Raw genomic sequence first — 229,318 nt, 5'->3', positions numbered from 1 at the left:
CCGTACCGGGAACGCGGCGAGCGCCTTGACCAGCGGGTCCATCGAACCCTCCACCGCGCAGTGGAGCACGTTGTCCGCGATGCTCGCCTCGCGGACCCCGGGCACCTCCTCGAAGGCGGTGAGCGGCACCTCGTCCTCGAAGCGCACCTCGACCTTGCGCAGGGTCCGCTCGGTCAGCGCGGACACCTCCCGCACGGTGACCAGGCGCCCCTGTCGCAGCACGCCGACCCGGCCGGCCACGTGCTGCACCTCCGCGAGCACGTGGGACGACATGAACACGGTCTGTCCGGCGTCCCTCGCCTCCCGGACCATGGCCAGGAACTCCTGCTGTACCAGGGGGTCGAGGCCCGAGGTGGGCTCGTCCAGGATGAGCAGGCTCGGCTCGTGCATGAACGCCTGGATGAGGCCGACCTTCTGCTTGTTGCCCTTCGAGAGATCCCGGAGGCGGACGGACAGGTCCACGTTCAGCCGCTCGGCCAGCCCCTCGATCCGCTCCCGCGGCACCCCGCCCCGCACCCCGGCGAGGAAGTGGAGGAAGGAGGCACCGCGCTGACGGCCCTCCAGCACCAGCTCCCCCGGCAGGTATCCGATCCGCCGGCGGATCCCCGGCGCGCGCGCCGGTTCCTCGCCGAGCACCCGCAGGCGTCCCGACGTGGGCCGGATGAGATCGAGCATCATGCGGATCACGGTGGTCTTCCCAGCACCGTTCGCGCCCAGAAAGCCGAAGACCTCCCCGGGCCCGACCGTCAGCGAGACTTCCTCCACCCCGCGCCGCTCGCCGTAGCGCTTGGTGAGGCGTTCGGCCTCCAGTACAGCGCTCACCCCACCCACCCCCATCACCTTGAGAAACGTGTGCCTCTGCTGGCGGCAGTCTTCTCCTCCTGATCACAGCGAACCAGATCGACAACGCGACAACTCGCCGGGGGCAACTCTTCCGGAACCCAGAAGAGTCCCGAACTCCCGGGCGTCTCCGCCCCGTTGCCGCGCGGGGCCGGACAGCCGCGCCGGGCCGGAAGGGCGGGCATACTCGCTGGATGACGGCACACGGCGGACCCGGCGGGACGGCGGCGGACGGCGGCTCCCGGCCGGAGACGGCAAGGGGACCGGAGGCGCCGGGGACCGTCCCGGCCGACGACGGCGGGGACGGCCCGGGCGCGGTGACCCGGGGGCGGCCGGTCTTCGACGCGCATCTGCACATCGTCGATCCACGGTTCCCGCTGGTCGAGAACGACGGGTATCTGCCGCCGCCGTTCCCCGTCGCGCGGTACCGGGCGCGCGTCGCCGGGCTGGGGGTGCGGGGCGGAGCGGTGGTCTCGGGCTCCTTCCAGGGCTGTGACCAGGGCTATCTGCGGGCGGCCCTGGCTGAGCTGGGGCCGGGGTTCGTCGGCGTCACACAGCTTCCGGCGTCGGTGACGGACGAGGAGATCCGCGCGCTGGACGCCGCCGGGGTGCGGGCGGTCCGCTGCAACGTGCGGCGGGGTGGCCCGGCCGGGCTGGACGATCTGGACCGGCTGGCGCGCCGGGTGCACGAGGTGGCCGGATGGCACACCGAGCTGTACGTCGACGCGCGGGAGCTGCCGGAGGTGGCGGGGGTGGTGCGGGCCCTGCCCGCGGTCTGCGTCGACCATCTCGGGCTGCACCGGGACGGACTGCCCGCGCTGCTGGCGCTGGTCGAGCACGGTGTCCGGGTGAAGGCGACGGGGTTCGGCCGGGTCGAGCTGGATCCGGCCGAGGCCATGGCCGCCGTCGTACGCGTCGATCCGGCGGCGCTGATGGCCGGGACGGACCTGCCGTCCACCCGGGCCCGACGGCCGTTCGTGGACGAGGACTTCGAGGTCGTGGCGGAGGCGGTGGGTGAGGAGCACCTGGACGCGGTGCTGTGGGACAACGCCGCCGCGTTCTACCGGCTTCCGGCCGGGTTCGCGGGCGGCGCGGCGGCCGGGGGCTGAGGCGCTCTCCGGCCGGTGGCCGGTTCCGGCGGTGCCGGGGGCGGCGATCCCGGGTGTGCCGGGGGCGCGGAACGGTGCTGGTCGCGCGCTGGTGGGGCGCGCGACCCCCGGGGGCCGGCCCCCGGCCCGGCGGAGCCCCTTTCGGGTGAGGCGCGGTCACGAGATATCTTGATGTCGAGCAATGTTGCATACGTGGAGCGGAGCACCCGGTGACTGACTCGACCATCATCTACACACAGACCGACGAGGCCCCGGCCCTGGCGACGTATTCGTTCCTGCCGGTGGTCGAGGCGTACGCGGCGAAGGCCGGGGTCCGCGTGGAGAGCCGCGACATCTCGCTGGCGGGGCGGATCATCGCCACCTTCCCGGAGTACCTCCAGGAGAGCCAGCGCATCGACGACGCGCTCGCCGAGCTGGGCGAGCTGGCGAAGACCCCCGGCGCGAACATCATCAAGCTGCCGAACATCTCGGCGTCCATCCCGCAGCTGAAGGCGGCCATCGCCGAGCTCCAGCAGCAGGGTTACGCGCTGCCGGACTACCCGGACGAGCCGAAGACGGACGAGGAGCGGGAGATCCACGCCCGCTACAGCAAGGTCAAGGGCAGCGCCGTCAACCCGGTGCTGCGGGAGGGCAACTCCGACCGCCGCGCGCCCGCCTCGGTGAAGAACTACGCCAAGGCGCACCCGCACCGGATGGGTGCCTGGTCGGCCGAGTCGAAGACCAACGTCGCGCACATGGACGACGACGACTTCCGCTCCACGGAGAAGTCCGCCGTGATCTCCGAGACGGGTTCGCTGCGGATCGAGCTGTCCGGAGACGACGGCAGCACCACGGTGCTGCGCGAGTCGGTGCCGGTGCTGGAGGGCGAGGTGGTGGACGCGTCCGTGATGCGGGTCGCGGCGCTGCGCGAGTTCCTGGCGGCGCAGGTCGCCCGGGCCAAGGCCGAGGACGTGCTGTTCTCGGTGCACCTGAAGGCGACCATGATGAAGGTCTCCGACCCGATCATCTTCGGCCACGCGGTACGCGCCTTCTTCCCGAAGACCTTCGCGGCGCACGGCGCGACGCTGGCCGCCGCGGGGCTCACCCCGAACGACGGGCTGGGCGGCATCCTCACCGGGCTGGAGTCGCTGCCGGAGGGCGCGGAGATCAAGGCGTCCCTCGACGCCGAGCTGGCCGAGGGACCCGCGCTGGCCATGGTCGACTCGCACCGGGGCATCACCAACCTGCACGTGCCGAGCGACGTGATCGTCGACGCCTCGATGCCCGCGATGATCCGCACCTCCGGGCACATGTGGAACGCCGACGACCAGGAGGCCGACGCCCTCGCGGTCATCCCGGACAGCAGCTACGCCGGGATCTACCAGGCCGTCATCGAGGACTGCCGGGCCAACGGCGCGTTCGACCCGGCCACGATGGGCTCGGTGCCCAACGTGGGGCTGATGGCGCAGAAGGCCGAGGAGTACGGCAGCCACGACAAGACCTTCGAGATCCCCACCACCGGCACGGTGCGGGTCCTGGACGGGCGGGGCGAGGCGCTGCTGGAGCACGCGGTGAGCACCGGGGACATCTGGCGCATGTGCCAGACGAAGGACGTGCCGATCCGCGACTGGGTCAAGCTGGCCGTCACCCGGGCGCGCGCCACCGGCGACCCCGCGGTCTTCTGGCTCGACGCCGACCGGGCGCACGACGCCCAGCTGATCGCGAAGGTCCGCACCTACCTCGCGGAGCACGACACCGAGGGGCTGCGCATCGAGATCATGACGCCGGTGGAGGCCGCGAAGTTCTCGCTGGAGCGGATCCGGCGCGGTGAGAACACCATCTCGGTCACCGGCAACGTGCTGCGGGACTACCTGACGGACCTGTTCCCGATCCTGGAGCTCGGCACGAGCGCGAAGATGCTCTCGGTGGTTCCGCTGATCAACGGTGGCGGGCTGTTCGAGACCGGTGCGGGCGGCTCCGCCCCGAAGCACGTCCAGCAGCTGGTCAAGGAGAACTACCTGCGCTGGGACAGCCTGGGCGAGTTCCTGGCGCTGGCGGTCAGCTTCGAGCACCTGGCGCAGACCACCGGCAACGCGCGCGCCCAGGTGCTGGCCGACACCCTGGACCGCGCCACCGGCACCTTCCTCGACGAGGGCAAGTCGCCGAGCCGCAAGCTGGGCGGGATCGACAACCGGGGCAGCCACTTCTACCTGGCGCTGCGCTGGGCGCAGGAGCTGGCCGGTCAGCAGGACGACCCCGAACTGGCCGCCGCGTTCTCGGAGTTCGCGAAGACCCTCGCCGAGCGGGAGACCGCGATCGTCGACGAGCTGACGGCCGTGCAGGGTTCCCCGGCGGACATCGGCGGCTACTACCAGCCCGACCAGGCGAAGACCGCCGCCGTGATGCGTCCCTCGGCCACCCTGAACGAGGCGCTGGCGTCGCTCAGCTGAGCGTGAGCACCCCACGCCGGGACGGAAGCGGCGTGTGAGCGGGGCCCCGGCCGTCCACGGCCGGGGCCCCGCACGTGTACCCGCGTACCCGTGTGCCGGAGCCGCTCAGGGGAGTTCGTTCGGTGGGCCACGGGGCGTGGCCTAGGCTGCGGAGGATGGTCACGCTGTCGCTGTCTCCGCCGTGCTTCTCCCCCGGTGAACTGGCCGAGGTGGTCGAGATGTACGCGAGCAACCCGGACTACTGGCGGGACGCGGGCGAGTACGACCCGGAGGAACTCGACCCCGCCCGGATCGAGGCGGATCTGCGGGCGGAGGTGGCGGCGCCGGGCTGCGCGGTCCTGCTGGCCCGCGACGCGGAGGGGGTCCTGCTGGGCCAGCTCACGCTGCTGGACCGGCATCCGGTCAGCGGTCACCCGTGGATCGCGCTGCTGATGGTGCACGGCCGCCTGCACCGCGCCGGTGTGGGGCGGCGGCTGGCCGCCGCGGCCGAGCGGCGCTTCGCGGACGCGGGAGGTCGGGCCGTCGAGCTGGCCGTGCTGGAGAACCGGCCCTCGGCGCTGGCGTTCTGGACCGCGCTGGGCTGGCGGGAGATCGACCGCCGTCCCGACGTGGCGCACGGCAGGCCCTGTGTGGTGCTGAGCAAGCCGCTGTGCTGACGGCCGCCCGCGGCCGAGTCCCCCGCGACCGTGCTTCCGTCCGAGCGGGGGCCGGAACGGGGACGGGGCGGGCCCGCGTTGGGCCCGGCGCCGTTCAACGACTGCCCGCCGTACGGGAGATGGGACCATCACGCGGACACGGCACGCCCGGAGGCCGAGGTGCGGCGCCCGTGGGCGGAGGGGGCGTCAGCCGAGCGGGTCGGCCGCGGCGGCCGGGCGCGGTTCGGCCGCCGCGCCCTCCGGGAGCAGCAGGGCCATGCCGATGTCCGTCAACCGCTCGGGCAGGTCGGCGCGTTCGCCCAGGCGTCCGGTACGGGCCGCGTTGTCGACGATGGTGAGGACGGCGCCGATCACGATCCGGGCCTCCGGCCGTTCCAGCCCCGGCCGCACCTGGTCGAGCACCCGCACCCAGAGAGCGAGGTAGTCGCGCTGGGTCTGGACGGCGGCGCGGCGTTCCTTCTCCGGCAGTTGCTCCAGTTCGCTGATGAGCAGACCGATGAGGTGGCTGTGGTGCAGCGCGAACTCGATGTAGGAACGGAGCAGTTGGTCGAGCCGTTCGCGCGGGGTGGTGGCGCGCGCGAGGGCCAGCGCGGTGCCGGCGCGGCGCTGCTCCCCGCCGCGTACGACGGCGGCGACCAGCAGGTCGGTCTTGCTGGGGAAGTGCTTGTAGATGCTGGGGCCGGAGGCTCCGGCGGCCTCACCGATGTCGTCGGTGCTGACCGACTGGAAGCCGCGTTCGTCGAAGAGCCGGATGGCCTCGCTGAGGATCTCCTCGCGGCGGGACATGGAGAGTTCGAGGTATCCGCCGCCTCTCGGCCCACGCCCCTCGGCCCCCCGGAACGGGTCGCCGAGCGGGCTGTACGCGGCGGACAGGGCAAGGCCGTGCAGCAGGTCCTCGAAGCGGCGGCGCGGCAGGGAGACGCGGTGCCCGGAGATGCTGCCGTACACCGACAGCACCGCCCAGGCGAGTAACTCGCCGTTCTGCTCGCTGAGTTCGGGCCGTACGGCGCGGATGAGGGTGCTGGTGCGGCTGGCGATGTCGCTGAGTGCCCGGCGCAGCTGGGCGCGCCGTTCGGCGGGCAGGTGCCGCGCCTCGCGCTGCCAGAGCGTCGCGGAGCCGCGCCGTTCCACCCCTTCGGCCGCCGAGGCCCACAGGTACGAGTCGAGGTCCGGTGCGGCGTCCAGCGAGGCGGCGATGGCCTCGATGGGCACGGTGACGACGTGCAGCAGCAGGTCGGGCTTGCCCCGGAAGTGCCGGTAGAGCGCGGGCGCGGTGATGCCGACGGCACCGGCCACGTCGGCGACCGACACGTTGTGGTAGCCGCGTTCGCAGAAGAGCGTCGTGGCGGCGGTGACGATCCGCGCCTTGCGGTCGGACGGTCTCCGCACGCTCTCCCGCTCAGACGCTGCTGCCCGCATCCCTCTCCGCCCCTCGCCGCGGTCCGCCGTCGCCGCGGACCGTCCCCAGGCTAGTACACCCCGGCCGGGCGCCTCCCGGAGCTTGACAATCCGAACGGACCCGAACTGGCCTCGGAACGCCGGGAGTCGAGCGTTCGAGCGGCCCACCGTACGGGCGCGGCCGCGGGCGGGCGGCGAGGTGACCGGCCGGAAGTCTGGCGCCGGAGCGTCAACCGCGAGGCCGTCGCGGGGTGTTCGTGCGCGGTTCGATGGCGGCTTCACGACGCGGGGCCGGACGCCGCCCCGTTGGGGCCCGTGCGCCGTCGGCGGCGGCGTACGCTGCTGCCCCGTCCTCCGCCGGGACGGCCGTCGCCACGACGGCGCGACCGTCCGCCGCCGGTGCCGACCGTGGGGCGGGGACGGTCGGCACGCCCGTCCGGCAGCGCCGCAGCGACCAGGGAGCACACCTCGTGACCGAGCACCCCGACGGCCCGCACCCACCCCTCCGGCTGGACCTCGCCGTCCCCGGTGGCCCCTCGGAGGTGGGCGTGGCGGCCGAGGTGGCCGAACGCCGGGGCCTGGACCGGCTGATGGCCGCCGAGACCGCGCACAGTCCGTTCCTGACGCTGGTGCGCGCGGCCGAACGGACCCGTTCGGTGGAGCTGGCCACCGGCGTGGCGATCGCCTTCGCGCGGACACCGATGAGTCTCGCCTACGAGGCGTGGGGGCTGCACGAGATGTCCGGCGGCCGGGCGGTCATCGGTCTGGGCTCGCAGATCAAGCCCCATGTGGTGCGCCGCTACGGGATGCCGTGGGACCGTCCCGCCGCGCGGATGCGGGAGTACGTGCGCGCGGTACGGGCGATCTGGCACAGCTGGCAGACCGGTGAACGGCTCGCGTTCCGGGGCGACTTCTACAGCCACACGCTGATGACCCCGGCCTTCTCCCCCGGCCCGCTGGCCGCCGGGCCGCCACCGATCCTGCTGGCCGGGGTCGGGCCGCGGATGACGTCGGCCGCCGGGGCCGTCGCCGACGGCTTCATCGGCCACCCCTTCACCTCGCCCGGGCATCTGGCAGGGGAGGTGCTGCCCCGTGTCCGGGCCGCCCGGGCCACGGCCGAGGCGGCGGGTGAGCCGTGGACGCGGCGGCCCTTCGAGGTGGTGGGCAGCGTGCTGGTGGCGACCGGGCGCACCGCGGAGGAACGCGCGGCCCAGCGCGCCGGGGTCCGTGCGCGTCTCGCGTTCTATGCCTCAACCCCCGCCTACCGCACGGTGGTTGATGCCCTCGGTCTGGGCGATCTCCAGGAGGAGCTGCACCGGCTGTCACTGCGGGGCCGCTGGACGGACATGGCCGGGCTCGTCGACGACGAGGTCTTCCGCGTCTTCGCCGTGGACGGAACGCCCGAGGAGGCTGCCCGGGAGATCCGGCGGCGGTACGCCGGGCTCGTCGACCGGATCTGCGTGCACGGGCCGGAGGGCGCGGATCCGTCGCCGCTCGCCGACGTCCTCACCGCCCTCCGCACCCTCCGCTGACCGCTCCCCCACCACGCGCCACCCCGCGCGGCCCGCTCGCCCCCGGTGGCGAGGTACGCGCCCGCGTCCGGGACGCTGACACCGGACAGCGGGGGATCGCGGGCGACCGCGCGGGCGACGGTACGGAGCGCCGGGGCCGGTGCTCCGGAGCGCCGGGGTCAGTCCGCGTCCAGCGCCGACCGAACCTGCCGCACCACCTGCCAGAGCGGCGCCTTCCGCGGGGCGACGACCACGACGACCTCCTCGTCCGCCACCCCGCTTCCGCTCCCCGCCCGGCTCCCCTCCCCTGTCGCGTCCGTCACGGCCCCCGCCCCCTCACCCGCCCGGAGCCCGGCGACCGGCGGCCGGTCCGTGCCCGACCAGGTCTCGATCACCAGCGCGAGCGCCCTGTCCACGGCGGCCTCGGCGTCCCCTTCTCCGCCCGAACGCAGCCACGAGCGCAGGCCGTTGTTGTGCGCCGCCACGACGGAGGCGGCCACGACCTCGGCGCGCAGCGCGCCGTCGGGGGTGCCCGCGTACCGCCCGCGCAGGTAACCGGCGAGGGTGCGCTCGTATCGCCGCACCACGGACAGTTCGTAGGTGCGCAGCCCAGGCACGTCGCGGGTCAGTCGGTAGCGCTGGACCGAGAACTCGGGCTTGGCGGCGTACATCCGCAGGACGTTCCGGGCCGCCTGGCAGACCGCGACGAGCGGGTCGCCCTCCGCCTGTCCCTCCAGGAAGACCGTCATCTCGGCCAGGCACCGTTCGTGGTCCGGGAAGACCGCGTCCTCCTTGGACGGGAAGTAGCGGAAGAACGACCGCCGTCCCACCCCCGCGCGCGCCACGATGTCGTCCACCGTGGTGCGCTCGAATCCGCGCTCCAGGAAGAGTTCGAACGCCGCGTCGGCGATCACCTCCCGCATGGAGGTCCGGCCCTGCGGGTCGGCGGACGGAGATCCGGGTGTCGCCCTGGGTTGTTCTCGCGCCTCTGCCATGCCGGGAACGTAGCACCGGACGAGCGATTTGGCACTGAGTTCCTTTACGGAGGGTACTGAGTGTCATATCGTCGCGGTACCAACCGCGTCGTCCCGGTACCCACCGCGCGACAGCGGGCCTATCGACCCAGAACGAGCACGAGGGAGTCGGCGTGAGCTTGAGGATTGTCGTGTGTGTGAAGTACGTGCCGGACGCCGCGGGGGAGCGGGGTTTTGATGATGACTTCGTGACGGATCGTGAGGGGGTGGATGGTCTGTTGTCGGAGTTGGATGAGTACGCGGTGGAGCAGGCGTTGCGGGTGGCTGAGGGGGTGGAGGGTGCTGAGGTGACGGTGTTGACGGTGGGTCCGGAGGATGCGGGGGACGCGTTGCGGAAGGCGTTGTCGATGGGGGCGGATCGGGCGGTGCATGTGGAGGATGAGGAGGTGCGGGGTTCGGATGCGGTGGCGTCGTCGTTGGTGTTGGCGCGGGCGGTGGAGAAGGCGGGGTTTGATGTGGTGATGTGTGGGATGGCGTCGACGGACGGGACGATGGGGGTGGTTCCGGCGATGTTGGCGGAGCGGTTGGGGGTGGCGCAGGTGACGTTGTTGTCTGAGGTGTCGGTTGGGGATGGTGTGGTGCGGGGGCGTCGGGATGGGGATGTGGCGAGTGAGGAGTTGGAGGCGGCGTTGCCGGCGGTGGTGTCGGTGACGGATCAGTCGGGTGAGGCGCGGTATCCGTCGTTCAAGGGGATCATGGCGGCGAAGAAGAAGCCGGTGGTCTCGTGGGATCTGGATGATCTGGATCTGGAGGCGGAGCAGGTGGGTGTGGCGGGTTCGCGTACGCGGGTGGAGTCGGTGACCGAGCGTCCGGCGCGGGTGGCGGGCACGGTGGTCAAGGATGAGGGTGAGGGGGCTCGTCAGCTCGCGGAGTTCCTCGCTGGTCAGAAGTTCATCTGACCTTGCCCCGGTGCCACGTCAAGAGCCACACGGATCACGAGTCCCTGGTGATGGGGCGCTGGTGATGGGGTGCCATCTGGCGGATGACGCCCGGTGGATGACGCTTGGTGGATGACGCCTGGCTGACCACGAGCCACGGCGCGACTCCTGAAACTACCAGCTACCAACTATCGGCTATCGGCTGTGGGCTGCGGTTGGCTGGTCGCGGGTGGCCGTGTCTGGGTGAGGCGTCGCGGGGTCAGACTCCGGGTCACGCTCCATGAGTTGTGGGTCGTGGGTTGCGGGCCGTGGGTTGTGGGTTGGGGTCGTTCCTTTCCTGTTTCCCTGTCTTCGTCCCCGTCCCGGCTCCGGTTCCGGTCTGGTCCGGCTCTGGTTCTGGCCTGGTTCTGGCCTGGTTCTGGTTTCTGTTCTTCGTTCTGTTCCTCGTTTCTGTCTTCGTTCTCGTTGGGAGAGAGTCATGGCTGATGTTCTGGTGTTTGTTGATCATGTGGATGGTCAGGTGCGGAAGCCGACGTTGGAGTTGTTGACGTTGGCGCGGAGGTTGGGTGATCCGGTGGCGGTGTTTGTGGGGTCGGGTGTGGAGGGTGCGGCTGGGGTGTTGGGTGAGTATGGGGCGGTGCGGGTGTTGGGGGTGGATGGGCCGGAGTTCGGGGAGTTTTCGGTGGTGCCGTTGGTGGATGTGTTGGAGGCGGCGGTGGGGGTGGTGGATCCGGTGGCGGTGTTGGTGTCGTCGTCGGCGGAGGGGAAGGAGGTCGCGGGTCGGTTGGCGGTGCGGTTGGGGTCGGGTGTGTTGACGGACGCGGTGGATGTGGTGGCGGGTGAGGAGGGTCCGGTGGTGGTGCAGTCGGTGTTCGCGGCGTCGTATGCGACGCGGTCGCGGGTGGTGGGTGGGGTTGCGGTGATCGCGGTAAAGCCGAACGCGGTGGCGCCGGAGGCGGTCGCGGGTGCGGGGGTGGTGGAGGAGTTGTCGGTGGTGTTGGGTGAGTTGGCGCGGGGGACGCGGGTGGTTTCGCGTGCGGCGCGGGAGTCGAGTGGGCGTCCGGAGTTGACGGAGGCGGCGGTGGTGGTCTCGGGTGGTCGTGGGGTGAATGGGGCGGAGAACTTCCCGGTGATTGAGGGGTTGGCGGATGCGTTGGGTGGTGCGGTGGGGGCGTCGCGGGCGGCGGTGGACGCGGGGTGGTATCCGCATTCGCATCAGGTGGGTCAGACGGGGAAGTCGGTGTCGCCGCAGTTGTATGTGGCGGCGGGTATTTCCGGGGCGATTCAGCATCGTGCGGGGATGCAGACCTCGAAGACGATCGTGGCGATCAATAAGGACGCTGAGGCGCCGATCTTCGATCTGGTGGACTACGGCGTGGTCGGGGACCTCTTCGAGGTCGTGCCCCAGCTGACCGAGGACATCAACCAACGCAAGAGCTGAACTCGCTTGCCTGTCCCGGCTGTCGAGAACCCCGGGCCGTACGGGACCTGTCCCGCGCGGCCCGGGGTTCGTCGTCGTGGGGACTCTCCCGGCGGCGCCGTTCTCCCGTCCCGCGTCACGCGTCAGCTCGCTGGGCTGAGTTCGCGGGTGACGGTCGCATGTGCGCTGTGGGGAGCGGCTGTTGAGGCGTGGCTCGTGTCCGTCCGTGGCGCGTGAACGGGGCGCGACGGCCGCGGGGCCGGGCCCCCGGCGAGGGTGAAGTGGTCGCCGGGGGCGGGGGGTTGGGTTTGGTGGAGTGGGTTACTGGGCTGTGGGGGGTTGCGGGGCGCGGGGGGTGTAGCTGAGGACCTCGCGGTCCTCCAGCAGGGGGACGACCTGGAAGAGGACGATGTGCTGGAAGTGCTCGGTGGCCCGGTGCGTCTCGAAGTCGGCCGCGGTCCGGTACTCCTCGTACAGCAGGATCGTCCGGGGGTCGTCGGTGGCCTGGTGGACCCGGTAGCCGAGGTTGCCGGGTTCCTGCCTACTGGCGGTGGCGACGGTGTCGAGCAGGGCGAGCACCTCGTCCTGCCGGTCGGGCAGGGTGCGGTAGCGGGCGACGACGACGTGGCTCATGGTCTGTTCCTCACGGAAAGCGAGTAGGGGCGGGGATCGGTGGGAGGTCCGGGGCGGCGGCCGAGTGCGGGCCGCCGCCCCGGACGGTCAGTGGAGTGGCGGCAGGTCGTCGCGGCGGAGTTCCCACAGCCGCGGGTCGGAGCTGGCGGCGGCGACGGCGCCGTGGCCGAGCGCCGCGCTGACGTCCTCCGGGGTACGGACGAACCCGGCGGCCACGTGCGGGCTCAGCGCGCGCAGCGACTCGCTGGTCATGTGCGGGACGATCGGCGCGGGCATGATCTCCACCAGGTCCGGAAGTCCGCGCGCGACGGAGTCGAGGTTCCGGCTGAGGTTGGACCGGTCGGTGACGAAGACCTTCTGCATGGTGAGCAGGCCGAGCGGGCGCCCCCGTTCGATCAGGGAGAGCCGGGTGCTGACCACCCCGGCGGCACCCATGTTCTTCAGGAACTCCAGCGCGCCCCGGTCCTGGGCGAGGCCGGGGCTGCTGTCGACGTTGACGAAGACGGTCTTCCCGGCCCGGCCCAGCGCCGGGACCACCTGCGGCAGCTTGCCGACCGCGACCGAGGCGAGGATGCACACGGTCGCGGGGGCGGTGAGGAACTGCCGGAGTGGCGAGACCCCCACGACCGAGGCGACGACCGGGACCTTCGCGAAGGCCGCGGACAGTCTGCGGTCGAGGGTGACGGCGCTGTGCCGGTGCTGGGGAGTCATGGCCTGCCCTGGGTCGTTACGGACACGTTCCGGCGGCGCCGCCGGTCAGCTGAGCGGCGGCGTCCCGAAACGGCTGGGAAGTCCCAGCTTGCCAGGGTTGAGCAGGCCCTCGGGGTCCAGCGCCTGCTTCACCGCGGCGAAGACCGGGAAGGCGGCGCCGAGGGAGTCGGCCAGGTAGGGGCCGCGCAGCAGTCCGCAGCCGTGGTGGTGGCTGAGGGCCGCGCCGTGCCGGATCAGTACGCCGTTGGCGGCGTCCCAGACGGACCGGTACCACTCGCGGCGCCGCTCGGGTTCCACGTCGCCGCGGAGCGAGAAGTAGACGCAGGCGCCGTCGGTGTAGGCGTGGGACTGGTGCGCGGAGGCGGCGAGGGTGCCGGGTACCGCCTGGATGGCGGCCACCACCTCGTCGTAGATGACGGGCAGGTCCGTCCAGGAGGCGGCCATCTCCAGGGTGTCGGCGACGAAGCCGGGGCCGGGGGTGAAGCCGTCCGAGGACTTGCCGACCAGCATCCGCTCGTCCAGCCACCGCTCGAAGACGACGGTGCTGTCGAGTTCGGGACCGTACTCCTCGCAGACCGCGCGGCTGACCCGCAGGACGGAGTCGACCAGCTCCGGGTCGCCCTCGTCGGCGATGAGCAGCAGGTTGGTCTCCGGGTGGTCGAAGTGCACCCCGCTCTCCAGCTTGTCGTACAGCCGGAGGACGGCGGGGGTGGCGCCGCGCTGGAGGATCCGGCGGCAGGCGTCCAGGCCCTGTTCGAAGGTCTCGAAGCCGAAGGCCAGGGCGCTGGCGTACTCCGGCAGCGGGTGGACGCGGAGGCGGACGGCGACGATGACGCCGAGGGTGCCCTCCGAGCCGATGAACAGCTGCCGCAGGTCGGGGCCGGTGGCGGCGCGCGCGTAGTCGCCGTAGGTGGCGCGGCTACCGTCGGCGTGCACCACGTCGAGGCCGACGACCATGTCCTCGATCTTGCCGTAGCGGGTGGAGAGCTGGCCCGCGCCGCGGCAGGCCACCCAGCCACCGACGGTGGAGATGGCGAAGGCGGACGGCCAGTGGCCGGTGGTGACGCCGTACTCCTCCTGGAGCTGCTGCTCGAAGAGGTCGCCGAACATGCCGGCCTCGACGTCGACGATGTGGGACTCGGCGTCGAAGGAGCGGATGGAGTTCAGCCGGCACAGGTCGAGCACGACACCGCCGAAGACGGGCAGCGCGGCGCCGGTGACGTTGCTGCGCCCGGCGGAGGGGGTGACGGGTATGCGGGCCTCGTGGCAGATCCGCAGCACCTCGGCGACCTGCTCGGCGTCGGCGGCCTCGACGATCACGGCGTCGGGGGTGGCCGGGCGGCCGTCGGTGTCCCCGATCATGGAGCCCGCCCACCAGTCGCGGGTGCGGGTGGCGACCTCCTCGCGGGCGGTGTGCACCGCGGCGGCGGCGGACCGCAGCCGCTCGACGACCTCCGCCGGGACGTGGACCGGCTGGTTCTGGAGGGCGGCCTCCCCCGCGCCGACCGGGGTGTTCCGCGCCCACTTGGACGGGGAGGGCGCGCCGGACACGTAGTCGCCCCGGTTGAAGGGGTTGGTGATGGTCTGACGGCTGATCATGCTGCTGCTCCTTCGGGTTCCTCGAACAGGACGGCCTTCTCGTGCCGTACGTCGGCCAGGTAGTCGGAGACCTGTCGCTCCACCTCTGCCCCGGTGAGTCCGAGTTCCCGCCCGAGCAGGGCGCCGACCTCGGGTGCGGCCTCGGCGGAGGCGTCCCGGGCGAACAGCCGGGCGCGCAGCCGCCGGGAGAGCACGTCGTCCACGGACCGGGCGAGTTCGGCGCGGGCGGCGTAGACGACCTCGGCGCGGGTGTAGGGCAGTCCGGCGACGACGGGCCGGGCGAGGTCGGGGTCCTCGGCGATCAGGTCGTGGACGAACCGGGCCTCGGTGCCGTAGCGCTCGCCGAGGTGCGCGGCGAGGCCGCCGGAGGCGGCGACGGCCTCCGCGTCGTACCCGGCGCCGCCCAGCAACGGGAGGCGGACGGTGCGGCTCCGGGCCTTGCGGCCGAGTACCCCGAGCACCTTGTCGATGACGAGTTCGCCCATGTGACGGCTGGTGGTGAGCTTGCCGCCGGTGACGCTGACCATGCCGGTGGGGCCGACGGTGATGTGGTGGTCGCGGCTCATGTCGAGCGTCGCGCCCTCCTTCCCGGCGACCAGGGGACGCAGTCCCCCGATGCTGCCGAGCACGTCGTCGGGGGTGAGGTCGGCGTCGAAGGCGGTGCGCGCGCCCTCCAGCAGGAACTCCATCTCGGGGCGGGTGCAGTGCACGTCGTCCGGGGAGCCCTGGTAGTCGTTGTCGGTGGTGCCCAGGACGACGGTGTCGCCCCAGCGGGTGCAGGTGGCGCGGCGGGCGCGGCCGGGTATGGGCACGGTGACCGTGCAGTCGATACGGACCTTGTGCCAGGGCACCACGATGTGCACGCCCTTGGCGGGCCGTACCCGGTCGGCGTGGCGTTCGTCGGCCATCGCGTCGACCCGGTCGCTCCACACGCCGGTGGCGTTCACGACGGCGTGGGCGCGGATCTCCACCTCGTCACCGTCGATGACGGCGCGGGCGCCGCGTGCCTTCCCGCCGGTGGTGAGGAGCGCGTCGACGCGGGCGCCGTTGAGGATGGTGGCGCCGAGCGCGGCGGCGGTGCGGGCGACGGTGAGGGTGAGGCGGGCGTCGTCGGCGCGGCTGTCGAAGTACATCAGCCCGCCGCTGAGGTGTTCGGAGCGGAGCGTCGGCGCGTGGGCGAGGACCTGGGGGACGGTGAGGCGCTGGTGGAGTTTGCCGATGCGCCAGCCGCCGACCAGGTCGTAGGTCCACAGCAGGCCCTCGAAGCCCTTGGCGAGGCGGGGGTCGAACACGCCCTCCTTCTCCAGGATGGGGAAGAGGAAGGGCAGCCGGTGGACGAGGTGCGGGGCGTTCTTCCGGAAGCGGTGGCGTTCCAGCAGCGAGTGGCGGACCAGGTTGACGTTGCCCTGCTCGATGTAGCGGAGGCCGCCGTGCACCATCTTCGAGGACTTCGAGGAGGTGCCGGAGGCGAAGTCGTCCTTCTCGACGAGGGCGGTGCGCAGGCCCCGGGAGACGGCGTCCAGCGCGGTGTAGACCCCGGTGATGCCGCCGCCGATGACGAGCACGTCGAACTGGTCGTCCGCGAGCCGCCGCTTGGTGCGCTCTCTGTCCAGCAGCAGGGCGCTGCTGCGGGTCGCGGCCGAGGCGCGCCCCGGGGTGCGGGCGGGCAAGGAAAACACAATCAACTCCTGCTGTCGCGGTGCGGCGTTCCGGCCGCGGGGGGTGCGGTGGTCTGGGGGCCGTCGTGGGCGGGGTCGGCCCGGGGTGGGTCGACCCGCGGCAGCGGCTCCCCGAGGTGGTCGCCGAAGAGCGCGTGCCAGGCGGCGCGGCCCTCGGCGCGGTCGTCCTCGTCCAGTTCGGGCTGGTAGGTCTGGCCGGCGGGCTGGGCGTGGACGACCTCCTCCAGGGAGGACCAGAGGCCGGTGCTGACGCCCGCCAGGTAGGCGCTGCCGCGCAGGCTGGCGGTGGCGGAGTCGGCGGCGCGTTCCAGGGGCATGCCGAGCAGGTCGGCCTGGATGCGCAGCAGCTGGTCGCTGCCGGAGACACCGCCGCCGACGGTGAGTTGGCGGAAGGGGGCGCCCATGGTGGCGGCGACGCCGTCGACGAGGTCGGCGACGGAGTGGGCGATGCCCTCCAGGACGGCGCGGGCGATGTCGGCCTTGGTGGTGGCGAGGCTGAGGCCGGTCAGCGCGCCGGTGGCCTCCGGACGCCAGAGCGGGACGCGGATCCCGGCGAGCGCGGGCACGAAGGTGGGGCGGTTCCGGCGGGTGCCGCGGCGGCCCTGGGCGGCGAGTTCGCCGATCTCGCGGGGTGAGCCGAACATGCCCAGCTCGTCGCAGAGCCAGCGGAGGGCGGAGCCGATGGTGGGGCTGTAGCCCTCCAGGCTGTAGCGGGTGGTGTCGCCCTGCCGCCAGCCGGGCTGGGCGAGGACGCCGGAGATGTCGGGTCGCGGCAGCGCGGGTTCGGCGCCGGTGGTGACGTCCACGAAGGCGCCGGTGCCGTAGACGCACATGCCATCGCCGGCGCGCAGGCCCCCGAGGGCCAGCAGCGCGGCGTGCTGGTCGCCCATGGAGGCGGCGAGCGGCACCGCGACGCCGAGGGTGTCGGCGTCGGTGACGCCGAAGTCGGCGTCGTCCGCGCGGAGGTCGGGCAGGAGCTGGGTGGGGAAGCCCTGGTGGCCGATCCACTCCAGGTCCCAGGCGTGTTCGCGCAGCAGGTAGCCGCCGGTGGAGCAGGCGTTGGTGGCGGTGGTGGCGTGCGTGGCGCCGCCGGTGAGCTGCCAGATCAGCCAGGTGTCGACGGTTCCGAAGAGGAGGCGGCCCTCGCGGTGGGCGGCGGCCACCTCGGGGCGCCGTTCGATCTGGCGGGCGGCCCAGAGGTAGGGGGCGCGGGAGCCGACGGGACGGCCGGTCCGGGCGAGCAGTACCTGGTCCCACTCGGCCTCGTAGGCGAGCATCTCGCGGGCGTAGCGGCGGTCCTGCCAGACGACCGCGGGCAGCAGGGGCAGGCCGGTGACGCGGTCCCAGAGGATGGCGGTGGCGCGCTGTGTGGTGAGCGCGACGGCGGTGACCTCCACCCCCTCCTCGCGGGCGTGGTTCAGGGCGCGGCGGCACACGTCGAGGGTGGCGGTCCAGATCTCCATCGGGTCCTGCTCGACGGAGAGCGGATCGGGGTGGCTGACCCTGATCGGCTGGTAGAACACCTCGTCGACGGCGCCGGAGTCGAGCACGACTCCGGCGCGGGTGCCGGTGGTGCCCTCGTCGACGGCGAGTACGCCGCGGCGGGCGCCGTCGGCGGCCCGCGGGGTCGTGTTCCGCGTGGTCGTCGTTGTCCGCGTGGTCATCCCAGCCCCTTCCTTCCGGGGTGCGCCGGGCGGCCGTCGTACCGGTCCGGCGGTGGTGTCCGGCCGGCGCGGCGGGGAGCCGCGCCGGCCACTGCGACTGCGTGTGGCGGTGTGCCGTACTGAGGTGTGCCGTGGTGGTGCGGCGGGTCAGCGGTCGTGCGCGCCGGTGGTGGTCACCGCGGGGGCGCCGTCGGCGGGGAGGGTGTCGTCCTTGTCGGGGGAGGCGTCGGCACGGGTGGGCTCCCAGCTGATGACCAGACAGGTGATCAGGCCGAGGAGCGGCACGACGGACAGCACGAGGAAGGTGTTGCCCAGGCCGAGCGCGTCCTTGATCTGCGGGAAGACGTAGAGCCCGACGACGCTGCCGAAGCTGCCGACCATGCCGGTGACGCCGGTGCCGAGGGCGCGGATGTCGCTGCTGTAGGAGAGCGCGGCGATGGACTTGCCGTTGGCTCCGGGGCCCGCCGAGTGGCAGAGGATGAACAGCACGGGCAGGCAGAAGGCGATGACGATCGGGGCGGAGCCGAAGGTCAGGCCCATCAGGACGAGGGCGACGAACACGCCGCCGAAGCCCCAGGCGGAACTCATCCGCAGGCCGAGCCGGTAACCCAGGTACGCGGAGGCGAGCCCGCCGCCGATGCCGACCGCGTTGAAGACGATCGAGCCCATGGTGGCCTTCTCGAAGCTGTCCCCGAAGATCGTCAGGCTGATCACCGGGAGGTACCAGCCGACGGCGAAGTACTGCATGCCCTGGGCGAGGGAGATCACCGAGGAGAGGATGGTGCGCGGCAGGTAGGCGCCCCGGAAGAGCAGTCCGGCGTGCCGGAAACCGATGGTGGGCGCCTGGGTGGCCGGTCCGGTGCCGTCCTCGGGCTCCTCCGCGACCGCGTCAATGCCGTAGATGCGCCGCAGGTTGCGCACCGCCTCGGTGAGCCGTCCCTTGCTCGCGAGCCAGGCGGGGCTCTCGACGAGCCAGATCGCCTGGAGGATCAGCAGGGCGGCCGCTATCACGCCGGCGGACCCCAGCGACCAGCGCCAGATGTCCTGTCCCACGTCGAGGTGGAAGAAGCCGAGCGCGAGCACCAGGTTGCTGGTGGTCGCCGTGTACCAGACGGCCTGCCACAGGTTGAGGCGGCCGCTGCTGGCCTTGGGCGTGTACTCGGCGAGCAGGGCCATCGCGACGGCGAAGTCGATGCCGTAGGCCATGCCGACCAGGACCCGGCCGAACCAGACGGTGGTGAAGTCCCCCGCGAAGGCGGCGAGCATCGCCCCGGCCACCGCCAGCACCTTGGCGATAAGCAGCGGGGGGACGCGCCCGATACGGGTGGCGAGCCAGCCACCGATGGGGTTGAACAGGATCGCCAGCGCGGGCGCGGTGGCGGTGAGGACCGATATCTGGGTGCTGGAAAGCTCCATCTGGTCGGTCATCGGGCCGAGGCCCGCGCTCAGTGCCGCGTTGGCGTAGGCGTCGAGGAAGAGCCCGCCGAAGACGAGGTACCAGGTCACGCGTGCGCGACCGGTGACGGTCCGGAGACCGTCGATGAGCGAGACGATGTCGGCGACGCCTTTGACGCTCGGACGTTGTGCCATGAATCCACCTTTGCGGAGGACCTGTTCGGTGACACAACGTGAAAAAAGCAGACACAGCGGAGCCACCGACAGGTGGTCTTTGTCTGTGCCTGCCCAGAGCTACGACAACGGTCGTAGCGGAAGTACGACCACCATCTAAAGGTTCGCGATCGGCGGCGTCAAGAGTTTCCTGAAGGTTCCCGCCATGTTTCCGCACACTCCCGGCGCCACGACCGAGACCCACCGGCCACCCACCCGACGGCCCCACCCCGTACCCCTCACGCCCCCATCCCCTGTCGCCCCCACTCCCCCACCCCTCCGTCCCGCCTTCCCGGTCATCGGTGGCCGGTGGGTGCGGTCGGCGGGGGTGACGGGACGGGCCGGCCGGGACGCGCGCGGGTCGGCGGAGCACCGGACCGGCCGAGGGGAACGGGGCGACGGGGACGGACGGAGGGGCGATGGCCGGAGGGGCGGCGGCGCGGGACGGTACACACCCGCTTCGCGGGCTTCGCACCGGCGGCGGGGCAGGGCGGCTCTGGTGCGGCCATGGGTTCCAACCGACCGCGGCGGGTGGGGGGAACGCGGGCTCGGGAATGAACGGCCGGGCCGGGGCGGGGAGTTGGGGTCACCCCCGTCGAGTGGAGCGCGGCGGGGCGGGGAGCCGTCGGGGGTGAGCCGGGGACGGTGGGGAGTTTCCGCTCTGGTGGGGCCAGTTGAAAGGGAATTCTTACTTAGCTTAGGCTTGCCTAAAGTGACTGCGCGTCCCGCCGGGGGCGTCCGTCCCCGTGAACGGATACCCCGGGCTCCGCCGCGTGACACCGCCCGGGCCGGTTGGCCGGGCCTCACCGACGGGAACGGCCCCACCGTCCCCACGACACACTTGAGGAACGCCATGCCCTCCTGGTCCACCCGCTTCCGTCGGCAGGCGGCCGTCGCCTCGGTCGCCGCCGCCGCTCTGTTCCTGGGCGCCTGCTCGTCTGACGACCAGGACTCCTCCAGCTCCTCCGGCAAGGGCGGCGGAGCGTTCCCGGTGACCCTCAAGAGCGCCCTCGGCGAGGCCAAGATCGAGGAACAGCCCGAGCGCGTGGTCACGTTGGGGCAGGGCTCCACGGAGACCGCCATCGCCCTCGGCCACACGCCCGTCGGTGTCGAGCGCTACGAGTGGGGAAGCGACAAGACGGGCTACCTGCCATGGGTGCACCAGGCGGTGAAGAGCCGGGGCGACAAACTGCCCAAGCAGTTCAAGGGCGGTGAGGAGCTCGACATCGAGGCGATCATCGAGCTGGAGCCGGACGTGATCCTCGCGCCGTGGTCCGGCATCACCAAGGAGCAGTTCAAGCTGCTGTCGGACATCGCACCCACCGTCGCCTACCCCGACAAGGCGTGGTCCACCAACTGGGACGAGCAGATCGAGCTGATCGCCAAGGCGCTGGGCAAGCCCGAGAAGGCCGACGACCTGATATCCCGCATCAAGAAGCAGCTGTCCGCCGCGGCGGCGAAGCGGCCGGGCTACAAGAAGCACTCCTTCTCGTACATCTACACCGACGGGCCGGGCACGCTGGGCGTCTTCCTGCCCGAGGAGCAGCGGGTCGAGATGGTCTCCTCGCTGGGTCTGAAGGTCGACCCGGTGGTGAAGACGTTCAAGGAGACCGAGGGCACCGACTCGGCGCTGATCGGCCTGGAGAACGCGAAGAAGCTCTCCAAGAGCGACCTGATCTTCACGTTCTACAGCGACAAGAAGAGCCGCAAGGAGATCGAGAAGCAGCCGCTGTACTCGAAGATCCCGGCGATCGAGCAGGGCGCGGTGGTCGCCAGCGAGACCAACTCCTTCGTCACCGCCTCCTCGATGATCAACCCCCTGACCGTCCCCTGGATGGTGGACCGCTATCTTCCCCTGATTGACAAGGCCGTCGCCGCACTCGACGACTGAGGGGCTGCATCCACCGGATGACCATCACCACACCCACCCAGGGGAAGGACGCGCCCGCCGGGTCACGCGCCACCCGGCGGGCGCTCACCCTGCTCGGCGGACTCGTCGTGCTCGGCCTCGCGCTGTGCGCCAGCGTCATGTTCGGCAGCAGCGACACCTCGTTCGGTGACGTGGTGGACGTGCTCACCGGCAGCGCCGACGCCGACACCACCACCATCGTGGAGAGCCGCTATCCGCGGACGGCGATCGGCGTCCTCGCCGGGGTCTGCCTCGCCGTCGCGGGCACCCTGATGCAGGGCGTGACCCGCAACCCGCTGGCCGACCCCGGGCTGCTCGGTATCAACGCCGGGGCGGCGGCCTCGGTCGTCGCCGCCACCGCCTTCCTCGGCGCCACCGGCAGCACCGCCTCGATGTGGTGGGCGCTGCCGGGAGCGCTGGGCGCGGGGCTGGTGGTGCACGTCATCGGCTCGGCGGGGGGCAGCACCAGCCTGGTCCGGCTGGTGCTCGCCGGGGCGGTGCTCACCGCCGTACTGACCGCCTTCGTGCAGGCGGTGACGCTCAGCAAGCCGGACGTGTTCGACAGCTACCGTTACTGGGTGGTCGGCGCGCTGGGCGGGCGGGACACCGACGTGCTGCTGTCGGTGCTGCCGTTCGCGGTCGTCGGGCTCTGCCTCGCGGCGCCGCTGGCGCCCGGGCTCAACGCGCTGGCGCTGGGCAACGAGTCCGCCACCGCGCTCGGCGCGAGGCCCGCGCTGGTCCGGGCCGTGGGGTTGCTGGCGGCCACCACGCTCAGCGCCGCGTCCACCGCCGCCGTCGGGCCGATCGCCTTCATCGGGCTGGCGGTTCCGCACGTGGTGCGGGCGCTGGTCGGGATCGACTTCCGGCTCCAGCTCGCGTTCTCGGCCATCGCCGGGCCCGCGCTGCTGCTGCTGGCCGACGTGGTGGGACGGATCCTGCTCAAACCGCAGGAGTTGATGGTCGGCGTCGTCACCGCGTTCATCGGCGCCCCGGCGCTGCTGTACGCGGTGCGCAGGATGCGGGGTGCCGCGTGACCGGACGGACAGCGACCGCGCGGCCGAAGGCCCCGGAGGACCGGGAGCGGCCGGAGGGCGGGGCGGCGCCCCTCCTCCCCGGGGGGCGCCGGTACCTGACGGTGGGCCGGGTGGTGGCGCTGCCGGTCCGACCCCGGTCGGTGGTGATCGCGCTGCTGATGCTGGTGCTGATCGCGGTAGCCGCCACCGCCACGCTCACGCTGGGGCGGCTGGGCATTCCGCTGGCCACCCTGCCGGACGCGATAGCCGGGAACGCCGACGGCAAGGAGGAGTTCGTCCTGGAGCGGCTGCGCGGCCCGCGGCTGGTGGTCGCGCTGGGCGCCGGGGCGGCGCTGGGGCTGTCCGGGGCGCTGTTCCAGTCCGTCACCCGCAATCCGCTGGGCAGCCCGGACGTCATCGGGCTCGCGGCGGGGGCGGGCGCGGGCGCGGCGATCGTGGCGCTGCTGCTGCCCGACACGGTGCCGGTGCCGACCGGCGCGGTGCTGGGCGCGGCGCTCGCCATGACCCTGGTGTACGTGTCGACGGGCAGCGGCTTCCGGAACCGGGGACGGCTGGTGGTGGCCGGTATCGGGGTGGCGTCGCTGTCCACGGCCGTCACCCAGTACGTGGTGTACGCGGTGGAGCGGGACAAGGCGACCGCGCTGACCTCGTACATCAACGGCAGTCTGGCCACCCGCTCCTGGGACCACGCCGGGACGATCTGGACGGTGCTGCTGGTCACCGTACCGCTGACGGTGCTCATCGCCCGGCGGCTGGACATCGGGGAGATGGGCGACGATCTCGCCACCGGGCTGGGCGCCCGGCCGAACAGCACCAAGAGCGTGGCGGTCACGCTGTCCCTGGTCCTCTCGGCCGGGGCGGTCAGCGTGGCGGGGCCCATCGCGTTCATCTCGCTGACGGCACCGCAGATCGCCAAGCGGCTCACCCGGGGCACCGGCCCGCACCTGGCGCTGGCCACCCTGACGGGCGCGCTGCTGCTGGTCGCCGCGGACCTCGCCGCGCAGCAGCTGCCGTACTTCGAGGAGCTGCCCGTCGGCATCTACACCATGGCCCTGGGCGGCGCCTACCTCGGCTACCTCCTGCTGCGCGAGTGGCGCAAGGGCGTGCTGTAGCGCGCGAGGTGGCGCCGGGCCGGGGTGGCCGAGCGAGGTGGCCGAGCGGGTGGCGCCGCCGCCGGGTGTCCGCCGTCCGCCGCACTCCGGGCGGGACGAACGCTGCCGGTCAGGCCATGCTCGGCGGGGGCGGGTGTGAGACGGGGGGCCGGGGGAACCGGCGAGGGGCGGGGCCCGCCCGGGCGCCGCGCCGGGGGACGCCGAGCAGCACCGAGGAGCGGAGCCCGCCATGGAGTCGTTGTACGGACTGTCGGCCCTGGTCACCGGCGGCTCGCGAGGGCTGGGCTGGCTGCTGGCGCGCGAGTGCGCGCTGCGCGGCTGCGCCGTCACCCTCGTGGCCCGCGACGCCGGTGAGGTGGAGGCGGCCGCGGCGGCGCTCCGCGCCCGGACGGGCCGCCCCGTCACCGGCCGGGTCTGCGACGTGCGCGACCGGGAGCGGGTGCGGGAGGTGGTCGCCCGTACCGCGGACGACCAGGCCGGGCTGGACCTGGTGCTGGCGAACGCCGGGATCATCCAGGTCGGGCCCGCGGAGGAGACCGGGGCCGAGGGCTTCCGGGACGCCATGGACACGATGTTCCACGGCACCCTGCACACCGCGCTGGAGACGCTTCCGCTGCTCCGTACGAGTCCGAGCGGCGGGCGCCTCGCGCTGGTCGGATCGGTGGGCGGCCTGTTCGGGGTGCCGCACCTGCTGGCGTACTCCTGCGCCAAGTCGGCGGTGGGGACGCTGGCCGAGGGCCTGCGCGCCGAGCAGGCCGCGCACGGCGTCAGCGTGACCGCCGTCCATCCGGGGCTGACGCGCACCGGTTCGCACCTGCGTGCCGAGTTCAGCGGGCGGGCGGAGCGGGAGTACGCCTGGTTCGCCACGCTGGCGGGCGCGCCGCTGCTGTCGATGGACGCGGAGCGCGCCGCCGAGCGCGTCGTCACCGGCGTGGCCAGGCGGCGCCCGCGGCTGGTGCTCACCCCGGCGGCGCGGCTGGCCGCCACGGCCCACGGCCTCGCGCCGGGCCTGCTGACCCGGGCCAACTCGCTGCTGGCCAGGGCGCTCCCGCGCGGCCGGGGCACGGGCGGCGGCCGGATCACCGGCGCCACCGCGAGCGCGTCCGACCCGCGGCCCCGCTGGCTGGCGGCGCTCAGCGCGCGGAACGAGCGCGCCGCCGACCAGTTCCGTGAGCGTCCGGCAGCCAACCGTCCCGGCGGCTGACGGCGGCACCGGCGCAACGGGCGGGCGCCGGACCACCGGCGGAACGGGGGCCTCAAGGGTGGGCGGGGCGCGTGCGGCGGCGGGCCGGGGCCGGTGGCTCACCCGAGCGGTGGCCGGGGTGCTGGGCAGGCGGGTGGGCCGGGCACGCCGCCGTGCGCGCGGCCAGCCAGCCAGGAACAACTCCGGGGACGGGAGGGCACCGCCGGGGGCGGACCGGTCGGGCAGCGGTTTCGACGACCGGGTACCGGTTACCCCGGCGGGACGGACGAGCAGTCCACCGGCGCGCGAACGGAGGAGCCGTGGAGTCGAGCGAGCAGGAGGCGCCGCACGGCGGAGTATCGGGTTCCCGGCCTCCGGGCCACCCGGGCCCGGAGGCCCCGCCGGTGGAGGAGCCCACCCGGCCCCGCGATCCGCTGCCTCCGAAGCCCGGCCAGTCGGGCCCGGGCGGCTACTCCCCCACCGGGCGGGCGACCGGCGCCGATCCGGCCACCCGCGCCCAGAGCGGCCGGTATCTGACGACCGCGCAGGGGCTGCGGCTGTCGGACACCGACCACTCGCTCCGCGCCGGGGAACGGGGCCCGGTACTGCTCCAGGACCACCACCTGCGGGAGAAGCTCACCCACTTCGACCACGAGCGGATCCCGGAGCGCGTGGTGCACGCGCGTGGCGCGGCGGCGCACGGCGTGTTCCGCGGGTACGGCACGGCCGCCACGGTCACCCGGGCCGCGTTCCTCGCCGCCGACGTGGAGACCCCGGTCCTCGTGCGCTTCTCCACCGTGCTGGGGTCGCGCGGCTCGGCGGACACGGTGCGCGACACCCGCGGCTTCGCGACGAAGTTCCACACCGCGCAGGGCACGTTCGACCTGGTCGGCAACAACGTCCCGGTGTTCTTCGTACAGGACGCCGTCAAGTTCCCGGACGTCGTCCACGCGGCAAAACCGCACCCGGACCGGGAGATCCCGCAGGCGCAGAGCGCGCACGACACCTTCTGGGACTTCGTCACCCTGCACACCGAGGCGACCCACCACACGCTGTGGACCATGTCCGACCGGGGCGTCCCCCGCTCGTTCCGGATGATGGAGGGGTTCGGGGTCCACACCTTCCGGCTGGTCAGCGCCGACGGGACGACGACGCTGGCGAAGTTCCACTGGAAGCCGACGCTCGGCGCGCACTCGCTGCTGTGGGAGGAGGCGCAGCTGCTCGGCGGCGTGGATCCGGACTTCCACCGGAGGGACCTGGCGGACGCGATCGAGAGCGGCGCGTTCCCGGAGTGGGAGCTGGGCCTCCAGACCTTCCCGGACACCCCCGAGCAGACCTTCGAGGGGATCGACCTGCTCGACCCGACGAAGCTCGTACCGGAGGAGCTGGCCCCGGTCCAGCCGGTCGGCCGGATGACGCTCACCGCCAACCCGCTCAACTACTTCGCCGAGACCGAGCAGGTCGCCTTCCACCCCGGGCACCTCGTTCCAGGGATCGACCTCACCGACGACCCGCTGCTCGCCGGGCGGCTCTTCTCCTATCTGGACACCCAGATCAGCAGGCTGGGTGGGCCCAACTTCGCGCAGCTGCCGGTGAACCGGCCGCACGCGAACGTCAACGACACCCTGCGGGACGGCGCGCACCAGAGCGCCGTGCACCGGGGTGTCGCCCCCTACCGCCCCAACTCCCTGGACGGCGGCTGCCCGTTCACCGCGGGCACCCGGGAGGGCGGGTACGTCGAGGTGCCGGTGCCCACGCCCGCCGCCACGAGGGTCCGCCGGGCGCCCGCCTCCTTCGCCGACCACTTCAGCCAGCCGCGCCGCCTCTGGCTGAGCCTGACCCCGGTGGAGCGCGAACACACCATCGCCGCCTACACGTTCGAGCTGAGCAGCTGCCGTGAGGAGGCCGTCCGCCAGCGGGCGCTGCGCGTGCTGGCCAACATCGACGCGGACCTCTGCGCGCGGGTCGCGGAGGGGCTGGGCCTGCCGGCGCCCGCGCCGTCCGCCCCCGCCGGGGAGGTCGCGCCCAGCCCCGCCCTCTCGCAGCTGGGCCGGGTCTGGCCGGTGACCGGCCGGGTGGTCGGCGTCATCGCGGACGTCCACACGGACCTGGCGACCGTGCGGGCGCTGCGGGAGTCGGTGGCCGGGCACGGCATGGTCGCGACGCTCGTCGGGCCGACCGCCGGGCACCTCGGCGATCTGCCGGTCGGCCGCACCTTCGCCACCGCCCGCTCCGTCACGTTCGACGCGCTGGTGGTGGCCGGGGTGCCCGAACCCGCGGAGGACGCCCACGGGACGCGGGACGCCCGGGCCGCGCCGCTGGAATCCGGCGGCGGCCACACCGACCCCCGGGTGGTGCGGCTCGTCGCGGAGGCGTTCCGGCACGCCAAGCCGATCGGCTGTGAGGGCGGCGGGGAGGCCGTCGTGACGGCGGGCGGCGCCACGGTGGACGCGCCGGGGGTGCTGGTGGAGAGCGATCCGGCGACGCTGGTCAGGGGCCTCGCCGAGTTGCTCGGCACCCACCGGGTGTGGGAGCGCTTCCCGGCCGGGGACGGCGGGCCCGCCGTCCGGTGAGGCCCCCACCGGCCGACGGCCCCGTACGGGCCCGTGCCCGGCGCCCGGGGGCCGCACCACCGACCGGCCCCACCATCCCCTCGCATGGGAGGACACCATGACCGCACGGAACCAGCCCCCGGACCCCACCGGCCGGCGCCCCAGGCCGCCCTTCCCTCCGCAGCACCAGCGGCCGCCCGGCAGCACCGGGGAGATGACGCCCCGCCCGGACCACGGTGAGGACTCCTACCGTGGCGGCGGGCGGCTGGCCGGGAAGCGGGCCCTGATCACCGGCGGCGACTCCGGGATCGGCCGCGCGGTGGCGCTGGCCTTCGCCCGGGAGGGCGCCGACGTGCTGCTCACCAACCTGCCCGAGGAGCAGGAGGAGGGCCGCGAGTCCGCGCGTCTGGTCCGGGAGGCGGGGCGGCACGGCGTGAACGCCCCCTGTGACCTGCGGGAGGAGACCGAGTGCCAGCGGCTGGTGGACCTCGCGGCGGAGGAGCTGGGCGGAGTCGACGTGCTGGTGAACAACGCCGCCTTCCAGATGGCCCAGCCGGACGGTATCCGGGCCATCACCACCGAGCAGTTCGACCGGGTGGTGCGGACCAATCTGTACGCCATGTTCTGGCTGTGCAAGAAGGCGCTTCCACTGCTGCCGGAGGGCGGCTGCGTGATCAACACGACCTCCGTGCAGGCGTACAGCCCGTCACCACAGCTGCTGGACTACGCGATGACGAAGGGCGCCATCGTCACCTTCACACAGGGCCTCGCCGCCGAGCTGGCGAACCGGGGCGTGCGCGTCAACGCGGTGGCGCCGGGGCCGGTGTGGACCCCGCTGATCCCCTCCACCCTGCCCGACGTCACCGGCTTCGGCTCCGGCAGCCCGCTCGGCCGCCCCGCCCAGCCCGCGGAACTCGCCCCCGCCTACGTCTTCCTCGCCTCCGACGAGGCCGGTTACGTCACCGGCTGCGTGCTGAACGCCACCGGCGGCAACCCCCTCCGCTGACCCTGCGGTACCGGGCCGACCCCCGGGGGCGGCCGGGGTCCGGACGGGCGGGGCGGGTTTCGCCCGGGGCCCGGGGGCTACCCGGGGACGGTGCGACTGCTGAGGCTCCCCGGGGTCTACGCGCCGCAGGGCGACTCCCAGCTCCTGCTGGACACCCTGCGGGAGCTGGGCGTTCCGCCGGGGGCGAGGGCGCTGGACCTGTTCACCGGCACCGGCGTGGTGGCGCTGGCCACGGCGCGGCTCGGCGCCCGCCGCGTCCACGCGGTGGACTCCTCCGCCGACGCCGTGCTCACCACCCGCCGGAACGCGCGGGCGCTCCGGCTGCCGGTGGTCGCCCGGCAGCACGACGTACGGAACCTCCTGGGCCGCCCGGCCCACCGCTTCGACCTGGTCACGGCCAACCCGCCCTACGTGCCCTGCCCGCCCCCGGGCACGCTCCCGGTCACCTCGGTACCGGCCCGGCACCGTGACCGCGTCGGCGAGCACACCTGGCGGGCGGGCCCGGACGGGCGGGACCACCTCGACGCGCTGTGCGCCACGGCGACACGGCTGCTCGCCCCTGGCGGGGTGCTGCTCCTGGTGCACTCGGAGATCTGCGACTCGCGCCGCACCCTGCGGCTGCTGCGCGCGGGAGGGCTGCGGGCCACGGTGGCGGCCCGCCGCGTCCAGCGGTTCGGTCCGGTGCTGCACGCGCAGGCGGCCTGGCTGGAGCGGCGCGGGCTGATCAGGCGTGGGCAGCGCGAGGAGGAACTGGTGGTCGTCCGCGCCCAGCTGCCCCCGACCGGGGAGCCACGGGAAGGAGCGTGCGATGGACGACGCTGACGCGACGGAGCCCGCGAGGGCCGTCCGGCGCGTGCTGATGGAGCCGGGTGGGCCGATCCTGGTGGAGGGTCCGGTAGAGGTCACCCTGCCGGACGGCGGCATCCGGCGCTCCGGGCGCTTCATGGTGGCGGTGTGCCGCTGCGGGATGAGCGCCGACCCGCCCTGGTGCGACACGAGCCACCGGAACCTCCCGTCAGGCGGCCACCGCGCGCCCGGGCCCGGCTCCGCTCCCCCGTGCTCCGGCCCCCCACCCGAGGCCCCCGCCGCCGAGGAGCGGGACATCCCCTGACCCTCCGTCCGGGTACGGTGCGCTCCGTCGGCGTGTGCACGGCGGGACGCACCGTACCGGCGTGTGCCCGGCGGGACGGTCAACAGCCCCGGGACGGAGGGGGGTTGGGCGCGCGGTGCATCCGCACGCGCCCGCTCCGGCCCGTCGCCGGGACTCCGCCGGGGCCGGTGGCCGGGACGCTCCGGGGGCCGCCGGGACTCGGGACTCCGGGGGGCTCGGGAGTCCGGGGGGGGCTCGGGACTCCGGGGGGCTCGGGACTCCGGGGGGCTCGGGACTCCGGGGGGCTCGGGACTCCGGGGGGGCTCGGGACTCCGGGGGGGCTCGGGACTCCGGGCTCCGGGTGGGTCGGGTCCTCTGTGGTCAGGGGCGGGGGGTGGCGGAAGCGGGCGTGCCCGGGAGCGGGTGACGGAGCGAGGAGCGTCCGTGTTCCCAGGCGTCCCGCAGCTCGGCCGCGAACCTGCCCTCCAGCAGTTCGCCCGCCCGGATCCCGAAGACCACGTCCCGGGCCAACTCCGGTCGCTGGGCCAGCAGTCCGCCGACCACCTCGTGTCGCGTCACCTGCTCGTGCACCGCGTCCGCCGTCACGTGCTCGGTGTAGAAGCGCACGCACGCCTCCGGGGCGCCGAGCCGCCGCAGGGCGAGCGCCATCCGGCGCGAGGCGGGCGGGCTGGTGATCTCGACGGCGGCGAACTGCCCGACGAGGGCGCCCAGCAGCCGCCGGTGGAGCCCGAACAGGGACATCAGGTTGACGACGGCGAGCGTGGCCGACGGAGCGTGTTCCAGGTAACGCAGGTAGCCACGCTCCAGCCCGGCGCCGTCGAGCAGGTCGGCGTAGAGGCGCGCGTGCACCCGCTCGGGGTGCCCGGCGCCGAACTCGTCGTACTCGACGGCCACGAAGCCCGCCTTGGGGCGGCCCGCGAGGCGGGGGATGGCCCAGGCGTGCGGGTCGGCCTCCTTCAGGTGGTAGAGCGAGCGGTGCGCCAGGTACTCCCGCATGTGCCACCACTCCCCCCGCTCGCGCAGCCAGCGCGAGAGCCCGCCGCCGCCCGGCTCTTCGGTGAGCAGGGCGGTGAACTCGGCCTGAACGTCGTCGTCCTCGCGGGTCCCGGCGCGCAGCGCGCGCAGGAAGGCGCGTTCGGCGTCCCCGCGCAGCCGCAGCAGTTCCGCGTTCCACTCCCAGTCGTCGTCCACCCCGGCGAAGCCCCGGTAGTGCAGCTCGTAGCAGAGGTACAGGGCCAGTTGGAGGTCCTCCCCGAGGGGCTCCGCGAGGTCGGCGCGGTGCCGGGCCTCCGCCAGGGTCACCTCGGGCGCCCGGCCCCCGAGGACGTCGACGACCGCCCGGGAGAGCGGCCCGCGCGCGCCGGGCAGCGGCGGCGGCGCCTCGGGGTGCCCGTCCGGGGAGGCGGTGGCCCGCGTCATGACGGCTCCGCTCCGGGCGCGGCCCCGGAGGGGCCGGTGGCGCGGGGACCGGCGCCGGGGGCCTGGAGGGTCTGCCGCGCCAGGAAGGCGGGCAGCGGGCTCAGGTCGGCGGTGCCGTCCGGCCGCCAGCGTGCCGCCGCGCGCTGCCGGTCGGCGCCGGTGCCGTGGGCGCGGACGCCGTCGAGCAGCCGCCGGACCCGGGTCAGGTCGCCCGTCTCCTCCAGCGCCTCGACGGTGTGCTCCAGCAGCTCTCCGACGAGCGTCACGGCGGGGACCCGGCGGGCGTCCGCCAGCCGGACGCCGGGGCCGCGCAGCCCGTAGCGGGCGGCGTTCCACACCGCGCAGGCCCCGATCTCGTACTCGGTGGGAGCGGCCTCCCGGCCCGCCGCGAGGTCGGCGAGCGCCGTGCGGACCAGTCCGCGCGCCAGCCCCGCCTGGAGCAGCGCGTCCTCCACGGTCGCCGCGGCGTCGGCCACCCGCAGCTCCACGGTCGGGAAGCGGGGTGAGGGGCGGGCCATCCAGAAGCACATGGTGGGGTCGACCACGGCGCCGCACTCCACGAGGCGGTCCACGGCGGCGTCGTGGTCGGCGGCGGAGGCGAAGTGCGGGGGCAGTCCGGAACTGGGCAGCCGGGAGTGCTCCACCAGCCGCCAGCTCCCGTACCCGGTGTCGGCGCCCCGGTCGAAGGGCGAGTTGACGGAGAGGGCGAGCAGCGTGGGCAGCCACGGCCGCAGGTGGTTGACGACCGCGACGGCGGTGTCCCGGTCGGGCACCGACACGTGGACGTGGCAGCCGGAGGCCGCGAAGTCCCAGGCCACCGCCTGGTACTCGGCGGCGAACCGCTCGTACTTGCCGCCCCGCGAGATCCGCCACGGCGAGTCGCCGCCCACGGGCAGCCCCGTCGAGAGCAGCCGCAGTCCGGCCGCCTCCGCCGCCATCGACAACTGCCGCCGGGACGCGAGTAGTTGGGAGGCCAGTTCGTCCAGGCCGGAGCAGACCTCGCTGACCGACTCGACCTGGCAGGCCAGGAACTCCCGTTTGAGGCGCGGGTTCTGGCCGTCCTCGGCGCCGGGCACCGCGGCCGCGGCCGGTATCCCGTCCCGTTTCACTCCGGCGAGGACGTCCTCCGCGCGCGGGACCGGTTCCCCACTGTCGGCGTCGACGAGCAGGAACTCCTCCTCGACCCCCAGGGTTCCCCCGCGCCCGGCCGCGTCACTCCGGGCGGCCCCCGCCGGGCGGGGGCGGGCGGCGTCCCACGCGGGGCCGCCGTGCGGCGCGGGAGGCGCGTTGGGGGCGGGAGCCGCACTGGGGGCGGAAGCCGCGCCGGGGGCGTCAAGTCCACTGGGGCCACGAGGAGTTGACGGGGCGTCCGGGGACACGGCGGAGGCCACGCGCGGGGGCCGCGCGGGGGCCGCCGGCACCGGGGCTGGTCGCGGCTCGATCTCCTCGTGGGTCATCCGGCGCCTCCTCCGCGGACGGGCCGTCCCGCGGACCCGCCGCCATCGCGCGATGGCCGTCGCGGGTCCGCCGACGGGGGTGTGCGGGCCACCGCCGCGCGGTGGTGGCCCGCTGGCGGCTCAGTCGGTGGACAGCGCCGCGACGAGGTCCCCGACCTCGGGGTGCGGCATCGCCCTGGCCACGTCGGCCTGCGCCACCATGCCCACCAGGGTGTGGCCGTCGATGACCGGCAGCCGCCGCACCTTGTGCTGGGTCATGGTGCGCATCGCCTCGTGCGGGTCGTCGTCCGCCTGGACGGTCAGCGCGTGGCCCTGCTGGATCTCGCTGGCCCGGGTACTGGCCGGGTCCCGGCCCTGGGCGAGCACCTTCACGACGACGTCCCGGTCGGTGATCATGCCCTTGAGCCGGTTGTCGTTGCCGCATATCGGCAGGGCACCCACCGAGAGCCTGGTCATCTTCTCCGAGGCGTCGAGCACGGACTCGTCCACCCCGACGCACTCCGCTCCTCCGGTCATGATCGAACGGACGGCAGTCATGGCAGCTCCTTCACGTGGGGTCGTGCCGGACGACCCGTCCGGCACACCACCGGCTCGCCCGGCGGCGGGTGCCGGGTGCCCACGACGGGCGCCCGGTAACACCCGCGGCGGCGCGCACCGGCCCCCTCGGAGGGTCGCCGGATACGGCGCCGGAGCGGGGCGCGCCGCGCCTGGCCTCCATGGTGGGCGCCCTCCCGCGAATCGGCACGTTCGACCGTCCCGCCCGGGCGGGACGGGGTCAGGGGCCCGCCTCGGCGGCGGGCCCGCCTGGGCGGCCGGGGCGGCCGGGGAGGCGGGCGCGACGCCCTTCGGCGACGGAAGCGGAACCCACGGTCACCGCACGGCCCGCTGCGTGAAAGATCTTCGTTAACTTCACGCCACACTCTTGCCAAGCCCAATTAATGCGTGTTCGGATTATCTCCGTTCGGCAGCACACCGCCGAACGATTTCCGCTGATCAGAGACCGCGTGCGGACCGATCTCGGCATGCCCGCGCACTCTGGCGACCCCGCCAGGCGGTCCACCCGACCACACTTTCACGCCACCCAGGGCGCACCGCCGCCTTCGGAGCGCGTGGTCGACCGTGCCCGAACCAAGAGAAGTATCCGGAGGGACTCCATGTTTGACCTCTCGTCCGTCGATCTCCTCGATGCCTTCACGCGCGAACTGGAGCTGTGCAAGGTGCGGGAGGACGAGCACGTCGTCATCCTCTCCGAGCCGGGGAGCCGGGGCGACTACGTGGCCGCCGCGTTCGGCGCCGCCAAGGCGCTCGGCGCGCACGTCATCTCGGCCACCGTCCCGGGCGGCACCCCCGCACCGATGGACAGCACCCACACGGGAGCCGGTCCCGGCCTGAAGTCGGTGCTGGACGACAGCACCGCGCAGACCCTGCTGAAGTCCGCCGACCTGGTCGTGGACCTCACCCAGGAGGGCTTCATCCACGCCCCCGTACAGCAGGAGATCCTCAAGACCGGCACCCGCATCATCTTCGTCTGCGACGCCCCCGACGTGCTGATCCGCAACCTGCCGAAGCCGGAGGACAAGCAGCTGGTCCTGCGCGACTCGGAGCTACTGAAGAAGTCGTCCGTCATGCGGGTCGTCTCCAGCGCGGGCACCGACCTGACGGTGCAGCTCACCGGCTCCAAGCCGGAGTTCCAGGTCGGTTTCGCGGACGACCCGGGCCGCTGGGACCACTGGCCGAGCACCATGGTGCTCTGCTGGCCGGAGATCTCCGACGGTCAGCTGGTGCTCGCCGAGGGTGACATCCTGCTGCCCTTCAAGGAGTACGTGCGCGAGCCGGTCACCCTGGAGATCGCGGGCGGGCGGATCGAGAAGGTCAGCGGCGGCTCCGAGGCGAAGCTGCTGGAGACCTTCTTCGAGGACTCGAACGACCAGTGGGCGCGCAGCCTCTCCCACATGGGCTGGGGCCTGATGAAGAGCGCCGACTGGTTCGCCACCGCCCTCTACGGCAAGGGCGACCTGATGGGCATGGACGCCCGCGCCTTCGCCGGGAACTTCCTGTGGTCCACCGGCCCGCACCCGATCCTCGCCCGCGAGTCGTACGCCCACCTGGACATCGCGATGCGCGGCTGCTCCATCTCCGTCGACGGCACCGACGTGGTGGTCGACGGGGCTCTCACCGACCGCTGATCGGCCCCCAGCGGCCCCCCGTTCCCCTCTCTGCACGCTTCCGGAGGAGCTGAGCAATGGCTTCCAGTCAGTCTTACGAGGTCACCATCGTCGGCGGTGGTCTCGGTGGTCTCACCGCGGCGCTCGCGCTGCGCCAGCGTGGCCTGCGGGTCACGGTGCTCGAACAGGCGGACCAGCTGGGTGAGGTCGGCGCGGGCATCCAGACCGCGCCGAACGCCAGCCGCATCCTGCTCGGGCTGGGACTGCGCGACCAGCTGGAGGCCATCCACACCGAGCCGCTGGACCAGGTCCGACGGCGGTGGGAGGACGGCAGCGTGGTGGGGCTGACCCCGCTCGGGCAGTTCTGCAAGGACCGGTACAACGCCCCGTACTGGCACTACCACCGGGCCGACCTGCACCGCGTGCTGATGGACGCGTGCGTCGACCCGGCCGGTGCGGGCCCGGTCGTGCGACTGCGGACCAGCAGCCGGGTGGCCGAGCTGGACCAGTCCGACCCGGCGCGGCCGGTGGCGATCACCGCTGATGGCCAGCGGTACGCCTCCGACGTGCTGGTCGGCGCGGACGGCATCCGCTCACGGGTCCGCGAGCTGATGGGGCTGGAGGACACCCTGGAGTTCTCCGGCGAGATGGCCTACCGTGCGCTGATCCCGGGCGACCTGATCGCCGCCGACCCGGCCACCCGCTGGCTGGTCGACCGGTTCCAGAGCACCATCTGGTACGGCCCGGACCGGCACCTGGTGCACTACATGATCCGAGGCGGTGAGTGGCTCAACATCGTGGCCTGCGTGCCGTGCACCGACGAGGTCGCCGAGAAGTGGACGGCCGCCTCGACGCCGGAGGATCTGGCCGCGGCCTACCCCGGCTGGGACGACCGGGTGCCCGCCATGCTCTCCAAGGCGAAGGGCGACGTCACCTGCTTCGCGCTGTACCACCGCAGGCGCGACCCGGTGTGGGTGGACGGCAGCGTGGCCCTGCTGGGCGACGCCTGCCACGCGATGCTCCCCTACCAGGCGCAGGGCGCGTCCCAGGCCATGGAGGACGCCGCCGTCCTCGCCGAGGAACTCGGCGCGGTGACGGTGGACGGAGTGGGCGGCGCGCTGCGCCGCTACGTCGACCGGCGGGCCAAGCACGCCGGCATGGTGCAGGAGGCGTCCCTGCGCAACAAGACCTTCTACCACTACCCGGACGGACCCCTCCAGCAGGAACGAGACGCCAAACTGCGGCGCTTCGACGGGGAGTCGGACGTCTCCTACGACTGGCTGTGGAGCGGAACCCCCCTCAACGACCCCGACCTCGGGGCGTTCTCCTACCAGTTCTCCCGGTGAGCCGGCGGGGTGCGCCGCCCCCTGTGGCGCACCCCCGGCCCAACTGCGCAACGGCGTCCACCGCGGACGCCCATCCGAACCCCTGGAGCAACGGTGAAGACAGGTGACCAGATAGTCCAGGAACTCCCCTGGAAATGGGGAGTCCAGGGCAAGATCTTCATCATCGGTGGCCTCGGCTATCTGTTCGACGCGTGGGACATCGCGCTGAACGGCTTCCTGATGCCGCTGGTGGGCGACGAGTTCGACCTCAGCACTGGTGAACGCGGTCTGGTGGCAACGGCCAACCTGATCGGCATGGCGGTGGGTGGAGTCCTCTGCGGCTCCATCGCGGACCGCATCGGCCGGAAGAAGACCTTCAGCGTCACGCTCCTGGTGTTCGCGCTCTTCTCCGTACTGGGCATGTTCTCGCCCAGCTACTCGGTCTTCCTGCTGTTCCGGTTCCTCGCGGGCATCGGTCTCGGTGGCTGTATCCCGGTGGACTACGCGCTGGTGAGCGAGTTCTCGCCGCGGAAGTACCGAGGGAGGATCCTCACCGGACTCGACCTGTGGTGGCCGATCGGCGTCACCATCTGCGGTCTCACCTCCACCCTGCTGATCCCGCTGGACGGCAACTGGCGCTGGATGCTCGGCATGATGGTGCTCCCCGCGCTGCTGCTGTTCTGGGTGCGGCGCGGCATCCCGGAGTCGCCGGTCTTCCTCGCGAAGAAGGGCCGCGAGGCCGAGGCCCGCGAGGTCATCGACGAGCTGGTGCGGAAGACCGGTGCCACACCGGAGCCCTACGTCATACCCGAACCACCCAGGCGCAAGGGCGACGAGACCCGTGGTCTGGCCGCGGGCGTCGAGCAGCTGCGCAGGCTCTGGGCGTTCAACGCCCGCATCACCTCGGTGGCGTGGGTGCTGATGGTGACCGTCATGCTGGTCTACTACGCGGCCCTGACCTGGATGCCCTCGATCCTCAAGGAGGAGGGCTACGGCGACACCGCCTCGTTCACCGGCACCACGCTGATGAGCGCCGTCGGCATCACCGGTGTGGTGGCGTCGACCTGGCTGGTCGACGTGGTCGGCCGGAAGTGGCTGATCGGGGTGTCGGCGCCGGTCGCGACGGCGGCGCTGGTGGCCTTCGCCGCGATGCTGGAGATGCAGACGGCGGCGATGATCTGGATCGCGGTCTTCGGCTTCCTGATCCAGCTGACCATCCCCGCGATGTACGCCTACGTCTCGGAGCTGTACCCGACGATGCTGCGCGCCAGCGGGTTCGGCTGGGCCTCCTCGCTCAGCCGGGTCGCGACGGGCTTCGCGCCGCTGCTGTTCGGTTCGGTGATGTGGCCCGTCCTCGGGCTGACGGCCACCTTCGCGGTGCTGGGCGTCCTCGCCCTGGGCGCGGTCATCTGGATGGCCATCGCGGCGCCGGAGACCAAGGGCCGCGAACTCGACGAGGACGAGGACGCGCTCGACGAGGCGACCGCCGCCAGGACGGCGACCGGCGCCGCCGAAGGGGAGCCGGTCCCCCAGTGACCTCCCGGTGCCCGGCGCGGAACACCCGCGCCGGGCACCCGGCGAGACGGCGGGCCCGGGCGGGCCACGGGACACCCCGACGGCCCCGTCCGGCCGTCGGGAACCGGAACACCGGCGGAACACGACGGGACCGAAAGAAGGGAAGGAGGAGCATGAAACCGGCCGCATTCACCTACCACCGCGCGCGGGACGTGGCGGGGGCCACCCGGCTGCTCGCCGAGCTGGGGGACGACGCGAAGCTCATCGCCGGGGGCCAGAGCCTGGTCGCGATGATGAACTTCCGGCTGGCGCGTCCGCGCCACCTCGTCGACATCGGCGGGCTCCGCGAGCTGAGCGGCGTGCGCCGGGACCCGGACGGCGCGCTGCGGATCGGGGCGCTCACCACCCACCACGCCGTGGAGCGCGCGGGCGCGGAACTCGGGTCCGACTTCGCGGTGCTGGGTGAGGCGATGCGCTGGGTCGGGCACCTGCCGATCCGTACCCGCGGCACCGTCGGCGGCAGCATGGCCCACGCGGACGCGACGGCGGAGTGGTGCCTGCTGGCGCTGCTGCTGGACGCGGTGATCGTGGCGCACGGGCCGGACGGTGAACGCCGCGTCCCCGCCGGTGAGTTCTTCCACGGCTACTACACCACGGCCCTGGAGCCGGACGAGGTGATCACCGAGGTGGTCTTCCCGCATCCGGCGCCCCGGGCCGCCCTCACCGAGTTCGCCGAGCGGCGCGGCGACTTCGCCACGGTCGCCGCCGCCGTGTGGCTGGAGACCGAGCCGGGCCCGGACGGCGCCCCGGCCGTCCGCTCCGGCCGGGTGGCGCTGGGCGGTGTCGACGCCCTGCCCGTCCGGGTCCCGGAGGCGGAGGAGGTGCTCGCCGGCGGCGGAACCGCCGGGCCCGAGCTGTACGCGGCGTGCGCCGCGGCGGCGGAGCGCGCCGTCGGCGCGCTGGACGCCGGTTCGGGCGACGACCCGGAAGCCCGCTACCGGCGCACCCTGACCCGGACCCTGGTGGCTCGTGCCTGCGAGGAGGCGATGTCCCGATGACCAGTGGAGCCAGCGAGACGGCGGCACACGGCCACCGGAAGGACGAGGACGCCTGGATCGGCTCCTCGATCGGCCGCCGGGAGGACCCGCGGCTGCTGACCGGGCGCGGCCGGTTCACCGACGACATCCACCTGCCCGGGATGCTGCACGCCCAGTTCGTCCGGGCGACGGTGGCCTCGGCGACCGTCACCTCGGTCGACCTGTCCGAGGTGCGGCGGGTGCCGGGCGTGGTCGCCGCCTTCGACGCGGCCGACCTCGGGCTGGCCGACATCACCGCCCGTCTGGACCGGCCCGTAGCGGAGTTCGTCCCCACCGCGATGCCGGTGCTGGCCCGGGACCGGGTCCGGTACGCGGGGGAGCCGCTGGCCGTGGTGGTGGCGACCGACCCGTACGCCGCCGAGGACGGTCTGGAGGCCGCCAGGGTGAGCTACGAGACCCGCACCGCGGTGGTCTCGGACGAGCAGGCCCTGGCCGAGGGCGCCCCGCTGGTGCACGACGAGGCCACGGCCAACACCCTCGTGGACGTCTCGATGTTCGCGACGGAGGGCATCGACGAGGTCTTCGCCTCGGCGCACCGGGTCGTCCGGGTGCGCACCAAGACCGGCCGGCAGAACGCGCTGCCGCTGGAGACCCGCGGCGCGCTCGCCGCCTGGGACGACCGGGAGGAGCAGCTGGCGCTGCACACCTCCAGCCAGGTGCCGCACCAGGTGCGCACCGTCGCGGCCCGCTGCCTGGGCCTGGACGAGCGCGCTGTGCGGGTGCTCGTACCGGACATGGGCGGCGGCTTCGGCCAGAAGTGCGTGGTGGGCCGGGAGGAGATCGCGGTGGCCGCGGCGGCGCTGCGGCTGGGCCGCCCGGTGAAGTGGAGCGAGGACCGCAAGGACGCGCTGACCGCCTCCTTCCTCGCCCGGGAGCAGCGCTACGACGTGCGGGCCGCCTTCGACGCGGAGGGCCGGATCCTCGGGCTCGACGCGGACGTGGTCTGCGACATGGGCGCGTACTCCTGCTACCCGTTCAGCGCGGGCATCGAGCCGCTGATGGCCTCGGCCGAGATGCCGAGCGTCTACAAGGTCCCGGCCTACCGGGTGCGGGCGCGCGCCGTCACCACGAACAAGGCGCCCACCGCGCCCTACCGGGGTGTGAGCAGGCCGCAGTTCGTGATGGTGGTGGAGCGGCTGTTCGAGCGGGCGGCGCGGGAGCTGGGCATGGACCCGGTAGAGATCCGGCGGCGCAACGTGATCACCGAGTTCCCCTACACCGGCGTCAACAACGTGACCTACGACCCGGGCTCGTACCGGGAGTCACTGGACCTCTGCGAGGCGCACGTCCGCGAGGAGGGCTGGTACGAGCTGCGCGAGCGGGCCGCGGCGGAGGGGCGGCACATCGGGATCGGGTACTCCTGCTTCAGCGAGCGCACCGGCTACGGTTCGGCCGCGTTCGCGCAGCGGAAGATGGAGGTCGTGCCCGGTTTCGACATCGCCGAGGTGCGGATGGACACCAGCGGCGCGCTGGTGGTCACCACCGGCACGATGAGCCACGGGCAGAGCCACGAGACGACGATGGCGCAGATCGCCGCCGACGAGCTGGGGCTCGACGTGGCGCGGGTCCGCGTGCACCAGGGCGACACCGACCGGATCACCTACGGCTGGGGGACCTTCGCCAGCCGGTCGATCGCGATCGGCGGCAGCGCGGTGCGGATCGCGGCGGGGAAGCTGGGCGGGAAGCTGCGGCTGATCGCCGCCAGCCGCTGGGACCTCGACCCCGGCGAGGTGGAGCTGACGCGGGACGCGGTGCGGCGCCGGGACACTGGCGAGACGCTGTCGTACCGGGAGATCGCCGACATCGCCTACCTGAGGGCGCACCTGCTGCCCAAGGACGTGGACCCGGGGCTGACGGCCACCGCCAGCTTCGACGTCCTCAACGACGGCACCTTCTCCAACGCGACGCACGCGGTCGTCACCGAACTGCACGAGGGGACCGGGCAGGTGGAGATCCTGCGCTACCTCTGTGTGGAGGACTGCGGGGTGGCGATCAACCCCAAGGTGGTGGAGGGCCAGTGCCGGGGAGGCATCGCGCAGGGCATCGCCGGTGCCCTGTTCGAGGAGATCACCTACGACGAGCAGGGTGAGCCCTCGGCGACCAGCTTCATGGACTACAAGGTGCCCACCGCGCAGGAGATCCCGGACGTGGGCATCCACCACCTGGAGACGCCCTGCGCGTTCACCGAGACCGGGGCCAAGGGGGCGGGCGAGGGCGGCACCATCGGCGCCCCGGCGGCCGTGCTCAACTCGGTCAACGACGCGCTGCGCGGCACGGGCGTCGAACTGGACAACACCCCGATCACACCGGCAACGGTGGTCAGCGCACTGGAGCACACGCCATGACCGAGACCACGCACCAGTCCCCCGGGCAGCAGCTGATCAGCCTGAACGTCAACGGCGAGCAGCGGGAACTGCTCGCCGAGTCCCGGCAGACCCTCGCCGACGCGCTGCGGCACGGGCTCCAGCTGACCGGCACCCACGTCGGCTGCGAGCACGGCATCTGCGGCGCCTGCACGGTGCTCGTGGACGGCGCCCCGGTGCGGTCCTGCCTGATGTTCGCGGCGCAGGCCGAGGGCGCGGAGATCCGCACCGTCGAGTCGCTGGCGGGCGGCGACGACGGCCGTGAACTCAGCGATCTCCAGCAGGCGTTCCTCGACCACCACGGCCTCCAGTGCGGTTTCTGCACCCCGGGGTTCCTGATGCTCGCCGAGGGGTTCCTGGCGGAGCGCCCGGAGGCGGAGAAGGAGGAGATCCGGGAGGTCGTGGCGTCCAACATGTGCCGCTGCACGGGCTACCAGACGATCGTCGAGGCGATCGACGACTGTGCCACGAAACGCCGGGAGGCGCTGCGCGCCCGGCTGGAGGGCCCGGCCACCGAGCCGGCCGGCTGACCCCGGGCCGGATGCCGGGGCCCGGCTCCGCCGGTTGACCGAATGTGCGAATCCTGCCGCGCGGCGGCAGGCGAGGAGGTTCCATGCAGCTCACCAATGTGGTTCCGGTGAAGGCGGCGCCCGACGAGGTGTTCGCCCTGATCAACGATGTCGAGCGGGTCGTCTCCTGCATGCCGGGCGCGGCGCTCGACGGGCGGGACGGCGACACCTGGCAGGGCCGGGTGAAGGTCAAGGTCGGCCCGATCACCGCGGCCTACGCGGGCACCGTGCGGTTCATCGAGGTGGACAGCGCCGCGCGGCGGCTGCGCGTGCAGGCGCGCGGCGCCGACGCGCACGGCAGCGGTGACGCCGAGGCCGAGGCGTCCCTGGAGGTGGCTGAGGCGCCGGGCGGCGCCGAGTTGCGGCTCACCACCGACCTGGTCATCCGGGGCAAGATCGCGCAGTTCGGCAAGGGCGCGGTGGCGACCGTCTCCGAGAAGATCCTCCAGCAGTTCGCGCGGAACCTGGGCAGCCTGCTCGACCAGGACCGGGCCGCCGCCGGAGCACCCGCGAACTCCGCGGCCCCGGCGGGCGGCGCGGCCGCGGCCACCGCCCCGGCGGGCGCCGCCACCGCGACCGCCCCGGCGGAGCGGCGTCCAGCGGCTCCGCTCGCCGCGGAGGGCGCCTCCGAGCTGAACGGCCTCTCGATGATCGTCGGCCCGGCGCTGTCGAAGTACGGCCCGGTGGTGGGCGCCTTCGCGTTCGGCCTGTTCGAGGGCTGGCTGCTGGGCCGGGTCCTCACCCGCGAGAAGCACCGCTGTGGGGGTGCCCGATGAGCGCCGGACGCTACGGCCAGGAGACCGACCAGACCTACGAGCGGGCCGGGTTCGGCGCGCCCGTCCGCCGGGGCGGCCGTCCCGCGCTGATCGTCGTCGACCTCTCCCGGGGCTTCACCGAGGAGGCGTTCCCCTCCGGGGCCGATCTCACCGACGTGGTCGGCGGCAGCGCCGAACTGGCCGGGGCCGCGCGCGCCGCCGGGGCGCCGGTCATCTACACGGTCATCTCCTACTCCCCCGCCGAGGCCGAGGGCTCCTCGGTGACCTGGCTGGACAAGGCGCGGGGCATGCGGGCGCTGGTCGAGGGCAGCGAGGCTGTCGAGCTGGACCCGCGGCTGCCGAGGCGGCCGGAGGACCTGCTGGTGGTGAAGAAGGGCGCCTCGGCGTTCTTCGGTACCTCGCTGGCCTCCACCCTGGTCGGACTCGGCTGCGACACGGCCGTCGTCTGCGGCGCCACCACCAGCGGCTGTGTCCGGGCGACGGCGGTGGACGCGGTGCAGTCCGGGTTCCCTGTCCTGGTGCCCCGCGAGTGCTGCGGCGACCGCGCCCAGGGCCCGCACGACGCCGCCCTGTTCGACATCCAGGCGAAGTACGGCGACGTCGTGTCGCTGTCCGACGCGCTCGGCTACTTCCGGGGGCTCGCCGGGGCGGAACCCGCCGGGTCAGCGCGGGCGACCGCGCCGACGGGCGGCTGACCGGCGGCCCCGGCGGCCATCGCCGTCCCCGGACATCACCCGGCAGACCCCGCGCCCGCTTCCCGATCCCGTGATCGGCCCTCCCTCCCGCACGAACCCACGCCCAGGAGGCTTCCCTTGACCGCCCGACACCTCAGCCAGCCCGCCCTGGCCGACCTCGCCGACGTTCCGGCCACCAGCCGCTGGGTGCGCTCCGGCTCGCTGCGCCTGCACGCCCTGGACTACGGCGGCGAGGGCGTGCCGCTGGTGGTCCTGCCGGGCATCACCAGCCCCGCGGTGACGATGGACTTCGTCGCCCGTGAACTCACCGACCTGGTACGGCCGGTGGTCCTCGACGTACGGGGCCGGGGGCTGTCCGACGAGCCCGCGGACGGCTCCTACTCCCTGGAGGCGTACGCGGAGGACACCGAGGCGCTGATCACCGGCCTCGGGCTGGACCGGCCGCTGCTGCTGGGCCACTCGATGGGCGCCCGGATCGCCGCCACCACCGCGGTGCGCCAGAAGGTCACGCCGCGCGGCGCGGTGCTGGTCGACCCGCCGATGAGCGGCCCGGGCCGCGGCCCGTACCCGACCACGCTGCCCGCCTTCCTCGGGCAGCTCAGCGAGGCGCTGCGGGGCACGGACGCCGACGAGGTGGCGCGGTCCTGGCCGCGCTGGCCGCGCCGGGAACAGGAGCTGCGGGCCCGCTGGCTGGCCAGCTGTGCCGAGGAGTCCCTCGTGGAGACGCACCGTGGCTTCGAGTCCGAGGACTTCTTCGACTGGTGGCCCTCGGTGCCCTGCCCCACCGAGCTGCTGCACGGGGCGGACAGTCCGGTCGTCACCGCCGAGGGCGCGGCCGAGGCGGCGCGGACGCTGCCCGCGGCCCGGCTCACCGAGGTCCCCGACGCGGGTCACATGGTGTTCTGGGACGCTCCCGAGGCGGGGCTGGCGGCGGCCCGCGCGGCGCTGTCGAGGCTGCTCGCATGAGCGGGGCAGCCCGCCGTCGCGCCCCCGGGTCGGCCACCCCGGGTGGCGCTCAACGACCGTGGTTGAGTGGGAGACATGGCTGACAAGACCCCACCCCGCCCGGACTCGCACACACCGCCCGCGATCCTCACCAACGCGCCGGGCTACCAGGTGCGCCGTCTCTACCAGGCGTACCTGGCGGCGTGGGTGCGGACCGTCGATCCGGTGCTGACCGGCCCGCAGTTCGCGGTGCTGACGGCGGTCGGCGCGGCGCCCGGCCGGGACCAGAGTTCGATGGCCTCGGCGGTCGCGCTGGACACCTCCACCATGGCGGACGTGGCGCGGCGGCTGGAGCGGCGCGGCCTGCTGATACGCCGGACCGCCGCGGCCGACGGGCGCCGCAAGCTGCTGTACCTCTCGGAGGAGGGGGAGGCGGCCCTCCGGGAGGCGAACGGGAGGGCGCGCGACCTGGATGAGCGGCTGCTGGCGGAGCTGGATCCGGAGCAGCGCGCCCAGTTGCTCCGGGAGTTGACCACCCTCGCCAACCACTGGGAGGGGCTGGCCGAGGGCTCCTGACCGGCTGACCGCACCGTCGCGGGGCACGCCGGGAGCCGGAGCGCCGTGGGGCGCTCCGAAGGCGCCGGACCGGGAGGACCGGGCGGCGTACACCAGAGCCGGGTTCCGCCGCCCGGCTCACGAACCACCAGATAGTACGTACTCGGATCATCCGGGCGGCGCCGCCGCCCGGGCCGAGGACCCGGAACCCGCGGAGGACCCCGTGACGGACCACCACATCGGCCTGATCGTCCCCAGCTCGAACCTGACGATGGAGACCGAACTGCCCCAGATGCTGCGCGACCGCGAGGCGGTGGAGCCGGGCGACCGCTTCGTCTTCCACAGCAGTCGGATGCGGATGCAGCACGTGACCCCGGAGCAGCTGCGCGCGATGAACGCGCAGACCGAGCGGGCCGCCCTCGAACTCGCCGACGCGCGCCCCGACATCGTGGCCTCCGCCTGCCTGGTCGCGATCATGGCGCAGGGCCCCGGCTACCACTGCACCGCCGAGGACGAGATCACCGCGGGGCTGCGCTCGGGCGGCTCCGAGGCGCCGGTGGTCTCCAGCGCGGGCGCGCTGCTCAGCGGGATCGAGGCGCTGGGGGCGAAGCGGGTCGCCGTCATCACGCCGTACATGAAGCCGCTGACGGAGACCGTCGTCACCTACATCGAGGACGCGGGCGTCCGGGTCGTCGACTCGCTGAGCCTGGAGGTGGCGGACAACCTGGAGGTGGCCCGCCTCGACCCGGCCAACCTGCGCTCCCACTGGCGGCGGCTGGACCTCTCCGAGGCGGACGCCCTCGTCCTGTCCGCCTGCGTGCAGATGCCCTCGCTCTCGGCGATCCAGCACGTGGAGGACGCCTGTGGGCTGCCGGTGCTCTCCGCGGCGACGGCCACCACCCACCGCATCCTCGGCGGACTGGGCCTGCCCACCACCGTGCCGAACGCGGGCAGCCTGCTCAGCGGACGGTTCCCCGCCGCCGCCTGAGGCGGCGTCCGGGCGCCCGCGCCCTCCGACCGCCGGGTCCCGGCCTCTGGTGCTCACCGGCCGGGGCCCGGCTCCCCCTTCGGGGAACCCCGCTCGGGCCGGTTCCCCGGCCGGGCACCGCTCCCCCGCCACCGCCGCGGACCCCGTGAACTCCCCGGCCTCCATGGGCTCTTCGGACCCCCGGCCCCTCGAACGCTCCGGACGCACCACGAGGTAGTTCGATGGTGAGTGACGCGCCTCCGGGATAGGTTGGCGCGGCGCGCCCGGTGCGATCACCGGCACGCTGGGCCGGGGACGGAGACGCGATGGAGGCACCGATGCCCGAGGACGTGGCGGCACGACGCGAGCGACTGGCGGAGGGTCTCCGGGCGTACGGCGCGAGCTTCACCGAGCTGGGACGCCGGTTCGCCGCCACCCTGGGCGTGCACTCCACCGACGCCTTCGCGCTGCTGGAGATCGCCGCCGCCGAGCGGCACGGCAGCCCCCTCTCCCCCGCCCAGCTCGGCAGGCGCGTCTCGCTCTCCTCCGGGGCGATGACCGCCCTGCTCAACCGGCTGGAACAGGCCGGATACCTGACCCGCACCCGCGAGCACGCGGACCGCCGGGTCGTGACCCTGCGCTCCGGTGGCCAGGCCGCCGAGCTGGCCGACGCCTTCTTCGCACCGCTCAACGCCCGCCAGGACGTCATCCTGGCCCGCTACTCCCCCGACACGCTCCGGCAGTTCGAGGTCGTCCTGGACGAACTCCGTGAGTCCATGGACGCCGAACTCGCCGCCGCCCCGGCCCAGCGACCCCCGCGCCGCTGACCCACCGCACCGGCGGCGGAATTCCGCCGCCGAACACTGGCCTGGCTTTCCGGGAATCACCCCTTTGAGACGGCGGTGGCCCCCGGGACACCGGATTCCGGCTCCTACAGTGACCGCAGTACTCAGCCGCTGCGGAAAGGAACCGCCATGGCCGTCCACTACGTCCCGGCGAGCGAGGACGAGGAATTCGACGATTTCTACGCCATTCCCATCAGCGAGCAACGGCTGCCCAAGTACCGCGTTCCGGACGACCAGTCACCGCCGAGCGCGGTGTACAACCTGGTCCTCGACGAACTGGCCCTCGACGGGAACTCCTCGCAGAATCTCGCCACGTTCTGCACCACCTGGGCGGAGCGCGAGACCCACGACCTGATGGACGCCTGTCTGGCCAAGAACATGGTCGACAAGGACGAGTACCCGCTGACGGCCGAGATCGAGGCGCGCTGCGTGCACATGCTCGCCAGGCTCTGGCACTCCCCCGCCGACCAGAGCACGATGGGGTGCTCCACCACGGGTTCCAGCGAGGCCGCCATGCTGGGCGGACTGGCGCTCAAGTGGCGCTGGCGGCAGCGGCGGCGGGAGCGGGGACTGCCGTCGGACCGGCCCAACCTGGTGTGCGGGCCGGTCCAGGTGTGCTGGCAGAAGTTCGCCCGCTACTTCGACGTGGAACTGCGGGAGATTCCCCTGGAACCGGGCGCCAGCGGACTCCGCCCCCACCAACTCCCCGCCTATGTGGACGAGAACACCATCGGTGTCGTCGCCATTCTCGGTGTCACCTACACCTGTGAGTACGAACCGGTACGGGACATCGCCGCGCAACTCGACATCATCCAGCAGGACACCGGAATCGACGTCCCGATCCACGTGGACGCCGCGAGCGGCGGATTCGTCGCCCCCTTTCTCCACCCGGAAATCGTCTGGGACTTCTCCGTGGAACGGGTGGCCTCCATCAACGCCTCCGGGCACAAGTACGGAATGGCGCCACTGGGCGTCGGCTGGGTCATCTGGCGCACCGCCGATCTCCTCCCGGAGGACCTGGTGTTCCGGGTCGACTACCTGGGCGGTGAACTCCCCACGTTCGCGCTGAACTTCTCCCGCCCCGGCGGCCAGGTGGCCGCTCAGTACTACAACCTGCTGCGCTACGGCCACGAGGGCTACCGCCGGGTGCTCCACGCCGGCGCCGAGGCCGCGCGCGGACTGGCCGAGCAGGCGTCCCGGATCGGACCGCTCCGGATCCTCTACGACGGCCAGGGCGCGCTACCCGCCGTCGTCTGGACCCTGGACCACCCGGAGTCGGCCGGGTTCACCCTGTACGAACTCTCCGAGCGGCTGCACCAGCGGGGCTGGCAGGTTCCGGCCTATCCGCTGCCCCCGGACCGCCAGGACACCGTCATCCAGCGGGTGCTGGTCCGCCACGGCATCGGATACGACAAACTCGCCCTGCTGGGACGGGACGTGGAGACCGCGGTGCGGGAGCTGACGCACCGCGCCGACCGCCCCGGCCCGCGCAGCGGCTTCCACCACTGACGTCCCCCTCGGCGGCTCCCCCGGCGGGGGCGGCGCGGGCCAGCGGCGGGAGTCCCCCGGTGGCGGTGGTGCGCGACGGAGCGGACCACCCACGGTGGCCTAAAATCGCGGCGCCCGCCCCGGCCGCCGGGGCACGTTCCCGGCGGGCCCGGGGAACGGCCCCTACCAGCACGAACGGGAGGCCCCCGATGATCTTCATCACCGCCAAGTTCCGCGTCCGCCCCGAGTACGCGGAGGACTGGCCGCGCATCGCCGAGGACTTCACCCGCGCCACCCAGGGTGAGCCCGGCTGCCTCTGGTTCGAGTGGTCCAGGAGTCTCGCCGACCCGACCGAGTACGTACTGGTCGAGGCGTTCCGGGACAAGGCCGCCGGGGCCGCGCACGTCCAGTCCGAGCACTTCCTGGAGGCGCGGCGCACGCTGCCTCCGCACCTCGCCGAGACCCCCCGGGTGGTCAACGTCTCGGTGCCGCAGGGCGACTGGTCACTGCTGGGCGAGATGGCCGTCTCCGACGACGCCTGACCGTCCGCCACCGGACCCCGGAACGGCGGCCACCGGCCCGGCGCCCCGCCCTCCGGCTCCGGGCGCGCCGGGCCGGTGCCAGGATCACCCCATGCCGTTCGACCACAACGACCACTACCACCAGCTGCTGCTGCGGCAGGTCCCGCCCGGCTGCGCCCGGGCCCTCGACTGCGGCTGTGGCACCGGCCGCTTCGCCTGGCGGCTGGCCCGGACCGGGGTGCGGGTCGACGCGGTCGACGCCTCGGCGGAAGCCATCGCGGCGGCCCGCGCGGGGGGAACTCCCGCCGCCGGGGTCCCCGCGCCCCACTTCCGGCGGGCGGACCTGACGGAGACTGCGCTCCCCCCGGACCGGTACGACTTCGTCTCCTGTCTGGCCAGCCTGCACCACATGCCCCTCGGTACTCTCGGCGCGCTGCGCCGGACGCTCGCGCCCGGCGGGGTGCTGGTGGTGCTCGGCTGCTACGCCGAGCGCACCCCCACTGACCTGGCGTGGAGCCTCGCGGCGGCGCCGGTGAACGCCGTCGCGCGGCTCACGGTGGCGGCGCGCGAGGCGGTCCGACGCGCGGGCCCCGCCCCGGCGGCACGGGCACCGGTACACCCACCGGAGACCTCGCTGGCCGAGGTCCGGGCGGCCGCCGCCGCGTCGCTGCCGGGCTGCCGGATCCGGCGGCTGCTCTTCTGGCGCTATCTGCTGGTCTACCGGGACGGCCGCACCGCGAACCCGGTGGAACGGGGCTGACAGCGCGGTGGGCCGGGCCGATACGTCCGCACCCGACCCGGCCCACCGCGCGAAACCCTCCGCGCCCCTCGCTCAGCGCGCCGCGCTGGGCTCGGGCTCCGCCGCGGCGGCGGCACCCGTGGCGGGACGGGTCCCGCCACGGGTGCCGCCGTTCTCGCCGGGCAGCTTGAGGAAGAGCGTCAGCACCATCGCGACCAGGTACAGGCCGAGGAAGATGATGGTCACGCCACCGGCGCCGACCAGCGGGAGGAAGAGACTGGCGATGGCCGGGCCCACGAAGGTGGCGCCCCCGGCACCCAGGTTGAGCAGCGCCATGGAGCCGCCCTTGTTCTCCGGGGCCATCGAGGGGATGAGCGCCGAGATCGGGACGAAACCGGCCAGGGTGGCTCCGTAGAGCATCCCGGCCAGCACCGCGACCCAGTAGTAGTCGGGCCCGAGCGCGGTGGGGACGAAGTAGAGCACGGTCACGCTCACGGCACAGCCGAGGGCGCCGAAGGTGGCGATCGTCGTCCGCCAGCCGATCCTGTCGGAGAGCGCTCCGAAGATCAGGTTGAAGAAGATGTTGGTGCCGTAGATGATCGCCAGCAGCTGTAGCCACTTGTCGGTACCGAAGCCCACGTCGTCGGAGAAGATCCGGGGCAGGTAGACCAGCATGCCGAACTGCGGCGCGGTGTTGATGATCCGCACCAGGCAGCCCACCAGGACCCGGGGGTGGGTCCAGACGATGGAGACGCTGTTGTGCAGGCTCTCCCTGGTGGTCACCCCGGCGGGGGCCAGCCGGTCGCCACCGGGACGGTTCCGGGCGCCGAGCAGCGCGAAGGCGCCACCCGCGAAGATCAGCGCGAGCGCCGACCAGAGCGTGCCCAGCTCACCGATGACCGGGATGGTCATGCTGGACCACAGCGAGCCCAGCGTGGGCAGACCGCCGGTGAAGGCGAAGTAGAACCAGCCGACGGCGGTCCCGAGCCGGGCGGTGGGGGCCGTGTTGGTGATCCAGACCAGGAACCCGAAGGCGAACAGGGGATACCCGAAGCCCCGGATCCCGTACAGCACCAGCATCATCGGGTAGTTCTCGGCGCCGAGGGCCACCAGCAGGTACAGCACGTCGAAGACGGCCCAGATGGCCAGGCCGATCCACATCACCCGGCGGGGCCCCCAGACCTCCGCCAGGGCTCCGGAGAACCAGGACGCGAGCATCACGGCGACGCCGTAGACGGTGATCACGTAACCGGCACGCACGTCCGTCCCGGCGCCGTTGTCGGCCATGTACGGAGCGATGAACCCGCTCTCGACACCGTCGCCGATCATGAACAGCAGGACACCGATGTATCCGAAGAGAAGGGGTTTCGGTATCCCGACGCGGTCCAGCAGCCCTCCGGCTCCCATTCCCGGACCTGCCTGCGACTCCGCAGCACGTCCCGCCATCGCGGCCTCCGCTCTGAGGTGAAACACGTTGTGACACGCAGATACTCAGGCTAGCCGCGAGAAATATCAATAGCTGTGTTAAAGGTAACTGTCCATCCTGTTAAGAGCCGGTGGCCATCCGCACGTCGGTGCGCTTGCTCATCGCGGTCAGCAGCTCGTCGTCCACCGGACCGGTCAGCACGACGTGGTCGAAGGACTCCACCGGCTCCATCCGGTGCAGGGCGCTGCGCCCCACCTTGCTCTGGTCCATCAGCAGCACGCTCACCGCGCCCGCCTCCCGCATCGCCCGCTTCACGGCGACGATCTCCTGCTCCTGGTGGTAGGTCATGGCGGCGGTCATCGCCGAGGTGGAGAGCACCGTCACGTCGACCGAGAAGCCCGCGATCATCTCCAGCGCGGGCAGCCCGATCCAGGAGTCGTGGGTGCGGGAGTACTCCCCGCCGATGGAGATCAGCCGGATGTCCTCGACCCCGCGCAACTCCTCGGTGATCAGCCGGTAGTTGGTGACCACGGTCAGCGGCCCGACCCCGGGCAGCAGCCTGGCCAGCGCGAGCGCGGTGGTGGAGTCGTCGAGCATCACCGACATGCCGGGCGCCAGGAAGGAGACCGCCTCCTCCGCCAGCGCCGTCTTGGAGCGGGGATGGGCGTGCAGCCGGAAGTCCGAGCTGGACTCGAAGACGGTGGAGGGCTGCGCGGAGACACCGCCGTGGTACTTGCGCAGGATCCCCCGGTCGGCCAGCTCGGAGATGTCCCGGTGGACGGTCATCACGCTGACCCCCGTCAGCTCGGTCAACTCCGCGACACTGGCGTCACCCCGCTCCAGGACGTGATCGACGATCATCTGCTGTCGCTGCTGGCGCGTGGCGCGCGGTCCCTGAGCCGTCATGCGCCCCATCCTGCCCTGTACACCCCCGGTGGGGTAACGATGAACGGCAAGGAAATACCACCGCACCAGTGACAGATAACAGAGTGGATGTTAATTTGACGCTACCGCGACGTTAAGGAGTACCGGCCGTGGCCGATGCAGTGGTGTTTGACATGGACGGCGTGCTCGTGGAGAGCGAGCACCTCTGGGAGGAGCTGTGGACCACGTTCGCCGCGGCGCGCGGCGCCCGGTGGGGGCCGGAGCAGACCGGGAGCTGCCAGGGCATGAGCGCTCCCGAGTGGGCCACCTTCCTCACCGAGTTCGCGGGCGGCGGCGAGAGCGCCGAGGCCACCGAGCGCGAGGTGGTCGACGGCATGATCGCGGCGCTGGAGGGCGGGCGGATAGACCTGCTGGACGGGGCGCGCGAGATGGTCGCCGAGGCGGCGGCCCGCGGGCCGGTGGCCCTTGCCTCCTCCGCCCCACGGCGCGTCATCGACGCGGTGCTGATACGGCACTCCGTCGACCACCACTTCAAGGCGACCGTCTCCAGCGCCGAGGTCTCCCGGGGCAAGCCGAGCCCGGACGTCTACCTGGCCGCCGCCGAGCGGCTGGGCGTCCCGGCGACCGCGTGCCTGGCCGTCGAGGACTCCAGCAACGGCCTGCGCTCCGCCGCCGCGGCGGGGATGACCGTCATCGCGATCCCCAACCCGCAGTACCCGCCGGCCGAGGACGCCCTGGCCGGTGCCACCCACATCGCGACCGACCACGCGTCGGTCACCCGTTTCCTGGTGACTGAGCTGAAGAAAGGTGACCGGGCATGACCACGGTCCTGGCAGCGGGCGACGCGTTCGTCGCCCCCGAACTCTTCGTCGACGCGCTGCGTGAGGCGGCGCCCGAGCCGTCCGCGCTCACCTTCCGTACCCTGCGCGCGCCCTGGCCGATCGAGCCCTTCGGGCCGGTCGGCGGCGTGGACGAGGCCAGCGGCACCGAGGAGGAGCTGCTGGAGGCGCTGGGCGACGCGGAGATCGCCCTGACGCAGATGGCGCCGTTCAGCGCGAGAGTCATCCGGGAGGCCCCCAGGCTGCGGCTGATCAGCGTCTGCCGGGGCGGGCCGGTCAACGTCGACCTGGCGGCGGCCACCGAGGAGGGGGTCACCGTCTCCTACGCGCCGGGCCGGAACGCCGCCGCCGCCGCGGAGTTCGCGGTCGGGCTGATGCTCGCGGCGCTGCGCCGTATCCCGTCCTCCGACGCGGAGCTGCGGAACGGCACCTGGCGCGGCGACTACTACACCTACGAGAACGCCGGGCTGGAGCTGGAAGGCGCGGTCGCCGGGCTCGTCGGTTACGGCGCGATCGGCTCGATCGTCGCCCGGGTGCTGCGCGCCTTCGGCGCGACGGTGCTGGTCTCCGACCCGTACACCGACCCGGCCCGGGCGGCGGCGGACGGGGTGGAGCTGGTCGCGCTGGACGAACTGCTCCGCCGCAGTTCGGTCGTCAGCCTCCACGCCCGGCTGACGCCCGAGACCCGCCACCTGCTCAACGCGGACAACCTGCGGTTGCTGCCCAGGGGCGCGGTGCTCGTCAACTCGGCCCGCGGCGGGCTGCTCGACTACGCCCCGCTGCCCGCGCTGCTGGACTCCGGTGACCTGGGCGCGCTGGCGCTCGACGTGTACGACGTCGAGCCGCCGCCCGCCGACTGGCCGCTGCACGGCGCCCCGAACGTGATCACCACCCCGCACCTGGCCGGGGCGACCCGGCAGACCGCGCACCGCGCCGCCGCGATCAGCGCGGGCGAGGCCGCCCGGTTCCTGCGGGGCGAGCGGCTTCGGTTCGTCGCCAACCCGGCCGTGGAGGGTCCCGCGTCATGATCGTCGGGGTGGACGTCGGGACGTCGGTCACCAAGGCCCAGCTGATCGCCCGGGATGGGCGCACCACTCCCGCGCACGAGGCGCGCAGCACCGTCTACACCCTGCCTGGCAATCGCGTGGAACAGGACCTGGACGAGGTGCTCGGCACCGTCGTCACGGTCGTGCGGGCCGCCGTCGCCGACGCCGAACTGCTCGGCGACGGCGAGCCGGTGGAGGCCCTGGCCCTCACCGGCCAGGGCGACGGGCTCTGGCTCCGCGACGCGGACGGCCGGGGCGTCGGGCGGGCGCTGTCCTGGATGGACGGGCGTGCCGCGGACGTGCTGGAGGGCTGGAGCACCGACGGGGTGGCCGGGCGGGTGCACCAGCGCACCGGAGCCGGGATGTTCCCCGGTTCCGCCGGCCCGCTCCTCGCGCACCTCGCCGCGCACGAGCCGGAGCGGCTGGAGCGGGCCGCGGTCGCGGGGTACTGCGTGGACGCCATCGTGCAGCGCCTCACCGGCGAGATCACGGTGGACGCCTCGGACGCCTCGCAGCCCTTCCTCGACGTGGCCGCCCGCACCTACGACGAGGAGGCGCTGGACCTCTGCGGACTGGCGCGGCACCGGCGGCTGCTCGCCGAGCCCACCGCGCCCGGTACCGTCCTGCGGCTGCTGCCGGAGGCCGCGGCCGAGCTGGGGCTCCCGGCCGGACTGCCGGTCAGCGCCGGCCCGTTCGACATCCCGGCCTGCGGTTTCGGCTCCGGGCTGAGCGCCCCGGGCGAGGGCAACCTGATCATCGGCACCACCCTGGCCTGTCAGGTGCTGAGTGACGAGCCGGTGCCCGCGGCGGGGGACGAGCCCGCCGGGATGCTGCTCGCCACCCCCTACGAGCGGCGCTATCTGAAGGTCATGCCCGCCATGATCGGCACCGCCGGGCTGGACTGGCTGCTGCGGATCCTGGATGTGCGGATCGTCGAGCTGGACGCGCTGCTCGCCCAGTCCCCGCACGGGGCGGGCGGCGCCTCCGCGCTGCCGTTCCTCTCCGCGAGCGGGGAGCGCGCGCCGTTCGTCGACGCGCGGGCGCGCGGCCGGCTGGACGGTCTGTCCCCGCTGACCACCCGGGCCGACCTGGTCCGGGCGCTATGCGAGTCGGTCGCGTACTCGGCCCGGCACTGCATGGAGACGCTGGGGGTGTCCGGCACCGTCACCGCCTGTGGTGGCGGGGCGCGCTCCGGCGAGTGGGCGCGGATCTTCGCCAGCGTGCTCGGCGCCGATCTGCTGGTCACCGACGACGCGGTGGGCATCCGGGGCGCGGCCCGGGTCGCCTGGGACGCGTTGGGGACGCCGGTGGACGAGGAGCGCTGGAGCGCCCACCGGCGCACCGTCACCGCCGATCCGGCGGCCGCCGAGTTCTACGAGCGGGGCTACGCCGCGTACCTGCGCACCCTCGCCACGGCCCGCGCCGCCTGGTGAGCGGCCGCGATGGCCCGGCCCCGAGCACACCCGCCGTCCCCCGGTAGCGCCGGGACCGCCAGGGAAAACGACAGGAGCACGACATGACCAGGCTGTTCAACGACCCGGCCCGGTTCGCCGACGACATGGTCGCCGGATTCGCGGCGGCCCACCCGGAGCACGTCCGTCCCGTGCACGGCGGGGTGGTCCGGGCCGAGCGTCCGCGCTCCGGCAAGGTCGCCGTCCTCACCTGCGGCGGCTCCGGCCACTACCCCGCCTTCTGCGGTGTGGTGGGCCCGGGGTTCGCCGACGGCTCGGTGATCGGCAACGTCTTCACCTCACCCTCCGCCGCGCAGGCGCACTCCGTCGCCAGCGCGGCGGAGACCGGCGGCGGCGTGCTGTTCCTCTTCGGCAACTACGCCGGGGACGTGATGAACTTCGGGCTCGCCGCCCGGCGCCTCAACGACGAGGGTGTCCCGGCCCGCTGCTTCGCCGTCACCGACGACGTAGCCAGCGCCCCCGCCGACGACGTCGCGCGGCGGCGGGGCATCGCGGGCGGCTTCACGGTGTACAAGACCGCCTCGGCCGCCGCCGAGGAGGGCCGCTCGCTGGACGAGGTGGCGCGGGTCGCCGAGCACACCAACGCCCGCACCCGCACCCTCGGGGTCGCCTTCGCGGGCTGCACGCTGCCCGGACAGCGCGAACCGCTGTTCACCGTCGAGCCCGGAAAGCTCGGGCTCGGCCTCGGCATACACGGCGAACCGGGCGTCAGCGAGAGCGCGTTGGGCACCGCCGAGGAGGTGGCGCACACCCTCGTCGAGGGGCTGCTGGCCGACCGCCCGGCGGAGGCCACCGGCGACCGGGTCGCCGTCCTGCTGAACGGGCTGGGCTCCACCAAGTACGAGGAGCTGTACGTGCTGTGGGGCACGGTCGCCCGGCTGCTGGACGAGGCCGGGCTGACGCCGGTCCGCCCCGAGGTGGGCGAACTCGTCACCAGCCTCGACATGGCGGGCTGTTCGCTCACCCTGACCTGGCTGGACGAGGAGCTGGAGCGGCTCTGGCTGGCCCCCGCCGACACCCCCGCCTTCCGGCGCGGCACCCCGCCCGCCACCGGGAACGGCCCGGCCGCGGCCGCGTCGGCCGCCGCTGCCGCACCGGCCCCGGCCCCGGCCACCACCGTCCCGGCGGCGCGCGCGGCGGCCGCCCGGGCCACGGGAGCCGGAGCCGACACCGCCGCGCTGGCGGTGCGCGCGCTGCGCGCCGCGCGCACCGTGCTGCACGAGCAGGCGGACGCGCTGGGGCGGCTGGACGCGGTCGCCGGGGACGGCGACCACGGGCGCGGCATGGTCAAGGGGGTGGACGCCGCGCTGGCCGCCGCCGAGCGCGCGCACGCCCGGGGCGACGCCCCGGCCGGGCTGCTCGCCGAGGCGGGAGACGCCTGGGCCGCCGACGCGGGCGGCACCTCGGGGGCGCTGTGGGGCGCGGGCCTGCGGGCCCTGGGCTCGGTGCTTCCGGCCGAACGGGCGCCGGAGGCGGGCGAGTTGTCCGGTGCCGCCGAGGCCGCGCTCGCCGCCGTGGTCTCCCTCGGCAGGGCCGAGCCCGGGGACAAGACCCTTGTCGACGCGCTCCAGCCGTTCGTCAGCACCTTCGGTGAGCGGCTCGCCTCCCCCGCCGGGCCGCTCGCCGCGTTCACCGCGGCCGCCGCCGAGGCGGAGCGGGCGGCGCGGGACACCGCCGCGCTCACCCCACGGCTGGGCCGCGCCCGGCCGCTGGCGGAGCGCAGCGTCGGCACGCCCGACCCCGGCGCGGTGTCCCTCGCCATGACGCTCGACGCCGTCGCCACGGCGTTCACCGGCCGCACCAGCGACACCGTCTGAAAGGAACCACCATGCCCCCCGAGACAGCCGGAGCCAGCGCGGCCGGCGAGACCGCCGCGCGCCCCCTGCGGATCGTCGTCGGCTGTGACGACGCCGGGCTGGAGTACAAGAACGCGCTGGCCGCGGACCTCCGGGCGGACGCCCGGGTCGCCGGCGTCACCGACGTGGGCGTGGGCTCCGACGAGCACACCGCCTACCCGCACGTGGCCGTCGAGGCCGCCCGCCGGGTCGCGAACGGCGAGGCCGACCGGGCGGTGCTGATCTGCGGCACCGGGCTCGGCATGGCGATCAGCGCGAACAAGGTGCCGGGCGTCCGCGCCGTCACCGCGCACGACAGCTACTCCGTGCGCCGGTCGATACTCAGCAACAACGCCCAGGCGCTCTGCCTCGGTCAGCGCGTGATCGGTCTCGAACTCGCCCGGACCCTGGTGGACGAGTGGCTGGACCAGCGCTTCGACGAGGGTTCCGCCTCGGCCGAGAAGGTCGCCGCGATCGGCTCGTACGAACTCCGGTCCCGCTGAACACCGGCCACGGGCCCCGGGAGGATCCCCGGAGACCACGGGGGAGGCACCGCGCTCGGCGCGGTGCCTCCCCCGTGTCCGGGCCGGTCGTTCAGCGGGCGGGGGGCGGCGGCGGGGTGGGGGCGCCGGGGGGCGGCGGCACCCGGGAGGCCGTCGAGGGACGCGCCGGGCCCGTCGTCTCCGTGGCGCCGGAGGCCGTGTCCACGCCGCCGGACGGCACGTCCGCGGGCTCGCGGGGCAGGACGGCGTCCCGGCGGGCTCCCGGGTCCCAGCCGGTCTCCACCACGCGCTTCTGCACCACGATCGCGCCGGCCAGGATCGCGGCACCGATCAGCAGCATCAGCACCACGCCACCGGCTCCGCCCAGCTTCGCCGCGTTGCCGACCAGCGTGCCGAACCAGCCGAAGTCCGCGTCGCCGAAGGTGGTGTTCTCCCCGCCGAAGGTGCCGAGCACCTTCAGCAGCAGCGCCGGGAGCATCGTGATCAGTACGCCGTTGAGGAAGGCGCCGAGCACCGCGCCCCTCCGGCCGCCGGTCGCGTTGCCGAAGACCCCGGCGGCGCCACCGGTGAAGAAGTGCGGTACGAGACCGGGCAGGACCAGAGCGAGCCCGAAGGCGGGCTCGAAGATGAGGGCGAGCAGCCCGAGGCTGACGAGACCGCCGACGAAGCTGGAGAGGAAGCCGACGAGCACCGCGTTCTGCGCGTACGGGAAGACGATGGGGGCGTCCAGCGAGGGGACGGCGCCGGGCACCACCCGCTCCGCGATGCCCTGGAAGGCGGGGACCAGCTCACCGAGGATGGTCCGGACGCCGAAGAGGATCACCGCCACCGCGATGCCGAACTGGAGACCCTGCATCAGCGACTGCATGAGGTAGTTGCCGACGTCCGTGGCCGCCTCGGCGTCCCCGATGGCGAACGCCCTGAACGCGGTCTCCTTCCCGGCCTTGCCGAGGTAGAGCACCGCCATCACCAGGTAGATCAGCACCATGGACAGCGCGGTCGCGACCATCGAGTCCCGCAGGAACCGCAGGCCCTCGGGGAGCTTCATGTCCTCGGTGCTGCGGCTGCGCTTGCCCACCAGCTGCCCGGTGGCCCCGGCCAGGACGTAGCCCGCGGTGCCGAAGTGGCCGATGGCCACGCTGTTGTTGCCGGTGATCCGCTTCGTCCAGGGGTGGGCGAAGGCGGGCATGGACACCAGCATGATCGCCATCAGCACCCCGCCGACCAGCACCACCGGTACCGAGGTGAGCCCCGCGATGGCGAGCACCATGGTGAGCAGCGTCGCCATGAAGAGCATGTGGTGCCCGGTCAGGAAGACGTACCGGAGTGGGGTGAAGCGGGCGAGCAGCAGGGCGAGCGCGAACCCGAGGATCATCAGCCAGGCGACCCGGGCGCCGAACTGCTCCTGGGCGATACCGACGATCGCCTCGTTGGTGGGGATCACCCCGTGCGCCCCCGCGGTTCCCTGGATCATCTCGCCGAGCGGCCCGAGCGAACTGACCACGAGCGAGGCTCCGGCCCCGATCAGCAGGAAGCCCAGGGTGGCCTTGATGGCGCCACCGACGATCTGGCCGACGGACTTGCGCAGCGCGATCAGTCCGGCGGCCGTGATGAAGCCGATCAGGTAGGCGGGTTCGCTGAGGATCTCGTTGACCAGGAACTCCGCGATGGCCACCAGCCAGTTCATGGCCTCCCCTTTCCGTGCTCAGATGTGGCGGGCCGGGTCGGCCCGTGCCCGGTGCGCGCGGGTGGCGCGACCGGGTTCGGCGGCTCGGGCGTCGTGGCGCCTCAGACGTCGTAGGTGTCGCGCAGGACGCCGTCCACCTCGGTGGCGCTGGTGAAGTCGCCGACGACCCGCACCGGGATCCCGACGTCGCCCAGCGCCTTGGCGATCTCCTCCGAGGTGAGGATCGCCACGGCCTCACGGGCCTTGCCCCGGGCCGAGATGGTGTCCGTGGCCTCCACCGTGACGTGGCGGGACCAGCCCCACCGGTCGAGCACCTGCTCCAGGGTGTTCTTCAGGAACAGGCTGGTGCCCAGGCCGTTGCCGCAGACGGTGAGGATCGTGTGGGTGGCGCCCGCGCCGCTCGCTCCCGCGTCGGCCGGGGCGTCCCGCGCCGCCTGCTCGGTGGGGCTCGCGGCGGCGGTAGCCTCCCCGGAGAGGATGCGGTGCACGGCCTCCGGGGTGGCCGCCTCGCGCAGCGCCCGGTCGGTGGCCGGGTCGTTCAGCAGCCGCGCGAGCGCCACCATGGCCGACTGGTGGGCGGCCGAGTCCTGCGCGGCGAGCGCTACGACCAGGGTGACCGGGTCGTTCGCCTCGTGGCCGAAGGCCACCGGCTCGGCCAGCCGGACCCAGGACATCCCGGTGTGCAGCACGGCGGGTGAGGGACGGGCGTGGGCGAACGCGAGACCGGGCGCGACCACGATGTAGGGGCCGTTCCGCTCGACGTTCTCCACCATCTCGTCGGTGTAGCGGGCGGTGGTGGTGCCCGTCTCCGTCAGCAGGTCGCCGGAGGCCCGGATGGCGTCCCGCCAGTTCGCGACCGGGACGTCCAGCCGGACGGCATCCACGGGGAGGAGTTCGCTCAACGTCGCCATACCGGCATCCTTGCACGCCAGGCGGCGGATGACGGCCCCGGAGGAGAGAAACGGAATACGGTGGTCCGCCGTGCGGTCCCCGCTCTTTCCAGCCGGCGCGGCACCCTCGCGCGGGTCAGCGGCGGCCGGGGCGGAGTCAGCCGGGGCGGGCGGGCAGGTCCAGCTTGAGGAGCGCGTTCTCCACCAGTTCGGGGAGCGCCGGGTGGATCCAGTACTGCCCCCGGGCGAGGTCACGGACGTCCTGACCGAAGTGCATGGCCTGGATGAGCGGCTGGAGGAGCGAGGACGCCTCCGGGCCCATGATGTGCGCGCCCAGCAGCCGCCCGGTGGCCGGGTCCGCGAGCAGCTTGGCGAATCCGGAGGTGTCCTCCATGGCCCAGCCGTAGGCGATGTCCGCGTACCGCTGGACGGCGACGGCGCAGGCCAGGCCCTCGCGTAGCGCCTGCTGTTCGGTCAGCCCGACCGAGGCGACCTGCGGTGTGGTGAACACGGCGTGCGGGACGAAGCGGTGGTCGGACTCGACGGGCGCCTCCGGGTGCAGCAGGTTGTGCGCGACGACCCGGGCCTCGTGGTTGGCGACGTGCTTCAGCCAGTAGGTGGAGCTGACGTCGCCCAGCGCCCACACCCCCGCCACCGAGGTGGCCTGGGTGGCGTCCACGCTGATCCGGCCGTCTCCGGTGAGGTCCAGGCCACCGGCCTCCGCGTCGACCAGGTCGCTGTTGGGCACCCGGCCGACCGCGAGCAGCAGCGCCTCGGCCTCCAGCGTCTCCTCGCCGTCCGGCCCGCTCACCCGCAGCCGGGTCAGCTCGCCGTCCCGCTCGACGGAGACCGCCTCGCGGTTGAGCCGTACGTCCCAGCGCTCGGCGGCGAGCGCGGTGAACCGCTCGCAGACGTCCCGGTCCTCCCGGCGCAGCAGGCAGTCCGAGCGGTTGACCAGGGTGACGCGGACGCCCAGTCCGGAGAGGACGTGCGCGAACTCCAGGCCGACCGATCCGGCGCCCAGGATGATCACGCGTGGCGGGAGGGTGTCCAGCCGCATCACGGTGTCGCTGGTGAGGTAGCCGCTGCCCGGCAGCCCGGGCAGGTCGGGGACGGCGGGACGGCTCCCGGCGGCGACCACCACCCGGTCCGCGGTGAAGGTCGTGGAACCGCCGCCGGTGTCCGCGCCGCGCTCGCCCGACTCGTGCGGCGCCTCCAGGTCGACGGTGATCTCACGGACCCCGGTGAAGCGGCCCGTCCCCCGGTACACGGTGATGTGCCGGGAGCGGGCCCGGCTGCGCTCGCTCCGGGCGCCGAGCGGGTCGATCCGGTCGAAGATCCGGTCCCGGATCTCCCGCCAGCGCACGCCCCGCGACTCCAGGTCGACGCCGAGCCGGGCGCCCCGCTCCGGCGCCTCGGCCACCTCCGCGGTGTGGGTGAGCATCTTCGTCGGGATGCAGCCGACGTTCAGGCAGGTGCCGCCGAACGAGCCGATCGGGCCGACGCCCTTCTCCACGAAGGCGATGTCCCAGTCGGCGAACCGCTGGTCGATCATGGAGTTACCGGAACCGGAGCCGATCACGGCGAGATCGAAGTGGCGCATCGCCCCATCCTGCGTCGCTCCCCGACCGAACGCGAGGGGGCGTGCGTGGACTCCTTCCGGCGAGCGCCCCACCCGGCAACCGGCTCCCCTCCCGCACGGCGCCGGTTCCCCTCCGCCCGCGGGGCTCCTCGCTCCGCTACCGTGCGCCCGGTACTCACGACCGCTGACGACCGCTGACGGCTGCTGACGGCTGACGGCCACTGACGGCTGCTGACAACCAACTCGGAGGGAGCGCGATGCGCGGGAGACGGCCCCCGGCGGAGGACGCGATGCGGCGGCGCCTCGGAGTGCCCGACGCCGTGGTGATCGGCCTGGGCTCCATGATCGGGGCCGGGATCTTCGCCGCGCTCGGGCCGGCGGCCACCGCCGCGGGCTCCGGACTGCCGCTGGCGCTCGCCCTGGCCGCGTTGGTCGCCTACTGCAACGCGACCTCCTCCGCCCGGCTGGCCGCCCGCTACCCCCGGTCCGGTGGGACCTACGTCTACGGCCGCGAACGGCTGGGCGACTTCTGGGGTTACCTCGCGGGCTGGGCCTTCGTGGTGGGCAAGACCGCCTCCTGCGCGGCGATGGCGCTGACCGTCGGCGCCTACGCCTGGCCGGAGCACGCGCACGCGGTCGCGGTGGCCGCGGTGCTGGCGCTGACGGCGGTCAGCTACGTGGGGGTGCGGAAGTCCGCGCTGGTCACGCGCGTCCTCGTGGCGGCCGTGCTGGCCGTGCTCGGCACCGTGGTGGTCACCGCCCTGACCTCGGGGGAGGCCGACGCCACGCGGCTGGGTGGTGGCTCCGGCCCGACCGTCGGCGGCGTGCTTCAGGCGGCGGGCCTGCTGTTCTTCGCCTTCGCCGGGTACGCCCGCGTCGCCACCCTCGGGGAGGAGGTCCGCGACCCGGAGCGCACCATCCCCCGGGCCATCCCGATCGCGCTCGGCGGCACGCTGCTCGTCTACGTCCTCGTCGCCACCGCCGCCTCGACGGTGCTGGGCCCCGAGCGGCTGGCGGACGCCACCGCGCCGCTGGCGGACGCCGCCCGCGCCACGGGCGCCGACTGGCTGGTCCCGGTCGTGCGCGGGGGCGCCGTCGCCGCCTCGCTCGGCTCGCTGCTGGCGCTGCTCCTCGGGGTGTCCCGGACGGCACTGGCCATGGCCCGGGACCGTCACCTGCCGCGCGCGCTGGCCGCCGTGCACCCCCGTTTCGACGTTCCCCACCGCGCCGAACTGCTGGTCGGCGCGGTGGTGGCGGTGCTCGCCGCGACCGGCGACCTCCGCGGCGCGATCGGCTTCTCGTCCTTCGGTGTCCTGGTCTACTACGCCGTGGCCAACGTCTCGGCCTGGACTCTGACCCGCGACGAGGGGCGGCCGAACCGCGCGATCCCGGTCGTGGGCGTGGTCGGCTGTGGCGTCCTCGCGCTGGCGCTGCCGCTGAACGCGGTCGTCTCCGGCGCCGCCGTGCTCGCCCTGGGGGCGGCCGTCCACGCCCTGCGCGGGGTCCGGACCGGCCGCTCCCGCCGCTGACCGGGCCTACCCGCCCGCCGGGGCCCACCGCGGCCCGCCGTCGGGACGGTGCGGCGCGCGCCCCGGCACACGGTGCCCGGCCACGATCGGCTACGCGCCGGACCGGCGGCGGACCGATCCGGATACGGCCAGCCGCCAGCGGGCCAGCGCGGTTCCGCGTACCCGGAACCGTCCGGGCGTCGGCTCTCCGGTCAGCTCGGCGGGGAGGGGCGGCGGGCCAACCGGAGGGTGAGGCCCTGCGGCATCAGGGTCAGCCGCTCCGAGACCCGTAGCCGGTACCCGGGGTCGGGTATCAGCTCGTAGCGGCGCAGCAGCAGGCCCAGCACCAGGGTGGCCTCGTGGAGCGCGAACTGCCTGCCGATGCAGGCGCGGGCGCCGGTGCCGAACGGTTTGAAGACGTGCGGGGGCCGGGCGCGCACCGCCTGTGGGGCGAAGCGGTCCGGGTCGAAGGTCTCCGGTTCGGGTCCCCAGGCGGCCGGGTCGCGGTGCAGCATCAGCGCGAGGACGAGGGCCCAGGCGCCGCGCCGCATGGGGTGTCCGGCGAGGGTGGTGTCGTGCACCGCCTCCCGCGCGAAGGCGGGCGCGGTGGGCCAGAGCCGGAGGGACTCGTCGAGCACGCGGCGCAGGTAACGGGCCTTGGCCACCTGCTCGTACGTGGGTTCCGCGGCGCCCGCCCAGACCCGGTCGACCTCCTCGCGGGCGCGCGCCAGCACGGCGGGGTGGCGGGAGAGGTAGTGGAGGGCGAAGGAGAGCGCCCCCGAGGTGGTCTCGTGTCCGGCGATCAGGAAGGTGATGACCTGGCGGCGGATGTTCTCCGGGGTGAGCCGCTCCCCGGTCTCGGGGTGGGCGGTCTCCAGCATCAGGTCGAGCAGGTCGCCCTGGCCGCCGCTGCCGTCTCCGGCGAGGCGGCCCTCGATGACCTGGTCGACGGTGCGGTTGAGGTAGGCGATGTCGGCGGCGTTCCGTCCCTCCCGGCCGCGCAGCAGCGTGGAGTTGACCAGCGGCGGCACGACGTTGCGGCGCTGCGCGTGGGCGAGGGTGCCGACCATCGCGGTGACGAAGGGGTGCGGGCGGGGGCGGGCGAAGGAGTCGAAGTCGTGTCCGAAGCCGGTGCGGGCGATGGTCTCCAGCGTCAGCTTGGTCATGTCGGCGGGGACGTCGACCGGGGCCCCCGCGCGCTCCCGCGCGTCCCAGTGGTCGGTCAGCCGCCGGGCGACGTCCAGCATCAGCGGGTGGTATCCGGCCATCGCGGCGCGGCTGAAGCCGGGGGCCAGCACGTCGTGCGCCAACTGCCAGTTGGGCTCGTGGTTGTAGGCGGTGAACAGCCCGTCCCCGGCGACCGGGCGGAGGTTGGCCACTCCCAGCCCGACGTGCTTGGCGAACCGGCTCTCGTCGGCCAGCTCCGCGACGAGGTCGGCGCCCCAGACGAAGACGATCTCCTTGCCGAAGCCCCCGCGCCGGAAGATCGGCCCGAGCCGCCGGGCCATGCCCATGGACCCCTGGATCGGGGTGCGGACTCCGGCGCCCCACACGTCGCCGAGGAGCGGCAGCCGGTAGGGCGGACGCGGGATGCGGCGCAGTTCGGGCCAGCCCTGCTCGGCGCTGCGGAACCCCTTGGGCAGCGGGGCGCGGTCGGCGCCGCCCGGGGGTACGGCAGCCCGCGTGGTGCCTGTCATGTCGCGTGGCCCGCCTCTCCGTCGAAGCAGTGAAGCTGTTGGACATCGGTTCAATAGCGGTCGCCAGTGTGTGCCGCTTGTTGAATTCACGTCAAGTAAGCTGCCCGCCATGGCCGGGAAGCAGGGTGGGGGCACCACCCCCGGGGGACAGACCCGCCGCAGGCTCAGCACCGCGGAGCGTCGTGAGCAACTGCTCTCCGCCGGGGCCGAGTTGTTCGCGCGGAGCCCCTACGAGGAGGTCTGGATCGAGCGGGTGGCGGAGATCGCGGGGGTCTCGCGCGGCCTGCTGTACCACTACTTCCCCACCAAACGGGACTTCTTCGCGGCCGTCGTCGAGCGCGAGAGCGGGCGGATGCTGCGGCTGACCGCGGCGGTCCCCGGTGTGCCGGTACGCGAGCAGGTCCAGCGGGGGCTGGGCACCTTCCTCGCCTACGTCCGGGAGCACGCGCACGGCTTCCGGGCCTTCCACAGCGCCGAGGCGGCGGGCGACCCGGCGGTGCGGCGGGTGTACCGGGAGGCGCTCGCCGCCCAGGAGCGGCAGATCGTGGAGGCGCTCGCCGCCGACCCGGAGGCCGCCCACGTCACCCGGGACCCGCCGACCCTGCGGCTCGCGGTGCGGGGCTGGCTCGCCTTCCTGTTCTCGGTCTGCGTGGAGTGGCTGGACGAGCCCGGCCTCCCGCTGGAGGAGGTGCGGGACCTGTGCGCCCGGGCCCTGCTCGGCGCGGTCGCCCCGTAGCCAGGGAGCTGTCCAGTCGCCCTACGATGGGCCGAACTCCGGTGCGCGCGGGGGTGGTTGGCGGGGGCGACCAGGGTCCGTTGACGGGCGTCGGCGGACCGGCCTACGTTGACGCCGCGCCCCGGTGACCTGAGGAGGTGTCCCGATGACCGGTCCGGAACGGCCACGCCCCGGCGGCGAGCCGCGGCCGCTCGGCCCCACCTCGCTCACCTGGCGCTACTTCGGGGACTGGCGGGGCGTGCTGCTCGCCCCCTGGGCCGGTGCCCTCCAGAACATGCACCCGGGGCTGGGCGCCGGGGTGCTGGAGCACTCCACCTTCTTCGAGGAGCGCTGGGAGCGGTTGCTGCGCTCGCTCTACCCGATCGGCGGCGTCGTCTACGACGGGCCGCGGGCCGTCCGCACCGCCCGTGAGGTCCGCGGCTACCACGACACCGTCCGGGGGGTCGACGCCCGGGGCCGCCCGTACCACGCGCTGGACCCGGACACCTTCTACTGGGCCCACGCCACGTTCTTCGTCCTCACGCTGCTGGTCGCCGACCGTTTCGGCCCGGGGCTGAGCGAGGCGCGGAAGCGCCAGCTGTTCGACGAGCACGTCCAGTGGTGGCGGCTGTACGGCATGAGCATGCGCCCCGTCCCCGGGAGTTGGCCCGCGTTCCAGGAGTACTGGGACCGGATGGCGGCCGAGGTCCTGGAGGACACGGTCGCCGCCCGGCGGGTGCTGGACATCGGGGAGCTGGCGAAGCCGCCCGCCCTGCGCCGGGTTCCCGGCCCGCTGTGGCGCGCGGTGCGCGCGCCGCTGGCGCGCTTCACCGTCTGGTACACCGTCGGGCTGTTCCCCCCGGCCGCGCGGGAACGGCTCGGCTACCGCTGGACGCGGCGGGACGAGCGCTGGCTGCGCCGGTTCGGGCGGCTGGTGCACTGGAGTTGGCGGCTGGTGCCGCCGAAGCGCCGCTACCACCCGCGCGCCCGCGCGGGCTGGGAGCGCGAGCGCGGCGCGCGCGAGGCGACCGCGCCGGCGGTGGAGACACCCGAGCGGAACCTGCCGCGCGGGGCGGAGCGGGAGGCGCCGCGGCACTACTCCCCGCGCCTCCCCCGAGACTGAACTCGCCCTCCCCACAGGTCACTTGGTCGCTACGGCACGGCCGACGGCCCGCGCGGGGGCGGAGCGGAGCAGGCCCACGGGTCCACGGTGGCTCCGGCACCGGGCCGGAGACGGGGGATCCCGGGGCCCGCCTGTCACAACGGGGCGGGCGCGGTGGCCCGCGACAGCTCCCGGCGAATCCGGGTGAACGGCCGGGGCCGGTTGAGCGCCAGCGCGGCGGTGGTGCGCCCGGCGCGCTCGTAGAGCGCGAGGAAGCTGCGGTCGTCGGGCGAGCCCTCCACGATCCGCACGGTGTCCCCCGGCTCCCGGCGCCCCGCGAACTGCACCCGGACGCCGTACTGGTCGGACCAGAAGGACGGCACCCCCCGGCACACGTCGACGGTGGCCCCGGCGAGCAGGTTCCGGGCGGCCACGGCGGACTGCGCCACCGCGCTGCTCCAGTGCTCGGAGCGGACGCCCGCCACGCGCGCCACGTCCCCGACGGCGGCGACGCCCGGCAGCTCGGTCATCCCGCCCGCGTCCGTCAACACACCGTCGCCGAGCGGGAGTCCGGAACCGGTCAGCCAGTCCGTGCGGGGCAGCACGCCGACTCCGACGATCACCACGTCCGCGTCCAGGACGCGGCCGTCGCCGAGTTCGACGCCGGTGACCCGGTCGCCGGAGGATCGCCAGCCCCGCACCCCGGTGCCGCAGAGCAGCGGAACTCCGTGGTCGGCGTGGAGCGCGGCGCACTCCCGGGCCATCTCCTCGCCCAGTTGCGGGACCAGCGGCAGCGGGGCGGCCTCCACCACCGTCACCCGGTGTCCGGCGGCGGCGCAGGAGGAGGCGGCCTCGGCCCCGATGAACCCGCCCCCGACGACCACGACCCGGCGGGGGCCGTGGGCGAGCCGGGCGCGCAGCGCCTCCGCGTCGTCCAGCGTGCGCAGCGTGTGCACGCCGCTGAGCGGGGGGCCGGGCAGCCGCCGGGGGGTGGCTCCCACCGCGATGACCAGTCCGTCGGTGGTGAGGCGCCGCCCGTCGTCCAGGGTGAGGGTGCGGGTGCGTGGATCGAGCCGCGTGGCGCGGACGCCGAGCAGCCACTCGGCCTCCAGCGCGGCCTCCTCCTCCCCGGCGATCAGGGCGAGTTGGTCCCGTCCGAGGTCGCCGGTGAGGAAGCCCTTGGACAGCGGGGGCCGGTCGTAGGGCCGGTGGCGCTCCTCGCCGACCAGCACCAGCCGGCCGTCGTACCCCTGGGAGCGCAGTTCGAGTGCCGTGTGGAGCCCGGCGAGCGAGGCCCCCACGACGGTGATGGTCTTCATGCGGCCGTTCCGTTCTGCTCGGCGCTGAGGTGGACCCGGATCAGGCCCTCCTCGACGGTCACGGTGTGGGTGCGGACGGCCCTGCGTGCCGGGAGGCAGGTGGGCATGCCCGTACGGAGGTCGAATGATCCCTCGTGAAGTGGGCATTCGACCCAACAACCCTCCAGCCAGCCCTCGGAGAGCGAGGCATCCTGGTGGGTGCAGGTGTCGTCGATGGCGAACAGCTCGCCGTCCGCGTTGAAGACAGCGATGGGAGGTTCGGTAGCGATGCGGATGGACTCGCCCGGAGGCAGGTCTTCGAGACGGCAGACGGGAATCACCAAGTCCCCCTCGTACGCTTCGGTATCATCGCGTTCGTTTCGCATGACGCACTGCGAAGCACGATGCGCAACAGAATCCAGATAGCAGCCGCGCGCGTCAAGGGACTTCCGCGACGCGGGCCGCAACCAGCCGACGGAACGGTGAACTTAACCTGATGACGGACAGGCCGGAGGACAGGCACGAGGAGAAGCAGACGAAGGGATCGACGGGTTCCGTACAGTCGGTCGACCGGGCCGTGAGTGTGCTGGAGATCCTGGCGCAGCACGGCGAGGCCGGAGTGACGGAGATCGCCGACGAGCTGAACGTCCACAAGTCGACGGCCTTCCGGCTGCTCGGCGTACTGGAGGGGCGCGGGCTCGTGGCCCAGGAGCAGGAGCGCGGCAAGTACTACCTGGGCGCGGGGGTGTTGCGCCTGGCCGGCGCCGCCGCCGCGCGGCTCGACATATCGCAGGAGAGCGCCCCGATCTGCCGCCATCTCGCGGGCGAGGTCGGTGAGACCGCGAACATCGCGGTGCTGGACGACGACGCCGCGGTCAACATCATGCAGGCGCGCGGCTCCTCGTCGGTCACCGCGCAGAACTGGCTGGGCAGACGGACTCCGCTGCACGCCACCTCCAGCGGGAAGGCCCTGCTGGCGTACGAGCCGAAGTCGGTCCGGGAGAGCGTCCTGGCGCGCAAGCTGCCACGGCTCACCGAGCACACCATCACGGTGGCCGGTGAACTCCGCGCCCAGCTGGCCGCGGTGCAGGAGAACGGCTACGCCATCGCGCTGGGCGAACTCGAACTCGGGCTGCACGCGGTGGCCACACCGGTCCGCGCGCACGACGGCGACGTGATCGGCGCGATCAGCGTCACCGGACCGTCGTACCGGCTGGACGACGACGCCCTACCGGAGATCATCAAACGCACCATGGCCGCCGCGCAGGAACTGTCGCGGCGGATGGGCTACCGCTACTGACCCCCTCCGGGAAGCGGCGTGAGGCGCGCTCAGCGGCCTCGCGCCGCTTTTCGCGCGCCGGGCGCGGTACTCCGTAACGACCGCTTCACGCCGGGGGGTTGACGGCTCCTGCCACCCCTTCCACGATGTCTCTCATAGCGCAACTGGCCGTGCATTACGCAACAACCCAAGGGAGCGGTCATGCCGCACGAGGTTCGTGGTGTCGTCGCGAGCAAGCAGGGCGCGCCGGTTGAGGTCGTGCCCGTCATCGTGCCTGATCCGGGCCCGGGCGAGGCGCTCGTCTCGGTCCAGGCATGCGGTGTGTGCCATACGGACCTGCACTATCGCGAGGGCTCCGTGGGCGACGGCTATCCGTTCCTGCTCGGCCACGAGGCCGCCGGAACCGTCGAGTCGGTGGGGCCCGGCGTCTCCGACCTGCACCCCGGGGACTCGGTGGTGCTCGCCTGGCGGGCGCCCTGCGCCTCCTGCCGCTCCTGCCGCCGGGGCCGTCCCTGGTACTGCTTCGACTCCCGCAACGCCACCCAGCCGATGACCCTGCGGGACGGCACCCCGCTGACCCCCGCCCTGGGTATCGGCGCCTTCGCGGAGAAGACGCTGGTCGCGGCGGGTCAGGCGGTCCGGGTCGATCCGGCGGCGCGCCCCGAGGCGGCCGGGCTCGTCGGCTGCGGGGTGATGGCGGGGTACGGCGCCGCCGTCAACACCGGCGGGGTGGGCAGCGGGGACGCCGTCGCGGTGATCGGCTGTGGCGGGGTCGGCTGCGCGGCGGTGGCGGGCGCGGCGCTGGCCGGGGCCCGCCGGGTGATCGCCATCGACATCGACGAGTCCAAGCTGGACGGCGCGACCCGCTTCGGCGCCAGCCACACCGTCAACTCCCGCCGTACGGACCCGGTGACGGCCGTGCGGGAGCTGACCGGCGGGCTCGGGGCGGACGTCGTCATCGACGCGGTGGGCAGCCCGGAGACCTACCGGCAGGGCTTCTACATGCGCGACCTGGCGGGCACCCTCGTGCAGGTCGGCGTGCCGGAGGGGCAGGAGGTGAGCGTCGAACTGCCGCTCTCCGACCTCTTCTCCCGGGGCGGCGCCCTCAAGTCCTCCTGGTACGGAGACGCGTTGCCCAGCCGGGACTTCCCCATCCTGATCGACCACTACCTCAGCGGACGGCTCGACCTCAAGGGCTTCGTCACCGAGCGGATCGCCCTGGAGGACGTGGAGTCCGCCTTCGAGCGGATGCGTGGCGGCGCCGTGCTCCGCTCCGTCGTCCTGCTCTGAACCGGCCTCCGCCGCGTCCCCCCGGGACGCGCGAGCCCCCGAAACCGCCCGGGCGGCCACCCGCCGCCGGGAGCGCGGGAGCGGCCCGCCCGGCTCCCGGCACCGGCGCCACTTCCCCGCCAACCCCCGTCCCCCTCCCCGGACACCGGTCCACGCCCCCGGCACCGCTCGGCGCCGGTCCTCCGCCGTGCGCCCGGGCCCCGCACCCCCCGGCTCGGCCCCCGCACCTCCCCGCTCTCCCCGACGGCTCCCCACCACCCGGAACGACCCCGGTCCCGGCGGGCGGGCGCCCGCCCCGCACCCCGGGCGCCCGGGCCCCGCACTTCCCCGCGCCCCCGCTCTTCCCCCGCCGCTGTTTCCCCTCGCACCACCCACGGCGCCCCGCGGTGGCCGCGCACCGGTGAACCTCAGCCGGTGACCCGGCACCCGCGGGAGGCCCCCGCCGGACCCGCGGCCCTGACACCGGCCCCCGGAGACGGCTCGTTCCCGCGACCCCCATCCCACCCCCACGCTGACGGCGGCCGTACGCGGCCCACCGCCGGGCGGGGGCCGCTCCCGCGCGTTCCGCCCCGCGCCTCCGGGCCGGTGGGCGCGCGCCCACCGGGCGGCGCCCGGCGGAACCCCGGTCCACCGCGACCACCCGACAGGAGACCGCGCGGCCCGCAGGGCCACCGCGAACAGCACACCCGCGAAGGAACCCGCGAAGGAGGGGACATGCGATCCATGACGGACCAGCCCGTACGTGACGACCGGGTGGTGATCATCGGCGCCGGGATCGTCGGCTGCTCGCTGGCCGACGAGTTGACGGCTCGCGGCTGGAAGGACGTGACCGTACTCGAACAGGGGCCGCTGCCCGCTCCCGGCGGCTCCACCTCGCACGCCCCGGGCCTGGTCTTCCGTACCGCGCCGTCCCGGACCATGACCGAACTCGCCCGGTACACCGTGCGGAAGTTCAGCGCGCTCACCGTGGACGGCTCGCCCTGCTTCCACCCGGTGGGCGGTCTGGAGCTGGCGACCACCGAGGCGCGCTGGGCCGACCTGCACCGCAAGGCCGGGCTGGCCGCCTCCTGGGGGGTGACCGCCGAACTGCTCACCCCGCAGCGCTGCGCCAAGCTCTGGCCGATGGTGAACGTGGACCTGGTCTACGGGGGGCTGTACACCCCGGGCGACGGCCTCGCCCGCGCCGTCCCCGCCTGCCGCGCCCAGATCGCCCGCGCGACGGAGCGCGGCGCCCGCTTCCTGGACCGGCACACCGTCACCGGGCTGGAGACCACCGGCGGGCGGATCACCGGCGTCGTCACGGACCAGGGGGAGTTCCCCGCCGACCACGTCGTCTCCGCGGCCGGGTTCTGGGGCCCCGTCATCGGGCGGATGGCCGGGGTGCGGGTGCCCCTGCTGCCGCTGGCCCACCAGTACGCCACCACGACGGCGATGCCGGAGCTGGCCGGGGACGGCGCCGACCGCGCCGAAGCCACCCGCCCCATCCTCCGTCACCAGGACCGCGACCTGTACTTCCGGGAGCACCTGACACCGGGCGCGGGCCGGATCGGGATCGGCAGCTACGCGCACCGGCCGATGCCCGTCGACCCGGACTCCGTACCGCGCTACGACGCGTCCCGGGTGATGCCCTCCTCCCTGGACTTCACCCCCGACGACTTCGCCCCGAGCTGGCGGGACGCCCGGGACCTGCTGCCCGCGCTGGGCGCCACCGAGGTGGCGGACGGCTTCAACGGCGTCTTCTCCTTCACCCCCGACGGGATGCCGCTACTGGGTGAGGTGCCCTCGGCGCCCGGGCTGTGGCTGGCCGAGGCCGTGTGGGTGACGCACTCCGCGGGCGCCGCGCGCGCCGTCGCCGAGTGGATGACCGACGGCCGCCCCCGCACCGACCTCCACGAGTGCGACGCGCGCCGGTTCGAGGACGCGCAGCTCTCCCCCGCGTACGTCCGCGACCGGGGGCGGCAGAGCTTCGCCGAGGTCTACGACATCGTCCACCCGCTCCAACCGCCGGAGCGGCCAAGGCCGTTGCGCACCAGCCCGTTCTACGCCCGGCAGCGCGAACTCGGCGCGCGGTTCCTCACCGCGGGCGGCTGGGAGCGGGCGCACTGGTACGACGCGAACCTGCCGCTCACCGAGGGCCTGGAGCTCCCGGAGCGCGACTCCTGGTCCGCGCGGTACTGGTCACCCGCCGTCGCCGCGGAGGCCCGCGCCACCCGGGAACGGGTCGCGCTGTACGACATGACCCAGCTGCGGCGGCTGGAGGTCACCGGCCCGGGGGCACTCGACTTCCTCCAGCGGATGACCACCAACCAGCTGCGCAAACGCACCGGCGCGGTGACCTACACCCTGCTGCTGGACGAGGAGGGCGGGGTGCGCAGCGATCTGACCGTGGCCCGCCTCGGCCCCCGGCACTTCCAGGTCGGCGCCAACTCCCCCGCCGACCTGGACTGGCTGTCCCGGCACGCGCCGCCGGAGGTCAGCGTCCGCGACATCACCTCCGGCACCTGCGGGATCGGCGTCTGGGGGCCGCTCGCCCGGGACCTCGTCCAGCCGCTCACCGACGACGACTTCTCCCACGAGGGGTTCGGCTTCTTCCGCGCCAAGTCCGCCTGGATCGGCCACGTCCCGGTCACCGCGCTCCGCGTGAGCTACGTCGGCGAACTCGGCTGGGAGCTGTACACCACCGCCGACCTCGGGCTGCGGCTCTGGGACACACTGTGGGAGGCGGGCCGCGACCTGGGGGTGGTGGCCGCCGGGCGCGGCGCCTTCAACAGCCTCCGGCTGGAGAAGGGTTACCGCTCCTGGGGGCACGACATGACCACCGAACACGACCCCTACGAGGCGGGGCTGGGCTTCGCCGTCCGGCTGGACAAGGGCGAGTTCACCGGCCGCGCCGCGCTGGAGGCCCGGGCCGGGCGTCCCCCGGAGCGCACGCTCGCCTGCCTGACCCTCGACGACCCGGCGACGGTCGTCCTGGGCTCCGAGCCGGTCTACGCCGGGGGCACCGCCGCCGGATACGTCACCAGCGCCGCCTACGGCCACACCCTCGGGCGCTGCGTGGCCTACGCCTGGCTGCCCCGGGAGGCCGCCGAGCCCGGCAGCCCGGTGGAGATCGGCTACTTCGGCGCGCGTCACCCCGCGACCGTGGCCCAGGAGCCGCTGTTCGACCCCGAGATGCGCCGTATCCGCCGCTGACCACGACAGGAGGCCGCACGATGACTCCCACCACCTACGACGTGATCGTCCTCGGGCTGGGCGGCATGGGCTCGTCCACCGTCTGCCATCTCGCCACGCGCGGCGCCCGGGTGCTGGGCCTGGAGCGGTTCGGCCCGGCGCACAACCGCGGCTCCAGCCACGGCGGTTCCCGCATCACCCGGCAGTCCTACTTCGAGGACCCGGCGTACGTCCCGCTGCTGCTCCGCAGCTACGAGCTGTACGAGAAGGTGGAGCGCGACTCCGGCCGGCGGATCGCGACGCTCTGCGGCGGGGTCATGGTCGGCCCGCCCGACTCTCGGACGGTCGCGGGCTCGCTCCGCTCCGCGCGCCAGTGGGACCTGCCGCACGAACTGCTGGACGCCCCGGAGATCCGGCGCCGCTTCCCCACCCTCACCCCGCGCGACGACGAGGTCGCGCTGTACGAGGAGCGCGCCGGGTTCCTCCGTCCCGAGTCGACGGTCGCCGCGCACCTGGGGATCGCCGCGCGGGCGGGCGCCGAACTCCACTTCGAGGAGCCGGTGGTCCGCTGGGAGGAGCTGCCCGGCGGCCGGGGCGTGCGGGTGCACACCGGCGAGGACGTGTACACCGCGGGCCAGCTGGTGCTCTGTCCCGGGGCCTGGGCGCCCGGGCTGCTGGGCGACCTCGGGGTGCCGCTGACCGTGGAACGGCAGGTCATGTACTGGTTCCAGCCCACCGGAGGCACCGCGCGCTTCACGCCGGACCACCACCCCGTCTACATCTGGGAGGACGACGCGGGAGCGCAGATCTACGGGTTCCCCGCGCTGGACGGCCCGGACGGCGGCGCGAAGGTCGCCTTCTTCCGCAAGGGCACCGTCTGCTCCCCGGACACCCTCGACCGTGCCGTCCACGACGACGAGGTGGCCGCCATGGCGCGGCGCGCGGGCCGCCACCTGCCCGAGCTGCCCGGCGGCTTCCTCCGGGCCGTCGCCTGCATGTACACCAACGCGCCCGACGAGCACTTCGTTCTCGCCCGGCACCCGGAGCACCCCGAAACCACCACCGTGGCCTGCGGGTTCTCCGGGCACGGCTTCAAGTTCGTGCCCGTGGTCGGCGAGATCGCCGCTGACCTCGCGCTGCACGGCCGCACCGAGCACCCCATCGAGCTGTTCGACCCCCGGCGGCTCCGTGCCGCCGCCTGCTGACGGGACGTCATCATGACCACGACCACCCCGGGGGCCACCGGAGCGGAGACCGGCGAGGAGCCCTCCGCCGAGGGGCTGCTGCCCACCCTCCCCGGCTCCAGCTACACCGACCCCGAGTACTTCCTCCGCGAGCGGCGCGAGATCTTCGAGTCCGTCTGGAACTGCGCGGTGCGCTGCGCCGATCTGGACCGCCCCGGCGCGTTCCGGACGGTACCGATCGGCGGCGAGAGCGTACTGCTGGTCCGCGGCCGGGACCGGCGGCTGCGCGCCTTCCTGAACGTCTGCCGCCACCGCGGCGCCAGGCTCTGCGTCGAGGAGTCCGGCGAGGTCCGGCGCGGCCTGCGCTGCCCGTACCACGCCTGGACGTACGCGCTGGACGGCCAGTTGACGACCGCCCCCAACCTGGGCGCCATGCCCGGCTTCGACCGCTCCCGCTACGGCCTGCGCCCGGTCGCGCTCCGCGAGTGGCTGGGCTACGCCTGGGTCTGCCTGGCCGACGAACCGCCCTCCTTCGAGGAGACCGTGGAGGCCGAGGTCGCCGAACGGCTCGGCGGGCGGGAGGTCATCGAGCGGTACGCGGTGGACGGGCTGGCCCTCGGCCGCCGGATCAGCTACGACGTGGCCGCCAACTGGAAGCTCATCGTCGAGAACTTCATGGAGTGCTACCACTGCGCCACCATCCACCCCGAACTCACCGAGGTGCTCCCGGAGTTCGCGGACGGGTACGCCGCGCAGTGGTACGTGGGACACGGTCCGGGCTTCGCCCCGGACGCCGAGGGCTTCACGGTCGACAAGAGCGCCGGGTTCGCCCGGCTCCCCGGCGTGGGCGAGACGCACGACCGCCGGTACTACGCGATCACCGTCCGGCCGCAGGTGTTCGTCAACCTGGTGCCCGACCACGTGATCCTGCACCGGATGTTCCCCCTCGCCGCCGACCGCACCCTCGTCGAGTGCGACTGGCTGTACGCGCCCGAGGTGGTGGATTCGGGCGCCGATCTCAGCCGCTCCGTCGAGCTGTTCCACCGGGTCAACGCACAGGACTTCGACGCCTGTGAACGCACCCAGCCCGGCATGGCGTCCCGCGGATACCGGGACGGCGGACTGCTGGTGCCCAGCGAACACCACATCGCCGAGTTCCACGCCTGGGTGACCGGACTGCTCGGTACCGGTTGAACGCCCCCTGTCCCCCTCCCGGTCGCGGCGCTACCGTCCCCAGGGCACCGTTTCCGCCCACCCGACCGACGCACCGCGACTGGGAGGGACACCATGACCACGGCAGAGAACGCCCCCACCCCCGCATCCGCGCCGCCCCCCGAGGAGGTCGGCGCGATGTACGACCAGTTCGGGGAGATGCTGGCGATGACGCTCGGCTCCTCGGCGGTCCACGTGGGGATGCTGATACCCCCCGGCCGGCACACCCCGGTGACCGACCTGGTCGGCCTCGCCGACCACGGGCAGGACCTGCTCACCGAGTACCTCATCGACACCATCGAACTCGCCCCCGGCGCACGGCTGCTGGACGTGGGCTGCGGCACCGGCGGGCCCGCCGTTCGGCTCGCCGAGCGCAGCGGCGGACGCGTCACCGGCATCAACGTCAGCGAGGTGCAGCTCGCCGAGTGCGCCCAGCGGGCCCGCGCCGCCGGGCTGACCGAGCGGTTGCGCTTCGCCTACGGCAACGCGATGGACCTGCGGTACCCGGACGCCTCGTTCGACGCGGCCTGGTCCATCGACTGCTTCCCGCACCTCTCCGACCGCCCCGCCGCGCTGCGCGAACTGCACCGGGTGCTGCGCCCCGGATCACGCCTGCTGATCACCGAGTTCGCCCAGCGCGGCAGCCCCGACCCCGAGGAACTGGCCGCCTACCAGCGGCTGTGGAGCAGCCGGGAACCCACCGCCCTGTCCGCCCTCCTCGCGGACGTGGAGCAGGCCGGGTTCCGCACCGTCGAGACCTGGGACATGACCTCGAACATCGCGCTGAGCGGCGAGTTCATGCACAGCGTCTACCAGGACCGCCGGGAGGCGATGGTCGCCCGGTACGGCGAGGCGGCCGTCGCGTTCGTCGATCCGCTGATCGCGCCGTTCCGCTCCTACTGCCGCGACCACATGGACTACCACCTGCTGCTGCTCCGCAAGCCCACCGCCTGACGACGCGGAGCGCTCCGGCCCGGCCGCCTCGCGGGGCGGCTCGCGCGGGTCACGGCCGGGCCCCGCCACGGGACACCCTCACCCACGACAATCCGTGACCGGACGGTCACACGCCGGTGCCCCGGCCCCCGCGGAGGGGGCCGGGGCACCGGTCGGGATTCCGCGGTGTCTCCGCTCGGCTCAGGACTCGGTCCAGCCGTGCGCCTGGGCCAGCTCCAGCACCCGCTGACGCACCCGCCGGATCTGCTCGGCGGTGAGCGAGCCGTCGGCGCCGAGCAGGGCCTCGGTCAGCTCGGAACGCAGCTCGGGAAGGGAGAGGACGTCGCACAGGGCGTCGTCACCGGACTGCTCGTCGCGCTGGACCGGGCGGGACTCGCCCTCCTCGTCCCGGACGACCGGGCGCGAGGTGGAACGGTGCACCAGGCGTATCTCGGACGCCTTGGGGCCCTTGTCCCCATCCTCCACGAAGAACTCCACCTCACGGCCCGCGCGGTAGAGGTACTTCTCCCCCAGCAGGTCGTTGGCGTGCATGAAGACGTCCTCGCCGCCCTCGTCCGGGATGATGAACCCGTAGCCACGGACCTCGTCAAACCGCAGAATCTTCCCCGTCATCAACATAGTTGTGCCTCTTCTTCCGCTACCGCTACCTCAGCAGGCCGCTCGCACACCTCTACAGATCGCTCACGGCACATTACGGCGCACCAGATGCGCCACCGGAGAATCTACCTATCCCCGTCGGCCAACGCGACCCGTCCCCGGAATCTCCCCCTGAGGGGGGAGGGACGCGGGGCATGGGAGAGGCCGGGTCAGCGGTCGCGGGCGTCCTCGACGCGACGTCCCTTGCCCTCGGAGCGCTCCAGCGCGCCGGGCTCCAGCACCTCCACGTCAACGGTGACGCCGACCGCCTCCTTGACCCCCCGCACCAGCGCGCTGGCCGCCTCCCGGGCGGCGGTGCCCCCGGCTCCCGACCCGGCGGGCTCGCGGGCCTCGACCCGGACGGTCATCCGGTCGAGCCGTCCCCCACGGGTCAGCCGGAGCCGGAAGTGCGGGGCGAGACCGGGCGTGCGCAGCACGATCTCCTCGATCTGGGTGGGGAAGACGTTCACCCCGCGCAGCACCACCATGTCATCCACCCGGCCCGTGATCTTCTGGATACGGCGGAAGGCCGGACGGGCCGTGCCCGGCAGCAGCCGCGTCAGATCGCCCGTGCGGTAGCGCACGACGGGCTGGGCCCGCTTGGTGAGCGAGGTGAGGACCAGCTCCCCCTCCTCGCCCTCGGGGAGGGGGCGGCCGGTGGCCGGGTCGACGACCTCCGGGTAGAAGTGGTCCTCCCAGACGTGCGGTCCGTCCTTGGTCTCCACGCACTCCTGGGCGACGCCGGGTCCGATGACCTCGGAGAGCCCGTAGATGTCGACGGCGTGCAGCCCGAGGCGGTCCTCCAGTTCGGCGCGCATCCCCTCGGTCCACGGCTCGGCCCCGAAGATCCCGGTGCGCAGACCGGCGGAGCGCGGGTCGGCGCCCTGCCGCTCGAACTCGTCGAGCAGGGTGAGCATGTAGGAGGGGGTCACCATGATGACCTCCGGCCGGAAGTCCCGGAGCAGCCGCACCTGCCGCTCCGTCATCCCCCCGGAGGCGGGGATCACCATGCACCCGGCGCGTTCCGCGCCCTGGTGCGCTCCCAGCCCGCCGGTGAACAGCCCGTACCCGTAGGCGACGTGCACCTTCTGGCCGGGCCGCCCGCCCGCCGCGCGGATGCTGCGGGCCACCACGTCCGCCCAGTGGGAGAGGTCCTCCGCGGTGTAGCCGACGACGGTGGGCCGCCCGCTGGTCCCGCTGGAGGCGTGCACCCGGCGCACCTCGGAGAGCGGTACGGCGCACATGCCGAACGGGTAGCCGTCGCGCAGGTCGTCCTTGGTGGTGAAGGGGAACCGGGTGAGGCCGGTCAGCGAGCGGCAGTCCTCCGGCCGCACCCCGACCTCCTCGAACTTGCGGCGGTAGACGGCCACGTTGTCGTAGGAGTGCCGCAGGGTGGCGCGAAGGCGGGTGAGTTGGAGGGCGCGGAGTTCGTCGACGCAGAGCCGCTCGGCCTCGTCGAGCAGGTCCCGGGGCGGCGCCTCGCCGAGGGTGCGCGGGGGCCGCCGCGGCGCGGGACGGTCCAGCAGATCGTCGTCCATGACTCCCCTTCACCCACCCTTCGCCCACGGGCACCCGGCGGGGCCGTCGAACGACCGTGCGTTCCCGCTGAGTCGGGCTCAAGTAACCCCGTGCCGACGCCACCTGTCAAGACATCCCGGCCGCTCCGGTGGCCCCGGACCGCGCCGTTCGGGCGCGCCGGGGAGGGGGCCGGGGCCGTCCCCCGACCCGGCCGAACGCGCCCGGCGGGACGCGCCGTACGGTTCGGGGGCGGGGTGCCGCCCGCGCGGCCGGACGGGGACTCCCCCGCGGGAGCGTGATCGCGGGAGCGGCTGCGGGAGGCGCCGCCGCATGGCAGGGTCGGAGCGACAACGACGAGCGACACGGGGGTCAACGGCATGAGCGCCAATACGTGGAACGCCCTGGTGAACACGATGCTGGAGGCGCACGAGGCGGCGATGCACGAGGGCGGGGTCCTCCGCCCGGTGCTGATGCCGCTGCTGCGGGGCCAGTTGGCGGCCCTGGTGTGGGTGCGCCCGGTGGAGCCAGGACCGGACGCGGCCGAGGGGGTCGTCGAGCTGGCCCGGCTGGCGGCGGCGGCGAGCGCGGACGAGGTGATCCTGGCCTGGGAGTCGGACGACCTCGGGCGGACCCTGGGGGAGCCCCTCGGTCCGCACGAGGGGCTCCCCCAGGGTCCGCCGCCCAGCCTCAACTTCGTACGGGCCGACAGCGAGGGGTACGAGCTGCACCAGTTCCCCTACACCCCGCACGAGTTGGAGCCACACGAGGACGGCCGCCCCTGCCGGGAGGCGGAGTGGCACGAGGCCGTCCCGGCGCGTCCCGGCGCTGCGCTGCCCGCACCGGTGGTCCGGACGCTGGAGCGGATCTGGGCGGAGCGGCTGCCCGCGCCGGACGACGGGGTGCTGACGGAGACCGCGCACGAGATGGCGGCGGAGGGCTTCACCGTCCGGCTCACCGATCCGGTGGAGGTGGCCGAGTAGCCGGGGTGGCGGGGCGGTCGCGGCCGTACGGCCGCGTGGTGCGCCCCGCTCACGGCGACGCGGGACCACTACGGGAGCGGGCCCTGCGAGGGGCCCACTCCCGCGCGCCACCGCCCGGTTCCCCGCCATGACCGGGGTGGTCCGCCTCCACGACAGCGGTGGCACGGCAGCGGTGCGCGCGCCGACGGGCGGGGGCGGCGCGGTGCGGGCGGGCCGGCGCGGTGCGCCGGAATCCGCCCTGCCCAGGCGGTGTACCCGCCGCCGCATACCGTCTACGCTGCCCGGCACCCGCCGTGATCAGCACCCCAGCGAGCGCCCCGGGCGGCGCGGAGCAGGGGACGAGGGCGAGCGGGGGCGGACGAGACAGACAAGGACGATCGCCGTGACAGACACCGCAGCGCGCCAAGCCGACTCCCCCACCGGCCCGACGGACCCGGCCGAGACCGTGCCACCCGCCCTCTCGGCGCCCGCCCGCGGCCAGACACTGGGCGATCTGCTGCGGCGCAGCGCGGCCCGTTCGCCGGGCCGTACCGCCCTGGTGTGGGGTGAGCGGCGGGACACCTTCGCCCAGCTCGACGACGCGGTGAACCGCACCGCGCACGCCCTGCGGGAGCGCGGGGTGGAGCGCGGCGACCGGGTCGCCCTGCTCTCCCGTAACTGCCGTTCCTTCGTGGTGCTCTACTTCGCGCTGGCCCGGCTCGGCGCCATCTCCGTGCCGATCAACTTCATGCTGGGCGGCGAGGAGATCGGCTACATCCTGCGGCACTCCGGGGCGAGCGGACTGGTCATCGAGGACGCGCTGGCCGAGGGCGCGGAGGCGGCGCTCGCCGGGCTGGAGCCGGACGCGGTGCGGCTGCGCGGCTGGATCACCCTGGACGGCGCGATCCCGCGGCCGTCGGGTTGGGAGCCGGTGGAGGTCTGGGAGGAGCACCCGGACGGCACGGAGCCGGGGGACGGCCCGGCGGAGGACGACCCCGTGCAGCTGATGTACACCTCGGGGACCGAGTCCCGGCCGAAGGGCGTGATGCTCTCCAGCCGTGGCCTCATCGCCCAGTACGCCAGCGTGATGGTGGACGGCGGGATGACGGGGGACGACGTCGAGGCGCACGCGCTGCCCCTGTACCACTGCGCCCAGCTGCACTGCTTCCTGACGCCCGACATCGCGCTGGGCGCGACCAGCGTGGTGCTCGGCGGCCCCGACCCGGAGACGCTGCTGCGCACCGTCGAGCGGGAGCGGGTCACCAAGCTGTTCTGCCCGCCGACGGTGTGGGTGGCGCTGCTGCGCAGCCCGGCCTTCGAGCGGTACGACCTGTCCTCGCTCCGCAAGGGCTACTACGGGGCGAGCGTGATGCCGGTGGAGGTGCTGCGCGAGCTGGCGGAGCGGCTGCCGAACGTGCGGCTGACCAACTTCTACGGGCAGACCGAGATGTCGCCGCTGGCGACGGTGCTCGGTCCCGAGGAGCAGAGCTCCCGCGCCGGTTCGGCGGGACGGCCCGCGCTGAACGTCGAGACGCGGCTGGTGGACGAGGAGGGTGTCCCGGTGCCGCCGGGCGTGGTCGGGGAGATCACCCACCGGTCGCCGCACGCCATGCTCGGCTACTGGCGCGATCCGGAGCGCACCGCCGAGGTCTTCAGCGGCGGCTGGTTCCACAGCGGCGACCTCGGCGTGCTGGACGAGGACGGCTACCTGTACGTGGTGGACCGCAAGAAGGACATGATCAAGACCGGTGGGGAGAACGTCGCCAGCCGCGAGGTCGAGGAGGCGCTGTACCTGCATCCGGCGGTGGCGGAGGCGGCGGTGATCGGTATCCCGCACCCGTACTGGATCGAGGCGGTCACGGCGGTCGTGGTGCCGCGTGCGGGGGCGGAGGTCCGGGCGGAGGAGGTCCGGGCGCACTGCGCGGAGCGGCTGGCCGGGTTCAAGGTCCCGAAGTACGTGACGGTGCTGGAGGCGCTGCCGAAGAACCCGAGCGGCAAGATCCTCAAGCGGTCGCTGCGCGAGGAGTTCGCCCACCTGAGCGCCGGGAACGACGACCCGGCCTGAGCCGCCCGGCGCCCCGGCCCCCTTCCCGGCGCCGGTGGGCGGTCCGACGGCCCGCCCACGCCGGGGAGTTGGCCCCAGGACCGGAGTGGGACCGTGCGGTGGGCCCGGCCGCCGGGTTCGCAGGTGCCCGTGCGGTGGGGCCGTCTCGCGAGTGGTGTGTGTCCTGGACCGGCGGGGTGGTGTCCGGAACCGGCGGGGCGCGCGGCCGCGTGGACGGGCGCGCGCGGCGCGGCGCGGGCGGGCACTACGTTGGAGGCCGCGTCATCCGGTCCAGCGCACGGCAGGAGATCCCATGGGCGAGACCCGGTCCACCGGGCGCTGGCGTGGACCGCCACAGTCCGGGCACGAGGTGCCGCACTCCGCGCGGGTGTGGAACTACCTGCTGGGCGGCCGGGACCACTACGCGGCGGACCGGGTCGTGGGTGACGCGATGGCCGCCGCCGCGCCCGGCATCGTCGACGTGGCCCGCACCTCCCGCTACTTCCTCCACCGCGCGGTGCGGCACCTCGCGGGCGCGGAGGGGGTGCGGCAGTTCGTCGACATCGGCTCCGGACTGCCGACCGTGGACAACACCCACGAGATCGCCCAGCGCACCGCGCCCGGCAGCCGCACCGTGTACGTCGACAACGACCCGCTCGTCCTCGCCCACGCCCGGGCGCTGTTGACCGGCGCCCCGAGGGGCGCGGTCCACCATGTCGAGGGGGACGTGCGGGAGCCCGAGGCGATCCTGACGGGCGCCGGGCGGAGCCTGGACCTCGACCGCCCGGTCGCGCTCCTCCTGCTCGGCGTGCTCGGTCACGTCCCCGGCAACCGGGAGGCGCTGGGACTGGTGCGGCGGCTGCTGCGCCCGCTGCCGTCCGGGAGTTTCCTGGTGTACTACGACGGCACCAGCACGAGTCCGGACATGCGCGAGGCCCAGCGGCGGTACAACGCCAGCCGCGCCGTCCCGTACCACCTGCGCACCCCGGCGGAGATCGCCGCCGCCTTCGACGGGCTGCGGCTGCTGCCGCCCGGGGTGGTCCGATGCACCGACTGGCGACCGGAGTTCGGCACCGACGGTGCCCCGGAGGCGCCCGCCGCCGTCGACGCCTACTGCGGGATCGGCCGCACGCCCTGAGGACGGGCGGCCGCGCCCGGCTCAGCGGATGTGGCGGCCGGTGACGGCCCGCGCGATCACCAGCCGCTGGATCTCGCTGGTGCCCTCGAAGATGGTGTAGATCTTCGCGTCCCGGTACATGCGCTCCACCGGGTGCTCCCGGCTGTAGCCCGCGCCGCCGAGGATCTGCACCGCCTTCTCCGCCGCACGGACGGCGAGTTCACCCGCACGGAGCTTCGCCATGGACCCCTCCCCGGCGGTGTGGGGGCGCTCGTTCCGGGCCATCCAGGCGGCCTGCCAGATGAGCAGCCGGACCGCCTCGATCTCGGTCCGCAGGTCGGCCAGGGCGAAGGCGACGGACTGGTTCTCGACGATGGGCCGCCCGAAGGCCTCCCGCTCGCCCGCGTACTCCAGCGCGTACTCGTAGGCGGCCCGGGCGATGCCGAGCGCCTGGGCGCCCACCGTGGGACGGCTCACCTCGAAGGTGGCCATCGCGGCCTGCCCCTTGGCCTGGCCGCCCTCCCGGGCGCGGGCCAGGCGCCGCTCCAGCCGCTCCCGGCCGCCGAGCAGGCAGTGCCCGGGAACCCGCACCTCGTCCAGGAAGACGTCGGCGGTGTGCGAGGCGCGCAGACCCAACTTCCGGATCTTCCGGTTGCCTTCGAGCCCCCGGGTGCCCGGCGGGACGAGGAAGGCGGCCTGCCCGCGAGCGCCCAGCGCGGGGTCGACGGAGGCGACGACGACGTGGACGGAGGCGATGCCGCCGTTGGTGATCCACGCCTTCTGGCCGTTGAGCACCCACTCGTCGCGCGCCTCGTCGTAGCGGGCCCGGGTGCGCAGGGCGGAGACGTCGGAGCCCGCCTCCGGTTCGGAGACGCAGAAGGCGGCGAGCTTCGGCTCGGACGCGTCACCGAAGCACTGCGGGACCCACTCCGCGAGCTGGTCCGGGGTCCCGGCCGAGAAGATCCCGGCGACGGCGAGCGAGGTGCCGAAGAGCGACATGCCGATCCCGGCGTCGCCCCAGAACAGCTCCTCGTTGGCGATCTGGAGGGAGAGGCCGCTGGGGTCACCGAACATCTCGGCCAGTGACTCGAACCCGTAGAGGCCGATCCGGGCCGCCTCCTGGATGATCGGCCAGGGAGTCTCCTCCCGTTCGTCCCACTCGGCCGCGGCGGGGCGGACCACGTCGCTGGCGAAACCGCGGACCCACTCGCGCAGGTCGCGGTGGTCCTCGGAGAGCGCGAGGGAGAACCCACTCATACGGCGCTCCTCAGGCCTTCGGGATGTCGAACAGCCGGGGCAGTCCGGAGGCCAGGCCCACGTCCCCGACGACCCGCAGCTTGCGGGTCATGAACATCGTGACCGGGCTGGAGTTGCCGGAGACCAGCTTGAGGAAGTCCGCGTCGCCCAGCACCAGGGTGACGCGCGGCTCCGCCTCGCCACGCCCCTCGCGGACCTCGCAGGCGCCGTCCTCGATGACGGTCTCGTACACCGCCTCGGAGACCCCGGTGACCTTCCAGCGGATGACGGCGCTCAGCGAGCCCCGGCGTCCGGGCGGAACTGCTGGCCCATGCGCCCGAACACCTCGCGCAGCACCCGGTCGCGCAGGGCGGCGTCCTGTGCCAGCTCGTTCAGCTCCTTCGTCGAGAGCCCCTTGACGATCCGCGCGAACTCGTCGGGGGTGACGCTCGCGAAGTCCCGGTCCGCCAGACCGCTGACGTCGTCGGCCATCGCACGCTCCTTACTTCCAAGTAAACTTACTTGGAAGTAAGCTACGGTACCTCCCGACCGCCGACAAGTCCCGTGCGTCCGGCTGGAGTTCAGGGACCCGTCCGCTCCGGGAGCCTCCACCAGACGCCCCCCGGGGACTCACCGAAGCCACACCGCGCCGCGCATTTCGATGGCTCCGGCCCATTGAATTTTCGCTACGCGTCCGTAAGTTGACTGGGCAGTAAGTACGGCGCCGCTCCCCCACGCCGTACCGCGTCCACCCCTGCCCGCACGCCGAGGGGCCGCACCGTCCGGCACGACCGCACCATCCGCACCGTCCGCACCCGCGAGTCGCGAACAGGAGCCAGCCATGGGCGTATGGAAGGACCTCAGGACCGCACGGCAGCGCGGTGACCTCGCCGAGCGCGCCCCGGTGGAGGTGATACGCGAGGACGGGAAGATCCGCGAGGCGCGGTGCGCCAGCCTGGCGAGCGACTCCCCCACGGGGACGACAGCCGACATCCCCTTCACCAACGCGGCCGAGGACCCCTCCGCCGTCGTCATCCGGCGCCGCGAACCGGACGGCTACCACCCCGTCACCGCGCGGCGGTTCGCGGAGGAGGTGAGCGCCGTCGCCCGCGGGCTGGTGGCCGCGGGGCTCGAACCGGGCGGACGGGTCGCCCTGATGTGCCGCACCCGCTACGAGTGGTGCGTGCTGGACTTCGCCATCTGGGCGGCGGGCGGGCAGACGGTACCCGTCTACGCGACCTCCTCCGCTGGCCAGATCGAGTGGATCCTCACCGACTCCGGCGCCACCGACCTCGTCGTGGAGACCCCGGAGAACGCGGCGACCGCCCGGGCGGCGAGCGCCGCCCTCCCCGAGGCGCCCCGACTCTGGCAGGTCGACGAGGGCGCGGTAGCCGAACTGACCGCGCTCGGCGCGGACGTCCCGGAGGACGAGGTGACCAAGCGCCGCGCGGCGCTCACCCCGGAGACCATCGCGACGATCTGCTACACCTCCGGCACCACCGGCCGGCCGAAGGGCTGCGTGCTGACCCACGCGAACCTGCGCGCCGAGGCGGTCAACACCGTCGAACTGCTGCACCCGATCTTCAAGGAGGTCACCGGGCAGGCCGCGTCGACCCTGCTCTTCCTGCCCCTGGCGCACATCCTGGGCCGCACCATCCAGATCGCCTGCCTCAGCGCCCGCATCCCCCTCGGGCACTGCCCGAGTATCAAGCCGGACGAGCTGCGGCCCGAACTCCGGGCCTTCAAGCCGACGTTCGTGGTGGGCGTCCCGTACCTCTTCGAGAAGATCCACGACACCGGTCGGGAGACCGCCGAGAAGATGGGACGCGGTTCCTCCTTCGACCGCGCGCACCGCATCGGGGTGCGGTTCGGCGAGGCGTACCTGGACCGGTTCCTCGGCCGGGGCCCGGGCCCCGGCGTCGGCCTCTACCTGGCCTGGGCCCTCTACGACCTGCTGGTGTTCCGGCGCGTCCGCAGGGAGCTGGGCGGCGACCTCCGGTACGCCATCAGCGGCGGCTCCCCGCTGGACCGCTCGCTGAACCTGTTCTTCGCCGCCGCCGGCATCGTCATCTACGAGGGCTACGGGCTCACCGAGACGACCGCGGCCGCGACCATCACCCCGCCGCTCAGCCCCCGGCCCGGCACCGTCGGGCGGCCCGTCCCCGGCACCTCGGTGCGCGTCGCGGAGGACGGCGAGGTGCTGATCAAGGGCGGGATCGTGTTCGGCTCCTACTGGAACAACCCGGAGGCCACCGCGGAGGTGCTGGACGACGGCTGGTTCGCCACCGGCGACCTCGGCGAACTCGACGAGGACGGCTACCTGCGCATCGTCGGCCGGAAGAAGGACATCCTGATCACCAGCGGCGGGAAGAACGTCTCACCCGCCCCGCTGGAGGACCGGCTGCGCAGCCGTCCCCCGGTGATGCAGTGCCTGGTGGTGGGCGAGGGCCGCCGCTACGTCGCGGCGCTCGTCACCCTGGACCCGGAGTCCCTGCGCCACTGGCTCACGGTCCGCAAACGACCGCTGGACACCCCGCTGTCCGAACTGCGGGACGACCCCGAACTGGTGGCGGACGTACAGCGCGCCGTGGACTACGCCAACGAGATCGTCTCCTCCGCTGAGGCCATCCGCGCCTTCCGGATCGTCGACGGCGAGTTCACCGAGGAGAACGGGCTGCTCACCCCCTCGCTCAAGGTCAAGCGCGCGGCCGTGCTGGAGACCCACGCGCACGAGATCGCGGCGCTCTACGGCGACTGACCGGCACCGGACGAAGGGGATCAGCGAGATGGCGGAGCACACCTCCGGACCGGTGACGCCACCCGGCGCCACCGACGGCACGGACGGCACCGACGGCACCAGCGGGGAACCGCGCTACGACTACGACGTGCTCGTCGTCGGCTCCGGCTTCGGCGGCTCCGTCACCGCCCTGCGGCTGACGGAGAAGGGCTACCGGGTGGGCGTGCTGGAGGCGGGCCGCCGGTTCACCCGGGACACCCTGCCGAAGAACTCGATGCGCGTGCGGGACTACCTGTGGGCACCGGCGCTCGGCCTCTACGGCATCCAGCGCGTCCACGTACTGGACAACGTCATGATCCTGGCCGGGGCCGGAGTGGGCGGCGGCTCGCTCAGCTACGCCAACACCCTCTACGTCCCGCCGCCCGCCTTCTTCCAGGACCGGCAGTGGGGCCACATCACCGACTGGCAGGAGGAGTTGGCGCCCTACTACGAGCAGGCCCAGCGGATGCTCGGCGTCCGCACCAACCCCACCACCACCGAGGCCGACACCCATCTGCGGGCCACCGCCGAGCGGATGGGCGTCGCGGACACCTTCCGGCTCACCCCGGTCGGCGTGTTCTTCGGCGACGGCCGCGACGCCGTCCCCGCCACCAGCGAGACCGGCGCGGACGCCACCGCCGCCGACCCGGGCGGCACGGCGGGAGCGCCGCCCCAGGCGGCGGCCGGGCCCCGCGCGGAACCCGGCGCCCGCGTGCCCGACCCGTACTTCGGGGGCGCCGGGCCCGACCGCACCGCCTGCGTCGAGTGCGGCAGCTGCATGACCGGCTGCCGGTTCGGCGCGAAGAACACCCTGACGGAGAACTACCTGTACCTCGCCGAGGCGGGCGGCGCCGAGGTGCACCCGATGACCACCGTCATCGAGGTGCGCGAGGCCGAGGACGGCGCCGGGCACCTCGTCACCACCGTGCCCACCGACGCCCGGCGCGGGCGCCGCGCCCGCCGGCGGCTCGGACGGGCACCCGGCGCCGGGCGGCTGCCCCGCGGCGCCCGGACGCTCCGCGCCCGGCAGGTCGTCCTCGCCGCCGGGACCCACGGAACGCAGAACCTGCTGCACGCCATGCGGGACAGCGGCGTCCTGCCCCGGCTCTCCGACCGGCTGGGCGTGCTGACCCGGACGAACTCCGAAGCGCTCGTGGGGGCGTTGACCTTCCCCCGCCGCTACCGCGCGCGCTGGGGGAAGGACAGCGAGGTGGACTTCACCAAGGGGGTGGCGATCTCCTCCTCCATCCACCCCAACGACAACACCCACATCGAGAACGTGCGGTACGGCAAGGGCTCCAACCTGATGGCGCTGATCTGCGTACCGCAGTACCGGGTGGGCGGGCGGCTGCCCACCTGGCTGGTGGCGGCCGGGCAGTACCTCCGGCACCCGCTGCTGGTCCTGCGCACCGCCACCACCCACCGGTGGTCGGAGCGCACCATCATCGGCCTGGTGATGCAGAGCCTCGACAACTCGCTCACCACCTACCGGAAGGACAAGGGCCCCGGCAAGGGACGGCTCACCGCCCGGCAGGGACACGGCGCGCCCAACCCCGTCCACATCCCCGAGGGCGCGGAGGCCGTCCGGCTGCTCGCCGAGCGCATCAACGGCTTCCCCGGCACCAACCTCGGGGAACTCACCAACCGGCCGCTGACCGCGCACTTCCTGGGCGGCTGCCCGATCAGCGAGGACGCCGAACACGGCGTCATCGACCCCTACCACCGCCTCCACGGCCACCCCGGCATCTCCGTCGTCGACGGCTCCGCCGTCTCCGCCAACCTCGGCGTCAACCCCTCCCTCACCATCACCGCCCAAGCCGAACGCGCCATGTCCCACTGGCCCAACAACGGCGACCCCGACCCCCGCCCCACCCCCGGCACCCCCTACCAACGCCTCACCCCCACACCACCCCACCACCCCGCCGTCCCCCCACACGCCTACGGCGCCCTCCACCTCCCCACCCTCCCCATCCCGAAGGTCCCACCCCGACACCCCTGACCCCCACCACCACCGCCCCACCCCGTGCCCACCCCGACACCCCCGGCACCCCACCCCGGCCCGGCGAGGCCGACCCCCCCGTGCGGCCGTTCCGGAATAGCCGACCCCCCGTGCGGCCGTTTCGGAATACCGGCGGGTCCGGAAGCGTTCGGCACCAGGAGACCGGGAGGGATTCATGAGTCGTCCGCGCGTCCCACGACCGCTGGCCTTCGGCGCCGCCCCGTCCGGCGAGCGGCTGGCACGCATCCACGCGTCACCGCAGTACGACCGGGAGGCGGGCCACTTCCGCAATCCGGTGCCGGACCCGGCCGCCCCGCGCCCGACCGGCTCCCCGCTGCGGATGATCAAGGCGCTGCTGGGTCGGGCCGGGCGCGGTCCCCGCGGGGCGATCCCGCTCGCCCGCCCCGACCTCTCCCACCCCCCGGCCACCGGGTTGCGGCTGACCTGGCTGGGGCACTCCACGGTGCTCGCCGAACTCGACGGCCGCCGGGTGCTGTTCGACCCCGTGTGGGGCGAACGGTGCTCGCCGTTCTCCTTCCTCGGCCCGCGCCGGTTCCACCCGGCCCCGCTGCCGCTGGCCGAACTCGCCCCGCTGGACGCGGTGGTCGTCTCCCACGACCACTACGACCACCTCGACCTGCCCACCGTGCGTGAACTGGCCCGCGGCCCGGTGCCGTTCGTCGTCCCCCTGGGGGTCGGCGGCCATCTGGAGCGCTGGGGAGTACCGCCGGAGCGCGTCACCGAACTCGACTGGCACGAGTCCACCGAACTCGCGGGGCTGCGCCTGACCGCCACCCCGGCCCGGCACTTCTGCGGACGCGGCCCGCGCGACGCGCAGCGGGTGCTCTGGGCCTCCTGGGTGGTGGCCGGACCCCGGCACCGCGTCTTCCACAGCGGCGACACCGGGTACTTCCCGGGCTTCGCCGGTATCGGCGAGGCCCACGGCCCGTTCGACGCGACGATGATCCAGGTCGGCGCCTACAGCGAGTTCTGGCCCGACATCCACATGACCCCCGAGGAGGGGGTGCGGAGCCACCTCGACCTGAGCGGGGCCGAGGGGGCGCTGCTGCCCATCCACTGGGGCACCTTCAACCTGGCACCGCACCCCTGGGCGGAGCCCGCGGAGCGGATGCTCCCGGCGGCGGCGGAGGCGGGGCTACGGCTCGCCGTCCCCCGGCCCGGCGAGCCGTTCGAGCCCGGCGCGCCTCGCCTGCCGGACACCGCCTGGTGGCGCGAGGCGCACCGGGGCGCGGCCGGCCACCGCGAGGGGCCCGGCCCCTCCCAGGGACGGCGACCCGCGCGGCGCGGCTGAACCCACCACCCGCGCCCCGGGCCGAACCGGGTGCCGGAGCGAGTTGGGGGAGTTCGCCCGGGGGACGGTTCGTACGGGGACGGGCGGGGTGGTCAGCCGCCGCCCGCGCTCCGGGCCACCGACAGCTCGGCCTCCGCCGCCGCCGGGGCGCCGCCCGTCTCCGCCAGCAGCCGCCGCAGGATGCCGGGGGTCTCCTCGGGGGGCCGGGCCGCGGTCACCAGATAGTCGATGACCTGCCGGTAGTACTCGATGTCGTCGGCGTCGTCCGGGTAGTGGCCGCCGATGAGCTGTTCCAGGTAGACGACGTCCGGCAGGTCGTCCCCGGGCAGCCGGACCAGCGTGATCGGCCCGCCGGCGGCGGCGTGCGCCCCCGCGTCGAACGGGATGACCTGGAGGGACACCCGCGGCAGCGAGCAGGCCGCGATCAGGTGCCGCAGCTGGGCCCGCATGGTCTCCGGCCCGCCGACCGGGCGGCGCAGCGCCGCCTCGTCCACCACCGCCCAGAACCGCGGACCCTGGGCGTCATAGAGGACGCGCTGCCGCCGCACGCGCAGCTCGACACGGCGCTGGAGCTGTTCGGGGGGCACGTCGGGCCGTCCGAGGCCGATCACGGCCCGGGCGTACTCCCGGGTCTGGAGCAGCCCGGGGACGAACTGCACCTCGTAGCCGCGGATGACGCTGGCGGACTGCTCCAGGCTCAGGTAGGGCTCCAGCCAGCCGGGCACGATGTCCGCGTATCGCCGCCACCAGCCGGCCGCTCCGGCCTGCGCGGCCAGTTCGAGCAGCAGCACCCGCTCGGCGGCGTCCGCCACCCCGTAGATCGTCAGCAGGTCGGCGACGTCCCGCTGCGAGGCGCCGACGCGGCCGAGCTCCAGCCTGCTGATTCCGGCCGCGGAGGCGCGGATGGCCCCGCCCGCCTCCTCACGGGAGATGTGCTGGGCCTCCCGGAGTCGCCGCAGCCGCGCGCCGAGCACCATGCGGGGAACCGCGGGACCCGTCGGCCGCCCCTCCGGAACCCGGCTGTCCGGACACACCCCCGTGAGGTCAGAGTTGCGCATGATCGTGCTCCCCATGCCGTAACCGCGAAGATCTCACCACGGTTACAGTCTGCCCACTCCCCTTCTCGGACATTGCGCGAGGGGCCCTTTGACAGGCGAGGACGCCTACAGGGGGTGGTGTGGGAGCACTTTCCGGCCAGCCGGGGCCCAGAGCGGCGGGCGGCCCGGAACGGGGATCCCCGCCGCTTCCGCGGACCGGCGGGGCGCGGCGGGCGCTCGGGCGGCCCCGGTGGAATCCGGCCTTCCGGCCGGTGGAGGAGTGGATTCCGGGTTGCTCCGGCCGCCCGGACGAGGCGGACCGGGCGTCGCGGGGCGGCCGGTCTCCCCGGAACTCCGGTGGGGAACACGGCCGTTGCCCCGGAGGGAACCGGGGCGGATCGGCCGGAAACCCCCTCTCGTGCTGGGAGTGTCGCGTGCGGCGGGGGTACCGCTCCCACCGCCTGATGCCGGGGCGTGGGACCGGCGGCGGGAGCGGAGTGGATCCCCGGCGCGGGGCACCGGGCGAGGGGGCCCGGCCGGGCGACCGGGAGGTGGCGCGGCGGCGGGGGACTGACCCGCCGCCGCGCCGGGAGGCACACGGCTTCACCGTGCGGCCGCGACGCCCGGGTCACCGGTGACCGGGAAGGGACCGGCCGTCCGGGGACGCGGAGGCCGCCACCCACGCGCTCCCGGCGTCGCGCCGGGAGCGCCGTCCGGCGGACCGGACGTTCCGGGTGCCCCGGTCGGGTGTGTCCGGCGCCGCGAGCGCGCCGCCGAACACGTCCCGGGTCAGCGGATGTTGACGTCCACGCAGGCGTAGAAGGCGTTCGCGGTGTCCGCGACGTTCCACACCGCCAGGACCTTCTGCTGACCCTTCAGGCCACCGAAGTCGACCTGGTGGGAGACGTTGGCGGGCGGCTGGGCCCCGCCGTCGTCGAACTCGGCGACCTTCTGGCCGCCGACGAAGTACTGCCAGGTGCTGGTGGAGTGCCGGGCGGTCAGCGTCCAGTTGAAGGTCGTGGAGCTGCCCACGTCGTGGACCTTCCAGCCCTTGCTGTCGTCGTCCAGCTCGGCGAAGCGGCTGTTTCCGCCGCTACAGCTGGTCAGGCCCTTGGGCCCCTCGACGCTCTGCGGTTCGTACTTGATGTCACCGCACTCGACGGTGCCGGCGGCGCACTGCGCCTGGCGGCTGCCGGGGTCGTTCACATAGCCGTGCGCGCTCGCCGAGCCGGCGGGAAGGGAGACGGCGACGATCGGCGCCACCGCGGCGCCGAGCATGACAGCCAGTTTCCGCTTCCTATGCATCATCTTGCGCATGCGAACTCCTTCACGGGGGAGGCCCCTGCTCCGGCCGGTCGGGGTACGGCGCGCGGTGCGCCGGACATCCGTCGCCGGGGCCTCGTTTGAGCGGGGAGAAGGCCAACGCGGGAGGGCCGCCGCCGGTGCGTGACGGCCGTCCTGGGGTGCTGTGGGACAGCCGTCGGCGGGCGGCGCCTCGTTCGCGCTCGCCACTTGAATTGGTCTAGACTTTACCGCGTGTCGGTTCACGGTCAAGAGGCGTGACCGAGAGGGCAGTTGGGATCTCCAGGATTCCGCGCACCGCGCCGCTCGTACGCACACCCCGGCGCTCGCCCCCGTCCCGCCACCCGTCCCGCGCCCGCGCCCTGTCCCGGCGCCCGGGCTCAGCCGGCCGGGGGCGCGGTCAGCACCTCGGAGAGTTCGTACCCGACCGGCTCCGCCACCTGGGCGTAGCCGCAGTCGCGCGGCTCCCGGTCCGGACGCCAGCGGAGCAGCCGCGTGGTGTGCCGGAAGCGGTCCCCCTGCATGTGGTCGTAGGCCACCTCGCAGACCCGCTCCGGCCGCAGCGGCGTCCACGACTGGTCCTTCGTCCCGCTCCACCGGTTCGGCGCGCCCGGCAGCCGGGACTCGGCGTGCGCGCCCTCCTCCTCCCAGGCGGCCCACGGGTGGTCCTCCGTGCCGGTGCGCAGCGGCGCCAGCTCGTCGAGCAGTTCGCGCCCGCGCGCGGCGGTGAAGCCGGAGCAGACCCCGACGTACTGGAGTCGGCCCTCCCGGTCGTGGAGGCCGAGCAGCAGCGAGCCGACGCCCGATCCCGCGCGGTGTTCGCGGTATCCGGCCACCACGCAGTCCGCCGTCCTGCTGTGCTTGACCTTGATCATCAACCGCTCCCCCGGCCGGTAGGGCAGTTCGTGCGGTTTGGCCAGCACACCGTCCAGCCCGGCGCCCTCGAAGCGCGCGAACCACTCCCGGGCCAGCTCCAAATCGTCGGTGGCCGGGGCCACGAAGACCGGGTCGCGGGTGTCGCGCAGCGCCTCGGTGAGCACCCGGCGGCGTTCGCGCAGCGGGACGTCCATCGCCGAGGTGTCCTCCAGGGCCAGCACGTCGAAGGCGACGAAGGCCGCGGGGGTGGTCTCCGCCAGCAGCTCCACCCGGGAGGCGGCCGGGTGGACGCGGGCGGCCAGCGCCTCGAAGTCCAGCCGCCCCTCCAGGGCCACCACGATCTCGCCGTCCACCACGCAGCGGCGCGGCAGCTCGGACCGGAGCGCGGGGAGGAGTTCGGGGAAGTAGCGGGCGAGCGGCTTGCCCGTGCGGCTCTGGAGCCACACCTCGGCACCGTCCCGGAAGACGAGGGCGCGGAAGCCGTCCCACTTCGCCTCGTACTGCATGCCAGGGGGGATGGTCTCCGCCGTCCTGGCGAGCATGGGCCGGACGGGGGGCATCACCGGTAGGTCCATACCGCGATTGTCCGGGCGGCGGCCCCCGCGCGCCCGCTGGGCGCGGGCGCGGAGCCCCGGCCCGTGCCGCCGTCCGGGGGGCCGGGGGCGCGGTCAGCTCGCCAGGCGGGCGCGGAGGTCGTCCAGGTCGACGGGGAACCAGAGCTGCCGCCCCCGGTCACTCTCGCGGACGAAGTCCCGCAGCGCGGCGCTGGCTTCGGTGTGCGCGGAGATGTCGCCCAGGACCGCCAGCCGCATGCCGTAGTTGGCGAACTTCTGGACGATGTCGCCCGCGACGCGGGTCCTCAGCCGGAAGAAGTCCGCCCCGAGCCGTTCGGCGGGCAGCACGACCCACTCGGCGCCCTGGTACGAGGCGTCGCCGATGAGGTCCAGGGCCTCCCGCTCACCGGCGACGGTCTCCCCCTCGGCGGGGCACAGCAGGACCGGGACGTCGTGGATCCTCTCCAGGGTGCTCATGGCGCGCCAGGCTAGTGTCCGCGCGCCCCCGGAGACCACGTGTTTTCCGCGGCCGTCCGCGCCCCGGGCCCGGGGCGCGCGCCCGGAGGCCACCGGGTGGGCGGGGGAGCTGGCTCCTCCACCCGCCCGGCACGGCGCGTCAGCCGCCGCAGCAGGTGTCCCGGCGCAACTGGTGGGCGACCCGGCGCCAGTGCTCCGCCCGTTGACGCGCCTCGCCCGCCGCGCCACGCGGGGCCGGGACACCGCCGTCCGGCTCGTCGGGGAACGCCTCGATCAGCTCGCGCTGCCGGTAGAGACTGCCGCCGCGCACCACCGCGACCGTCCGGATGAGCGCGTTGATGTCGCGGAAGGGGTCGCCGTCCACCAGGGTGAGGTCGGCCAGCTTGCCCTGCTCCACGGTGCCCAGGTCCCGTTCGAAGCCGAACGCCCGCGCGGGCAGCACCGTGACCGTGCGCAGCGCCCGCGCGGTGGAAACTCCCGCGGCGTGCAGCGCGCGCAGCGCGAGGTGGAGGTGGAGGCCCACCGGCACGAGCGGCGCGTCCGTCCCGAGCGCGATCAGCCCACCGTCCGCGAGCACCCCGCGGTAGACGTCCATCTCCCGCTCCAGCGCCGCCCGTTGGCCTGGGGTCGGGGGCTGTTTGGCGGCCTCGGCGACGGCCTCGCCGTCCCACGGCGGCATCAGCCGCGTCACCCGGGGATCGCGGGCGAGCGCGGGGTCGTCGCCCACCAGCGACTCGGCCGTGAAGGGGGTGGCGACCAGGTGGAAGTCGCCGGGACGGGTGTAGATCTCGGTGACGTCCTGGTAGGCCCGGCCGGAGGCGCTGGTCGCGTGCCCGTACTCCAACCGCTGGGTGGCCTGGAGGTGGGTGGTGAGGTCCTGGCCCAACTGCACGCCGGGGCTGCACAGATGGCTTCCGGCGGTCACCCCGAGCCGATCGTGCGCGAAGCTCGCGGCCTCACTCATGATCCAGCCCGCCGCGCGGACGTAGGTCTTGACGAAGTCCCAGTCCAGCGCGGCGCCGCGCTCCAGGGTGCGGCGCAGCCCGTCCCGCGTCCCGTGGGCGCGTCCCATGCTGTAGGCGACGCGGGCACCGTCCAGCAGTTCGCCGGTGGTCAGCAGCCGGGGCCCGGCCATCTCCCCGGCCGCGACCGCCTCCCGCAGCCGGGCCTGCTCGTAGGCGAAGCCGCCCAGCGAGACGGCGGTGGTGATGCCGTAGGCGAGCTGGGTCGCCGCCTGCCGTCCGCCGTAGCTGCTCTGCCAGGGGTGGGTGTGGCTGTCGAACAGCCCCGGCAGCACGGTGTACTCGGAGGCGTCGACCCGCTCGGCGGCCCGCCGCCGCGCGCGGTGCGGCACCACCTCGGCGATCCGCCCGTCGCGCAGCACCACGTCGACGTCCTCGCGGACCTTCTCGCCGGTGCCGTCCCAGAGCCGCCCGGCGTGCACCACGGTGTCCTTCGGGCGGGCGGTCCGGTAGTCCAGCGGCATCCGGACGGTACGCGGCGACCCCCCGTCGACGGAGATCAGCCGGAGCTTCCCGGAGGAGAGGTAGAGCAGCGAGCCGGAGTCACCGGCCCACGAGGGGTGGTCGGCGGCCTCGTCGGTGAGGCGGCGCGCCTTCCCCTCCGGCGCGCCGTCGGCGCGGACCGGCAGCAGCCAGAGCGCGGACTCGACGATCAGCGCCATCCAGCGGCCGTCCGGGGACCAGACGGGCCCGCCGTCGTAGCGGTCGGAGAGCGAGACATGGGGGGCGACGGCGTGCAGCCGGTCGTCGCCGGTCGTCGTGTCGACCACCCGGATGAGGTTGTAACCCTCGCGGAAGCGCTGGTTGAGCCGGTTGCGGTCGCAGAAGGCGAGGTAGCGGCCGTCCGGCGACCAGCTCGGCCGCCCGGGCAGTCCGCCGGCGGCCAGCGCGGTGGCCAGGGTGCGCTCCCGGCCGTCGGGCAGGTCGCGGACGAGCAGGCTGCCGTCCATGTCGAGGCAGGCGAGGCGCTCGCCGTCCGGGGAGAGCGCGGGGAAGATCCGGCCGCCCTCGGCCAGCACCGTCTCCTCCCCGTCGGACATCCGGCGACTGCGCACGGCCAGCAGGCCCGAGCGGTCGTCCGCGTAGAGCAGGCTGCGGCCGTCGGCGCTCCAGGACGGCGCCTGCGGGTAGTGGGTGGCCTCGGCGCGCACCACGCGGCGCGGTGGGCGCCCGCCCGCCACCTCGCCGACCCAGATCCCGTTCAGCGCGGCGAACGCGATCCGCCTGCCGTCCGGGGAGAGCGCGGGCAGGTGCACCCCGCGCACCGGCCGCTCGCCGCCCCCGGCGGCGTCCACGAGCCGGGCCGCGCGGTCCTTCGCCGCGCGGCCGGAGACGCCGGGCCGGTCGAGGGGCAGCGTCGCGGTGAACGGGACGCGTTCGGCGGTGCCGCTGCCCGCCTCGACCAGGTTGAACTGCCCGTCGACGGTGAGCAGGAGCTGGTCGTCGCCGGTCCAGCGGGGCGGCACCGGCTGGAGGTCGCCGTCGATCGGGACCTCGGCACCCTCGACGAGCAGCGCGCAGCGCGGCACCTCGCCGCCGGTGACGCGCAGCACGGCCAGCCGCCCCTCGGGCGAGACGGCCGGGGTCATCAGGTTCGCCTCGGTCCGCTCGGTGTACTCGGCGCGCACCGCGCCCGCCCCGTCGGCCGGTACCGAGGCCACGGTGCGGGAGATCAGCACCGGCGGCTCACCGTCCGGGCCGCCGGGGGTGACGGTGCCCCGGACGAACAGCACCCGCTGCCCGTCGGGGGACCAGACCGGGTCGAAGTCCTCCCAGTCGCCGTCCTGTTCGGGACCGTCCTGGCCGGGGAGGCCGGTGAGCCGGGTGAGGTCGCCGGAGACGGGGTCCAGCACCCAGATCCGGTACGGGCTGCCCTTCACCGGGTCGCCGCCGCGTTCGGAGGTGAAGGCGATCCGCTTGCCGTCCGGCGACCAGGCGGGCGCCCGGTCGTCCCACGGGCCCTTGGTGCGCTGGGTGAGGCCGGAGCCGTCCGGGCGCAGCGTCCAGATGTGGAAGCCGCCGCCACGGAAGGCGCAGACCGCCAGCTGGCGGCCGTCCGGGGAGAGCACCGGCCGGGTGGGTTCCAGATCGGGTTCGGTGAGCGGTTCGGCCCGGCCCCCCGCCCGGGGGATGGACCAGAGGGTGTTCTGCACCTCGGCGATGAGCCGGTCCCCGGAGGGCAGCAGGGTGGCGGCGCCGTTCGTCGCCGCCCGGAAGGTGAGTGCCGCGCCCTCGCCGGAGGCGGCGGGTGCGGGCGCGGCGGCGGCCGGGGTGGCGGCGACCGCGCTCAGCCCGGTCGCGGTGAGCGCCGTTCCGGCGGCGCCCGCCAGCAGCAGGCGGCGGGAGAGCGGGTGCGGTACGGGGGCCGGGGTGGGCCCGTCCGGGGCGGGTGCGCTGGGGCCCGCGATCTCCGCGGTCTCTCCGGTCTCTTCGGTCTCGGCGGGCGCGGCGGTGGTCCGGGAGAGCGCGGGGGTGCGGGGGCCGCGGGGGACGGTAGGCTCGGAAGGCGAAGGGGCGGTGAATCTGGACGAGTTCGATTCCAACGGTGCTCCCTGGGCCGACGGGGCGCGCGGGCCGCAAGATGGTCGCACACCGTCCACACGCCGGTCACCACCGCGAACGGGACCGCGCGTCGCCCGGTGGTCCGGTCGCCGGGCCGCCCGGGCGCCCGCGGACGGGCGCCACACGGGCTCCGGTGGCCCGGGGCCGGAGGCGCCCGGTACCCCGGGTGGCGCGGTCCGGGCACCGGGGGTGGCGCCGTTCCCCACCGGACGGGCGCGCGGTCATCCGTACGTCCGGGCCCGCGCACGCGAAGGGGGCCGTGGCGCCTGGCCACGGCCCCCTCGACGCGTCCGGCGACGCGGTTCAGGCGCTCGGCACCACCACGACCGGGCAGTGCGCGTGATGCAGTATCGCGTGGGCGACCGGGCCGAGTTGGAGGGCCAGCCGACGGTGGCCACGGTGCACGCCGAGCACTATCACGCCCGCTCCCCGGCTCGCCTCGATCAGCGCGGGAGCGGGTGAGTCACTGAGCAACTCCCGCTCGGTGACGGGCACGTCCGGGTAGTCGCCGCGCAGGGGCTCCACCGCCTCTCGGACCAGGGCGGCCGCCGCCTCGTGGTCCTGAGCCGTCGTCCGGGGCGGCAGCCGCAGGGCGATGGCCGGGACCAGCGGATGCGACCAGGCGTAGAGCACCCGCAGCTCGGAGCGGCGCCGCTGGGCCTCCTCGAAGCCGAAGCGGACCGCGGCGGCGTCCGACTCCGCCTTGAGCGCCACCAGCGGGGGCAGCAACTCGGCCTCGGGGTCCGGTTCGTCACCCCGCACGATCATCAGCGGGCCCTGGCAGTGGGCGGCCAGCCGGAGGCTGACCGAGCCGAGCAGCAGTCCGGCGAAGCCGCCGTGCCCCCGGGTGCCGAGGACCGTCAGCCGCGCGTTGCCGCTGGCCCGGACGAGGGCGGCGGCGGCCGGTTCGGCCAGGGCCCGGGGGACCGCCCGCAGCCCGGGCACCCGATCCCTGGCGCGCTGGGCAGCCGCGTCCGCCACCTCCTGGGCGGAGGTCAGCACGTACTCGATGTCCGCGGCCGTCACCGGACCCGGCGCGATCCTCGGCGAGCCACCCGCGCACAGCACCTCCAGATCGCAGCCCCAGCGGTCGGCCTCGTCAGCGGCCCGATCCACCGCCCGCATCGAGTGGTCCGAGCCGTCGACGCCGACGACCACATGGCTTCTCCCGGACTGCGCGGGCGGCTGGTTCATCCCGGTCATCTCCTCTGTCGCTCCTCCGGTTCCCAGGTCAGTGTGCCCTGCATATGCCGGAAGCCCGTCACCGGCACCGCGTGGCCCGGGGTGAAACCTCCACACCACACGCCTCCCGGAAGTCCGGCGCGCCGGCCGGCCACGCCCTCCCCCGGCGCCGTCCCGTCGGCGCGCGCGCCCCGGACCGTCCGGCTCCCCCACCATTCCGCGCTCCCCCGCCGCTGGGAAGGGCACCCACGGCTCCGGCCACCGCCACGGACGGCCCGCGCCCCCGTCACCCGGTGGGCGTCCGCCGCACGGGCCGGGTTCCGCGCGGCGCCTCCACCAAACGGGGCAGTTCCGGAACCCCCGGCCCGGCGGCCCGCTGATCCTCGATCAGACGTTTGACGAGACCGCCGGAGCGCCATGCATGGAGCATGACGGTGGTGACGGCGGAGGAAGTCGAGACGGCCCTGGCGGAGAACCGCCCGGTGGTCGCGCTGGAGTCGACGATCATCGCGCACGGTCTGCCCCGCCCCCGGAACCTGGCGGTGGCCCGGGAGTTGGAGGAGCTGGTGCGGGCGGAGGGAGCCGTGCCCGCCACCATCGCGGTCCTCGACGGAACGGCACGGGTCGGCCTCACCGCGAAGGAACTGGAACGCGTGGCCGAGGACGGCGCGATGCGCAAACTGGGGCGGCGCGACCTGGCCCCCGCCCTGGCCACCGGCGCGAGCGGCGCGACGACGGTCTCCGGCACCGCCTTCCTCGCGGCCCGCGCCGGGCTGCGTACCTTCGCGACCGGCGGCCTCGGCGGGGTGCACCGGGGCTGGACCCGCGTCCAGGACGAGTCGGCCGACCTCCCCCTTCTCGCCCGCACCGCGCTGACCGTGGTGTGCGCGGGCGTCAAGTCCATCCTGGACGTACCCGCCACCCTCCAGCGGCTGGAGACCCTGGGCGTCACGCTGCTCGGCTACGGCACGGACGCCTTCCCCGGCTTCTACCTCAGCCGCTCCGGCGAGACCGTGGACTGGCGGGTCGACTCCCCGGAACAGGTCGTCGCGGTGGTCCGGGCGCGGCGGCTGCTCGACGGCCAGCCCGCGGCGGTTGTGGTGGCCAACCCCGTCCCGGAGGAGGAGCAGCTGGACCCGGCGCTGCACGACCGGGTGCTGGAGGAGGCGCTGGCCGAGTGCGACCGGGCGGGCGTCACCGGCGGGGCGATCACCCCGTTCCTCCTGGACCACCTGGTGCGGCACACCGGAGGCGCCGCGCTGGAGGCGAACCTCGCGGCGGTACGCGGCAACGTCCGGCTCGGCGCCCGGATCGCGGTGGCGGACGGGTGACCGGCGGCGGGCTGCTGGTCGTCGGCGAGGTCGTCACCGACGTGGTGGCCCGGCACCGTGGACCGCTCGCGCCCGGCACCGACACCGCCGCGACCACACGGCTGTTCCCCGGCGGCTCCGGCGCCAACGTGGCCTGCGCGGCGGCGCGTTCGGGAGCGCCGAGCACCCTGCTGGCGAGCGCCGGGGCGGACTTCGCCGCGTGGCACCGGGCCGCGCTGCGCGAGGCGGGCGTCCGCGCCGTCCTCCGCGTCGACGCGGCCCTGCCGACCGCCGTCGTCGTGGCCCTGGTGGACGAGACGGCGGAGCGCACCATGGTCACCGACGGCGGAGCGGCCCTGCGGCTCGCCCCCGGCGACTGGGCGGAGGAACTCCTCGACGGCACCGGCCACCTGCACGTCTCCGGCTACCTGCTGTTCGCCGAACCGGCCCGCTCCCTCGCCCGGTTCGCGCTGGAGCGGGCCCGGGCCCGCGGGCTCGGTGTGAGCGTGGACCCCGCCTCGGCCGGGTTCCTCACCGGGACGGGAGCCGGGCGGTTCCTGGACGACTGCGGCGAGGTGGACGTCCTGCTGCCCAACCTCGACGAGGCACGGCTGCTCACCGGGGAGCGCGATCCGCGCCGGGCGGCCCGGTGGCTGACCGAACGGCACTCGCGCACCACCGTCGTCACGCTCGGCCCCGCGGGCGCCGTCGTGTGTGAACGCGGCGCGCGCGGCGAGGAGTTCACCTCCTTCACGGTCCCCGCCACGGCGGCGCGCGCGGTGGACTCCACCGGCGCCGGGGACGCGTTCACCGGTGCCTTCCTCGCCGCCCGGCTGGCCGGTGCCGACGCCCGGACGGCGGCCACCGCGGGCTGCCGGGCCGGGGCCCACGCCGTGGCCACGACCGGCGCCCGCCCCTCCCCCAGCCTCCGGCCCGGTACGGCGGGTCCAGGCGACGGGAGCCCGCTGCCACGGCCCCGGTGAGGGCCTGCCGCGTGGGGCTCGCGGGGCTCCCCGGCCGCACCGCTGGCCCCGGACGCGGGGTGAATTCGCCGAGGGCGGAACGCTGTTCCCTACCCCCGTGTGCCCCGGGCTCCCTACGCTGACCGATGTGAGCAGTCACCCGTCCGATCCCGCCCCCGTCGTTCCGCTGCGCCGCGCGCCGGACGGCGGCCCGTCGCCGAGCGTCGCCCCGGAGGGCGACGCCGCGCCACGGCGGGACTCCGGGTCCGGGCCGGACACCGCCCACGAGCCGGACACCCCCGGAACGGGCCGGGCCGCCGCCCACGGGGCGGGGCGGCCGGAGGCCACGCGGCCAGCCCGCGAACCGCTCTGGCGCCATCTCGTCGGCGAGGTCCTGCGCCGTGAACGGCTGGCGCAGGAACGCACGTTGAAGGAGGTCGCCGAGGCCGCCCGGATCTCCATGCCCTACCTCTCGGAGCTGGAGCGCGGCCGGAAGGAGGCCTCCTCCGAGGTACTGGCCGCCGCCGCGCGGGCGCTCGGACTCGGACTGGCCGACCTGCTGGCCCGGGGACACGGCGAACTCGCCCGCGCCACACGGGCGGACGGACCCCGGGTGGCCGGAGCGGCGCTCCGCCCGGCCCCCGCGCCCCGTGCCCGCACCGGCGGGGCCGAGACCTCCGCCCGGCCCGAACCGGACTCCGCCGTCGCCCCGTCGCGCCCGGCCCGGGCCGTGTCTCGGCGGACCCGGCGCCTTCCCCCGGGAGGCACCGGGCCACGCTGCCAGGTACGGATAGCCGCCTGAGGCTCCGCCGGGATACGGACCGGACGGTGCTGACTCAGCCCCGGACCGGTGCCCGGCGGGTGAGCACCTCGTCGGCGAGGCCGTACTCCACCGCTCGCGGGGCGGTGAAGACCTTGTCGCGGTCCATGTCCGCCCGGAGGGTCGCCGCGTCGTGCCCCGTGTGCCGGGCGAGCACCTCCTCGACCTCACCGCGCATCCGCAGCATCTCCTGGGCCTGGAGGCTCAGGTCGGAGACGGTGCCGCGCGCCCCGGAGCTGGCGGGCTGCCCCAGCAGCACCCGGGCGTGCTCCAGCACGTACCGCCGCCCGGGGTCGCCCCCGGCCAGCAGGACGGCGGCGGTCGAGGCGGCCTGGCCGACGCAGAAGGTGGAGACCGGCGCGGAGACGAAGCTCAGGGTGTCGTAGATCGCCATGAGCGACGTGACGGATCCCCCGGGGGAGTTGAGGTACAGGGAGATCTCGGAGTCGGGCGCCGAGGACTCCAGGTGGAGCAGCTGGGCGATCACCACGTTCGCCACCCCGTCGTCGATCTCGGTGCCGACGAAGATGATGCGCTCGGACAGCAGCCGACTGTAGACGTCGACGGCCCGCTCGCCGGTCCTGGTGCGCTCGACCACGGACGGAATGGTGTACTGGCCCATCTCAGAGTCCCATCCGTCGCCGCGTGCCCTCGGGACGTACGTCCTCCAGGGTCTCGACCACCCGGTCGACCATCCCGTACTCGCGGGCCTGTTCGGCCGTGAACCACCGGTCGCGGTCGCTGTCGCGGGCGATGGTCTCCTCGGTCTGGCCGGTGTGCCGCGCGGTGAGCCGCCGCATGGTCACCTTGGTGAACTCCAGGTTCTCGGCCTGGATCGCGATGTCGGCCGCCGACCCCCCGATACCGGCCGTGGGCTGGTGCATCATGATGCGGGCGTTCGGCAGCGCGTACCGCTTGCCCGGCTCCCCCACCGTCAGCAGGAACTGCCCCATGCTGCCCGCGAACCCCATGACCAGGGTGGACACTTCGTTCGGTATTAGCCGCATGGTGTCGTAGATCGCCAGCCCCGCCGTCACCGAGCCACCCGGACTGTTGATGTAGAGGCTGATGTCGGCCCGCTGGTTCTCCGCCGACAGCAGCAGCAACTGGGCACAGACCCGGTTCGCCGACACCTCGTCCACCTGCGTGCCGAGGAAGATGATGCGCTGCGTCCGCAACTGTTCCATCAGCTGGTCGTCGTAGCGCGACGGCGGGGTCTCCTCCTCACTCGCGCGGGGGGCCGGGGCGAGCCCCGGAGCGGTGCTGAGTCGAGTCATCGATCCTCCCTCTCTCGGACACGGCCGCGCCGGCCGCGTCCTCCCACCCTCGACCCGAACCACCGCCGAACAGGGCGAACTCGGCTGGTGGCAGATTCGCTCAGGGCAGAGCGCACCCCCGTCCCCGAGGCCAGGCCGAACGGACACGGGGCTCCGGACGCGCACCCGGCGCGGACCGGACATGACCCGGACATGCTCCGGGCGCGCGTGAACGCCCGGGAGAGGGAGGGGAGTTGGGGCGGAGGTAACCCGGAGCGGGGTCTCGCGGAGGGGCCGCCCTGGTGGGTGGGGCCCGCTCCGAGGGGAGCGAGCGGGCCCCTGGGTCCACCGGGCTGAGGGGGTGCCCGGGGCGGACTGGTACGCGTCAGGCCCCGGGGCCGGGCGCGGGGGGTGGCTGCGCCTGGGTCGCGGCGGCGTTGAGCAGCGACGGGGCTCCGGCGATCTCCAGCAGGAGCATGAGCCGGGTGAGGGGGTGTTCCCAGTCCGGCCCGGCCACCTCCTCCTCGGCGTCCGTCATGTCCGAGGCGCTGGGCCCTTCGGCACCGTGTGAGGTCACTACTGCTCCAGTGGGCGGGAACGGGCAGTCCAGCTCCGGGAGTTCACCGGAAAATCGGGCTCCCCGGGAACTCCGGGGCATTCTCCCGTACCGCCAGGCGGCGCTGCAAGTACATCTGCACTTACAGCTGCAAGAACACCGCGCTGTGTCACAGTAGTTGACCGTCAGGAGCAGCCAACGGGGGCCGCACCGACAGAGGAGACTCACATGCAGATGGAGAACGGCGTGGACGCCACCCAGCTCGGGGACGTCACCTGGCGGAAGAGCCGGCGCAGCAACCCGAACGGGAACTGCGTCGAGCTGGCCGGGCTGCCGGACCGCGGCGTGGCGGTCCGCAACTCGCGCCACCCGTCGGGTCCCGCCCTCGTCTACACGGCGGCCGAGATGGCCGCGTTCATCCAGGGAGCGAAGGACGGCGACTTCGACGACCTGCTCGACTCCGGGGCGTGAGCGGCCCCGGCGTCCACCCCGTGGTGACGACCGGAGCGGCGCACCGGTCTGAGTGACGCACGTGCGTACCCCTGCCAGTGACATGCCATCCGCACGGGCGCATGGCACATGGCAGGGGTATGTACAACCGCCTTTGCTGTACGGTCCGTTCCGGGAGTGGAACACTGAGCGTTCGACTCCTCACTCAGTGCAGCGGCGAAAGAGGAAGACAGTATGGGAGCACAGCCGGAGGGTGTGACGCCCCTCGGGAGGATGACGGGGCATCCCCGCGGCGGACCGACGGTGCTGCGGATCATACTGGGCACGCAGCTGCGCAGGCTGCGTGAACAGCGCGGCATCTCCCGCGAGGCCGCGGGCGACGCCATCCGGGGCTCCCACGCGAAGATCAGCCGACTGGAGTTGGGCAGGGTCGCCTGCAAGGAGCGGGACGTCTCGGACCTCCTCACGCTCTACCGCGTGGTCGATCCGGAGGAGCGCGAGGCGTACCTGTCGCTGGCCCGCGAGGCGGGATCGCCCGGCTGGTGGCAGCAGTACAGCGACGTGACCTCGTCCTGGTTCGACCGGCTGATCGGCCTGGAGGCCGCCACGTCCGTCATCCGCACCTACGAGGTGCAGTTCGTGCCGGGCCTGCTCCAGTGCCGCGACTACGCGCGGGAGGTCATCCGGCTGGGCAACCCGCATATCGACGACCACGAGCTGGAACGGCGCGTCACCCTGCGGATGGAGCGGCAGCTGCTGCTGAGCGGCCCCCGGCCGCCCACCCTCTGGGCGGTGGTGGACGAGGCCGCGCTCCAACGGCCGCTCGGCGGCGCCGAGGTGATGCGGACGCAACTGGAGCACCTGCTCGCGGCGGCCCACGAACCGAACATCACGCTCCAGGTCGCCCCGTTCGAGGCGGGTGGGATCGCGGCGGCGGGCGGTCCGGTGACCATACTCCGCTTCACCGAGCCCGACCTTCCGGACATCGTCTATCTCGAACAGCTCACCAGCTCCCTCTACCTGGAGAAGCGGGAAGAGGTCGAGCACTACATGATGGTGATGGACCGGCTCTGCGCCTCCGCCGAACCCCCTTCGCGCACGGTCGAGTTGCTCACCACGCTGCTGGAGCGCTGAACCCCGGCGGCGCGGGGACCGGACGCGCTGACCGTGGGCCGGGACGGCCGTGGTGTGACGCACCAGGCGGCACCGGAACGGCACGGCGCGCACGCGTCATCGCGTTCCGTACCCTCCGTCAGCTCCCGCGCGTCGACAACGCCCGCCGCTCTTCCCGGAGTTCGGCCCACCCTGGCACGGGAACCCCACGCCGGACGAGGAGTTCGGAGCCGGTCGTCCCGCCACCAGGGCACCCGGCGGCGGGGCGAGGCGAACGCGGGGCGGTCCACGGGACGGACCGCGCGCGGCACGAACACGGGCAACGGGACCCCGCCCGGCGGTCAACGTCCTGGCGGCAGGCGGTGGTTCAGGCCGGACGGAGGCTCAGCTCGGCCCACACCATGCGCCCGGCACGGTGCTCGGCACTGGCGACTCCCCACGCGTCCGCCAGGGCCCCGACGAGCTGTAGCCCCCGCCCGTCCACCGCGTCGGGCGCGGCGACCCGCGGGCACGGACCGGCGGCCGACTCCCCCTCGTCGGACACCTCGATCCGCAACTGCCGCTCGCCCAGCCGGAGACTGCACGTGATGGACGTGCTCTCGGTGTGCTGGACGGCATTGGTGAAGAACTCGGAGATCACCAGCTGCGCGGTGTGGCCCACGTCGTCCGGGAAACCCCAGGTGCGCAGCTGACGGCAGACGTGGTCGCGGGCCCGGGAGACCGAGGAGGGGAGCGCGGGGAGGGCGAAACCGCCCTGACGAGCGGATACCGACTGCTCGGGAGAGCGTCGCGCGGCGGGCGGCGACGGCTGGGGAGGCGAGAGGCGCGCGGCGTCTCGCGGGGCATGCGTGGGGGCCACAGGAGGTTCGCCTTCCATCTACCTGGTCAGGGAAGAAGAGGCGGCCGCCGGTATGCGCCACGCCCGGGCCGCGTCCGCGCGGCACGCCCGGTGCGCCGGCGGCGGGCCGGAGGGCTCCACCACCAGGCCGCCTGTGCGACGGAACCGCCGCAGCCTCATGAGCTGGATCACAGCGTTCACTATAGCTCTGGCTCCGGTAGGACTGGCAAGACCGGTTCTGCAATTCACAGAAAAGCAGATCCACTGTGGTTGCGACAGTGCGTGCATGGCACACTTCAGTTCGCGGCAAGTCCTTTCGAGGAGGCATACGTTGGCTGAATCGCGGTCGGCCCCGACCGTGGGCCAGATTGCCCCGGGCCACGGAGAAGGGGCCGCGCACCGGCCGTCACCTCCGCCTTCCCCGGAAGCCGCGAGAACCCTCGGTGTCCATTCCGGCACGTACCGTCGTGCTGTCGTGCCCGTCACGCGGGCGCTCCCTCGTCCTTCCGCGCCGTCGCGCGACAAAGACGCGGGGCGGTACGAACTCCCGCACCGCGGGATTCCGCACCGGCTCCCGGCTTTACCACTCGCGTTACCCCTCGCGCGCGGAGGGTGTCGGTGGCCGGTCCCATACGGCCGCACGGCGGTGCCCGGTCCGTCCCCGGCCAGTTCTCCGGGGTGTGCGGGCCCCGCCCTCTCCTCGCCCGCTCTTCCGGTTCCGTCCCGAACCGCCGGAACACCGTCCGCACGGAGGGCCGTCGCGGCGCCGTGTTCCCGGGCGGTCCCGACACGGCCCCCCTCGGGAAGCGCCCAGGCGCACGAGCGCGCAGGCCGTGCCCGCACGACACACCGGGGCCCCGCCCCGGTGCGATCCGCAAGGAGTTCTGAACGATGGGCCCGATATACAACGGCATGCCGGCGAAGGAGCTGGGTACCGACGGCTGGCACAAGCCCTGGAGCGGTGGCGGCAGTTGCGTGGAGGCGATGCGGCTCGGTGACGGACGGGTGGCGCTGCGCCAGTCGACCGACCCGGAAGGCCCGGCCCTGATCTACACCTCCCACGAGATCGAGACCTTCATCAGGGGCGCCAAGAAGGGCGAGGCGGACTTCCTGCTCGCCTCAGACTGACGACCGGCCGCGGCGGCGGGACGGCCCCCGGCCGGCGTTCCCGCCGCCGCCACCGGACCACGGGGGACCGACCGTACGAAGCGCAGTCCGGCACAGCCGACATGATCGGAGAGGTCGATGGAGACAGCGGCGGAGTCACCCCGGATCGACACCAGCAGGCCGCATCCGGCGCGGATGTACGACTACTACCTGGGCGGCACGAGCCACTACGCGGTGGACGCGCGGGCCGCCGAGGAGGTGCTGGCCGCCATGCCGGGCACCCGGGTGGCGGCCCGGGTCAACCGGGACTTCATGGCGCGGGCCACCCGGACCCTCGCCGCCGGGCACGGGGTGCGCCAGTTCCTGGACATCGGCACCGGCATCCCGACGGAACCCAATCTGCACCAGGTGGCGCAGTCGGTGGACGCCCGCTGCCGGGTCGTCTACACGGACAACGACCCGATCGTCCTGCACCACGCCCGGGCCCTGCTGCGCAGCACCCCGGAGGGCCGCACCGCCTACGTGCACGCGGACGTCACCGCGCCGGAGACCATCCTGGACTCGGCGGGACTACGCGAGACGCTGGACCTGGAGCGTCCGGTCGCGCTGTCCGTCAACGCGCTGTTCCACTTCATCACCGACGCGATGGGTCCGCACCACGTGCTGCGGACGCTGCTGGACGCGCTGGCCCCCGGCAGCTTCCTGGTGATGACGCACGCCACCGCGGACTTCGTCGACGAGCTGACGGCGGAGCGCACGGAGAGTGTGCTCCGCACCTACCGGGAGGCCGGTACCGACCTGCGGCCCCGCTCCCTGGACGAGTTCCGGAGCTTCTTCACCGGGTTGGAGCCGCTGGAGCCGGGGCTGGTGGTGCCCCAGCGGTGGCGCCCGGATTGCGGCGGCTCCCTGGGGGACGCGGAGATCCCGGGCTACGCGGGAGTGGCCCGCCTCCCCTGACCGCGGGCGACGCCCGGTGGCCGGGAGGGCCCCCGGGGGACGGGGGGCGCGGGGCCGGGACACGGCCCCCCACAAGGTCGCGCCCCGCCCCGGCCCGCGGGCGCGGCCCCCCACAGACCGGCCACGGCGGTCCACCCGCCCCCGGGACAGCCTTCCCGTCCCGGGCGCCCCGAACTCGCGCCCGTTTCCCCGTAGTTCGGCGGTAGCCCCGTGCGGGGGTCCGGTGTGCGGGGTGACGCGACGCGAATGGGGCTGGGAGGCTCCTAGCGGTCAACTCCCGTACGGGCGGCCGGATATCCGCCAGGCAGCGCCAGCCACGGGGGCGGAATTCGGCCAACTCGGCCCAGAACGCGGCCGGGAGGCTACGGTAGAGGGTCGCGGGGGGCGCTGTCGGCCAGAGCACGTCCGGGAGGGATCCGCGATGGGCACAGGCGCACGTCCAACACCGGCCCAGCAGTTGGCGGAACTGCTCACCCGGTGCCAGAACCCCTTCGACGTCCCGGACCACACCCTCGCCCGGCTGAGCCGCACCGTGCTCTGCCACACCGAGCTCCGGGGCCGCCGTCACCAGTCGAACCCGCCGCCCGAACTGCGGTGCAGCAGCTACCGGCACACCTTCCTGCTCGCCGACGGCTCCGCGCTCGCGCTCTGGGAGCTGCGCTACGACGCCCCGGAGGTGGCCCGCCGGGAGCCGCGGCAGCTGTGCGAGATCTACCCGAGCGAACCCCAACTGCTGCGCGCCGAGGAGCGGGTGCACCGGCGGATGGCCGGTGGCCCGCCGGGGGGCACGCTGGGCGCGCCGGGGGCGTCCCCCGGAGCACCCCGTCGGTCGCGCGCGCCCGCGAGTGAACCCGGCGCCCACGGAACACTTCCCCCCGAGTACCTGGCGACCGAGGCCGGCGCCATGGAGGAACGCCACTACGACGGGCGGAACTCCCCCGACCACGCCCGCAGGTTACTGCGGCGGGCCGAGAACCCCGACCGGCCCGGCGAGGAGGTGCTGGCCCGGCTGACCGGGGCGCGGGGCCACGACATCCTGCATGTGCCCAGGCCACACGGTCCGGCACGGGAACTCCACGTGTGGTGCGCGCTCTACCAGCACGCCTTCCTCCTCGCCGACGGCGAGGAGCTGAGCCTCTTCGAGCTGGAGCACAACCTCTCCCGGACCGGACGGCTCATCTGCGAGGTGTACGGGGACGCGGAGGTGGCCGACCGGGCGGCGCACCGCCGTGCGCGGGAGCACGGGATCGGTCTGTGAACTCTTGTGACCGTGTTCGTACCGCTCTAAGGTGGGCGCGCCCGAAGACTCCCGTCACCGGGCAACTCCCGGCGCTGGGCGCCGAATTAGCCGAATAGACAGGGAGGACCGGCATGTCCGCTCGTGGGCGGCACCGTCGCCACCGGCCGAGTTCCGTCACCCGCGTCTCCCTGAGGCTCACCGCCGGAGGCGCGGGGCTCGCCATCCCGCTCGTGGGCGCGCAGCTGGCGCAGGCGGCCCCGCAGGACACCTGGGACAAGGTGGCCGACTGCGAGAGCAGCAACACCTGGAACATCAACACCGGCAACGGGTACTTCGGCGGTCTCCAGTTCACCCAGAGCACCTGGGAGGAGTACGGCGGAACGGCGTACGCCCCGCGCGCCGACCTGGCCAGCAAGTCCGAGCAGATCGCGGTGGCGGAGAAGGTGCTCAAGGGCCAGGGGCCCGGCGCCTGGCCCACCTGTGGCTCCTCCGCCGGCCTGACCCGGGACTCCGCCGAGCCAGGACAGCTCCGGGCGGCCGCCCCCGCGTCCGCCGAACGCTCCGGCGGCGAGACCCCGGCGGCCGAGGGCCGTTCCACACCGGAGAAGGACGGTGCCGCGGACCGGGCCGAGAGCGGCGGCGAGGGCGGGAAGGCCAGCGAACGGGCCCAACGCGCCCGCGCCGAACGGGAGAAGAAGCCCACCACCTACGAGGTGGTCAGCGGTGACTCGCTGTCGTCCATAGCCGACGAGAAGAACGCCGCGGGTGGCTGGAAGGGGCTCTACGAGCGCAACCGCGCCACCGTCGGCGAGGACCCCGACCTGATCCTGCCCGGCCAGCGCTTACGGCTCGCCGGGAGCCCCGAGCGGGCGGCGCCGCCCTCCGGACGGACCTCCGGCGGCCAGGGCTCCGACGAGCGGGCCGAGCGGAGTGGCCCGGACACCCGGCAGGCCACGAAGGAGAAGGCCGCCCAGGCCGAGGAGCGGACCGCGGCCGCGAAACGGGAGGCCCGCGAGGAGCGCGCGGCGCGGGCCGCCGAGGAGGCGCGGGAGGCGAAGCGGGCCAAGCAGGCCAGGGAGGCCCGGGCCGCGAAGGCGGAGGCCGCCCGGAAGGCGGAGGCCAGACGCGAGGCCGCCCGGAAGCAGGCGGCGCAGAAGGAGCGGCAGCGCCAGGCGGCGCAGCGCGGGCCCTCGGCCGCCGCGCCGGTCGACGCGCGCCCCTCGACCGCCTACCGGGCCAGCGGCGCCAGCTGGTCGTCCGGCTACCACACGGGCGTCGACTTCGCGGTGGGCACCGGGACCACCGTCAAGGCCGTCGCGCGGGCGAAGGTCGTCTCGGCGGGCTGGGCTGGCTCCTACGGCTACCAGGTGGTGCTGCGGCACAGCGACGGCAAGTACAGCCAGTACGCGCACCTGTCCGCGATCTCGGTGCGCTCCGGTCAGTCGGTGGACGCGGGGCAGCGCATCGGCCGCTCCGGCTCCACCGGCAACTCGACTGGGCCGCACCTGCACTTCGAGGTGCGCACCGGCCCCGGGTACGGCACCGACATCAACCCGCTCGCGTACCTGCGGGGGCGCGGCGTCAGCATCTGAGCCCGGGTCGCCGGACGCTACGGTCCGGTGCTTCCCGGGCTCGAGCCCGGCCCCGGTCCTGAGCCGGTCCCCGGGCCCGGCGCTCCTCCCCGGCCCGCGTCGGGGTGTTCCGCCCGTTCGCGGGCGGCGGCGCGGCGCCGCTCCGTCGCGCGGCGCCGTACCACGATCACCAGATCGGCCACCGCGAGGACGGTGATCCCCGCGCCGATCCACATCAGGGTGCGCCAAGAGTCGTGGCTGGGCACGTCCCGCGGTCCGGCCTGCGTCATCGCGTACCAGAACAGCACCGTCCCGGCGAGGAAGAGCGGGACGAAGACGACCGAGAGCAACAGCCTCAGCCGCAGCGCGCTCAGCGCGGTGACCGGCTCCGTGCCGGTGCGCTCCGGGAGCCAGCGCAGGGGCCCCCGGCGCGCTCCGGACGCCCGGTGCGCGCCGTGGTGCGGTTCGGTCATGGCGGCCACCACCTCCGGCGGAACTCGGCTCGGCGGGGTTCCGGCGCGGCGGTGCGTGGTGCCGCGACCGGGGTGCCGCGCGGGCGCGCCCACCGTCCGCGCGCCTACGGCACCGACACCGCCGGGTACCCCCGCTGGGGCGCGGCATGCTCCACCGTCCGGTCGCACCAGCGCTCCAGCAGCGCGCGGTCGTGGCCGACGGCGAGCAGCGCGGCGCCACTGCGGGCCCGGTAGCGCTCGACCACCGCCACCAGCGCCGCCGTCGTGGAGGCGTCCAGCATCGCGGTCATCTCGTCGCAGATCAGCACCTCGGGGCCGAGGACCAGCGCGCGGGCCACGCAGGCGCGCTGGAGCTGGCCGTCGCTGACCTCGTGCGGCCGTCGGCCCGGCAGGTCGCCGCCCAGCCCCACCGCCTCGGCCAGCTCCGGCACCGCCTCGGGGACGCGCCGGGACCGGCCGGTGGCGCGCAGCGGTTCGGCGATCAGGTCGGCGAGGGTGAGCCGGGGGTCGGCGGCCAGCCGAGGCTGTTGGAAGACCACTCCGACGCGGGTGCGCTGGGACCGGGGGGCGCGGTGCCGCCAGCCGCGCGCCGTCTCCCCGCCCAGCAGCACGCTGCCCGCCCACGGACGGTGCAGCAGCGCCGCGACCCGGGCCAGGGTGGACTTGCCGCAGCCGCTGGGGCCGAGGAGTCCCACCGCCTCCCCCGGGTCGAGGCGGAGCGAGACCTCGCGGAGCACCGGCGCGCCCCGCCCGTATCCGGCCGTGACGCCGCGCAGTTCCAGCGCGGGCGGACGCTCACTCATTCCCGGGTCTCCCCTCCGGTCAGCGGGTGGTGGCAGGCGAGGCCGTCGCGCGGGGCGGGCGGTTCGGCGCAGCGGTCGGTGGCGTACCGGCAGCGGACGGCGAAGGCGCAGCCGGTGGGGAGGTCCCCGAGTTCCGGCGGCATCCCGGGGATGGCGGTGAAGGCCCGCTCGGGCAGGGCGTCGAGCAGTCCGGCGGCGTACGGGTGGCGGGGCCCCGGGGTCCCGAAGAAGGGCCCGGCGTCGGCGAGTTCGACGACCCGGCCGGCGTACATCACCGCGATCCGGTCGGCGACCCGCTCGGCGGCGGCCAGGTCGTGGGTGATGATCAGCAGACCCCGGCCCGCGTCGGTGTGGCCGCGCAGCTCGTCCACCGTGCGTTCGGCCAGCTCGCGGTCGAGGCCGGTGGTCGGCTCGTCCGCGATGAGCAGGGGCGCCTCACCGACCAGCGCGAGCGCGGTGGCGGCGCGCTGCGCCAGCCCGCCGGACAGCTCGTGCGGGTAGCGGTCCAGGTGGTCGGCGGGGAAGGCGGCGCGCTCGGCCGCCGCCACGGTCGCGGTGGCCAGATCGGCGCGCGGTGGCCCGACCAGTTCCCGTACGGTCTCGGCCAGTTGGGAGCGCACCGTGCGCACCGGGGTGAGGTGGGCGGCCGGGGACTGCGGGACGAGCCCCACGCGGCGGCCCCGTACCGTGCGGGAGAGTGTCCGCTCCCCGGCGGTCAGCAGGTCGAGGCCGCCGTCGAGCAGGGCCGAGCCACGGGTCTCGGCGTTCGCGGGCAGCAGGCCGAGCAGCGCGGAGGCGAGGACGGACTTCCCGCAGCCGCTCTCCCCCACCAGCGCCAGGCACTCCCCGGGCCGCAGCGTGAGGGAGACCTCGCTGACGGCGGCGATGTGCGCGCCGTCGCGCCGCCGGAAGCGCACCGACAGGTCCCGGACGGACAGCAGCGGCACGGCGTCCCCGGGGGCGCGGGGGGTTCCCGGGGCGGCGGGGGTGTCGTCCGGCGCGGTGGGGGCGCTCCTGGTGGTGGACGTGCTCACAGCATCAGCTCCGACCGTCGGCGTGGGGTGATCCGCTCCCGCCAGACCCCGGCGAGACCGGCGATGGCGAGGGTGGGGACGATGATGAGGAGACCGGGGAAGAGGGTGGGCCACCAGTCACCGGCGAGCAGGGTGCCGCGCGCGTCCTCGATCATCGTGCCGAGGCTGGCCCGGTGGGTGGGCAGTCCCAGGCCGAGGAAGGAGAGGGCGGACTCGTGCCAGACGGCGTGCGGGACCATCAGCACCGCCGCCAGTCCGGCCTGGGGCAGCACCCCGGGCAGCAGGTGCCGCACCCCGACCCGCCAGCGTGAGGCGCCGCCGGACACCGCGGCGTCGACGAAGGGCCGGGAGCGCAGCGACAGCACCTCGGCCCGGACGATCCGCGCGGTGGACAGCCAGTGGGTGAGGCCGACGGAGATCACCACCGGCCAGACGCCGGGGCGGAACATCGCCACGATGAAGATGCCGAGCAGCAGGTGGGGAACCGAGGAGAAGACGTCGACCAGGCGCATCACGATCCGGTCGGTCCGGCCCCCCACGGCTCCGGCCGCCGCCCCGACGGCGGTGCCGATGACGGTGGCCACCAGCGCGGCCACCACACCGACCAGCAGCGAGACCCGCAGTCCGTAGACGCAGCGGAGCAGGATGTCGCGGCCCTTGTCGTCGGTGCCGAAAGGGTGCTCCCAGGACGGCGGCCGGAGCCGCGCGGCCAGGTCGACGGCCTGCTCGTCCAGCGAGAAGAGCGGCGGCACCAGGAGCACGGCGAGCACCAGGGCGCCGACCAGCCCGTAGGAGGTTCCGGCGCGCAGCGCGCGGCGGGCGCCGCTGTCGGCCGCGCGGCGCCGCTGAGCGCGCCACCCGCCCGTCGCGGGCGCCGAGGCGCCATCCGCGCGGGTGTCCCCGGCGGGCGCGGGGCGGTCGGTGGCGCTCACATCTCCTCCAGTGAGACCCGGGGGTCGGCCAGTCCGTAGAGCAGGTCGGACAGCAGGTTCCCGGCCAGTACCGCCACCGCGGCGAGCGTGGTCAGCGCGGCCAGCAGCGGGAAGTCGGTGGCGGTGGCGGCCCGTACGGTGGCGGAGGCGATCCCGGGCCAGCTGAACACGGTCTCGACCAGCAGCGCCCCGGTGATCAGTTCGGGCACCCGGGAGCCGACGAGGGTCAGCACCGGCAGCAGTCCGGAGCGGAGCGCGTGTCCCCACAGCACGGTGCGCTCCCGCAGGCCGCGGGCGCGGGCGCCGCGCACCGCGTCCTCGTCCAGCGCGTCCCCGACGTTCTGCCGCACGTACAGCAGGAACCAGGGCAGCTGGGAGGCGGCCAGCACCAGGGCGGGCAGCGTCAGATGGGTCAGCACGGACCCCGCGCCGACGGTCTCGCTGCCGGTCCCGGTGAGCCCGCCGGCCGGGAGCACCCCGAGCTGGAGGGCGAACAGCCAGATCGCCAGCAGGCCCAGCCAGAACGGCGGGGCGGCCTGGAGCGTGTAGGCGGCGGAGGTGACCGCGCGGTCGAGGAGGCCGCCGCGCAGTCGGGCCGCGAGCGCGCCCAGCACCGTTCCGCCCAGCACGGCCAGCGCGAAGCCGACCGCGCACAGCAGCACCGACCAGCCGAGCCGCTCCCCGATCACCCCGGTCACCGGCTGCCGCAGGGCGGTCGAGTCGCCGAGGTCGCCGGTGAGGGCCCCGGTCACCCAGTTCCACCAGCGCTCCCAGAACGGGCCGTCCACGCCGAGGTTCTGGCGCAGCTCCTCCAGCGCCTGCGGGGAGGCGTTGAGCGCGGCGCCGCCCGCGTACTGCTGTACGGGGTCGAAGGGTGAGGCGGCGGCCACCGCGAACACCCCGAAGGTGACCGCGGCCAGCACCGGGACGGCGGCGAGCAGCCGCCGTCCGGCGAGCCGGGCGATCGGGCCCCACAGCGCCCGCCGGGTGCCGCGCGCCACGGGCGCCGTGGTGCCGCCGGTCACGTCGACGGCTGCCAGTCCTGGACGTTCCACCAGGGCCCGGCGCCGATTCCGTGGTCGTGCGGCTCGACCTGGGTGGTCAGGTCCTTCCAGTCATCCCGCAGGACGTAGAGGTGGTCGATGTGAGTGAGGAAGGTGTAGCCGGGGTCCCTGGCGAGCGCCCGCTGGGCCGCGTCGTACGCCTTCCCCCGCTCCGCCTTGTCCCCGCTGCGGCGGGCCCGTTCCAGCTGCTCGTCGACCTCGTCGTTGCGGTACCCAGCCATGTTGTTCCAGCCCTGGTGCGCCTGGGAGGAGTGCAGCGTGGGGTAGAGGTCGAAGTCCGGGTCGGCGGGGAAGCCGTTGCCCATCAGCATGGCCTCCTTCTCCAGGCGGGGCTGTACCTTCTCCCGGCTGCCCGCCTCGACGGTGACCTTGATCCCGGCCTTCTTGGCGTCGGAGGCGTAGGCCAGGGCGTGGTCCTGCCGGAGCTTGTCGCCGGAGAAGTACCAGAGGGTGAAGGCGGCGCGCCGCCCGTCCTTGCGCCGGATGCCGTCCTCACCCTTCTTCCACCCCGCCGCGTCGAGGATCCGCCGGGCCTTCGCCAGGTCGTGCGGGCGCTCGGTGCCACGGGTGAACCAGGGGCTGTCGGTGGGCAGTGGGCCGTGCGCGACCTTCCCCGCCCCGCTGAGGATGCCCTTGACCATGGCCTTCCGGTCGACGGCGAGGTCCAGCGCGCGGCGGATCGCGGTGTCGCCGGTGACCCTGCCGTCGGTGGGCAGGCTGACGGCGCGGTAGTCGGCGGTGGTGGCGCGGTGGGTGCGCTTGTCGTCGTCCTTCTCGAAGGTGGCGGCGAGGTTCGGCGGCAGGATCGCGCCGTCCAGGTCGCCGGAGCGCAGCCGGGTGGCGCGGACGTCGTCGTCCTCGATGACGGCGACGGTGAACCGCCTCACCTTCGGTTCGCCGCCCCAGTAGCGGGGGTTGGCGCGGAAGGTCAGCTTCTCGCCGCGCCGCCACTCGGCGAGCGTGTAGGGGCCGGTGCCGACCGGTTTGGTGTTGTAGTCACCGGAGTTGACGTCCTGCTTCCCGGCGACGGCGCGGGAGGCGATGGGCAGCACGGTGCGCTCGGCGAAGGGCGCGTAGGGGTACTTCAGCCGGAAGACGACCGTGTGGTCCCCCCGGGCCTGGACGCTCTTCAGCGCCTCCAGCTCGCCCTTGGAGGCGTTGTTGGTCTTCTTGTCGAGGATCGTCCGGTAGGTGAAGACGACGTCGCGGGCGGTGAAGGGCTTGCCGTCGCTGAACTCGACGCCCTCGCGGAGGGTGTAGGTGTAGGTCCGGCCACCGTCGCTGACCTCGGGAAGCTTGGTGGCGAGCGCGGGCCGCAGCCGCATCTCGGCGTCGTGCGCGAGCAGGCCGTCGAATATCTTGGAGTTGCCCTCCCTGCCGTAGCCGAGCAGCGGGCTGAGCGTGTCCGGCTCCTGCGCGACGCCCACGGTCACCGCGTCCGGATCGCCGCCGTTCTCCTCAGCGGGCGCGGAGCACGCCGCCGCCCCCGCCAGCACCGCGCCCACCAGCGTCACCGCGATGGTTGTCCGTACGGTCCGGGCCGTCATGCGTCACCCCTACTGAAGATCATCTGTTATTGCGAGGACTGTGCAATTAAACAGCATGACGGGTCATGTGCAGGTCAGCGGGTTACGGGGGCACAGCGGGCGCGCGGAAGCGCACGCACCGCTCACACCTCTCCCACCTGCGAAAACCCCCACGGAGACCCCCGGCGGCACCCCGCATCCCACCCGGGCCACCACCCCGGCGGAGCCCCCGGGGCGCATGGAGGAGCCCACCCGCCATTCCGCGCCGAGCCGGGACGGGCCGCCCCTCCCCGTCCCCTCCCTCCCACCCCCGCATCCCCTCCCGCCCCGGGCGCGCCCCGCGCCCGCGCGTCAGCCCGGGGTGTCCGCCGGCGGCTGCTCCCCGGGAACCTCCGCGAGGACGGCGGCGAACAGGGCCTCCGCCTCGGCCAGCGCCCCCTCCAGCGTCGCGGGGTCCGCGCGGAGCCCCGCGACGATCCCGTCCACCGCGCGCAGACCGGCCGCGCCCAGCAGTCGCTTCTCGTTGGTGACCCACTCCCCCCGCGCCGCGAGCACCGCGTGCCCGATCTGCGCTGCCGCCGTGGCCAGCGCGCCCGCGACCTCGGTCATCCCGGCGCGCGGAACGTGGTTCGCGCGCGCGTAGCTGAGCGTCAGCTCGGCGGTACCGCGCCAGAACGAGGGGGCGCTGGCCCGCAGCGCCGCCGGGTACTCCGGTCGCGGCAGCTCCCCGCGCAGCACGCGGGCGCGGGCGAGTTCGGCCACCACCAGGTAGCTGGGGATGCCCGCCAGGTGGAACATCAGCGGCTCCCAGTGGAACCTGCCGTGCCCGGCCTCGGACACCTCCCGCTCCACCACGTCCAGGTCGCGGTAGTGGACGTCCACCCGACGCCCCTCGACGGTGAGCCAGGCGCCGCCGTTGAACACCCCGCCGCCCCACGCCCCCACCTCGCAGACCTCACCGGGCAGCCCCAGCGCCCGCAGGTCCTCCGGGTCGAACTCGCCCCGGTAGTAGACGCCCACGTCCCAGTCGCTGTCCACGCGGTGTTCGCCCCGCGCCCGGGAGCCGCCGAGCGCGACCGCCCGGACGGTGGGCAGACCCGCCAGCCGGTCCGCGAGCCGGTCCAGGAAGCCCTCCTCCCCGTCCGCGTCCGCTCCGCCGTCGCGCGCGACGGCTCCCTCCTCCCCGGACCCTCGCGGGCTCCGCCCGGACCGGCCCCACGGGCCCTCCTCCGACCGACCCCGCGGGTCGGGTACCGCTTCTCGCATCACGATCTCCACACGATGTGCCGTCGTTCGAACTGACCGTCCACTCTCTCGCGCCGCCGTCCTCCGCCCCCTCACCACCCACGCCGTTCCGGGCGCCGCGCGCCGTCCGCGACGGGCCCGCGCGGAGCGCCAGCGCCCGGGAGCCGGGTAGGCGTGTTCGGGGCGATACGTCGACCAACGACCCGGTACGGTAGGCCAGTTCGTGCAAGGTGAAGCGGCCTTCGCGGGGGCGCGGCAGCGCGCCCGGGGCCGCGTGGCACTCACCGGGGGCGCATGCCGGCGCACTATGCCCGGATGCTCCCCCGATGGGCCGCCGGATCCGGTCGCGGAGTCGCCGATTCCTTCCACCCGCGGCTCCGGGGTCAGTAGCCTCTTCACCCGCACGGGATCCCCGATGACATGAGCAAGCTGGAGACACCTCGATGGAACGTCCCGCCTGGGCCCCGCAGGGAATGGACCTGAACGTGCCGAGCGTCTCCCGGATGTACGACCACTACCTGGGCGGGTCACACAACTTCGAGGTGGACCGGGAGGCCGCCCGGCGTGCCGTGCGCGCCTGGCCGGGACTGCCCAGACTCGTCCAGGCGAACCGGGCGTTCGTGCGCCGCGCGGTGCGGTACGCGGTGCGGCAGGGCGTCACCCAGTTCCTCGACGTCGGCTCCGGCCTGCCCACCTTCGGCTCGGTTCCGGAGACCGCCCTCGGCCTCGACCCCGACTGCCGGGTGCTCTGCGTCGACAACGACCAGGTCGCGGTGGCGCACAGCCGCGCGGTGCTGGCGGACGAGCCGCACGCCGGTATCGTCTCGGCGGACCTGCGCACCCCGCGCGACATCCTCGACAGCGAACAGGCCGAGCAGCTCCTGGACTTCGGCCGTCCCACCGCCCTTCTGCTCACGGCCGTACTGCACTTCGTGGCGGACCGGGACGAACCCGCGAAGGCCGTCAGCACGCTCGGTGAGGCGCTCGCCCCCGGCAGCCTGCTGATCATCAGTCACGCCTCCACCCAGCCGGGCGCCCGGCACGACTGCGCGCCGCTGCTTGAGGTCTACGGCACCACCAACGCCCCGCTGACCCTCCGCTCCCGGGCCGAGATCGGCGGCTTCCTGGACGGCTTCGAGCTGGTGGAGCCCGGCCTGACCACCCCGCCCCACTGGCGCCCCGACGACGACCCACCGCAGGGCGCCGACCCGGCGGCGCTCAGCGTCTGCGCGGGTGTGGGACGCAAGGCGGGAGACCCCGGGTGACCCCCGCGCCCCACGAGCCCGCCGGGCTCGACACGGACCTCCCCCAGCACGACGGACTGCGCCGCTTCGCCACGATCTGGAGCCGCGCGGTGCACCCCGCCACCCAGACCGCCATGACCCGCGCCGAGTTCGCGGAGTACCTGCTCCCCCTCGCGCACCGGCTCGCCGACGCCCTGCACGCCCAGCCGTTCAGCCCCGCGCCCGGACGCGAGGTGGGCGGCGCGCTCATCGACGGCCACTGCACCAACCCGGACGCGCTGCCGCAGATCCTCGGCGTCGTCGACTCGTACCTGGTGCTGTACTCCGCCGCGCAGGGCGACCGCGAACCGCTGCCCACCGACGAGTCCACCTCCCGCTGCGCCCGCCTCCAGCACGCCATCGCCACCGGCTTCGCGCAGGCCCTGCGCGAACGCACCCTCGGCGAACAGGAGTCGCTCTCGCGGGCGGCGCTCGCCGCGCAGACGGCGGTCGGTGAGGCGCTGCACGCCAGCGAGACCCGGTTCCGCGCGGTCTTCAAGGACGCCACCATGGGCATCAGCATCGCCGACATGGACGGCCGTATCCGTGACGCCAACGAGGCCATGGCCCGCATGTTCGGCCGCTCCGAGGAGGAGATCCGCCGCGGCAACATGAACGACTGGGTGCACCCGGACGACGCCCCCGAGGTCTGGCGCATGCACCGGGCGCTGGTCCGCGGCGAACGCGACCACTTCCGGGTGGAGAAGCCCTACCACCGCCCGGACGGCACCGTGCTGTGGACGAACCTCACCGTCTCCCTCCTTCGCGACGGGGACGGCGAACCCCGGTACCAGCTGGCCCTCATGGAGGACGTCACCGAGCGGCGCCTGCTGCACCTGCGGCTGCGCTACGAGGCCACTCACGACGAGCTGACCGGGCTGCCCAACCGCGCGCTCTTCGCCGAACGGCTGGAGCGGATCCTGGTGGCGGGCAGCGGCGTGCGCCGCTTCGGCCTCTGCTACCTCGACATCGACGGCTTCAAGGCGGTCAACGACAGCCTGGGGCACGCCGTCGGGGACCAGCTGCTGATCTCCGTCGCGGAGCGGCTCCAGTCCTGCGTCCCCTCCCCCGGGCACCTGGTCGCCCGGATCGGCGGGGACGAGTTCGTCGCGCTGATGTCCGACCCCGCGGGCCGCGAGGAGGTCACCGAACTCGCCCGGCAGGCCCTCGCGGCTCTGGCCACCCCCATCGAACTCGACGGCCGGGAGCTGTCGGTGCGGGCCAGCATCGGCATCGTCGAGGGCCCGAGCGGTGAGCTGGGCCCGGCCGAGGTGATGCGCAGCGCCGACATCACCATGTACCGGGCGAAGGACGCCGGAGGCAACCGGTACGAGATCGCCGACCCGGACTCCGACGCGCGGGCCATAGACCGGCACAGCCTCACCAACCACCTCCCGGCGGCGCTGGAGCGGGACGAGTTCTTCCTGGAGTACCAGCCCCTGATCCGCATGTCGGACGGCCGGGTGGACGGCGCCGAGGCGCTCGTCCGCTGGCACCACCCGGTACACGGCAGACTCAGCCCCGACCGGTTCATCCCGCTGGCCGAACACACGGGCCTCATCGTCCCGTTGGGCCGCTGGGTGCTGGAACAGGCGGTGCGCCAGGCGTGCGAGTGGCGCGAACGGGACGCCCGGGAGGGGGCGGAGGGCGAGCGGCCGCTGCGCGTCAACGTCAACCTCTCGCCACGGCAGCTCCACCACCCCGACCTGGTGCCGGACACCGTGCGGGTGCTGGAGGCGGCGGGCGTCGACCCGTCCTCGCTCTGCCTGGAGGTGACCGAGAGCGCGCTGATAGGAGCCGACGAGGACCAGCTGAAGCCGCTGCGTCAACTCGCCGAGCTGGGCGTGGACATCGCGCTGGACGACTTCGGCACCGGGTACTCCAACCTCGCCAACCTGCGGCGGCTGCCCGCCACCACGCTCAAGCTGGACCGCTCCTTCACCCAGGGCCTCCAGCGGCACCCGGCCGACCCGGTCGACGTGACCTTCGTCGAGGGCATCGTCTCCCTGGCGCACGCGCTCGGCCTGACCGTCACCGTCGAGGGTGTGGAGACCGAGCACCAGGCGGAGAAGCTGCGCGACCTGGGCTGTGACACGGCACAGGGCTGGTACTACGCGCGTCCGGCCCCGGCGGCCGACTTCGCGGGCGGCTGGACGACGGCCAACCACTGACCCGGGCGCGGCGCCGCCCGCCCGGGCCGCCGCGAACGCCATCCCCCTCCGGGCCGCCCGGGCCGCCGAAACCGTCCGGTGCCCCGGAACCGTCCGGGTGCCGGGGCACCGGCGGCCGCCCCACGTGCCCGCTACCCGCGTGCGTTCAACCAGGCGAGCAGGTCAGCCTGCACCTCGTCCCGGTTGGTCTCGTTCAGGATCTCGTGCCGGGCCCCGGGGTACGCACGCCAGCTCAGCTCTCGCAGGCCCACGTAACGGAAGTCCTCCAGCAGTTCGTAGACCAGCGTCATCCGCTGGTTGCACGGGTCCTGGTCCCCGACCGCGAGATGGACGGGAAGGTCGCGCGGGATCCGGCCCAGCTGCTCCGGATCGTTGATCTTGCGCGTGCCGAGCACCCAGTCCAACGAGAGGCCCGCGCTGAAGGAGAACCCGCACGCCTCGTCCGCCACGTACCCGTCCACCTCGGACACGTCGCGGGAAAGCCACTCGAAGCCGGTGCGCCACGGGTAGGGATCGTTGAAGGAGCTGAACAGATCCCCGACGAAGGTGGACGGCGCCGACCGGCCACCCCGCTCGATCTCCTCCTCCAGCCGCCGGATCGCGGTCTCGGGCTCGTTGCCCGGCAGCGAGCGGAAGGTGCCGGAGAGCACCAGCCCGGCGAGTTCCGCGCCGTGCTCCTGCGCGTAGTCGCGGGCCAGTTGGGAGCCCATACTGTGGCCGAGCAGCACGTGCGGTGTGCCCGGCGGAAGCTCGCCCCGGACCCGGTCGGCCACCGTCCTCAGGTCGGCGACGGTGGACCGCCAGCCGCTCTCGCCCACCACTCCGTAGCCACCGGTGGACTCCGCGGTCCGGCCGTGGCCCCGGTTGTCGGAGGCCACCACCGCGTAGCCGTGGGACGCCAGGAACCGCGCGAACCGGTCGTAGCGCCAGGCGTGTTCGGCGGCGCCGTGCGCCAACTGCACCAGCGCCCGGGGCGTATCCTCCGGAAGCCAGGTACAGGTCGCCACCCGGGTGCCGTCCGCCGCCCGCGTCATGTCCCGCCGTGCGCCCACCTGTTGCCGCCTCTCCGTCGTCCGCGCCGGTCCAGCGCGGCGAGCGTACCGGGAGGGCCGCCGCCCCGTCAGCCGGTGGGGGCCTCCCTGTTCAGGATGCGCTCCGCCAGTTCGGCCGCCAGCTCCTTGATGGTCCGCAGTCCGCTCAGACCCCACCGGCGGGGCACCCGGTCGACCGCCGCGACGGTGCCCAGCGCCAGCCCCCCGGGGTCCAGCATCGGAGCGCCGAGGTAGGAGCGCACCCCGAAGGCGTCCACCATCGGGTTTCCGGCGAAGCGCGGGAAGTCCCGGACGTCCTCCAGCACCAGCGCCGTGCGGCGCACCACCACGTAGGGGCAGAAGCCGTGGTCCCGCGGGAGGACCCGCTCCGGGGAGGCCAGCGGGGGGCAGCCGTCCGTCCCCGGCAGGCCCTCCGCCAGCTCCGGGGCGGGGGCGTGCAGGCCCGCGAAGACCTGCCGATGCTCGTCGACGAGGGTCACGGTGGCCCGCGGCGCCTCCGCGACCTGGGCCACGCGCCGCGCGAACTCGTCGAACTCCGGGTCCGGTTCGGCACCGACGGCCAGCTGGCGGAGTCTCGCCGACCGTTGCGCCGCCTCCGGATCCCGCGGGGTGATCAGCAGGTGACTCGTGGGGTCATACATCGGACTCATGCGCGCTCCTGGATTCGATCAGATGCCGGACAAGGGAGACGAGGATTCCGGTACCGGAGCTGAACTGCCGTGCGTCACAGGGCAGTACCGGGACATCGGGAGGCAGGTCCACGGCCGCCCGCACCTCCTGCGGCGCGTAGCGATACGAGCCGTCGAACTGGTTGACGGCGAGGACGAACCCGATCCCCCGCCGCTCGAAGTAGTCGATGGCCGGGAAACAGTGCTCCAGCCGCCGGGTGTCGGCGAGCACCACCGCGCCCAGCGCGCCCTCGCTCAACTCGTCCCACATGAACCAGAACCGCTCCTGGCCCGGCGTGCCGAAGAGGTAGAGCACGTGCTCCGCGCTGAGCGTGATCCGCCCGAAGTCCATCGCCACGGTGGTGGTCACCTTCCGCTCCACCCCCTCCAGGCTGTCGCTCGCCTCGCTCGCCTGGGTCAGCAGCTCCTCGGTGTTCAGCGGCGCGATCTCGCTCACCGCCCCGACGAACGTGGTCTTGCCCGCCCCGAACCCGCCCGCCACCAGGATCTTCACGGCGGTGGGGAAGACGGGGGACGGCTCCGCACCAGGTGTCGCCGCGGCCCCCTCAGAGCCGTCTGCGCAGTCCATCCAGCACCGCCTCCAGCAGTTGTCGATCAGTCGGATCCGGGCCCAGCGGAGCGGCCACCGGGGCACGTGTCACCACGGCGCCGCGATCCGCCAGATCGGACAGCAGCACCTTCGCCACCACCACGGGCTGCCGCGCGCGGGCGGCGAGTTCGGCGACGGATACCGGGCCCCGGCACAGGTCCAGCAACTGGACGTGGTCCGGGCCCAGATCGTGCGGTGGGGCCGAGCCCACAGCGCTCACCAGCGTCATCAGGTCGAGTCCGGCCGCGGCCTCGGTGCGCCCCCCGCTGGCGGTGTAGGGACGCGCGAGACGGCCCGCCGCGCCGTCCAGCAGCGCGCGGCGCACGGGTGGGCCGGATGCCCGGGCCGGGAGTTCGGGCATACCCGGACTCAGCCCCCCACGGGCTGGCGAGGCGGCGTCTCCAGGAGGGGCCGGACGCTCTTGACGAGCGTCGCCATCTCGTAGCCCAGCACCGCCGCGTCCGCTCCCGTACCGGCCAGCACCATCAGGCAGGTGCCGCGCCCGGCCGTCGAGACGAAGAGCAGCGAGGTGTCCAGTTCCACGACCACCTGCCGCACCTCGCCCCCCTCGCCCAGCCGGACGCCCGCGCTGCGCGCGAGGGAGTACAGCCCGGCCGCGAGCGCCGCCGCGTGGTCCGCGGTGTCCGGTTCGAGGCCGTGCGCCGCCTTCACCAGGCCGTCCGAGGACAGCAGCACGGCGCTGCGCGCGTGCGGGACCCGTTCGACGAGCCCGGTCAGCAGCCACGACAGGTCGCTGCCGTGACGGGCTGGCGATTCGCTCACCATGGTCGCTCTGTGCTCCTTGTGTGCGTGCCGGGCAGCGCCCCCGCCCCGCGGGCTCGCCTGACGAGCCCCGAGGGTCCGGGGCGGGTGCCCTAGCGAACGGGATGGGTGCCGTGCTCGTGCTCCTCGGCGACGGAGTACGGGAGACGTTCGGCGGGGCGGCCCCGCTCCGTCTCGGCGGACCGCTCGGGGCCCACCTCCCGCTCCGCGCGGCTGATGCCGGTGCGGAAGGCGGCCATCAGCCCGGGGTCGTGCGTCTCCTCCGGGTCCTCCTGGGCCGCCTGCCGGGCTGGTTCCCGCAACTCCGTCACCAGGTGTTCCTGCCGCCGCCGCTTCGGCAGCCGGGGCCGGTCCCCGCCGTCCGCCGCGAGCGCGTGCTGGACGGCTCCGGAGCGGACGGCGTCGACCGGCGCGGGCGCCCGCAGCCCGGGCAGCGTGCTGCTGTCCATGGCCGGGGGGCGGCCCGAGGCACGGGAGCCCAGGGGACGGACGGCGTGCCGGGCGCCGGCGGCCGGGGCGGAGCGCGCGGCCGCGCCGCCGGTGGTGAACGGCTCGCTCTCGTCCGCCGGTTGCCCCTCGGGGTGGGCGTGCGGACCGGCGAGCAGCGCGGGCTGGTACCGCGAGCCGCCCTCGGCGGCGCCCGGCTCCCGGGACTCGGGCTCCGCGCCCAGCAGGCTGGGCGGCACCACCAGGACGGCCTGCACCCCGCCGTAGATGTTGCCGCGCAGCTGGACCACCAGGTCGTGCCGCCGGGCCAGCGACGCCACCAGGAACATCCCGATCCGGCCGTCGTGCAGCAGCCGCGCCACCTCGCGCCGGGCCGAGCCGTTCAGCACCGCGTTCATCCGGTCCTGTTCGGCCCTGGTCATGCCCAGGCCCCGGTCCTCCACCTCGATGGCGAGCCCGGCGGTCACGTACTGGGCCCGGAGCAGCACCTCGGTGCGGGGACCGGAGTAGACCGTGGCGTTCTCGATCAGCTCGGCCAGCAGATGGACGACGTCGGCGACCGCGTGACCGCGCAGGGTGCCCTCGACCGGCAGGGTGAGCTTCACCCGGGGGTACTGCTCGACCTCCGACACGGCGGCGCGCAGCACCTCCACCATGGCGATCGGCCGGGTCCACTGGCGACGCGAGGGCGAACCGCCGAGCACCGCGATGTTCTCCGCGTGCCGCCGGGTCCTGGTGGCCAGGTGGTCGATCGCGAACAGGCTCTTGACCAGGGCCGGATCCTCGCTGTCGCACTCCAGCTCGTCCAGCAGCTCGATCTCGCCGTGCACCAGGGACTGGAGACGCCGCGCGAGGTTCCCGAAGACCTCGACCTTCTCCTCGCACTCCTCCGCTCCGGCGCGCGCCAGCCGGACCGCCTCCACCAGCGCGATCTCCGCCGTGCGCTGGGCGAGGGCGAGTTCGTGCCCGAGCAGGTCCAGGGAGTCGGCGGCCGGGCCGGGGGCGGCGGGCGGCGGGGTGACCCGGGGCGCCTCGCCCTGTTCGAGTCCGCGCCGCAGCGCCCGCAGCTCCGCCTGCCCCCGCATGGTGCCGCGGCGCAGCGCCGTGCAGCGCTCGGCGGTCCACGCGGCCTGAGCGGCAGCGGTCCGCCCCGCACCGATCATGATCAGGCTGGCCAGTAGCAGCGCGGTGGCGAGCGCCACCCCGACGGGCAGCGCGCGCGGCCCGGTGAGCGCGACCCCGCCCAGGTACACCAGGACGGTGACGGCGGCGGCGCCGACGAGGAGGACGGCGGCCGCGGGGAGCACGGCCAGCCGCACCAGCCGGTGGCGGGACCGGGCGTCGCCCGCACCGTTCTCCCGGGGTACCCGCCCGGCGAGCGGTGTCTCCCGGTCGCCGGGGGCGCCCGGCGGTTCGGTCGGGGCCGCGTCGGCCCGGCGGCGCCCGGGGCCGGGGGCTTCCCGGGGCCCGGAGGGCGGGGGCGTGCGGGGGTGGTCGCCGGAGCCGCGGGGTCTCGCGCCCGCCGTCGGGGGCGGGCCGGAGGTCGAGGAGGGTTCCCGGAGGTCCGGAGCCGGGCCCGCTCCGCCGGACGCGGTCAGCCTCCTCTCGCTGTTCTCTCGCGCCGGGTGACTCGTCGTGTCGGGCATCGGGTTCCTCGGGGAAAGGACGGGTGCGTCGGATGAGCTGGAGTGCGGGGACGTGCGGGGTAACGGGGCCGGTCGCTCCCGGAGACCCCGCGGGGTCGCGGAGCGGGCCCGGCTCAGGTCAGGAGCGGGCCGCTCCGTACGCGCGCGGCGGGTCCGCACCGGCGGCCGGGCCGCGCGGGGCCGACGGAGCCGGTGACCGGCGCCCAGGGACGCGCGCCGGTGGGGCGGGGGCGGGGCGGTGGTGCGCGGACCGGGGTGCGGCCGGTCGGAATGAAGTAGCGGTCATGGGGAAGAGTGGGGAGCGAACAGGTCGGTGGGGGACGGCGGTTGTGCGATGACGGGCCGGGGCCCGCGTCGGACGTGACGGACGGTGCGCACGCACCGGCGGATGCGTGAGCACCGTTGCCACGCTAGCTCGCACCTCCGCCCTTTCCGTGCGTCGATGCCGGATTCGCTACCCCGCGCCACCTTCTAACGAGTGACACAAAAGGGCACGCACTGACGGATTTTCGGACGTGCCGTCCCTCGGAAGAGGGTGGCGGTGGTCTGTGCCCCGGTGCCCCTCGGCCTCGTGTGGCCCCCGCACCCGTGCCGTATCGTCGGCCGCGTCCCCGTCCCGCAGACCCGAGGAGCGACAGCGTGAGCCAGCAGTCCGCGCAGCCCGTCGAACCGCAGCTGACCGGAGTCCGCAACTTCCGCGACCTCGGCGGGCTGCCCACCGTCGACGGCCGCCGGGTGCGCCCCGGCGTGCTGTACCGGAGCGGCCATCTTGCGCACGCGACGGAGGAGGACGCGGCCTTCCTCGGCGGTCTCGGGCTGCACACCGTCTTCGACTTCCGCAACTCCGCCGACCAGGCGCTGGAGGGGCCGGACGTCACGCTCCCCGGGGTCCGGAACGTCAACCTCCCGCTGACGGACCCGGCCGAGGGCGCGGAGTTCTGGGTCATGGTGCGGGACGGCGAACTCGACCAGCTCCGGGCCGTGTTGGCGGACGGCCAGGCGGCCGACCGGATGATCGCCTCCTACCGGAGCATCATCCGGGGCCGCACCGCGGAGCACGGCCGCGTGCTGCGCGCGCTCGCCGAGGACAGCGTCCCCGCGCTGATGCACTGCGCGGCGGGCAAGGACCGGGCGGGGCTGTCCGTCGTGGTGACGCTGCTGGCGCTGGGCGTCGAGCGCGAGGCGATCGAGACGGACTACCTCGCGTCCAACTCCCCGCACCGGCGGTATCGGGTGCGCCGCAGCGAGGCGTCGAGCGCGGGGATGTCGGCCGAGGTGATGGAGCTGCTGGCGCCGCTGTTCGACGCCCGGGCCACCTACCTCGACGCCGCGTACGCCACCATCGACGAGGTCTGGGGCGGAGTGGAGCGCTATCTCAGCGACGGTCTGCGGTTCGGCCCGGAGGACCAACGGCGGCTGCGGGAGCGGATGCTGACGGACTGACCGGCGAACTCCCGTCGGCTGCCCCCGGTTCGGGAACCGGCGGGTCAGCCGAGGGTCGCCTGTCTGACCAGGGTACGGCCGAACTCCCAGAGCAGGCCGCCCTCGTGGGCGTCGTCCATCAGCTGGGTGAACGCGTCCACGAAGCGGTCCACCTCGCGCTCGGTGATGATCAGCGGCGGCAGGAGCTTGATCACTTCGAGGTGGTCGCCGGAGACCTGGGTCAGGACGCGGTGCCGTCGCAACAGCGGCACCACCACGGTCTGCGCGAACAGCCCCTTGCGGGCGGCCTGGAGAGCGGACCACCGGCCGCGCAGCCGCAGCGAGTCGGGGCGGCCGAACTCGATCCCGATCATCAGCCCCCGGCCGCGCACCTCGTGCAGCAGCTCGTACCGGCCGACTAGCGCGGCGAGCCGGGAGCGGAGCAACTCCCCGGTGTCGCGGGCCCGTTCGACGAGCCGTTCGTCGTCCAGTACGGCCAGGGTGGCCAGTCCGGCCGCCATGGCCTGCGCGTTGGCGCCGAAGCTGGCGGAGTGCACCAGGACCCGGTCCCGGGACGAGTAGACGCGTTTGAAGATCCACTCCTTGCCGAGTGTCGCGCCGACCGGGACGTAGCCGCCGGAGAGCGCCTTGGCGACGCAGACCAGGTCCGGGTCGACGCCCTCCTCGTGCTGGTGGGCGAAGAAGTCCCCGGTACGGCCCAACCCGGTCTGCACCTCGTCGACGATCAGCAGCGCCCCGTGCCGGCGCAGGCGCTCGCGCGCCGCCCGGAGGTAGCCGGGGGGCGCCGGGCGCACCCCCTTGCCCTGCACGGGTTCGACGATCAGCGCGGCCACGTCGCCGTGCCGCAACTCCCTCTCCAGCGCCGCCAGATCGCCCAGCGGCACCGGGGTGTCCGGGAGCAGCGGCTCGAAGCCCGCCCGGAATCCGCGTTCCCCGTTGACCGAGAGGGCACCGGTGGTCAGTCCGTGGAAGGCGTGCGGGCAGTAGAGGACGCGGGGTCTGCCGGTGGCGTGGCGGGCGAACTTGAGCGCGGTCTCCACCGCCTCGGTGCCGCTGTTCCCGAAGAACACGCGGTCCAGCCCCGGGGCGTGGGCGAGCAGTCGCTCCGCGAGGAGGCCGGGCAGCGGGGAGCAGTCGAAGCGGGTGAGGTCCGGCAGCTCCGCGTCCAGTACGTCGTGGAGCGCCCGGCGCACCACCGGGTGGTGGCGGCCGAGGGCCATCACGCCGAAGCCGGAGAGCATGTCGAGGTAGTCGCGGCCCTCGGCGTCGTAGAAGTAGGCGCCCTCGGCACGCTCGTAGACCTGGTCGAAGCCGATCGTGTGGAGCATGCGCGGCAGTTGGTGGTTGAGGTGCCGCCGGTGCAGCTCGTACCGCTCGGCGCCGCGTTCCGCGAGGAGGGCGGTGAGGTCGAAGCCGGTCATCGCCCCCGCGCCCCCCGGTACGGGGCGCGGGGCGGGGCTCCGGTGCGGGCGGGGACGCTCACCGGGGACCGCTGACGGTTTCCCGGGCGGCGCGCAGCGACTCCCGGAGCGATCCGACGGTGGCGAGCACGGCGGTCGGTTCGTACCCGCAGTGCGCCATGCAGTTGGCGCAGCGCGGGTCGCGGTCGCGGCCGTACGCCGACCAGTCGGTCTCCTCGATCAGTTCGCGGTAGCTGGGCACGTAGCCGTCGCTCATCAGGTAGCAGGGGCGCTGCCAGCCGAAGAGCGAGTAGTTGGGGATGGCCCAGGCGGTGCAGGCGAAGTCGGCCTTGCCCTCCAGGAAGTCGAGGAAGAGCGGGCTGTGGTTGAGCCGCCAGCGGCGCCGGTTGCCGCCGGAGAAGGCGGTGCCGAACAGTTCCCTGGTCTGCTCGACGCCGAGGAAGTGTTCCTGGTCGGGCGCCTTCTCGTAGGCGTAGGCGGGGGAGATCATCATCTGGTCCACCCCCACGTCGTCGTTGAGGAAGTCGAGCACCTCGACGACGGTCTGCGGGGTGTCGTTGTTGAAGAAGGTCGAGTTGGTGGTGACCCGGAAGCCGCGCCGTTTGGCCTCCCGCATGGCGGCCACCGCCTCGTCGAACACGCCCTCCTTGGCGACCGACTCGTCGTGCCGCTCGCGCAGTCCGTCGACGTGCACCGCGAAGGCGAAGTAGCGGGAGGGCGTGAACTCGTCCATCTTCTTGCGCAGCAGCATCGCGTTGGTGCAGAGGAAGACGTACTTCCGGCGGGCGACCAGCTGCCGCACGATCTCGCCGATGTGCGGGTGCATCAGCGGCTCGCCTCCGGCGATGGAGACCATGGGCGCGCCGCACTCCACGACCGCGCCGACCGCCTGGGCCACCGGCATCCGCTGTTTGAGCACCCCCGCCGGGTGCTGGATCTTGCCGCAGCCCTCGCAGGACAGGTTGCAGGCGTACAGCGGCTCCAGCTCCACGATCAGCGGGAAGCGTTCCCGGCGGCGGAGGCGCTGGTGGAGGAGGTAGGTACCGATGCGGAGAGTCTGACGAAGCGGCATGGCCATGCCGTGCTCACCTCCGGGGGAGCAGCAGGGATCGGTGCCATTCGATGAATGCGGGCAGAGCGTCGCGGAGTGTGCGGTACGCCGATATCCCACCTCGCAGTGTCCCGATTCGCACCAGTTCATGTCCGGGGGCGTCCACCACCACCCGGACGGCGGCGACCGGGCGCGGGGCGCCGTCCGGGGCACGGGGACGGACCGCGCGGGCGGCGTCGAGGGTGGCCGCGGACTCCATGTCGGCGGCGATCGCGCCCCCGGCGCGGAGCGTGGCGCGGGCGGCGCCGCGCACCAGCCGCTGGGTGCCGGCGAGCGGACCGGTGTGCACGGTGCCGTACGGCGCGAGGGCGGCGGCCAGCGCCTCCGGCGCGGAGCAGCGGATCGCGGCGCCGTCCTCCCGGGTCTCCGAGGCGACCACCAGGTCGCCGGGGCGCATGCCCGGCGCCAGGCCCGCGCAGAACCCGGTGGCCAGTACGGCGGCGGCGCCGGGGAACGGCTCGCGACCGAGTGTCTGGGCGACCGCCCGGCGGGCGGCCCGTCCGCCCATCCCGGTACGGAGCACCGCCGGGGCGGCTTCGCCGGGTACCGCCCGGCGCGCGCCCGCGCGCAGCGCGGCCCGCTCGACGGCGAGCGCGCAGGCGAGCAGGAGCCGGGGGGCGGGGTGCGCGGGCGGGGAGACCGGGAGCTGCGATGGCGCGGCCATCAGGGGGTCCGGGGGGCCGGTCTGTCGCCGTGCAGGTACCGGCCGAGGGCGGTGAGCGGGAACACCGCCCGGTACAGGTGGTAGTTGATGGAGAAGTCCCGTGGGAAGCCGGTGCCGGTGAACTGTGGTTCGTCCCAGCCGCCATCCTCGTGTTGGGCCTCGGCGAGCCAGGTGACGCCGCGTTCGGTCGCGGCCGAGGCGCGCTCCCCGGCGGCGAGGAGCGCCATGAGTGCCCAGCCGGTCTGGGAGGCGGTGGAGCCGCCGTGCCCGGCCCAGTGACCGTCGGTGTAGGAACGCGGGTCCTCGCCCCAGCCGCCGTCCTCGTTCTGGACGGACTCCAGCCAGCGCACGGCTCGCCGGACGGCCGGATGCCCGGTGGGGATCCCGGCGGCGACCAGGGCGGGGAGCACGGCGCCGGTGCCGTAGAGGTAGTTGACGCCCCAGCGTCCGAACCAGCTGCCGTCCGTCTCCTGCGCGGCGAGCAGCCAGCTGACGGCGCGGCGGGCGGCGGGCTCGCCGGCGCGGCGCTCGGCGGCGAGCATCTCCAGGGCGTGCGCGGTGACGTCGGCCGAGGGCGGGTCGATGACCTCGCCGAAGTCGCAGAAGGGGAGGCGGTTGGGGAAGGGGCTGGTGTTGTCGGCGTCGAAGGCGCCCCAGGCGCCGTCCCGGGAGCGCATGCCGACGGTCCAGCGCACCGCGCGGGTCACCGCCTCGTCCACGCGTCGCTGGTCGGGGTGGTCCACGCGGCGCAGCGCGAGGCAGACCTCGGCGGTGTCGTCGACGTCCGGGTAGGTGTCGTTGTGGAACTCGAACGCCCAGCCGCCGGGGGGCAGTTGGGGCTTCCGGACGGACCAGTCGCCGGTCCGGGTGACCTGCTCGCCCAGCAGCCAGTCGGCGGCCCGCAGCAACGCGGGGTGGTCGCGTTCGACCCCCGCGTCGGCGAGGGCGATGACGCTCAGGCAGGTGTCCCAGACCGGGGACTGGCACGCCTCGACCATCCGTGAGCCGTCCGGGTACCAGACGGCGTAGCGGTCCAGGGAGGCGAGACCGGCCCGCATCACCGGGTGGTCCAGGTCGTAGCCGAGCAGCCGGAGGGCGATCAGCGAGTAGACGGCGGGCGGCTGGATGCCGCCCCAGGCGCCGTCGTTCTCCTGGCGTTCGATGATCCAGCGGGCCGCCGCCTTCAGCGCGGCCCGGCGGAGCGGGCGGATCGCCACCCGCCGGTAGCCGCGCAGCGCGCCGTCGATCCGCTGGAAGGCGCCGTCCCAGCTGGCGAGGGGCGCCCGGTGGCCGGGCGGCACCGGGCGGTTCGGGTCCCGGTGGAGTTCGTCCAGGCCGAACGGGGCGGGCGCGACCGGCCGGTAGGCGGCGACGACGGTGAGCGGCACGATGGTCTGCCGGGCCCAGCAGCCGAAGTCGTAGATGTTCAGCGGGAACCAGCGGGGCAGGAAGATCATCTCGGGCGGGATCTCGGGCAGTTGGTCCCAGGGCCACCAGCCGAACAGCGCCAGCCAGATGCGGGTGAAGACCCGGGTGCGCGCGACGCCGCCGTGCTCGCGGACCCACGCCGCGGCGCGCGCCATGTGCGGCGCGTCGGGCGCGTCCCCGGCGAGCCGCAGGGCCGCGTACGCCTCCACGGTGACCGAGAGGTCGCCGGGTCCGCCGTGGAAGACCGGCCAGGTGCCGTCGGCCCGCTGCCGGGCGCGGATGAAGCGGGCCGCCGCCACGGTGCCGCGCTCGTCGCGGATGCCGAGGAACTCCCGGAACAGCAGGTCCTCGGCGTCCATGGTGACGTTGGTTTCGAGGTCGCCCTTCCACCAGCCCGCGTCGTCCTGCCGCTCCAGCAGGTGCTGGACGGCGCGGGACGCGGCGCGTTCGGCGAGTGTGGCCGGGCTGTCGGTTTCCGGGGCGCTGTCGGTGGTGGCGGTCATCGCTTTCCCTTCCGCGGCGTCCGGCGTCAGACGCCGTCCGGTCTGCTCATCGTTGGCGTACGACGACGAAGTCGGCGAGGGCGGTCAGTTCCTCCCGCACCCGGTCCGGCATCTCGATCTTGTCCAGGGCGGCGAGCGCCGAGGTGTACTGCCGCTGCGCCTCCTGGGAGGTCCACTCCCGCCCCCCGGCCTCCTCGATCAGCGCGGCGCGGGCGGCGAACTGGTCCTCGTCGAAGTCCTCGAACTCGGCCTGGCTCTTGCCCGCGTCGGCCCGCAGCAGGGTGCCCAGCCGTTCGGCCGCCGGTCCGTCCTGGGCGAGCGCCGCGACGACCGGGAGGGACTTCTTGCGCTGCCGCAGGTCGCTCCAGGTCTGTTTGCCGGTGGCGTCGGGGTCGCCCCAGATGCCGAGGATGTCGTCGACGGCCTGGAAGGCGAGGCCCACGTGGTGGCCGTAGGACTCCAGGAAGTCGGCGGTCTCCTCGTCGGCCCCGCCGAGCACCGCGCCGATGGAGACGGCGCAGGCGAGCAGCGCCCCGGTCTTGTTGCCCTCCATCTCCAGGCACTCCTGGACGGTGACCTGCTCGCGGTGCTCGAAGGAGATGTCCTGGGCCTGACCGTCGATCAGCCGCCGGGTGGCCCGGGTGAGGCGGCGCGCGGCGCGGCTCGCCTCGGCGGTGCCCTGTTCCAGCAGTATCTCGTTCGCGAGCGCGAAGAGCGCGTCGCCGACCAGGACGGCCTGCGCCGGTCCGTGCACCTTCCAGACGGTGTCCCGGTGGCGGCGCTGTTCGTCACCGTCCATCAGGTCGTCGTGCAGCAGCGAGAAGTTGTGGACGAGTTCGACGGCGACGGCGCCCGGGATACCGGCCTCCGGCTCGGCACCCGCCACCTCGGCGGACAGCAGCGCGAGCGCCGGGCGCACCGCCTTGCCGCCGTCCCCCTCGGACGGCCGCCCGTCCGCGTCGATCCAGCCGAAGTGGTAGCTGGCCACCGTGTCCATCGGAGGGGCGAGGCGGGCGACGGCGGCGCGCAGCGGCGGTGTGGCGAGCTTTCGCCCCCGTGCCAGCAGCGCCTTGACGCTCGCGTTGTCCACCAGGGTGCGCTGGTTCGCCGGGGTCACGGGGTCTCCTCTGCGATTGTCGCTGACGGTGCCGTCGGACATTCCTGAACTGGCTGAGCTGGTGAGATGCGTGGCGCTCATGCCACCGTCCTTCCTTCCGTGCCTGGCATCGGATCCTTGTCATACGGACGGCCCAGCGCGATCAGTGCCTCCCGCGCGGCGGTCGCTCCGCTGCGCACGGCGCTCTCCATCGTTGCTGGCCAGCCAGTATCGGTCCACGCGCCCGCGAGGTAGACACCGGGGACCCCCGTGCGCGCCCCCGGCCGAAGCCTCGCGACCCCCGGAATCGGGGCGAAGGTGGCCGTCCGTTCCCGGGTGACGAAGAAGTCGCGGACCCGCGCGCCGCGCGCGGCCGGGAACAGCCGTTCCAGTTCGGGGAGGTAACGCCGTCGGAGCGTCGCCACCGGCTCGTCGATCTCCCCCGCCGCGACGGACTGGGAGACCGCCAGATACTGCCCGGGGCCCCGTGTTCCGGAGGGTTCCGTGCGGTCGAAGACCCACTGGACGGGGCTGCCGAGCGCGGCCAGGAACGGCCCGCGGAGCACGGGCCGGTCGTAGATCACGTGAAGATTGAGGATGGGTTCGGTGTCGAGACGCAGCAGCCGTTCGGGGGCGGAGAGCGCGCCGGGCGGCAGCAGGTCGTGCGCGGGACGCGGGGGTACCGCGAGCACGACCGCCCCGGCGGCGACGTGCTCCGTCAGTGTCCGTCCGCGCTCCACCGCGACCACCCAGCCGCCCCGTTCGCCGGGGACGATCTCGCGGACCCTGGCGGGCAGCAGCGTCCGCACGCCCGCGCGGTCGAGCGCCGCGCGGGTGCGGGTGTGGTGGATCTCGCCGAGCGGGACCCGGGCCCACCCGATGTCGGCGGCGTCGGGCGTGGACAGCAGGCCGGTCCGGAAGACCATCGCGGCCAGGGCCAGCGAGGCGCGGGGGGCGGGGGCGTTGAGCGTCGCGACCCCGACCAGGTCCCACAGCGCCTCCACCGCGCGGGGGGACTGTCCCGCTCTCCGCAGCCAGCTGCCGAAGTCCACCTCGTCCAGCGTGGGATCGGCCGGGTCGAGGCGGCGCAGCGCGAGCGCGGCGCGCCCGGCCGCGATCCGTTCCGCGAACGTCAGGTGCCGGTAGCGGGCGAGCCCGGGGGCCAGGTGCAGCGGGACCGGCAGGGCGGTGCGCCGCAGGTGGCTCATCCGGCCCCGGGCCGCGTCGAGCACCGGGACGTCCAGCCGGGGCTGGATCGGGGCGAGGCCGGAGGCGCCGATCCGCTGGAGCAGCCAGCGGTAGGCCGAGCAGCAGCGCAGGTACACGTGCTGTCCGTTGTCGACCGTCAACTCCCCGGCTGGGGAACGGCGTTCGAAGGAGAAGACCAGTCCGCCCAGGCGGGGCCTCGCCTCGACGAGGGTCACCCGGACCCCGGCGTCCGCCAGCCGGAGGGCGGCGGCCGCGCCCGCGAGGCCACCGCCGACGACCACCACGCCCCCGCCCGCGGTGCTGGGGCCGGGGATGGCACGGGCCGTCACGCGGGGCTCCGCGCCGTCATGGGACGTCCGCCCTGGCCACCCTGCGCGCGTCAGTACGGGCGAGCCCGCGGGCGGCGACGTAGATCTTCTCCGGCGCGGAGAGCGACACCCGGCCGCGCAGCACGGCCTCCGGGTCGGCCTCGACGCGCCCCAGCAGGCGCTGGTAGATCCCCGCCATGGCGGCGACGCAGGCGCCCGAGCGCCGGTCCAGCATCGGCAGGAGCCGCAGGCCCTCGGTGAACAGGGACCGGGCGCGCCGCGCCTCGAAGCGGACCAGCCCGGCGAAGTCGGCGTCCGCCCCGGGGCCGGTGGGGAACCGGCCAGACGGGGGCGGGAAGCAGGGGATGCCGCCGGGGAAGCCAAACTTCTCAAGGTCCTCCGCTGGTAGGTAGGTGCGATCGTGCTCAGCGTCTTCCCTGATGTCCCGGAGGATATTGGTGAGTTGGAGGGCCAGCCCCAGGGTGTCGGCGTAGTGGGGGGCGTGCTCGGCACCCAGTGCGCCCGGCGGCGTCCCGAAGACCCCGAGAGTCAGCCGGCCGACGGCCCCCGCGACGCAGCGACAGTAGTCCCGCAGCTCCTCCCAGGTGCCGTAGCGGCGCCCGGCCACGTCCATCGAGACGCCGTCGACGAGTTCGTCCAGGCCGTCGAGGGGGATGGGGAAGCGGGTGGTGGCGTCGTGGAGCGCGACGGCGACCGGGTCGGTGTCGTCCTCGGCGATCGCCCCCTCCCGCAGGCGGGCGAGGAGGACGCGGTTCTCGTCCAGCCTTCGCTGTTTGACCTCGGTGGGGAGGGGGCCGTCCCCGACGTCGTCGACGCGCCGCGAGAAGGCGTAGAGGGCGGAGACCGCGCGGCGCTTGGCGGGGGGCAGCAGCCGGATGCCGTAGGCGAAGTTCCGCGCCTGCTGCCCGGTCACCACCTCGCAGTACCGGTAGGCGGCCACCACGGGCGGCGAGGACGGCGAGACGGACCGGGTCGCGAGCACGGTTCACCCCTCTCCGCGCAGGATCGCCGCCGTCTCGCGCAGCACCCCGCGGCGCGTGGGGCGCGGAGCGCCGGGCAGCACGTCGAACCGGGCGTCCCGGATGGCCCGGACGGCGGCCCGGCCGCCCCCGGTGAACCCGGCGAGCAGCAGCCGGAGGCGGCCGGTGACGTCGTGGGCCAGCCGGGCCCCCTCGTCGAGCAGGCGCAGGGCCCGCTCCGCCTCGTAGGCGATCAGGGCGCGGACGGAGGCGTTCGCGGTGGGCTGTCCGAGGTCCCGTTCGGACACCCGGAAGCGCCGCAGGTCCTCGGCGGGCAGGTACACCCGGTCCCGGCGCAGGTCCTCCGCCACGTCCTGGAGGTGCTCGACGATCTGGAGGCCGGTGCAGACCGCGTCCGAGCGGCGGATCCGCTCCTCGCCGCCGGTCCCGGTGATGGCCAGCACGAGCCGTCCGACGGGGTTGGCCGACAGCTCGCAGTAGCCCGTGAGGTCGTGGAAGGTCTCGTAGCGCCGGACCTTCTGGTCTTGCCGGTTGGCGTCGATCAGCGCCACGAAGGGGGCGGGGTCCAGCGCGTTCCGGCGGACGGTCGGCACCAGCGCGGCGAGCAGCGGATGCCGGGGCGGGCCGGGTCCGGCGTCGGCCGAGGGCGCGAACACCCGGCGCAGGTCGGCCTCGAAGGCGTCGAGGAGGACGAGCGGGTCGGCGGCCTGACGGGGGTCGAGCCCGAGGAGGGTGGCGTCCCGGCCGCCGGGGGCGAGGTCGCCGTCGCCGATGTCGTCGACGAGCCGGGCGTAGCCGTAGACGGCCATCAGGTCGGCGCGCCACTGGCGGGGCAGGAAGCGGGGGGCGACGGGGAAGTTCTCCCGGTGCGCCTTGGCGAGCACCGCGCGGGAGTGCGCGTCCACCGCGCTCACCGTCTGCCGCCCGGGACCGTATCCGTCACATCTACGTTTCTACACCTATACCCCAAAACACCCTATTCCGGACACGCCGCCGGGTGACCCCGCACCAGGGAGCGGTCCCGCGCGCCCGGACCCCGGCCCCGGCCACCCAGAAGCGCGGAGAGCCGGGCGACATCGGACGGCTCAGGGCACGACGAGCCCGGCGACCACGGCGTCCACACAGCGGTCCACGAGCGCGTCCCGCTCCCGCTCCCCCAGGCCGGTGAGCTGGCCGTCCAGCAGCAGCATCGCCAGTCCGTGCACGGCGGCCCAGGCCGCGGTCTCCGCACCCTCCCGCACCCCGGGGCGCATACACCCGGACGCCTCGATGGCGTCCAGCGCCTCGACCAGGATCTGGAAGGAGCGGTGCATCCACTGCCCCCGCTCCACGTCGGGACACTCCTCCCCCGCTCCCCGGTCGGGCCGGGTGCGGCAGAAGCAGACCCGATAGAGGCCCGGTTCGGCGAGCGCGAAACGGAGGTAGCCGCGCCCGATGGCCCGCATCCGCTCCCCGGGCGGCAGCGCCTCGGGCGCCCCCTCGGCGGCGCGCTCCATGGCCTCGGCGAGCCGCCGCTGACTGCGATCCTTCAGCGCGTCCAGCAGGTCGGCCTGACTGGAGAAGTGCCGGTAGGCGGCGGTGGGTGAGACCCCCACCCGGCGCGCCACCGCCCGCAGCACCACGGCCTCCGGGCCGCCGTCCCGGGCGAGCTGGGTGGCGGCCTCCAGCAAGGCGTTCCGCAGGTCGCCGTGGTGGTACCCGCCCTTGCCGGGGTGTGCCCTCGCGTAGCCGCCCGCACCGTCCATCCCCTCATCCTGCCCGATGTTGACAGCATAAACATCGAGTGCCACCGTCTATGTTTACGCCGTCAACATCAGGCGGCGGCACAGTACTTGGGGAGATCTCCGTGTTAGCACGCATCGCCGACCTCGCCCTGCGCCGGGCCCGCGCGCTCCTGTTGCTCACCGTGCTCGCGGTGGCGGCCATGGGCGCCGTCGGCGCCGGGGCCTTCGGCACGCTCAAGAACGGCGGGTTCGAGGACCCGTCCGCACCGTCCAGCCAGGCCAGGGAGGTCATCGAGGAACGGTTCGGGGGCGAGCAGAACCTCGTCCTGCTCGTCACCACCGAACCGGGGACCGCGCTCGACTCGCCCGCCGCCCGCACCGCGGGCCGCGAGCTGACCGCCGGACTCCGCGAGGAGCCGCGGCTGTCCCGCGTCGTCTCCCACTGGGACACCTCGGCCCCCGGGCTCACCTCCCGGGACGGGAACAAGGCGCTGGTCCTCGCCCACGTCGAGGGCGACCCCGACGCCGTCGAGGAGCACGCCAGAAAGGTGGTGGACGCCTGGACGGGCGAACGCGGCCCGCTCACCGTGCGGGCGGGAGGGAGCGCCGCGCTCGGCAACGACATCGGCACCCAGGTCTCCACCGACCTGCTGGTCGCCGAGTCCATCGCGGTGCCCGTCACGCTGGTCCTCCTGGTGATCGCGTTCGGCAGCGTGGTCGCCGCGCTGCTGCCGCTCGCCATCGGGCTCATCGCGATCGCCGGCACCTTCGCCGAGCTGTACCTGCTCGGCAGCGTCACCGACGTGTCGGTCTTCGCGATCAACCTGACCACCGCTCTCGGGCTCGGCCTGGGCATCGACTACGGGCTGCTGCTGGTCAGCCGGTTCCGCGAACGGCTCACGGAGGGCGACGAGATACCGGAGGCGCTGCGCACCACGGTCACCACCGCCGGGCGCACCATCGCCTTCTCAGCCGCCACCGTGATGGCCGCGCTCGCCGCTCTCCTCCTGTTCCCACAGTTCTTCCTGCGCTCCTTCGCGTACGCCGGAATCGGGGTGGTGGCCGTCGCCGCGCTCGCCGCGCTGCTCGTCATCCCGGCGCTGCTGGTGGTGCTCGGGCACCGCGTCAACAGCGGGCGGCTGCCCTGGGCCCGGGCGGTACGCCGCGCCGACGCGCCCTTCTGGGGACGGCTCGCCGCCACCGTGATGCGCCGCCCCGCGCTCACCGCGCTCCCGGTGCTCGCCGTCCTGCTGCTCGCGGCGAGCCCGCTGCTCGGCGCCTCCTTCGGCATCCCCGACGAGCGGGTACTGCCGGAGAAGGCCGAGAGTCGCCAGGTGGCCACCGAGACCCGGCGGGACTTCCCCGGCAACGCGGCCGACGCGCTCCAGATCGTCGCCACCGGCCCGGCCGGGGAACGGGAGGTCGCGCGGTACGCGGCGGCGCTGTCCCGCCTCGACGGCGCCGGCCTGGTCCAGTCCGCGGCCGGCGGCTACCGGGACGGCCGCGCCGTCGACGGGCCCGCCCCGGCCGACCACGCCCCGCGCGGCGACGCCCACCGCCTCACGGTCCTCCCGAAGGCCGACCCCTCCTCCCCCGCCGCGCAGGACCTGGTCCGCGAGGTGCGCGGGCTGGACGGGCCCGGCGGGGCGGAGACCCTGGTCGGCGGCCGGGCGGCCGAACTCGTCGACTCCAAGCGGTCGATCGGTGACCGGCTCCCCGCGGCTGTCGCGCTGGTGGTGGTCACCACCTTCGCGCTGCTCTTCCTCTTCACCGGAAGCGTCGTCCAGCCGCTGCGCGCGCTGGTGCTGAACACCGTCAGCCTCACGGCCTCGGTCGGCGCGATGGTGTGGATCTTCCAGGAGGGCCATCTGTCCTCGCTGCTCGGCTTCACGCCGACGCCGATGGACACCTCGATGACGGTCCTGATGTTCTGCATCGTCTTCGGACTGTCCATGGACTACGAGGTGTTCGTCACCAGCCGGATCAAGGAGCTGCACGACGCGGGCGCCGACAGCGCCACCGCCGTCACCGGCGGACTCTCCCGCACCGGACGCATCGTGACGATGGCCGCCGGGCTGCTGGCCGTCAGCTTCTTCGCCTTCGGCACCAGCCAGGTCAGCTTCCTCCAGATGTTCGGCGTCGGCAGCGGCCTCGCCATCCTCATCGACGCGGTGGCGGTGCGGGGCGTGCTGGTTCCCGCCGCGATGCGGCTGCTGGGCCGCGCGGCCTGGTACGCGCCACGACCGCTGCGCGCCCTGCACGCCGCGGTCGGGCTGGACGAGAGCGGACGGGACGTCGGCGCGGGCGACCCGGAGGGCGCCCACGGAGGCGGCGGACGGGAGCGCACCCCGGCCGGGGTCTGAACCCGCCCGGCCACCCCGGCCCGCGCCGTTCCAGGGAACGCTGAGGCCGCCCGCCCCTGGCGGGGGGCCTCAGCGCGCGTGGGGCGGGTGGCCGGTCACTTCGAGGTGAACTTCTCGTACTCCTTGAGCACCTCGTTGGTGGGCCCGTCCTGGACGAGTTCGCCCTTCTCCAGCCAGAGCACCCGGTCGCAGGTGTCTCGTATGCTCTTGTTGTTGTGGCTCACCAGGAAGACCGTCCCGGCCTCCTCACGCAGCTCCCGGATGCGCGCCTCCGAGCGCTTCTGGAACTTCTTGTCCCCGGTCGCCAGCGCCTCGTCGATCATCAGCACGTCGTGGTCCTTCGCCGCCGCGATCGAGAAACGCAGCCGCGCGGACATCCCCGAGGAGTACGTCCGCATCGGCAGGGTGATGAAGTCACCCTTCTCGTTGATGCCGGAGAAGTCGACGATCCCCTGGTAGCGCTCCCGGATCTGCTCGCGCGTCATCCCCATCGCGAGCCCGCCCAGCACCACGTTCCGCTCACCGGTGAGGTCGTTCATCATCGCCGCGTTGACGCCGAGCAGCGAGGGCTGACCGTCCGAGTAGACGTGCCCGCTCTCGGCGGGCAGCAGCCCCGCGATCGCCTTCAGCAGCGTCGACTTGCCGGAACCGTTGGTGCCGATGAGGCCGATCGCCTGCCCCCGGTACGCGGTGAAGCTGACCCCGCGCACCGCGTGCACCTCGCGCACCCCGGCGCCCGGACGGCGCCGGACGATGCGGTTGAGCGCCGCCGTCGCGCTGCCCTTGCCCTTCGATCCGCCGTACACCCGGTAGACGATGTGCAGGTTCTCCGCGATGACGGTCGGGACCCAGCCCGCCTCCGCCTCGGGCGAGGGGGCCGCGGGCGGGAGCGGGGCGGCGGCCTGGTCGTTCCGCTCGGTGTCCTCAGCCACGGCCATACCGCTCCTCCGCCTTCCAGAAGAAAATGAACCCCCCGATACCGAACAGCACCGCCCAGCCCACGGCCAGCCCCCAGACGTGCCCCGGAAGCGCGGTGTGGTGTGGCCCGTCGACCAGCGCGTACCGCATGATCTGCATGTAGACCGAGATCGGGTTCGCCTCGGCCAGGTTCACCACCCACTCAGGGGCGCCCGCCCGCTTCCGCAGCATGTAGTCCAGCGGGAACATCACGCCGGACGCGTACATCCAGGTCCGCATGATGAAGGGCATCAGCTGCGCGAGGTCCGGGGTCTTGCTGCCCAGCCGGGCCATGGTCAGGCAGATACCCGCGTTGAACACCAGCTGGAGGGCGAGCGTCGGCACGATCAGCAGCCACGCCCAGGTCGGGAAGTGCCCGAAGCCGAGCAGCACCACCAGCAGCACGATCATCGAGTAGAGCAGCTGCTGGAGCTGCTGGAGGGCGAACGAGATCGGCAGCGAGGCGCGCGGGAAGTGCAGCGCCCGCACCAGCCCCAGGTTCCCGGAGATCGCCCGCACCCCGGACATCACCGACTGCTGGGTGAAGGTGAACAGGAAGACCCCGGTGACCAGGAAGGGGATGTACTCGTCATTCTTCATGCCACCCCGGCCACCGAGCAGCAGACCGAAGATGAAGAAGAACACCAGCGCGTTCAGCAGCGGGGTGGCCACCTGCCAGAGCTGGCCCAGCTTCGCCTTGCTGTACTGCGCCGTCAGCTTGGCCCGGGAGAACGCCAGGATGAAGAACCGCCGCTCCCACAGCTGCCGCACGTACTGCGGCAGTGAGGGGCGGGCTCCACTCACCGAGAGACCGTACTTGGCCGCGAGTTCGGCCGGGGACAGCCGGTCGTCCGGCGACGGTGGGGGCGTCACACCGGCCACGCGATCGTGGGTTGTCTCGCTCACGTTGGAAACTTTCGTCCTCACACTGCGCAGTGGGCCTGGAGGCCGATGCTCTCAGACCCGAGCTTCTCAGATCACGGGAGGGCGACCCAGTCGGGTCAACCGCCATACCGTACGCCACCGCATCGGCCTGCGGGGACCGCACGGCACCCTCCAGCCCTCGCGGAAACCGCCCCACCAGGCACGGAGCGCGGCCCGGGACGGCCGCCGCGCCAGGGTGAGCAGCAGCCAGACACCGACGTAGAGCGGTACCAGCGGGAGCGGGAGGTTACGCCGGGCCAGCCAGACCCGGTTCCGGGCCACCAGCCGGTGGTACACCGCGTGCCGGCTGGGCTCGGTGGTGGGGTGGTGCAGCACCATATCCGCGCGGTAGTCGATCGACCACCCGGCGTCCAGCGCCCGCCAGGCGAGGTCCGTCTCCTCGTGCGCGTAGAAGAACTCCTCGGGCAACCCGCCCACCTGGGCGAAGACCGCGGTACGGGCCGCGCTGGCGCCGCCCAGGAAGGTCGTCACCCGCGAGGAGCGGTGCGGGTCGGAGGCGCGCAGCCGGGGAACGTGGCGGCGCTGTGTCTCGCCGGTCTCCGGATCGGCGATCCGGAAGCTGACGATGCCGAGCCCCGGGTCGGCGGCGAACGCCTCCCGGACCAGCTCCGCCGTCCCCGGCTCCGGCAGCAGCCCGTCGTCGTCCAGGAAGAGCAGGACGTCCACCTCGGAGCCGGCGGGGCCGAACGCCTCGATGCCGACGTTCCGGCCGCCCGGGATGCCGAGGTTCTCCGGCAGCTCCACCGCCCGCACGCCCTCGGGCAGCGCGGGCAGCGGAGCGCCGTTCCCGACCACGGCCACCTCGACCGGATCGCCGTGCTGCCGGGCCACCGAGTCCAGCAGCGCCCGGAGTTCCCGCGGGCGATCGCCCATGGTGATCACCACGGCGCCCAGCCGGAGCGGCCGGAACTCCCCGCCGCCGGTGGTCACTTGAGCCTGCTGGAAGCCAGGATGGACACCAGGTGCAGCAGGGTCTGGAGCACCGCGATGGCCGCCAGCACCGCCACGCCGAGCCGGGTGAAGAAGAGGTCGCCGCCGATCAGGTCCAGCACCGCGACCACCAGGATCAGCAGCGACGCCTCCACCCCACCGACCAGCCGGTGGAACTTGAGCGCCGCCGCCGCCCGGCGGGCCAGCGCCAGCCCGGAGGAGCGCGGTACGGCCGCCTCGTCCTGGACTGTGGGCCGCCCGCTACGCGCCCTGGCCACGTCGACCAGGTCCGTCTCGGCCTTGATCAGGATCGCGCCGAGCGCGGCGACCGTCCCCAGGAACGCCCACATCCACTGGGTGCTGGCGCCCTCCGTGTGGAAGACGTCGGCGGCCCGGATCCCGAAGCCCACCAGCAGCGCCGCCTCGGACAGGTAGTGGCCCACCCGGTCGAGGTAGACCCCGGTGATCGAGGTCTGGCCGCGCCAGCGGGCCACCTCGCCGTCCACACAGTCCAGCAGCAGGTAGAGCTGGATGAGCAACGCGCCCAGCAGCGCCCCGGTCAGGCCCGGCACCAGCAGCGCCGCCCCGGCCAGCACGCCCGCCACCACCATCGCGTAGGTGAGCTGGTTGGGCGTGATCCTGGTGTTCACCAGGTACGGGTCGACGCGCAGCGACAGTTCCCGCATGTAGAGCCGCCCGGCCCAGTGCTCACCGCTGCGGCGGTCCTTCACACCCTCCGGGTGGACGACCGGGCGGAGTTCAGCTACCGATGGCTTGTGCATAGTCGGCGTACGCGTCCCTGATCTGGTCGGTGGACAGGTCGAGGTGCTCCAGGATGGTGTACCGCCCGGGACGGGTCTGCGGCGCGTAGGCGACGACCTCCACGAACTCGTCCTCGCTGAAGCCGATCTCGGAGGGGAGCACCGGCAGCCCGTGGCGCCGCAGCACCTGCGCCATCAGCCCGGCGGTCTCCGCGTCGCCCCGCAGGTGGGTGGCGAACGCGGCGCCCAGACCGCACTGTTCACCGTGGCTCGCGGCGCGCCGGGGGTGCAGCAGGTCGAAGGCGTGGTTGATCTCGTGGCAGGCGCCGGAGGCCGGACGGCTGTCGCCCGCCACCGACATCGAGATGCCGGTGAGCACCAGGCCTTCGGCGAGCACCTGGAGGAACCCGTCGTCGCCGGTGCAGCCGGGGTGCCGGAGCACGGCCTCGCCGGCCTGCCGGGCCATCGCGGCGGCCAGGCCGTCGATGTCCTCGCCGCGTACCTCGTGTCCCAGCTCCCAGTCCCGGACGGCGGAGATGTTGGAGACCGCGTCCCCGATACCGGAACGGACGAAGCGGGGCGGTGCCTCGCGGATGACATCCAGGTCGATCACGACCGCGATCGGGTTGGGCACGCCGTAGGAGCCGCGCCCGGCGTCGTTGTCCAGGGTGGCGACGGGCGAGCAGAGGCCGTCGTGCGACAGGTTCGTCGCGACGGCGACCAGTGGCAGGCCGATGCGGGCGGCGGCGAACTTCGCGCAGTCGATGATCTTGCCGCCGCCGAGCCCGACCACCGCGTCGTAGCGGCCGGACTTCATAGCGTCGGCGAGCTTGATGGCGTCGTCGATGGTGCCGCCGCCGACCTCGTACCAGTCGGCGTTGGGCAGCTCCGGCGCGAACCGCTCGCGCAGCCCGGCGCCCGAGCCGCCGCTGATCGCGAGGGCGAGCTTGCCCTTCGCGGAGATCCGCTGGTCGGCCAGCAGGCCCGCCAGGCCGTCCAGGGCGCCGGCGCGGATGTCGACGACGACGGGGGACGGGATGAGGCGGGTCAGTACTGGCATGCGATCTCCCGGCCCTTGGCGAGATCGTCGTGGTTGTCGATCTCGACCCAGCGGACGTCCCCGATGGACGCGGTGTCGATCCTGAGGCCGCGGTTCACCAACTCCTGGTAGCCGTCCTCGTAGTAGAGGTCGGGGTCGCGCTCGAAGGTGGCGCGCAGCGCGTCGGCGAGGTCGTCGGCGGCCTCGCCCTCGATGAGGGTGACCCCGATGTACTCGCCGGTGGCCTCGGCCGGGTCCATCAGCTTGGTGATGCGGCGGACGCCCTTCTCCGGGTCGACGACGACCTTCATCTCCTCGTCGGCCAGGTCCTTGACGGTGTCCAGCGCCAGGATGATCCGCCGGTCGTCACCGCGCGCCGCCAGCAGCGTCCGCTCGACGGAGGGCGGGTGGACGGTGTCACCGTTGGCGAGGATCACGCCGTGCTTGATGGCGTCCCGCGCGCACCACAGGGAGTAGGCGTTGTTCCACTCCTCGGCCTTGTCGTTGTCGATCAGGGTGATCGCCAGGCCGTACTTCTCCTCCAGCGCCGCCTTGCGCTCGTAGACGGCCTCCTTGCGGTACCCGACCACGATGGCGACCTCGCTCAGGCCGACCTCCGCGAAGTTGGCGAGGGTCAGGTCGAGGACAGTCTTGGCTTCGCCGTCCCCCTCCGGCCCCACGGGCACCAGGGCCTTGGGGAGCGTGTCGGTGTAGGGGCGCAGACGCCGGCCGGCGCCGGCCGCGAGAACGAGGCCGATCATGCGGGTTCTCCAGTTTCGTCGTGTACGGCGGGTGCGTGCGATGACACCCAGAATCGGATGCTCTCTGCGAGCACCACGGCCGCGATGACCACGGCCAGCGCGGCCAGCGCGAGGGTGAATCCCGATCGCGGACTGTCGCCGCCCAGCCAGCTGGCGGCGGCGACCGTCACGAGCAGGGTCCGTCCTTCGTGCCCCCCGATCGCCCGCACCAGGCGGCGCGGAGGCGAACCGGTACCGCCGCGAATGCGGTAGACCGTGTCGTAGTGATGGTAGGCGACGGCGGCCACCAGCCCGAAGGCCGCCGGCAGCGCCCCGTCCACCTCGGAGCGGGCCGCGAGCGCCAGGATCGCGCAGTACTCGGCGGCCCGGAAGAAGGGTGGGGCCAGCCAGTCGAGCGGGCCCTTCAGCGGGCGGGCGACGGCCAGTCCGGACAGCAGCGCGTAGCCGAGCGCCGCGACGCAGAGCCAGGGGCTGCCCAGCGGGCCCCACAGCGCGAGCGCCGTCAGCCCCGCCGAGGCCACGAACGCGACGGCGGGCGGCCCGAACTGGGGCAGCCGCACCCCGCGCAGCGCCCGGGCCGCCACCTCGGCGAGCGGACCGGAGTCCGCGAGGTCGCCGAGGGCCTGGGCGGCGCGGTCGGTGCGCGCCGCACGCCGGGTCAGTGAGCGCAGGACCCGGCCCGCGGTGGTGTAGCAGGCCGCCAGCGCACAACCGGCCAGCAGGACGACGAGGGTGACGCGCGGGGTGGTCACCGCGGTCAGCACGGCGATCAGCGCCCAGCGTTCGCCGATCGGCAGCACGATCATGCGGCGGACCCAGATCGTCCAGCCGACGCTGTCCAGCCGGCCCGAAAGGGCCGCCGTGGGGCTGGTGTTGGCGCTGGCGTCGTGGTTCGCCTCGGTGAAGGAGAAGTCGACGACGTGCCGGACGGTCTGGAGCACCATCGCGCCCAGCGCGAGCGCCCAGACGTCGTCCCCGCCCCGGGCGGCGCCGAGCGCCAGGCCCGCGTAGTAGGCGTACTCCTTGGCCCGGTCGAAGGTGGCGTCCAGCCAGGCGCCGAGGGTGGAGTACTGGAGGTCGTAGCGGGCGAGCTGCCCGTCCGTCGCGTCCAGCACGAAGGAGGCGAGCAGCAGCACGCCGGCGGCGACGAACCCGGCCCGCTCCCCGCTGGCCGCGCAAGCCGCCGCGATCAGCGCGGTGATCAGCGAGGCCGTGGTGACCTGGTTCGGGGTGAGGCCGCGCCGGGCGCACCAGCGCGCGAGGTAGCGGGAGTAGGGGCTGACGCAGAAGGTGGTGAAGAAGCCGTCCCGCTGTTTGACCGCGGACCGGAGCCGGACGGCCTCGTCGTCGACGGCCGCGACCGCCGCGACCGCGGCCTCGCGTTCGGCGCCTCCGGAGGGCACCCGGCCGACCAGCACGCCGAGTTCGGGCCGGTGCACCGGGACGCCCCCGGCCTCCAGGTCGGCGGCCCAGCGGTCCGGCAGGCAGTCGCCCGCGCCGCCGGGACGCCCGGCGGGGCCGTCGTCACCGCGGTCGGAGCGGGCCGCCGGGTCGGCGGGGTGGACCGGTGCTGCGCTCGCCGCGGGCGACGTCTCCCGCGCGACGGCGCGGGACAGACCGCCCCGCGCGTCAGCGCGGACGGCGAGCGCGCCGGGCACCGCCCCCGCGGCGAACCGGGGGTCGGTCAGGGCGAGTCGGAGGGACTGGAGGTGTCCCACGAAGCGCGGGTCGACGAGGGCCACGCGCTCGTCCGGGGGCAGCGCGGCCAGCTCCGCCGCGACCCCGGCGCTGTCCTCGGCCACGCGCACGGCGAAGCCGAGCGACCGCAGGTCGCCCTCCAGCGGCGCCCCGGCGACCGGTGGACCGGTGAGGATGGCGGTCGACAGACGAACTCACTCCTTGGCTGCTGGAATCTCCGTGCGGGGCCCGAGCCCCGCGGCTCCGGGCCACGGGCGGCCAGGCGGCCGGGCACGGCGCGCCACCGCCCCGGCGGGGGGCGCGGCACGTCGGCAGAGGCTATCCGATCCCCGGTGCGGCGTTTCACCAGGAGTTCACGGGCCCGACGCCGCTCCGTCGGCGCACAGCATGGTCGAACACCGCCCCTGGCACAAACCGCGCTCCGACCGGGGACACCGCGACCGGCCACGGGCGGTGGGGACAGCCGGAACTCGGGCGCCCGCGGGCCACGGAACCGGCCAGCGGGGCCGTGCGGACGGCGGTTTCCGGTCGTTGGTCGTTGGCTGGTTCCATCCCCCTCCACGGCCTCCACCTCTCTCACCTCCCTCGGCCCGTGCCGCTGTCTCCGCCGTCGCGGCTCTCGCTCCGCCCGACCGTCTCCGTTCCGGCGTCCGGCCACCCTCGCCCTGCTCACCGTCGGCGCCGTCTCCGACCGGCCGCGGGACCCGGGCCGACGACGGCCACGCGGGCCCGGCCCGTACCGGGGGTCCCCGGCGGGCGCGGAGCGGGTTCCTCCGCCGGGGCCGTACGGCCCGGGGAACGGTGCGCGCCCCCGGTAGGCTGCCGCCATGACGTGGTTGATCACAGGCGGGGCGGGCTATATCGGCGCACACGTGGTGGAGGCCATGAGGCGGGCCGGTGAACCACTGGTCGTGCTGGACGACCTCTCCACCGGGGTGGCCGCGCGGCTGCCCGCGGAGGTGCCGCTGGTGCGGGGCTCGACGTTGGACGGCGACCTGGTCGCGCGCACGATCCGGGAGCACGGGGTCGACGGGGTGATCCACCTCGCGGCGCGGAAGCAGGTCGGGGAGTCGGTCGAGCAGCCGCTGCGCTACTACCGGGAGAACGTGCACGGGCTGACGGTCCTGCTGGAGGCCGTCGTGGCGGCCGGGGTGCGGCGCTTCGTCCTCTCCTCCTCCGCCGCCGTCTACGGCATGCCGGACGTGGACCTCGTCACCGAGGAGACCCCGTGCCTGCCGATCAACCCCTACGGCGAGACCAAGCTCGCGGGCGAGTGGCTGGTTCGCGCCACCGGCCGGGCGCACGGGGTGTCCACCTCCTGCCTGCGGTACTTCAACGTGGCGGGCGCGGCCCGGCCCCAGCTGGCGGACACCGGCGCGGCCAACATCATCCCGATGTTCTTCGAGGCGCTGAGCCGGGGCGAGGCCCCGCGGATCTTCGGCGACGACTACCCGACGCCGGACGGCACCGGCGTGCGGGACTACATCCACGTCCAGGACCTGGCCGACGCCCACGTCGCGGCGGCGGGCGCGCTCGCGCCGGACGGCTCGGGCGGTGACCTGACGGTCAACATCGGCACCGGGGAGGGGGCCTCGGTCCGCGAGATGGCCGACCTGGTCGCCGAGGTCACCGGGATCCGGGAGCCCGCCGCCGAGGTCGTGGCGCGTCGTCCCGGCGACCCGGCCAGGGTGGTGGCCTCCGTCCAGCGGGCGTCGACGCGACTGGAGTGGACGCCCCGCCACACGCTGCCGGACATGGTCTCCTCCGCCTGGGAGGGCTGGCGGGCACTGGGCCGCCACCGCTGAGCCGCGGCCCGGGCCGTCCCGCCCGGGCCCCTCGCCCGCCCGCGTGATGACCACGCCGTTTGTCCCGCCCGCCGCACGAGCGCCGGTCGCCTCCCGCGTCGCGCGCCCGGCGGCCTCCCGCCGCTGGTCTCCCGCCACGCGACCCGGCGCCCTCACACTCTCCCCCGCCGCCCCGTTTCTCTCCCACTGCCAGTTCTCTCGCACTGCCAGGAGAGTCGCCACTTCGAGCCACTCCGGCCGTTTCCCACCATCTCCTCCGATTTCGCCCGGTGGATCGGGGCGGGGCGCCCGGCCACCGGAACGGGACTCGCGCTCCCTCGCGCACCCCGGAACTGATCCTTCCGCGAAGGCGCGACACCCCGCCCGCGGACCCGCCACCGGACCCCTCCGCCGCTCTGACCTGCACGGTAAAATCCCAGGTCAGGGGTAATGACAACGGTGTTCAGCGTCGCGTTGCCATATACCCCCACCCCGTAGTTCACTGGAGCGGTCCGTCCGGCGCGAGAACGGTTTCTGAGCGGGAGGCAGCACATGGGGGCAGGGCACGATCACGGAGCCTCGGGGCACAGCCACGGCACGGCTGGCGCCGTCCACCGGGGACGGCTGCGGGTGGCGCTGGGCATCACGCTCGGCGTCCTCGTGATCCAGGTCGTCGGCAGCGCGCTCAGCGGATCGCTGGCGCTGCTGGCCGACGCCGGGCACATGGCGACCGACGGCATCGGGCTGACGATGGCGCTGCTTGCCATCCACTTCGCCAACCGCCCGGCCACCAGCCAGCGCACCTTCGGGCTCGCGCGGATGGAGATCCTCGCCGCGCTCGCCAACTGTCTGCTGCTGCTGGGCGTCGGCGGCTACATCGCCTTCGAGGCCGTGGAGCGGTTCATCACCCCGACGGAGACCGAGAGCGGACTCACCCTGCTGTTCGGCGCGCTCGGGCTCGCCGCCAACCTCGTCTCCCTCAGCCTGCTGATGCGGGGCCAGAAGGAGAGCCTGAACGTGCGCGGGGCCTTCCTGGAGGTGGCCGCGGACGCGCTGGGCTCGGTGGCCGTCCTGGTCTCCGCCCTGGTGATCATGATGACCGGCTGGCAGGCGGCGGACCCGATCGCCTCGCTGGTCATCGGCTTCATGATCATCCCGCGTACGGTGAAGCTGGCACGGGAGGCACTGGACGTCCTGCTGGAGTCGGCGCCCAAGGGGGTCGACCCGGCCGAGGTGCGGGAGCACATCCTCGGCGTTCCCGGCGTCGAGGACGTACACGACCTGCACGTCTGGACCATCACCTCCGGCCTCCCGGTGCTCTCGGTACACGTGGTCGTCAACCGCGCGGAACTGGACGCGGTCGGTCAGGAGCGGGTGCTGCACGAACTGCGCACCTGCCTCGGCGACCACTTCGACGTGGAGCACTGCACCTTCCAGCTGGAACCCCAGGGACACGCGGAGCACGAGGCGAAGCTCTGCCACTGAGGCGCCGCGGGCACCGGCGCGGTGACGCCGGACGGCGCACCGCCCGCACACCACCCGCGCCCGGGGCCCCGCACACCGCGGTGGACCCGGGCGCGCGGCGTGCCGGGAGACCGGGGAGCCCCCGAACCGGAACCCCGCTCGCGGGGCGCGCGGGGCGGCGCCCGCCGCTCGCGCGTGCCCCGGCCGCCGCCGTCCACCCGGCGCCGGGGCCTCCGGCGGGGGCGGTGGACACACCCCGCGCGACCACCTCGGACGGCGCCCCGGCCGACCGGAGCGGCAGGCCCGGAACAACCCCAGCTCCCCAGCGCCCGGGGGGAGTTCGGGCCGCGGGACGTGAGTGCGGCCGAGCGGTCCTGACGATGGGGCACACTGGTGCGGGCCGAGGCAGATCCAATTGAAGGACGAACATGGCGAACAGCTCAGCGGCCCCGATCATGCTGGAACTGGTCGACGAGGACGGGACGACGATCGGAACCGCCGAGAAGTTCTCCGCCCACGAGCCGCCCGGTCGGCTGCACCGCGCCTTCTCCGTCTTCCTCTTCGACGACACGGGCAGACTGCTGCTCCAGCGTCGCGCGCTGGAGAAGTACCACTCCCCCGGCGTCTGGTCGAACACCTGCTGCGGGCACCCCTATCCGGACGAGCCACCGTTCCTGGCCGCCGCGCGGCGGGTCAGCGAGGAGCTGGGAGTCGCGCCCGCGCTGCTCTGCGAGGCGGGCACGGTGCGGTACAACCACCCCGACCCCGCCTCGGGGCTGGTCGAGCAGGAGTACAACCACCTGTTCGTCGGGCTGGTGCAGGAGGCGGTGCGCCCGGACCCCGACGAGGTGGCCGACGCGGTGTTCGTGACCCCCGAGGAGCTGGCGAAACGGCACGCCGAGGACCCCTTCTCGGCCTGGTTCATGACGGTGCTGGACGCGGCCCGTCCGGTGATCCGGGAGATCACCGGCGGGGTGGGCTGGTAGCGCCCGTCCGGTGCTCGCACCCGCCATCGCCCCGGGGGACCGCCGGTTCCTCGGGGCGTTCCGCGCTCCGCCCCCACCCGCGCGACCCGGACCTCCGGCGCACGGGCGGCCTCACCCCGGGGAGAGGGGCAGCGCCGCCCAGACGACCTTCCCGCCCGAGCCCGTCTGGTCCACGTCACAGGCCCCGCCGACCTCGGCCGCGAGGCTCTTGACGAGTAACAGGCCCCGCCCGCCAAGGTGTTCACCGCCGGGCTCGGGGGCCAGCGCCTTGGGCCGGTACGGGTGGGCGTCCTCGACGGCGACCCGCACCCACCCGGCGCCCAGCGAGAACTCGACCCCCACCTCGGGCGAGAGCAGCGCCGCGTGCCGAACCGCGTTGGTGACCAGCTCGGAGAGGATCAGCAGCACCGAGTGCACGAGATCCTCGGTCAGCGCGACCGGCTGACGCCGCATCAGGTCCCGCACCTCGCGCCGGAGCCGGGGCACGGACGCCTCGGTGGCGGGGGCGGTGAACCGCCAGGCCCCGCCGGTGCGCGGAGGGGGAGCCGCACCCTCCCGGGGGCGCTCCCGCAGCGGCGTCATGGCCGGTGCCGGTCCGCCCACAGGCGGGGCGGCACCGCCCACCACTCCGGGGAGGTCCCCACCACGGCTCGTCATCTCCGCACCCCGCTCTCCTCGGTGTTCTTGCAGATGTGCTTGCACCGAGTGTTGGTTCACGGAGAGGACATTCCGGAGCGCTGACTGCAAGTCGGCACTTATCGAAGGCAATTGACAGATTACTTACGCCCCGGTCAGTCCTGTGACTGATCTTGCACCGGGGATATGTCCCTCCCTGACCGCGAGCGGACTACGATCCTGGCCATGGAGCAGCTGGAGGAACCGTCCCTGGGCACCACGGTGGACGCCGGGATCGCGACCGTCACGATCCGTAACCCGGCGAAGCGGAACGCCATGACGCCCCGGATGTGGCGCCAGCTCCCCGAGCTTCTCCAGAGGCTCGCGCGGGACACCACGGTGCGCGCGCTGGTACTCACCGGCGCCGGGGAGACCTTCTGCGCCGGAGCGGACATCGGTTCGCTCCGGGAGACGGTCACCGAGTCGCAGAACCTGTCCGTCGGGGCGGAGGAGGCCCTGGCCGCCTTCCCCCGCCCCACCCTCGCGGTGGTGCGCGGGCACTGCGTGGGGGGCGGCTGCCAGCTGGCCGCCGGCTGCGATCTCCGCTTCGCCGCCGAGGACGCCACCTTCGGGATCACCCCGGCGAAGCTGGGGATCGTCTACCCCGAGCCGTCGGCCCGGCGGCTGACCCGGCTGGTGGGTCCGGCGAGCGCGAAGTACCTGCTGTTCTCCGGCGAACTGATCGACGCCGCGCGGGCCCTGCGCACCGGGCTGGTCGACGAGACCCACCCGGCAGGCCACCTCGCGGACCGGGTGGCGGAGTTCACCGGGACGCTCGCCCGGCGCTCCGGTCTGACCCAGGCGGCGGCCAAGGAGTGCGTGGACGGCCGCGCCGACCCGGAGCGGGTCGCCGACTGGCGGCGTACGGCCACGGAGAGCGGCGAGGCCACCGAGGGGGTGACGGCCTTCCTGGAGCGCCGTGCCCCCCGCTTCACCTGGCCCGCCTGACCCAGCGCCCGGCTCCGGCCCGGTCCCGCCGCGAACAGCGGGCGGGCGGCCGCCGTTCGCCCCACTCCGGGACGCGGCGTCGGCCGCTCGCTAGCGTAGGCGCATGACGTCTCTCCCCGAGCGCGCCGGGCGGCGCTGCCACACGGCGCTGAACGCGCTGCACTCCTGCCTGTACTTCTCACCGGACCGCGGCAAGGAGCTCGCGCCCTACGGCGTGGAGGACCCGACGGCCGGCTACCTCGCCCTGCGGGCGGCGCCGCTCGGCGCGGTCGGCGCGGGCGCGGTGACGGCGGCGTTCTACAACTTCAACCACGCGCTGGTGAGCCGGTTCGTGCCGGAGATCTGGGAGTTCGCCTCCCCGAACACGGTGCTCGCCGCGCGCCTCCGGGCCGTGGACGCCACGCTGCGCCGACTGCTGGGCGAGGAGGCCGTCGCCGCGCCGGAGATGGCGGAGGCGGCGCGGCTGGCCCTGCGGGCCGCGGAGGGCTGCGACCGCGCGGGCCGCCCGCTCTACGCGGCCCAGGCCGACCTCCCGGTGCCGGAGGCCCCGCACCTGGCGCTCTGGCACGCCGCGACAATGCTGCGCGAGCACCGCGGCGACGGGCACATAGCGCTCCTCCAGCACGCCGAACTGGACCCGCTGGAGGCCCTGGTGACGCACACCTCCAGCGGACACGGCATGGCCCCGACGTGGGTGCTGGCCACCCGCGGACACAACCAGCAGGACTGGACGGCCGCGCGGCGGCGGCTCGTCGAGCGCGGCCTGCTCGGCGAGGACGGGGAGCTGACCGAGCGCGGCGGGGCGCTGCGCAAGGAGCTGGAGGCGGAGACCGACCGGCTCGACGCCCGCCCGTACCAGCACCTGGGGGCGGAGGGCACCGCCCGGCTCACCGAGTTGGCGGGCGGGTACGCGCGGACCGTGATCTCCTCGGGCGCCTTCCCGCCCGACCTGTTCGGCAAGGGCTGAGCGGCGGTCCGTCCGGCGCGGGTGTCCGCCGAGGCGGGTGGCGGGGAGCCGGCCGGTGCCCGCGTCCTCCGGCGTCACCGCCCGCCCACTGGCCCCCCACCGTCCGGGACGGCCTGCGACAATGCAGGCACAGCGGGATCACACAGCACCGAGAAGGCGGAACCAACCATCGTGACGACGACCATCGAAGGCAGGATCGCCGAGGAGCTCGGCGTGCACGAGCGGCAGATCCGGGCCGCTGTAGAGCTGCTGGACGGCGGGTCGACCGTGCCGTTCATCGCGCGCTACCGCAAGGAGGCGACCGAGCTGCTCGACGACGCCCAGTTGCGTACCGTCGAGGAACGCCTGCGGTACCTGCGGGAGTTGGAGGAGCGGCGCGCGACGATCCTGGAGTCCGTGCGGTCGCAGGGCAAGCTGGACGACGCGCTGGAGGCCCGCATCAACGCCGCCGACTCGAAGGCGCGGCTGGAGGACATCTACCTCCCGTACAAGCCCAAACGGCGCACCAAGGCGCAGATCGCGCGGGAGGCCGGGCTGGAGCCGCTGGCCGAGGGGCTGCTCGGCGACCCGGAGGTCGAACCGACCGCCGCGGCCGGTGCCTTCGTCGACGCGGAACGCGGTGTCGCGGACGCCGCCGCCGCGCTGGAGGGGGCCCGGGCGATCCTGGCCGAGCGGTTCAGCGAGGACGCCGACCTGATCGGGGAGCTGCGCGAGCGGATGTGGTCGCGGGGCGGCCTGGTGGCGAAGGTCCGCGAGGGGCAGGAGCAGCGGGGCGCCAAGTTCGCGGACTACTTCGACTTCTCGCAGGGCTTCACAGAGCTGCCCTCGCACCGGGTGCTGGCGATGCTGCGGGGTGAGAAGGAGGAGGTCCTCGACCTCACCCTGGAGCCGGAGCTGGAGGCCGCCGGGGAGTCCGGCCCCAGCGCCTACGAGCGGGCCGTGGCGCGGCGCTTCGGCGTCGCCGACCGGGGCCGTCCCGCTGACGCCTGGCTGGCCGAGACGGTGCGCTGGGCGTGGCGCACGCGCATCCTGGTGCACCTCGGGATCGACGTGCGGCTGCGGCTGCGCACCGCGGCGGAGGACGAGGCGGTGGAGGTCTTCGCCGCGAACCTGCGGGACCTGCTGCTGGCGGCGCCCGCCGGGACCCGCGCGACGCTGGGTCTGGACCCGGGGCTGCGGACCGGGGTGAAGGTCGCCGTGGTCGACGGCACCGGCCGGGTCGCGGCCACCGACACGGTCTATCCGCACGCGCCGCAGCACCAGTGGGACCAGGCGCTGGCGACGCTGGCGCGGCTGGCGCGGGAGCACTCGGTCGAGCTGATCGCGACGGGCAACGGCACCGCCTCCCGGGAGACGGACAAGCTGGCCGGTGAACTCATCGCCGCCGTCCCGGAGTTGAAGCTGACCAAGGTGATGGTCTCGGAGGCCGGGGCCTCGGTCTACTCCGCTTCGGCCTTCGCCTCGCAGGAGCTGCCGGAGCTGGACGTCTCGCTGCGCGGAGCCGTCTCCATCGCGCGGCGGCTCCAGGACCCGCTGGCCGAGCTGGTCAAGATCGACCCGAAGTCGATCGGCGTCGGCCAGTACCAGCACGACCTGGCGGAGACGAAGCTCTCCCGCTCGCTGGACGCGGTGGTGGAGGACTGCGTGAACGGCGTCGGGGTGGACGTGAACACCGCCTCCGCCCCGCTGCTCTCCCGGGTGTCCGGTATCGGCCCGATGCTGGCGGAGAACATCGTGGCGCACCGGGACGGCAACGGCCCGTTCACCAACCGGGGGGAGCTGCGCGGGGTGGCCCGGCTGGGCCCGAAGGCGTTCGAGCAGTGCGCGGGCTTCCTCCGCATCCGCGGTGGTGACGATCCGCTGGACGCCTCGGCGGTGCACCCCGAGTCGTACCCGCTGGTGCGGACGATCGTGCGGGCCGCCGCCACCGAGGTGCCCGCGCTGATCGGGAACGCCCCGGCGCTGCGCGCGCTGCGCCCGGAGGACTTCGTGGACGGCGCCTTCGGCCTGCCGACCGTCACGGACATCCTGCGGGAGCTGGAGAAGCCGGGCCGTGACCCGCGCCCGGCGTTCCGCACCGCCGCGTTCAAGGAGGGCGTGGAGAAGCTGTCCGACCTCGCGGTGGGCATGGTTCTGGAGGGGGTGGTCACCAACGTCGCCGCCTTCGGCGCCTTCATCGACGTGGGCGTCCACCAGGACGGGCTGGTACACGTCTCCGCGATGTCCCGGACCTTCGTCAAGGACCCGCGTGAGGTGGTCAAGCCCGGCGATATCGTGCGGGTGAAGGTGCTCGACGTGGACGAGGCGCGGAAGCGCGTCTCGCTCACCCTCCGGCTGGACGACGAGGCCCAGCCCGAATCCGGTGGGCGCGAGCGCTCCGGGCGCGGCGGTCAGCGCCGTCCGGGCGGCGCCCCACGGCAGCGGCAGGGCGAGGGCCGGGGCGGCCGGGACGCGAAGGGGAGCGGCAAGGACGCGAAGGGCGGCGGCAAGCGCGGCGGCGCGCAGGGCCGGGGCGGCTCCGGCCGCGCCGCTCCCCCGGCGAACAGCGAGATGGCGGAGGCGCTGCGGCGCGCTGGTCTGGCGTGACCCGCTAGGTCAGCAGCCGCCAGGCGACGAGCAGGGCGGCGAGGACGGTCAGCGTCGTCAGACCGAGGGCGGCGATGACCAGCCACCGCTCCTCGGTGGGCGGCCTGTCCGGCACCTCAGTCCCTCCGGCGCGGAGCGCGCGGGTGGGGCGGCGCGGCGGACGGGTCGGCCGGTGTCACTGGCGTCAACGGATTCAACACCCCCTCGCGGGGCAGCGTCGCCGGGAGACCGGCGCCGCGCAACGGGGCCCGGGTCGCCCGGGGCGGTTTCGCGCCGTTCCGGCCCCGGGCCCCGGCGCGCGGCGGCCTGTGGTCAGAGCCGGATCATGACCTCGTCCAGCGGCTTCCGCCGCAGGTCGGGGACGTGCGCGCCGGGCGCCGGGTAGCCGACCGGGATGACATAGGCGCCGCGCTCCTCGGCCGGGCGTTCACAGACCTCGTTGAGGAACCGCATGGGGCTCGGGGTGTGGGTGAGGGTGGCGAGGCCCGCCTGGTGCAGCGCGGCCAGCAGGAACCCGACGGCGATCCCCACCGACTCCTTGGTGTAGTAGGGCCGGGGTGAGTGGGGCCCCCGGTGGACCTCGAAAACGACGATCACGGCGGGCGCGGTCTCCAGAAACGGCTTGTGCTCGTCGGTGCCGAGCGGTGCGAGCGCGGCCAGCCACTCGTCGCTCGCGCGCCGTCCGTAGAACGCGCGCTCCTCGCGTTCGGCGGCCGCGCGCAGCCGCCGTTTCCGTTCGGGGTCGGTCAGGACGACGAACCGCCACGGCTGGACGTGCGCGCCGCTGGGCGCGGTGGCGGCGGTGCGGACGGCGTTCTCCAGGACCCCGTCGGGCAGCGGCCGGTCGTCGAAGTCCCGTACGGTGCGGCGGCGTTCCATGACCTCGTAGAAGGCTCGGGCGCGGGCCTCCGCCTCGTCGGCGGGGACCGGCATCGGACGCAGCGGGACGGTACGCGGCGGGGGTGGCGCGGCGAACCCGTCCGACTGGGAGGCTGTGGTATGGACCATAGGCAGCAGGACAGCACATTCGGGGGCGGGGAAAAAGACTTGCGCGGGACGCGGGCGGGCGCGTAGCTTCCGCGACTGGCCGTGTTGCCGTCGACAGGAGAGGCCGTTGCTCATCTGAGGTGCTGAGACACCGTGTGCCGTCGCGGCCACGCGTGCGCCCTCGGACGTGAGCCGAGCCTCCCTTCGCTCCCCGCTTCCCCTCCCCGCCGTCCGCGCGGCTCCCTCCGGTCCGGTTTCTCCGGATCCGTGCGGGGCCGGGACCGCCGTGGGTGTCGCGGTCACCGTGCGGGGTGGGCCGGGCCCCACTCCGGGGCGGGCCGTCCGCCGCACGGCCGGGTGTCTTCCGCCGCCGCTCATCACCCACCGCGTGGACGCGTCCCGACGCGCCACCGTGAAGCCTCCCGGGAGACCCATGAACACCCCCACCACCGCCCTCGTCTGCACCCGCCTCAGCTACGACCTGCCGGACGGCACTCCGGTCCTGCGCGAGCTGGACCTCACCACCGGGCCCGGGCGCACCGGGCTGATCGGCGCCAACGGCACCGGAAAGTCCACCCTGTTGCGGCTGGCCGCCGGGGAGCTGACCCCCACGTCCGGCAGCGTCCGGGTGGCGGGCGAGCTGGGCTATCTGCCGCAGGACGCCTCCCCGCCCGGCGCGCCACGCGTCGACGAGGTGCTGGGAGTCGCGGAACGCCGCCGCGCGCTGCACGCCATCGAGGCCGGGGCCGCGACCGAGGCCAACTTCCAGGCGCTCGGGGACGACTGGGACATCGAGGAGCGGGCCGCCGCCGTCCTCGGCCAACTCGGCCTGGGACACGTCGGGCTGGACCACGGCGTGGACCGGCTGTCCGGCGGCGAGGCGGTGCTGCTGCGGCTCGCCGCCCTGCTGTTGCGGCGCCCCGACGTCCTGCTGCTGGACGAGCCGACCAACAACCTCGACCGGTCGGCTCGGCACCGGCTCTACGAGGCGGTACGGACCTGGCGGGGGACGCTGGTCGTCGTCAGCCACGACCGTGAACTGCTGGGCGGCGTCGACCAGATCGCCGAACTCCGGGACGGCGCGGTCCGCTGGTACGGCGGCGGATACGACGCCTGGGAGGAGGCCGTCGCGGCCGAACAGGACAACGCCGAGGCGGCGGTGCGCACCGCTGAGGCGGATGTCCGGCGTCAGCGCCGGGAGTTGGAGGAGTCGCGGACCAGGCAGGCCCGTGCACGCCGGTACGGGGAGCGGGCACACGCGGAACGGCGGGCCTCCAGACTCGTGCTGAACCAGCGCAAGCGCGACGCACAGGTCACCGCCGGGAAGCAACAGGCCACGCACGAGCGTCGGTTGGAGGAGGCGAGAGAACGGCTGGACGAGGCCGCCGAACAGGTCAGGGACGACGACGAGATCACCGTCGCGCTGCCGGGCACCGTGGTGCCGCGCGGCCGGGGGGTGCTGACCCTGCGGGAGGTGGAGACCCGGCACGGCGGTCCGCTGAACCTGACGGCGCACGGACCGGAACGGATCGCGCTCACCGGTGCCAACGGCTCGGGAAAGACCACCCTGTTGCGGACACTGACCGGCGAACTGCCCGTCGTGTCCGGTGAGCTGGCTGTGCACGTGCCACTGCGGGCGCTCCCCCAGCGGCTGGACGTGCTGGACGACGAGCGGTCGCTGCTGGAGAACGTGGCGCGGCTGGCACCCGAGGCGGGTGACGAGCGGATCCGGGCGCAGCTGGCCCGCTTCCTGTTCCGGGGGCGGCGGGCCAGCCAGCCCGCGGGCACGCTGTCCGGCGGGGAGCGGCTGCGCGCGACGCTCGCGGCGCTGCTGCTCGCCGAACCGGCCCCGCAGCTCCTGCTGCTGGACGAGCCGACCAACAACCTCGACCTGTCCGGGGTACGGAGGCTGGCCAGCGCGCTCGCCTCCTACCAGGGGGCGCTGCTGGTGGTCAGCCACGACCTGCCGTTCCTGCGGGACATCGGGATCACGCGCTGGCTGCGGCTGGACGGCGAGCTGCGCGCCGTCGACCCCGACGAGCTGTGAGCCCCCGGCGGGCGGGCGGCCGGGCGGTCAGTCCGGTACCGCGGCGACCAGCACCCTGCTGGGCGCCCGCGCGACCACGTACGCGCCGCCGCGCCCGCCGTCCAGGTCCAACCGGTGCCGTCCGGGCTCCAGTTGGGCGTCGCACAGTTCGCGGGCCCGGGTGCGGTAGAGGCGGTCCAGACGGTAGACGGTCAGCTGCACCCGGCAGGCGACGTCCGTGGTGACCGTCACCGCCTCCCGGGTCACCTCCAGACCGGCGAGCTGCCGCTGCCCCGACTCCCCGTGGTCCAGGGCCTGTTCTGTCTGGGCCACCAGTACCGGGATGACCGGGGCCAGCCCCTCCACGTACGCGGCGCGGGCCCCCGCGGCCTCGAACGCGCCACGGATGGCGGTCCGTTCGTCCTCCGCGAGGCCGCGTCCGACCAACACCGCGCCGTAGCTTCGCAGTTCGTCCGGGGAGGCGCCGACCGGGGCCTCGTGGGAGATCTCCGCGCTGACCCCGATCTGCCGCAGGGCGTTGGCCGTGCGGTTCAGCACCGACGCCCGGCGGCCCACCAGCAGCACCCGCCGGGGGGCCGCCTCCGCCTCGCCCTCGGTGAGCAGCCGCTCCAGCTGGGCGCGGTACTCCTCGACGCGGAAGCGGAAGGGGCCGACACCCGGGTAGCCGTTCCGTTCCAGGTCGGCCGTCTCGTCCGTCTGCCAGGCGAAGTCCCGCCAGACGATGGTGTGTTCGTCCTCCCGCTCGATCACGGCGGTGACCGCGCCGCAGTCCAGCCCCTCGCACTCCGGGCAGCCGTACACCACGTAGCGCCCTCCGGCGAGCGGCGGCGCCGCGTCCAGCAGCAGCCGCCGCACGTGCGCGGTGAAGACGGTCGGGCCGAGGTCGGCGGCGAGCGGGGAGATGGCGTCCACGTCGTCGAGTCTCAGGAGCAGGGGCCGTCCGTCCACCACGAAGTCCAGGAACTCCCGGTGTGAGCGCAGGACTCCACCGGGCAGGACACCGCCCGTCCGCGTCGCCCGGGTCAGGCCGAAGGTCGCGTACTCGTCATGCATGAACCGAGTATCCCCGCGTGCGCACCGCCTCGCCCCCGGCGGCGGAGATTCCGGATAGTCCTGGCGACGGCCGTTATCGACCGCCGCCGCGCGGGCCCCGCCTCAGATCCGTCCGGCGCGGTGGGCGGCCCGCGCGGCCCGGGCGCGCGGCAGGAAGCGCAGCCGCTCCGGGAGGAGCGGCACCAGCGCCGCCACCACCCGCCCGAGACGGCGCAGGCGCCGCTCCTGGCGCGCGCTCCAGGGCAGTCCGATCGCCTTCCGGGCACCCGGCGGCATCAGGCCCACGGTGACGAAGGCGCGGAACCGGGCCAGCCCCGGGATGAGCACCGGCCACAGCACCCGCAGCAGCAGGCGCAGCGCGCGCGGGCCCCGGTCCGGCGGGGGCACCCGGGTGTCGACGGCGGTCAACTCCCGCACCACGCGCGTCGCTTCGAGTTCCTCCGACAGCACGCGCTCGTAGTACGGCCAGAACTCCTCCAGCGTGGGCGGCAGATCGCGGTCGTTGATGCCCAGCACCCGGCCCACGCGCAGCCATTCCGCGTACAGCGCGCGTTCCTCCGCGTCGGTGTAGGGGCGGCCGCCGAGGTAGCGGCGGCCGTGCTGGTACACCGGGAAGCCGGTCGCGTGCACCCAGGCGTAGGCGTCCGGACGCAGCGCGTGGTACGGGCGTCCCCGGGTGTCCGTGCCCTGGATCGAGCGGTGCAGCCGCCGCAGCCGCCGCCCCTCCTCGATCCCCTCCTGCCCCCCGTAGACCCAGAGTTGCAGGCTGGCGAGCGAGCGTTCACCGCGCCCCCACGGGTCGGTGCGAAAGACCGAGTACGTGTCCACCCCGGCGCCGACGGCCGGGTGCGCGACCTGCATGGTCAGCGCGGCGGGCAGCATCAGCAGCGACCGGACCTCCCCCGCCACCTCCCAGAGCATCCCCCCGGGCGGTGGCGGCTCCGGATCGGCGCGGCGCCGCGCGGCACCGCGCCCGGCAGACCCGGACGGCGTGGAGGGTCCGGCGGGCCCGGCCGCCGTGGTGCCGGGCCCGGCCCCGGTTCCGGGGGCCTCCGGCCCGGCGGCGCCAGCGACGGTGTCCGGGGTGTCCGAAGGGGGCGGGCTCTCCGGGCTCCCCGTCGCAGGTGGAGCCGGGGGCGTGCCGGGCGCGCGACGTCCGGACAGGGCGGACGCCCCGGAGCGTCCACGCGCTCCGCCCCGCCCGGCGGCGGGCGGCCCGGGGCGATCAGGGCGATCGGGGTGTGCGTTCACGCTTCCCATGATGGACCCGGCGGGCCGCCCGGCGCCCGGGCTCTCCGCGTCCCCCGCCGCCCGGCGGTGGACGGCCCGCCGGGGCGGGCGCTCCCGGCCGGGCGGGGGTGGGCGCTGGCCGGAGCGGGGAGGGTCAGCTCGGCCGGACGCGGTGCGCTGGCCAGGGCCGGACGCGGCGCGCGGATCGGGACGAGCCCGGCCCGGGCCCGGCCGGCGGCTTCCCGAGAAGCGGGCCGTGGGTTCCGTCCCGCCCGGGTAGTGCAGTACAAGAGGTGCGGTACAAGAGGTGCGGTACAAGAATGGTGAGACAGCAATACTGTTGCAGACGACCGGCGCACGTCCGCGAGAGAGGCACCGCAGATGGACCAGCAGGACGGACCGCGCGGCCACCGGCGGCGGCAGGAGCGGCACTCCCCGGACGCGCCGGAGGGCTCCGCCGCGCCCCAGGCCGACCAGCTCACCGTCGACCAGCTCGCCGCCCGCGCCGGGGTCACCGTGCGCACCATCCGCTTCTACAGCACGCGCGGGCTGCTGCCGCCCCCGGCCATCGGCCCGCGCCGGGTCGGCCACTACGGCCCGGAGCACCTCTCCCGGCTCGCGCTGATAGAAGAACTCCAGCACCAGGGCATGACCCTGGCGGCCATCGAGCGCTACCTCCAGCACCTGCCGGACGACATCAGCGCCCATGACCTCGCCATCCACCGGGCCGTCGTCGCCTCCTGGATGCCGGACACGGTGGACGAGGCGACCCGCGAGCAGCTGGAGCGGCGCGTCGGCCGCGAGCTGACCGACGAGGACCTGCGGCGGCTCGCGGCGATGACCGTGCTGGAGAGCACCGAGGATCCCTCGGTCTTCCGGGTCGACCCCGGGCTGCTGCACCTCGGCGTGCGGCTGCTGGACGTGCCCCTCTCCCAGGAGGTCATCCTCGCCGCGCGCGAGGTGGTGCTGGAGCACAGCCGTTCCACCGCCCGGGAGCTGAGCAGGCTCTTCCGGGACGAGGTGTGGATGCCCTACCGGGAGCGGGAGGCGGACCCGGAGCGGGTGGCGGAGATGCGGTCGCTCTCCGCCCATATGCAGCCGATGGTGATGCAGGCGCTGGTCACCGCGTTCCAGCGGTCGATGAAGGAGGAGCTGCGGGACGCGTTCCCCAAGGAGCGCGCCCCACGGCCCTCCGCTGACCCGGCCGAGCCGGACCCCGTCAGTCGCTGAAGGTCTCGCCCCGGGCGGCCTTCTCGGCGAGGAGCGTGGGCACCGCGAAGCGGTCGCCGTAGCGCTCCTGGAGTTCCCGGGCACGGTCCACGAAACCGGCCGGCCCGCCCTCGTAGCCGTTGATGTACTGGATCACGCCACCGGTCCAGGCGGGGAAGCCGATGCCCATGATGGAGCCGATGTTGGCGTCCGCCACCGAGGTCAGCACGCCCTCCTCGAAGAGCCGGACGGTGTCCAGGGCCTCGCTGAAGAGCATCCGCTCGCGCATGTCGCGCAGCGACGGCAGCTCACCGCCCGCGCTCCCGAAGTGCTCGCGCAGCCCCGGCCAGAGCCCGGCGCGCTGGCCGGTCTCGTCGTAGTCGTAGAACCCGGCGCCACCACTGCGGCCGGTGCGCCCGAACTCGTCGATCATGCGGTCGATGATCGCGTCCGCCGGGTGGTCGGGGTAGTCGACGCCCTCGGCGAGCAGGGCCTGCCTGGTCTCCTGCCGGATCTTCCGCGGCAGGGTGAGAGTCAGCTCGTCCATCAGCGAGAGCACCTTGGCCGGGTAGCCCGCCTGGGCGGCGGCCTGCTCGATCGAGGCCGCGGGGACGCCCTCGCCCAGCAGCGCCACCCCCTCGTTCATGAAGTGCCCGATGACGCGCGAGGTGAAGAAGCCCCGCGAGTCGTTGACCACGATCGGGGTCTTCCTGATCTGCCGCACCAGGTCGAAGGCGCGGGCCAGCGCCTCGTCCCCGGTCCGCTCACCACGGATGATCTCCACCAGCGGCATCTTGTCGACCGGGGAGAAGAAGTGCAGTCCGACGAAGTCCGTGTCCCGGGTGACGCCCTCGGCGAGCGTGGTGATGGGCAGGGTCGAGGTGTTGGAGCAGAGCAGCGCGTCCGGCGCCACCACGTCCTGGATCTCCTGGAACACCTTGTGCTTGAGCGCGGGGTCCTCGAAGACGGCCTCGATGACCGCGTCGCAGCCCGCGAGGTCGCCCGGGTCCGCGGTGGGCGTGATGCGTGCCAGCAGGGCGTCCCGCTTGGCCTCGGTGGTGCGGCCGCGGGAGAGAGCCTTCGCGAGCAGCCCCTCGGAGTACGCCTTCCCCTTCTCGGCCGCCTCCGGGGTGACGTCCTTCAGCACGACCTCGATACCGACCTTCGCGCAGGAGTAGGCGATCCCGGCGCCCATCATCCCGGCGCCGAGCACCGCCACCCGGCGCACCTCGCGGTGCTCGGGGCCCCGCGGGCGGCTGCGGCCCGCGTTGACGGCCTGGAGGTCGAAGAAGAACGCCTGGATCATGTTCTTGGAGATCTGGCCGGTGACCAGCTCCACGAAGTACCGCCCCTCGATGACCTGCGCGGTCTCGAAGTCGACCTGCGAGCCCTCCACGGCCGCGGCGAGGATGTTGCGCTGAGCCGGGTAAGGGGCGCCCGCGGTCTGCTTCCGCAGGTTGGCGGGGAACGCGGGCAGGTTGGCGGCGAACTTCGGGTGCGTCGGGGTACCGCCGGGGATCTTGTACCCCTTGACGTCCCAGGGCTGCTGGGACTGGGGGTTCGCCTCGATGAAGGCCCGCGCGGCGGCGAGCATCGCCTCCTCGGTGTCCACCACCTCGTCCACCAGGCCGATCTCCCGGGCCTTGGCGGGGAAGTACTGCTTGCCCTCCAGCAGCACCTTCAGCAGCGCGTCGGCGACGCCCAGCATGCGCACCGTCCGCGTGACGCCCCCCGCGGCGGGGAGCAGTCCGAGGGTGGCCTCGGGAACACCGATCTTCGCGCCCGGCGCGTCGACCGCGACCCGGTGGTGGCAGGCGAGGGCGATCTCCAGACCGCCGCCGAGCGCCGCGCCGTTGATCGCGGCGACGACCGGCACGCCCAGCGTCTCGACGCGGCGCAGGTCCCGCTTGATGCCCATGCCCAGCTCGAAGGCCCGCTGGGCGTCCTCGGGCTGGATCTGGATCAGTTCGCGCAGGTCTCCCCCGGCGAAGAAGGTCTTCTTGGCGGAGGTGACGATGACCCCCCGCACGCTGTCCCGCTCGGCTTCCAGACGGTCGGCGATCGCGGTGAGCGAGGTCTTGAACGCCGCGTTCATGGTGTTGGCCGACTGGCCGGGGTCGTCCAGGGTCAGGGTGACGATGCCGTCGGCGTCCCGGTCCCAGCGGATCGTGGTGGACTCGGTGGACTCAGCCATGTCTCGTTCTCTCCATCAGTCTGCGGTACGGGGCACAGCCCCGGAAGGAGGGGGCCGGGCTGCCGGGCTGCTCGCTCCGGCCCCGGCGCGGCGGACGCGGCCCGCCGGGGTGGCGGGTCCGCGTCGGCGGGGCGGGCGTTACAGCCGCTCGACGACGGTGGCGATCCCCATCCCTCCGCCGACGCACAGCGTCGCCAGCCCGTACCGCTGGTCGCGCCGCTCCAGTTCGTCCACGAGGGTGCCGAGGATCATGGCCCCGGTGGCGCCCAGCGGGTGCCCCAGCGCGATGGCGCCACCGTTCACGTTGACCTTCTCCAGCGGCAGTTCCATGTCCTCGACGAAGCGCAGCACCACGGCGGCGAACGCCTCGTTGATCTCGACCAGGTCGATGTCCCCGATCTCCAGTCCCGCCTTGGCGAGGGCCTTGCGGGTGGCGGGTGCCGGGCCGGTGAGCATGATGGTCGGGTCGGCGCCGGAGACCGCGGCGGAGACGATCCGGGCGCGCGGGGTGAGGCCGTACCGCTCGCCCACCGCCCCGTTGCCGACCGCCACGAGGGCGGCGCCGTCCACGATGCCGGAGGAGTTGCCCGCGTGGTGGACGTGGTCGATGGCCTCCACCCAGTGGTAGCGCTGGAGCGCGACCGCGTCGAAGCCGCCCAGGTCCCCGATGGTGGCGAAGGACGGCTTGAGGGCGGCGAGCGAGTCGGCGGTGGTGCCGGGCCGCAGGTGCTCGTCCCGGTCGAGGACGGTGAGCCCGGAGCGGTCGGTGACCGGCACGACGGAGCGGTCGAACCGGCCCTCCTTCCACGCCCCGGCGGCCAGCTCCTGGGAGCGGGCCGCGTACTCGTCGACGTCCCGGCGGGAGAAGCCGCCGAGCGTGGCGATCAGGTCGGCGCCGATGCCCTGCGGCACGAAGCCGGTCTCGAAGCTGGTCATCGGGTCCATGTGCCAGGCGCCGCCGTCGGTACCCATCGGGACCCGCGACATGGCCTCGACACCGCCCGCCACCACCAGGTCCTCCCAGCCGGAACGGACCTTCGCCGCCGCGAGGTTGACGGCCTCCAGCCCGGAGGCACAGAAGCGGTTCTCCTGTACCCCGGCGACGGTGTCGGGCAGCCCCGACGCGATCGCGGCGATCTTCGCGATATCGGACCCCTGGTCGCCCACCGGGCTCACCACGCCCAGGACGAGGTCGTCGATGGCGGCCGGGTCGAGCCCGGGGAGACGGCGCCGCAGCTCGTGTACCAGGCCGACCACCAGGTCGATGGGCTTGGTGCCGTGCAGGGACCCGTTGGCCTTGCCGCGCCCGCGCGGGGTGCGGATGGCTTCGTAGACGAAGGCTTCGGTGCTCACGTGTACTGCCTTTCAGAGCGGGAGTGCGGAAGGGAGGCTGCGGGAGTCGGTGACGGCCGGGACACGGCGGCGCCGGGACCGCGCCGGGCCCCACCCGGTACGCGGGGTGGGCCGGGGCGGCGTCAGGAGAGGAGGGAGCGGCCGATGATCTCCTTCATGATCTCGGTGGTGCCGCCGTAGATGGTCAGGATGCGGCCGTCGGTGTAGGCCCTGGCGACCCGGTACTCGCTCATGTAGCCGTAGCCGCCGTGTAGTTGGAGGCAGCGGTCGGCGACGCGCTTCTGGAGCTCGGTGGCCCACCACTTGGCCATCGAGGCGTGCGGGGGGTCCAGTTCGCCCCGGTCGTGCTCCTCGATACAGCGGTCCAGGAACGCCCGGGTGACGGCGCACTCGGTGGCCAGCTCCGCGATCTCGAAGCGGACGTGCTGGAGCTTGGCGAGCGGGCGGCCGAACGCCTCCCGCTGCCTGACGTACTCGGTGGTGATCTCCACCAGGTACTCGGCGGTGGCGATGGCGGAGACCGCGATGCTCAGCCGCTCCTGCGCGAGGTGCGTCATCAGGTGGACGAACGCGCCGTTCAGCTCACCGAGCAGGTTCTCCTTGGGGACCCGCACGTCGTTGAAGAACAGTTCGGCGGTGTCCTGCGCCTTCTGGCCCACCTTATCGAGGTTGCGGCCACGCTCGAAGCCCTCCATCCCGCGCTCCACGACCAGCAGCGAGAGCCCCTTCGCGCCGCCCTCCGGGGTGGTCCGGGCGACCACGACCACCAGGTCGGCGAGGACGCCGTTGGAGATGAAGGTCTTGGAGCCGTTGAGCAGCCAGTGGTCGCCCCGGTCCTCCGCCCTGGTGCTGATGCCCTGGAGGTCGGAGCCCGCGCCCGGCTCGGTCATCGCGATCGCGGTGATCAGCTCACCCGAGCAGAAGCCGGGCAGCCAGCGGCTCTTCTGCTCCTCGGTACCGAGCGACGTCAGGTAGGGGCCGATGATGTCGTTGTGCAGCGGCAGCGCGAGACCGGAGGCCCCGGCCCGCGCGAACTCCTCGGACAGCACGGCCGCGTAGCGGTAGTCGGACTCGCCCCCGCCGCCGTACTCCTCGGGCACTGCGAGCCCCAGCAGCCCCTGCCGGCCCGCCGCCCGCCACACCTCGCGGGGGACGACGCCGTCCCGCTCCCACTGCTCGTGGTACGGCTCGACCTCCTTGGCGAGGAAGGTCCGCACGGTCTGGCGGAACGCCTCGTGGTCCTCGGTGAAGATCTGGCGCTGCATGGTCGGCTCTCCTTCGGGCTGGCTGTTGGTGCGGACCCCGCCGCGCCGGGCGCGCGGCACGCCCACGGGCGCGGGGGACGGGACGGGCTCAGGGGGTCTGGCCGCCCGCGTCGTCCCCCGCGAGGGAGGGCAGCCCCCAGTCGGCGGCGACCTCGGCGGCGCCGTCCCCCGGTCTGGCGGGCGGGCGCCGCACCGCGCCCGGGGTCGCCGAGAAGCGGGGAGCCGGGGCGGGCTGGACCAGCCCCTCGTGCTCGACGAAGCTGCCCCGCGCGGCCAGATGCGGGTGCCCGGGGGCCTCCCGCAGGGAGAGTACCGGCGCGACGCAGGCGTCGGACCCCTCGAAGACCGCCGTCCACTCGGCGCGGGTGCGGCTGGCGAACCGCTCGGCTATCGCGGAGCGCAGCTCCTCCCAGGCCGCCGGGTCGGAGCGGTCGGGCGGCGCGCTCAGCCCGAGCAGCCGGACGAACTCCTCGTAGAACCGGGGTTCCAGCGCCCCGACGGCCATGTAGCCGCCGTCGGAGGTGCGGTAGCTGGCGTAGAAGGGGGCGCCGCCGTCCAGCAGATTGGCGGCCCGGCGGTCCTGCCAGGCCCCGGCGGCCAACAGGCCGTGGATCATCGCACTGAGGTGGCTGGTGCCGTCGACGATGGCGGCGTCCACCACCTGTCCGGCGCCGCCCTCCGAGCGGGCGTGCTGGAGAGCCGCGAGCACCCCGATGACGAGGTAGAGCGCGCCGCCCGCGTAGTCCCCGAGCAGGTTGGCCGGGACGGCGGGCGGCTCCCCGGGCTGGCCGACCATGCCGAGCGCCCCGGTCACGGCGACGTACCCGATGTCGTGTCCGGCGGTGTGCGCGAGGGGACCCTCCTGGCCCCAGCCGGTCATCCGCCCGTACACCAGGCGGGAGTTGCGGGCCAGGCAGACCTCGGGGCCGATCCCCAGCCGCTCGGCGACCCCCGGCCGGTAGCCCTCGATCAGGACGTCGGCGCGCCCGGCGAGGTCGAGTGCGGCGGCCAGCCCCCGCTCGTCCTTCAGGTCGAGGACGACGGAGCGCTTGTTGCGGTTGGTGACGTCCGACTCGGGGGCGACGGCCAGCACGTTGCCCCCGGGGCGGTCCACCCGCACCACGTCGGCACCGAGATCCGCGAGGTGCATCGCGGCGAACGGGCCAGGACCGATACCGGCCAGCTCGACCACCCGCACCCCCTCAAGCGGTCCGCTCCCCTTCGCCTGCTCCGCCATCGGGCCCCCAGCCGTGTGACACAACTGATGTAACACCGGGGATGCTATGAAGGGCCTCCCCATTCCACAAGCCCTGTGGACAACGGCCGCACGCTCCGGAACGGTGTCCTGCGCCACACCCTCCCGGCCCCGGCGACCGCCCCCTCTCGCTCCAGCCGCCCCAGTCGGCCCAGTCACTCCCAGCCATCACCAGTCACCCCCGGTCGCCCCCGGTCGCCCTCCGCCGTCCCAGTCCACCTCGGTCGGGTCCGGACGGACACGGATGAGCCGGCGCGGACGCGGCGGGCAGCGGGCCGCGACGGAACGGGCCCCGGGAGTGGGCACGAAGCGAGCCCGGACGTGGGTTCCGGGTCCGGGCACGCCCCCGGAAGCGCCCCGGCGGACGGCGCCCGGCCCAACGCTCCGGCGTACCGCCCACCGCGCGCCCGCACCGCCAACGGCGAGGCGGGGGTTCACCCGCGCACCGGTCAACGCGGCGGCCCGCGAGCGGTGTTCCCCCGCCGGGGGCGCCGCTGGCCCGCGGCGGCGCGCCGCACCGCGCCCCGGCCACCCCAACGCCACCGCGACTCCCGAACCGCCTGGTCAGCACCGTCAGCACCGTCCGGGAACAGCCATCGCCCCGGCGGCGTCCGCCCTCTCGTCCCCCACCGCTGACCGTCCGCCGCAGCCAACCCGGCCGTCGCGGGGGGCCGTTGGGGGCGCGTGGAAGGGCACCGGCGGGGAGCGGGGAGCCATCGCGCACACCCGGTGCCCCCGGGTCCGGCGCGCCGCGTCGGTGTGTCGCGGGCACCTCCTCATCCCGGACGGGGCAACCGGCGCCGTCCGGTCCCGAGATACCCGAGAGACCTGAGAGACCCGAGATACCTGACTGAGAGGAAACGAGCGCGTGTTACAGGCGAGGAAGACCCGCGTGACGCTGGCCGCCACCTCGGCCCTGCTGGGCGCCGCCCTGGCCTTCGGTACCCCGGCGGGCGCCGCGGCGCCCGGCGGTGTCCCCGGAGACGGCGGACACGACCCGGGCCACGGGCACGGCAAGATCCACTGCACCAAGGAGCGCAAGATCGACAAACGGGGCGGCAGCCTCGCGTACAAGCACTGCTACAAGAAGCACGGACGGCACACGCTGGTCCGCATGGACATGCGGGTGCGCGACACCCGGCACAACCACGGCTGCGCGATCGGCCGGGCCCGCAGCGCGCCGGACAGCAAGCCGGGCGAGACCTACCTGACCCTGAAGGCCTGCGGCAGGGGGGACGTGAAGAAGGGGCACACCCGGTGGATGTCGAACCGGAAGATCTATCCGGTCCTGCACATCACCAGGTGAGCACCGCGCGTCCGCGGGGACACCACCGCCCGGCCGGCCACCGCGTGCCGAACGGGCGGTGAACTCCCGCGCGGACGGAGCGGCCACGGGCGCCCGGCGCCCGTGGCCGGACTCCGGCGGCCTTCCGGCCCGGCTCGCCGACGGGGTCCGGACGCTGGCGCGGAACCGCGCCGCCACAGGTGGGCGGATGGACCAACGGAGCGTGGCCTGCGTAGAGTTGCCGGGGCGCGGGGCGGTCGCTCCGCCGCCGGGTCCGCACGACCTGCCGTCCGGCGGAAGGGTGTCCCCGTGAACGAGTCCGTGGTCAGCGAGTCCGTCTTCATGGAGCGGGAGCTGCACAGCCAGCCCGCGACCTGGCGGGAGGCCGCCCGTCTCGCCGCCGCCCCGAACCCGCTGCCGGCGCCCGGCGCCCGGGTCGCGGTGGTCGGCTGCGGCACCTCCTGGTTCATGGCCCAGTCGTACGCGGTACTGCGGGAGCGGGCCGGACACGGCGTCACGGACGCCTACGCCGCTTCCGAGGCGGATCCCGCGCTGGACCCCGCCCGGGGGTACGACGCGCTCGTCGCGATCACCCGCTCCGGCACCACCACGGAGGTCCTGCGGGTGCTGGAGTCGGCCGCCGGGCGGGTGCCCACGGTCACCGTGCTCGGCGCCCAGGACACCCCCGCGCTCGCGCTCTCCGACGCCACGGTCGGCCTGCCCTTCGCCGACGAACGGTCCGTGGTGCAGACGCGTTTCGCCACCACCGCGCTGGCGCTGTTCCGCGCGCACCTGGGCGAGGACCTCTCCGCCGCCGTCGCGGACGCGGAGGCCGCGCTCACCGCGCCGGTCGAGCGGAGCTGGCTGGACGCCGAGCAGTTCACCTTCCTCGGCCGGGGCTGGACGGTCGGCCTGGCGCACGAGGCCGCGCTCAAGATGCGGGAGGCCGCCCAGAGTTGGACGGAGTCCTACCCGGCGATGGAGTACCGGCACGGCCCGGTGTCCATCGCCGCGCCCGGCCGGGTCGCCTGGATGCTGGGGGAGCCGCCGGAGGGTCTGGCGGACCAGGTCGCGGGCAGCGGCGCGGAGTTCGTCCAGCACGCCCGGGATCCGCTGGCCGAGCTGGTGCTGGCGCAGCGCGTCGCGCTGGAGCGGGCGCGGGCCCGGGGGCTCGACCCGGACAACCCGCGGGGCCTGACCCGTTCCGTCCTGCTCGACCAGTCCTGACCAGTCCGAGCGGCGGGGAGTTGACGGCATGCCGCTGGTGTCCACCGAGGGGATCGTCGGCCCCGCGTACGCCGCGCGGACCGGAGCCGCCGCGTTCAACGTCCTCCACCTGGAGACGGCGGAGGCGCTGGTGTGGGCCGCCGAGCGCACCGGTCTGCCGGTGATCCTCCAGATCAGCGAGAACTGCGTGCGCTACCACGGCGGTCCGCTGCCTCTCACCCGGGCCTCGCTGGCGCTGGCCGAGGGGGCGAGCGCGGACGTCGCGGTGCACCTGGACCACGTCACCGACCCGGAGCTGGTGCGCGCGGGGGTGGCGGCGGGGGCGCGTTCGGTGATGGTGGACGCCTCCGCGCTGCCGTACGCGGAGAACGTCGAGGTCACCGCCGAACTCACCGCCTGGTGCCGGGAGCGGGGCGCCTTCGTGGAGGCCGAGTTGGGCGAGGTCGGCGGGAAGGACGGGGTACACGCGCCGGGCGCGCGCACCGACCCGGAGGAGGCCGCCGCCTTCGTCGCGGCCACCGGGGTGGACGCGCTGGCGGTCGCGGTCGGCTCCTCACACGCGATGCGCGAGCGGACCTCGGTGTTGGACAAGGAGCTGATCGGGGCGCTGCGTGACCGGCTGCCGGTGCCGCTGGTGCTGCACGGTTCCTCGGGGGTGCCGGACGAGGAGCTGCGCCGGGCGATCGCGGCCGGGATGACGAAGATCAATATCTCGACGCACCTGGCCTCCGTCTTCACCGGGGAGTTGCGCCGCGTCCTGGCGGCTGACCCGGACCTTGTCGACTCGCGCCGCTCCGTCGGCCCGGCCAGGGAGGCGGTGGCCCAGGAGGCCGCGCGGCTGCTGGAGTTGCTGGCCTCCCCCGCCGGGCACCCCGCCCGGCCGGCGCCCCGCTCCTGACCTGAGCCACGGCCCGGGGAGCGGAGGACGGCCCGGGGATGGCCCGTTCGCGCACGGGCGCGCGGGACGGGACCGGCGGTCAGGCCCGCCGGAGAGCGGCGCGGCACAGCGCGTCGGCCCGCCGGGTGGTCTCCGGGAGCCGGAAGCGCGGCGTGAGGCGCAGGGTGTGGGCGCAGGCCGTCGCCAGGCTCGTCCGGTGGCCGACGGAGACGTACACCGGGCGGACCCCCTCCCGGGTGCGCAGCGCCCGCCCGACCTCCTCGGCGCCGTCCAGCAGTGGCGCGCTGTCCCCGCGCAGGGGCCCGACCGGCCCGTGGGTGAAGACGAACGGGTTCTTCGCGACGCCCAGCGCGGGCAGTCCGGTGAGGACGCCGAGGTGGCTGGCGAGGCCGAACCGGCGGGGGTGGGCGAGCCCGTAGCCGTCGCAGACCAGCAGGTCGGGAGGGTGGTTCAGCGCCTCCAACGCGTCGAGCAGGGCGGGGATCTCCCGGAAGGCGAGCAGTCCCGGGACGTAGGGGAACGTGACCCGCCCGGTAGCGGTGCGCTCCTCGACCGTCTCCAGGGTGTCGGCTGCGAGCAGCACCACGGCCGCGGCGACGGTGTCCCGGGCGTCGTCGTAGGCCACGTCGAGCCCCGCGATCAGGGTGCCGGAGGTTCCGGGCGGCGGCGCCGCGTCCCGTGGGTCCACCTGGGAGCGCAGCCGCTCCTGTTCCGCCAGGGCCTCCGCCTCGCCGGTGACGACCGCTGGCCGCTCCCAGTGTCCGGGCCGCCGTCTCATGGGTATCCGTGCTCCGTTCGTCGCCGTGCCACGCTACCCGCCGCCGTCCCGCGGACCTCGGCGGCCCCGGGCCCACCGGACGCCCGGGCGCTCCGGGTGACGCGGTTCCGGGGGGCCGAACTCCTGGCGGGCTAGGCGCGGTTGGGCCCAGCCAGGGTGGCGGCGCCCGCCCGGGCGGCGGGGACGGCGTCAACTCCCGGGCTGTGGCCCCGGTGGCGGGCGCGGTCCGCCGAACTCCCCGCGTCCGCCGGCCCGGCCGGGCCGGAAGCGGCCTGCCGCGGGACGCGCGCCGGTGCGGAGCGCGGGAGCCTCGGTGTCACAATTGCCCGATGGAACACACTTCGCCCCCCGCGGTCGCCGGTGCGTGGGACGCCCTCGGCGGGGACCCGGCACTGCTCGGGCGGGTCTCCCGGCGGCGCCGCCCGGGGCTGCTGCCCGCCCGCCTCCCGGTCGACGAGGTGGCCGCCGCCAGCGTCGCCGCCTGCTCCCTCGCCGCGGCCGAGTTCTCCTGCGCGCGGGCCGGAACGACCGGCCTGCCCGAGGTGACCGTGGACGACGCCGCCGTGGCCGCGGCGTTCGCCGGCGAGCGGCTGCTGCGGATCGACGGCGAGGCCCCGCGGAACTGGCATCCGCTGTCCCGGTTCTGGCCCGCCGCCGACGGCTGGGTGCGTACCCACGCCCAGTATCCGCACCACCGCGAGCGGCTGTTCCGGGCGCTCGGACTGCCCGCCGGGGCGGGGCCGGAGGGGCTGGCGGGAGCGCTGGCCGGGCGCAAGGCCCTGGAGGTGGAGGAGACCGTGAGCGCCGCCGGGGGGCTGGCCGTCGCCGTCCGCTCGGAGCGCGCGTGGGCCGCGCACGAGCAGGCCGCCGCCGTCCGCGACCGTGGCCTGCTCACGCTCGGCCGCCTGGACGGCGCGGCGCCTCCGGAGCTGACCGGGTCCGGAGGGCCGGGCGGACTGGCCGGGCTGCGGGTGCTGGACCTCACCCGGGTCATCGCCGGTCCGCTCACCGGGCAGGTGCTGGCGCTGTTCGGCGCCGAGGTGCTGCGCGTCGATCCCCCACACCTCCCCGAACTCCCGCAGCTGCACCTCGCGTTGGGCGCCGGGAAGCGTTCGGCGCTGCTCGACCTGACCCGCCGCCGGGACCAGGCGGTCTTCGAGGAGCTGCTGTCCTCCGCGCACGTGGTACTCACCGGCTACCGACCCGGGGCGCTGGACCGCTTCGGTCTGGCGCCGGAGTCGCTCGCCGACCGCAGACCGGGCCTGGTCGTGGGCCAGTTGGGCGCCTGGGGGTGCGGCGGGCCCTGGCACCGGCGACGCGGTTTCGACAGTCTCGTCCAGGCGGCCACCGGTATCGCCGAGCTCCAGGCCGACCCGGAGAGCGGCGAGCCGGGCGCGCTGCCCGCCCAGGCGCTGGACCACGCGACGGGCTATCTGCTGGCCGCCGGGGTGCTGCGTTCGCTCACCGAGCAGCGGACGGGGAGCAGCGGTTCCCGTCTGGTGCGGGCCACGCTGGCCCGCACCGCGCACTGGCTGACGGCGGAGCTTCCCCGTCCCTCGACTCCGGCCCCGGGCCCGGCCGTTCCGGCGGACGGCCCGGAGGAGCGGCTCGCGGAGCGGGACAGTCCGTCGGGCCGTCTGCGGTACGCGCGGCCCCCGGTGGGTTTCACGGGCGGTCCCACCGACTGGCCGAGGCCGCCGGGGAGTTACGGCGCGGACCCCGCCCGCTGGGAGCGGGCGGGCTGACCGGCGCCGCCTCGCGGGCGTGGCCCCGGATCGCCGGAACCGGGGTCAGGCCGCGGGGCGTTCATTGTCGGCGCCGTCGAGCCGGGCGGCGTCGTCCCGGCGCGCCTTGCGCCGCACGCTGACCCCGCCCCAGAGCGCGAGGCCGGTCACCACGACGCACGGGGCGCCGGGCTCGGGCGTTCCCTCCTGGCTGGTGCCGAAGCCCCCCATGACACCGACACCGCGCACCCGCAACTCGGCCCGCGGGGGCACCAGTACCTCGATCCCGCCGCAGAGGGCGACGCAGCGGACGCGGACCTCGCCCCGGGTGTGCCGGGCGTCCCGGAGGTCGATGAGGCCGCCGCCCATCAGCGCGACGCCGGTGAAGACCTGGGGGACCGTCCAGCCGCCGCGTCGGCTGAAGCCGCCGAACAGACCGAGGCCGAAGCCCGACGACCGCCCGGACGTGGGGTGTGGGGGGTCGGCGTCCGCCACCGGCGCGGACGGCGCGCTGGCGCTGGCCGGGGACAGGTCACCCACCAGGGCGTCCAGTTCGCCCCGGGTCCGCGCGGCGTAGGCGGTGTCCAGACGGTCCCGGAACTCCCCGGCGTCCAGCCGGCCGTCCTCGACGGCCGTCCGCAGGAGCTCGGCGATCTCCTCGCGCTCACTGTCCGAGGCCCTGGTCTGCGGCACGTCGTGGGTCATGTCCGCAGTGTACGGCGGGCCCTGGGGATCACCGCTGGTCACGGTGGCGCCTCGGGCGCCGGACCCGCCGTGGCCCGGTCCCGCCCGGACCGCGGAACCGGGGGACGGGGGGGGACCAGCCAACACCAGCTACGCGGCGGGGGTGACCAGTTCGGCGGCGGCGACCAGGGTGAAGCCCAGGAACAGCACCGCCGTCGCCACCCGGGTACGGCCCCGTCTGCTGAGCGAGACGGCGGTCCCGGAGAGCACCAGCGCGCCCCCGTAGAACCCGACGGTCAGCACGGACGGGGTGGCCCGCAGCCGCGCCACCATCGCCACCGCCACGACGACCATGACCGCCGCGGAGAGCACCGCCCGTACCCGGCGCGCCTGACGCGGTGTGAGCCGCCGCCGGAACTCGCCCAGGGGGCCCGGCTCCTGGGGCTCGCCCGGCCCGTCCGGCTCCCCGGCTCCCTCCGGTCCCCCGGCTCCCTCCCGCTCTCCTCGCGGCCTCGCGCGCGGCGGGGTGTGCGCTGCGGAGGCGGTGGGCCGGGCGGCCGCCGGGGGCTCGGGGGAACCGGGCGTGCGGGAGGGCGGAGGGTCCGTCGTGGCCGTACCGGGGGCCGGGGAGGCGGTGTTGGCGTCGGGCATGTCCGGGAGGTTATCCGCCCGTGGCCGGCGTCGTCCGCGCACCCCGCGCCTCCGCCCGTCCGTCCGGGGCGGTCAGCCGCCCGCCCACTCGCGCAGCGCGGCGCGGCTGTCGAACCGCGCCAGGTTGGTGTCGATCGGGCTGTCCGTGTACTGGTGGAATCGCCACGGGTGTTTGATGCCGGGATTGCCCGGCTTGCCGTTGTAGTGCGCTATCCACAGCCCGTCTCCGGCGAAGGAGGTGGTGTCGTGGTTCAGCCAGAAGTTGGTGTTGCAGTAGAGCAGCACCCGGTGCTGGGGGCGCTTCTCCTGCACGTACTTGATCCACCGGTCCTTCTCCGCGTTGGTGACGGCGGTGTCCTCCCAGTCCAGGACGAGCATGTCACCCGCCTTCAGGTTGATCTTGGAGAGGAAGTAGTCCGCCTGCTTCGTGACGCTGCCCGAGCGGCCGAAGTGGTAGAAGCCGGTGACCAGTCCGGCGTCCCTGGCGGTCTTGCGCTGCTCCACCCACTTGGGGTTGGTGTACGAGGTGCCCTCCGTGATCTTGATGAAGACGAAGTCCATCCCCTTCGTGCTGTAGTCCGTCGGCTGGTACGAGGAGACGTCGATGCCCTTGATCATGCTGTGTGTGCCACCTTTCTCTGCCCCCGTCAGCACCCTCTGAGGGTCCGATACCCGGCGCCGGGACCCCGTACCCCGGAGTGCGGGGGCGAACGCCCGGCCCCCTCGCCCACACCGCCCCGAGTTGGCACAATCTGCGCGGGCCACGGCCGATGTTCGAACAACCGCCAGCGGGACGGGAGTAGACACGGATGGACTTCACCATCGAGTTCGACGGCGCCTCCGGGGCGCACTCCGGACTGTGGCCGGAGGGCGACTGCTTCATGGTGCTGCCCGAGGGGGAGCACCGCTCGGAGATGGCCACGGCCCACATACGGCTGGAGAGACCGGGCAGCTTCCTCGACCCCGGCTCCTCCCCCACGCTGAACGGTTCGCCCGTCACGGGCGCCCCGCCCGGTGGCTCGGCCGGGACGCGCCGGGCGTCCGGCCCCACCACCGTCGCCGAGGTGGAGGAGCGCACCCGCGCGCACGCCCGCACCCACGAGGGCCACCCGGTGCTGGCCCTGCACGACCCGGCCAGCCGCGACGCCCCGGGCGGGAGCGAACGGCCGGTGCTCTGCCGGGTCCATCCGGAACGGCTGCCGAAGGGCGAGCCCCGGCACTTCACCGTGGTCGACGAGCGGGACGAGCCGCTGTGCCGGTTCCACCGGGGGCGCTCGCCGCGCAGCGGCCGCGCCACCTGGATGATCGAGTTCCCGGACGGCTCCCCGCCGGTCACCGGGTACAAGGGCACCTGGCCCGGGTGGCTCGCCTTTCTGCTGCTCCTGCCGCTGTGGGTGCTCTTCTTCCTCGTCTCCCTGGTGATCATGCTGGTTACCTTCGGCGGTGGCGGTATCGGCCTGAACGTCTGGGGCTGTCCGCAGCGCAAGGTGTGGCGCCCGCGGGGCCGTCCGTTCGCCCGGCCCGGTCTCGTCTACCGCTACGCCCGCAACAGCTACCGGTGGAACGCCGACCGTCTCGACCGCCGGATCGCCCTCGCCCAGGCCGCGGTGCACCACCTCTCCCAACTCCGCGCCTGAGCCCCTTCGTTCGGTCCTCAGCCGCCCCGTCACGCCCGCCGTCCCCTCCCGCACGGGGCGGCCGCCGCGCACTTCCCGTGCTCCGCACGGCGGTTGGCCAACCCCTGTGCCCCCCGGTGCGGTTGGCCAACTCGCCGCCGTCGGCATGTCCGTTGACACCCGGGCCGTCGCGTCTCCGGTGCTTCCCCGCGCGGTGCGGGCGGTCCGCGAGACGGCGCGCCAGACGGGTGCGAGACGGAATCCAGCGACCGCCGGATCACGTCTCGCGCCTGCCGGGTGAGCGCGCCGGTCCGGAGCCGGCGCGTAGCGACGGTGGAGGGAGCCGGTATGCGCGAGTGGTCGGACGGGCCCCTGCGGGTCGCGGTCCTCGTCGGCAGTACCCGCGAGGGGCGGGCCGGGGGCGCGGTCGCCGGATGGTTCACGGAACGCGCCGGTGAACGGCGCGAGTTGGCGCCCGAGGTGGTGGACCTCCGCGACGCCGGCCTGCCCGCGCGGCTTCCCCGGACGGCGACCGGGCCGATGAGCGCGTTCTCCGCACGCGTCGCGGCGGCGGAGGGCTTCGTGGTGGTCACCCCGGAGTACAACCGCGGCTTCCCGGCCGCGCTGAAGCAGGCGATCGACTGCGCGTACGACGAGTGGCGGGCCAAGCCGGTCGGCTTCGTCTCGTACGGCAGTGGCGGCACCGGCGGTCGCGCTGTCGACCAACTCCGCGTCGTCTTCTCGGAGTTGCACACCGTGACACTGCGCGACGAGGTCGGCCACGACCTGCTGGAGAGCCCACTGCCCGGCCCGCTGGGCGAACGGCGGGCCGGGGCCCTGCTCGACCAGCTCACCTGGTGGGGCCTGGCCCTGCGGGACGCTCGGGCGCTCCGCCACTACCCGTCGTGACCCCGGTGCGCCGGAACCGCACCGCGCCACCACCGGGCCGCGCCACCGGCGGCCCGCCGAACCACCGAGCCGTGCCCGCCGGTACGGCTCCGAACCTGGGAAGAGAAGAGATGACACGCACAGAACCACCGGGCGAACTCGCCATCGAGACCACCGGCCTGGTCAAGGTCTTCGGTGAGAAGCGCGCCGTCGACGGCGTCGACCTGACCGTGCCGGCCGGTTCGGTCTACGGGGTGCTGGGGCCGAACGGCGCGGGCAAGACCACGGCGGTGCGGATGCTCGCCACCCTGCTGCGCCCGGACGGCGGCCAGGCCCTGGTGTTCGGGCACGACGTCCACCGGGAGGCCGACGCGGTACGCGCCCGGGTCAGTCTGACCGGCCAGTACGCCTCGCTGGACGAGGACCTGACCGGCACCGAGAACCTCGTCCTGCTCGGCAGGCTGCTCGGGCACTCGTGGGCCCGGGCCCGCGAGCGGGCGGCCGACCTGCTCGCGGCCTTCGGCCTGGAGGAGGCGTCGGGGCGCCAGGTAAAGAACTACTCGGGCGGGATGCGGCGGCGGATCGACATCGCCGCGAGCATCCTCAACACCCCCGACCTGCTGTTCCTGGACGAGCCCACCACCGGGCTCGACCCGCGCAGCCGCAACCAGGTGTGGGACATCGTGCGCGCGGTGCGCGCGCACGGCACCACCGTGCTGCTCACCACCCAGTACCTGGACGAGGCCGACCAGCTGGCCGACCGGATCGCCGTGATCGACGCCGGGAAGGTGATCGCGGAGGGCACCCCGGGCGAGCTGAAGTCCTCGGTCGGCGCGGGCTCCGTGCACGTCCGGCTGCGGGACACCGCCCAGCGCCCGGAGGCCCGGCGGCTGCTCACCGAACAGCTGGCCACGGAGGTGCGGTTGGACTCGGACCCGCTGGCCCTCACCGCTCGGGTGGGCGACGCGGCGAGCGCGGACGGTGCCGCGCGGAGCGCCGCCCGGGCCCTCTCCCTCCTCGCGGACCACGGCATCGTCGTGGACGACTTCTCGCTGGGCCAGCCGAGCCTGGACGAGGTGTTCCTCGCGCTCACCGCCCGGCCCGCCGCCGCGGCCTCCCCCGAACCGGCCATCACCACCACCACGAAGGGCTGACGACCATGAGCACCACCGCGACCACGCCGGAGCGGGCCGACGAGGAGCTGGCCCCGGTCCGGGACGAGCAGCTGGCCGCCCTGCTGCTGACGACCGAACGGCCGCCCCGCCCCAGCGCGTTGACCGCCTCGATCAGTTTCGGCTGGCGGGCCATGCTGAAGATCAAGCACGTGCCGGAGCAGCTGTTCGACGTCACGGCGTTCCCGGTCATGATGACGCTGATGTTCACCTACCTGTTCGGCGGGGCGCTCGCCGGATCGACCGGTGACTACCTCCAGTACCTGCTGCCCGGGATCATGGTGATGAGCGTGGTGATGACCACCATGTACACCGGCATGTCGGTCAACACCGATATCGAGAAGGGCGTCTTCGACCGTTTCCGGACCCTGTCGATCTGGCGTCCGGCGCCGATGGTCGGCTACCTGCTCGCCGACGCCGTCCGCTACCTGACGGCGTCCGTGGTGATCCTCGTCCTCGGCCTGGTACTCGGCTTCCGCCCCGCCGGCGGAGTGCTCGGCGTGACCGGCGGGATCGCCCTGCTGATCGTCTTCTCCTTCGCCTTCTCCTGGATATGGACGATGGTGGGGCTGCTGATGCGGTCCGAGAAGTCGGTGATGGGCGTCAGCATGATGGTGCTCTTCCCGATGACCTTCCTCAGCAACATCCTGGTGGAGCCGGAGACGATGCCCGGCTGGCTCCAGGTGTTCGTCGACGTCAACCCCATCGCCCACCTGGTGGCGGCGGTGCGGGACGCGATGGACGGCACGGTCAACGGCGGGGAGATCACCTGGACGCTCGGCTCGGGCGCGGTGCTGATCGCGGTCTTCGGCAGCCTCACCATGCGGCTGTACAACCGGAAGTGAGCCGGAGAGGCGGAGCCGTCACAGCCGCCAGGAGACCCGCCGCTCCGGCTGGTACCGGCAGGAGGTGCCGGTGGTGACGGACTCCCGCAGGTGCGCGGCGAGTTCCGGGTGACTCCCGGCCAGCTTGCGCAGGGTGTCCCGGATCCGGGCGGTGACCGTCTTCCGGGCCCGCTCGGCCTGGTCGCCCAGCCTGCGGGTCCGTCCGGCCAGCCCGGCGGCCTCCCGCAACTGGGCGAGCAGCGCGGCGCGTTCCTCGTCCAGCTCGGCCGCGCGAGTGTCGGCGCCGCGCTCCACCGCCCGGTCGATCTCCTCGTCGAGCCGCTGGAGGCGTTCCCGGTAGGCGGCCTTCGCCCGCTCGTCGAGCAGGGCGTCGCCCCCCAACCGGTGCGCCTCCACGGCCTCCGCCTCCCCGGGTCCCCCACCGGCCGCCAGCAGGGTCGCCGCCGGGATCTCACTGCCGGGATGGGCGAGCAGGGTCCGCAGGTCCCGCAGCCCCTTGGCGTCCGGCAGATGTGCCAGCCGTCCCGCGAAACGCAGCGCCCAGACCGCGCCCTCCCGGCGGAACTCGGCGGCGGACGGCTCGGGTTGGGCCGCGTGCGGCCCGGGGTCAGCCACGCGCGGTCCGGGTAGCGTCCCAGGCGGCTCGAACTCCGCTGCCGACAGCCCGGGTTGGGCGGGGCCGGAAGCGGCGACCGGCCACGGGGCCCCGGCGCGGAGCGCCGCCCGCGCCCGCCCGGCAAGCCGCACCATGCCCATCTCCCCCGCCACACGCTCCACTTCGGCGTACAGCGCCTCGCTTCGCTCCCGGTCACCGGGGAGACCCCGCTCACGCAGCACGTGCGCGAGACCGACGCGGGCCTCCGCCGACCAGGCGTGCAGGCACAGCCGGTCGGCCGCGGCGAGCGCCGCGCCGAACCCCTCGACCGCGGCGTCGACGCGGTCCAGCGCCGCGTCCAGCTGGGCCAGCCAGAGGACGACGGGACCGCCGATGTCACAGCCGTAGAAGGAGACACACCACTCGCGCGCGTACGGCGCGAGGTCGTCCCGGGCCCGGGCCAGCAGGTCCTCCTCGCCGGAGAGCACCGCGGCCTCGGCCTGGAAACGCAGCCACAACGGCACCACCGCGCGCGGTAGTTGGCGCTCGGGCCGCTCGTGCCGGGCGTACTCCCCACGGAGGTACCCGACCGCCACGGCGGCGTCCCCCCGGTGCGCGGCGCAGAGCGCGCCCAGCAGGCCCGTCGCCGGATGCCCCGCGGCGGTGAGCGGTCCGAGTAGTTCCTCGGCCCGTCCCTCCTCCCCGCGCAGCAGCGCCAGCGACCACCGGATGTGCAGCCCGGCCACGCTGTCCCAGAGCCGCCGCCGCTCCCCGGTCAGTTCGGGGATGCCCTCCAGCAGCCGGGCGACCCGGCCGACCTCGCCCCGGTGGGCGTCGACCAGCGTGCGGTCGGCGTCGGCCATCACCGTCAGCCGGGGGACGTTCAACCGCCGGGCGAGCGCGACCTGTTCGTCCAGCTGGTGCAGATAGCGCGGGTCGTCCTGCTCCAGCAGCGCCACCCAGCGCAGCGCGGAGGCGTACATCGCCATGCTCTGGTCGCCGGAGCGGCGGGCGACGGTGAGGATCTCCTCGGTGAGCGCCTGCCGTTCGGCGGCGGTGCCCGGGCCCCAGATGAGGTCGTGCCGGGTGGAGAGGCCGAAGCTGAGCATCTCGTCGTCCAGCCCGCCACGGGCGACGGCGGTGAGGTGTTCGCTCAGCTCCTCGGCCAGGACGTGCGGGGCGCGCCCGCCCGGCGGCTCCGGACCGCCGTGGCCGGTGGGCTCCCCGGGCGCCAGGGCCTCGTGCGCCTCACCGATGAGGTCGGCGACCAACTTCCCCTGGGAGCCGGTGTATCCGCCGCCGTAGAGCGTGAGGGCGGCGCGGGCCAGCGGCTCCGCGTCGTCCAGCCCCCGGGCCAGCTCGACGGCCTCGCCCAGCACCCGCCAGCTCTCCTCCCACTCCCGGTTGCACTGGAGCGCCGTGCCCAGCCCCACGGTGTACCGGAACCGGGCGCGGACGTCCGTGACCGGTATCCGCTCCAGGGCGCGCCGCCGGTGCCCGATCGCCTCCTCCACGGCGTACCGGACCTCGGCGTCCTCGGCGGCGGCCAGTTGGAGTTCGGCGGCCTGCCCGGGGTCGAGCGCGGGCCCGGCGAGGTGGGCGTGGCGCGCGAGTTCGGCGGGCAGCACCCGCCCGGCGAGCGCCGGGTTCCCGACGACGGCGCGGACGGCCGCCGCGTGCAGGGCACGGGCCTCCGCCGAGCCGAGGGTGTCGTGCAGCGCCTCGCGCACCAGGTCGTGCGCGAAGGAGAAGCGGCCCTCCTCCTCGGCCACCACCAGGCGGGCCGCGAGGGCCTGGTCGAGCAGCCGGTCGGCGTGGGCCACCGGCTGTCCCGCGACGGCGGCGAGCAGCGCCCGGTGGAAACGGCGGCCCAGCACGGCGGCGGTGGCCAGCAGCTCCGCGACCGGCTCGGGCAGCAGGGAGAGCCGCCGCCGCACCGCCTCGCTCACCCCGGGGGCGACCGCGCTGACCGATCCGCCGCTGTGCCACAGCCGGGCCGTCTGCTCGATGAAGAAGGGGTTGCCGCCGGTGCGCCGCAGGACCTCCGCGACGAGCGCCGGTTCCGGTGGGGTGCCGGTGGTGCGCGTGATGAGGGCGCTGGCGCCCGCGTCGTCCAGCCCCGTCAGGGTGAGGGTGGTGGCCTTCGCGACGAGCGGAAGCAGCAGCGGGCGCAGCGGGTGGCCGGGTGCCTCCCCCTCGACGTCCCGGTAGGTGCCGACAAGCAGGAGGCGCTCGAACCAGGTGTGCTGGGCGGCGAACTCCAGCAGTCGCAGGGACTCCGGATCGGCCCAGTGCAGGTCCTCCAGCAGCACCAGCACCGGGCGGTGCTGCGAGGCGGCGACCAGCGCGGTGGTCACCGCGTCGTAGAGCCGGAAGCCCGCCGGTGCGCTTTCGCCGCCCCCGGCGGGCGTCCCGGACGCACCGGCGGGAGTCGCGGAACCCGCCGGTGCGGGGGTGCCGGGCTCCCCGCCCAGCAGCACCGCCAGGTCAGCGGCGCTGGCGGCCTCCTCGACGGCCCGCCACTCCTCGGGGGTGGCGGCGCGGCGCAGCGCGCGCACGGTCTGGGTCCAGGGCCAGTAGCCGGGGGCGCTGCCGGAGGCCCAGCAGGCGCCGCCGACGACCAGCGAGCCGTTCCGCCGTGCCTCCTCGGCGATCCGGGTGACGAGCGCCGTCTTGCCGATCCCCGCCTCCCCCGTGACCAGCACCAGCCCGCCGTGGCTCGCCGCGGCCCGGGCGGTCTCGCCACGCAGCAGCGCGGTGGGGTGCTCCCTTCCGATCAGCTCCACTGTCATGTGGGCGAGCGTAGCGAGGGGGTCTGACAGCCCCGGCGCGTCGGGCCCCCGCCCCGGCGGGTGGCGGGCGCAGGATCGGGTACGGCCCGGCGCCGCCGGCGACCCCGCGCCGGGCGGCGCGGACCACGGCGGTCGCGGGCCACGGCACCTACCACTACGGAGGTTTGACCATGGCTACGACACGTACGGCGCACACCATCTGGACCGGCTCGCTGACCGAGGGGAGGGGGACGCTGAGCTTCGACTCGTCCGGTCTCGGCGAGCACCCGGTCTCCTGGCCCGCGCGCGCCGAGGAACCGGACGGCAAGACCAGCCCCGAGGAGCTGATCGCCGCGGCCCACTCCAGCTGCTTCTCGATGGCGCTGTCCAACGGGCTGAGCGGCGCGGGGAACCCGCCCTCCCGGCTGACCACCCAGGCCGACGTGACCTTCCAGCCCGGCACCGGCATCACCGGCGTGCGGCTGACGGTGCGCGGCGAGGTTCCGGGGCTGGACGAGGCGGCGTTCGTCTCGGCGGCGGAGGACGCGAAGGTGAACTGTCCGGTCAGCCAGGCGCTCACCGGCGTCCCGATCACACTGTCGGCGTCGCTGGGCTGACCGGCTCGCGGACGGGAGGACCAGATGCCCGAGCTGCCCGAGGTCGAGGCCCTGCGGAGCTTCCTGGCGGACCGGCTGGTGGGACACCCGGTGGCGCGGGTGCTGCCGCTCGCGGTGAACGTGCTCAAGACCTACGACCCACCGCTGGACGCGCTGGACGGACGGACCGTCACGTCCGTCGCCCGGCACGGCAAGTTCCTGGACCTGGCCTGCGACGGCCCGCGTCTGGTCCTCCACCTGGCCCGGGCGGGCTGGGTGCGCTGGCACGACCGCCTCCCGGACACCCCGCCCCGTCCGGGCCGGGGACCGCTGGCCCTGCGACTGGAGCTGGCCGAGCCCCCGCGCACCGGCTTCGACCTCACCGAGGCCGGGCCCCGCAAGGACCTCGCGGTGTACTGCGTGTGGCGGCCGGACGAGGTGCCGGGGATCGCCCGGCTCGGCCCGGACCCGCTGGACCCCGGCTTCACTCCCGAGGTGCTGGCCGGGCTGCTGCGCGGCCAGCGGCACCGCGTCAAGGGGCTGTTGCGCGACCAGAGCGTGCTGGCCGGGGTGGGCAACGCCTACTCGGACGAGATCCTGCACGCCGCCCGCCTCTCGCCGTACCGGCTGGCCGCCGAGCTGACCGAGGAGGAGACCGGCCGGCTGTACGTGGCGATCGGCGCGGTGCTGCGGGAGGCGGTGGCCGCGGCGGGCGGGGTCGCGGCGGGACGGCTCAGGGGGCACAAGCGGGCGCGCATGCGGGTGCACGGCCGCGCGGGCGAGGAGTGCCCGGTGTGCGGGGACACCGTCCGGTCGGTGGTGTTCCGCGACTCGTCGCTGGAGTACTGCCCGGCCTGTCAGACCGATGGCCGCATCCTCGCTGACCGGCGGATGTCGCGTCTGCTGAAATAGCCGGGGTGGCCCGGGCCCCGCCCGGGCCACCCCGACGCGGCGGACGAGAGCGAGGAGTTGCGGTGCCGGAGCGGAACGAGCGGGCGGACGGCGCCCCTGGCGGACACCCCCCGGGCGGCACGGCGGCGCGGGAGAACACCCGCCCGTACGACGTGGTCCTGTTCGGCGCCACGGGGTTCACCGGCCGTCTCACCGCCCACTACCTGGCCCGGCAGGCGCCCCCGGGGCTGCGCTGGGCCCTCGCGGGCCGGGACGCGCGGAAACTGGCGGCGCTCCGCTCCGAGTTGGCCGCCACCCACCCGGCCCTCGCCGACCTCCCGCTGCTGGAGGCGGACGTCACCGACGGCGCCGCGCTGCGTCAACTCGCGGCCAGCGCACGGGTGGTGGCCACCACGGTGGGCCCGTACATCCGCTACGGCCACGCGCTGGTCGCGGCGTGCGCCGACACCGGCACGGACTACCTGGACATCAGCGGAGAGCCGGAGTTCGTGGACCTGACCTACCTCCGCTGCCACGAACGGGCCCGCCGCACCGGGGCGCGGCTGGTGCACTCCTGCGGCTTCGACTCGATCCCGTACGACCTGGGGGTCCGCCTCACCGTCGAGCGGCTGCCCGAGGGCGTGCCGCTGCGGGTCGACGGCTTCGTACGGTCCAACGCCGGGCTGTCGGGCGGCACCTTCTCCAGCGCGCTGCTGGCCTTCGCGCGCGGGCGGCGGATGGCGCGCACCGCGCGGGAGCGGCGGCGGGCCGACCCCCGGCCCCCGGGCCGGACGGTGCGCACCCCGGTGGACCGGATCCGCCGCGGGGCGGACCAGGGCGACTGGGCGGTGCCGCTGCCGACCATCGACCCGCGTGTGGTGGGGCGTTCGGCGGCCGCGCTGGAACGTTACGGCCCCGACTTCCGCTACCGGCACTACGCGGCGGTCAGGCACCTGCCGACCGTGGTCGGCGGCGTCGCGGGGTTGGGCACGCTGGCCCTGCTCGCCCAGCACCCCTCCACCCGGCGGCTGTTGATGTCGCGCCTGGCCCCGGGCGAGGGTCCGGACGCGGCGCGCCGGGCCCGGAGCTGGTTCTCGGCGCGCTTCGTCGGCACGGGCGGTGGACGCCGAGTGGTCACCGAGGTGTCGGGCGGCGATCCGGGGTACGACGAGACCGCCAAGTTCCTCGCGGAGTCCGCCCTCTGCCTCGCGCTGGACGGGGGGCTGCCGGAGACCTCCGGCCAGGTCACCACGGCCGCCGCGATGGGTGAGGCACTGACCGCGCGGCTGGTGCGCGCCGGGGTCCGCTTCGACGTGCGCGAGGAGGGCCCCGCCTGACCGGCCCCGGGCCCGCGCGGCGCCAACCGGCGTGCCGCGCGGGCTGGTTCGCCTCGTGTCCGGGAGGGCCGGCGGGACCCGGCGGGGCGGCGGACCCGACACCCCGCGTACGGCGGGGTGTTCGGATCGCCACCCTCCGCGAGCGGCACCGGCCAGCCCGCCGGGGCCGGATGTGGGAACGTTACCGGCGGTGGGTCGGGACGGGCGGCTCGTCCCACGTCCCGTGGGGACGCGGGAGGTGCGCGGCGGGTACCGGAAGTCCAGCCGACTCCGGGTGGTTTCCGGCGATGTCACACCGTCCGCACCACCCGCTCCCTATGATCCATTTCGAGGTATCCGCACGAGAAGAGGGATGAGGATGCTGGAGAGCATCGCGGCCCGGAGGGCCGAACTGGACGCGCGCGTCGAGGAACTGGCCAGGCAGCTGGAGGAGGCGCGCGCGGAGCGCGAGGAACTGGCGGTCGCCGAGAAGGTGTTGCGGAGACTGGAGGACCCGGTCCCGGCGCAGACCCGCGCGGGCTCGTCGGCCGGTGCGGAGCGGGGGCAGACCCTCGTGGTGCCGCACCGGGAGGCGGAGATGGACGGCACCGAACTGCCGGACGACTACCGGCGTATCTGGGAGACGGTGCGGTCCGAGGAGGAGCCGATGATGGCCAAGGACGTGTGCGTCGTCCTCGACCTGGGCGTCGAGCCCCGCGTGGTCGAACCGGCGCGCGGCAAGCTGCGGCGGCTCGCCGAGCGCGGCTGGCTGCGCAAGACCAACGACGGGCGGTTCGCCAGCGACGACTGACCCGCACGCCCGGCCTCGGCCCGGGTGTCCCCCGGCGGTGGACGACGCGCCCGCGCGGTGCCCCGCCGGGGGGAGAGACCTCTCCCCGGACGCCTCCACGAGAGCGGCCGCGGCGCCCCGGCCACGCCCGGCTGACCGGCGAACGAGCGGTGAACGCACAGCGGTTGGCTGGAGGGGGCACGCGGCACCCCGTCCGCGCCGGAGGGGCGTCCGTCCCCGGCGATCCCGGCCCAGCAGGCCCCGTGATCCCGGTGCGGAGGATTCCCCGGCGGTGGAGTGCCGCGCGGCACGGCGGCTCCGGCGATCCGGCACCGCGTGCTCGCGCACACAGGGAACCCCCGTTCCCCTGGTACGCCGACCCTCGTCATGACGTTAGAAGAGACGGGGGGCTCCGGCCACGGTGCACGGTGCTCAATCGGCGGCGCCAGGTGTGCACGGTGCCCAGGGAGCGCGGGCGCCAGCGATCCGCAGGGCGTACACCACATCGTGGACACCGGCCCCGGTGGTCAGCAGGTCGAGCCCCAACAGCGCCTCGACGGCGCGCAGATGGGCACGGACGGTGTTCCGGCTCACCCCCAGCCGGACGGCGGCGCGCTGGGCGTCGGTGTTGGTGTCTATCCAGACCCGCAGGGTGCGGAGATGTCGGTCACACAGCGGCCGCAGGACCGTCTGGGCCCAGGCCGCCGCGGGTTCGCTGCGCAGCAGCCCGTCCAGGCTCGGCGGGGCCCGGTGGTGGTCGGGGAGTGAAGCGGGCCCGGCCTCGCTGATCGCCAGCGCCAGATGGACGGTGGCCCGGGAGTGGACGTCCGTGAGGTCCTGCCCGAGCGCCCGCTCGGCCCGTCTGAGGTGCGCGGTGACGGTGTTGCGGCTCAGGTCGAGCAGCCGGGCCACCCCCGACCGGGACATGCGCAGGGACAGGCCCGTGATGTCCGCGCTGGCCCGCGGCGCCGTGGCCAGCGGGCGGAGCAGCTCGCTGGCCCACTCGACGGCTCCCTGCCGGGGCAGTACGCCCTCCAGCGGGGTCCTGGCGTGGTAGTGGGCGACACGGCCGGGCGCGGCGCGGGCCGCGGCCAGCGCGTGGGTGGCCTGCACGTAGGCGGCCGTCGTCCCGCCGAGCGGGTGCGCGCCGCTGATCCCCAGCGCGTAGCGGGGGTTGTCCCGCACGAGACGGCGCAGCGCCCGGCCGTGCCCGCCGGCCGGGGCGGTACCGTCCGCGTCCTCGGCGATGAGGCAGATCAGGTGGTCCTTGAAGACGGGGCACCGCATCAGCAGGTCCGGGCCGTGGTACCCGGCGGTGTCCTGGTGGGCCCACGCTATGCCGCTGCCCCGCGCGGGCGGGCAGTACAGCAGGTGGAGCCGGAGCCGGTCCGCCTCCAGCAGCCGTGGCACGGCACCGGTCGTCATCCGGCGGGCCAGCATCGGATCGCCGGCCATCAGCGCGTGCAGCACGGCGAACCGCACCTGGTGCGCCTTGTCCTGGTAGCCGAGCCAGGCCCGGTCACCGTTCCCGGCCTGGCGCAGCAGCGCGAGGAGGGTCCCGGCGTGCGAGGTCAGCGCCACCTCGTCCGGGGTGGGCTCGGTCCGTCCGACCACCACCAGCACCGGACGCGCGTCGTGTGCCCCGAGCGCCTCGCAGCGCACGTGCAGCGGCCCGGCCGGGGTCGCGGCGGCGGCCAGCTGCCCGTCGGACATCCGCGCCAGCAGCGGAGTGAGGCGGTCCAGCACCCCGTGGGGGAAGTCCGGGGTGGCCGACTCCACCGTGCCCGCGTCGTGGACCACCACCGCGAGCTGCGCGCCGGTCTGCCGGTGCAGCCAGTTCAGCACGTCCTGGACGTCCGGTCCGGTGTCGCGGGACGTCTGGCGCCGCACCTCCCGCAGCAGTCCGTCCACCCGCGCCGCCCACTCCGGCGCCCCACTGTCCGCCACGGCCCACCGCCTCCTCGCTGGTCATCCCCCTCTCCCCGCGGCGGGTTCCCGCCACGGCCCGGGACGGCGGACCGCGCGCCGGAGGGTCCGCCCCACCCGGCACCGGCCGAAGCCGCCCCGGACTCCCCCGGTTCGTGGTGCAGGGTATCCGCCTCCCCCACCAGCCCCTCCGTCCCGCCCACCCGGCGAACCCGCCACGGCGTCCCCGCCGGGCCCCCCGCCCCGGCGCGGACGGACGGCGGCGCTCCGGGCTCCCTTGACCCTGTCGCGACGTCAACGTTTCTACTGATCACATGCGTATCGGAGAACTCGCCGCGCTCGCCGGGGTCACCACCCGCACCGTGCGCCACTACCACCGGATCGGGCTGCTGCCCGAACCCGAACGCCGGTCCAACGGCTACCGCGTGTACGGGCTGCGCGGCGCCATCGAACTCGTCCGGATCCGACGGCTGACCGAACTCGGCCTGGGCCTGGACGAGATCCGCGACGTGCTCGCCGACGACCAGGGGCGCGACACCCACGAGGTGCTGGCCGAGCTGGACGAGGACCTGGCCCGGCAGGAGCGGAGCGTCCGCGAGCGCCGGGAGCGGCTCGCGGAACTGCTGCGGAACGCCGACGCCTCCGGTGGCCTGCCACCCGAGGGCCCCGTCTCGCCCGAACTGACCGCGCTCTTCACGGAGATGTCCGAGTACTCCGCGCGACTCCCGGGAGCGGAACCGCACATGGCCGCGCGCGACCGGGAGGTGCTGGCCCTGCTGGACGCGGCTCCCGAGTCGGCGTCGTACGCCTGGCTCACCGAACTACTCGCCTCGCTGCGGGCCGACAGCGAGGCGATGCGGGCCGCCTACGACATCTACGCGCGCCTCGACGAACTGGCCGGGGCCCCGGTCGACGACCCCCGGATCCCCGAGGTCGCCGCCGCGATCGCCGCGCTGATGCCGGACGAGCTGGCGCCCGAACTGGCCCGGTCGGCGGTGGAGATGGACGAGGGGGTGCCGGGCGGCGCCTTCGCCGAGGCCCTGCTGGCCCACCACACCCCGGCGCAGGCCGAGGTGCTGCGGCGGACCATGCGACTGCTCTGGGAGCGCGCGCGATGAGCCGGTGGAAGGTGTGGCTGCTCGGCGCCCTGCTGCTCGTCGAGTGGACGTTGCTACTGTGCGTGGCGAACGGAGTGGCGGTGGCCCCGCCCCTGCTGGCCGCGGGCGGGCTCGCGGTACTGGCCGGGCTCACGGCGCACCTGTGGGACGTGGTGCGGGCCTACCGCGCCGCGCGGCGGTCGGGCACCGTCCCGCGCGCCGCCGCCGCGCGGGCGCTGGACGCGGCGGTACCGGCGGTCGTCCGGCGGCTCGCCCGGCACGAGTTCGCGCTGCTGGGCGCGCAGTTGAGGTGGCTGACCCGCCGTCCCCCGCACGGCGCGGGTCCGGGGGACACCGTCGGCGGCTACGCCGCGGCGCAGTCCGCGCTGATGTACGCGCTGATCCTCGTCTCCGTGGTGGAGACGGTGGCCCTGGCCTACCTCATCCCGTGGCCCGCGGTGCACCTAGTCGTGCTGGTGCTGGACGTCTGGGGCGTCCTCTTCGCGCTCGGGCTGCACGCCTCCTGCGTGACCAGGCCGCACCTGGTCGGCGCGGACGGCTCCCTGCGGGTGCGGTACGGGGCGCTGGTCGACATCCGGACGCCGGCGGGGGGCGTCACCGCCGTCCGGCTGGACCGCCGGTTCCCGCGCGGCGGCGGGCTGGTGCGGGTGGACGCGGACGGCACCGCGGAGCTGGCGGTCGCCGGGCAGACCAACGTCACCGTCGAACTCGCCGAACCGGTGGAGTTCCGCCGTCCGTTGGGCGCCGTGGAGCGAGCCGGCACCCTGCGGTTCTGGGTCGACGACCCCGAGCCGGTGGTGGCCGCGCTGCGCGGGGCGGCGCGGCCCACCGGCCCGTGGGACGGCGCACCGGAGCGGACCACCTGACCCGGGCACCGGTCCGCCGGGGCTACTCGGCCACGTAGGTCCGCCGCGTCCAGCGCAGGACACGGAGCGGGCGGCCCTCGTGCTCGGCGGTCTCCGCCGTCGGTTCGAAGTGCTCGTAGGTGTTGCCGACCTCCAGCTTGAGGGTGGCCTCCGGGTCGGGGACGTACCGCACCCGCTTCGTGGAGGTCACGTGGTCCGGCCCGCCGCGCAGCAGGACGTTGGGCGGGGCCGACGGCGCCGACGAGGAGGCAGGGGGCGCTGAGGACAGTGGTGACACAGTGTCAGACTCCCGTTGGGTCAGGGGCGAACGGGGACCGCTCGCGCGGATGGCCCGGGCGGGGCACCGGTGCTTCCACCGTCGGGCACCGGCCACCACGGCGTGTACCGCGGTGCGCTGGGATCAATGGTGCGCTCCCGGCCGGAGGGCCGGTTCGGGGCCGCTCCCCGGTCCTCACCCCAGCCTCCGCGCCCGACTGTCCGGGCCCGGCCCACGGCCGCGAACACCCGCCGGTCCGCCGCCCGTTGGGGCGCGGGCCCACGCCCGGACGCCGGTGGTCCCCCTCCGGGTCCACCGGCGCGGTCAGGCACCGTGTCCGGTGGGGGTGGCCGCCTCCAGGAACTCGTCGATGTCCGCGGTCATCGCCGCCGCCACCTCGGGTATGCGCGCGTCGAGGTAGAAGTGACCGCCGGGGAAGAGCTTCAGCCGGGTCTCGCCGGTGGTCTCCTCGCGCCACAGCTCCGTGTCCTGCCGCCGCACGTAGTCGTCCTCCTCGCCGAGGTAGCAGCTGATCGGGCAGGAGAGGCGCTGTTCCACGGTGGCCTGGTAGGTGTCGGCCGCCTTGAAGTCCCCCCGCAGCACGGGCAGCAGCACGCTCAGCACCTCCGGGTCGTCCAGCTCCGGCAGCTCGGCCCGCGTCATCCGCCGGACGTGGCCGACGATGACCTCGTCGCTCAGCTCGTACGCCCTCTCCCGCCACCGCCAGGCCCGGGGCGCCCCCTGGCTGGACACCAGCAGGCAGGCCGGGAGCGGCAGTGAGCGCCGCTGGAGGTCGTGCATGACCTCGAAGGCGACGTAGGCGCCCAGGCTGTGCCCGAGGAACACCGTGGGCTGGGGCGGCTGTTCGGCCAGGACGTCCGTGACCCGGCGCGCCAGTTCCCGGACGTCGTCCAGCACGGGCTCCGTACGCCGGTCCTGACGGCCGGGGTACTGCACGCCCAGGACGTCCAGCGAGGCGGGCAACTCCCGGGCCAGCGGGGCGAAGTAGTTGGCCGATCCGCCGCCGTGCGGGAAGCACAGTAACCGCGCGGCGGGTTCCCGGACGGTCCGCCCGGCGTTCAGCCGACGCAACCAGTCCTTCGCGGGGCCGGTGAGTGGGTTCACGGTGTTCGTTCCTTTCGCGCGCCAGCCGCCGGTCCGTGGCGGACCGGCGGCTGAGTCAGGGTGGTGCTGTCCTCGTACGGTATCTCCGGGCGTGGGGTGGTTACCCGGACCCGGCGGTGGCTATACCGCCTGGGCCGGTCCGGGCGTCCCGGGCCCGCTTCCGGCCGTCCCGCGCGTCCCGGCTCCGGCGCCGGAAGCGTCCCACGGCGGCTCCGCCCCTGGTGAACGGCGCCGTGCGCGGCGGCATCCCTGCCAGAACGCTGCCCAACCCACCGTCCTGGCACGGATGCTGACGGACCTGCCCGGCCACCGTGCTGGAGAGGGACAGCACGTCACGACCCGGGCCCGCTCCTCCCCGGCCACGCACGGGAACCCACCCCGGGTATCCGCTCGGGGCACCGAACTCCACCCCGGCCACGGCCGGTTCGCGGCGAACGGCGTTGACACACGCGAGGCGATCCGGGCGGCGGTCCGGACCCGGCGGCCCCGGAAGGCGCCGGTTCAGCTCTCGCGGGCGGGGCGGGCGCGCAGCTGCGGGCGTTCGCCCTGCGGGCCGAACAGGGTGAGGAACTCCACCGGTTGCTCCCCCACGGTGGCGAAGCCGTGCGGGGTGCGGGTGTCGAACTCCGCCACCTCCCCCGCCGTCAGCACCAGATCGTGCGCGCCCAGGGTCAGCCGCAGCCGCCCGGACAGCACGTACAGCCACTCGTACCCCTCGTGCACGCGCTGTTCCGGGTGCCCGGGGCCGCCGTACCCCGGCGGCAGGATCTGCTTGCAGGCGTGCGGCCCGCCGACGTACCGGGTGAGCGGCACGAGCGTCGCGCCGTTCCGGGTGACCGGCCGCTGGTGGACGCGCGGGTCCCCGGTCTCCGGTGCGCCGACCAGCTCGTCCAGCCGCACGCCGTACGCCCGCGCCAGCGGGAGCAGCAGCTCCAGGGTGGGCCTGCGCCGTCCGGACTCCAGCCGGGAGAGGGTGCTGACCGAGATCCCGGTGCGCTCGGCGAGCCGCGCGAGGGTGGAGCCCCGCTCGCGCCGTAGCGCCCGCAGGCGCGGGCCGACCACGGCCAGCGCCCGCGCGAGTTCGTCCCCGTCCATCGTTTGCCACTCCGGCAACAGATCTTGGCCGGCGTCCGGGCCCGGACGCACCATCGTCAGCGTACCCACGCCCCGGCGGACGGCCGGAGCGACGACCGACCCGGACCGCCGTGCCGGCCGGCCACCCCGCGCGTCTCCCCACTGGTCAGCGGGGGCCCCGAGCAGGATGGGACGGGCTGGCCACCGAGCCACCGCCGCACCGAACGGCGGGTCCGGCCACCGGCGCCGGGAGGTCCCGGCCGACGAGGAGAGGAAACCACCGATGAGCGACGACGCGGTCAGCCACGAGGACCACTGGGACAGCCGCTACGCGGAGAGCGAGCGCATGTGGAGCGGCCGCCCCAACGTGGCCTTGGTCCGCGCGGTGGAGGGGTACACCCCGGGTACCGCCCTCGACCTCGGCTGCGGGGAGGGCGCCGACGCCATCTGGCTGGCCGAGCGCGGCTGGCGGGTCACCGGCGCCGACGTCTCCGGCGTGGCCCTGCGGCGCGCCGCCGCGCACGCGAGCGACGCGGGTGTGGCCGAGCGGGTCGACTGGCAGCGGCACGACCTGGGCAGCACCTTCCCCGAGGGCACCTTCGACCTGGTCAGCGCGCACTATCTGCACGACCACGGCGATATGCCACGGGAGCGGATCCTGCGCGGGGCCGCCGCGGCGACCGCCCCGGGCGGCGTCCTGCTGGTCGTCGGGCACACCGGCGGCCCCGCCTGGGCGGACCACCAGCACCACCACGCGGACGCGCACTTCCCCACCCCGAACGAGGTGCTCGGCGCCCTCGAACTGCCCCCCGGCGAGTGGGAGGTGCTGCGCTCGGAGGAGTTCGAGCGCACACAGGACGACCCCGAGGGCCGGCCCACCCCCCGGACCGACAACCTGCTGATGGTCCGTCGGCTCCCCGCCTGACCGCCGCGCGGCACGGCCCCACCGCCGCCAGCTCGCCCCGCTGACGCGCGGGACGCTGACGGAACGCCCGCCGAGCGGTACGGTGCCCCGTGCCGAGCGCCGTGCGCGAGGCCACACCCCCGGGCCGTTCACCCGGTCGCGGGGGTCCAGCCCCTCCGGGTATCCCTCCCGGCACGCTCCCCGCACCGGCAGCCGTCCCCGCCATATCCCCCTCGTCCGGGGCGAGTTGGCATGCGCGCCGTCCGGATCGGACGGCACACCGGGGTCCGCCGTTCCGGCTCGGCTCCGGTGTCCGTCGTTCACGGCCTCCTTCCCCCACCCCGGGGCGCCTCCGGCCCGCTCGGGGCACCCCGGCGGGCGGGACGGACCGAGGCGAGGCGGGTGGCCCGCCGGGAGCGGGATGACCCGGCCGTCCCGAAGAGCGGGGCAACCGGTCGGTTTTCACCGGGGGTTCCGCTCGCCACGGAAGCGACAACCGCTTCCCCACCCGCCCCGGCACCCCCTCCCGCCCCGGGCACGGCGCCGCACACCAGGACGCCGGAACGGCGTGAGAGAGCGGGGATGGCGGGATGACGACGCGGACGGCGCCCGCGCCAGCGGACGTACCCCGGATCTCATCCCGTGGAATCCGCGCGGGAGCCGGTTCTCACCGGGCGTCCGGGCGCACCGGGCACCCGAGAACGCCGTCCCCGGAGCCGGACTCGGACCGGGTGCCGCCACCCCGGGACGGGGGCGCGCCGAGCCGCGGGCACCGCCCCGTCCGGGGCGCCCACGTCAGCGTGAACTTCCGTGCCATGGAGGGGAGTTCGACGGACACGGGGGCGGGTGGACGGCCCCCGGAAGAGGTGACCGGCCGGTTCCCGCCGTTACGTCCGGCTCGCCCCAGGGGCTCATCCGACCGCCGCCGGGGGCGACTTGGCCGGGTGACGGGAGCAGGAGACGGGAGATCAGGAACTCGGAGACCGCCCGTCAGGGCGGGAGTTCGACCGTGCTCGGTGGCGGACCGACCACCGGTACCGCCGCGAACACCCGTGCTCGCGGCGGTGGTTGGCAGGTCCTCACCGGGGCGCGCGGCGAGGCCGAGACCACGCGCGAACACGGTGGCCCACCGGCCGACAGCTCGCGTGGCCCGGGGACCGGGACGCCCCGAGGGACGGGGCTCTTCCGGGAATGACGCCATTACCGCCCGGAATTGTCCCGGGCGGCCCGGCGAACGACGGACCTCAGAGCACCGGAAAACCCCGTCGAACGGGCTCACTCTCCGGGGCCCGGTCCGATCCCGTGCGGATCGTCATGCGTGCGCGCGCTCCACCTTGGGTATCGGCGCATGGGACGGAGGTGCGGGACACCGTCCCACCGCCCGGGGCTGCGACCGTCCCGCGACCCACTTACCCGAATGTACGGAGCCGCGCGCGGGTGGCCCGGCGGGCGACGGACATCAGTGGGCCTTGGCGTAGGCGTCCTGAATACCGGCCGGGATACGGCCGCGCTCGTTCACCTCGTAGCCCTGTTCTTTGGCCCATTCCCGGATCTTGGCGGTGTCCGGGTTGGTTTGGGGACGTCCGGCGGACTTCCTCGGGGACCCGACCGCGCCACGGCTCTTCCGGACGCGCCGACCCGCCTGAATGAATGGACCCAGGGCCTCCAAAAGCGAGTCCTTGGACTCGGGCGACAAGTCAATCTCGTACTCAATGCCGTCCACGGAGAAGGGGACGGTCTTGGCGTCCTCGCTCTCCTCCCCCGTGAGATCGTCAGTGACAATGGTGACGACTTTCTGCGCCATGACTGCCCTCCACACGACGTCCTGGTATGCCCAGCATCATCGGGTAACAATGGCTCGCACGTCAATTCCAGCCGACAAATAGGCCGTCCACCATGGTGGGTGTTCGACACCACACCACGGCAGCACGGGAACACGGCCGGAGTTTGTGAAGCGGCGGCCGGTCACCCGCCTTCACCCCACACCCGTCCACGGCGGCACTCCGGCCAACCGGCTTCGCGGCAACGGTTTCCCCTCTCAAGCACCGACCCTGACCAGGTACGACGCGAGGGTAACCGCAGTGTGCGCCAGGGGTTTTGGGGTCCGGCCCGCCCCCTTCCCGACCCTTCCCACGACACCCAGGACAGCGCGGGAGGCGCGGCCCGTTCCCCGCGACGGGTTCACGAAAAGCCCTTTCCCATCCGGATCCCCGGCGAGAACCTCCACCGTTCCCACCCGGCCCCGGTGTTAGCCACACGCCACCCCTCCGCGCCACGGGGCGTGTTCCGGCCGTACTTCACGGTGGCCGGCGAACTACCCCGCACGGCGGGCGACATGGATCGGGTGGCACGGGAAGGCACTATCCCACCGGTGTTCAGCGCGACAGCCACCGGTGCACTTTTCGGTCATCCTTCCCGCACCCGGGGAACAGCCGTCCCACACGGCTAAGTGAACGCACGGTCACCCAGATTCGAAATTTTCCGGGGAACGCGGTCGGTTTTCTCCCCCACCGAGGCACTCTGGTCGCGGGGAAGTGCGCCCGGACGACCGTGGAGACGGGCGACGGCGGGTTCCCGGCGATGGCGGGACGATGCCTTCGTGTCGGTCCCGGATTCCCGGCATCACCCCCCAATAGTCTCAGAGCCGCCGAGACCACCCGGGACGCCGAGACCGGACTTCTCGGCCCTGTGGCCGCGCACGGAACGGGCCATGGACAGTCCGCGGCGAAAACCCGTCAGCGGAGATTGGCGCCGGAGAACCCCGGAGAACCACCATGAACGGATTCCGCAAGGGCGATTTCACCCATGACCTCGGACATCACGTGACGGGGATGGTGACGGGGGTGGAGAGTGAACACCTCACCCTGGCCTCCCCCCACGGCGACGAGTGGGAACCGCCTTCCGCCCTGGTGCGTATCGCCACCGAGTGGGAACGGGAAGCATTTCTGGACGTCCTCCGGCGCGAGTGGGCTTTCCCCCGCTGAACCGCCCACCGCCGCCCGGCGGCCCCGCCCCGTCGCCCCGCGTCTCACGTATCCGGCCCGCGCGCGTGCGCGCGGGCCGAGGGAGGAGGGCCGTATGTTCTCGCCACCGGCCGACCCCCACCGGACCCGGCTCATGCGCCAGGTGTTCGACCGCAGCGCCGTCGCGCTGCGGGTGCGCCCGGACGGCGGGCATGTCTGGGGGTGGTACGGGCGCACCCTGAGCGGGCGGGTGCGCGCCCCCGGTCGCCGACCGGCCTGGCTGCGCGTGACCTCCACCCCCGAGCACCACGGGGTCCGGCGCCTACACGACGGCAACACGGCGGCGCGGATCTTCGACGGCCGCGTCCCCAAGCCCGCGCTGCTCCAGGTCTGGGAGCACACCCACGAACGAGGGACGTTCCGCGCCGAGTTGAGCCAGTACGTCACGGAGCCTCCGCTGTCCGGCGGACCGGTCCTCCGGCACGAGCCGCCGCTTCCGGCCTCCTGGTGGGGCGCGCTGCGGATGGCGCTGGAGACCGTGGCGGGCACGCCGACCGACCGCGAGGTGCTGCGGCAGGAGTGGGTGGACCGCGCCGTACCCGAGCTGCTGGGGGTCCCGGCCCCCCGGGTGACCGAGTGGAGCACCGCCCACGGGGACCTGCACCCGGGCAACCTCACCAGCCGCGGCCCGCTGCTGCTCGACTGGGAGGGCTTCGGACGGGCCCCCCGGGGCTACGACGCGGCCACGCTGCTGGCCTCCTCGCTGACGGTCCCGGGGTTCGCCCGCCGGGTGCGCGCCACCTTCCCGGTGCTGCGGACCGAGGCGGGACGCGTCGCGCAACTGATCGTCATCGCGGAACTGCTGGAGACCGCGCCGCCCGGCGACTACCCGGACGCGATCACCGCTCTGCGCACCCTCGCCGCGCACCTCACCCGAGCCTCCCGGGGCCACCCCCGGTGACCGGGGAGGGTCCGCGCCGCGCTCCGGTGACGCGGGGCGCGCGGCCCCGGCGGAGGGCGTACCGGCCGTGGGGCGGGCGCGGCGGCGGGCGCGGCTCGTGCGCGGGCCGCCGGTCCTCTAGGGTGAACGGTTCATGGCCGGATCGGCTGAACGCACGCGACCGGCGGACCAGCCGAGCCAGACCCACGGACCCGCCAGACCAGCCGGACCGAGCTGGGCCGGACCGGCCCGGAGCGGGATGGACGCGAGCGATATCCGTGGTGCGGCACCACGGGGTGAGGAAGGGGCGGGCGATGCGGCAGCCAGCGCGACACGCGCTCCGTGGCGCCCTCATCCTCGTCTGGGGCGCGCTGCTCCTGGTCGCGAGCGCGGCCCCCGGCGCGTCCGGCGCCGCCCCCATGCCGGTGGCGGACGCGACGGCCGAGGGCCCGGCCCACAGCGGGCAGGCCCGCTCCGCGCACTCCGGCCAGGAACCGCAGTACGCGCACGCCGCGCGGCACGCGGTGGCGGCCTCGGCGCACGAGGTGCGCTGGCCCACCCAGCCCCTCGGCCCGGCCGGGCCACCCGCCGCCGGTCCCGGCGCTCCCGCCCTGCTGGAGGGGCGTGCGGCCGTCGGGCCACGGCAGGAGCGCGCGCCGCCGCGCGCCGATCACTCCCCACAGGCTCCGCGCGGTCCACCCGCTGCCCGGAGCAGTTGACGATCTCCGTGTCCGCCGGAGTGGACTCCCCACTCCCACCGGGGCGGCCCGGCCGCGCGCGGCTGGGCGCGCTCCGGTAACCCCGCATGGGTCTGTCCCCGTCCCGCCCGGCGGCCGTTGGTCCCCCGTGGGCCCGGTGGCCGACGGTCCCGGGGCGGAGCCCGGCGTCCCGCCCCGGCGGACACCCCCCATTCCCCACGCGTACGTCCCGGTGGTGCCGGGGCCGTACGCACCGTTCCGCCGTGGAGTTGTCTTGTCGCCCCGTAAACCGAGCGAGCCCCGCGAACCACGCCAGACTCCGGGCCGGTCGCGCGCCCCGCGCGCTTCCCGTGCCCCGGCTCCGAAAGAGCCCGCCACGGCGCGGGCGTCCACCACGTCCTCGTCCCCCGAGGGGGACGAGGACACCGCCGGGCCGGACGGCCCGGAGCCGAAGGCGCGCTCGCGCCGCTCCCGCCCCGCCCGGCGTTCGGGCGGCCCGGGTCGTCCCCGGGGGCCGGGGAGTTCCGGCTCGGGACGCGGGGGCTCGTCCGGTCCGCGCTCCTCCCGCGCCCCACTGTGGCGGGCGCTGGTGGCGATCGGCGTCGTCGGACTGTCGCTCTTCTTCGCCCTGACGACCCCCGCCCGGCTGGGGCTGGACCTGAAGGGCGGCACGCAGATCGTGCTGGAGACGCGGGACGGCCCCGAGGTGAAGGCCGACGGCGCCGGCACCGACCGGGCGCTGGAGGTGCTGCGCCAGCGGGTGGACGCGCTGGGCGTGGCCGAGCCCACGCTGGCCCGCTCGGGCGAGAACCGGATCGTGGTCGAGCTGCCCGGGGTGCAGGACCCCCGCAAGGCGGCCAAGGTGATCGGCCGGACCGCGCAGTTGACCTTCCACCCGGTCGAGGGGCTGGCGAAGCCCGGGGAGAAGGACCCGGGCAAGGGCTCGGGCAAGGACGGCGCGAAGGCGGACGGGAAGGGCGAGCGGGTACTGCCCGACCCGGACGCGAAGGGCACCAAGCTGCGGCTGGGCAAGTCCGTGCTCACCGGCGACGGTGTCAAGGACGCCGAACCCCGGCTGGACGAGCGCGGGGGCGGCTGGAACGTCAGCATGGACTTCCGGGGTGGCGCGAGCGACACCTGGGCGAAGCTCACCGGGAAGGCCGCGTGCGCGCCTCCGGGCGACCCGTCGCGGCGGGTGGCGATCGTGCTGGACGACCGGATCATCTCGGCGCCGAGCATGCAGGAGGACGTGGCCTGTGGCTCCGGCATCACGGGCGGCTCCACCCAGATCACCGGAAACTTCAGCGACACCGAGGTCAACGACCTCGCGGCGCTGATCAAGGGCGGTGCCCTGCCGCTGCCGGTGGAGACGGTCGAGCAGCGGACCGTCGGCCCGACGCTGGGCGCGGACGCCATCGAGGCGAGCGCGCAGGCCGCGATCATCGGCCTGATCTGCACGGGCCTGTTCATCATCGCCGTGTACCGGCTGCTCGGGGGGCTGGCGACGATCGCCCTGGGCCTGTACGGGCTGATGTCGTACGCGGCGATCGTCGCGATCGGGGCCACGCTGACCCTGCCAGGGCTGGCGGGGTTCGTGCTGGCGATCGGCATGGCGGTGGACGCGAACGTCCTGGTCTTCGAGCGGGCGCGGGAGGAGCACGAGCGGCCGAGCCTGCGCGGCCGGGTGCGCGACCCACGCGGTTCGCTGCGCACCGGCTTCCAGCAGGCGTACAGCGCGATCATCGACTCCAACGTGACCACGCTGCTCGCCGCCGGTCTGCTGTTCTTCCTGGCCACGGGCCCGGTCAAGGGCTTCGGGGTGACCCTGTCCATCGGTGTGCTGGTCTCGATGATCTCGTCGCTGGTGATCACGCGGGTGCTGGCCGACTTCGCCGTGCGCCGCAAGAGCGTGGCGCGGCGGCCGAAGTTGCTCGGCCTGACGGGCGCCGCGCGGGTGCGGAACTGGGTGACCGCCCGGCGGCCGCGGATCGCCCACCGGCCGCGCCTCTGGCTGGGTGTGATGACGGGACTCGTGCTGGTGGCGCTGGCCGGAATCGGCCTGCGCGGGATGGAGTTCGGCGTCGAGTTCACCGGCGGCCGGGTCGTGGAGTACGGCACGAGCAAGCCGGTGAACGTGGACAAGGCGCGGGAGGCCGTCGCGGACGCGGGGTTCCCCCGGGCCGTCGTACAGGAGTCCGGGGACGGCGAGATCACGGTCCGCACCGAGAAGCTCTCCAACGACCAGCAGGAACAGATCCGTTCGGGCCTGGAGCCGCTGGGCGGCGAGGTCACGGTGGAGCGTGACGAACAGGTCGGGCCCAGTCTCGGCAGCGAACTGCGCACCAAGGCGCTGATCGCGCTGGGTGTCGCCGTTGCCGCCCAGCTCATCTATCTGAGCGTGCGGTTCCGCTGGACCCTCGCCACGGCCGCCGTGGTGGCGATGGCGCAGGACGTGCTGCTGGTGGTGGGCCTGTTCGCCTGGCTCGGCAAACCGGTGGACAGCGTGTTCCTGGCGGCGCTGCTGACGGTCATCGGGTACTCGGTGAACGACACCGTCGTCGTCTTCGACCGGCTGCGCGGGATGCGGCGTCTCGACCGCGAGACGCCGCTGCCGGACCTGGCGGACTCGGCGGTGCTGCGCACCCTGCCGCGGACCATCAACACCGGTATGGGCGCGATGTTCATCCTCGTGGCGCTGGCGGTCCTGGGCGGTGACTCGCTGACGGACTTCTCCGTCGCGCTGCTCGCGGGCGTGACGGTCGGCATGGCCTCGACGGTGTTCTCCGCGATCCCGCTGGCGGTGGCACTGGAGCACTGGCGGCCCGAACCGAGCCGCCGGCCGACGGAGAAGAAGGAGTCGCGCGGCACCGGAGCGGTGGTCTGAGCGACCACCCGAGCCAGCCGCCCCATCGGACGACCGGCCCCGCCCCAGCGCGGGGCCGGTCACCGGGAGGGGCGGTCGCGCGCCCCGGCCGCCCGGGCGAACGCACCGGTCGGACGGCGACGTCCCGCCGGAAGCGCCGGTTCCCACCCGGCACCGGCCGCGTGGCCCGACGAACGGCTCTCTGCCCACGCGCGGTTCAGGTGACGCCTGCTGGCTTCCGTATCGCCGTCCAGCCGGGCTGCGAGTCCCGGACCGATCTCGGCGCGGATCTCCCCCTGGCCGTAGGCCCGTTCGGCGGCGACGGCCAGCGGGCGCTCGTCCAGTTCCCTCGCCCGCCGGGCGTGGCCACCGACCATGGCGATCCGGCCGAGCCAGGTCAGCGCCTCGACCGCCTCGGTCCACAGCCCGAGTCTGCGTACACCAGGCGCACCGCGTGTTCGGCACCCTTCTCGGCGGCGAGGTCGAGGGCGAGGGCGCGACGCAGGTTGACCGTCTCCGCGTCCAGCCGTTCCAGGCAACGCCGTTGGACCGGGACGCGCGGCGACGCGCTCTCCCGCTCCGCCAGTTCGGCGCAGCAGCGCACGAACCGCGCGCGGACGGTGTCCTCCCCACCCGCGTCGGCGAGCCGTTCCGCGCAGTAGGGGGCACCGACTCCAGCAGCCGAAGCCGGTCCCCGGGCGGACCACCAGTGACCGGTCCACCAGCCGGGACAGCAGCCCGGGCACCCGCCGCACCCCCTTCAACAAACGCTCGTCGCCAAGCGGTGCCGGGCTGCGTGGGAGGTCGTGCTCGGGCCGAGCGTTCGGGGGGGGGCTCGCGGGTGGGGCGGAAACGACGCATCCCCACGGCTGTGGGAGCCGTGGGGATGTGGTGGTGTCCGAGGGGGGACTTGAACCCCCACGCCCGATAAAGGGCACTAGCACCTCAAGCTAGCGCGTCTGCCATTCCGCCACCCGGACAGGGTGTGTGCCGGGCCTCGCGGGCTCGGCGACACGGAAACCATAGCAAGGTCGCGGGGTGCTTCTCACCTCGGTTGGCGGAGCGGTACCGATGGTGAGAGCACCCTCACGCTGCGTACGGATCGCGCTGGTCACGGGGGCGGCGGGGGTTTCGGTGGCGGTCGCCAGCCGGGTCGCGGGGTGGGGAGAGTCAGGGGTAGCCGTGGGTGGCGGCGAGTCCGCACTCGGGGTGGGGGAAGGGGTACGCGCGGGCGTCCAGCACCGGGTCGTGGTGGAGGTCCGTGTGGTCGAACCGGGCGATGTACGTGATGAGGCGGGAGCGGCGCGGGCGGCTCGGGTGGCGCGCGTCCTCCTGCCCGGTGGGGCTGGCCGCCCAGCGCGGAGGTGGTGGGGCCCGGCGCCCCGGGCTGGGACGGGCGGGTGGGCCGGGACAGTCGGGGGGTCGGGGTCAGGGGGTGGGGTCAGGGGTGGGGGGCAGCGCGAGGTCGAGGAGGAGCCGCTTCACGGAGGTGGCGGGGAACGGGCCGGTGGGGTGGGCGTCGAGCGCGTCGGGGCGGGAGCAGAGCAGCAGGGGTCCGTCGTCCGGGTCGGTGGGGAGCAGTCCGTGGCTGCCACGCACCGGGGAGGCGTCGAGCGGCACCACCGCCATCGTGTAGCGCAGGCCGGTCTTCTTGCGGGCGAGCGCGGTGGCGGCACGCAGCCTGACGAGGCGGTCATGGGGGTCCATGAACAGCTCGGCGGGGTCGTAGCCGGGCTTGCGGTGGATCTCGACCAGACGGGCGAAGTCGGGGGCGCGGGCGTCGTCGAGCCAGTAGTAGTAGGTGAACCAGGCGTCGGGCGCGGCGAGGGCCACGAGTTCGCCGGAGCGGGGGTGGTCGAGGCCGTGGGCGCGTTTGCCGTCCTCGTCCAGCAGCCGGTCGACGCCTGGGAGTTCAGCGAGCGTCCGACGCACGGTGGGGAGGTCGGCGGGGTCGCGCACGTAGACGTGGGCGATCTGGTGGTCGGCCACGGCGAAGGCTCGGGAGGTCCAGGGGTCGAGGTACTCCATGCCGTCCTGGGTGTGGACCTCCAGCAGTCCGGCGCGGCGCAGCGCGCGGTTGGGGTGGGCGTGGCGGCGGACGGGGGTGATGCCGTACTCGGAGAGCGCGACGACGGTGCGGCCCTCGCGGGCCGCCTGGTTGAGGAGCGGCGCGAGGGCGGTGTCGAGTTCGGCGGCGGCCCGCCGGGCGCGCGGGTGGTCGGGGCCGTACCGCTGGAGGTCGTAGTCGAGGTGCGGTACGTAGCAGAGGGCGAGGTCGGGGCGCCGGGTGGTCAGCAGGTGGCGGGTGGCGGCGATGATCCAGCGGGAGGAGACGAGGTCGGCGCCTGGGCCCCAGAAGTGGAAGAGCGGGAACGTGCCGAGGCGGTCGGTGAGTTCGTCGTGGAGTCGGGGTGGGCGGGTGTAGCAGTCGGGTTCCTTGCGGCCGTCGGCGTGGTAGACGGGGCGGGGGGTGACGGTCCAGTCGGTGTCGGCGCCCATGGCGTACCACCAGCAGACGTTGGCGACGGTGTAGCCGGGGTGCCGGGCGCGGGCCGCGTCCCACAGCTTCTCCCCGGCGACGAGCGCGTTGTGCTGGCGCCAGAGCAGGACGTCACCGAGTTCCCTGAAGTACCAGCCGTTGCCCACGACACCGTGCCCGGAGGGGGGTTGGCCGGTGAGGAAGGTGGACTGGGCGGCGCAGGTCACGGCGGGCAGCACGGTGGACAGCGGGGCCCGGGACCCGGCGTCGGCGAGGGCGCGCAGCCGGGGCATGTGTGGCAGCAGTCGCGGGGTGAGACCGACGACGTCCAGGACGAGCAGGGGATGGGGCCGGGTGCCCTCGCTCATGACAGCTCCTTGAGTCCGAGTCCGGTCAACAGGTCCCGGGCGACGCCGAGTTCGGCGGCGATCCCGTCCGCCAGTTCGGCGGGGGTGCTGGGGCGCAGGCCGGGTGGGAGGGCGTGCCAGGTGTAGGTCTCCACTTCGAGGTGGTGGGTGCGCGGCGTGGCGCCACCGACCAGGTGCCGTACGGCGGCGGCGAGTTCGTCGGTGGTGGCGGTGAGGGGCGGGGCCGGTGGGGCGTGCAGCGGCACGTGGAAGTGCGCCCGCCACGGGGTTGCGGTGGGGAGGGCGCCGGGGAGCAGGGCGAGGCCGAGGTCGTCGGCGCGGTGGCGGAGGGGGTCGGAGCGGGCACGGGTCTGGTGGAGGAAGCGCGGTTCGTCGAACTCCCGGAGAGCGGCACGGACTTCGGGGTGTGCGGGGTGTTCGGCGTGCAGGGCGGCGGAGAGCTGCGCCTTGACGACGGGGATGCCCGCGCCGGTGAGGGTGGTGAGGGCGGTGGCCGGGTCCTCGAAGCCGGTCGCGAGGTGGCAGGTGTCGACGCAGACGCCGATCCGGTGGGCCGGGGGAGCGGCCCGGTGGGTGAGCGCGGCGACGGCCCCGGCGGTGGTCTCCACCACGCATCCGGGCTCGGGTTCCAGGCCGACGCGGATCCGGCGTCCGGTGCGTTCCTCCAACGCGTCGAGCCGGCGGGCGAGTTCGGTGAGCTGGTGGAGCGCGGCACGCAGGGCGGTCTCGCCGAAGCCGGTGTGCCAGCCGAGCGGCAGGGTGGAGACGCTGCCCTCCGTGGCGTCCTCCGGGAGGAGTCCGGTGAGCAGCGTGGCGAGCCGCGCGGTGTGGTCGAGCCGGGCGGGGTCGGTCCAGTCGGGCCGGTAGACGCGGTACTTGACGCGTTCGGCGCCGAAGCCCCGGTAGGGGAAGCCGTTGAGGGTGACGACCTCCAGCCCGTGCCGGTCGAGCGCGGCACGCAGTCGTGCCAGTTCTTCGGGGCGGGCGGTGAGTTCGGCCACCGCGTCGTGGGCGAGCCAGAGTCCGAGGCCGAGGCGGTCCACGCCGAGCCGTCGCCGGACGGGTTCGGCGTACTCGGTCAACTGCCGCCGCACGCCCGGGAGGTCCTCGGCGGGGTGCACGTTGGTGCAGTAGGCGAGGTGCACGGTGGAGCCGTCGGGATGCCGGAAACGCATCGCCGTCTCCTCACTCTCCGCCGCGCAGCACGGAGTTGCCCTCGTGCAGCGCGTCGGCGGCGGGTGCGGGGACCTCCAGTTCGAGGCGTCCGCTCTGGCCGTAGAAGGCGACCGGGTTGTGCCACACGACGAGGTCGACCTCGTCGTGGGTGAAGCCGCCGTCCAGCATGGCGTCGGCGACCTCCCGGGTCTTGAGGGGGTCGCTGCGACCCCAGTCGGCGGCCGAGTTGACCAGCACCCGGGCGGTGCCGTGCGAGCGGAGCAGGCGGACCATGCGGCGCGGGTCCATCTTGGTGTCCGGGTAGATGGAGAAGCCGAGCCAGCAGCCGCTGTCGGCGGCGGCGCGCACGGTGGTCTCGTTGAGGTGGTCGAGCAGGACGCGTTCGGCGGGCAGCCGGGACTCGCGGAGGACGTCGAGAGTGCGGGCGAGTCCGGCGGCCTTGTCGCGGTGCGGGGTGTGGACGAGGGCGGGCAGCTCGTGGTCGGCGGCGAGTTCGAGCTGCGCGGCGAGGGCGTGGTCCTCGGCGGGAGTCATGGAGTCGTAGCCGACCTCGCCGACGGCGACGACGCGGTCCTTGATCAGGTAGCGCGGGAGCGTGTCCAGGACCGGGACGCAGCGTGGGTCGTTGGCCTCCTTCGGGTTGAGGGCGAGCGCGCAGTGGTGGGCGACGCCGTGCTGGGCGGCGCGGTAGGGCTCCCAGCCGAGCAGCGCGTCGAAGTAGTCGGTGAAACTGGCGGGCGAGGTGCGGGGCTGGCCGAGCCAGAAGGCGGGTTCGACGAGCGCGCGGACCCCGGCCTCGTACATCGCGGTGTAGTCGTCGGTGGTGCGGGAGGTCATGTGGATGTGCGGGTCGAAGATGCGCATCAGGGCTCCTGGGGGCGCGGGCCGTTGCCCCGGGCGGACTCCAGCGCCCGGTGCAGGTCGGCGGGGACGGGGCGGTCGGCGGCGCGGCGCTCGTCGGCGTAGGCGGTGAGCATCCTGGCGAGTTCGGTGTCGCCGTGGGCCCGCCGTCCGAGGTGGGCTACGGCGCTCAGCGGGACACCGGTGAACAGGCACTTGAGGACGGCGTGCCGCCAGGCGTGCGGGTCCAGGTGGGCGGCGGCGTAGGGGCCGACGGCGGCGGCGAGCAGCCGGGTGTCGTGGGTGCGGAGGGCGTCCTCCACCAGCGGCAGCGCGTCCGGGCCGGTGACGAGGTGGGGCAGGGCCCGCAGGACGGCGCGGCGTTCGTCGGCGGTGCCGTGCTCGTAGAGGCGGGTGAGGGTGGGGGCGTCGGCGGCGGCGGCGTGCAGCAGCAGCACCCGGGCGGCCTCCCTGGGGTCGGTCCGCTCGGCGGTGTCGGCCGGGCCGGTGCGGTGGGTGGTGCGGCAGCGCCGTCCGGCTTCCGCGAAGTGCCGCTCCCAGCGGGGTGGTTGGCCGCCGGGCGGGTCAGCGGGGCGGCGGGTCGCGCTGGCGGCGTCGGCCGCGTCGTCCAGGGCGCGGTGCAGCCAGGCACGGGCGGCCGCGTCCAGGCGCATCTCCAACGCGGTGCGGAGGGAGGCGAGTTGGCTCATCATGGGGCGCGCCTCCCGCCGTTCTCGGCGGGCGCGGCTCTTCCCGGCCCCTCCCCCTCCCCGGCGCAGCCGGGTTCGGTCACGCTCCCGGTGCCAGGGGCCGTGCCGGGGCTCGCGGTGGACGGCGCTACCGGGGTGACGGGGCTGGTCGAACCGCCGCCCCCGCCGGGCGGTCCCGAGGGGTCGCGCGGGGTGGGGCGGGCGCTCCGCCGGGCCCTGCGCTCGGCCTCACGGAGGAAGTTCCGGGAGTCCCGGGCGAGTTCGGGCCCGGCGTGGGAGTGGCGCGGCAGTTCGACGGTGACCAGGCCCCGGTAGCGGATGCGGCGCAGCTCCCGGAGTACCGGGGGGAAGTCCATCTCGCCCTCGCCGAACGGCAGATGCTCGTGCACACCGCGCCGCATGTCCTCGATCTGCACGTGCCGCAGCCAGGGTGCGGCGGCGCGGACGCAGGCGGCGGGCGACTCGGGTTCCAGGCAGTGGCAGTGGCCGAGGTCCAGGGTGAGGCCGAGGGCCTGGGGGCCGTCGAGGGCCCGGCGCAGCCGGTGGAACCCGGCGAGGTCGCCGAGGAGGTGGCCGGGTTCGGGTTCGACGGCGAGGGGGACGCCAGCGGTCTCGGCCTGCGGCAGCAACGCGGCCACGGCGTCCGCGAGCAGCGCCCACGCCTCGTCCCCGGGGGTGTCGGGGTGGCGTGGGCCGCTGGCGAAGTGCAGGGCGTGGGCGCCGAGTTCGGCCGCCACCCGGACGGCGACGCGTAACAGCCCGAGGCGGCGGGCGCGCGCGTCGGGGTCGGGATCCAGCAGGGTGGGATGGTGTTTGCGGCGTGGGTCGAGCACGTAGCGGGCGCCGGTCTCCACGGTCACGGTGAGGTCGTGCGCCGCCAGCAGCCGGGCGGTCTCGGCGGTGCGTGCGGGCAGGTCGGGGGCGAGGGGGTCGAGGTGCATGTGGTCGAGGGTCAGCCCGACGCCGTCGTAACCGAGGTCGGCGAGCAGCCGGAGCGCGTCCGGCAGCCGCAGGTCCGCGAGGCCGTTGGTGCCGTACGCGTAGCGCAGCGGCGCCGGGCGGAGCGGGGTGTCCCGGTCGGGTGTGGGCAGCGGGCTCAGTGGGTGGGGTGCGGTGCTCATGTGGGGCTGACCTTCCGGGAGAGGCGGCGGGCGAGGGGCAGCAGGGCGAGCAGCGTTCCGGCGGTCACCGGGGAGCCCGCCCGGGCGGTGAGCGCGGACTGGAGGGGGATGGTGGCGCGGATGCCACCGCCGACCGCCCGCTGGAGCGACGGCGGGGTGGGGTGGAGCGCGGCGCGGGCCAGCGGCCCGGCGAAGGTGGCGAGGTAGCCGCCGGCCGCGGCGCGGGCCGTGAGGTGGGCGGTGGAGGCGGGGCGGGCGGGCCGCCAGGGCGCCGCGCGGCTCGTGATGAGGCCCGCGGCGAGCGCCGCCGCCACCGGGATCCCGGGGCGGCCGCCCTCCGCCTCGCGCCGGGAGACGGCGGTGACGGCGACGGTGTGGGAGCCGAGCAGCGCCGCCGAGGGCAGCGCGGCGGACGCGGGGCGGGCGGTCGCCCTCGGGTGGGCGGTGGCGACCGCGCCGAGCAGCAGGTCGAGGGCGCGGGCGGCGCCCATCGCGGCCGGTCCGCCGACGGTGTGCTTCAGCCGCAGGTCGTAGGCCCAGACGGTGGCGGCCAGTGCCCCGGCGACGCCCAGCGCGGGCCGTCCGGCGAGCGCGGCGAGGCCGAGCCCGGCGCCGGTCAGCGCGGCGGAGGCGGCCAGCGCCGCGCCGGGCGCGATCCGGCCGGAGGGCAGGGGGCGTTCGGGGCGCTCGACCGCGTCGACGGCGCGGTCCGCCCAGTCGTTGAGCGCCATGCCCGCCTCGTAGAGACAGAGCGCGGAGCCCACGGCGAGCGCGGTGCCCCGGTGGGGGCGGCCGCCGACCGCCGCCGCGCCCGCCAGCGCGTCACCGGGGACGCTCAACACGGCGGGCAGGCGCAGGAGTTCGGCCCAGGCGCGGCCGGTGCCGGGGCTCACGCCGCCGCCCGCAGCCGGCCGGCCAGATCCAGCAGGTCCCGCCACTGGTCGGGCAGGGCGCTGGGGCCGGAGTCGGGGTCCTTGAAGAAGAACCCGAGACCGTCCAGTGGGCCGCCCCAGCCGAGGTGGTGGGCGCGGGCCAGGATCCGCGCCAGATCGAGGACGAGCGGGGCGGCGAGCGCCGAGTCGCAGCCCTGCCAGGTGGTCTGGAGCACGGCGCGGGTGCCGAGGAAGCCGTCGACGGCGATGTGGTCCCAGGCGGTCTTCCAGTCGCCCAGCGCGGGCACGTCGTCGATGTGCGAGGCGCCCTCGGGGAGGTGGCCGAGGACGTCGGTGAGCACCCGGGACTTGCCGGCGTTCTTCGCCGCCGCCGCGCCCGGGTCGGCGAGGGCGGCGCCGTCTCCCCCGCCCAGCACGTTCGTTCCGGACCAGGCGCGGACGGTCAGGGCGCGCTGCGCGAACATCGGCGCCAGCACCGACCGCAGCAGGGTCTGGCCGGTCTTGCCGTCCCGTCCGGCGTGCGGCGGCCCGGAGGCACTGGCGGCCTCGGCGAGCGCCGGGTGCCGAAGCCCGGACGAGGGCGTGAAGTTGACGTAGGCGCATCCGGCGCGGAGCGCCGCCGCGGCGTACCGGGAGCTGGGCGGCGGGTCGCCGGGGCCGGGCGCGGGCTCGGTCGAGGCGACGTTGACGACGACGGTGCGGTCCAGTTGGTGGTCGCGGGCGAAGGCCGTCAGGTCGGCGGTGACCGCCGCGATCTGCTCCTCGGTGCGGGCCCGGCCCCACGCCTCGGCTCCGGCCGGGGGGCCGGGCAGCGGGCCCGGCCCGTCCGGGGCGGCTCCGGCGGGCGGCGGGCCGCCCACGCCGGGGCGGATCTCCGCGTCGGCGGCGGCGAGTTGGGCCCGCGTGGCGGCCGGGAGACCGGGGGGCAGCACGCCGGCCAGGACCAGGTCCTCGGCGCGCTCCGGGAGCGGGCGGGACGCGAGGTCGTGCCCGCCGAAGACCAGGTTCTCCAGGGGCGGCAGCCCGCATCCGGCGAACACCCCGGTCTCGGTGACCATTCCGGTGGGTGGGTGCAGTCCGGCGGTGACGGCGGCGTGACCGGCGACGGCGGTGGTGGCGACGGAGCCGCGCGCTCCGATCAGCCAGACACCGACGCGCGGTCCGGAGGGGGCGCGCGGGGATGTGCGGTCCTGGGTCACGGGGCCTCCCTGGTCGTCCTGGGTCGTCCTGGGCTGTGCTGGCTCGTCTGGTTCCCCCGCGGTGGCGGCGGATCCGGCCGCCCGCCGCGGCGCCCGGCTCCCCCGTCGCCGTGCTCCCCCGTGCTGGCTCCCGGGCGTGGAGCCGCCGGAGCCCCGCGCCCGCCGCCGGGCGCGGGGCGGGACGCGGGGTCGTGCGGTGGCCGGTCACGCGGTGCGCCCGGCCAGCCCCACACGGGCCGGGTGCCGACGCGCCGGACGGTTCGGCTCCGACGCGCGGGCCCGGACCGGTCGCCGGTGGATCGTGGCTAGCGACCACCCCCGTCGGGCAGTTCCCGCACCCGGACGTCGCGGAAGGCGACCTCGTCGCCGTCGCCGTGGTTCTGGAGGCCGATGTGGCCGTCGGTGAGGCTGCGCGCCGGGTCGGTGTTGGTGAAGTCGTTGACCTGCTGGCCGTTCAGCCAGACCCGCAACCGCTCGCCCTCGACGCGGAGTTCGAAGGTGTTCCACTCCCCCGGCGGGTTGAGCGCGGCGTCTCGCGCCGCCGCGTCGGGGGCCTGGAACCCGTAGACCGAGCCGGTGGTCCGGTCCGGCGCGTCGGTGGCGTCGATCTGGACCTCGTAGCCGTTGTCCACGGCGGACTGGGGGTCGTCGGAGGCGGGGAAGCCCAGGAAGACCCCGGAGTTGTCGTCTCCGGACATCCGCCAGTCGAGCTTGAGCGAGTACGAACCGAACTCCCGCTTCTCGTACCAGAGCAGCCCCATGCCTCCCACGGTAGTGAGGCTGCCGTCCTCGCCCAGCTCGAAGGAGCCGGGGCCCGCCTGCTTCCAGCCATCCGTGCCGCCGCCGTCGAAGAGCGGGGTGTAGTCCCGCTCGGCGCGGCAGTCCGCGGACGCGGCCCCGCTCGCGTAACGGACGCCACCCAGCAGGTGGGTGCGGAAGTCCTCCTCGGCGAAGGACTCGCCGGTGTGGCCACCGCCGGTGTAGAACGACCGGCCACCCGCGTACTCCTGGCACCAGGCGATCGGATGGTCCTCGCCCATGGTGCCGCCGGTGTAGGAGTCCTCGTCGAGGGAGGCGAGGACGCGCGCCCGGTCGCGCACGCTGGAGCGGTAGTCATACCACTCGTCGGTGCGCCGCCAGAGCGGGCCGAGGTGCGCGGTGGCCGGGTGGGCGTGGTCCTCCACCGTGGCGGTGGCGGGCTGGACGGCGGGGTGCGCGGCGAAGTACGCGCCCACCAGCTCGCCGTACCAGGGCCAGTCGTACTCGGTGTCGGCCGCCGCGTGCACGCCGACGAACCCGCCGCCGTCGGAGACGTACCCCTCGAACGCGGCCTGCTGGGTGTCGTCCAGCACGTCGCCGGTGGTGGAGAGGAAGACCACGGCGTCGTACCCGGCGAGGTTCTCCGGGGTGAACGCGCCCGCGTCCTCGGTGCTGTCGACGGTGAACCCGTGCTCCGCGCCCAGCTCCTCCAGGGCCGCGATCCCGTCGGGGATGGAGTCGTGCCGGTATCCGGCGGTCTTGGAGAAGACCAGGAGGTTCCGGTCCTCCAGGCCCGCGCCGGGATCCCGTTCGCGCTGTGCCGCCGCCGGGGGTGGCCGCTCTCCGTCCCGGCTCCCGGCCGCCTCCCGCTGCTGTGCCGCCTGCGCGGGGAGGGCCGAGGCGCCGAGGAGCAGCGCCACCGCCAGCACCGCGTTCCGTGCCGTACGACGCATGGGTGATGCCCCTTGTCAGTGTTATCCGTGTTATCCGTGTCGTCCGTGCCCGGCGCGGACGGCCCGGCCGCGCCGGGTGCGCGCGTCCGGCCCGTCCACCGCCGCCGGTTCCGCCACCCCCTCCCGCTCGGTGTCCCGCCGTGCTCGCTCGTGCCCTGTTCTCGCGTGTTCTCGCGTGTGCCGTCCGGGCCGTCCGCCCGCCCCGCGAAGGCCGGTCGCGGGACGGGCGGGTGGGCGGTCAGTTCCGCGTCACGGTGAAGCTGTCCACGTCGTACAGCGCTCCCGCACCGCCGGTGAAGACCAGGTACAGCGGGACGGATCCCTCCGGGGCGCCGCTGAGCGCGGTGCTCACCTCGCTCCAGCCGTCACCGGCACCGACCTTCGCGGTGCCGAGCAGCGTGCCGTCCGGGGCTCCGGCGCGGACCTCCAGCGCGCCCTCCCCCGCGGAGCGGACCCGGGCGGTCAACTCGGCGGCGTCGCCTGGCACGTAGGGGTCGAAGGCGATCCACTGGCCGTTCTCGGCCCCGGTGACGGCCTTGCCGCCCTCGGCGCCCTCGGCTTCGCCGACGGTGACGCCGTCGGCCGCCTCGCTGTGGTGCTCGGCCTGCCGGTGCTCGGGCTGGAGGACGCTCTGCGCGCCGCCGGTGAGCGGCGGCTGCCCGCCTCCGCCACCGTCGGTGTAGCGGGCGTCGATGACCCCGAAGATGTTGGCGTTGGGGTCGTGTTCACCGTCGCTGGAGGTCTTGAGGGTGCCGGAGCAGCCGGTGGCGCTGGTGATCGGATGGCCGTGGCTGTCGTGACCCAGGACGTAGGAGACCTCCACCCGCTCGCAGTCGATCTCGCCGTCCTCCGGGTCGGTCACCGTGACCTCGAAGGGGATCTCGTCACCGAAAGCGAACGGCTGCCCGTCCCGGGGCAGTTTCAGCTCGACGGTGGGCGCGGTGTTCCCCACCGTCACGTGCACGCTGGCGGTGCCGGTGGCCCCGGAGGGGTCCTCGGCGGTGAGCGTCGCCGTGTAGCTGCCGTTCTCGGTGTAGGTGTGGGTGGGGTTGGCCTCGGTGGAGCCGCCGCCGTCCCCGAAGTCCCAGCTGAGGCTGAGGTCGTCGCCGTCGGCGTCGCTGGTGCCCTCGGAGGAGAACGCGACCTGGAGGGGCGCGGTCCCGCTGGTCACGTCGGCGGTGGCCTGGGCGATCGGGGAGTGCCCGCCGGTGGTGGCCTCTATGCGGTAGACGGCGGAGTTCTCGTCCCCGGCGAAGTAGCCGGTGCCGTAGTCCAGGACGTACAGCGCGCCGTCCGGGCCGAACTCCATGTCCATCACCTGGGTGCCCTCCCAGGGCACGTCGTGGATGGCGCCGGGGGCGCCGTCGGCGCCCTGCTCGATCCGTTTGATCCACTGGCGCCCGAACTCACCGGCGAAGAAGTCCCCGTCGTACTCCTCGGGGAACTTCACCGCGGAGTCGAGGTCCGGGTCGAACCGGTAGACGGGGCCGCCCATCGGGGACTCGGAGCCGTCCCCGAACTCCGGTACGGAGGCGCCGTCGTAGGAGATCCAGCCGGGTTTGGCGGCGGGCAGTTCGGTCAGCCCGGTGTTGTGCGGCGACTCGTTCCGCGGGGCGGCGCAGTCGAAGCTCTCGCCGGAGGAGCCGTCCGCGAAGTCGTGGTCCACGTAGGGGTCGTTGTCGCCGTGGCAGTACGGCCAGCCGTAGTTGCCGGGTTCGGTGATCCGGTTGAACTCGACCTGCCCGGCGGGGCCGCGGGCCGGGTCGGCGGTGCCCGCGTCCGGCCCGTAGTCACCGACGAGGATGGTGCCGGTCGGCTTGTCGACGCTCATCCGGAACGGATTGCGGAAGCCCATCGCGTAGATCTCCGGCCGGGTCCGCTCGGTGCCCGGCGCGAACAGGTTGCCCTCCGGCACCTCGTACGTGCCGTCCTCCTGGACCGTGATCCGCAGGATCTTCCCGCGCAGGTCGTTGGTGTTGGCCGAGGAGCGCTGGGCGTCGAACGCGGGGTTGCGGTCGGCGCGTTCGTCGATCGGGGTGTAGCCGTCGGACTGGAAGGGGTTGGAGTCGTCGCCGGTGGACAGCAGCAGGTTGCCGTCCTTGTCGAAGGCGATGTCCCCGCCGACGTGGCAGCAGATGCCCCGGTTGGCCGGGACGTCCAGGATGGTCCGCTCACTGTCGGTGTCCAGGGTGCCGTCCTCGCGCAGGACGAAGCGGGAGAGCCGGTTGACGCCGTCGAACGGGGCGAAGTCCTCGGCCTTCCCGGTCTCCGGCGCGTCACCCGCCGGGGTGTCCAGTGGCGGCGCGTAGTAGAGGTAGACGAAGCGGTTCTCGGTGAAGCCGGGGTCGACCCCCACGCCCTGTAGTCCCTCCTCGTCGTGGTCGTAGACGGGGATCTCCCCGGCGACCTTGGTGGTGCCGCCCCGGTCGGTCAGCCGCAGGGTGCCCTCGCGGGCGGTGTGCAGCACCGAGCCGTCGGGCAGGACCGCCAGGGTCATCGGCTCGCCCGTCTCCTCCACCCCCTTCGCGAGGGTGACCTGCTGGAATCCCTCGTCCGCCGCCTTCGCGGCCGGGGCCCCGCCGGGCGGTGGCGCCGCCTGGGCCGGGGCCGCCGCCAGGCCACCGCCGACCATCAGGACGCTCGCCAGGAGCGCCAGGCCGGTGCGGAGTCTCCGCCGTCGTGCGCCGCGCGGTCTGCTGTACACGCGTGTCCTCCTGAGAAGGGGTAACGGTCAGTGCTGAGTTCGCCGTTCGCGACGCCGTGTGTGGAGGGCACGGCGCGTGACCGTGGTGCCGGTGGTGCGTGGCGTGCTGGGCATGACACGTGGGACGGGGCGCGTGGGTGGTGCGGCGTGCGGTGGCGGGTGGGCCGCCGGGACGGGCCCGGGCGGAGCCCGGGCCCGGTGGCCGGGCGGGCTAGCTGCTGAAGGCGGCGTCGAAGGAGGAGGTGGGCGGGTCGTAGTCGTACGCCCGCAGGCGGCGGAGCGCCTCCGGGGCGCCGCGGAGCCGGTCCATCCCGGGGTCCTCCCACTCGACGGAGACGGGTCCGTCGTAGCCGATGGAGTGGAGCATCCGGAACACGTCCTCCCAGGCGACGTCGCCGTGCCCGGCGGAGACGAAGTCCCAGCCGCGCCGCGGGTCGCCCCAGGGAAGGTGGGAGCCGAGGCGCCCGTTGCGCCCGTCCAGCCGCTTGCGGGCCTCCTTGCAGTCGACGTGGTAGATCCGGTCCCGGTAGTCGTAGAGGAAGGTGGCCGGATCCAGGTCCTGCCAGACGAAGTGGCTCGGGTCGAAGTTCAGCCCGAAGGCGGGGCGTTCACCGAGCGCGTCGAGCGCCCGCCGGGTCGTCCAGTAGTCGTAGGCGATCTCCCCGGGGTGCACCTCGTGCGCGAAGCGCACCCCCTCCGCGTCGAACACGTCCAGGATCGGGTTCCAGCGCTCCGCGAAGTCCTCGTAGCCCCGCTCCACCATGCCGGGCGGCACCGGCGGGAACATCGCCACCAGATGCCAGATCGAGGAGCCGGTGAAGCCGACGACGGTGCGCACCCCGAGCGCGGCGGCGGCCCGCGCGGTGTCGCACAGCTCGGTGGCGGCGCGCCGCCGCACCCCCTCGGGGTCGCCGTCGCCCCAGATCCGCGCGGGCAGGATGGCCTGGTGCCGCTCGTCGACGGGGTGGTCGCAGACGGCCTGGCCGACCAGGTGGTTGGAGACGGCCCAGCACCGCAGCCCGTACCGCTCCAGCAGCGCGAGCCGCCCGGCGACGTAGCCGGGTTCGTTCAGCGCCCGGGGCACCTCGAAGTGGTCGCCCCAGCAGGCGAGTTCGAGTCCGTCGTAGCCGAAGTCGCGGGCCAGGCGGCAGACCTCCTCCAGGGGCAGGTCCGCCCACTGTCCGGTGAACAGGGTGAACTGTCGGGGCATACGGTACTCCGTGGGGTGTGAGGTGGTTCGGTGGCACGGTGCGTCGGGGCGGCCCCAAGCACGGCGGGCCGCCGGGTTCCGGTCAGCCCGGCCCGGGGACGGAGGTCAGCACGGCGTTGCGCCCCGCGCTCTCCTCGACCGCCGCGAGCACCCGCTGCACCTGGAGGCCGTCGGCGAAGGACGGTTCGGGGTCGGCGCCGGTGGCGATGGCGCGCAGCAGGTCCCGGGCCTGGTGGGTGAAGGTGTGCTCGTAGCCGAGGGCGTGGCCGGGCGGCCACCACGCCTCCAGGTACGGATGGCTCTGTTCGGTGACGAGGATCCGGCGGAAGCCCGACTCGTCGGCCGGGTCGGAGTGGTCGTGGAAGTACAGCTCGTTGAGCCGCTCCAGGTCGAAACCGACCGACCCGCCGGTGCCGTTCAGCTCCACCCGCAGCGCGTTCTTGCGTCCGGCGGCGACGCGGCTCACCTCGAAGGAGGCGAGGGCGCCGGAAGCGAACCGGCCGGTGAACAGCGCCGCGTCGTCGACGGTGACCTCGCCGGTCGACTCGCCCGGCACCGGCAGGGGCCGCTCGTGCACGAAGGTCTCGGTCTGCGCCGAGACGCCGGTGAGCGGTGCCCCCACCAGGTGCTGCGCGATGTCCACGGCGTGCGCCCCGAGGTCGCCGAGCGCCCCCGAGCCAGCGCGCTCCCGGCGCAGCCGCCAGGTCAGCGGGAAGTCCGGGTCGACCAGCCAGTCCTGGAGGTAGCTCACCCGCACGTGCCGGATGGCGCCCAGCCTGCCCTTGGCCACCAGCCGCCGGGCCAGCGCCAGTGCCGGTGTGCGGCGGTAGTTGAAACCCACCATCGCCAACCGGCCCCGCAGGCGGGCCGATCGGGCCGCCGCCGCCATCGCCTCCGCCTCGGCGACGGTGTTGGCGAGCGGCTTCTCGCACAGCACGTGCTTGCCCGCCTCCAGCGCGGCGACGGCGATCTCGGCGTGGCTCTCGCCCGGGGTGCAGATGTCCACCAGCTGCACGTCGTCCCGGGCGATCAGCCGCCGCCAGTCGGTCTCGGCCGCGCCCCAGCCCAGCCGTTCGGCCGCCGCCCGCACCCCGTCGCCGTCCCGGCCGCAGACGGCCGCCATGACGGGGCGCAGCGGCAGGTCGAAGACCCGGCTGACGGTCCGCCAGCCCTGCGAGTGCGCCGCCCCCATGAAGGCGTAGCCGACCATCCCGACACCGATGGTGGGGGCGGCGGTGGGCACTGTGCTGTCGTACGGCATGAGGCTCCTCCCTCTCGGGGACGCGCGGACGCCGACCGGGCCAGTCGGCGCGGGGTGCTGCGGGTGGATCGCGGGGCCGGGACCGTCACGTGAAGCCGACGGGCAGGTACTCGTCGACGTTCTCCTTGGTGACGACGGCGGAGTAGAGGGTCAGCGAGGCGGGGATCTCGAACTCCGCGAGTCCGCCCACCCCCTTGCCCTGGCCGAGGGCGCGGGCCAGGTCGATCGCGGAGGCGGCCATGGTCGGCGGGTAGAGCACGGTGGCCTTCAGCACGCCGTCGTCCTTCTTGATGGCCCGCATGGCGCGCTTCGAACCGGCGCCGCCGACCATCAGGAACTCGTCGCGGCCCGCCTGCCTGATGGCGCGCTCGGCGCCCACGCCCTGGTCGTCGTCGTGGTTCCAGAGCGCGTCGAACTCCGTCTCGGCACGCAGCAGTTGGGCCATCTTGCGCTGTCCCGACTCGACGGTGAACTCGGCGGCCTGGCGGGCGGTCTTCCGGATGTTGGGGTAGTTCTTCAGCGCGTCGTCGAAGCCCTCGGTGCGCTGTTTGGTCAGCTCCAGGTTGTCCGGCCCGGACAGCTCCACCACCCGCGCGCCCTTCTTCCCTCTGAGCTTCTCCCCGATGTAGTGGCCCGCGTTGAGGCCCATGCCGTAGTTGTCGCCGCCGATCCAGCAGCGGTAGGCCTGCTGCGAGGCGAAGACCCGGTCGAGGTTGACGACCGGGATGCCCGCCCGCATCGCCTTCAGCCCGACCTGGGTGAGCGCCTTCCCGTCGGCCGGGAGGATCACCAGCACGTCGACCTTCTTGTTGATCAGCGTCTCGATCTGGCCGATCTGCTGGGCGTTGTCGTTGGAGCCCTCGGTGCTCTCCAGGGTGACGTCCTCGTACTTCCCGGCCCGCTTCCGCGCCTGCTCGTTGATGGCGTTCAGCCAGCCGTGGTCGGCCTGCGGCCCGGCGAAGCCGATGGTCACCTTCTTGCCGGGCCGGTCGTCGGCGATCCCGGCCTGCTCGGAGCCGCCGTCGGCGCCGTCGTCGTTGTTCTCGTTGCTCGTGCATCCGGCGGCGAGCAGCGCGGCACCGGCCGCCGAGCCGAGGAGCAGGTTTCTGCGGGAGGTCGCGGAGCGCTGTGGATTCTCGGTCATGACGTCGTACGACCCTTCTGGACCAGGACGGCGGCGACGATGATCGCCCCCTTGGCGATCTGCTGGACGTCGCTCTGGAGGTTGTTGAGGGCGAACAGGTTGGTGATGGTGGTGAAGACGAGGACGCCGAGCACCGAACCGGTGAGAGTGCCCCGGCCGCCGCTGAGCAGCGTGCCGCCGATGATCGCGGCGGCGATGGCGTCGAGTTCGTAGAGGTTTCCGTTGGTGTTCTGGCCGGAGCCGGTCAGCACCACGAGCATGAAGGCGGCGATTCCGCAGCAGAGCCCGGACAGCAGGTAGAGCATCAGCCGCTGGCGCCGCACCGCGATCCCGGCCAGCCGTGACGCCTCCGGGTTGCCGCCCACCGCGACCGTGCGGCGGCCGAAGGTCGTCCGGTTCAGCAGCAGCCAGCCGAGGGCAGCCACCACCGCGAACACGATGACCAGCGGCGGCACCCCGAGCACGTAGGAGTCGGGGACACCCAGGTCGAGGACCGCGTCCACGGTGACCACCTGGGTCTTGCCGTCGCTGATCTGGAGAGCGAGTCCGCGCGCCGAGGCGAGCATGGCGAGGGTGGCGATGAACGGCACCATCGGGCCGTACGCGATCAGCAGCCCGTTGACCAGCCCGCAGCCCAGCCCCACCAGCACCGCGCACATCAGCATCCCGCCGAGGCCCAGGTCCTGGGTGGCCACGGTGGTGGCCCACACCGAGGCCAGCGCGACGATCGCGCCCACCGAGAGGTCGATCCCGCCCCCGATGATCACGAAGGTGACCCCGACGGTCACCACCCCGATCACCGAGGCCTGGGTCAGGATCAGCTGCATGTTGTCCGTGCTCAGGAACTCGTCCGGCGTGGTGAGCGCGCCGACGGCGGCGAGCACCGCGAGGACCCCGAGCAACGACAGGTGCAGCGGGTCGAGCCGGGGCGCGGCCCGGAGGCGGCGCGGGGACGGCGGCGGCGCGGGCTCCTTCGCCGCGTCGGCGCTGGGCGGACTCAGCACGAGGCGCTCCCTTCCATGACCAGGTCCAGCACCCGGCGCTCGTCGAGCCGCCGGGCGGGCGCGGTGTGTACGACACGTCCCTCGCGCAGCACCAGCACCCGGTCCGCGAGGCCGAGCACCTCGGGCAGGTCGCTGGAGACGAGCAGGACACAGACGCCGGAGTCCGCGAGACGGCGGATCACGGCGTACAACTCGGCCCGGGCGCCCACGTCGACGCCGCGCGTCGGCTCGTCCAGCAGCAGCACCCGGCAGCCGCGCAGCAGCCAGCGCGCCAGCACCGCCTTCTGCTGGTTGCCGCCGGACAGCGTGCGCACCGGGCGCTCCGGATCGTCCGGGCTCAGGGCCAGTTCCCGGGTGTGCTCGGCGGCCGCGGCCCGCTCGCCGCGCGAGTCCAGCCAGCCGCCACGGGAGAAGCGGGGCAGCGCGGAGACCGTGACGTTCCGCACCACCGACTCCAGCAGGAACAGCGCCTGCGACTTCCGCTCCTCCGGGGCGAGTCCGATGCCCGCGCGGACGGCCGCGCGGATGCTCCCGGGGCGCAGCGGCGCCCCGTCCACGAGCACCCGGCCCGCGGTCGGGCGGCGCGCCCCGTACAGCGTCTCCAGGATCTCCGAGCGGCCGGAGCCGACGAGCCCGGCCAGCCCCACGATCTCCCCGGGGCGCAGCTCCAGGTCGAGCGGGGCGAACTCCCCCTCGCGGGCGAGTCCTTCGGCGCGCAGCACCGGTTCGGCTGAGCCCGCGTCCGGGTCCAGGGGCGCGGGATCGGACCCGGACGCGGGGGCTTGGGGAGGGAGCGGCGCGCGGGGCGGGAAGGGCTGCCGCGCGGCCTGCCCGGTCATCAGGGTGACCAGGTCGGCGGTGGGGGTGGTCGCGGCGGGGAGGTCCCGGGCGGCGACCCGGCCGTCCTTGAGCACCGAGACCCGGTCGCCGATCCGGCGGATCTCCTCCAGCCGGTGGGAGATGTAGACGACGGCGACGCCCTCGGAGGTCAGCCGGGCCACCACCCGGAAGAGGTTGGCGGTCTCGTCGGGGTCGAGCGCGGCCGAGGGCTCGTCCATCACTATGAGCCGGGTGTCGTGCGAGAGCGCCCGCGCCATGGAGACGATCTGCGCGGCGGCGGCCGGGAGTTCGCGGACCGGCGTCGCCGGGTCGATCTCCGGGTGCCCCAGCCGGTCCAGCAGCGCCGCCGCCCGCTCCCGCGTCGCGCGCGGCCGGACGATGCCCCGGGTGGCGACCTCGTGCCCGAGGAAGACGTTCTCCGCCACCGAGACGTGCTCCACCAGGTCCAGTTCCTGGTAGATGGTGGCGACGCCGAGCCGCATGGCACGCAGGGGGGTGCTCAGCCGGACCTCGCGCCCCTGCCAGACGATCCGTCCAGCGTCCGGCTGGTGCGCGCCGGACAGCACCTTGATCAGGGTGGACTTGCCCGCGCCGTTCTGCCCCAGGAGGCAGTGCACCTCGCCCGCCTCCACCCCCAGGTCCACGCCGTCGAGCGCGCGGACTCCGGGGAACGACTTGGTGATGCCGGACATGCTGAGCAGCGGTGCCATCGCGGTCCTCCGTACGGACGGGCAGGACGGGCAGAGCGGTTGGCCGGTACGCGGTGCGGCGTAGGCCGTGGTGCGGGGGTGCGGCGACGCGGCGACGCGGCGACGCGGATCGTGCCGGGCCGTCGCGGGCCGTTCCCGGCCGTGCGGGCGGTACGAGCCGTGCGGGCGGTGCGGAACTCACGGTGCGGCAGGTACGAGGTGCGGGAGGTGCGGGAGGTGCGGCCGTGCCGGAGGGCGCGCCGCCACGAGAACGGGCGGCGCGGTGGTGCGCGGATGGTGCCGGGGCCGATCAGCGGTGCGGATGGTGCGGCCGAGCGATGGTGCGGGCCGTGCGGTGACGCGGATCGTGCCGGGCCGTGCGCCGCGGCACCGCCACACGGGGCGGCACCGGGTGCCCGGGCGGCCGGCGGGCCGCCCGGGCGGTTCGGGCGGTTCGTCAGGCGGGCGAGTACAGGTGGTCGGTGATGAGCCGGGCGGCGCCGGTCACCCCCGCCACCTGCCCCAACTCACCGAGAACGATGGGCAGATTGCCGGTCGCCAGCGGCAGCGACTGGCGGTAGACCTGGGTGCGGACGCTGGCCAGGAGATTGTGCCCGAGGCCGGTGACCCCGCCGCCGATCACCACCAGCGCCGGGTTGAAGAAGCTGACCAGCCCCGCGATGACCTGCCCCACCCGGGCGCCGCCCTCCCGGATGAGGTCCAGCGCCGCCGCGTCTCCCGCCGAGGCGGCGGCGGCCACGTCGGGGGCGCTGAGGCGGCCGGCGCTCTCCAGCCGGGTGGCCAGTTCGGCCGAACGGCCGTCCCTCGCCGCCGACTCGGCGTCCCGGGCGAGCGCCGCGCCCCCGAAGTACGCCTCCAGGCAGCCCCGGTTGCCGCAGGCGCACTGCCTGCCGTCGGTCACCACCCGGATGTGCCCGATGTCGCCGGCGCTGCCCGTGGTGCCCCGGTGGACCTCACCGCCGACGACCACACCGCAGCCGATACCGGTCCCGATCTTGACGCAGAAGAAGTCCCGTACCGAGCGCGCGACTCCAGCCTGCATCTCCCCCATGGCCATGAGGTTCACGTCGTTGTCCACCATCACCGGGCAGCCGAGTTCCTGGCCCAGCACCTCACGGACGGGGAAGCCGTCCCACCCCGGCATGATCGGCGGGGCCACCGGCACACCCTCGGGGAACCGGACCGGCCCCGGCACGCCGACACCGGCGCCGTCGAACCCCTCGGCCACCCCGGAGTCGCGGAGCTTCGCCACCATGGCGAGCACCTGGTCGAAGACGGCGACCGGCCCCTCCCGTACGTCCATCGGCTGGGTGAGGTGACCGAGAATCTCCAACTCCGGCCCGGTGACGGCCACATCGATGGAGGTCGCGCCGATGTCCACACCCAGGAAGCGGAGTTGGGGCGCCAGCCGCACGTTGTGCGATCGACGGCCGCCCCGGGAGGCGGCCAGCCCGTCGGCGACCACCAGCCCGGTCTCCAGGAGCCGGTCCACCTCGACCGCCAGCTTGGAACGCGAGAGACGCACCCGATCACCCAGCGCCGCACGGGAGTTGGGCCCGCCGTCCCGCAACAGGCGGAGCAGCCGCGCCTGGTGCGCGTTGCCGGGACGAGCAGTCATGCGCCTCACCGCTACCCCTCCCGCCGCACGTCGGCATCCGGACCGGAACGTCACGGGGAACGTAGCAGCGGCCGGAAGAGCTGGGAAGAAGTCGTGCGGGAATCGATCAGACTTTTTCCCGTGAGAGGACAAAGTGAATCTTCCCCCACTCCGTGGCCTCCTCCCCCTCCCCCGCCCCGCCCGGCGGAGCCCGCCGCCGCACCCGCCCCCGGCACGGAAAACCCACCTGCTCACGGGGGGGTGACGCTGCCAGAATGCGCGGATGCGGAACGACTGGATGCTCGACGAACTCGCCCACGCGGGCCCCGAACACCTCACCCCGGACTTCGTCACCGGATTCGACCGGAAACAGGGCTACCCCGACCCGTCGGAGGACCTCGACCTGCTCGCCGCCCACGGCCTGGACCACACCGCGACGGTGCTCGACGTCGGCGCCGGAACCGGCCAGTTCGCGCTGCGGGCGGCCCGGCGCTTCGGCCGGGTGGTGGCCGTCGAGATCTCCCCCGCGATGCGGGCCGCGCTCCGCGCCCGCGCCGAGGAGGAGGGGCTGGACCGGCTGGAGTGCGTGGCCGCCGGATTCCTCTCCTACACGCACGAGGGGCCACCGGCCGACGCCGTCTTCAGCCGGCACGCCCTCCACCAGCTGCCCGACTTCTGGAAGGCGCTCGCCCTGACCCGGCTCGCCGCGACGCTGCGGCCCGGCGGCCTGCTCCGCCTCCGCGACCTGATCTACGACGTCCAGCCCACCGAGGCGGAGCCGCTGCTGGACGACTGGCTGCGGCAGGCCCACCCCGACCCCGCCACCGGCTACACCGTCGAGGACCTGGCCACCCACGTCCGCACCGAGTACAGCACCTTCCGCTGGCTGCTCGAACCCATGCTGGACCAGGCCGGTTTCGACATCCTCGACGTGCGCTACGAGCACCGGGTCTTCGGCTCCTACCTCTGCGTCAAGCGCTGAAGCGGCCGCCCGGCCCCCACGGGGCCCCGGGACGCGCGGCCGTACGCCCGGGTGGCGGCGCCCGGGATGCGCGGCGCCCGGCGCGGGCGCACGGTGGGCCCATGGCACCGGTCACCGTGTACCCACCTGACGAACAGGGCGCCCGCCGGGTGCGGGCGGACGGCCTCATCCTCGGCCTGGCCTACAACGTGACCGACGTGCTGGAGTTCCTGCGCCGCGCCGGCCTCGACCCCACCGAGGTCGACCTCGGCGGCCCCCTCATCGAATGGCGCGGCGGCGGCCCGGAGACCTGGTCCCCCTCCGACTGAACCGGGCGCGCCGTGGGCAGCCGCCGCCCGCCCTCCTCGGACGAGACGAACGGCCGCCGTGGCGTCAGGGGTTCTCCCGGGGCCCCCGGGGAGGGTCTCGCTTATCCCACGGCGTGACCGATGAGTTCGTGGCTCCCGGCCGGTCACATCTCCTGACACCCACACGGAAGGACACCGCCATGCCGGAGCTTCTCGTCGACTTCATCACCTCCCTCGACGGCCACGCGTCGGGAGAGGGATGGCCCGGGTTCTGGGGCCTTGAGGGCCCGGAGTACCTCGCGTGGCTCGGCGAACAGCCCGAGGCCACCCACCTGATGGGGGCGAACACCTACCGCCAGATGTCGGGCTTCGCCGCCGGGGAGGTCCCCGACGGCCAGGACGAGTTCCGGCCCGAGGAGGAGGCCTCCGTCGACGAACTCACCCGCGCGTCCAAGGTGGTCTTCTCCTCCTCCCTCCAGGCGCCGTTGACGTGGGCCAACACCACGCTCGTCCGGGACGACGCCGTCGAGGCGGTCCGCGCCATGAAGTCGGGTGGCTCGGGGCTCCTCACCACGGTCGGCAGCCTGAGCCTGTGCCGCTCCCTGCTGCGGGCCGGGCTCGTCGACCGCTTCCGGGTCGTGATGTTCCCGGTGATCACCGGGGCCACGGGCGCGGAACGCATCTACGACGGCTATCCGGACGTCGCCCTGGAGATGGTCGACCACCGCACCTTCGACGGCCGCATCCAGCTGGTCGAGTACGAGCCCCGCGTACTCGACCACCCGCCGCTCGGCGCCCCCGCGTGACCTCGCCCCGCCCCCCGGGACGATCAGCCAGCCCGTCGGCCGTGACCTCCGGGGGAAACCTCCCGGCGTCCCGTTCCGCGTCATCCGGGACGACGGGACCGCGCGGGTGGGCGGTCAGGTGCGGCCGCGTTCCTCCTGGGCGCGCTCCAGGGTGGCGGAGCGCGCACTCCAGTCGGCGTGCAGCACGCGGTATCCGGCCGCTCGGTACGCGTCGCACACCCGGGGGTCGTCGTCGACGACCACCGCGACCCGCTCGCGCCCGGCCAGCCCGCGCAGCAGCTCGGGCTTGACCGTCCGGGCCGGTCGACGGTCGGCGTCACCGCGCATGCGCAGGCGTCCGGCCGGGAGCCCCTGCCGCTCCAGCCAGCGCTCGGTGTCGCGACGGCAGCGCTCCGGGCGGCCGGTCACATAGCCGAGATCGCACTCCTCGGCCCAGCGCAGGGCCAGTTCGACGCCTTCGGGGAGCGGCGGGTCACGCGGGGCCGCGCGGAAGAAGGCCCGCCAGTCCCGGGGCGCCGACTCGACGTACCGCAGCCGGTGGCGGACGTCCGCGAGGGTGCCGTCCAGATCGAACACCGCGAGCCCGCGTTCCGTCGGCCGCGCCATCGCTCGCCCCTCTCCTCCGCGCCGTCCCCGAACCCGTCCGAGTATGCCGGGCGCCCGCCCGTCACACCCGCCGTAGGTACGGCGGGGCAGACCGGGGCGGGGCAGGACCACCCGGCGGACCGCGCACCGCGGGCGCCTGCCCGATTCCGCCCGGTGCGCACGGGGCGGCCCGGAGCCGCCCGGGAGCACCGCCCCGGTTCCCGGGGTTGTGCCCCAACCACCCTGACGCGGGCCAACCACCCTGACGCGGGCTGGTTTTCCCCTGTACACGGGGGGAGTGCGCGGCCGGGTCCCCCGGGGGCCGCACGGCCTCCCGGGGGCCCGCCTCCCCGCCCCGACGGACCGTCGAAAGGGTGTGGCCAGGCCCGTCGGAGGCGGGCGCGGAAAGGTGGAAGACGGCGCGCCGGACGAGATCTCGGTTCGGTATCCGAATGGGCGCGGAGGTTTGCCGGGGCGGCGCCGAATCCGGCACTGGACCACGTGATTCCGGTCAGGGTTATGGTCAACTCGGGCCGGGATTCCTAGGGTTCCTCGCCATGACGCCAGGGATACTCGCCCGCTCCCGCAGTGTCGCGCCGGCGGGCTGGAGTCGCTGGCTGGTGCCCCCAGCCGCGCTCTCGGTGCACCTCTCGATCGGCCAGGCGTACGCGTGGAGCGTGTTCAAACCGGCGCTGGAGTCGTCGCTCGGCCTCTCCGGTACGGCCAGCGCGCTCCCGTTCCAGCTCGGCATCGTGATGCTGGGCCTGTCGGCGGCGTTCGGCGGAACCCTGGTGGAGCGGAACGGGCCGCGCTGGGCGATGGCGGTCTCGCTGCTCTGCTTCTCCTCGGGTTTCCTGCTGGCCGCGCTGGGCGCCGCCACCCACCAGTTCTGGCTGGTGGTGTTCGGCTACGGCTTCGTCGGCGGTATCGGCCTCGGCATCGGCTACATCTCCCCGGTGTCCACCCTCATCAAGTGGTTCCCCGACCGGCCGGGGATGGCGACCGGCATCGCGATCATGGGGTTCGGCGGCGGGGCGCTGATCGCCTCGCCCTGGTCGGCGCGGATGCTGGACGGCTTCGGCTCCGACAGCGGGGGCATCGCCACCGCCTTCCTGGTGCACGGGCTGGTCTACGCGGTCTTCATGTCCCTCGGCGTGCTGCTGGTCCGGGTCCCGCCGGAGGGCTGGCGGCCGGAGGGCTGGGAGCCGCCCCGGGAGACCCGCTCGCTGGTCACCTCGGGGCGGGTCTCGGCGCGCGGCGCGGTGCGCACCCCGCAGTTCTGGTGTCTGTGGGTGGTGCTCTGCATGAACGTGACGGCGGGCATCGGCATCCTGGAGAAGGCCGCGCCGATGATCACCGACTTCTTCTCCGGTTCCGACGCGCCCGTGACGGCCTCGGCCGCCGCCGGTTTCGTCGCGCTGCTCTCGCTCGCCAACATGGCCGGGCGGATCGTCTGGTCCTCCACGTCCGACGTGATCGGGCGGAAGAACATGTACCGGATCTACCTGGGCGTCGGCGCGCTGATGTACCTGGGTATCGAGCGGCTGGGCGACAGCTCCAAACCACTGTTCGTCTGCTGCGCGCTGGCCATCCTCTCGTTCTACGGCGGCGGCTTCGCCACCGCCCCGGCGTACCTGCGGGACCTGTTCGGCACCTACCAGGTGGGCGCGATCCACGGGCGGCTGCTCACCGCCTGGTCGACGGCCGGGGTGCTCGGCCCGCTGATCGTCAACCGGGTGGCGGACGCGCAGGAGGACGCCGGGCACAGCGGCTCCGGGCTCTACAGCCTCTCCCTGATGATCATGATCGGGCTGCTGCTGGTCGGCTTCGTCGCCAACGAGCTGGTACGGCCGGTGCACCCGCGCCACCACGAACCCGCCCCACCCCGGGATCCCGCCGGGCCCGCGCCGACGGCACCGGCTCCGCCACCGGGCGCCCCGGACCGCGCGGCCTCCCCCGGCTCCGCCCACTCCGAGGAGGGCCCCAGGTGACCCGCCGCGACCGCGCTCCCGACCGGACCCCGCTGGCGGTGTTCGCCTGGCTCTGGGTCGGGCTGCCGCTGACCTACGGGCTGTACGAACTCTTCAGCACCGCCGCGCGGTTGTTCACCGACTGACGGCGCGGCGCCGACCGCCCGCGCGGCCCCTCCCCCGGGCCGTCCACGGGTCCCGGCGGGGTCTTGTGCCCTCGCCGGTACGCCCCGGCGCCGTGGAGGGGACGGCGCCGGGGCGCGGGCCGGTACCGCCC

Annotated in this window: 191 protein-coding genes, 1 tRNA gene and 2 pseudogenes (1 of these 194 cut by a window edge); 94 read left to right on the top strand and 100 right to left on the bottom strand. The window is 74.3% G+C overall.

What is annotated here, in order from left to right; genetic code table 11:
- Positions 1–822 carry the 5' portion of an ABC transporter ATP-binding protein gene (locus E0L36_RS16155; RefSeq protein ID WP_219636576.1) on the bottom strand. Its footprint begins 108 nt before the window's first position, so 822 of the gene's 930 nt are visible here — the first part of the coding sequence; it begins with the start codon at positions 820–822; its stop codon lies off the left edge, out of view.
- 212 nt (positions 823–1,034) lie between these two features.
- On the opposite strand from E0L36_RS16155, the gene E0L36_RS16150 reads away from it, so the two are divergent.
- The 3 genes from E0L36_RS16150 (at position 1,035) to E0L36_RS16140 (ending at position 5,034) form a co-directional block, all read left to right on the top strand.
- A complete protein-coding gene (locus E0L36_RS16150) occupies positions 1,035–1,949 on the top strand; it encodes an amidohydrolase (protein ID WP_180929716.1) in 915 nt (304 codons plus the stop codon).
- Between the two features lie 209 nt (positions 1,950–2,158).
- Positions 2,159–4,378, top strand: coding sequence for an NADP-dependent isocitrate dehydrogenase (locus tag E0L36_RS16145; protein WP_180929715.1), 2,220 nt, complete (start codon positions 2,159–2,161; stop codon positions 4,376–4,378).
- A 155-nt stretch (positions 4,379–4,533) separates the two neighbouring features.
- On the top strand, positions 4,534–5,034 hold the full coding sequence (locus E0L36_RS16140) for a GNAT family N-acetyltransferase (protein WP_180929714.1): 501 nt from the start codon (positions 4,534–4,536) through the stop codon (positions 5,032–5,034).
- A 186-nt stretch (positions 5,035–5,220) separates the two neighbouring features.
- On the opposite strand, the gene E0L36_RS16135 is transcribed toward E0L36_RS16140, so the two are convergent.
- The gene (locus E0L36_RS16135) at positions 5,221–6,453 is read right to left on the bottom strand and encodes a TetR/AcrR family transcriptional regulator (RefSeq protein ID WP_180929713.1); all 1,233 of its coding nucleotides are present in this window, start codon (positions 6,451–6,453) and stop codon (positions 5,221–5,223) included.
- A 449-nt stretch (positions 6,454–6,902) separates the two neighbouring features.
- Between E0L36_RS16135 and E0L36_RS16130 the strand changes: the two genes are divergently transcribed.
- Positions 6,903–7,964 carry a TIGR03617 family F420-dependent LLM class oxidoreductase gene (locus E0L36_RS16130; protein ID WP_308416774.1) on the top strand — a complete coding sequence of 354 codons (1,062 nt, stop codon included), beginning with the start codon at positions 6,903–6,905 and terminating at the stop codon, positions 7,962–7,964.
- Positions 7,965–8,122: 158 nt separating this feature from the next.
- On the opposite strand, the gene E0L36_RS16125 is transcribed toward E0L36_RS16130, so the two are convergent.
- A complete protein-coding gene (locus tag E0L36_RS16125; RefSeq protein ID WP_180930051.1) occupies positions 8,123–8,866 on the bottom strand; it encodes a TetR family transcriptional regulator in 744 nt (247 codons plus the stop codon).
- Between the two features lie 224 nt (positions 8,867–9,090).
- On the opposite strand from E0L36_RS16125, the gene E0L36_RS16120 reads away from it, so the two are divergent.
- On the top strand, positions 9,091–9,876 hold the full coding sequence (locus tag E0L36_RS16120; RefSeq protein ID WP_180929711.1) for an electron transfer flavoprotein subunit beta/FixA family protein: 786 nt from the start codon (positions 9,091–9,093) through the stop codon (positions 9,874–9,876).
- A 457-nt stretch (positions 9,877–10,333) separates the two neighbouring features.
- A complete protein-coding gene (locus tag E0L36_RS16115; protein ID WP_180929710.1) occupies positions 10,334–11,296 on the top strand; it encodes an electron transfer flavoprotein subunit alpha/FixB family protein in 963 nt (320 codons plus the stop codon).
- A 300-nt stretch (positions 11,297–11,596) separates the two neighbouring features.
- On the opposite strand, the gene E0L36_RS16110 is transcribed toward E0L36_RS16115, so the two are convergent.
- From E0L36_RS16110 to E0L36_RS16085, 6 genes are all read right to left on the bottom strand, one after another.
- Positions 11,597–11,908 carry a putative quinol monooxygenase gene (locus E0L36_RS16110; protein WP_180929709.1) on the bottom strand — a complete coding sequence of 104 codons (312 nt, stop codon included), beginning with the start codon at positions 11,906–11,908 and terminating at the stop codon, positions 11,597–11,599.
- Between the two features lie 87 nt (positions 11,909–11,995).
- Positions 11,996–12,619, bottom strand: coding sequence for a glycerol-3-phosphate responsive antiterminator (locus E0L36_RS16105; RefSeq protein WP_180929708.1), 624 nt, complete (start codon positions 12,617–12,619; stop codon positions 11,996–11,998).
- Between the two features lie 45 nt (positions 12,620–12,664).
- Positions 12,665–14,218, bottom strand: coding sequence for an FAD-binding oxidoreductase (locus E0L36_RS16100; protein ID WP_180929707.1), 1,554 nt, complete (start codon positions 14,216–14,218; stop codon positions 12,665–12,667).
- Positions 14,215–15,897: a glycerol-3-phosphate dehydrogenase/oxidase gene (locus E0L36_RS16095; RefSeq protein WP_180929706.1), complete on the bottom strand. Its 1,683-nt coding sequence runs from the start codon at positions 15,895–15,897 to the stop codon at positions 14,215–14,217. Before E0L36_RS16095 ends, E0L36_RS16100 begins: the two co-directional genes overlap by 4 nt.
- A 2-nt stretch (positions 15,898–15,899) precedes the next feature.
- Positions 15,900–17,561, bottom strand: a complete 1,662-nt coding sequence (locus E0L36_RS16090) for an FGGY family carbohydrate kinase (protein ID WP_180929705.1) — start codon at positions 17,559–17,561, stop codon at positions 15,900–15,902.
- Positions 17,562–17,708: 147 nt separating this feature from the next.
- On the bottom strand, positions 17,709–19,151 hold the full coding sequence (locus E0L36_RS16085; protein WP_180929704.1) for an MFS transporter: 1,443 nt from the start codon (positions 19,149–19,151) through the stop codon (positions 17,709–17,711).
- 871 nt (positions 19,152–20,022) lie between these two features.
- On the opposite strand from E0L36_RS16085, the gene E0L36_RS16080 reads away from it, so the two are divergent.
- The 8 genes from E0L36_RS16080 (at position 20,023) to E0L36_RS16045 (ending at position 29,076) form a co-directional block, all read left to right on the top strand.
- On the top strand, positions 20,023–21,060 hold the full coding sequence (locus tag E0L36_RS16080) for an iron-siderophore ABC transporter substrate-binding protein (RefSeq protein ID WP_180929703.1): 1,038 nt from the start codon (positions 20,023–20,025) through the stop codon (positions 21,058–21,060).
- Between the two features lie 17 nt (positions 21,061–21,077).
- Positions 21,078–22,112 carry an iron ABC transporter permease gene (locus E0L36_RS16075; protein ID WP_180929702.1) on the top strand — a complete coding sequence of 345 codons (1,035 nt, stop codon included), beginning with the start codon at positions 21,078–21,080 and terminating at the stop codon, positions 22,110–22,112.
- Between the two features lie 95 nt (positions 22,113–22,207).
- Positions 22,208–23,224, top strand: coding sequence for an iron chelate uptake ABC transporter family permease subunit (locus tag E0L36_RS16070; RefSeq protein ID WP_258016286.1), 1,017 nt, complete (start codon positions 22,208–22,210; stop codon positions 23,222–23,224).
- A gap of 229 nt (positions 23,225–23,453) precedes the next feature.
- On the top strand, positions 23,454–24,428 hold the full coding sequence (locus tag E0L36_RS16065; protein ID WP_180929701.1) for an SDR family oxidoreductase: 975 nt from the start codon (positions 23,454–23,456) through the stop codon (positions 24,426–24,428).
- Between the two features lie 299 nt (positions 24,429–24,727).
- The gene (locus E0L36_RS16060; protein WP_180929700.1) at positions 24,728–26,980 is read left to right on the top strand and encodes a catalase; all 2,253 of its coding nucleotides are present in this window, start codon (positions 24,728–24,730) and stop codon (positions 26,978–26,980) included.
- A gap of 97 nt (positions 26,981–27,077) precedes the next feature.
- Entirely contained in the window at positions 27,078–27,965 is an 888-nt protein-coding gene (locus E0L36_RS16055; protein WP_180929699.1) for an SDR family oxidoreductase, read from the top strand.
- A 90-nt stretch (positions 27,966–28,055) separates the two neighbouring features.
- A complete protein-coding gene (locus E0L36_RS16050) occupies positions 28,056–28,787 on the top strand; it encodes a methyltransferase (protein WP_180929698.1) in 732 nt (243 codons plus the stop codon).
- Complete coding sequence (locus E0L36_RS16045) at positions 28,774–29,076, top strand: CDGSH iron-sulfur domain-containing protein (protein ID WP_258016179.1); 303 nt, start codon at positions 28,774–28,776, stop codon at positions 29,074–29,076. Before E0L36_RS16050 ends, E0L36_RS16045 begins: the two co-directional genes overlap by 14 nt.
- Positions 29,077–29,436: 360 nt before the next feature.
- Here E0L36_RS16045 and E0L36_RS16040 read toward each other — a convergent pair whose 3' ends face one another.
- The 3 genes from E0L36_RS16040 to E0L36_RS16030 all read right to left on the bottom strand — a co-directional run bounded on the left by E0L36_RS16040 (position 29,437) and on the right by E0L36_RS16030 (position 32,489).
- Positions 29,437–30,495, bottom strand: coding sequence for an iron-containing redox enzyme family protein (locus tag E0L36_RS16040; RefSeq protein ID WP_180929697.1), 1,059 nt, complete (start codon positions 30,493–30,495; stop codon positions 29,437–29,439).
- Positions 30,492–31,952: a glutamate--cysteine ligase gene (locus E0L36_RS16035; protein ID WP_219636575.1), complete on the bottom strand. Its 1,461-nt coding sequence runs from the start codon at positions 31,950–31,952 to the stop codon at positions 30,492–30,494. The genes E0L36_RS16040 and E0L36_RS16035 overlap by 4 nt, the downstream gene beginning before the upstream one ends.
- A 120-nt stretch (positions 31,953–32,072) precedes the next feature.
- Positions 32,073–32,489 carry a CBS domain-containing protein gene (locus E0L36_RS16030; protein ID WP_180929696.1) on the bottom strand — a complete coding sequence of 139 codons (417 nt, stop codon included), beginning with the start codon at positions 32,487–32,489 and terminating at the stop codon, positions 32,073–32,075.
- Between the two features lie 617 nt (positions 32,490–33,106).
- Here E0L36_RS16030 and E0L36_RS16025 point away from each other — a divergent pair.
- From E0L36_RS16025 to E0L36_RS15955, 15 genes are all read left to right on the top strand, one after another.
- Entirely contained in the window at positions 33,107–34,138 is a 1,032-nt protein-coding gene (locus E0L36_RS16025; RefSeq protein WP_180929695.1) for a hypothetical protein, read from the top strand.
- A 56-nt stretch (positions 34,139–34,194) separates the two neighbouring features.
- Positions 34,195–35,463, top strand: coding sequence for an FAD-dependent oxidoreductase (locus E0L36_RS16020; protein WP_180929694.1), 1,269 nt, complete (start codon positions 34,195–34,197; stop codon positions 35,461–35,463).
- Positions 35,464–35,556: 93 nt separating this feature from the next.
- A complete protein-coding gene (locus E0L36_RS16015; RefSeq protein ID WP_180929693.1) occupies positions 35,557–36,978 on the top strand; it encodes an MFS transporter in 1,422 nt (473 codons plus the stop codon).
- 152 nt (positions 36,979–37,130) lie between these two features.
- Positions 37,131–38,015, top strand: a complete 885-nt coding sequence (locus E0L36_RS16010; protein WP_180929692.1) for a xanthine dehydrogenase family protein subunit M — start codon at positions 37,131–37,133, stop codon at positions 38,013–38,015.
- On the top strand, positions 38,012–40,399 hold the full coding sequence (locus E0L36_RS16005; RefSeq protein WP_180929691.1) for a xanthine dehydrogenase family protein molybdopterin-binding subunit: 2,388 nt from the start codon (positions 38,012–38,014) through the stop codon (positions 40,397–40,399). Before E0L36_RS16010 ends, E0L36_RS16005 begins: the two co-directional genes overlap by 4 nt.
- The gene (locus E0L36_RS16000) at positions 40,396–40,947 is read left to right on the top strand and encodes a (2Fe-2S)-binding protein (RefSeq protein ID WP_180929690.1); all 552 of its coding nucleotides are present in this window, start codon (positions 40,396–40,398) and stop codon (positions 40,945–40,947) included. Before E0L36_RS16005 ends, E0L36_RS16000 begins: the two co-directional genes overlap by 4 nt.
- Before the next feature lie 83 nt (positions 40,948–41,030).
- The gene (locus E0L36_RS15995; protein WP_180929689.1) at positions 41,031–41,762 is read left to right on the top strand and encodes an SRPBCC family protein; all 732 of its coding nucleotides are present in this window, start codon (positions 41,031–41,033) and stop codon (positions 41,760–41,762) included.
- The gene (locus E0L36_RS15990; protein WP_180929688.1) at positions 41,759–42,457 is read left to right on the top strand and encodes an isochorismatase family protein; all 699 of its coding nucleotides are present in this window, start codon (positions 41,759–41,761) and stop codon (positions 42,455–42,457) included. The genes E0L36_RS15995 and E0L36_RS15990 overlap by 4 nt, the downstream gene beginning before the upstream one ends.
- A gap of 117 nt (positions 42,458–42,574) precedes the next feature.
- Positions 42,575–43,423, top strand: coding sequence for an alpha/beta fold hydrolase (locus E0L36_RS15985; protein ID WP_180929687.1), 849 nt, complete (start codon positions 42,575–42,577; stop codon positions 43,421–43,423).
- A 75-nt stretch (positions 43,424–43,498) separates the two neighbouring features.
- A complete protein-coding gene (locus E0L36_RS15980) occupies positions 43,499–43,978 on the top strand; it encodes a MarR family winged helix-turn-helix transcriptional regulator (RefSeq protein ID WP_180929686.1) in 480 nt (159 codons plus the stop codon).
- Between the two features lie 202 nt (positions 43,979–44,180).
- Positions 44,181–44,945, top strand: a complete 765-nt coding sequence (locus tag E0L36_RS15975; RefSeq protein WP_180929685.1) for an aspartate/glutamate racemase family protein — start codon at positions 44,181–44,183, stop codon at positions 44,943–44,945.
- Between the two features lie 305 nt (positions 44,946–45,250).
- Positions 45,251–45,751, top strand: a complete 501-nt coding sequence (locus E0L36_RS15970; protein ID WP_180929684.1) for a MarR family winged helix-turn-helix transcriptional regulator — start codon at positions 45,251–45,253, stop codon at positions 45,749–45,751.
- A 147-nt stretch (positions 45,752–45,898) separates the two neighbouring features.
- Entirely contained in the window at positions 45,899–47,278 is a 1,380-nt protein-coding gene (locus E0L36_RS15965) for a glutamate decarboxylase (RefSeq protein WP_180929683.1), read from the top strand.
- A gap of 188 nt (positions 47,279–47,466) precedes the next feature.
- Complete coding sequence (locus tag E0L36_RS15960) at positions 47,467–47,799, top strand: putative quinol monooxygenase (RefSeq protein WP_180929682.1); 333 nt, start codon at positions 47,467–47,469, stop codon at positions 47,797–47,799.
- A gap of 91 nt (positions 47,800–47,890) precedes the next feature.
- Positions 47,891–48,538: a bifunctional 2-polyprenyl-6-hydroxyphenol methylase/3-demethylubiquinol 3-O-methyltransferase UbiG gene (locus E0L36_RS15955; protein ID WP_180929681.1), complete on the top strand. Its 648-nt coding sequence runs from the start codon at positions 47,891–47,893 to the stop codon at positions 48,536–48,538.
- 72 nt (positions 48,539–48,610) lie between these two features.
- Here the strand turns inward: E0L36_RS15955 and E0L36_RS15950 are convergent, their stop codons facing one another.
- A complete protein-coding gene (locus tag E0L36_RS15950; protein WP_258016178.1) occupies positions 48,611–49,963 on the bottom strand; it encodes an MFS transporter in 1,353 nt (450 codons plus the stop codon).
- Positions 49,964–50,063: 100 nt separating this feature from the next.
- Positions 50,064–50,849, bottom strand: a complete 786-nt coding sequence (locus E0L36_RS15945) for a DeoR/GlpR family DNA-binding transcription regulator (RefSeq protein WP_180929680.1) — start codon at positions 50,847–50,849, stop codon at positions 50,064–50,066.
- Between the two features lie 128 nt (positions 50,850–50,977).
- Between E0L36_RS15945 and E0L36_RS15940 the strand changes: the two genes are divergently transcribed.
- From E0L36_RS15940 to E0L36_RS15920, 5 genes are all read left to right on the top strand, one after another.
- Positions 50,978–51,649, top strand: a complete 672-nt coding sequence (locus E0L36_RS15940) for an HAD family phosphatase (RefSeq protein WP_180929679.1) — start codon at positions 50,978–50,980, stop codon at positions 51,647–51,649.
- Positions 51,646–52,695, top strand: coding sequence for a 2-hydroxyacid dehydrogenase (locus E0L36_RS15935; RefSeq protein ID WP_180929678.1), 1,050 nt, complete (start codon positions 51,646–51,648; stop codon positions 52,693–52,695). Before E0L36_RS15940 ends, E0L36_RS15935 begins: the two co-directional genes overlap by 4 nt.
- Complete coding sequence (locus E0L36_RS15930; protein WP_180929677.1) at positions 52,692–54,146, top strand: FGGY-family carbohydrate kinase; 1,455 nt, start codon at positions 52,692–52,694, stop codon at positions 54,144–54,146. The genes E0L36_RS15935 and E0L36_RS15930 overlap by 4 nt, the downstream gene beginning before the upstream one ends.
- A gap of 83 nt (positions 54,147–54,229) precedes the next feature.
- Entirely contained in the window at positions 54,230–56,002 is a 1,773-nt protein-coding gene (locus E0L36_RS15925) for a dihydroxyacetone kinase family protein (protein ID WP_180929676.1), read from the top strand.
- Positions 56,003–56,013: 11 nt separating this feature from the next.
- Entirely contained in the window at positions 56,014–56,523 is a 510-nt protein-coding gene (locus E0L36_RS15920) for a ribose-5-phosphate isomerase (RefSeq protein ID WP_180929675.1), read from the top strand.
- Positions 56,524–56,614: 91 nt separating this feature from the next.
- Here the strand turns inward: E0L36_RS15920 and E0L36_RS15915 are convergent, their stop codons facing one another.
- The 3 genes from E0L36_RS15915 to E0L36_RS15905 form a co-directional block, all read right to left on the bottom strand.
- The gene (locus tag E0L36_RS15915) at positions 56,615–58,210 is read right to left on the bottom strand and encodes a PTS ascorbate transporter subunit IIC (RefSeq protein WP_180929674.1); all 1,596 of its coding nucleotides are present in this window, start codon (positions 58,208–58,210) and stop codon (positions 56,615–56,617) included.
- Between the two features lie 101 nt (positions 58,211–58,311).
- On the bottom strand, positions 58,312–59,121 hold the full coding sequence (locus tag E0L36_RS15910; protein WP_180929673.1) for a PTS sugar transporter subunit IIA: 810 nt from the start codon (positions 59,119–59,121) through the stop codon (positions 58,312–58,314).
- A gap of 136 nt (positions 59,122–59,257) precedes the next feature.
- Positions 59,258–60,703 (bottom strand): mycothione reductase, encoded by a 1,446-nt coding sequence (locus E0L36_RS15905; RefSeq protein WP_180929672.1) that lies wholly within the window; start codon positions 60,701–60,703, stop codon positions 59,258–59,260.
- 236 nt (positions 60,704–60,939) lie between these two features.
- Here E0L36_RS15905 and E0L36_RS15900 point away from each other — a divergent pair, with 236 nt between their 5' ends.
- A complete protein-coding gene (locus E0L36_RS15900) occupies positions 60,940–62,211 on the top strand; it encodes an APC family permease (protein ID WP_180929671.1) in 1,272 nt (423 codons plus the stop codon).
- Positions 62,212–62,402: 191 nt separating this feature from the next.
- Here E0L36_RS15900 and E0L36_RS15895 read toward each other — a convergent pair whose 3' ends face one another.
- On the bottom strand, positions 62,403–63,887 hold the full coding sequence (locus tag E0L36_RS15895; protein ID WP_180929670.1) for a cytochrome P450: 1,485 nt from the start codon (positions 63,885–63,887) through the stop codon (positions 62,403–62,405).
- Positions 63,888–63,996: 109 nt separating this feature from the next.
- On the opposite strand from E0L36_RS15895, the gene E0L36_RS15890 reads away from it, so the two are divergent.
- Complete coding sequence (locus E0L36_RS15890; protein WP_180929669.1) at positions 63,997–64,623, top strand: TetR/AcrR family transcriptional regulator; 627 nt, start codon at positions 63,997–63,999, stop codon at positions 64,621–64,623.
- A 145-nt stretch (positions 64,624–64,768) separates the two neighbouring features.
- Complete coding sequence (locus tag E0L36_RS15885) at positions 64,769–65,725, top strand: oxygenase MpaB family protein (protein ID WP_180929668.1); 957 nt, start codon at positions 64,769–64,771, stop codon at positions 65,723–65,725.
- Between the two features lie 134 nt (positions 65,726–65,859).
- Here E0L36_RS15885 and E0L36_RS15880 read toward each other — a convergent pair whose 3' ends face one another.
- Together E0L36_RS15880 and E0L36_RS15875 are read right to left on the bottom strand one after the other, a co-directional pair.
- The gene (locus E0L36_RS15880; RefSeq protein ID WP_180929667.1) at positions 65,860–67,023 is read right to left on the bottom strand and encodes an NAD(P)/FAD-dependent oxidoreductase; all 1,164 of its coding nucleotides are present in this window, start codon (positions 67,021–67,023) and stop codon (positions 65,860–65,862) included.
- On the bottom strand, positions 67,020–67,343 hold the full coding sequence (locus E0L36_RS15875) for a bifunctional 3-phenylpropionate/cinnamic acid dioxygenase ferredoxin subunit (protein ID WP_308416811.1): 324 nt from the start codon (positions 67,341–67,343) through the stop codon (positions 67,020–67,022). Before E0L36_RS15875 ends, E0L36_RS15880 begins: the two co-directional genes overlap by 4 nt.
- Positions 67,344–67,498: 155 nt before the next feature.
- Between E0L36_RS15875 and E0L36_RS15870 the strand changes: the two genes are divergently transcribed.
- The 6 genes from E0L36_RS15870 to E0L36_RS15845 all read left to right on the top strand — a co-directional run bounded on the left by E0L36_RS15870 (position 67,499) and on the right by E0L36_RS15845 (position 76,092).
- Positions 67,499–68,302, top strand: coding sequence for an IclR family transcriptional regulator (locus tag E0L36_RS15870; RefSeq protein WP_180929665.1), 804 nt, complete (start codon positions 67,499–67,501; stop codon positions 68,300–68,302).
- 180 nt (positions 68,303–68,482) lie between these two features.
- On the top strand, positions 68,483–69,571 hold the full coding sequence (locus E0L36_RS15865; protein WP_180929664.1) for an S-(hydroxymethyl)mycothiol dehydrogenase: 1,089 nt from the start codon (positions 68,483–68,485) through the stop codon (positions 69,569–69,571).
- A 723-nt stretch (positions 69,572–70,294) separates the two neighbouring features.
- The gene (locus tag E0L36_RS15860; RefSeq protein WP_180930046.1) at positions 70,295–72,763 is read left to right on the top strand and encodes an FAD-dependent oxidoreductase; all 2,469 of its coding nucleotides are present in this window, start codon (positions 70,295–70,297) and stop codon (positions 72,761–72,763) included.
- 20 nt (positions 72,764–72,783) lie between these two features.
- Positions 72,784–73,947: an N-methyl-L-tryptophan oxidase gene (gene solA / locus E0L36_RS15855; protein ID WP_180929663.1), complete on the top strand. Its 1,164-nt coding sequence runs from the start codon at positions 72,784–72,786 to the stop codon at positions 73,945–73,947.
- A 12-nt stretch (positions 73,948–73,959) separates the two neighbouring features.
- Positions 73,960–75,120 (top strand): aromatic ring-hydroxylating dioxygenase subunit alpha, encoded by a 1,161-nt coding sequence (locus E0L36_RS15850; protein ID WP_180929662.1) that lies wholly within the window; start codon positions 73,960–73,962, stop codon positions 75,118–75,120.
- A gap of 93 nt (positions 75,121–75,213) precedes the next feature.
- Entirely contained in the window at positions 75,214–76,092 is an 879-nt protein-coding gene (locus E0L36_RS15845; RefSeq protein WP_258016177.1) for a class I SAM-dependent methyltransferase, read from the top strand.
- A gap of 180 nt (positions 76,093–76,272) precedes the next feature.
- On the opposite strand, the gene E0L36_RS15840 is transcribed toward E0L36_RS15845, so the two are convergent.
- Complete coding sequence (locus E0L36_RS15840; RefSeq protein WP_180929661.1) at positions 76,273–76,710, bottom strand: cold-shock protein; 438 nt, start codon at positions 76,708–76,710, stop codon at positions 76,273–76,275.
- A gap of 188 nt (positions 76,711–76,898) precedes the next feature.
- On the bottom strand, positions 76,899–78,266 hold the full coding sequence (gene paaK / locus E0L36_RS15835) for a phenylacetate--CoA ligase PaaK (protein WP_180929660.1): 1,368 nt from the start codon (positions 78,264–78,266) through the stop codon (positions 76,899–76,901).
- Positions 78,267–78,623: 357 nt separating this feature from the next.
- On the opposite strand from paaK, the gene E0L36_RS15830 reads away from it, so the two are divergent.
- From E0L36_RS15830 to E0L36_RS15820, 3 genes are all read left to right on the top strand, one after another.
- On the top strand, positions 78,624–79,226 hold the full coding sequence (locus tag E0L36_RS15830) for a hypothetical protein (protein WP_180929659.1): 603 nt from the start codon (positions 78,624–78,626) through the stop codon (positions 79,224–79,226).
- 445 nt (positions 79,227–79,671) lie between these two features.
- Entirely contained in the window at positions 79,672–81,270 is a 1,599-nt protein-coding gene (locus E0L36_RS15825) for a fatty acyl-CoA synthetase (RefSeq protein WP_180930044.1), read from the top strand.
- 292 nt (positions 81,271–81,562) lie between these two features.
- The gene (locus tag E0L36_RS15820; protein ID WP_180929658.1) at positions 81,563–82,387 is read left to right on the top strand and encodes an SAM-dependent methyltransferase; all 825 of its coding nucleotides are present in this window, start codon (positions 81,563–81,565) and stop codon (positions 82,385–82,387) included.
- 21 nt (positions 82,388–82,408) lie between these two features.
- On the opposite strand, the gene E0L36_RS15815 is transcribed toward E0L36_RS15820, so the two are convergent.
- Both E0L36_RS15815 and E0L36_RS15810 read right to left on the bottom strand, forming a co-directional pair.
- Positions 82,409–83,623 (bottom strand): acyl-CoA dehydrogenase family protein, encoded by a 1,215-nt coding sequence (locus E0L36_RS15815; RefSeq protein WP_180929657.1) that lies wholly within the window; start codon positions 83,621–83,623, stop codon positions 82,409–82,411.
- Positions 83,624–83,633: 10 nt separating this feature from the next.
- Positions 83,634–84,094 (bottom strand): annotated as a pseudogene (locus tag E0L36_RS15810) (SCP2 sterol-binding domain-containing protein).
- 349 nt (positions 84,095–84,443) lie between these two features.
- Between E0L36_RS15810 and E0L36_RS15805 the strand changes: the two are divergent.
- The 3 genes from E0L36_RS15805 (at position 84,444) to E0L36_RS15795 (ending at position 89,689) form a co-directional block, all read left to right on the top strand.
- The gene (locus E0L36_RS15805) at positions 84,444–86,360 is read left to right on the top strand and encodes a long-chain fatty acid--CoA ligase (protein WP_180929656.1); all 1,917 of its coding nucleotides are present in this window, start codon (positions 84,444–84,446) and stop codon (positions 86,358–86,360) included.
- A 28-nt stretch (positions 86,361–86,388) separates the two neighbouring features.
- A complete protein-coding gene (locus E0L36_RS15800) occupies positions 86,389–88,377 on the top strand; it encodes a GMC family oxidoreductase (protein ID WP_180929655.1) in 1,989 nt (662 codons plus the stop codon).
- A gap of 175 nt (positions 88,378–88,552) precedes the next feature.
- Positions 88,553–89,689, top strand: coding sequence for an MBL fold metallo-hydrolase (locus E0L36_RS15795; protein WP_180929654.1), 1,137 nt, complete (start codon positions 88,553–88,555; stop codon positions 89,687–89,689).
- Between the two features lie 92 nt (positions 89,690–89,781).
- Here E0L36_RS15795 and E0L36_RS15790 read toward each other — a convergent pair whose 3' ends face one another.
- From E0L36_RS15790 to E0L36_RS15765, 6 genes are all read right to left on the bottom strand, one after another.
- On the bottom strand, positions 89,782–90,747 hold the full coding sequence (locus tag E0L36_RS15790) for a helix-turn-helix transcriptional regulator (RefSeq protein WP_180929653.1): 966 nt from the start codon (positions 90,745–90,747) through the stop codon (positions 89,782–89,784).
- A 768-nt stretch (positions 90,748–91,515) separates the two neighbouring features.
- Positions 91,516–92,031: a lytic polysaccharide monooxygenase auxiliary activity family 9 protein gene (locus tag E0L36_RS15785; protein ID WP_180930043.1), complete on the bottom strand. Its 516-nt coding sequence runs from the start codon at positions 92,029–92,031 to the stop codon at positions 91,516–91,518.
- A gap of 377 nt (positions 92,032–92,408) precedes the next feature.
- Entirely contained in the window at positions 92,409–93,479 is a 1,071-nt protein-coding gene (locus tag E0L36_RS15780) for an ATP-dependent DNA ligase (RefSeq protein WP_180929652.1), read from the bottom strand.
- Positions 93,480–93,572: 93 nt separating this feature from the next.
- Positions 93,573–93,935 (bottom strand): DUF4180 domain-containing protein, encoded by a 363-nt coding sequence (locus E0L36_RS15775; RefSeq protein WP_180929651.1) that lies wholly within the window; start codon positions 93,933–93,935, stop codon positions 93,573–93,575.
- Positions 93,936–94,074: 139 nt separating this feature from the next.
- The gene (locus E0L36_RS15770) at positions 94,075–97,365 is read right to left on the bottom strand and encodes an amidohydrolase family protein (RefSeq protein WP_180930042.1); all 3,291 of its coding nucleotides are present in this window, start codon (positions 97,363–97,365) and stop codon (positions 94,075–94,077) included.
- Between the two features lie 457 nt (positions 97,366–97,822).
- Positions 97,823–98,722, bottom strand: a complete 900-nt coding sequence (locus E0L36_RS15765; protein WP_258016176.1) for a universal stress protein — start codon at positions 98,720–98,722, stop codon at positions 97,823–97,825.
- A 407-nt stretch (positions 98,723–99,129) separates the two neighbouring features.
- On the opposite strand from E0L36_RS15765, the gene E0L36_RS15760 reads away from it, so the two are divergent.
- The 3 genes and pseudogenes from E0L36_RS15760 to E0L36_RS28515 all read left to right on the top strand — a co-directional run.
- Positions 99,130–100,032: a pseudouridine-5'-phosphate glycosidase gene (locus E0L36_RS15760; RefSeq protein WP_180929650.1), complete on the top strand. Its 903-nt coding sequence runs from the start codon at positions 99,130–99,132 to the stop codon at positions 100,030–100,032.
- Entirely contained in the window at positions 100,029–100,994 is a 966-nt protein-coding gene (locus tag E0L36_RS15755) for a carbohydrate kinase family protein (protein WP_180929649.1), read from the top strand. Before E0L36_RS15760 ends, E0L36_RS15755 begins: the two co-directional genes overlap by 4 nt.
- Before the next feature lie 166 nt (positions 100,995–101,160).
- Positions 101,161–101,613: pseudogene (locus E0L36_RS28515) on the top strand (helix-turn-helix domain-containing protein); the annotation flags it as partial.
- 196 nt (positions 101,614–101,809) lie between these two features.
- On the opposite strand, the gene E0L36_RS15745 reads toward E0L36_RS28515, so the two are convergent.
- The 3 genes from E0L36_RS15745 to E0L36_RS15735 form a co-directional block, all read right to left on the bottom strand.
- Complete coding sequence (locus E0L36_RS15745; protein WP_180929648.1) at positions 101,810–102,415, bottom strand: ClpP family protease; 606 nt, start codon at positions 102,413–102,415, stop codon at positions 101,810–101,812.
- 1 nt (position 102,416) lies between these two features.
- Entirely contained in the window at positions 102,417–103,070 is a 654-nt protein-coding gene (locus E0L36_RS15740) for a ClpP family protease (RefSeq protein WP_180929647.1), read from the bottom strand.
- 364 nt (positions 103,071–103,434) lie between these two features.
- Positions 103,435–103,626, bottom strand: a complete 192-nt coding sequence (locus E0L36_RS15735) for a hypothetical protein (RefSeq protein WP_180929646.1) — start codon at positions 103,624–103,626, stop codon at positions 103,435–103,437.
- Between the two features lie 207 nt (positions 103,627–103,833).
- Here E0L36_RS15735 and E0L36_RS15730 point away from each other — a divergent pair, with 207 nt between their 5' ends.
- Both E0L36_RS15730 and E0L36_RS15725 read left to right on the top strand, forming a co-directional pair.
- Positions 103,834–104,076: a DUF397 domain-containing protein gene (locus E0L36_RS15730; protein ID WP_180929645.1), complete on the top strand. Its 243-nt coding sequence runs from the start codon at positions 103,834–103,836 to the stop codon at positions 104,074–104,076.
- Positions 104,077–104,289: 213 nt separating this feature from the next.
- Positions 104,290–105,189, top strand: coding sequence for a helix-turn-helix transcriptional regulator (locus E0L36_RS15725; RefSeq protein WP_180929644.1), 900 nt, complete (start codon positions 104,290–104,292; stop codon positions 105,187–105,189).
- Positions 105,190–105,535: 346 nt separating this feature from the next.
- Here the strand turns inward: E0L36_RS15725 and E0L36_RS15720 are convergent, their stop codons facing one another.
- A complete protein-coding gene (locus E0L36_RS15720; protein WP_180929643.1) occupies positions 105,536–106,027 on the bottom strand; it encodes an ATP-binding protein in 492 nt (163 codons plus the stop codon).
- An 870-nt stretch (positions 106,028–106,897) separates the two neighbouring features.
- Between E0L36_RS15720 and E0L36_RS15715 the strand changes: the two genes are divergently transcribed.
- The 4 genes from E0L36_RS15715 to E0L36_RS15700 all read left to right on the top strand — a co-directional run bounded on the left by E0L36_RS15715 (position 106,898) and on the right by E0L36_RS15700 (position 110,902).
- Complete coding sequence (locus E0L36_RS15715) at positions 106,898–107,134, top strand: DUF397 domain-containing protein (RefSeq protein WP_180929642.1); 237 nt, start codon at positions 106,898–106,900, stop codon at positions 107,132–107,134.
- A gap of 117 nt (positions 107,135–107,251) precedes the next feature.
- Positions 107,252–108,070, top strand: a complete 819-nt coding sequence (locus E0L36_RS15710) for an SAM-dependent methyltransferase (RefSeq protein WP_180929641.1) — start codon at positions 107,252–107,254, stop codon at positions 108,068–108,070.
- Positions 108,071–108,491: 421 nt separating this feature from the next.
- Complete coding sequence (locus E0L36_RS15705; protein WP_180929640.1) at positions 108,492–109,328, top strand: DUF6227 family protein; 837 nt, start codon at positions 108,492–108,494, stop codon at positions 109,326–109,328.
- 113 nt (positions 109,329–109,441) lie between these two features.
- Positions 109,442–110,902, top strand: a complete 1,461-nt coding sequence (locus E0L36_RS15700; RefSeq protein WP_180929639.1) for a transglycosylase family protein — start codon at positions 109,442–109,444, stop codon at positions 110,900–110,902.
- Positions 110,903–110,919: 17 nt separating this feature from the next.
- On the opposite strand, the gene E0L36_RS15695 is transcribed toward E0L36_RS15700, so the two are convergent.
- From E0L36_RS15695 to E0L36_RS15665, 7 genes are all read right to left on the bottom strand, one after another.
- Positions 110,920–111,354, bottom strand: coding sequence for a DUF6343 family protein (locus E0L36_RS15695; RefSeq protein ID WP_258016174.1), 435 nt, complete (start codon positions 111,352–111,354; stop codon positions 110,920–110,922).
- Between the two features lie 104 nt (positions 111,355–111,458).
- Positions 111,459–112,157, bottom strand: a complete 699-nt coding sequence (locus E0L36_RS15690; RefSeq protein ID WP_180929638.1) for an ABC transporter ATP-binding protein — start codon at positions 112,155–112,157, stop codon at positions 111,459–111,461.
- Positions 112,154–113,104 carry an ABC transporter ATP-binding protein gene (locus tag E0L36_RS15685; RefSeq protein ID WP_308416810.1) on the bottom strand — a complete coding sequence of 317 codons (951 nt, stop codon included), beginning with the start codon at positions 113,102–113,104 and terminating at the stop codon, positions 112,154–112,156. Before E0L36_RS15685 ends, E0L36_RS15690 begins: the two co-directional genes overlap by 4 nt.
- A gap of 83 nt (positions 113,105–113,187) precedes the next feature.
- Positions 113,188–114,000 (bottom strand): ABC transporter permease, encoded by an 813-nt coding sequence (locus E0L36_RS15680; protein WP_219636778.1) that lies wholly within the window; start codon positions 113,998–114,000, stop codon positions 113,188–113,190.
- 119 nt (positions 114,001–114,119) lie between these two features.
- Entirely contained in the window at positions 114,120–115,124 is a 1,005-nt protein-coding gene (locus tag E0L36_RS15675; protein WP_180929635.1) for an ABC transporter permease, read from the bottom strand.
- 20 nt (positions 115,125–115,144) lie between these two features.
- Positions 115,145–116,734 carry an ABC transporter substrate-binding protein gene (locus tag E0L36_RS15670; protein WP_180929634.1) on the bottom strand — a complete coding sequence of 530 codons (1,590 nt, stop codon included), beginning with the start codon at positions 116,732–116,734 and terminating at the stop codon, positions 115,145–115,147.
- Positions 116,735–117,064: 330 nt separating this feature from the next.
- Positions 117,065–117,979 carry a nucleotidyltransferase domain-containing protein gene (locus tag E0L36_RS15665; RefSeq protein ID WP_180929633.1) on the bottom strand — a complete coding sequence of 305 codons (915 nt, stop codon included), beginning with the start codon at positions 117,977–117,979 and terminating at the stop codon, positions 117,065–117,067.
- Between the two features lie 422 nt (positions 117,980–118,401).
- Between E0L36_RS15665 and E0L36_RS15660 the strand changes: the two genes are divergently transcribed.
- Both E0L36_RS15660 and E0L36_RS15655 read left to right on the top strand, forming a co-directional pair.
- Positions 118,402–119,223, top strand: coding sequence for an SAM-dependent methyltransferase (locus E0L36_RS15660; RefSeq protein WP_180929632.1), 822 nt, complete (start codon positions 118,402–118,404; stop codon positions 119,221–119,223).
- Positions 119,220–121,412, top strand: coding sequence for a bifunctional diguanylate cyclase/phosphodiesterase (locus E0L36_RS15655; protein WP_180929631.1), 2,193 nt, complete (start codon positions 119,220–119,222; stop codon positions 121,410–121,412). The genes E0L36_RS15660 and E0L36_RS15655 overlap by 4 nt, the downstream gene beginning before the upstream one ends.
- A gap of 131 nt (positions 121,413–121,543) precedes the next feature.
- Here the strand turns inward: E0L36_RS15655 and E0L36_RS15650 are convergent, their stop codons facing one another.
- From E0L36_RS15650 to E0L36_RS15625, 6 genes are all read right to left on the bottom strand, one after another.
- Positions 121,544–122,446 (bottom strand): alpha/beta hydrolase, encoded by a 903-nt coding sequence (locus tag E0L36_RS15650; protein WP_180930040.1) that lies wholly within the window; start codon positions 122,444–122,446, stop codon positions 121,544–121,546.
- A gap of 86 nt (positions 122,447–122,532) precedes the next feature.
- On the bottom strand, positions 122,533–123,114 hold the full coding sequence (locus tag E0L36_RS15645) for a GAF domain-containing protein (RefSeq protein ID WP_180929630.1): 582 nt from the start codon (positions 123,112–123,114) through the stop codon (positions 122,533–122,535).
- Positions 123,098–123,721, bottom strand: a complete 624-nt coding sequence (locus E0L36_RS15640; RefSeq protein ID WP_180929629.1) for an ATP/GTP-binding protein — start codon at positions 123,719–123,721, stop codon at positions 123,098–123,100. Before E0L36_RS15640 ends, E0L36_RS15645 begins: the two co-directional genes overlap by 17 nt.
- Complete coding sequence (locus tag E0L36_RS15635) at positions 123,699–124,103, bottom strand: DUF742 domain-containing protein (protein ID WP_180929628.1); 405 nt, start codon at positions 124,101–124,103, stop codon at positions 123,699–123,701. Before E0L36_RS15635 ends, E0L36_RS15640 begins: the two co-directional genes overlap by 23 nt.
- Before the next feature lie 8 nt (positions 124,104–124,111).
- A complete protein-coding gene (locus E0L36_RS15630) occupies positions 124,112–124,528 on the bottom strand; it encodes a roadblock/LC7 domain-containing protein (protein ID WP_180929627.1) in 417 nt (138 codons plus the stop codon).
- Between the two features lie 89 nt (positions 124,529–124,617).
- A complete protein-coding gene (locus E0L36_RS15625) occupies positions 124,618–126,618 on the bottom strand; it encodes an ATP-binding protein (protein WP_180929626.1) in 2,001 nt (666 codons plus the stop codon).
- A 639-nt stretch (positions 126,619–127,257) separates the two neighbouring features.
- On the opposite strand from E0L36_RS15625, the gene E0L36_RS15620 reads away from it, so the two are divergent.
- Positions 127,258–128,061 carry a tyrosine-protein phosphatase gene (locus E0L36_RS15620; RefSeq protein ID WP_180929625.1) on the top strand — a complete coding sequence of 268 codons (804 nt, stop codon included), beginning with the start codon at positions 127,258–127,260 and terminating at the stop codon, positions 128,059–128,061.
- Positions 128,062–128,105: 44 nt separating this feature from the next.
- On the opposite strand, the gene E0L36_RS15615 is transcribed toward E0L36_RS15620, so the two are convergent.
- From E0L36_RS15615 to E0L36_RS15575, 9 genes are all read right to left on the bottom strand, one after another.
- Positions 128,106–129,482 carry an aspartate aminotransferase family protein gene (locus E0L36_RS15615; RefSeq protein ID WP_180929624.1) on the bottom strand — a complete coding sequence of 459 codons (1,377 nt, stop codon included), beginning with the start codon at positions 129,480–129,482 and terminating at the stop codon, positions 128,106–128,108.
- A 58-nt stretch (positions 129,483–129,540) separates the two neighbouring features.
- Positions 129,541–130,560 carry an adenosyl-hopene transferase HpnH gene (gene hpnH, locus E0L36_RS15610; protein ID WP_180929623.1) on the bottom strand — a complete coding sequence of 340 codons (1,020 nt, stop codon included), beginning with the start codon at positions 130,558–130,560 and terminating at the stop codon, positions 129,541–129,543.
- Between the two features lie 7 nt (positions 130,561–130,567).
- Positions 130,568–131,257 carry a 1-hydroxy-2-methyl-2-butenyl 4-diphosphate reductase gene (locus E0L36_RS15605; protein WP_180929622.1) on the bottom strand — a complete coding sequence of 230 codons (690 nt, stop codon included), beginning with the start codon at positions 131,255–131,257 and terminating at the stop codon, positions 130,568–130,570.
- The gene (shc, locus tag E0L36_RS15600) at positions 131,257–133,188 is read right to left on the bottom strand and encodes a squalene--hopene cyclase (protein WP_180929621.1); all 1,932 of its coding nucleotides are present in this window, start codon (positions 133,186–133,188) and stop codon (positions 131,257–131,259) included. Before shc ends, E0L36_RS15605 begins: the two co-directional genes overlap by 1 nt.
- Positions 133,189–133,234: 46 nt before the next feature.
- The gene (locus tag E0L36_RS15595) at positions 133,235–134,305 is read right to left on the bottom strand and encodes a polyprenyl synthetase family protein (RefSeq protein WP_308416809.1); all 1,071 of its coding nucleotides are present in this window, start codon (positions 134,303–134,305) and stop codon (positions 133,235–133,237) included.
- 77 nt (positions 134,306–134,382) lie between these two features.
- The gene (gene hpnE / locus E0L36_RS15590; protein WP_308416773.1) at positions 134,383–135,822 is read right to left on the bottom strand and encodes a hydroxysqualene dehydroxylase HpnE; all 1,440 of its coding nucleotides are present in this window, start codon (positions 135,820–135,822) and stop codon (positions 134,383–134,385) included.
- A 16-nt stretch (positions 135,823–135,838) separates the two neighbouring features.
- Positions 135,839–136,804, bottom strand: coding sequence for a presqualene diphosphate synthase HpnD (hpnD, locus tag E0L36_RS15585; RefSeq protein ID WP_180929620.1), 966 nt, complete (start codon positions 136,802–136,804; stop codon positions 135,839–135,841).
- A gap of 3 nt (positions 136,805–136,807) precedes the next feature.
- Positions 136,808–137,716 carry a squalene synthase HpnC gene (hpnC, locus tag E0L36_RS15580; protein ID WP_180929619.1) on the bottom strand — a complete coding sequence of 303 codons (909 nt, stop codon included), beginning with the start codon at positions 137,714–137,716 and terminating at the stop codon, positions 136,808–136,810.
- 171 nt (positions 137,717–137,887) lie between these two features.
- Positions 137,888–138,592 carry a TetR/AcrR family transcriptional regulator gene (locus tag E0L36_RS15575; RefSeq protein ID WP_308416772.1) on the bottom strand — a complete coding sequence of 235 codons (705 nt, stop codon included), beginning with the start codon at positions 138,590–138,592 and terminating at the stop codon, positions 137,888–137,890.
- A gap of 56 nt (positions 138,593–138,648) precedes the next feature.
- Here E0L36_RS15575 and E0L36_RS15570 point away from each other — a divergent pair, with 56 nt between their 5' ends.
- Positions 138,649–140,889, top strand: a complete 2,241-nt coding sequence (locus tag E0L36_RS15570; protein WP_180929618.1) for an MMPL family transporter — start codon at positions 138,649–138,651, stop codon at positions 140,887–140,889.
- A gap of 95 nt (positions 140,890–140,984) precedes the next feature.
- On the opposite strand, the gene E0L36_RS15565 is transcribed toward E0L36_RS15570, so the two are convergent.
- The 7 genes from E0L36_RS15565 to E0L36_RS15535 form a co-directional block, all read right to left on the bottom strand.
- A complete protein-coding gene (locus E0L36_RS15565) occupies positions 140,985–141,827 on the bottom strand; it encodes an ABC transporter ATP-binding protein (RefSeq protein WP_219636574.1) in 843 nt (280 codons plus the stop codon).
- The gene (locus E0L36_RS15560) at positions 141,814–142,752 is read right to left on the bottom strand and encodes an ABC transporter permease (RefSeq protein ID WP_180929617.1); all 939 of its coding nucleotides are present in this window, start codon (positions 142,750–142,752) and stop codon (positions 141,814–141,816) included. Before E0L36_RS15560 ends, E0L36_RS15565 begins: the two co-directional genes overlap by 14 nt.
- Before the next feature lie 66 nt (positions 142,753–142,818).
- Positions 142,819–143,664, bottom strand: coding sequence for a glycosyltransferase (locus E0L36_RS15555; RefSeq protein WP_180930035.1), 846 nt, complete (start codon positions 143,662–143,664; stop codon positions 142,819–142,821).
- A gap of 53 nt (positions 143,665–143,717) precedes the next feature.
- Positions 143,718–144,503, bottom strand: a complete 786-nt coding sequence (locus E0L36_RS15550) for a CDP-alcohol phosphatidyltransferase family protein (RefSeq protein ID WP_180929616.1) — start codon at positions 144,501–144,503, stop codon at positions 143,718–143,720.
- Positions 144,481–145,542, bottom strand: coding sequence for an iron-containing alcohol dehydrogenase family protein (locus E0L36_RS15545; RefSeq protein ID WP_180929615.1), 1,062 nt, complete (start codon positions 145,540–145,542; stop codon positions 144,481–144,483). Before E0L36_RS15545 ends, E0L36_RS15550 begins: the two co-directional genes overlap by 23 nt.
- A complete protein-coding gene (locus E0L36_RS15540; protein WP_180929614.1) occupies positions 145,530–146,282 on the bottom strand; it encodes a sugar phosphate nucleotidyltransferase in 753 nt (250 codons plus the stop codon). Before E0L36_RS15540 ends, E0L36_RS15545 begins: the two co-directional genes overlap by 13 nt.
- Positions 146,279–148,168 carry a DUF5941 domain-containing protein gene (locus tag E0L36_RS15535; RefSeq protein WP_180930034.1) on the bottom strand — a complete coding sequence of 630 codons (1,890 nt, stop codon included), beginning with the start codon at positions 148,166–148,168 and terminating at the stop codon, positions 146,279–146,281. The genes E0L36_RS15540 and E0L36_RS15535 overlap by 4 nt, the downstream gene beginning before the upstream one ends.
- A 639-nt stretch (positions 148,169–148,807) precedes the next feature.
- On the opposite strand from E0L36_RS15535, the gene galE reads away from it, so the two are divergent.
- From galE to idi, 3 genes are all read left to right on the top strand, one after another.
- Entirely contained in the window at positions 148,808–149,785 is a 978-nt protein-coding gene (galE, locus tag E0L36_RS15530) for a UDP-glucose 4-epimerase GalE (RefSeq protein WP_180929613.1), read from the top strand.
- A 531-nt stretch (positions 149,786–150,316) separates the two neighbouring features.
- On the top strand, positions 150,317–151,249 hold the full coding sequence (locus E0L36_RS15525) for a cation diffusion facilitator family transporter (protein WP_180929612.1): 933 nt from the start codon (positions 150,317–150,319) through the stop codon (positions 151,247–151,249).
- A gap of 407 nt (positions 151,250–151,656) precedes the next feature.
- Entirely contained in the window at positions 151,657–152,214 is a 558-nt protein-coding gene (gene idi / locus E0L36_RS15520; protein WP_180929611.1) for an isopentenyl-diphosphate Delta-isomerase, read from the top strand.
- Between the two features lie 111 nt (positions 152,215–152,325).
- On the opposite strand, the gene E0L36_RS15515 is transcribed toward idi, so the two are convergent.
- Positions 152,326–152,796: an ATP-binding protein gene (locus E0L36_RS15515; RefSeq protein WP_180930033.1), complete on the bottom strand. Its 471-nt coding sequence runs from the start codon at positions 152,794–152,796 to the stop codon at positions 152,326–152,328.
- 279 nt (positions 152,797–153,075) lie between these two features.
- Here E0L36_RS15515 and E0L36_RS15510 point away from each other — a divergent pair, with 279 nt between their 5' ends.
- From E0L36_RS15510 to E0L36_RS15500, 3 genes are all read left to right on the top strand, one after another.
- A complete protein-coding gene (locus tag E0L36_RS15510) occupies positions 153,076–153,837 on the top strand; it encodes an enoyl-CoA hydratase/isomerase family protein (RefSeq protein WP_180929610.1) in 762 nt (253 codons plus the stop codon).
- A gap of 103 nt (positions 153,838–153,940) precedes the next feature.
- Complete coding sequence (locus tag E0L36_RS15505; RefSeq protein ID WP_180929609.1) at positions 153,941–154,804, top strand: hypothetical protein; 864 nt, start codon at positions 153,941–153,943, stop codon at positions 154,802–154,804.
- A 171-nt stretch (positions 154,805–154,975) separates the two neighbouring features.
- On the top strand, positions 154,976–157,390 hold the full coding sequence (locus tag E0L36_RS15500; protein WP_180929608.1) for a Tex family protein: 2,415 nt from the start codon (positions 154,976–154,978) through the stop codon (positions 157,388–157,390).
- A 312-nt stretch (positions 157,391–157,702) separates the two neighbouring features.
- Here E0L36_RS15500 and E0L36_RS15495 read toward each other — a convergent pair whose 3' ends face one another.
- The gene (locus tag E0L36_RS15495) at positions 157,703–158,398 is read right to left on the bottom strand and encodes a nitroreductase family protein (RefSeq protein ID WP_180929607.1); all 696 of its coding nucleotides are present in this window, start codon (positions 158,396–158,398) and stop codon (positions 157,703–157,705) included.
- Between the two features lie 412 nt (positions 158,399–158,810).
- On the opposite strand from E0L36_RS15495, the gene E0L36_RS15490 reads away from it, so the two are divergent.
- The gene (locus E0L36_RS15490) at positions 158,811–160,424 is read left to right on the top strand and encodes an ABC-F family ATP-binding cassette domain-containing protein (RefSeq protein ID WP_180929606.1); all 1,614 of its coding nucleotides are present in this window, start codon (positions 158,811–158,813) and stop codon (positions 160,422–160,424) included.
- Positions 160,425–160,451: 27 nt separating this feature from the next.
- On the opposite strand, the gene E0L36_RS15485 is transcribed toward E0L36_RS15490, so the two are convergent.
- Positions 160,452–161,477, bottom strand: a complete 1,026-nt coding sequence (locus E0L36_RS15485) for an oxidoreductase (protein WP_180929605.1) — start codon at positions 161,475–161,477, stop codon at positions 160,452–160,454.
- A 102-nt stretch (positions 161,478–161,579) separates the two neighbouring features.
- Entirely contained in the window at positions 161,580–162,398 is an 819-nt protein-coding gene (locus E0L36_RS15480; protein WP_258016173.1) for an oxygenase MpaB family protein, read from the bottom strand.
- Between the two features lie 690 nt (positions 162,399–163,088).
- On the opposite strand from E0L36_RS15480, the gene E0L36_RS15475 reads away from it, so the two are divergent.
- Positions 163,089–163,937 carry a MerR family transcriptional regulator gene (locus E0L36_RS15475; protein WP_180929603.1) on the top strand — a complete coding sequence of 283 codons (849 nt, stop codon included), beginning with the start codon at positions 163,089–163,091 and terminating at the stop codon, positions 163,935–163,937.
- On the opposite strand, the gene E0L36_RS15470 is transcribed toward E0L36_RS15475, so the two are convergent.
- The 4 genes from E0L36_RS15470 to E0L36_RS15455 form a co-directional block, all read right to left on the bottom strand.
- Positions 163,927–166,110 carry a 3-hydroxyacyl-CoA dehydrogenase NAD-binding domain-containing protein gene (locus E0L36_RS15470; RefSeq protein WP_180929602.1) on the bottom strand — a complete coding sequence of 728 codons (2,184 nt, stop codon included), beginning with the start codon at positions 166,108–166,110 and terminating at the stop codon, positions 163,927–163,929. The genes E0L36_RS15475 and E0L36_RS15470 overlap by 11 nt on opposite strands.
- Before the next feature lie 138 nt (positions 166,111–166,248).
- Positions 166,249–167,463, bottom strand: a complete 1,215-nt coding sequence (locus tag E0L36_RS15465) for an acetyl-CoA C-acetyltransferase (protein WP_180929601.1) — start codon at positions 167,461–167,463, stop codon at positions 166,249–166,251.
- Between the two features lie 122 nt (positions 167,464–167,585).
- On the bottom strand, positions 167,586–168,728 hold the full coding sequence (locus tag E0L36_RS15460) for an acyl-CoA dehydrogenase family protein (protein ID WP_180929600.1): 1,143 nt from the start codon (positions 168,726–168,728) through the stop codon (positions 167,586–167,588).
- An 88-nt stretch (positions 168,729–168,816) separates the two neighbouring features.
- On the bottom strand, positions 168,817–169,965 hold the full coding sequence (locus E0L36_RS15455; RefSeq protein ID WP_180929599.1) for a CaiB/BaiF CoA-transferase family protein: 1,149 nt from the start codon (positions 169,963–169,965) through the stop codon (positions 168,817–168,819).
- A gap of 886 nt (positions 169,966–170,851) precedes the next feature.
- On the opposite strand from E0L36_RS15455, the gene E0L36_RS15450 reads away from it, so the two are divergent.
- The 3 genes from E0L36_RS15450 to E0L36_RS15440 all read left to right on the top strand — a co-directional run bounded on the left by E0L36_RS15450 (position 170,852) and on the right by E0L36_RS15440 (position 173,393).
- The gene (locus tag E0L36_RS15450; RefSeq protein WP_180929598.1) at positions 170,852–171,289 is read left to right on the top strand and encodes a hypothetical protein; all 438 of its coding nucleotides are present in this window, start codon (positions 170,852–170,854) and stop codon (positions 171,287–171,289) included.
- 321 nt (positions 171,290–171,610) lie between these two features.
- Entirely contained in the window at positions 171,611–172,495 is an 885-nt protein-coding gene (locus tag E0L36_RS15445) for an SIS domain-containing protein (protein WP_180930032.1), read from the top strand.
- A gap of 28 nt (positions 172,496–172,523) precedes the next feature.
- Positions 172,524–173,393, top strand: coding sequence for a class II fructose-bisphosphate aldolase (locus tag E0L36_RS15440; protein WP_180929597.1), 870 nt, complete (start codon positions 172,524–172,526; stop codon positions 173,391–173,393).
- Between the two features lie 79 nt (positions 173,394–173,472).
- Here the strand turns inward: E0L36_RS15440 and E0L36_RS15435 are convergent, their stop codons facing one another.
- Positions 173,473–174,171 (bottom strand): endonuclease V, encoded by a 699-nt coding sequence (locus E0L36_RS15435; protein WP_180929596.1) that lies wholly within the window; start codon positions 174,169–174,171, stop codon positions 173,473–173,475.
- Positions 174,172–174,500: 329 nt separating this feature from the next.
- Here E0L36_RS15435 and E0L36_RS15430 point away from each other — a divergent pair, with 329 nt between their 5' ends.
- Positions 174,501–175,916 carry a CoA transferase gene (locus E0L36_RS15430; RefSeq protein WP_180929595.1) on the top strand — a complete coding sequence of 472 codons (1,416 nt, stop codon included), beginning with the start codon at positions 174,501–174,503 and terminating at the stop codon, positions 175,914–175,916.
- A gap of 45 nt (positions 175,917–175,961) precedes the next feature.
- On the opposite strand, the gene E0L36_RS15425 is transcribed toward E0L36_RS15430, so the two are convergent.
- The 3 genes from E0L36_RS15425 to E0L36_RS15415 form a co-directional block, all read right to left on the bottom strand.
- Entirely contained in the window at positions 175,962–176,600 is a 639-nt protein-coding gene (locus E0L36_RS15425; RefSeq protein WP_180929594.1) for a DUF1707 domain-containing protein, read from the bottom strand.
- Positions 176,601–176,729: 129 nt separating this feature from the next.
- Complete coding sequence (locus E0L36_RS27700; protein ID WP_258016172.1) at positions 176,730–177,230, bottom strand: hypothetical protein; 501 nt, start codon at positions 177,228–177,230, stop codon at positions 176,730–176,732.
- Between the two features lie 72 nt (positions 177,231–177,302).
- Complete coding sequence (locus E0L36_RS15415) at positions 177,303–177,848, bottom strand: glycoside hydrolase family 25 protein (protein WP_180929593.1); 546 nt, start codon at positions 177,846–177,848, stop codon at positions 177,303–177,305.
- A 191-nt stretch (positions 177,849–178,039) separates the two neighbouring features.
- Here E0L36_RS15415 and E0L36_RS15410 point away from each other — a divergent pair, with 191 nt between their 5' ends.
- The 4 genes from E0L36_RS15410 to E0L36_RS15395 all read left to right on the top strand — a co-directional run bounded on the left by E0L36_RS15410 (position 178,040) and on the right by E0L36_RS15395 (position 181,751).
- A complete protein-coding gene (locus E0L36_RS15410; RefSeq protein ID WP_180929592.1) occupies positions 178,040–178,867 on the top strand; it encodes a hypothetical protein in 828 nt (275 codons plus the stop codon).
- Positions 178,868–179,194: 327 nt separating this feature from the next.
- Positions 179,195–179,755: an NADPH-dependent FMN reductase gene (locus E0L36_RS15405; protein WP_180929591.1), complete on the top strand. Its 561-nt coding sequence runs from the start codon at positions 179,195–179,197 to the stop codon at positions 179,753–179,755.
- Positions 179,756–179,865: 110 nt separating this feature from the next.
- Positions 179,866–180,888: an ATP-binding cassette domain-containing protein gene (locus tag E0L36_RS15400; protein WP_180929590.1), complete on the top strand. Its 1,023-nt coding sequence runs from the start codon at positions 179,866–179,868 to the stop codon at positions 180,886–180,888.
- A gap of 5 nt (positions 180,889–180,893) precedes the next feature.
- Entirely contained in the window at positions 180,894–181,751 is an 858-nt protein-coding gene (locus E0L36_RS15395) for an ABC transporter permease (RefSeq protein ID WP_180929589.1), read from the top strand.
- Positions 181,752–181,769: 18 nt separating this feature from the next.
- Here the strand turns inward: E0L36_RS15395 and E0L36_RS15390 are convergent, their stop codons facing one another.
- Positions 181,770–185,138, bottom strand: a complete 3,369-nt coding sequence (locus E0L36_RS15390) for an AAA family ATPase (protein WP_180929588.1) — start codon at positions 185,136–185,138, stop codon at positions 181,770–181,772.
- A gap of 170 nt (positions 185,139–185,308) precedes the next feature.
- Between E0L36_RS15390 and E0L36_RS15385 the strand changes: the two genes are divergently transcribed.
- The 4 genes from E0L36_RS15385 to E0L36_RS15370 all read left to right on the top strand — a co-directional run bounded on the left by E0L36_RS15385 (position 185,309) and on the right by E0L36_RS15370 (position 188,731).
- The gene (locus tag E0L36_RS15385) at positions 185,309–185,734 is read left to right on the top strand and encodes an OsmC family protein (RefSeq protein ID WP_180929587.1); all 426 of its coding nucleotides are present in this window, start codon (positions 185,309–185,311) and stop codon (positions 185,732–185,734) included.
- Between the two features lie 24 nt (positions 185,735–185,758).
- Positions 185,759–186,625, top strand: coding sequence for an Fpg/Nei family DNA glycosylase (locus tag E0L36_RS15380; protein WP_180929586.1), 867 nt, complete (start codon positions 185,759–185,761; stop codon positions 186,623–186,625).
- Positions 186,626–186,777: 152 nt separating this feature from the next.
- On the top strand, positions 186,778–187,941 hold the full coding sequence (locus tag E0L36_RS15375) for a saccharopine dehydrogenase NADP-binding domain-containing protein (protein ID WP_308416808.1): 1,164 nt from the start codon (positions 186,778–186,780) through the stop codon (positions 187,939–187,941).
- A gap of 352 nt (positions 187,942–188,293) precedes the next feature.
- Entirely contained in the window at positions 188,294–188,731 is a 438-nt protein-coding gene (locus E0L36_RS15370; RefSeq protein WP_219636573.1) for a hypothetical protein, read from the top strand.
- 411 nt (positions 188,732–189,142) lie between these two features.
- Here E0L36_RS15370 and E0L36_RS15365 read toward each other — a convergent pair whose 3' ends face one another.
- Entirely contained in the window at positions 189,143–190,657 is a 1,515-nt protein-coding gene (locus E0L36_RS15365) for a helix-turn-helix domain-containing protein (protein WP_180929584.1), read from the bottom strand.
- Positions 190,658–190,950: 293 nt separating this feature from the next.
- On the opposite strand from E0L36_RS15365, the gene E0L36_RS15360 reads away from it, so the two are divergent.
- Positions 190,951–191,754: a MerR family transcriptional regulator gene (locus E0L36_RS15360; protein ID WP_180929583.1), complete on the top strand. Its 804-nt coding sequence runs from the start codon at positions 190,951–190,953 to the stop codon at positions 191,752–191,754.
- Positions 191,751–192,620, top strand: coding sequence for a hypothetical protein (locus E0L36_RS15355; protein WP_180929582.1), 870 nt, complete (start codon positions 191,751–191,753; stop codon positions 192,618–192,620). The genes E0L36_RS15360 and E0L36_RS15355 overlap by 4 nt, the downstream gene beginning before the upstream one ends.
- 22 nt (positions 192,621–192,642) lie before the next feature.
- Here the strand turns inward: E0L36_RS15355 and E0L36_RS15350 are convergent, their stop codons facing one another.
- From E0L36_RS15350 to E0L36_RS15340, 3 genes are all read right to left on the bottom strand, one after another.
- The gene (locus E0L36_RS15350) at positions 192,643–192,897 is read right to left on the bottom strand and encodes a DUF5988 family protein (protein WP_308416770.1); all 255 of its coding nucleotides are present in this window, start codon (positions 192,895–192,897) and stop codon (positions 192,643–192,645) included.
- 303 nt (positions 192,898–193,200) lie between these two features.
- Positions 193,201–194,001, bottom strand: a complete 801-nt coding sequence (locus E0L36_RS15345; RefSeq protein ID WP_180929581.1) for a thioesterase II family protein — start codon at positions 193,999–194,001, stop codon at positions 193,201–193,203.
- A gap of 501 nt (positions 194,002–194,502) precedes the next feature.
- A complete protein-coding gene (locus tag E0L36_RS15340) occupies positions 194,503–195,096 on the bottom strand; it encodes a helix-turn-helix domain-containing protein (RefSeq protein ID WP_180930028.1) in 594 nt (197 codons plus the stop codon).
- Positions 195,097–195,358: 262 nt separating this feature from the next.
- Here E0L36_RS15340 and E0L36_RS15335 point away from each other — a divergent pair, with 262 nt between their 5' ends.
- Positions 195,359–196,000 (top strand): class I SAM-dependent methyltransferase, encoded by a 642-nt coding sequence (locus E0L36_RS15335; protein WP_180929580.1) that lies wholly within the window; start codon positions 195,359–195,361, stop codon positions 195,998–196,000.
- A 1,438-nt stretch (positions 196,001–197,438) separates the two neighbouring features.
- Here E0L36_RS15335 and E0L36_RS15330 read toward each other — a convergent pair.
- A complete protein-coding gene (locus E0L36_RS15330; protein WP_180929579.1) occupies positions 197,439–197,783 on the bottom strand; it encodes an Lsr2 family protein in 345 nt (114 codons plus the stop codon).
- 970 nt (positions 197,784–198,753) lie between these two features.
- Here E0L36_RS15330 and E0L36_RS15325 point away from each other — a divergent pair.
- The 4 genes from E0L36_RS15325 (at position 198,754) to secD (ending at position 203,464) form a co-directional block, all read left to right on the top strand.
- Complete coding sequence (locus E0L36_RS15325) at positions 198,754–198,963, top strand: hypothetical protein (protein WP_180929578.1); 210 nt, start codon at positions 198,754–198,756, stop codon at positions 198,961–198,963.
- Positions 198,964–199,057: 94 nt separating this feature from the next.
- The gene (locus tag E0L36_RS15320; protein ID WP_180929577.1) at positions 199,058–199,903 is read left to right on the top strand and encodes a phosphotransferase family protein; all 846 of its coding nucleotides are present in this window, start codon (positions 199,058–199,060) and stop codon (positions 199,901–199,903) included.
- A gap of 293 nt (positions 199,904–200,196) precedes the next feature.
- Positions 200,197–200,601, top strand: a complete 405-nt coding sequence (locus tag E0L36_RS15315; protein ID WP_180929576.1) for a hypothetical protein — start codon at positions 200,197–200,199, stop codon at positions 200,599–200,601.
- Between the two features lie 568 nt (positions 200,602–201,169).
- Complete coding sequence (gene secD, locus E0L36_RS15310) at positions 201,170–203,464, top strand: protein translocase subunit SecD (RefSeq protein WP_374705538.1); 2,295 nt, start codon at positions 201,170–201,172, stop codon at positions 203,462–203,464.
- A gap of 59 nt (positions 203,465–203,523) precedes the next feature.
- On the opposite strand, the gene E0L36_RS15305 is transcribed toward secD, so the two are convergent.
- The 18 genes from E0L36_RS15305 to E0L36_RS15220 form a co-directional block, all read right to left on the bottom strand.
- Positions 203,524–203,820 carry a hypothetical protein gene (locus E0L36_RS15305; protein ID WP_180929575.1) on the bottom strand — a complete coding sequence of 99 codons (297 nt, stop codon included), beginning with the start codon at positions 203,818–203,820 and terminating at the stop codon, positions 203,524–203,526.
- Between the two features lie 20 nt (positions 203,821–203,840).
- Complete coding sequence (locus E0L36_RS15300; RefSeq protein WP_180929574.1) at positions 203,841–204,047, bottom strand: hypothetical protein; 207 nt, start codon at positions 204,045–204,047, stop codon at positions 203,841–203,843.
- A gap of 288 nt (positions 204,048–204,335) precedes the next feature.
- A tRNA-Leu gene (locus tag E0L36_RS15295) sits at positions 204,336–204,423 on the bottom strand.
- 448 nt (positions 204,424–204,871) lie between these two features.
- The gene (locus tag E0L36_RS15290; RefSeq protein ID WP_180929573.1) at positions 204,872–206,290 is read right to left on the bottom strand and encodes an alkaline phosphatase family protein; all 1,419 of its coding nucleotides are present in this window, start codon (positions 206,288–206,290) and stop codon (positions 204,872–204,874) included.
- Positions 206,287–207,465 (bottom strand): metabolite traffic protein EboE, encoded by a 1,179-nt coding sequence (eboE, locus tag E0L36_RS15285; RefSeq protein WP_180929572.1) that lies wholly within the window; start codon positions 207,463–207,465, stop codon positions 206,287–206,289. Before eboE ends, E0L36_RS15290 begins: the two co-directional genes overlap by 4 nt.
- 10 nt (positions 207,466–207,475) lie before the next feature.
- Entirely contained in the window at positions 207,476–208,330 is an 855-nt protein-coding gene (locus tag E0L36_RS15280) for a TatD family hydrolase (RefSeq protein WP_180929571.1), read from the bottom strand.
- Complete coding sequence (locus tag E0L36_RS15275) at positions 208,330–209,019, bottom strand: EboA domain-containing protein (RefSeq protein ID WP_180929570.1); 690 nt, start codon at positions 209,017–209,019, stop codon at positions 208,330–208,332. Before E0L36_RS15275 ends, E0L36_RS15280 begins: the two co-directional genes overlap by 1 nt.
- On the bottom strand, positions 209,016–210,137 hold the full coding sequence (locus tag E0L36_RS15270) for a sugar phosphate isomerase/epimerase (RefSeq protein ID WP_180929569.1): 1,122 nt from the start codon (positions 210,135–210,137) through the stop codon (positions 209,016–209,018). The genes E0L36_RS15275 and E0L36_RS15270 overlap by 4 nt, the downstream gene beginning before the upstream one ends.
- Positions 210,134–211,030: an SCO3242 family prenyltransferase gene (locus E0L36_RS15265; RefSeq protein WP_308416769.1), complete on the bottom strand. Its 897-nt coding sequence runs from the start codon at positions 211,028–211,030 to the stop codon at positions 210,134–210,136. Before E0L36_RS15265 ends, E0L36_RS15270 begins: the two co-directional genes overlap by 4 nt.
- On the bottom strand, positions 211,027–212,229 hold the full coding sequence (locus E0L36_RS15260) for an inositol-3-phosphate synthase (protein ID WP_180929567.1): 1,203 nt from the start codon (positions 212,227–212,229) through the stop codon (positions 211,027–211,029). The genes E0L36_RS15265 and E0L36_RS15260 overlap by 4 nt, the downstream gene beginning before the upstream one ends.
- Positions 212,230–212,534: 305 nt before the next feature.
- Positions 212,535–213,941, bottom strand: coding sequence for a ThuA domain-containing protein (locus tag E0L36_RS15255; RefSeq protein ID WP_180929566.1), 1,407 nt, complete (start codon positions 213,939–213,941; stop codon positions 212,535–212,537).
- Between the two features lie 238 nt (positions 213,942–214,179).
- Positions 214,180–216,645, bottom strand: coding sequence for a PQQ-dependent sugar dehydrogenase (locus E0L36_RS15250; protein WP_308416768.1), 2,466 nt, complete (start codon positions 216,643–216,645; stop codon positions 214,180–214,182).
- Positions 216,646–216,856: 211 nt separating this feature from the next.
- Positions 216,857–217,855: a sugar phosphate isomerase/epimerase gene (locus E0L36_RS15245; RefSeq protein ID WP_180929565.1), complete on the bottom strand. Its 999-nt coding sequence runs from the start codon at positions 217,853–217,855 to the stop codon at positions 216,857–216,859.
- An 82-nt stretch (positions 217,856–217,937) separates the two neighbouring features.
- The gene (locus E0L36_RS15240; RefSeq protein ID WP_180929564.1) at positions 217,938–219,116 is read right to left on the bottom strand and encodes a Gfo/Idh/MocA family protein; all 1,179 of its coding nucleotides are present in this window, start codon (positions 219,114–219,116) and stop codon (positions 217,938–217,940) included.
- 85 nt (positions 219,117–219,201) lie between these two features.
- Positions 219,202–220,260: a substrate-binding domain-containing protein gene (locus E0L36_RS15235; protein ID WP_180929563.1), complete on the bottom strand. Its 1,059-nt coding sequence runs from the start codon at positions 220,258–220,260 to the stop codon at positions 219,202–219,204.
- A complete protein-coding gene (locus tag E0L36_RS15230; RefSeq protein WP_180930025.1) occupies positions 220,257–221,261 on the bottom strand; it encodes an ABC transporter permease in 1,005 nt (334 codons plus the stop codon). Before E0L36_RS15230 ends, E0L36_RS15235 begins: the two co-directional genes overlap by 4 nt.
- Positions 221,258–222,814: a sugar ABC transporter ATP-binding protein gene (locus tag E0L36_RS15225; RefSeq protein WP_180929562.1), complete on the bottom strand. Its 1,557-nt coding sequence runs from the start codon at positions 222,812–222,814 to the stop codon at positions 221,258–221,260. The genes E0L36_RS15230 and E0L36_RS15225 overlap by 4 nt, the downstream gene beginning before the upstream one ends.
- A gap of 436 nt (positions 222,815–223,250) precedes the next feature.
- On the bottom strand, positions 223,251–224,432 hold the full coding sequence (locus tag E0L36_RS15220) for an ROK family transcriptional regulator (RefSeq protein ID WP_180929561.1): 1,182 nt from the start codon (positions 224,430–224,432) through the stop codon (positions 223,251–223,253).
- 262 nt (positions 224,433–224,694) lie between these two features.
- On the opposite strand from E0L36_RS15220, the gene E0L36_RS15215 reads away from it, so the two are divergent.
- The 3 genes from E0L36_RS15215 to E0L36_RS15205 all read left to right on the top strand — a co-directional run bounded on the left by E0L36_RS15215 (position 224,695) and on the right by E0L36_RS15205 (position 226,486).
- Entirely contained in the window at positions 224,695–225,393 is a 699-nt protein-coding gene (locus E0L36_RS15215) for a class I SAM-dependent methyltransferase (protein ID WP_180929560.1), read from the top strand.
- A gap of 101 nt (positions 225,394–225,494) precedes the next feature.
- A complete protein-coding gene (locus E0L36_RS15210; protein ID WP_180929559.1) occupies positions 225,495–225,701 on the top strand; it encodes a hypothetical protein in 207 nt (68 codons plus the stop codon).
- A gap of 179 nt (positions 225,702–225,880) precedes the next feature.
- Positions 225,881–226,486, top strand: coding sequence for a dihydrofolate reductase family protein (locus tag E0L36_RS15205; protein ID WP_180929558.1), 606 nt, complete (start codon positions 225,881–225,883; stop codon positions 226,484–226,486).
- A 114-nt stretch (positions 226,487–226,600) separates the two neighbouring features.
- Here the strand turns inward: E0L36_RS15205 and E0L36_RS15200 are convergent, their stop codons facing one another.
- On the bottom strand, positions 226,601–227,092 hold the full coding sequence (locus tag E0L36_RS15200; protein WP_180929557.1) for a hypothetical protein: 492 nt from the start codon (positions 227,090–227,092) through the stop codon (positions 226,601–226,603).
- A gap of 536 nt (positions 227,093–227,628) precedes the next feature.
- Between E0L36_RS15200 and E0L36_RS15195 the strand changes: the two genes are divergently transcribed.
- Entirely contained in the window at positions 227,629–229,062 is a 1,434-nt protein-coding gene (locus E0L36_RS15195; RefSeq protein WP_180929556.1) for an OFA family MFS transporter, read from the top strand.
- Complete coding sequence (locus E0L36_RS27695; protein WP_258016318.1) at positions 229,059–229,187, top strand: hypothetical protein; 129 nt, start codon at positions 229,059–229,061, stop codon at positions 229,185–229,187. Before E0L36_RS15195 ends, E0L36_RS27695 begins: the two co-directional genes overlap by 4 nt.
- Positions 229,188–229,318: the final 131 nt, after the last annotated feature.

It is taken from the genome of Streptomyces sp. AJS327, assembly GCF_013450295.1.
Lineage (GTDB): Bacteria > Actinomycetota > Actinomycetes > Streptomycetales > Streptomycetaceae > Streptomyces.
Note: the sequence above shows the minus strand (reverse complement) of the source record. Positions and strands in the feature narration are given on the sequence as shown.

Bases quoted from the DNA above. Each gene is read 5' to 3' on its own strand.
- E0L36_RS15930 (WP_180929677.1), top strand. From the start codon at position 52,692: ATGATCGTCGGGGTGGACGTCGGGACGTCGGTCACCAAGGCCCAGCTG.
- E0L36_RS15915 (WP_180929674.1), bottom strand. From the start codon at position 58,210: ATGAACTGGCTGGTGGCCATCGCGGAGTTCCTGGTCAACGAGATCCTC.
- E0L36_RS15895 (WP_180929670.1), bottom strand. From the start codon at position 63,887: ATGACAGGCACCACGCGGGCTGCCGTACCCCCGGGCGGCGCCGACCGC.
- E0L36_RS15630 (WP_180929627.1), bottom strand. From the start codon at position 124,528: ATGGTGAGCGAATCGCCAGCCCGTCACGGCAGCGACCTGTCGTGGCTG.
- E0L36_RS16025 (WP_180929695.1), top strand. From the start codon at position 33,107: ATGTTTGACCTCTCGTCCGTCGATCTCCTCGATGCCTTCACGCGCGAA.
- E0L36_RS15325 (WP_180929578.1), top strand. From the start codon at position 198,754: ATGAACGGATTCCGCAAGGGCGATTTCACCCATGACCTCGGACATCAC.
- E0L36_RS15360 (WP_180929583.1), top strand. From the start codon at position 190,951: ATGCGTATCGGAGAACTCGCCGCGCTCGCCGGGGTCACCACCCGCACC.
- E0L36_RS15700 (WP_180929639.1), top strand. From the start codon at position 109,442: ATGTCCGCTCGTGGGCGGCACCGTCGCCACCGGCCGAGTTCCGTCACC.
- E0L36_RS15945 (WP_180929680.1), bottom strand. From the start codon at position 50,849: ATGACGGCTCAGGGACCGCGCGCCACGCGCCAGCAGCGACAGCAGATG.
- E0L36_RS15820 (WP_180929658.1), top strand. From the start codon at position 81,563: ATGGGCGAGACCCGGTCCACCGGGCGCTGGCGTGGACCGCCACAGTCC.
- E0L36_RS15195 (WP_180929556.1), top strand. From the start codon at position 227,629: ATGACGCCAGGGATACTCGCCCGCTCCCGCAGTGTCGCGCCGGCGGGC.
- E0L36_RS15405 (WP_180929591.1), top strand. From the start codon at position 179,195: ATGCGCGAGTGGTCGGACGGGCCCCTGCGGGTCGCGGTCCTCGTCGGC.
- E0L36_RS15885 (WP_180929668.1), top strand. From the start codon at position 64,769: ATGACCGGTCCGGAACGGCCACGCCCCGGCGGCGAGCCGCGGCCGCTC.
- E0L36_RS15305 (WP_180929575.1), bottom strand. From the start codon at position 203,820: ATGGTCGGTGGCCACGCCCGGCGGGCGAGGGAACTGGACGAGCGCCCG.
- E0L36_RS15390 (WP_180929588.1), bottom strand. From the start codon at position 185,138: ATGACAGTGGAGCTGATCGGAAGGGAGCACCCCACCGCGCTGCTGCGT.
- E0L36_RS16125 (WP_180930051.1), bottom strand. From the start codon at position 8,866: ATGCGGGAGGTGATCGCCGACGCGGCGTTCGAACTCTTCCTGGAGCGC.
- E0L36_RS15370 (WP_219636573.1), top strand. From the start codon at position 188,294: ATGAGGATGCTGGAGAGCATCGCGGCCCGGAGGGCCGAACTGGACGCG.
- E0L36_RS15515 (WP_180930033.1), bottom strand. From the start codon at position 152,796: ATGACGCCGCTGCGGGAGCGCCCCCGGGAGGGTGCGGCTCCCCCTCCG.
- E0L36_RS15725 (WP_180929644.1), top strand. From the start codon at position 104,290: ATGGGAGCACAGCCGGAGGGTGTGACGCCCCTCGGGAGGATGACGGGG.
- E0L36_RS15865 (WP_180929664.1), top strand. From the start codon at position 68,483: ATGCCGCACGAGGTTCGTGGTGTCGTCGCGAGCAAGCAGGGCGCGCCG.
- eboE (WP_180929572.1), bottom strand. From the start codon at position 207,465: ATGCGTTTCCGGCATCCCGACGGCTCCACCGTGCACCTCGCCTACTGC.
- E0L36_RS15565 (WP_219636574.1), bottom strand. From the start codon at position 141,827: ATGGCCGTGGCTGAGGACACCGAGCGGAACGACCAGGCCGCCGCCCCG.
- E0L36_RS15340 (WP_180930028.1), bottom strand. From the start codon at position 195,096: ATGGACGGGGACGAACTCGCGCGGGCGCTGGCCGTGGTCGGCCCGCGC.
- E0L36_RS15235 (WP_180929563.1), bottom strand. From the start codon at position 220,260: ATGACCGAGAATCCACAGCGCTCCGCGACCTCCCGCAGAAACCTGCTC.
- E0L36_RS15970 (WP_180929684.1), top strand. From the start codon at position 45,251: ATGGAGGCACCGATGCCCGAGGACGTGGCGGCACGACGCGAGCGACTG.
- E0L36_RS15440 (WP_180929597.1), top strand. From the start codon at position 172,524: ATGCCGCTGGTGTCCACCGAGGGGATCGTCGGCCCCGCGTACGCCGCG.
- E0L36_RS15730 (WP_180929645.1), top strand. From the start codon at position 103,834: ATGCAGATGGAGAACGGCGTGGACGCCACCCAGCTCGGGGACGTCACC.
- E0L36_RS16030 (WP_180929696.1), bottom strand. From the start codon at position 32,489: ATGACTGCCGTCCGTTCGATCATGACCGGAGGAGCGGAGTGCGTCGGG.
- E0L36_RS15240 (WP_180929564.1), bottom strand. From the start codon at position 219,116: ATGCCGTACGACAGCACAGTGCCCACCGCCGCCCCCACCATCGGTGTC.
- idi (WP_180929611.1), top strand. From the start codon at position 151,657: ATGGCGAACAGCTCAGCGGCCCCGATCATGCTGGAACTGGTCGACGAG.
- E0L36_RS15275 (WP_180929570.1), bottom strand. From the start codon at position 209,019: ATGATGAGCCAACTCGCCTCCCTCCGCACCGCGTTGGAGATGCGCCTG.
- E0L36_RS16020 (WP_180929694.1), top strand. From the start codon at position 34,195: ATGGCTTCCAGTCAGTCTTACGAGGTCACCATCGTCGGCGGTGGTCTC.
- E0L36_RS15280 (WP_180929571.1), bottom strand. From the start codon at position 208,330: ATGCGCATCTTCGACCCGCACATCCACATGACCTCCCGCACCACCGAC.
- paaK (WP_180929660.1), bottom strand. From the start codon at position 78,266: ATGGACGACGATCTGCTGGACCGTCCCGCGCCGCGGCGGCCCCCGCGC.
- E0L36_RS15415 (WP_180929593.1), bottom strand. From the start codon at position 177,848: ATGATCAAGGGCATCGACGTCTCCTCGTACCAGCCGACGGACTACAGC.
- E0L36_RS15210 (WP_180929559.1), top strand. From the start codon at position 225,495: ATGGCACCGGTCACCGTGTACCCACCTGACGAACAGGGCGCCCGCCGG.
- E0L36_RS15635 (WP_180929628.1), bottom strand. From the start codon at position 124,103: ATGCCCGAACTCCCGGCCCGGGCATCCGGCCCACCCGTGCGCCGCGCG.
- E0L36_RS15905 (WP_180929672.1), bottom strand. From the start codon at position 60,703: ATGCGCCACTTCGATCTCGCCGTGATCGGCTCCGGTTCCGGTAACTCC.
- E0L36_RS15830 (WP_180929659.1), top strand. From the start codon at position 78,624: ATGAGCGCCAATACGTGGAACGCCCTGGTGAACACGATGCTGGAGGCG.
- E0L36_RS15890 (WP_180929669.1), top strand. From the start codon at position 63,997: ATGGCCGGGAAGCAGGGTGGGGGCACCACCCCCGGGGGACAGACCCGC.
- E0L36_RS15435 (WP_180929596.1), bottom strand. From the start codon at position 174,171: ATGAGACGGCGGCCCGGACACTGGGAGCGGCCAGCGGTCGTCACCGGC.
- E0L36_RS15760 (WP_180929650.1), top strand. From the start codon at position 99,130: ATGACGGTGGTGACGGCGGAGGAAGTCGAGACGGCCCTGGCGGAGAAC.
- E0L36_RS16150 (WP_180929716.1), top strand. From the start codon at position 1,035: ATGACGGCACACGGCGGACCCGGCGGGACGGCGGCGGACGGCGGCTCC.
- E0L36_RS15490 (WP_180929606.1), top strand. From the start codon at position 158,811: ATGAACACCCCCACCACCGCCCTCGTCTGCACCCGCCTCAGCTACGAC.
- E0L36_RS15705 (WP_180929640.1), top strand. From the start codon at position 108,492: ATGGGCACAGGCGCACGTCCAACACCGGCCCAGCAGTTGGCGGAACTG.
- E0L36_RS15670 (WP_180929634.1), bottom strand. From the start codon at position 116,734: ATGACGGCCCGGACCGTACGGACAACCATCGCGGTGACGCTGGTGGGC.
- E0L36_RS15320 (WP_180929577.1), top strand. From the start codon at position 199,058: ATGTTCTCGCCACCGGCCGACCCCCACCGGACCCGGCTCATGCGCCAG.
- E0L36_RS15495 (WP_180929607.1), bottom strand. From the start codon at position 158,398: ATGGTCCATACCACAGCCTCCCAGTCGGACGGGTTCGCCGCGCCACCC.
- E0L36_RS15920 (WP_180929675.1), top strand. From the start codon at position 56,014: ATGCCCCCCGAGACAGCCGGAGCCAGCGCGGCCGGCGAGACCGCCGCG.
- E0L36_RS15845 (WP_258016177.1), top strand. From the start codon at position 75,214: ATGACCACGGCAGAGAACGCCCCCACCCCCGCATCCGCGCCGCCCCCC.
- E0L36_RS15430 (WP_180929595.1), top strand. From the start codon at position 174,501: ATGGAACACACTTCGCCCCCCGCGGTCGCCGGTGCGTGGGACGCCCTC.
- E0L36_RS15815 (WP_180929657.1), bottom strand. From the start codon at position 83,623: ATGAGTGGGTTCTCCCTCGCGCTCTCCGAGGACCACCGCGACCTGCGC.
- E0L36_RS15245 (WP_180929565.1), bottom strand. From the start codon at position 217,855: ATGCCCCGACAGTTCACCCTGTTCACCGGACAGTGGGCGGACCTGCCC.
- E0L36_RS15695 (WP_258016174.1), bottom strand. From the start codon at position 111,354: ATGACCGAACCGCACCACGGCGCGCACCGGGCGTCCGGAGCGCGCCGG.
- E0L36_RS15625 (WP_180929626.1), bottom strand. From the start codon at position 126,618: ATGCCCGACACGACGAGTCACCCGGCGCGAGAGAACAGCGAGAGGAGG.
- E0L36_RS15800 (WP_180929655.1), top strand. From the start codon at position 86,389: ATGGCGGAGCACACCTCCGGACCGGTGACGCCACCCGGCGCCACCGAC.
- E0L36_RS16075 (WP_180929702.1), top strand. From the start codon at position 21,078: ATGACCATCACCACACCCACCCAGGGGAAGGACGCGCCCGCCGGGTCA.
- E0L36_RS15850 (WP_180929662.1), top strand. From the start codon at position 73,960: ATGACCACGACCACCCCGGGGGCCACCGGAGCGGAGACCGGCGAGGAG.
- E0L36_RS16080 (WP_180929703.1), top strand. From the start codon at position 20,023: ATGCCCTCCTGGTCCACCCGCTTCCGTCGGCAGGCGGCCGTCGCCTCG.
- galE (WP_180929613.1), top strand. From the start codon at position 148,808: ATGACGTGGTTGATCACAGGCGGGGCGGGCTATATCGGCGCACACGTG.
- E0L36_RS16115 (WP_180929710.1), top strand. From the start codon at position 10,334: ATGGCTGATGTTCTGGTGTTTGTTGATCATGTGGATGGTCAGGTGCGG.
- E0L36_RS27700 (WP_258016172.1), bottom strand. From the start codon at position 177,230: ATGCCCGACGCCAACACCGCCTCCCCGGCCCCCGGTACGGCCACGACG.
- E0L36_RS15225 (WP_180929562.1), bottom strand. From the start codon at position 222,814: ATGGCACCGCTGCTCAGCATGTCCGGCATCACCAAGTCGTTCCCCGGA.
- E0L36_RS16000 (WP_180929690.1), top strand. From the start codon at position 40,396: ATGACCGAGACCACGCACCAGTCCCCCGGGCAGCAGCTGATCAGCCTG.
- E0L36_RS15650 (WP_180930040.1), bottom strand. From the start codon at position 122,446: ATGACGCGGGCGGCGGACGGCACCCGGGTGGCGACCTGTACCTGGCTT.
- E0L36_RS15925 (WP_180929676.1), top strand. From the start codon at position 54,230: ATGACCAGGCTGTTCAACGACCCGGCCCGGTTCGCCGACGACATGGTC.
- E0L36_RS15445 (WP_180930032.1), top strand. From the start codon at position 171,611: ATGGAGCGGGAGCTGCACAGCCAGCCCGCGACCTGGCGGGAGGCCGCC.
- E0L36_RS15995 (WP_180929689.1), top strand. From the start codon at position 41,031: ATGCAGCTCACCAATGTGGTTCCGGTGAAGGCGGCGCCCGACGAGGTG.
- E0L36_RS15790 (WP_180929653.1), bottom strand. From the start codon at position 90,747: ATGCGCAACTCTGACCTCACGGGGGTGTGTCCGGACAGCCGGGTTCCG.
- solA (WP_180929663.1), top strand. From the start codon at position 72,784: ATGACTCCCACCACCTACGACGTGATCGTCCTCGGGCTGGGCGGCATG.
- E0L36_RS15780 (WP_180929652.1), bottom strand. From the start codon at position 93,479: ATGGACCTACCGGTGATGCCCCCCGTCCGGCCCATGCTCGCCAGGACG.
- E0L36_RS16085 (WP_180929704.1), bottom strand. From the start codon at position 19,151: ATGGCACAACGTCCGAGCGTCAAAGGCGTCGCCGACATCGTCTCGCTC.
- E0L36_RS15965 (WP_180929683.1), top strand. From the start codon at position 45,899: ATGGCCGTCCACTACGTCCCGGCGAGCGAGGACGAGGAATTCGACGAT.
- E0L36_RS16140 (WP_180929714.1), top strand. From the start codon at position 4,534: ATGGTCACGCTGTCGCTGTCTCCGCCGTGCTTCTCCCCCGGTGAACTG.
- E0L36_RS15805 (WP_180929656.1), top strand. From the start codon at position 84,444: ATGGGCGTATGGAAGGACCTCAGGACCGCACGGCAGCGCGGTGACCTC.
- E0L36_RS15290 (WP_180929573.1), bottom strand. From the start codon at position 206,290: ATGAGCGAGGGCACCCGGCCCCATCCCCTGCTCGTCCTGGACGTCGTC.
- E0L36_RS15425 (WP_180929594.1), bottom strand. From the start codon at position 176,600: ATGACCCACGACGTGCCGCAGACCAGGGCCTCGGACAGTGAGCGCGAG.
- E0L36_RS15455 (WP_180929599.1), bottom strand. From the start codon at position 169,965: ATGGCGGAGCAGGCGAAGGGGAGCGGACCGCTTGAGGGGGTGCGGGTG.
- E0L36_RS16135 (WP_180929713.1), bottom strand. From the start codon at position 6,453: ATGCGGGCAGCAGCGTCTGAGCGGGAGAGCGTGCGGAGACCGTCCGAC.
- E0L36_RS15955 (WP_180929681.1), top strand. From the start codon at position 47,891: ATGCCGTTCGACCACAACGACCACTACCACCAGCTGCTGCTGCGGCAG.
- shc (WP_180929621.1), bottom strand. From the start codon at position 133,188: ATGACCGCCACCACCGACAGCGCCCCGGAAACCGACAGCCCGGCCACA.
- E0L36_RS15715 (WP_180929642.1), top strand. From the start codon at position 106,898: ATGGGCCCGATATACAACGGCATGCCGGCGAAGGAGCTGGGTACCGAC.
- E0L36_RS15385 (WP_180929587.1), top strand. From the start codon at position 185,309: ATGGCTACGACACGTACGGCGCACACCATCTGGACCGGCTCGCTGACC.
- E0L36_RS15900 (WP_180929671.1), top strand. From the start codon at position 60,940: ATGCGCGGGAGACGGCCCCCGGCGGAGGACGCGATGCGGCGGCGCCTC.
- E0L36_RS15335 (WP_180929580.1), top strand. From the start codon at position 195,359: ATGAGCGACGACGCGGTCAGCCACGAGGACCACTGGGACAGCCGCTAC.
- hpnH (WP_180929623.1), bottom strand. From the start codon at position 130,560: ATGGCCATGCCGCTTCGTCAGACTCTCCGCATCGGTACCTACCTCCTC.
- E0L36_RS15555 (WP_180930035.1), bottom strand. From the start codon at position 143,664: ATGGGCGATCGCCCGCGGGAACTCCGGGCGCTGCTGGACTCGGTGGCC.
- E0L36_RS15460 (WP_180929600.1), bottom strand. From the start codon at position 168,728: ATGCAGCGCCAGATCTTCACCGAGGACCACGAGGCGTTCCGCCAGACC.
- E0L36_RS15950 (WP_258016178.1), bottom strand. From the start codon at position 49,963: ATGGCGGGACGTGCTGCGGAGTCGCAGGCAGGTCCGGGAATGGGAGCC.
- E0L36_RS15545 (WP_180929615.1), bottom strand. From the start codon at position 145,542: ATGCCAGTACTGACCCGCCTCATCCCGTCCCCCGTCGTCGTCGACATC.
- E0L36_RS16105 (WP_180929708.1), bottom strand. From the start codon at position 12,619: ATGACTCCCCAGCACCGGCACAGCGCCGTCACCCTCGACCGCAGACTG.
- E0L36_RS15255 (WP_180929566.1), bottom strand. From the start codon at position 213,941: ATGCGTCGTACGGCACGGAACGCGGTGCTGGCGGTGGCGCTGCTCCTC.
- E0L36_RS15215 (WP_180929560.1), top strand. From the start codon at position 224,695: ATGCGGAACGACTGGATGCTCGACGAACTCGCCCACGCGGGCCCCGAA.
- E0L36_RS15860 (WP_180930046.1), top strand. From the start codon at position 70,295: ATGACGGACCAGCCCGTACGTGACGACCGGGTGGTGATCATCGGCGCC.
- E0L36_RS15475 (WP_180929603.1), top strand. From the start codon at position 163,089: ATGGACCAGCAGGACGGACCGCGCGGCCACCGGCGGCGGCAGGAGCGG.
- E0L36_RS15690 (WP_180929638.1), bottom strand. From the start codon at position 112,157: ATGAGTGAGCGTCCGCCCGCGCTGGAACTGCGCGGCGTCACGGCCGGA.
- E0L36_RS15775 (WP_180929651.1), bottom strand. From the start codon at position 93,935: ATGAGCACCCTGGAGAGGATCCACGACGTCCCGGTCCTGCTGTGCCCC.
- E0L36_RS16010 (WP_180929692.1), top strand. From the start codon at position 37,131: ATGAAACCGGCCGCATTCACCTACCACCGCGCGCGGGACGTGGCGGGG.
- E0L36_RS15220 (WP_180929561.1), bottom strand. From the start codon at position 224,432: ATGACTGCTCGTCCCGGCAACGCGCACCAGGCGCGGCTGCTCCGCCTG.
- E0L36_RS16045 (WP_258016179.1), top strand. From the start codon at position 28,774: ATGGACGACGCTGACGCGACGGAGCCCGCGAGGGCCGTCCGGCGCGTG.
- E0L36_RS15645 (WP_180929630.1), bottom strand. From the start codon at position 123,114: ATGAGTCCGATGTATGACCCCACGAGTCACCTGCTGATCACCCCGCGG.
- E0L36_RS15480 (WP_258016173.1), bottom strand. From the start codon at position 162,398: ATGCTCTGGGAGGTGGCGGGGGAGGTCCGGTCGCTGCTGATGCTGCCC.
- E0L36_RS16110 (WP_180929709.1), bottom strand. From the start codon at position 11,908: ATGAGCCACGTCGTCGTCGCCCGCTACCGCACCCTGCCCGACCGGCAG.
- E0L36_RS15395 (WP_180929589.1), top strand. From the start codon at position 180,894: ATGAGCACCACCGCGACCACGCCGGAGCGGGCCGACGAGGAGCTGGCC.
- E0L36_RS15710 (WP_180929641.1), top strand. From the start codon at position 107,252: ATGGAGACAGCGGCGGAGTCACCCCGGATCGACACCAGCAGGCCGCAT.
- E0L36_RS15330 (WP_180929579.1), bottom strand. From the start codon at position 197,783: ATGGCGCAGAAAGTCGTCACCATTGTCACTGACGATCTCACGGGGGAG.
- E0L36_RS15315 (WP_180929576.1), top strand. From the start codon at position 200,197: ATGCGGCAGCCAGCGCGACACGCGCTCCGTGGCGCCCTCATCCTCGTC.
- E0L36_RS16035 (WP_219636575.1), bottom strand. From the start codon at position 31,952: ATGACCCACGAGGAGATCGAGCCGCGACCAGCCCCGGTGCCGGCGGCC.
- E0L36_RS15355 (WP_180929582.1), top strand. From the start codon at position 191,751: ATGAGCCGGTGGAAGGTGTGGCTGCTCGGCGCCCTGCTGCTCGTCGAG.
- E0L36_RS15270 (WP_180929569.1), bottom strand. From the start codon at position 210,137: ATGAGCACCGCACCCCACCCACTGAGCCCGCTGCCCACACCCGACCGG.
- E0L36_RS15795 (WP_180929654.1), top strand. From the start codon at position 88,553: ATGAGTCGTCCGCGCGTCCCACGACCGCTGGCCTTCGGCGCCGCCCCG.
- E0L36_RS15765 (WP_258016176.1), bottom strand. From the start codon at position 98,722: ATGACCGGGATGAACCAGCCGCCCGCGCAGTCCGGGAGAAGCCATGTG.
- E0L36_RS15935 (WP_180929678.1), top strand. From the start codon at position 51,646: ATGACCACGGTCCTGGCAGCGGGCGACGCGTTCGTCGCCCCCGAACTC.
- E0L36_RS15840 (WP_180929661.1), bottom strand. From the start codon at position 76,710: ATGTTGATGACGGGGAAGATTCTGCGGTTTGACGAGGTCCGTGGCTAC.
- E0L36_RS15910 (WP_180929673.1), bottom strand. From the start codon at position 59,121: ATGGCGACGTTGAGCGAACTCCTCCCCGTGGATGCCGTCCGGCTGGAC.
- E0L36_RS15400 (WP_180929590.1), top strand. From the start codon at position 179,866: ATGACACGCACAGAACCACCGGGCGAACTCGCCATCGAGACCACCGGC.
- E0L36_RS15615 (WP_180929624.1), bottom strand. From the start codon at position 129,482: ATGACCGGCTTCGACCTCACCGCCCTCCTCGCGGAACGCGGCGCCGAG.
- E0L36_RS15485 (WP_180929605.1), bottom strand. From the start codon at position 161,477: ATGCATGACGAGTACGCGACCTTCGGCCTGACCCGGGCGACGCGGACG.
- E0L36_RS15525 (WP_180929612.1), top strand. From the start codon at position 150,317: ATGGGGGCAGGGCACGATCACGGAGCCTCGGGGCACAGCCACGGCACG.
- E0L36_RS15200 (WP_180929557.1), bottom strand. From the start codon at position 227,092: ATGGCGCGGCCGACGGAACGCGGGCTCGCGGTGTTCGATCTGGACGGC.
- E0L36_RS16040 (WP_180929697.1), bottom strand. From the start codon at position 30,495: ATGACGCGGGCCACCGCCTCCCCGGACGGGCACCCCGAGGCGCCGCCG.
- E0L36_RS15990 (WP_180929688.1), top strand. From the start codon at position 41,759: ATGAGCGCCGGACGCTACGGCCAGGAGACCGACCAGACCTACGAGCGG.
- E0L36_RS16055 (WP_180929699.1), top strand. From the start codon at position 27,078: ATGACCGCACGGAACCAGCCCCCGGACCCCACCGGCCGGCGCCCCAGG.
- E0L36_RS15605 (WP_180929622.1), bottom strand. From the start codon at position 131,257: ATGGCCGCGCCATCGCAGCTCCCGGTCTCCCCGCCCGCGCACCCCGCC.
- E0L36_RS16090 (WP_180929705.1), bottom strand. From the start codon at position 17,561: ATGACCACGCGGACAACGACGACCACGCGGAACACGACCCCGCGGGCC.
- E0L36_RS15505 (WP_180929609.1), top strand. From the start codon at position 153,941: ATGACGTCTCTCCCCGAGCGCGCCGGGCGGCGCTGCCACACGGCGCTG.
- E0L36_RS15665 (WP_180929633.1), bottom strand. From the start codon at position 117,979: ATGCGAGAAGCGGTACCCGACCCGCGGGGTCGGTCGGAGGAGGGCCCG.
- E0L36_RS15745 (WP_180929648.1), bottom strand. From the start codon at position 102,415: ATGGGCCAGTACACCATTCCGTCCGTGGTCGAGCGCACCAGGACCGGC.
- E0L36_RS16005 (WP_180929691.1), top strand. From the start codon at position 38,012: ATGACCAGTGGAGCCAGCGAGACGGCGGCACACGGCCACCGGAAGGAC.
- E0L36_RS15540 (WP_180929614.1), bottom strand. From the start codon at position 146,282: ATGATCGGCCTCGTTCTCGCGGCCGGCGCCGGCCGGCGTCTGCGCCCC.
- E0L36_RS15960 (WP_180929682.1), top strand. From the start codon at position 47,467: ATGATCTTCATCACCGCCAAGTTCCGCGTCCGCCCCGAGTACGCGGAG.
- E0L36_RS15785 (WP_180930043.1), bottom strand. From the start codon at position 92,031: ATGCATAGGAAGCGGAAACTGGCTGTCATGCTCGGCGCCGCGGTGGCG.
- E0L36_RS15380 (WP_180929586.1), top strand. From the start codon at position 185,759: ATGCCCGAGCTGCCCGAGGTCGAGGCCCTGCGGAGCTTCCTGGCGGAC.
- E0L36_RS15980 (WP_180929686.1), top strand. From the start codon at position 43,499: ATGGCTGACAAGACCCCACCCCGCCCGGACTCGCACACACCGCCCGCG.
- E0L36_RS16065 (WP_180929701.1), top strand. From the start codon at position 23,454: ATGGAGTCGTTGTACGGACTGTCGGCCCTGGTCACCGGCGGCTCGCGA.
- E0L36_RS15740 (WP_180929647.1), bottom strand. From the start codon at position 103,070: ATGACTCGACTCAGCACCGCTCCGGGGCTCGCCCCGGCCCCCCGCGCG.
- E0L36_RS15410 (WP_180929592.1), top strand. From the start codon at position 178,040: ATGGACTTCACCATCGAGTTCGACGGCGCCTCCGGGGCGCACTCCGGA.
- E0L36_RS15550 (WP_180929616.1), bottom strand. From the start codon at position 144,503: ATGCACAAGCCATCGGTAGCTGAACTCCGCCCGGTCGTCCACCCGGAG.
- E0L36_RS15870 (WP_180929665.1), top strand. From the start codon at position 67,499: ATGACGGACAGGCCGGAGGACAGGCACGAGGAGAAGCAGACGAAGGGA.
- E0L36_RS15640 (WP_180929629.1), bottom strand. From the start codon at position 123,721: ATGGACTGCGCAGACGGCTCTGAGGGGGCCGCGGCGACACCTGGTGCG.
- E0L36_RS15880 (WP_180929667.1), bottom strand. From the start codon at position 67,023: ATGAAGACCATCACCGTCGTGGGGGCCTCGCTCGCCGGGCTCCACACG.
- E0L36_RS15205 (WP_180929558.1), top strand. From the start codon at position 225,881: ATGCCGGAGCTTCTCGTCGACTTCATCACCTCCCTCGACGGCCACGCG.
- E0L36_RS15470 (WP_180929602.1), bottom strand. From the start codon at position 166,110: ATGGCTGAGTCCACCGAGTCCACCACGATCCGCTGGGACCGGGACGCC.
- E0L36_RS16100 (WP_180929707.1), bottom strand. From the start codon at position 14,218: ATGATCAGCCGTCAGACCATCACCAACCCCTTCAACCGGGGCGACTAC.
- E0L36_RS15510 (WP_180929610.1), top strand. From the start codon at position 153,076: ATGGAGCAGCTGGAGGAACCGTCCCTGGGCACCACGGTGGACGCCGGG.
- E0L36_RS15660 (WP_180929632.1), top strand. From the start codon at position 118,402: ATGGAACGTCCCGCCTGGGCCCCGCAGGGAATGGACCTGAACGTGCCG.